Origin of the sequence: Streptomyces sp. NPDC052020 (assembly GCF_040680575.1) — a bacterium.
In the GTDB taxonomy this organism is placed as follows: Bacteria; Actinomycetota; Actinomycetes; order Streptomycetales; family Streptomycetaceae; genus Streptomyces.
Map to the genome: position 1 here is coordinate 94539 of NZ_JBFAWY010000009.1, position 172888 is coordinate 267426.

Annotated in this window: 148 protein-coding genes, 7 tRNA genes, 2 pseudogenes and 1 riboswitch (1 of these 158 running past the window's edge); of the genes and pseudogenes, 114 read left to right on the plus strand and 43 right to left on the minus strand. The window is 73.2% G+C overall.

What is annotated here, in order from left to right; all coding sequences use genetic code 11:
- Nucleotides 1–555 carry the start of a protein kinase gene (locus AB0L74_RS11875; RefSeq protein ID WP_365649134.1) on the minus strand. Its footprint begins 954 nt before the window's first position, so the window shows 555 of its 1509 coding nt (coding positions 1–555); its start codon is at nt 553–555; its stop codon lies beyond the left edge, outside the window.
- Between the two features lie 643 nt (nt 556–1198).
- Between AB0L74_RS11875 and AB0L74_RS11880 the strand changes: the two genes are divergently transcribed.
- The 3 genes from AB0L74_RS11880 to AB0L74_RS11890 all read left to right on the plus strand — a co-directional run bounded on the left by AB0L74_RS11880 (nt 1199) and on the right by AB0L74_RS11890 (nt 3079).
- Nucleotides 1199–1408, plus strand: a complete 210-nt coding sequence (locus tag AB0L74_RS11880; protein WP_365649137.1) for a hypothetical protein — start codon at nt 1199–1201, stop codon at nt 1406–1408.
- Between the two features lie 365 nt (nt 1409–1773).
- Nucleotides 1774–2718, plus strand: coding sequence for a phosphotransferase (locus tag AB0L74_RS11885; protein WP_365649140.1), 945 nt, complete (start codon nt 1774–1776; stop codon nt 2716–2718).
- Between the two features lie 79 nt (nt 2719–2797).
- A complete protein-coding gene (locus AB0L74_RS11890; RefSeq protein ID WP_365649144.1) occupies nt 2798–3079 on the plus strand; it encodes a zf-TFIIB domain-containing protein in 282 nt (93 codons plus the stop codon).
- A 55-nt stretch (nt 3080–3134) separates the two neighbouring features.
- Here AB0L74_RS11890 and AB0L74_RS11895 read toward each other — a convergent pair.
- The 5 genes from AB0L74_RS11895 to AB0L74_RS11915 form a co-directional block, all read right to left on the minus strand.
- Nucleotides 3135–3206: transfer RNA gene (locus AB0L74_RS11895), tRNA-Val, on the minus strand.
- 43 nt (nt 3207–3249) lie between these two features.
- Nucleotides 3250–3321: transfer RNA gene (locus AB0L74_RS11900), tRNA-Val, on the minus strand.
- 19 nt (nt 3322–3340) lie between these two features.
- Nucleotides 3341–3412, minus strand: a tRNA-Val gene (locus AB0L74_RS11905).
- A gap of 1 nt (nt 3413) precedes the next feature.
- A tRNA-Cys gene (locus tag AB0L74_RS11910) sits at nt 3414–3487 on the minus strand.
- A 37-nt stretch (nt 3488–3524) separates the two neighbouring features.
- Nucleotides 3525–3597: transfer RNA gene (locus AB0L74_RS11915), tRNA-Gly, on the minus strand.
- A gap of 178 nt (nt 3598–3775) precedes the next feature.
- On the opposite strand from AB0L74_RS11915, the gene AB0L74_RS11920 reads away from it, so the two are divergent.
- Genes AB0L74_RS11920 through AB0L74_RS11930 form a run of 3 tightly spaced genes read left to right on the plus strand, consistent with a single transcriptional unit; the run spans nt 3776 to nt 6514 of the window.
- Nucleotides 3776–4819, plus strand: coding sequence for a chorismate-binding protein (locus AB0L74_RS11920; protein ID WP_365649147.1), 1044 nt, complete (start codon nt 3776–3778; stop codon nt 4817–4819).
- Nucleotides 4816–5637 (plus strand): aminodeoxychorismate lyase, encoded by an 822-nt coding sequence (locus AB0L74_RS11925; RefSeq protein WP_365649150.1) that lies wholly within the window; start codon nt 4816–4818, stop codon nt 5635–5637. Before AB0L74_RS11920 ends, AB0L74_RS11925 begins: the two co-directional genes overlap by 4 nt.
- A gap of 52 nt (nt 5638–5689) precedes the next feature.
- The gene (locus AB0L74_RS11930) at nt 5690–6514 is read left to right on the plus strand and encodes a GNAT family N-acetyltransferase (RefSeq protein ID WP_365649153.1); all 825 of its coding nucleotides are present in this window, start codon (nt 5690–5692) and stop codon (nt 6512–6514) included.
- A gap of 300 nt (nt 6515–6814) precedes the next feature.
- Here AB0L74_RS11930 and AB0L74_RS11935 read toward each other — a convergent pair whose 3' ends face one another.
- On the minus strand, nt 6815–7339 hold the full coding sequence (locus AB0L74_RS11935) for a DsbA family protein (RefSeq protein ID WP_365649156.1): 525 nt from the start codon (nt 7337–7339) through the stop codon (nt 6815–6817).
- Between the two features lie 214 nt (nt 7340–7553).
- On the opposite strand from AB0L74_RS11935, the gene AB0L74_RS11940 reads away from it, so the two are divergent.
- Together AB0L74_RS11940 and AB0L74_RS11945 are read left to right on the plus strand one after the other, a co-directional pair.
- Entirely contained in the window at nt 7554–7991 is a 438-nt protein-coding gene (locus AB0L74_RS11940; RefSeq protein WP_365649160.1) for a hypothetical protein, read from the plus strand.
- Nucleotides 7992–8184: 193 nt separating this feature from the next.
- On the plus strand, nt 8185–8337 hold the full coding sequence (locus AB0L74_RS11945) for a hypothetical protein (protein WP_365649163.1): 153 nt from the start codon (nt 8185–8187) through the stop codon (nt 8335–8337).
- A 96-nt stretch (nt 8338–8433) separates the two neighbouring features.
- On the opposite strand, the gene AB0L74_RS11950 is transcribed toward AB0L74_RS11945, so the two are convergent.
- Together AB0L74_RS11950 and AB0L74_RS11955 are read right to left on the minus strand one after the other, a co-directional pair.
- Nucleotides 8434–8994: a CGNR zinc finger domain-containing protein gene (locus AB0L74_RS11950; protein ID WP_365649166.1), complete on the minus strand. Its 561-nt coding sequence runs from the start codon at nt 8992–8994 to the stop codon at nt 8434–8436.
- Nucleotides 8995–9436: 442 nt separating this feature from the next.
- On the minus strand, nt 9437–9850 hold the full coding sequence (locus AB0L74_RS11955) for an SsgA family sporulation/cell division regulator (protein ID WP_004002642.1): 414 nt from the start codon (nt 9848–9850) through the stop codon (nt 9437–9439).
- A 191-nt stretch (nt 9851–10041) separates the two neighbouring features.
- Between AB0L74_RS11955 and AB0L74_RS11960 the strand changes: the two genes are divergently transcribed.
- The 9 genes from AB0L74_RS11960 to AB0L74_RS12000 all read left to right on the plus strand — a co-directional run bounded on the left by AB0L74_RS11960 (nt 10042) and on the right by AB0L74_RS12000 (nt 19079).
- On the plus strand, nt 10042–10503 hold the full coding sequence (locus tag AB0L74_RS11960; RefSeq protein WP_365649168.1) for a TIGR02611 family protein: 462 nt from the start codon (nt 10042–10044) through the stop codon (nt 10501–10503).
- Between the two features lie 697 nt (nt 10504–11200).
- A tRNA-Val gene (locus AB0L74_RS11965) sits at nt 11201–11272 on the plus strand.
- 384 nt (nt 11273–11656) lie between these two features.
- Nucleotides 11657–12946, plus strand: a complete 1290-nt coding sequence (locus AB0L74_RS11970) for an extracellular solute-binding protein (protein WP_365649171.1) — start codon at nt 11657–11659, stop codon at nt 12944–12946.
- Entirely contained in the window at nt 12946–13947 is a 1002-nt protein-coding gene (locus tag AB0L74_RS11975; protein ID WP_365649173.1) for a sugar ABC transporter permease, read from the plus strand. Before AB0L74_RS11970 ends, AB0L74_RS11975 begins: the two co-directional genes overlap by 1 nt.
- Complete coding sequence (locus tag AB0L74_RS11980) at nt 13944–14876, plus strand: carbohydrate ABC transporter permease (protein WP_365649175.1); 933 nt, start codon at nt 13944–13946, stop codon at nt 14874–14876. The genes AB0L74_RS11975 and AB0L74_RS11980 overlap by 4 nt, the downstream gene beginning before the upstream one ends.
- Before the next feature lie 24 nt (nt 14877–14900).
- Nucleotides 14901–15500 carry a hypothetical protein gene (locus tag AB0L74_RS11985; RefSeq protein WP_365649533.1) on the plus strand — a complete coding sequence of 200 codons (600 nt, stop codon included), beginning with the start codon at nt 14901–14903 and terminating at the stop codon, nt 15498–15500.
- Nucleotides 15501–15741: 241 nt separating this feature from the next.
- On the plus strand, nt 15742–18480 hold the full coding sequence (locus AB0L74_RS11990; RefSeq protein ID WP_365649177.1) for a Tat pathway signal sequence domain protein: 2739 nt from the start codon (nt 15742–15744) through the stop codon (nt 18478–18480).
- A 41-nt stretch (nt 18481–18521) separates the two neighbouring features.
- Entirely contained in the window at nt 18522–18968 is a 447-nt protein-coding gene (locus AB0L74_RS11995; protein ID WP_365649179.1) for an SRPBCC family protein, read from the plus strand.
- A 39-nt stretch (nt 18969–19007) separates the two neighbouring features.
- A tRNA-Val gene (locus AB0L74_RS12000) sits at nt 19008–19079 on the plus strand.
- A 142-nt stretch (nt 19080–19221) separates the two neighbouring features.
- On the opposite strand, the gene AB0L74_RS12005 is transcribed toward AB0L74_RS12000, so the two are convergent.
- On the minus strand, nt 19222–19947 hold the full coding sequence (locus AB0L74_RS12005) for a 3'-5' exonuclease (protein WP_365649180.1): 726 nt from the start codon (nt 19945–19947) through the stop codon (nt 19222–19224).
- Nucleotides 19948–20124: 177 nt separating this feature from the next.
- Between AB0L74_RS12005 and AB0L74_RS12010 the strand changes: the two genes are divergently transcribed.
- The 4 genes from AB0L74_RS12010 to AB0L74_RS12025 all read left to right on the plus strand — a co-directional run bounded on the left by AB0L74_RS12010 (nt 20125) and on the right by AB0L74_RS12025 (nt 24624).
- On the plus strand, nt 20125–20682 hold the full coding sequence (locus AB0L74_RS12010; RefSeq protein WP_365649181.1) for a DUF4365 domain-containing protein: 558 nt from the start codon (nt 20125–20127) through the stop codon (nt 20680–20682).
- Nucleotides 20679–21932: a hypothetical protein gene (locus tag AB0L74_RS12015; RefSeq protein WP_365649183.1), complete on the plus strand. Its 1254-nt coding sequence runs from the start codon at nt 20679–20681 to the stop codon at nt 21930–21932. Before AB0L74_RS12010 ends, AB0L74_RS12015 begins: the two co-directional genes overlap by 4 nt.
- Nucleotides 21933–22024: 92 nt before the next feature.
- Nucleotides 22025–24004, plus strand: coding sequence for a threonine--tRNA ligase (gene thrS, locus AB0L74_RS12020; RefSeq protein ID WP_365649185.1), 1980 nt, complete (start codon nt 22025–22027; stop codon nt 24002–24004).
- A gap of 62 nt (nt 24005–24066) precedes the next feature.
- Nucleotides 24067–24624, plus strand: a complete 558-nt coding sequence (locus AB0L74_RS12025) for an HIT domain-containing protein (RefSeq protein WP_365649186.1) — start codon at nt 24067–24069, stop codon at nt 24622–24624.
- Between the two features lie 48 nt (nt 24625–24672).
- Here the strand turns inward: AB0L74_RS12025 and AB0L74_RS12030 are convergent, their stop codons facing one another.
- Nucleotides 24673–26334, minus strand: coding sequence for a hypothetical protein (locus AB0L74_RS12030; protein WP_365649188.1), 1662 nt, complete (start codon nt 26332–26334; stop codon nt 24673–24675).
- A 353-nt stretch (nt 26335–26687) separates the two neighbouring features.
- Nucleotides 26688–28886: an elongation factor G-like protein EF-G2 gene (locus tag AB0L74_RS12035; protein WP_365649190.1), complete on the minus strand. Its 2199-nt coding sequence runs from the start codon at nt 28884–28886 to the stop codon at nt 26688–26690.
- A 205-nt stretch (nt 28887–29091) separates the two neighbouring features.
- Here AB0L74_RS12035 and pgsA point away from each other — a divergent pair, with 205 nt between their 5' ends.
- From pgsA to relA, 15 genes are all read left to right on the plus strand, one after another.
- Nucleotides 29092–29826 (plus strand): phosphatidylinositol phosphate synthase, encoded by a 735-nt coding sequence (pgsA, locus tag AB0L74_RS12040; protein ID WP_365649536.1) that lies wholly within the window; start codon nt 29092–29094, stop codon nt 29824–29826.
- Nucleotides 29823–30743: a phosphatidylinositol mannoside acyltransferase gene (locus tag AB0L74_RS12045; RefSeq protein ID WP_365649193.1), complete on the plus strand. Its 921-nt coding sequence runs from the start codon at nt 29823–29825 to the stop codon at nt 30741–30743. Before pgsA ends, AB0L74_RS12045 begins: the two co-directional genes overlap by 4 nt.
- A complete protein-coding gene (locus AB0L74_RS12050) occupies nt 30740–31903 on the plus strand; it encodes a glycosyltransferase family 4 protein (RefSeq protein ID WP_365649196.1) in 1164 nt (387 codons plus the stop codon). Before AB0L74_RS12045 ends, AB0L74_RS12050 begins: the two co-directional genes overlap by 4 nt.
- 205 nt (nt 31904–32108) lie before the next feature.
- The gene (locus tag AB0L74_RS12055) at nt 32109–32651 is read left to right on the plus strand and encodes a hypothetical protein (RefSeq protein ID WP_365649199.1); all 543 of its coding nucleotides are present in this window, start codon (nt 32109–32111) and stop codon (nt 32649–32651) included.
- Between the two features lie 122 nt (nt 32652–32773).
- Nucleotides 32774–33688: a pyridoxal 5'-phosphate synthase lyase subunit PdxS gene (pdxS, locus tag AB0L74_RS12060; RefSeq protein WP_365649202.1), complete on the plus strand. Its 915-nt coding sequence runs from the start codon at nt 32774–32776 to the stop codon at nt 33686–33688.
- Between the two features lie 5 nt (nt 33689–33693).
- On the plus strand, nt 33694–34302 hold the full coding sequence (pdxT, locus tag AB0L74_RS12065) for a pyridoxal 5'-phosphate synthase glutaminase subunit PdxT (RefSeq protein WP_365649205.1): 609 nt from the start codon (nt 33694–33696) through the stop codon (nt 34300–34302).
- A gap of 76 nt (nt 34303–34378) precedes the next feature.
- Nucleotides 34379–35131 carry a YebC/PmpR family DNA-binding transcriptional regulator gene (locus AB0L74_RS12070; protein ID WP_044380142.1) on the plus strand — a complete coding sequence of 251 codons (753 nt, stop codon included), beginning with the start codon at nt 34379–34381 and terminating at the stop codon, nt 35129–35131.
- A 113-nt stretch (nt 35132–35244) separates the two neighbouring features.
- A complete protein-coding gene (gene ruvC / locus AB0L74_RS12075) occupies nt 35245–35859 on the plus strand; it encodes a crossover junction endodeoxyribonuclease RuvC (protein ID WP_365649209.1) in 615 nt (204 codons plus the stop codon).
- Nucleotides 35856–36461 (plus strand): Holliday junction branch migration protein RuvA, encoded by a 606-nt coding sequence (ruvA, locus tag AB0L74_RS12080; protein ID WP_365649212.1) that lies wholly within the window; start codon nt 35856–35858, stop codon nt 36459–36461. The genes ruvC and ruvA overlap by 4 nt, the downstream gene beginning before the upstream one ends.
- 27 nt (nt 36462–36488) lie before the next feature.
- Complete coding sequence (gene ruvB, locus AB0L74_RS12085; protein ID WP_365649215.1) at nt 36489–37583, plus strand: Holliday junction branch migration DNA helicase RuvB; 1095 nt, start codon at nt 36489–36491, stop codon at nt 37581–37583.
- A gap of 206 nt (nt 37584–37789) precedes the next feature.
- Nucleotides 37790–38284, plus strand: coding sequence for a preprotein translocase subunit YajC (gene yajC / locus AB0L74_RS12090; protein WP_365649218.1), 495 nt, complete (start codon nt 37790–37792; stop codon nt 38282–38284).
- Nucleotides 38285–38415: 131 nt separating this feature from the next.
- Nucleotides 38416–40200 carry a protein translocase subunit SecD gene (gene secD, locus AB0L74_RS12095; protein ID WP_365649221.1) on the plus strand — a complete coding sequence of 595 codons (1785 nt, stop codon included), beginning with the start codon at nt 38416–38418 and terminating at the stop codon, nt 40198–40200.
- A 3-nt stretch (nt 40201–40203) separates the two neighbouring features.
- Nucleotides 40204–41358, plus strand: coding sequence for a protein translocase subunit SecF (gene secF / locus AB0L74_RS12100; protein ID WP_365649224.1), 1155 nt, complete (start codon nt 40204–40206; stop codon nt 41356–41358).
- Nucleotides 41355–41894, plus strand: coding sequence for an adenine phosphoribosyltransferase (locus AB0L74_RS12105; RefSeq protein WP_365649227.1), 540 nt, complete (start codon nt 41355–41357; stop codon nt 41892–41894). Before secF ends, AB0L74_RS12105 begins: the two co-directional genes overlap by 4 nt.
- A 171-nt stretch (nt 41895–42065) precedes the next feature.
- The gene (gene relA, locus AB0L74_RS12110; RefSeq protein ID WP_365649229.1) at nt 42066–44603 is read left to right on the plus strand and encodes a GTP pyrophosphokinase; all 2538 of its coding nucleotides are present in this window, start codon (nt 42066–42068) and stop codon (nt 44601–44603) included.
- A gap of 88 nt (nt 44604–44691) precedes the next feature.
- Here relA and AB0L74_RS12115 read toward each other — a convergent pair whose 3' ends face one another.
- Together AB0L74_RS12115 and AB0L74_RS12120 are read right to left on the minus strand one after the other, a co-directional pair.
- Nucleotides 44692–45921 carry a DUF349 domain-containing protein gene (locus tag AB0L74_RS12115; RefSeq protein WP_365649232.1) on the minus strand — a complete coding sequence of 410 codons (1230 nt, stop codon included), beginning with the start codon at nt 45919–45921 and terminating at the stop codon, nt 44692–44694.
- Between the two features lie 135 nt (nt 45922–46056).
- Nucleotides 46057–46875: a peptidylprolyl isomerase gene (locus tag AB0L74_RS12120; protein WP_365649235.1), complete on the minus strand. Its 819-nt coding sequence runs from the start codon at nt 46873–46875 to the stop codon at nt 46057–46059.
- 180 nt (nt 46876–47055) lie between these two features.
- Between AB0L74_RS12120 and AB0L74_RS12125 the strand changes: the two genes are divergently transcribed.
- The 5 genes from AB0L74_RS12125 (at nt 47056) to rpsD (ending at nt 52259) form a co-directional block, all read left to right on the plus strand.
- Nucleotides 47056–47763 (plus strand): MBL fold metallo-hydrolase, encoded by a 708-nt coding sequence (locus tag AB0L74_RS12125; protein WP_365649238.1) that lies wholly within the window; start codon nt 47056–47058, stop codon nt 47761–47763.
- 13 nt (nt 47764–47776) lie between these two features.
- A complete protein-coding gene (gene hisS / locus AB0L74_RS12130) occupies nt 47777–49039 on the plus strand; it encodes a histidine--tRNA ligase (RefSeq protein ID WP_365649241.1) in 1263 nt (420 codons plus the stop codon).
- 208 nt (nt 49040–49247) lie between these two features.
- Nucleotides 49248–49910, plus strand: coding sequence for a vitamin K epoxide reductase family protein (locus tag AB0L74_RS12135; RefSeq protein WP_365649244.1), 663 nt, complete (start codon nt 49248–49250; stop codon nt 49908–49910).
- 43 nt (nt 49911–49953) lie between these two features.
- On the plus strand, nt 49954–51312 hold the full coding sequence (locus AB0L74_RS12140; RefSeq protein ID WP_365649247.1) for a replication-associated recombination protein A: 1359 nt from the start codon (nt 49954–49956) through the stop codon (nt 51310–51312).
- A gap of 332 nt (nt 51313–51644) precedes the next feature.
- Nucleotides 51645–52259, plus strand: coding sequence for a 30S ribosomal protein S4 (gene rpsD, locus AB0L74_RS12145; protein ID WP_029383113.1), 615 nt, complete (start codon nt 51645–51647; stop codon nt 52257–52259).
- Nucleotides 52260–52294: 35 nt separating this feature from the next.
- Here the strand turns inward: rpsD and AB0L74_RS12150 are convergent, their stop codons facing one another.
- On the minus strand, nt 52295–54463 hold the full coding sequence (locus AB0L74_RS12150; RefSeq protein WP_365649251.1) for a regulator: 2169 nt from the start codon (nt 54461–54463) through the stop codon (nt 52295–52297).
- Nucleotides 54464–54623: 160 nt separating this feature from the next.
- On the opposite strand from AB0L74_RS12150, the gene AB0L74_RS12155 reads away from it, so the two are divergent.
- From AB0L74_RS12155 to nusB, 13 genes are all read left to right on the plus strand, one after another.
- Complete coding sequence (locus AB0L74_RS12155; RefSeq protein WP_365649255.1) at nt 54624–55079, plus strand: DUF948 domain-containing protein; 456 nt, start codon at nt 54624–54626, stop codon at nt 55077–55079.
- Nucleotides 55080–55086: 7 nt separating this feature from the next.
- Nucleotides 55087–55479, plus strand: coding sequence for a hypothetical protein (locus tag AB0L74_RS12160; RefSeq protein ID WP_365649258.1), 393 nt, complete (start codon nt 55087–55089; stop codon nt 55477–55479).
- Nucleotides 55479–58151: an alanine--tRNA ligase gene (gene alaS / locus AB0L74_RS12165; protein ID WP_365649261.1), complete on the plus strand. Its 2673-nt coding sequence runs from the start codon at nt 55479–55481 to the stop codon at nt 58149–58151. The genes AB0L74_RS12160 and alaS overlap by 1 nt, the downstream gene beginning before the upstream one ends.
- A 9-nt stretch (nt 58152–58160) precedes the next feature.
- Entirely contained in the window at nt 58161–58625 is a 465-nt protein-coding gene (gene ruvX / locus AB0L74_RS12170) for a Holliday junction resolvase RuvX (RefSeq protein ID WP_365649264.1), read from the plus strand.
- Nucleotides 58626–58748: 123 nt separating this feature from the next.
- Nucleotides 58749–60512, plus strand: a complete 1764-nt coding sequence (gene mltG / locus AB0L74_RS12175) for an endolytic transglycosylase MltG (protein WP_365649267.1) — start codon at nt 58749–58751, stop codon at nt 60510–60512.
- On the plus strand, nt 60493–61332 hold the full coding sequence (locus AB0L74_RS12180) for a shikimate dehydrogenase (RefSeq protein WP_365649270.1): 840 nt from the start codon (nt 60493–60495) through the stop codon (nt 61330–61332). The genes mltG and AB0L74_RS12180 overlap by 20 nt, the downstream gene beginning before the upstream one ends.
- Before the next feature lie 202 nt (nt 61333–61534).
- Entirely contained in the window at nt 61535–62719 is a 1185-nt protein-coding gene (gene aroC, locus AB0L74_RS12185) for a chorismate synthase (RefSeq protein ID WP_365649273.1), read from the plus strand.
- Nucleotides 62716–63231, plus strand: a complete 516-nt coding sequence (locus tag AB0L74_RS12190; RefSeq protein ID WP_365649276.1) for a shikimate kinase — start codon at nt 62716–62718, stop codon at nt 63229–63231. Before aroC ends, AB0L74_RS12190 begins: the two co-directional genes overlap by 4 nt.
- On the plus strand, nt 63228–64319 hold the full coding sequence (aroB, locus tag AB0L74_RS12195; protein ID WP_365649279.1) for a 3-dehydroquinate synthase: 1092 nt from the start codon (nt 63228–63230) through the stop codon (nt 64317–64319). The genes AB0L74_RS12190 and aroB overlap by 4 nt, the downstream gene beginning before the upstream one ends.
- A 186-nt stretch (nt 64320–64505) precedes the next feature.
- Nucleotides 64506–65348, plus strand: coding sequence for a Pro-rich N-terminal domain-containing protein (locus AB0L74_RS12200; protein ID WP_365649282.1), 843 nt, complete (start codon nt 64506–64508; stop codon nt 65346–65348).
- A 203-nt stretch (nt 65349–65551) separates the two neighbouring features.
- Nucleotides 65552–66658 carry an aminopeptidase P family protein gene (locus AB0L74_RS12205; RefSeq protein ID WP_365649285.1) on the plus strand — a complete coding sequence of 369 codons (1107 nt, stop codon included), beginning with the start codon at nt 65552–65554 and terminating at the stop codon, nt 66656–66658.
- Between the two features lie 60 nt (nt 66659–66718).
- Nucleotides 66719–67285 (plus strand): elongation factor P, encoded by a 567-nt coding sequence (gene efp, locus AB0L74_RS12210; RefSeq protein ID WP_365649288.1) that lies wholly within the window; start codon nt 66719–66721, stop codon nt 67283–67285.
- A 2-nt stretch (nt 67286–67287) separates the two neighbouring features.
- The gene (gene nusB / locus AB0L74_RS12215) at nt 67288–67722 is read left to right on the plus strand and encodes a transcription antitermination factor NusB (RefSeq protein WP_365649291.1); all 435 of its coding nucleotides are present in this window, start codon (nt 67288–67290) and stop codon (nt 67720–67722) included.
- 238 nt (nt 67723–67960) lie between these two features.
- Here the strand turns inward: nusB and bldD are convergent, their stop codons facing one another.
- Nucleotides 67961–68464, minus strand: a complete 504-nt coding sequence (gene bldD / locus AB0L74_RS12220; RefSeq protein ID WP_004990661.1) for a transcriptional regulator BldD — start codon at nt 68462–68464, stop codon at nt 67961–67963.
- Between the two features lie 267 nt (nt 68465–68731).
- Here bldD and pyrR point away from each other — a divergent pair, with 267 nt between their 5' ends.
- From pyrR to AB0L74_RS12290, 14 genes are all read left to right on the plus strand, one after another.
- Nucleotides 68732–69304, plus strand: a complete 573-nt coding sequence (gene pyrR / locus AB0L74_RS12225; protein ID WP_365649294.1) for a bifunctional pyr operon transcriptional regulator/uracil phosphoribosyltransferase PyrR — start codon at nt 68732–68734, stop codon at nt 69302–69304.
- A 113-nt stretch (nt 69305–69417) separates the two neighbouring features.
- Nucleotides 69418–70416, plus strand: a complete 999-nt coding sequence (locus AB0L74_RS12230; protein ID WP_365649297.1) for an aspartate carbamoyltransferase catalytic subunit — start codon at nt 69418–69420, stop codon at nt 70414–70416.
- A 4-nt stretch (nt 70417–70420) separates the two neighbouring features.
- Entirely contained in the window at nt 70421–71707 is a 1287-nt protein-coding gene (locus tag AB0L74_RS12235; protein WP_365649300.1) for a dihydroorotase, read from the plus strand.
- On the plus strand, nt 71704–72270 hold the full coding sequence (locus tag AB0L74_RS12240) for a hypothetical protein (RefSeq protein ID WP_365649303.1): 567 nt from the start codon (nt 71704–71706) through the stop codon (nt 72268–72270). The genes AB0L74_RS12235 and AB0L74_RS12240 overlap by 4 nt, the downstream gene beginning before the upstream one ends.
- A complete protein-coding gene (carA, locus tag AB0L74_RS12245) occupies nt 72267–73409 on the plus strand; it encodes a glutamine-hydrolyzing carbamoyl-phosphate synthase small subunit (RefSeq protein ID WP_365649305.1) in 1143 nt (380 codons plus the stop codon). The genes AB0L74_RS12240 and carA overlap by 4 nt, the downstream gene beginning before the upstream one ends.
- Nucleotides 73402–76710: a carbamoyl-phosphate synthase large subunit gene (gene carB, locus AB0L74_RS12250; protein ID WP_365649308.1), complete on the plus strand. Its 3309-nt coding sequence runs from the start codon at nt 73402–73404 to the stop codon at nt 76708–76710. The genes carA and carB overlap by 8 nt, the downstream gene beginning before the upstream one ends.
- Nucleotides 76711–76769: 59 nt before the next feature.
- On the plus strand, nt 76770–77876 hold the full coding sequence (locus AB0L74_RS12255; protein ID WP_365649311.1) for a quinone-dependent dihydroorotate dehydrogenase: 1107 nt from the start codon (nt 76770–76772) through the stop codon (nt 77874–77876).
- Nucleotides 77873–78721, plus strand: a complete 849-nt coding sequence (gene pyrF / locus AB0L74_RS12260) for an orotidine-5'-phosphate decarboxylase (RefSeq protein ID WP_365649314.1) — start codon at nt 77873–77875, stop codon at nt 78719–78721. The genes AB0L74_RS12255 and pyrF overlap by 4 nt, the downstream gene beginning before the upstream one ends.
- Nucleotides 78722–79042: 321 nt before the next feature.
- Entirely contained in the window at nt 79043–79366 is a 324-nt protein-coding gene (locus AB0L74_RS12265; RefSeq protein ID WP_029383821.1) for an integration host factor, read from the plus strand.
- 37 nt (nt 79367–79403) lie between these two features.
- Nucleotides 79404–79961, plus strand: a complete 558-nt coding sequence (gene gmk / locus AB0L74_RS12270) for a guanylate kinase (RefSeq protein ID WP_365649317.1) — start codon at nt 79404–79406, stop codon at nt 79959–79961.
- A gap of 51 nt (nt 79962–80012) precedes the next feature.
- Nucleotides 80013–80285 (plus strand): DNA-directed RNA polymerase subunit omega, encoded by a 273-nt coding sequence (gene rpoZ / locus AB0L74_RS12275; protein ID WP_004933985.1) that lies wholly within the window; start codon nt 80013–80015, stop codon nt 80283–80285.
- 111 nt (nt 80286–80396) lie between these two features.
- On the plus strand, nt 80397–81599 hold the full coding sequence (gene coaBC, locus AB0L74_RS12280; protein ID WP_365649320.1) for a bifunctional phosphopantothenoylcysteine decarboxylase/phosphopantothenate--cysteine ligase CoaBC: 1203 nt from the start codon (nt 80397–80399) through the stop codon (nt 81597–81599).
- Nucleotides 81600–81836: 237 nt separating this feature from the next.
- Nucleotides 81837–83045 carry a methionine adenosyltransferase gene (gene metK, locus AB0L74_RS12285; protein WP_365649322.1) on the plus strand — a complete coding sequence of 403 codons (1209 nt, stop codon included), beginning with the start codon at nt 81837–81839 and terminating at the stop codon, nt 83043–83045.
- Nucleotides 83046–83204: 159 nt separating this feature from the next.
- Complete coding sequence (locus AB0L74_RS12290; protein WP_365649325.1) at nt 83205–85355, plus strand: primosomal protein N'; 2151 nt, start codon at nt 83205–83207, stop codon at nt 85353–85355.
- 64 nt (nt 85356–85419) lie between these two features.
- Here the strand turns inward: AB0L74_RS12290 and AB0L74_RS12295 are convergent, their stop codons facing one another.
- On the minus strand, nt 85420–85983 hold the full coding sequence (locus AB0L74_RS12295) for a hypothetical protein (protein ID WP_365649328.1): 564 nt from the start codon (nt 85981–85983) through the stop codon (nt 85420–85422).
- Nucleotides 85984–86384: 401 nt separating this feature from the next.
- On the opposite strand from AB0L74_RS12295, the gene fmt reads away from it, so the two are divergent.
- From fmt to AB0L74_RS12345, 10 genes are all read left to right on the plus strand, one after another.
- Nucleotides 86385–87317, plus strand: coding sequence for a methionyl-tRNA formyltransferase (gene fmt, locus AB0L74_RS12300; RefSeq protein WP_365649331.1), 933 nt, complete (start codon nt 86385–86387; stop codon nt 87315–87317).
- A 79-nt stretch (nt 87318–87396) separates the two neighbouring features.
- Complete coding sequence (locus tag AB0L74_RS12305; protein WP_365649334.1) at nt 87397–88815, plus strand: transcription antitermination factor NusB; 1419 nt, start codon at nt 87397–87399, stop codon at nt 88813–88815.
- A 216-nt stretch (nt 88816–89031) separates the two neighbouring features.
- Nucleotides 89032–89718: a ribulose-phosphate 3-epimerase gene (gene rpe, locus AB0L74_RS12310; RefSeq protein WP_365649337.1), complete on the plus strand. Its 687-nt coding sequence runs from the start codon at nt 89032–89034 to the stop codon at nt 89716–89718.
- A gap of 78 nt (nt 89719–89796) precedes the next feature.
- Nucleotides 89797–90840 carry a sugar-binding domain-containing protein gene (locus AB0L74_RS12315; protein WP_365649340.1) on the plus strand — a complete coding sequence of 348 codons (1044 nt, stop codon included), beginning with the start codon at nt 89797–89799 and terminating at the stop codon, nt 90838–90840.
- Between the two features lie 220 nt (nt 90841–91060).
- Entirely contained in the window at nt 91061–91375 is a 315-nt protein-coding gene (locus tag AB0L74_RS12320; protein ID WP_365649539.1) for a barstar family protein, read from the plus strand.
- A 158-nt stretch (nt 91376–91533) separates the two neighbouring features.
- On the plus strand, nt 91534–92976 hold the full coding sequence (locus AB0L74_RS12325) for a GuaB1 family IMP dehydrogenase-related protein (protein ID WP_365649342.1): 1443 nt from the start codon (nt 91534–91536) through the stop codon (nt 92974–92976).
- 644 nt (nt 92977–93620) lie between these two features.
- Nucleotides 93621–95090 (plus strand): amino acid permease, encoded by a 1470-nt coding sequence (locus AB0L74_RS12330; protein WP_365649345.1) that lies wholly within the window; start codon nt 93621–93623, stop codon nt 95088–95090.
- A 10-nt stretch (nt 95091–95100) separates the two neighbouring features.
- On the plus strand, nt 95101–95553 hold the full coding sequence (locus tag AB0L74_RS12335; RefSeq protein ID WP_365649348.1) for an Lrp/AsnC family transcriptional regulator: 453 nt from the start codon (nt 95101–95103) through the stop codon (nt 95551–95553).
- Between the two features lie 448 nt (nt 95554–96001).
- The gene (locus AB0L74_RS12340; RefSeq protein WP_365649351.1) at nt 96002–96790 is read left to right on the plus strand and encodes a carbon-nitrogen hydrolase family protein; all 789 of its coding nucleotides are present in this window, start codon (nt 96002–96004) and stop codon (nt 96788–96790) included.
- A gap of 83 nt (nt 96791–96873) precedes the next feature.
- Nucleotides 96874–98571 carry an NAD(P)/FAD-dependent oxidoreductase gene (locus AB0L74_RS12345; protein ID WP_365649354.1) on the plus strand — a complete coding sequence of 566 codons (1698 nt, stop codon included), beginning with the start codon at nt 96874–96876 and terminating at the stop codon, nt 98569–98571.
- Nucleotides 98572–98612: 41 nt separating this feature from the next.
- On the opposite strand, the pseudogene AB0L74_RS12350 reads toward AB0L74_RS12345, so the two are convergent.
- The 3 genes and pseudogenes from AB0L74_RS12350 to AB0L74_RS12360 form a co-directional block, all read right to left on the minus strand.
- Nucleotides 98613–99537: pseudogene (locus tag AB0L74_RS12350) on the minus strand (TIGR03619 family F420-dependent LLM class oxidoreductase).
- A gap of 91 nt (nt 99538–99628) precedes the next feature.
- Nucleotides 99629–100324, minus strand: coding sequence for a DUF5995 family protein (locus tag AB0L74_RS12355; RefSeq protein WP_365649357.1), 696 nt, complete (start codon nt 100322–100324; stop codon nt 99629–99631).
- A 244-nt stretch (nt 100325–100568) separates the two neighbouring features.
- Nucleotides 100569–101990, minus strand: a complete 1422-nt coding sequence (locus AB0L74_RS12360; protein ID WP_365649360.1) for a solute carrier family 23 protein — start codon at nt 101988–101990, stop codon at nt 100569–100571.
- A 160-nt stretch (nt 101991–102150) separates the two neighbouring features.
- Here AB0L74_RS12360 and AB0L74_RS12365 point away from each other — a divergent pair, with 160 nt between their 5' ends.
- Complete coding sequence (locus AB0L74_RS12365) at nt 102151–102612, plus strand: thioesterase family protein (RefSeq protein ID WP_365649363.1); 462 nt, start codon at nt 102151–102153, stop codon at nt 102610–102612.
- Here AB0L74_RS12365 and AB0L74_RS12370 read toward each other — a convergent pair.
- A complete protein-coding gene (locus AB0L74_RS12370; protein ID WP_365649366.1) occupies nt 102572–103783 on the minus strand; it encodes an MFS transporter in 1212 nt (403 codons plus the stop codon). The genes AB0L74_RS12365 and AB0L74_RS12370 overlap by 41 nt on opposite strands.
- Nucleotides 103784–103906: 123 nt before the next feature.
- Here AB0L74_RS12370 and AB0L74_RS12375 point away from each other — a divergent pair, with 123 nt between their 5' ends.
- Nucleotides 103907–105121 carry an ROK family transcriptional regulator gene (locus AB0L74_RS12375; protein ID WP_365649369.1) on the plus strand — a complete coding sequence of 405 codons (1215 nt, stop codon included), beginning with the start codon at nt 103907–103909 and terminating at the stop codon, nt 105119–105121.
- A gap of 142 nt (nt 105122–105263) precedes the next feature.
- Here the strand turns inward: AB0L74_RS12375 and AB0L74_RS12380 are convergent, their stop codons facing one another.
- Nucleotides 105264–107633: a chitinase C-terminal domain-containing protein gene (locus AB0L74_RS12380; RefSeq protein ID WP_365649372.1), complete on the minus strand. Its 2370-nt coding sequence runs from the start codon at nt 107631–107633 to the stop codon at nt 105264–105266.
- Nucleotides 107634–107846: 213 nt separating this feature from the next.
- Nucleotides 107847–107977: riboswitch (FMN riboswitch) on the plus strand.
- Nucleotides 107978–108124: 147 nt separating this feature from the next.
- On the opposite strand from AB0L74_RS12380, the gene AB0L74_RS12385 reads away from it, so the two are divergent.
- From AB0L74_RS12385 to AB0L74_RS12425, 9 genes are all read left to right on the plus strand, one after another.
- A complete protein-coding gene (locus tag AB0L74_RS12385; RefSeq protein WP_365649375.1) occupies nt 108125–108727 on the plus strand; it encodes a riboflavin synthase in 603 nt (200 codons plus the stop codon).
- Nucleotides 108724–109368 (plus strand): nicotinamide mononucleotide transporter family protein, encoded by a 645-nt coding sequence (locus tag AB0L74_RS12390; RefSeq protein WP_365649378.1) that lies wholly within the window; start codon nt 108724–108726, stop codon nt 109366–109368. The genes AB0L74_RS12385 and AB0L74_RS12390 overlap by 4 nt, the downstream gene beginning before the upstream one ends.
- A complete protein-coding gene (locus AB0L74_RS12395; RefSeq protein ID WP_365649381.1) occupies nt 109365–110654 on the plus strand; it encodes a bifunctional 3,4-dihydroxy-2-butanone-4-phosphate synthase/GTP cyclohydrolase II in 1290 nt (429 codons plus the stop codon). The genes AB0L74_RS12390 and AB0L74_RS12395 overlap by 4 nt, the downstream gene beginning before the upstream one ends.
- A gap of 26 nt (nt 110655–110680) precedes the next feature.
- On the plus strand, nt 110681–111166 hold the full coding sequence (ribH, locus tag AB0L74_RS12400) for a 6,7-dimethyl-8-ribityllumazine synthase (RefSeq protein ID WP_365649384.1): 486 nt from the start codon (nt 110681–110683) through the stop codon (nt 111164–111166).
- Nucleotides 111167–111201: 35 nt separating this feature from the next.
- Nucleotides 111202–111474, plus strand: coding sequence for a phosphoribosyl-ATP diphosphatase (locus AB0L74_RS12405; protein WP_365649386.1), 273 nt, complete (start codon nt 111202–111204; stop codon nt 111472–111474).
- A 49-nt stretch (nt 111475–111523) separates the two neighbouring features.
- Complete coding sequence (gene hisG / locus AB0L74_RS12410) at nt 111524–112381, plus strand: ATP phosphoribosyltransferase (protein ID WP_365649389.1); 858 nt, start codon at nt 111524–111526, stop codon at nt 112379–112381.
- Nucleotides 112382–112403: 22 nt separating this feature from the next.
- Nucleotides 112404–112871, plus strand: a complete 468-nt coding sequence (locus AB0L74_RS12415; protein WP_365649392.1) for a PH domain-containing protein — start codon at nt 112404–112406, stop codon at nt 112869–112871.
- Nucleotides 112872–113150: 279 nt separating this feature from the next.
- Nucleotides 113151–114488 carry a hemolysin family protein gene (locus tag AB0L74_RS12420; RefSeq protein ID WP_365649395.1) on the plus strand — a complete coding sequence of 446 codons (1338 nt, stop codon included), beginning with the start codon at nt 113151–113153 and terminating at the stop codon, nt 114486–114488.
- Nucleotides 114485–115567: a hemolysin family protein gene (locus AB0L74_RS12425; protein WP_365649398.1), complete on the plus strand. Its 1083-nt coding sequence runs from the start codon at nt 114485–114487 to the stop codon at nt 115565–115567. Before AB0L74_RS12420 ends, AB0L74_RS12425 begins: the two co-directional genes overlap by 4 nt.
- Nucleotides 115568–115594: 27 nt before the next feature.
- Here AB0L74_RS12425 and AB0L74_RS12430 read toward each other — a convergent pair whose 3' ends face one another.
- Both AB0L74_RS12430 and AB0L74_RS12435 read right to left on the minus strand, forming a co-directional pair.
- Nucleotides 115595–117463 carry an AAA family ATPase gene (locus AB0L74_RS12430; RefSeq protein WP_365649401.1) on the minus strand — a complete coding sequence of 623 codons (1869 nt, stop codon included), beginning with the start codon at nt 117461–117463 and terminating at the stop codon, nt 115595–115597.
- 432 nt (nt 117464–117895) lie between these two features.
- Nucleotides 117896–118564 carry a hypothetical protein gene (locus tag AB0L74_RS12435; protein WP_365649404.1) on the minus strand — a complete coding sequence of 223 codons (669 nt, stop codon included), beginning with the start codon at nt 118562–118564 and terminating at the stop codon, nt 117896–117898.
- Between the two features lie 179 nt (nt 118565–118743).
- On the opposite strand from AB0L74_RS12435, the gene AB0L74_RS12440 reads away from it, so the two are divergent.
- From AB0L74_RS12440 to AB0L74_RS12450, 3 genes are all read left to right on the plus strand, one after another.
- Nucleotides 118744–120108: a peptidase C39 family protein gene (locus AB0L74_RS12440; RefSeq protein WP_365649406.1), complete on the plus strand. Its 1365-nt coding sequence runs from the start codon at nt 118744–118746 to the stop codon at nt 120106–120108.
- A gap of 186 nt (nt 120109–120294) precedes the next feature.
- Complete coding sequence (locus AB0L74_RS12445; protein ID WP_365649409.1) at nt 120295–120435, plus strand: SCO1431 family membrane protein; 141 nt, start codon at nt 120295–120297, stop codon at nt 120433–120435.
- Nucleotides 120436–120787: 352 nt separating this feature from the next.
- The gene (locus AB0L74_RS12450) at nt 120788–121960 is read left to right on the plus strand and encodes an acyl-CoA dehydrogenase family protein (protein ID WP_365649412.1); all 1173 of its coding nucleotides are present in this window, start codon (nt 120788–120790) and stop codon (nt 121958–121960) included.
- Nucleotides 121961–122389: 429 nt separating this feature from the next.
- Here the strand turns inward: AB0L74_RS12450 and AB0L74_RS12455 are convergent, their stop codons facing one another.
- Nucleotides 122390–122827 carry a hypothetical protein gene (locus tag AB0L74_RS12455; protein ID WP_365649415.1) on the minus strand — a complete coding sequence of 146 codons (438 nt, stop codon included), beginning with the start codon at nt 122825–122827 and terminating at the stop codon, nt 122390–122392.
- A 269-nt stretch (nt 122828–123096) separates the two neighbouring features.
- Between AB0L74_RS12455 and AB0L74_RS12460 the strand changes: the two genes are divergently transcribed.
- The 4 genes from AB0L74_RS12460 (at nt 123097) to fxsA (ending at nt 127370) form a co-directional block, all read left to right on the plus strand.
- Nucleotides 123097–123537 carry an Lrp/AsnC family transcriptional regulator gene (locus tag AB0L74_RS12460; protein ID WP_029382997.1) on the plus strand — a complete coding sequence of 147 codons (441 nt, stop codon included), beginning with the start codon at nt 123097–123099 and terminating at the stop codon, nt 123535–123537.
- Nucleotides 123538–123649: 112 nt separating this feature from the next.
- Nucleotides 123650–125254, plus strand: coding sequence for an amidohydrolase (locus AB0L74_RS12465; RefSeq protein WP_365649418.1), 1605 nt, complete (start codon nt 123650–123652; stop codon nt 125252–125254).
- A gap of 549 nt (nt 125255–125803) precedes the next feature.
- Nucleotides 125804–126604 carry a polyprenol monophosphomannose synthase gene (locus AB0L74_RS12470; protein WP_365649421.1) on the plus strand — a complete coding sequence of 267 codons (801 nt, stop codon included), beginning with the start codon at nt 125804–125806 and terminating at the stop codon, nt 126602–126604.
- A 193-nt stretch (nt 126605–126797) separates the two neighbouring features.
- A complete protein-coding gene (gene fxsA, locus AB0L74_RS12475; protein WP_365649423.1) occupies nt 126798–127370 on the plus strand; it encodes an FxsA family membrane protein in 573 nt (190 codons plus the stop codon).
- A 223-nt stretch (nt 127371–127593) separates the two neighbouring features.
- On the opposite strand, the gene AB0L74_RS12480 is transcribed toward fxsA, so the two are convergent.
- The 4 genes from AB0L74_RS12480 to AB0L74_RS12495 form a co-directional block, all read right to left on the minus strand.
- Nucleotides 127594–127968, minus strand: a complete 375-nt coding sequence (locus AB0L74_RS12480; protein WP_003977404.1) for an RNA polymerase-binding protein RbpA — start codon at nt 127966–127968, stop codon at nt 127594–127596.
- A 278-nt stretch (nt 127969–128246) separates the two neighbouring features.
- Nucleotides 128247–129593 carry an MFS transporter gene (locus AB0L74_RS12485; RefSeq protein ID WP_365649426.1) on the minus strand — a complete coding sequence of 449 codons (1347 nt, stop codon included), beginning with the start codon at nt 129591–129593 and terminating at the stop codon, nt 128247–128249.
- A 55-nt stretch (nt 129594–129648) separates the two neighbouring features.
- The gene (locus AB0L74_RS12490) at nt 129649–130425 is read right to left on the minus strand and encodes a glycerophosphodiester phosphodiesterase (protein ID WP_365649429.1); all 777 of its coding nucleotides are present in this window, start codon (nt 130423–130425) and stop codon (nt 129649–129651) included.
- Nucleotides 130422–131075: a hypothetical protein gene (locus AB0L74_RS12495; protein WP_365649431.1), complete on the minus strand. Its 654-nt coding sequence runs from the start codon at nt 131073–131075 to the stop codon at nt 130422–130424. Before AB0L74_RS12495 ends, AB0L74_RS12490 begins: the two co-directional genes overlap by 4 nt.
- 101 nt (nt 131076–131176) lie before the next feature.
- Here AB0L74_RS12495 and AB0L74_RS12500 point away from each other — a divergent pair, with 101 nt between their 5' ends.
- Nucleotides 131177–132676 carry a PLP-dependent aminotransferase family protein gene (locus AB0L74_RS12500; RefSeq protein WP_365649434.1) on the plus strand — a complete coding sequence of 500 codons (1500 nt, stop codon included), beginning with the start codon at nt 131177–131179 and terminating at the stop codon, nt 132674–132676.
- 90 nt (nt 132677–132766) lie between these two features.
- Here the strand turns inward: AB0L74_RS12500 and AB0L74_RS12505 are convergent, their stop codons facing one another.
- Both AB0L74_RS12505 and AB0L74_RS12510 read right to left on the minus strand, forming a co-directional pair.
- Complete coding sequence (locus AB0L74_RS12505) at nt 132767–134749, minus strand: hypothetical protein (RefSeq protein WP_365649437.1); 1983 nt, start codon at nt 134747–134749, stop codon at nt 132767–132769.
- Between the two features lie 64 nt (nt 134750–134813).
- On the minus strand, nt 134814–135008 hold the full coding sequence (locus AB0L74_RS12510) for a hypothetical protein (protein ID WP_029382988.1): 195 nt from the start codon (nt 135006–135008) through the stop codon (nt 134814–134816).
- A gap of 309 nt (nt 135009–135317) precedes the next feature.
- Here AB0L74_RS12510 and AB0L74_RS12515 point away from each other — a divergent pair, with 309 nt between their 5' ends.
- From AB0L74_RS12515 to AB0L74_RS12530, 4 genes and pseudogenes are all read left to right on the plus strand, one after another.
- The gene (locus tag AB0L74_RS12515) at nt 135318–135710 is read left to right on the plus strand and encodes an ankyrin repeat domain-containing protein (RefSeq protein WP_365649440.1); all 393 of its coding nucleotides are present in this window, start codon (nt 135318–135320) and stop codon (nt 135708–135710) included.
- Between the two features lie 370 nt (nt 135711–136080).
- A complete protein-coding gene (locus AB0L74_RS12520; RefSeq protein ID WP_365649443.1) occupies nt 136081–137499 on the plus strand; it encodes a HEAT repeat domain-containing protein in 1419 nt (472 codons plus the stop codon).
- 358 nt (nt 137500–137857) lie between these two features.
- Nucleotides 137858–138985: a glycosyltransferase family 1 protein gene (locus AB0L74_RS12525; protein ID WP_365649446.1), complete on the plus strand. Its 1128-nt coding sequence runs from the start codon at nt 137858–137860 to the stop codon at nt 138983–138985.
- A pseudogene (locus AB0L74_RS12530) lies at nt 138982–139270 on the plus strand (glycosyltransferase family 1 protein); the annotation flags it as partial. The gene AB0L74_RS12525 and the pseudogene AB0L74_RS12530, both read left to right, overlap by 4 nt.
- A gap of 119 nt (nt 139271–139389) precedes the next feature.
- On the opposite strand, the gene AB0L74_RS12535 reads toward AB0L74_RS12530, so the two are convergent.
- From AB0L74_RS12535 to AB0L74_RS12555, 5 genes are all read right to left on the minus strand, one after another.
- On the minus strand, nt 139390–140259 hold the full coding sequence (locus AB0L74_RS12535; RefSeq protein ID WP_365649449.1) for a biotin-dependent carboxyltransferase family protein: 870 nt from the start codon (nt 140257–140259) through the stop codon (nt 139390–139392).
- Nucleotides 140256–140873 (minus strand): allophanate hydrolase subunit 1, encoded by a 618-nt coding sequence (locus AB0L74_RS12540; RefSeq protein WP_365649451.1) that lies wholly within the window; start codon nt 140871–140873, stop codon nt 140256–140258. Before AB0L74_RS12540 ends, AB0L74_RS12535 begins: the two co-directional genes overlap by 4 nt.
- Nucleotides 140870–141628 carry a 5-oxoprolinase subunit PxpA gene (locus tag AB0L74_RS12545; RefSeq protein ID WP_365649454.1) on the minus strand — a complete coding sequence of 253 codons (759 nt, stop codon included), beginning with the start codon at nt 141626–141628 and terminating at the stop codon, nt 140870–140872. The genes AB0L74_RS12540 and AB0L74_RS12545 overlap by 4 nt, the downstream gene beginning before the upstream one ends.
- 85 nt (nt 141629–141713) lie before the next feature.
- Nucleotides 141714–142559, minus strand: a complete 846-nt coding sequence (locus tag AB0L74_RS12550; protein ID WP_365649457.1) for a putative hydro-lyase — start codon at nt 142557–142559, stop codon at nt 141714–141716.
- Nucleotides 142556–143878 (minus strand): MFS transporter, encoded by a 1323-nt coding sequence (locus tag AB0L74_RS12555; protein ID WP_365649459.1) that lies wholly within the window; start codon nt 143876–143878, stop codon nt 142556–142558. Before AB0L74_RS12555 ends, AB0L74_RS12550 begins: the two co-directional genes overlap by 4 nt.
- A 176-nt stretch (nt 143879–144054) precedes the next feature.
- Here AB0L74_RS12555 and AB0L74_RS12560 point away from each other — a divergent pair, with 176 nt between their 5' ends.
- The 5 genes from AB0L74_RS12560 to AB0L74_RS12580 all read left to right on the plus strand — a co-directional run bounded on the left by AB0L74_RS12560 (nt 144055) and on the right by AB0L74_RS12580 (nt 152315).
- Nucleotides 144055–144753, plus strand: a complete 699-nt coding sequence (locus AB0L74_RS12560) for a GntR family transcriptional regulator (RefSeq protein ID WP_365649462.1) — start codon at nt 144055–144057, stop codon at nt 144751–144753.
- A gap of 267 nt (nt 144754–145020) precedes the next feature.
- Nucleotides 145021–146556 (plus strand): hypothetical protein, encoded by a 1536-nt coding sequence (locus tag AB0L74_RS12565; protein WP_365649465.1) that lies wholly within the window; start codon nt 145021–145023, stop codon nt 146554–146556.
- Entirely contained in the window at nt 146553–146738 is a 186-nt protein-coding gene (locus tag AB0L74_RS12570) for a hypothetical protein (protein ID WP_365649468.1), read from the plus strand. The genes AB0L74_RS12565 and AB0L74_RS12570 overlap by 4 nt, the downstream gene beginning before the upstream one ends.
- Nucleotides 146735–147619: a hypothetical protein gene (locus tag AB0L74_RS12575; RefSeq protein WP_365649470.1), complete on the plus strand. Its 885-nt coding sequence runs from the start codon at nt 146735–146737 to the stop codon at nt 147617–147619. The genes AB0L74_RS12570 and AB0L74_RS12575 overlap by 4 nt, the downstream gene beginning before the upstream one ends.
- 46 nt (nt 147620–147665) lie before the next feature.
- Complete coding sequence (locus AB0L74_RS12580) at nt 147666–152315, plus strand: hypothetical protein (RefSeq protein WP_365649473.1); 4650 nt, start codon at nt 147666–147668, stop codon at nt 152313–152315.
- Between the two features lie 118 nt (nt 152316–152433).
- Here AB0L74_RS12580 and AB0L74_RS12585 read toward each other — a convergent pair whose 3' ends face one another.
- Nucleotides 152434–153132, minus strand: a complete 699-nt coding sequence (locus AB0L74_RS12585) for a hypothetical protein (RefSeq protein ID WP_365649476.1) — start codon at nt 153130–153132, stop codon at nt 152434–152436.
- 438 nt (nt 153133–153570) lie between these two features.
- On the opposite strand from AB0L74_RS12585, the gene AB0L74_RS12590 reads away from it, so the two are divergent.
- From AB0L74_RS12590 to AB0L74_RS12605, 4 genes are all read left to right on the plus strand, one after another.
- Nucleotides 153571–156621 (plus strand): nitrate- and nitrite sensing domain-containing protein, encoded by a 3051-nt coding sequence (locus AB0L74_RS12590; protein WP_365649479.1) that lies wholly within the window; start codon nt 153571–153573, stop codon nt 156619–156621.
- On the plus strand, nt 156618–157052 hold the full coding sequence (locus tag AB0L74_RS12595) for a roadblock/LC7 domain-containing protein (RefSeq protein WP_365649482.1): 435 nt from the start codon (nt 156618–156620) through the stop codon (nt 157050–157052). The genes AB0L74_RS12590 and AB0L74_RS12595 overlap by 4 nt, the downstream gene beginning before the upstream one ends.
- A gap of 9 nt (nt 157053–157061) precedes the next feature.
- Entirely contained in the window at nt 157062–157457 is a 396-nt protein-coding gene (locus AB0L74_RS12600; protein ID WP_365649485.1) for a DUF742 domain-containing protein, read from the plus strand.
- Between the two features lie 235 nt (nt 157458–157692).
- Nucleotides 157693–158298, plus strand: coding sequence for an ATP/GTP-binding protein (locus AB0L74_RS12605; RefSeq protein ID WP_365649487.1), 606 nt, complete (start codon nt 157693–157695; stop codon nt 158296–158298).
- Between the two features lie 108 nt (nt 158299–158406).
- On the opposite strand, the gene glpK is transcribed toward AB0L74_RS12605, so the two are convergent.
- The 3 genes from glpK to AB0L74_RS12620 form a co-directional block, all read right to left on the minus strand.
- Complete coding sequence (gene glpK / locus AB0L74_RS12610; RefSeq protein WP_365649490.1) at nt 158407–159927, minus strand: glycerol kinase GlpK; 1521 nt, start codon at nt 159925–159927, stop codon at nt 158407–158409.
- Nucleotides 159928–159981: 54 nt separating this feature from the next.
- A complete protein-coding gene (locus AB0L74_RS12615; protein ID WP_365649493.1) occupies nt 159982–160731 on the minus strand; it encodes an MIP/aquaporin family protein in 750 nt (249 codons plus the stop codon).
- 559 nt (nt 160732–161290) lie between these two features.
- Nucleotides 161291–163036: an EAL domain-containing protein gene (locus tag AB0L74_RS12620; protein WP_365649496.1), complete on the minus strand. Its 1746-nt coding sequence runs from the start codon at nt 163034–163036 to the stop codon at nt 161291–161293.
- Nucleotides 163037–163204: 168 nt separating this feature from the next.
- Here AB0L74_RS12620 and AB0L74_RS12625 point away from each other — a divergent pair, with 168 nt between their 5' ends.
- Nucleotides 163205–164032 carry a M15 family metallopeptidase gene (locus AB0L74_RS12625; protein ID WP_365649498.1) on the plus strand — a complete coding sequence of 276 codons (828 nt, stop codon included), beginning with the start codon at nt 163205–163207 and terminating at the stop codon, nt 164030–164032.
- Nucleotides 164033–164078: 46 nt separating this feature from the next.
- The gene (locus tag AB0L74_RS12630; RefSeq protein WP_365649501.1) at nt 164079–164615 is read left to right on the plus strand and encodes an NUDIX domain-containing protein; all 537 of its coding nucleotides are present in this window, start codon (nt 164079–164081) and stop codon (nt 164613–164615) included.
- Here AB0L74_RS12630 and AB0L74_RS12635 read toward each other — a convergent pair.
- Nucleotides 164606–166984 carry a TIM-barrel domain-containing protein gene (locus tag AB0L74_RS12635; RefSeq protein WP_365649504.1) on the minus strand — a complete coding sequence of 793 codons (2379 nt, stop codon included), beginning with the start codon at nt 166982–166984 and terminating at the stop codon, nt 164606–164608. The two genes, AB0L74_RS12630 and AB0L74_RS12635, sit on opposite strands and share 10 nt — an antisense overlap.
- A 212-nt stretch (nt 166985–167196) precedes the next feature.
- Here AB0L74_RS12635 and AB0L74_RS12640 point away from each other — a divergent pair, with 212 nt between their 5' ends.
- On the plus strand, nt 167197–169173 hold the full coding sequence (locus AB0L74_RS12640) for an acetoacetate--CoA ligase (protein WP_365649507.1): 1977 nt from the start codon (nt 167197–167199) through the stop codon (nt 169171–169173).
- A gap of 113 nt (nt 169174–169286) precedes the next feature.
- On the plus strand, nt 169287–170177 hold the full coding sequence (locus tag AB0L74_RS12645; protein ID WP_365649510.1) for a hypothetical protein: 891 nt from the start codon (nt 169287–169289) through the stop codon (nt 170175–170177).
- 90 nt (nt 170178–170267) lie between these two features.
- Here AB0L74_RS12645 and ptsP read toward each other — a convergent pair whose 3' ends face one another.
- The gene (gene ptsP / locus AB0L74_RS12650; protein ID WP_365649513.1) at nt 170268–171938 is read right to left on the minus strand and encodes a phosphoenolpyruvate--protein phosphotransferase; all 1671 of its coding nucleotides are present in this window, start codon (nt 171936–171938) and stop codon (nt 170268–170270) included.
- An 83-nt stretch (nt 171939–172021) separates the two neighbouring features.
- A complete protein-coding gene (locus AB0L74_RS12655) occupies nt 172022–172471 on the minus strand; it encodes a PTS glucose transporter subunit IIA (RefSeq protein ID WP_365649516.1) in 450 nt (149 codons plus the stop codon).
- Between the last annotated feature and the right edge of the window lie 417 nt (nt 172472–172888).

Consider the following 172888-nt stretch of genomic DNA (forward strand, 5'->3'; position numbering starts at 1 on the left):
CGGGGCGAGGAACCCGGGGGAGCCGACCGCCGTGCCGACGTGCGTGAGCGTCGAGGCCCCCGTCGCCCAGGCGATGCCGAAGTCGATGATCCGGGGGCCTTTCGGGGACAGCAGGATGTTCGACGGCTTCAGGTCCCGGTGCACGACCCCGGCCTCGTGCACCGCGACCAGCCCCTCGGACAGGGCGGCGCCGACGGCGGCGACGTCCGCCGCGCCGAGCGGGCCCTCGTCGACGACCTTGTCGTGCAGCGAGGGCCCGGGTACGTACTGCGTGGCGAACCACGGCCGGTCCGCCTCCAGGTCGGCCGCCACCAGGCGTGCGGTGCAGCCACCCCGGATCCGCCGCGCCGCCGAGACCTCACGTGCGAACCGCGAGCGGAACTCCTGGTCCTCGGCCAGGTCCGGCCGGATGACCTTCAGCGCGACCCGCTGCCCCTTCTTGTCGGAGCCCAGGTAGACCACGCCCATCCCACCCGCGCCGAGCCGTCTGTGAAGCCTGAACGAGCCGACGACGCGCGGGTCCTCGCGCCTCAGGCGCATCATCGCCATGTTCATCCCCGCTGCCCGGTCCCTGTGACGAGCCACAGCTTACGTTTCCACGCCCGCCCGCGCGCAGAGGCCGCGCCCTCCCGCGCCGACTGATTGACGGTGGCGGGCGCGACAATTGAGAGAGGGTCAGGGAGCGGGCGCCGGCGGCACCCGCGGTCCGGGCGCGTGCCCAACCGGCCGCCGCCGCAGGCGGATTGGCCCCGGGAAGGGTGGCCGGGGCGAGACGGCCGGGGCCGCCGGCGGCGCGCGGCGAGCGGGCGGGGCCGCGGCGGGCGGGGCCGGGCGGCGGGCGGGAGCGGTGACGAGCGGAGGTCCGCTGGGAGTGACCGAAGTCACCCGGTGGAGTGTCGTGCGTGGCCTTCGAACGGCGGGACGGCGTGGCGCGGCCAGGAGCGGCGCGGAGAAACCGGGGCACAGCGGGCGCCCCTTCCGGGAAGACCCGGAAGTATTCTCCCGCGTCTCCACCCAGGGGAGTACGCCGCAGGTCATGGCTCATCCTCCGGGAGGCCCGGCAATCGGTACGAGGGCATGACGTCCGGTGCGTGCCGGACACCTAGATTTGAGGTCAAGCGGCGGGCGCAGTACTCGTCCCCCGAGGTCCGACGTCCGCCGCTGCCAAGGACAACCGAGCACGGTCAGGAGAGGGACCATGGCCCATACGGCACCGCGGACGCTGATCCGCGAGGAGGGGCGCAGGGCGTACGCCGCCGTGTTCCGTCCCCGCCGCCAGGGCCGTCGCCACCCGCTGGTGGCGACCGTGATGGCCCTTCCCCTGGCGGCCCTGCTCCTTCTCGTCTTCGACGGGTGGGAGACAGTGGCCGCACAGGCGTCGTCCGTGGGTGCGATGCTGGGGCGCTGAGCGGCGACCCCAGGCCCGGAAGAGCGGTCCGGGCGGGGACATCCCATCCATGAAACCCCGTGGGGACGGGGGTGCGGCGGACGGCACAGATGCCGGCGCAGCTGGGGAGCTGCGCCGGCATTGCTCTTTCCGGGGGCCGGGGCCGGGGCGGGATCGGTGGGGTGCGCGGTCGTGCCTGCGGGGCCCACGGTGCCCACGTCCTTACGGTCTTGCGTCGGGGGTTCGGGGCGTACAAGACCCGTGCGGCGTCCGGTCGGCGCCGGGCCGCGTCCCCCGAGGGCTTCCCCGGGCGCCGGACAGCGTGGGCCCCCTCCCGCCGTCATCCTCGGCGCCGGCCGCCGGCGAAACCCCCGTACCCTCACCCCGTGACCACGTCGTCCCCGCTCCTGCCCGCCCTCGCCGCACGGGCGACCGCCGCCGCCCATGACCGCGGCCCGGGCTGCCCCTGCGGGGCGACCGTGGCGCTCGCCGACCGCCCCGACGCCACCGTCGTCCGGCACGCCGGTGCCGTCGCCAAGGCGCACGCCCCGGGCACCGACCCGGTCGCCCTGGCGGCACGGCTCGGCGTCGCCGCCCGTCTGCCCGGCATCCTCCTGCCCCCGCTCCGGCCGGAGCCGGCCGCCCTGCACGGCCGGCTCGTGACCTTCTGGCCGTACGGCACGCCCGTCGATCCGGCCGACCCCGACGCCGCCCCCTGGGAGGCCGCGGCCGCCCTCCTCGCCCGCCTCCACCGCAGCCCCCTGTCCGGTCGTCCGCTGCCCCCGATGCGCGGCCCGGTCAAGGCGGCGCACGCCGTCGCCCGCCTCCGGGCCGCCGCCGCGCACCCCGGCACCGGCCCGGTGCTGCGTGCCTGGTCCGGGCTGCCGGCCTGGGCACGCGGCGAGGCTCCGCCGCCGGAGACCGCCGTCGTCTGCCACGGCGACCTCCACCTGGGGCAGCTCGTGCGCCACCCCGCCCCGGACGGGCCCTGGCTGCTCATCGACGTCGACGATCTCGGGCTGGGGGTCCCGGCGTGGGATCTGGCGCGCCCGGCGGCCTGGTACGCCTGCGGAGTGCTCCCGCCCGAGCAGTGGGCCCGCTTCCTGGCCGCCTACCGGTCCGCGGCCGGTCCCGCCGTCCCGCCGGACGGCGACCCCTGGCCCGCCCTGGACGTCCCGGCCCGGGCGCTGACCGTGCAGACCGCCGCCCGGGCCGTCACCAAGGCGGTGGCCGAGGAGCGGCCCCTGGACGAGGTGGAACGGGCACTCGTCGACGCCTGCGCGCGGATGGCCGCCCTCCCCCCGGACTTGAGCGCGAGCGGCGCGACGTAGGGTGCAACCGACCGCGGCCGGACGGAGTCTGTCCGGACGACACGTGAAGCGGGACCGACCAGCGAGGAGTTGAGCCACCATGCAGTGTCCGAAGTGCCATGGACCGATGCACACCTACAACCGCAACGGTGTCCAGATAGAGCAGTGCAGCAGTTGCCGGGGCATCTTCCTGGACTACGGCGAGCTGGAGGCGCTGACCCGCCTGGAATCCCAGTGGGCCCAGCCCGCCCCGCCTCCGCCCGCCCCGCACGCCTACCCGGCCCCTCCGGTCCCGCCGGCGGCTCCCGCCTGGGGCGCCCCGCACGGCGGCCACGGTCATCACCGCCACCGGAGCTTCGGGCACATGCTCTTCTCTTCCTGAGAGCGCGGGACGAAGAAGCCCCCGGCCGTGCGAGACGGCCGGGGGCTTCGGTGTGTGGACGATACTGGGATTGAACCAGTGACCTCTTCCGTGTCAGGGAAGCGCTCTCCCGCTGAGCTAATCGTCCTCGGGGCTCATCATCACATGAGGTGATCATGAGGTGTGCTGCGTGCGCGATACTGGGATTGAACCAGTGACCTCTTCCGTGTCAGGGAAGCGCTCTCCCGCTGAGCTAATCGCGCGGGGGATCCGAAGATCCAGTGGACGATACTGGGATTGAACCAGTGACCTCTTCCGTGTCAGGGAAGCGCTCTCCCGCTGAGCTAATCGTCCTTGGAGGTGGAGACGGGATTTGAACCCGTGTAGACGGCTTTGCAGGCCGTTGCCTCGCCTCTCGGCCACTCCACCAGGAGTGTAGGGGACCGGGAGGACCCCTCTTCCTTCGAGCGGACGACGAGGCTCGAACTCGCGACCTCAACCTTGGCAAGGTTGCGCTCTACCAACTGAGCTACGTCCGCTTGTCGTTTCGGTCCGCTTCCGCGTCCCGGCGACGTGTTGAACTTTAGCGGATTCCCCGGCCAGGGCAAAAACGCGTTTGCGCAGCGTGCTGCGGTGCCGCTGCTCGCGGGCGTGGCCGGGGCGCCGAGATGGACATGTTCGCGCCATTCTCAGGCCGCCGGTCATAGACTCGGCCACGTGCTCGAGCTGCCTCCCCTCGCCCGTTTCGGCGACCGTGTCGCCACCGGCCTCCTGGACGTCACGAGTGATCCCGCGGCCCTCGACTCCGGCGGTTTCTGGGCCGTGTGCGCGGACTTCGAGGGGCGTCTGACCTGCGCCCGCTTCGGCGACGTACGGCGGGAGCCGGTGCCCGTCCCCGTGCCGGGCCGGTGGCGGGGGCCGGCCGTCGACGACTGGACGTCCTCCCTCGACCGCTCCGCGTACACGGCCGCCGTCCGGCGCATCCGCGCGCACATAGCGGCCGGCGAGGTCTACCAGGCGAACCTCTGCCGGGTGCTGTCCGCGCCCGTCGGGCCCGACGCCGACGTGGACGCCCTGACGGCCGTGCTGGCGCGCGGCAACCCGGCGCCGTACGCGGGAACGATTCGCCTCCCGGAGCACGGCGTCGAGACGGCCACCGCCTCCCCCGAGCTCTTCCTGCGCCGTGACGGGCGGGTCGTGGAGTCGGGCCCCATCAAGGGCACCGGCCGCACCGAGGCGGACCTGCTGGAGAAGGACTACGCCGAGAACGTGATGATCGTGGACCTCGTCCGCAACGACATCGGGCGGGTCTGCGCCACCGGCAGTGTGACCGTGCCCGACCTGTGTGTCGTCGAGAAACACCCCGGGCTCGTCCATCTCGTCTCGACGGTGCGCGGTGAGCTGCGGGCCGGCGCCGGCTGGCCGGAACTGCTCGGCGCCGCCTTCCCGCCCGGCTCCGTGACCGGGGCCCCCAAGGAGAGCGCCCTGAGGATCATCGAGGCGCTGGAGACGGCACCCCGGGGCCCGTACTGCGGTGGCATCGGCTGGGTCGACGCGGACCGGGGCGTCGGCGAGCTCGCCGTCGGCATCCGCACCTTCTGGATCGACCGGGACGAGGGGCTGCTGCGCTTCGGCACCGGCGCCGGCATCACCTGGGGGTCCGACCCCGAAGGGGAGTGGCGGGAGACCGAGCTGAAGGCGTCCCGGCTGCTCACGGTAGCGTCGGGGGCGTACGAGGTGAGTGAAGGGACCCTGAAGTGAAGATCTGGCTCGACGGCGGGCTACAGGACCTCGAGTCCGCCCGCGTCTCCGTCTTCGACCACGGCCTGACCGTGGGCGACGGCATCTTCGAGACGGTGAAGGCCGTGGGCGGCCGTCCGTTCGCGCTCACCCGGCACCTGGACCGGCTGACCCGGTCGGCGCGGGGCCTCGGACTGCCCGATCCGGATCTCGACGAGGTCCGGCGCGCCTGCGCCGCCGTCCTGGAGGCCAACCCGATGCCGCTCGGCCGGCTGCGCATCACCTACACCGGCGGCCACGGCCCGCTCGGCTCCGACCGCGGCGACCAGGGCCCGACCCTCGTGGTCGCGCTCGGCGAGACCGCCCGCCGCCCCGACTCCACGGCCGTGATCACTGTCCCGTGGACCCGCAACGAGCGCAGCGCGCTGGCCGGCCTGAAGACGACGTCGTACGCGGAGAACGTCGTCGCCCTCGCCCGCGCCCACGCGCGCGGCGCGTCGGAGGCCCTGTTCGGCAACACGGTGGGGCGGCTGTGCGAGGGGACGGGGTCGAACGTCTTCGTCGTCCTCGACGGCGAGATCCACACCCCGCCGCTCGCCTCCGGCTGCCTCGCCGGCGTCACCCGGGCCCTGGCCGTCGAGTGGACCGGCGCCCGGGAGACCGACCTCCCGCTGGAGGTGCTGGAGCAGGCCGACGAGGTCTTCCTCACCTCCACGCTGCGCGACGTCCAGGCCGTGCACCGGGTCGACGACCGCGAACTGCCCGGCACCCCCGGACCGGTGACCGCCAAGGCCATGCGCGTCTTCGAGGAGCGGTCCGCGGACGACCTCGACCCGTGACGGCCGCGGACATCGGGCTGTTCCCGGCGCCGAGCCGGGTAGAACACCCCCGATGACCACGACCCTGCGGCCGGTGGAGCCGCTTCAGCGCGCGGCCGACGGGACGCGTTCACGCCGCTATCAGGTGTGCGTGAACAGCCGTCCCGTCGGCGCGATACACCTGGGCACCTCTCCCGCCCTGGGCGATTCGGTGGCCCGGATCCTGGACCTGCGCATCGACGAACCCGACCGCGGACGCGGCCGGGCCACGGTGGCCGCGCTCGCCGCGGAGGAGGTGGCACGGGGCTGGGGCTGCCGTCAGATCGAGGCGGCCGTGCCCGCGACCGCCGAGGCGGCGCGGCGGCTGGCGCGAGCGCTCGGATACGTCCCGCGCGGCCGCACCGTGACCAAGCGGCTCGGCGGTACGCCGCCGGACCTGCCGGCGGGCAGCCGCGCGCGGCCCATGACGCCGGCCGAGTTCGACGCGTGGCAGGCGCACGAGACCGAACGCTACGCGCGGACCTGGATGGAGCGGGGCATCCCCGAGGCCGCCGCCCGCGCCAAGGCACGGCGTGATCACGAGACGCTCCTGCCGGGGGGGCTCGGCACCGGCGGCATGCTGTTCAGCGTGCTGGAGCACGACGGGGCACGGGTCGGCACCCTGTGGCTGGCGCTGCGCGAGGACCGGGCCTTCGTCTTCGACGTCGAGACCGACGCGGCCCACCGCGGCCGGGGACACGGCCGGTCGCTGATGCTCCTGGCGGAGGCGCAGTCCCTCGCCGCGGGCCGGGGTCTCCTCGGACTCAACGTCTTCGCGGGGAACACGCCGGCCGAACGCCTGTATGAGTCACTCGGTTACGAGACCACGCAGTACAGCTACTGCAAGACGCTGCTGTAGCGGCCGGGCGCGCTCCGCCGTGCGGGGGCGGTATGGGTGGGTCCTTGTGGGGCGGCATGTGGTTCCGGCCGAGGGCCGGTGCGCCGTTGGGTGGGAGAGCGGTTCCGGGCACGGACGGGGGCGTGCCTTCGCGCGTGCCCGCTGAGGAGCGGTTCGGCCGGTGGCGCCCGTCGGCGGGGTGCATCGCGAGGCGCGGAGCGAGTGCCCGGGGCGGGCGGGCCGGCGGTGCCGGGGGCCACCCGCTCCGGGCGGGCCCCCGGCCGACGCCTGGCGCGGGCGGCGGCGCCAGGGGGCCCGGGCTCAGGACTCCCGCGCGGCCAGCAGCCGGTCCGCGATCTCCTCGATCCGCTCGCGCAGACCCTCCTGGCTCTTGCCGCCGTCGAGGCGCTCGCCGCCGATCACATACGTCGGGGTGCCGGTCACGCCGATCGCCTTGCCCTCGGCCTGGTCGGCGTCGACGATCAGGATGTGCCGGCCGTCGATCAGCGCGGTGTCGAACTCCTCGGCGTCGAGGCCGAGTTCCCGCGCCGCCTCGACCAGGAAGGGCTCGCCCTCACGGTCCAGCTCCTCGACCCGGGCCAGCACGGCCTCCGCGTACGCCCAGCCCTTGCCCTGCGCCGCCGCCTCCTCGGCGGCCTGCGCGGCGGCGAAGGCGTGCTTGTGCTTCTCCAGCGGGAAGTGCCGCAGCCGCAGCTCCAGGCGGTCGCCGTAGCGGGCGCGCAGGGCGCGGAGGTCGTCCAGCGCGGTGCGGCAGTCCGGGCACTGGAGCTCGCACCAGACGTCGAGGACGGGCGCGGCGGGACGGTCGGGGGAGGTGTCGCTCATGGCCCCAGTCTTCCAGCCTCCGCACCGGCGCCCCAATCGGACCTCACCTGTCGCGATCGTGCCCGCCGCGGGCGGCGGCCACCACCGGCACCTGCGGAGGAGGCGACCCGGAGATGTCCCTGATGTCCGGTCGAAGCATGGCCCGGCGGGGTGCGGACGGTGCAGGATGGAAGGACCGAGCGAGTGCCCGACCGAGCCCTGCCTGGAGGATCGGATGATTGCCGAGACCGTCTGCTCCGCCGTGTCCGCGGCCGGCCTGGGCATCGCGGCGATCACCGCGTACCGCAGGCGCTTTCTGGCGGCCGCCCGCGTCGCCGTCTATTCCCTGGTGCCCGTCGGCCTGGTGATGACCGGCATCGTCGACTGGCTCGCCGACACGGCCTTCAGCCCCATGGCCTGGGCCGGCTTCGGTGTGCTCGGCGCCGCCTGGCTGCTGTTCGCCGTCACGCGGACGGTGGAGCGCCGCCGCGGCGGCACCCGCAAGGAGCGCAAGGAGGCCCGTGCCGCCGCCCGGCGGGAAGCGGCGGCGCCCACGGCCTCGGCGCCCTCCCTGGAAGCGGGGTCCCGGCCGGCGGCCCGGCCCGCGTCCGCCTCCCGGCCCGAGGACGACTTCAGCGACATCGAGGCCATCCTGAAGAAGCACGGCATATGAGCGAAACCGGCCCGGACCGTGTGACCGGGGCGGCGCGCCCGTGAGCCGGCGGGGACGAATCGACACAGTGGGGCATCAGCACGTCCGGAAGTGATCACAACCTGACCGGAGATCACGGAAACCAGCGGACTCCCGTTCTTTCCCCGCGTGTTGATCGCGCGGGATGTGGGGACTGCGCCATCATCGCGGCGAGATGCTGGACACCCCCCAGAGGGACGCCGCGCCACCGAAGGACGAGCCGCGCGGCTGCCTCTTCGCCCTATCCCAGCCACCGCTGATGATCTTCCTTGCGGTGATCGGCTGTCTGCTGCTCACGGCCGCGTTGCACGATCTGCTGCTGCTGTGAGCCGTACCCGCGCTCCCCGGCGTCACCCGCCGGGGGACCGCGCGGCCCCAGGGCGTACGCGGGCGGATCCGGCCCCCTTCCTCGCGGCCGGTGGCGTCAGCCCGCCGCCTCCTTCCGCCGTGCCCGGTAAGCGGCCACGTGGAGGCGGTTTCCGCAGGTGCGGCTGTCGCAGTAGCGCCGGGAGCGGTTGCGGGAGAGGTCGACGAAGGCGCGCCGGCAGTCGGGGGCCTCGCAGCGCCGCAGCCGCTCGCGTTCCCCGGCGACCACGAAGAACGCCAGCGCCATGCCGCAGTCGGCGGCCAGGTGGTCGGCGACGGAGGCACCGGGAGCGAAGTAGTGCACATGCCAGTCGTAGCCGTCGTGGTCGGTGAGCCGGGGCGTGGTCCCGGCGGCGGCGACCAGTTCGTTGATCAGTCCGGCGGCGGCCCGCGTCTCGGGGGCCGCGAAGACCGCTGCGAACCGGCCCCGGACCTTGCGCACGGCCGAGAGATCGAATTCGGAGAGCGCGCCGACATCGCTGATCTGGTGCTTTCGCACGAATTCGTCGAGAGCGGCGACGTCCGGCAGCCCGTCCGGCGTCGATTCGTCCTCCGGCGCGGTGTTCACCAGATCGACCACGGTGTCGAGGGCGCACCGGGTGTCGTGGGTGATCAGCACGTTTCGCTCCCTGGCCTGGGGGTCGGGCGGGCGCCCGCCGATGCTGGCCGATGGTAGTGGCTCCCGTCGCTCCCGCACCGGTGCCGTCGGGGCCCGTACCCGCCGTTGCCGGTACAACGGCGACCGGCGGAGGGCGGTTCCCGGCGGCCCGCGGCGGCTTCCCCGCGCCTTCGGCGTCCCGGGGTGATCCCGCGTCCGTGTCCGTCCGTGTCGTCTCCGCCCCCGCCCGGTGCCGCCCCGGTGGGGGCGCCGGCCGCGGAGGCCACGACCCGCCGACCGCCGTGCGTGCGCGCTCGCGCACCCTCCGTGTGCGCGCACGCGGCGGCGCCGCCCCGCGGTGGTCCGCGGCGACGGCGCCGTGTGTGCCGGTATGCGGTTGTCCCGGCCGCCCGAGCCGTCACCCCGAGTCGACGGCGTCGGGCGGGTTCGCGGGGGCCTCGCCCTAGCTTTCGGCCAGGATGTGCGAGAGCTCCTGATCGAGATCGAAATGCCGGTGTTCCGTGCCGGGGGGCACGGCGGCGTCGGTCCGCTTCAGGAAGGACTCCAGGGCCCGTGCCGGGGCCTCGAGCAGTGCCTCCCCCTCCGGGGAGCTCAGGGCGATGCACACGACGCCCTGGCCGTGGCTGCGCGACGGCCAGACGCGGACGTCGCCGGTACCGGTGGGGCGATGAAGCCCCTCGGCGAGGAGGTCGCGGGCGAACACCCACTCGACGGTTTCCTCGGCTCCGGTGTGGAAGGTGGCGTGCACGGCGTAGGGGTCGGCCGTGTCGTACCGCAGGCCTGCGGGGACAGGCAGGGAGGACTCGCTCGACACAACGAGGCGCAGGTGCAGCTCGCAGCTGACCGTGGTGTTCATAAGCGCCAGGGCCTTTCGCTCAGTGTGCGCTCGGGGATTCGCACGTCGGCGAAATCGACATGCCACCTACGGTGCCGTTGTAAACCCCTCTGAGTGTTTTGCGTGTCTTTAGGTAACTCATCCGGCCGAGAGGGTGTCGTCGAGGTGCGGCCATTTCGGTGACTCGTTAGCCTCGGGTAGGGTCTCCCCGTATGAATACGGGGAGTGACCAGCCGGGCGAGGTTGCCGTGGCACCGGAAGAGACCAGCGAGACCCAGTCGAGTGGGGCGCAGGACGAGCAGGGGCTTGGCTCGCGTGCGCCGCAATTCATCAAGGCGCGCCGAATGCTGCATCTGAGCTGGCAGGTCGGCGTCTTCATCGTGGGCCTCGCGGTCGTGGTGGCCGGCGTGATCATGCTGCCGTTGCCGGGGCCGGGCTGGGTCGTGATCTTCGGCGGCATGGCCATCTGGGCGACCGAGTTCGTCTGGGCGCAGCTCGTGCTCCGCTGGACCAAGCGCAAGGTGACCGAGGCGGCACAGCGGGCACTCGACCCGAAGGTGCGCCGCCGGAACCTGGTCCTCACGGTGATCGGCCTGGCGATCATCGCCGTTCTGGTCGGCGTTTACGTCTGGAAGTTCGGCTTCGAGATGCCCTGGAAGATCAAGGATCAGTGATCCGGGCGCGGAGCCGACGCCTCTGGCCGGGGCGGGCGGCGGAACGCTGACGGGCCGGGTCAGGCGGTGCCGGAGGAGTGCCTCGGCTGCGGTGCGGGCTGGATCGAGGGTGCCCGGGCATGTGAGCGGGGCCGGACCGGGGGTTGTCCGGGCCGCGGGCCGGGCCAGGCGGTGCCGGGGGGAGTGCCTTGGCCGCGGACCGGGCCGGACGGAAGGCCCGCCTCGGCTGCGGACCGGGCGGGACCGGAGGGCGGGCCTCCTCGGCCGCGGTGCGAGCCCCCGGAACCCGCTGTCACCGCCCCGCCACGGCTTTCCCCTCGCGGGGCGTCGCCCGCGGCGCGAAGGGGGCCTCCCGTCACCGTCCGCGCCGCGACATCTCGGACTGCGGGGCCGCCGCCGTCCGCGCCGGGCTCCATGGACCGCGAGGCCGGCGCGTGGTGCGCCAGGAGCGGGGTCCACGGGCGGCCGGGCCTGATCCGGGTGCGCCCCGGGCGGGAGCGGGCCGGGCGTGCCCGCCGGCGCCCGTGAGGCGGGCAGCGGGCCGGGCGCCCCGCCTTCCGGCGTGCCTGCGCCCGGGACCGGTCGCCGCGCCTCCGTGATCCCCTCCGGCCGCTCCCGTCCGGCCATGGTCCGGGGCCGATCCGTGCCCCGTGGTCACGGGCACGCCCTGACATGCGGTAATGTTCTTTCTGCACCGGGGCGATTAGCTCAGTGGGAGAGCGCTTCGTTCACACCGAAGAGGTCACTGGTTCGAACCCAGTATCGCCCACCGGATCCAGGACGGCCCGGCTCACCGATCGTGAGCCGGGCCGTCTTGTCGTGTGCGCGCGTCCGGTCGACCGTCGCGTCCGGGACGCCGGTGAGTCGCGCGGGACGTTCCGCTTCGGCCGTCTTCACCCAACCGTGACCTTCCGCTTCCCGCGCCGCGACGGGTCCGGAACTGTTCGGTCCGTCGATCACGCCACGCCGACCTGGGCGTTTCCCGCCGCGTGAGCCGCCGTGCGCCCCGGTGCAGGCGAGCCGGCCCGGCCGCTGCGCCCATCAATTCCTGTCCGAATCATTGACGCGCCCGGAGGCCCTCCGTACCTTGTGCCAGCAAGCGCTTACTTGAAACGATTCATGAGGCGGAAGCAACGTTCGCGGGGAGGCTCGTATGCAGCAAGGTGGGAATGTGGAGAGGCGGACGATCCTCAAAGCGACGGGAGCCTCGCTGGCCGTCGCGGGGCTGGGGGCGACGGCCACCGCGTGCGGCGGCGGCAGCGGCTCGGGCGACGGAACGGTGACGATCCGTTACTCGTGGTGGGGTGCCGACGACCGCGCCGAACGCATCAACAAGACCATCGCGCTGTTCGAGAAGAAGTACCCCAAAATCAAGGTGAAGACCGACTTCCAGCCGTACCTCGACTTCTGGAAGAAGTTCAACACGCAGGCTTCGGGCGGAAATCCGCCGGACGTTTTCCAGAATGCCATCGGATTCCTGCGCAAGTACGACGCGAAGAATGTGCTGCTTGACCTGAGCGATCAGGTGAAGGCCGGCAACCTCTCCATGGACGGATTCCGCGCGGGCCTGGAGAAGTTCGGGGAGATCGACGGCAAACTCCTCGGGGTGCCCGTGGGTTCCAACTCGATGGCCCTCGTCATCGACAAGCCCGTCTACACCCGCGCCGGGGTCAAGGCCGAACAGGGCTGGACGTGGGACGACTTCGACGAGGCGATGAAGAGGATCCGCGACAGGACGGGCCGGGCCGGCGACAGCGGCATGTACGGCGTCATGTACCTCTACGACCTGTACCTGCGTCAGAACGGCAAGGCTTTCTTCACCGAGGACGGACTCGGCTTCACCGAGGCGGACCTGACCGAGTGGTGGACCAAGGCGGAGAAGGGCGTGAAGTCCGGGGTGTACGCCGACCCCAAGAAGGTCGCCCAGATCAAGCCCAAGTCGGCGCTCTCCGCGGAGCTCGCGGGCAGCGAGTTCACCTGGGACAACTTCACCGTCCGTTACACCTCCGAGGGCAAGAGCGAGTACGGTCTCGCGCCGATCCCCACCACGGACGGCAAGAAGACCGGGCAGTACCTCGGGTCGCTGATGCTCAGCGCCTCCAAGCGCACCCGGCACCCCAAGGAAGTCGCCCAGTTCATCCACTTCATGGTCCACGACCCCGAGGTCGCCAAGATCATGGGATACGACCGAGGTGTGCCCGCCACGCAGGCCCAGTACGACGCCTACCAGCCGACCGACCCGGTCAACAAGACGATCGCCGCCTACGAGGAGTCGCTCGTGAAGGCCGGGGTCCTGGAGCCCATCACCCCGCACCCGGGCGGCGCCGACATCTGCGAGAGCGCGTTCCTGCGCATCGCCGAGGAGATGGCCCTGGGCAAGCGGTCCGTGGACGAGGCCGTCAAGCAGTTCTTCACCGAGTCGAAGACGGCTCTCGCCGGCTGATGGGAAGCGCCGTGACACACGCCCCCGCGAGGGAGAGCCTGGCCGAGGACCCCGTGCCGCGGCGCGGACCGGTGAACTCTTCGCGCCCCGCCGCCTCCGCGCGGCGGGGCCGCCGGGAGAACCTGGCCGGCTACCTCTTCATGTCCCCCTGGATCGCCGGTTTCCTGCTGCTGACGGCAGGGCCGATGGCCGCCTCGCTCTACTTCGCCTTCACCGACTACAACCTGTTCGACGCGCCCCGGTGGATCGGCCTGGACAACTTCTCCGAGATGTTCGCCGACCCGCGCTGGCGCCACTCGGTCCAGGTCACGCTCTGGTACGTCGTCATCGGCACCCCGATCAAGCTGCTCGCCGCCCTCGGGGTGGCGTTGCTGCTGGCGCAGAAGCGGCGGGGGCAGGCCTTCTACCGGGCCGCCTTCTACGCGCCGTCGCTGATCGGCGCCAGCGTGTCCGTCGCCATCGTCTGGAAGGCGATCTTCTCGGACGACGCGATCGTCGACCGGACGCAGAAGCTCTTCGGCGTCGACGTCGGCGGCTGGACCGGCGACCCGGACCTGATCATCTACAGCCTGGTGGCGCTCACCGTCTGGCAGTTCGGCGCCCCCATGGTCATCTTCCTGGCCGGCCTGAAGCAGGTGCCGCGCGAGCTGTACGAGGCGGCCGACGTCGACGGAGCCGGCAAGCTGCGGCAGTTCTGGAACATCACCCTGCCGATGATCTCCCCGGTGCTCTTCTTCAACGTCCTGCTGGAGACCATCCACTCCTTCCAGATCTTCAGCTCCGCCTACATCGTCGGCGGCGGCGCCGGAGGCAACGCCTGCGGGCCCGCGGACGGAACCATGGTCTACACCTGTTACCTGTACGTCCAGGGCTTCGAGAACAGCCGGATGGGCCTGGCCTCCGCCATGGCGTGGATGCTGCTCGTCGCGGTCGCCCTGGTCACCGCGGTGCTGTTCTGGTCCCAGAAGCGCTGGGTGCACTACGAGGAGGGCGGCCGATGAGCTCCCCCGATCTTCCGACCTCGCTCGACCGGGGGGCACCCCCCTCGGCCGCCGGCGGCACGCGGGGCCGCTCCCCGAGGGCGGCGGCCCTGCGGCGCAAGCTGCCCGGCTCGCTCGCCTGGCACCTCGGATCGCTGGCGATCCTCGCGGTGATCCTCTATCCGGTGATCTGGGTCATCGGGGGCTCCTTCAAGAGGAGCGAGGACATCGTCGGCAGCCTGGACCTCTTCCCGAGCGATCCGATCACCGGCAACTACACGCGCCTGACCGAGGGCATCGCCGACGTCCCCATCTCCACGTTCTTCACCAACTCGCTGCTGCTCGCGGTGGGCTCGGTGGCCGGCATCCTGGTGTCCTGCTCGCTGACCGCCTACGCCTTCGCGAAGATCAGGTTCGCGGGACGGAACCTGCTGTTCACACTGATGATCGGCACGTTGCTGCTGCCGTACCACGTGCTGCTCATCCCGCAGTACGTGCTGTTCCGCAACATGGACATGATCAACACGTACACGCCGCTGCTGCTGGGCAAGTACCTGGCCACCGAGGCGTTCTTCGTGTTCCTCATGGTGCAGTTCATGCGCAACCTGCCGAAGGAGCTGGACGAGGCGGCCCGCCTCGACGGCTGCGGGCACTTCCGCATCTACTGGTCGATCGTGCTCCCGCTGTCCCGCCCGGCGCTGATCACCAGCGCGATCTTCACCTTCATCAACGCCTGGAACGACTTCATGGGCCCGCTGATCTACCTCAACGAGCCCGACAAGTACACCGTCTCGCTGGGCCTGAAGATGTTCGTGGACCAGGAGGCGGTGGCCGACTACGGCGGCATGATCGCGATGTCCCTCGTGGCGCTGCTGCCCGTCCTCGCCTTCTTCCTGGCGTTCCAGCGCTATCTCATCGACGGTATGGCGACCTCCGGTCTGAAGGGCTGAGGTGGTTTCCTCATGAGTCTCGACATGGCCGGGGCGCGCGCGAAGGCCCGTGCCGAGCGGGGGGAGTCCCCGCTGGCCGAACGGTTCGCCCTGTTCGCCGAGTGCCTGCTCACCGGCGTGTGGATCGCGGTGGCCGCGCTGCCGCTGGTCACCTACCCCGCCGCGTTCGCGGCCGGTGCGCGGCACCTCGGGCGCCGGCTCGCCCACGAACGCGGCGGCGTGCGGGAGTTCGCGGCCGACTTCCGGTCGGCGCTGCGCGGCGGATGGCTCGTCGGCGTCGCCGGCTGGGCCGCCCTCGCCGCGGTGTGGGTGGACGTACAGGCCGTGCGGGCCGGCCTGCCGGGCGGCCCGGTCGTGGGCGCCGTCGGGGTGTCCGCCCTGATCGGAGCCGCCGTGGCCGGGTTGCGGGCGGCGGCCCTGTGGCGGCCCGGAGCCTCCTGGCGGTCGCTGCTGGCGGGGGCCGCGCGCCGTACCGTCCTCGACCCCGCCGGGTCCTTCCTGATCGTCGGCGGACTGGCCGTGGTGGTCTGCTCCGCGTGGTTCAGCGCGCCGCTCGCCCTGCCCGTGCTCGGAGCCGTCGCGGCGGCGTCCGTCGCCGTGGAGGAGCGGTACCGGCGCCGCTGAGCGAGGTGTCCCGGCCCGGGACCGGGCCCCTGACCGGCGCCTTTACCGGCACCGGGGCCCGGCCGCCCCGACCGGCGCACCTCTCCCGTCGACCGGCCTCCCCCGGTCGGCGGTGCTCCCGCCCCCGGGCCGGCGCCCCCGGCGCCGTGCCTGCGTATGTCATGCACCTGTCCAGAGCGTCCGTCCACCCCTGTCCAGACACGTACGACGTCCCTCGCGCACGGAACGGAAAGGAAAGGCCATGTCCCCCATCCCCCGCAGATCCCTCCTCAAGGCCGCCGCGGTCGCCGGAGCCGCCGCCCAGTTCAGCTGGGCCCTGGGGGCCCGGGAGGCGCAGGCCGCGCCCCGAGCCGAGGAGACCGACGCCGACCCCGTCGTCCTGGACTGGCTGGAGGACGGCGGCCTGGGCGCCGCCCCCGGCTCCACCGTCGGTGTCCCCTGGCCCAAGGGCGCCCACCGGGAGGACCAGACGTTCGCGGTCACGGACGCCGACGGCAAGCCCGTACCCGTGCAGTCCTGGCCGCTCGCCTACTGGCCGGACGGCTCCCTGAAGTGGACCGCCCACGCGGTCGCCGCCGGGGACGGCGCGCTCACCCTGACGGCCGGGACCCCCGCCGCCCCCGAGAAGAAGGTCACCGTCGTCCGGCGCGGCGGCACCATCGACATATCGACCGGCGTCATCACCGCGAAGATCGGCACCTCCGGCGCCACGCTCGTCAAGTCCGTCACCCGCGGCTCCACGGAGATCGCGAAGAACGGCCGCCTCGTCCTGCTGCGCCAGCCCGAGATCGAGGACGGCGACCAGGGCACGGTGAAGACCGAGCGCTTCGACGGCGCCGTCTCGGAGGTCGTCGTCGAGCAGGAGGGCCCCGTCCGCGCCGTGGTCCGCATCGACGGCAAGCACCGCCGGGGCGACCGCGGCTGGCTGCCGTTCTCCCTGCGCCTGTACTTCTACGCGGGCGCCGACTCCTTCCGCATGGTGCACACCATCACCTTCGACGGCAACCAGGAGCCGGGCAAGGCCAGCGGCGACTTCGTCCGCGGCCTCGGCGTCCGCTTCACCGTGCCGATGCGCGACGAGAGCTACGACCGGCACATCCGCATCGGCGGCGAGGGCACCGGTCTGCTCCGCGAGGCCGTCAAGGGCATCACGGGGCTGCGCCGCGACCCGGGCGCGGCCGTCCAGGCGGCCCAGTACGAGGGGAAGAAGCTGCCCGACCCGTCCACCTGGGACCAGCGGGTCACCACCCGCCTCCAGTACATCCCCGAATGGGGCGACTACACCCTCTCCCAGCTCTCCGCCGACGGCTTCACCGTGCGCAAGCGCACCAAGAAGGGACACGGCTGGATCGGCGCCGGCGGCGGCCGGCGCGCCTCCGGATTCGGCTACGTCGGCGGGGTGAGCGGCGGGCTGTCCTTCGGGCTGCGCGACTTCTGGGAGAAGTTCCCCGCCCAGCTCGACATCCGCGGCGCCCACACTGACGAGGCCGAGGTCACCCTCTGGCTCTGGTCGCCCGAGGCGCAGCCAATGGACCTGCGCTTCTACCACGACGGCCTGGGCCAGGACACCTTCGCCGAACAGCTCGAGGGCCTCAACATCACCTACGAGGACTACGAGCCCGGGTTCGGCACCCCCTACGGCATCGCCCGCACCTCCGAGCTGCTGTTCTGGGCCAACGCCGCCACCCCCGGCGCCGAGGAGCTGGCCCGGCAGGTCGAGGCCGTCCGCGTGCTCCCGCAGCTCGCCGCCCCGCCGAAGCAGCTCATCAAGGCCCAGGTCTTCGGCCCCGGCCTGTTCGCCGAGCCCGACCGCTCCACCCCGGCCAAGGCGAAGATCGAGGACCACCTCGACTTCCTCTTCGCCTACTACAAGGACCAGGTGGAGATGCGCCGCTGGTACGGCTTCTGGGACTACGGCGACATCATGCACACCTACGACACCGTCCGGCACCAGTGGCGGTACGACGTCGGCGGCTACGCCTGGGACAACTCCGAGCTGTCCCCGGACCTGTGGCTCTGGTACGCGTACCTCAGAAGCGGCCGCGCCGACATCTTCCGCTTCGCCGAGGCCATGACCCGGCACACCGGCGAGGTCGACGTCTACCACCTCGGCAAGTGGGCCGGCCTCGGCACCCGCCACGGTGTGCAGCACTACGCCGACAGCGCCAAGCAGCAGCGCATCGCCAACACCACCTACCGGCGCTACTACTACTTCCTCACCGCCGACGAACGCGTCGGCGACCTCATGCACGCCAACGTCGACTCCGACGAGACCTTCCTCGTGCTGGACCCGCAGCGCAAGGTCCGCCCCGACCCCGACTACCAGCCCGACCCGCACGCCCTGTCCATCGGCTTCGGCACCGACTGGAGCGGCCTGGTGTCGGCGTGGCTCACGGAGTGGGAGCGCAAGGGCCCGAAGTGGGAGAAGGCCCGCGCGCGCGTGCTGTCCACCATGGAGACCATCGCGGCCCAGCCCAACGGGTTCGTGCAGGGCAGCGGCCTGTACGACCTGGACACCGGCCGGTTCGCCGTCGCGGACAAGCCGGCGGTCTCCGTCTCCCACCTGTCGGCGGTCTTCGGCCTGAACGAGCTGTGCGCCGAACTCATCGACCTGGTCGACATGCCTGATTTCAAGGAGGCGTACCTCGACTACTGCCGCTACTTCAACGCCACCAAGGCCGAACAGGCGGCCCGCTACGGCAGCAACTTCGGCTCCCTGATCCTCTTCCAGGGCCACTCGCGCCTCGACGCCTACGCGGCCGTCCAGACCGGCGACGAGAAGCTGGCCAGGCGCGCCTGGGAGAAGTTCTACAACTCCGACGGCTACAAGGAGTCGGCGCCCTGGCGGACGGAGAAGCTGAGCGGCCCGGTCACCCTGGTGCCGGGCAGCGAGGCGCCCTGGGTCTCCACCAACGACACCGCCCTGTACGGCCTCGCCGCCATCGAGAACCTGGCGCTGCTCGGGGACAGAATGCCGTAGCGGCACGGCACGGAAACGGGCCGGGCGGGAACCCGGACCCCATGGACTGGAACCACTACCGCTTCCGCAGTCTGTGGGCCCTGCCCGCGCCCGCCCCGGCCGTCTACCGGGCCCTGGAACGGGTCGACGACTACCCCCGCTGGTGGCGCCAGGTGCGCGAGGCCGCCCGGCTCGGCGACACCGGCGGGATCGTCCGGATCCGCTCCCTGCTGCCGTACCACCTGACCACGACCCTGCGCGAGCGGCGGCGCGACCCGGCGGCCGGAATCCTGGAGGTCGCGCTGTCCGGCGACATCGAGGGCTGGGCACGCTGGACGGTCGGCGCCCGCGGCTCCGGCACGCTCGTCCGCTACGAGCAGGTGGTCGACGTGCGCAAGCCGCTGCTGCGGCGGCTGGCGGTCCCCGGCCGCCCCGCCTTCCGCGCCAACCACACGCTGATGATGCGGGCCGGGCGGCGCGGACTGGCCGCGTATCTGGCAGCGGTTTGAAGGAAACGCGCCGGGACCTGTATTGTTCAGTGCGTTCCCGGGCGATTAGCTCAGCGGGAGAGCGCTTCGTTCACACCGAAGAGGTCACTGGTTCGATCCCAGTATCGCCCACGATCGCGAGAGCGACGTGCATCCGCGGAAGGCGCGGACCACGTCGCTCTCTCTTCGTTTCCGCGCGGCTTCGCGGAGTGCAGCGGGGGGTCCGCCACCCACACCCCCGTAACCGGCGCCGCCGCCGGCCGGGAAGAACGGGTCACGCCGCCGCCGACAGGTCCGGCCGCAGCGGCCAGGCCGGGTCCACCGGCTCCTCCGCGCCGCCCAGCGCGAACCACGCCTGCAAGCCCCGTGCCTGCGCCGCGTGCCACACCGCCTGGAGCGTGTGCAGCTCGGCGGGGGACAGGCGCTCCAGCCGGGAGGCGAAGCGGCGCCCCACCGCCCGTACGACCTCCAGGGCGGCCTGCGCGTCCGCCGCCGCGTCGTGCGCGCCCTCCAGCGGCACGCCGTAGTGCGCGCACAGGTCGGTGAGGGTGCGGCGGCCCTTGCGGTAGCGGTCCAGATGCCTGTCGAGCACCCGCGGATCCAGCACGTACAGCGGCGTCCGCTCGAACCAGCGGCTCAGCGGCGAGGCGCGGTGACGGCGCAACTCCCGGTCCAGCAGCGTCAGATCGAACGGCGCGTTCATCACCACCAGCGGACGGCCGACGCCCGCCTGCTCGGCCAGCGCCTGCGCTATCTCGTACATCACCGGCGCCGGCCAGCGCCCGTTGTGCCGCAGGTGCTCCTCCGTCAGCCCGTGCACCCGTGTCGCCGCCTCCGGCACCGGCACCCCCGGGTTCACCAGCCACCGCGTCACCCGCGGGCGGACCCCCGGGGCGTCCTGGACGACGAGGGCGGCCGACACGATCCGGTCGCTCTCCACGTCCACGCCCGTGGTCTCGGTGTCGAACGCGGCCAGGGGTCCTTCATACCAGCACGCCATACCAACCAACCCCTCGATCCCCTCTGGCAGTTGACGCCCCGTCCGCTGCCCGTACCGGTGATACCCGGGCTGTTTGCGCCGTACGCCGGAAGGAGACAACAGGAGTACGGGTCCTCGCAGTTCAGGAAACTTGGCGCGTTCTCGCGCCTACGCACCGGTCGCGGAAGGCTGTTGGTCATGGCCATAGCGCAGCCCGAACGGAGCGGGCTGCTGCCCGAGCGCACGGCACTCGCCCGCGGCTCGCTCGCCACCACCGCCTGCATGGAGACGCTCCAGGTCGGCTATCTGCACGCCGTCGCGGCGGCGGCCGGCTGCTCGCTGTCCCAGCCCTTTCCCGACAACTGGCACGTCAGCCACAGCGCACCCGGGCACCAGGTCGACGACGAGGTCACCATCAAGGTGCAGCTCAAGGCGACGTACCAGGTGGCGCCGAACCCGCCGGGCCGCTCCTTCTCCTTCACGCTCGACAACCCGCACCTGGCCAAGCTCGCCCGCACCCCGGTGTCGGTGCACAAGATCCTCGTCGTGATGCTCGTGCCGCGCTCCCGGGACGACTGGCTGCGCGCCGGTCACGACCGGCTCGACCTGAGGCACTGCTGCTACTGGACCAACCTCGCCGGACACCCGGTCACGGGCCGGCGGCGCACCACCGTGCGGATACCGACCTCACACATCTTCGACGACCGGGCGCTGTGCGCGATCATGACGCGGGTCGGGACGGGAGGCACTCCGTGACGCACCGCCCGCTTCGGGAGCCCGCGCGGCCCGTCCGGCCGCACCCCGCCGACACCGCCCCGGACGGCCCCTCGCCCGAGCCCGGTCACGTCGACCCGGCGGTCCTCGCCGCCCTGCTGCGCCGGCACGGCTGGCAGCGGCGCGGCGGCGCCGCCGGACGCTACGGCCGCTGGACCCCGCCCGGCCCCGCAGGCCGGGGCACCAGCCTGCTGCTGCCCGCCAGCCGCGCCTTCCCCGACAGTGACGACCTGCTCGGCGAGGCACTGGACGCCCTGTCCCGCAGCGGCACACCCGGCGGGCGTGAGATCCTCCTCGCCCTCGCCCGGCCCGGCGACGAGATCCGCTGGTGGCGCCAGACGCCCGCCGGACCAGGCGACGCGGCGCCGTGGATCGCGGAGGAACAGCTGCGCGCCGCCGCGCAGCGGACGCTGCTCGCCGCGGCACTCGCCACACGCGCCCGGGCCGGCTACCACGGCGCCCGGCACCGGCGCGCCGCCACGGCGCTGCTGGAGGACGTCCTCGTGGGACCCGCCTCCGGCGGCCGCGGCCTGACGGCGTTCGTCCCCGTCACCCCCGGCCGCCCCCTCGTCATACGCCTCCACCAGGCCCTGCGCGCCGCCCGAGCGGCCATCGACCACGCGCGGGCCACCGGCGGCATGTGCGCCTTCGACGGCGCCGTCGAGGCGGGCGTGAGCCACGAGCTGACCGAGGCCCTCGCCGCCCTGGTCCAAGGCACCCGGGGCGCCCGCGTCACCGTCGCCTGGGCCCCGGCCGCCGGGGTCCCCGAGGGCTGCCCGCCCGGCGCCGAGCCCGTCGGGTTCTCGCCCGGCGACCTGCCCGTGCTGCGCGAGGCCGGGGCGCGCTATCTGCGGGCCGAACCGTCCGTGCCGGTGCGGATCACCGGCGCGGTGGTACGGATGAGCAGGTCCGGGCCGGCCGGCGCGGGCACCGTACGGCTGCGGGTGCTCGCCGGCGCCGACGTCCCGCACGTGCGGGCCACCCTCGACGAGGAGGCGTACCGGATCGCCGTCCACGCCCACCTCGTGGGACTGCCGGTGCGGCTGCACGGGCGGCTGGAGAGCCGGGGCGGTTTCCGCCGGCTCACGGCGGCCGGCGGCGTGGCGCCGGTGCGGGTCGACGACGCCGAGCGGGACCGGATGATGAAGGCGCTCCGGGCGGACCAGGAGAGCCTGGCCTTCTTCGGGGGCGCCTGCGCGGAGGAGGCGTACGAGGAGGAGCGCGGGGACTGATTTCGCCCAGGGGGGTCCGGGGTCGGTACGATCGCATGCGTGCGTGCGCTCCGGTATGGCGCCGCGAACCCACCTTCAGTCAGGAGAGACCGGTGTCAGACGTCCGTGTGATCATCCAACGCGATTCCGAGCGGGAAGAACGCGTGGTGACGACGGGCACTACGGCCGCCGAGCTCTTCGCCGGCGAGCGCTCGATCGTCGCCGCGCGCGTGGGCGGCGAGCTGAAGGACCTCGCCTACGCGCTCGCCGACGGCGACGAGGTCGAGGGCGTCGAGATCTCCTCCGAGGACGGCCTGAACATCCTGCGCCACTCCACCGCGCACGTGATGGCGCAGGCCGTGCAGGAGCTGTTCCCCGAGGCCAAGCTGGGCATCGGCCCGCCCATCAAGGACGGCTTCTACTACGACTTCGACGTCAAGGAGCCCTTCACCCCCGAGGACCTCAAGCGCATCGAGAAGAAGATGCAGGAGATCCAGAAGCGGGGCCAGCGCTTCTCCCGCCGCGTCACCACCGACGAGGCCGCCCGCGAGGAGCTGGCGGACGAGCCGTACAAGCTGGAGCTGATCGGCCTCAAGGGCAACGCCGCGCAGGCCGCCGACGGCGCCGACGCCGAGGTGGGCGCCGGCGAGCTGACCATCTACGACAACCTCGACGCCAAGACCGGCGAGCTGTGCTGGAAGGACCTGTGCCGCGGTCCGCACCTGCCGACCACCCGCGTCATCCCCGCCTTCAAGCTGATGCGCTCGGCCGCCGCCTACTGGCGCGGCAGCGAGAAGAACCCGCAGCTCCAGCGCATCTACGGCACCGCCTGGCCGTCCAAGGACGAGCTGAAGGCGTACCTGGACTTCCTCGCCGAGGCCGAGAAGCGCGACCACCGCAAGCTCGGCGCCGAGCTGGACCTGTTCTCCTTCCCCGACGAGCTGGGCCCCGGCCTCGCGGTCTTCCACCCCAAGGGCGGTGTGATCCGCAAGGTCATGGAGGACTACTCGCGCCGCCGGCATGAGGTCTCCGGCTACGAGTTCGTGAACACCCCGCACATCTCGAAGGAGCACCTCTTCGAGATCTCCGGGCACCTGCCGCACTACGCGGAGGGCATGTTCCCGCCCATCCAGTTCGACGAGCAGAACTACCGCCTCAAGGCGATGAACTGCCCGATGCACAACCTGATCTTCAAGTCGCGCGGGCGTTCCTACCGTGAACTGCCCCTGCGCCTCTTCGAGTTCGGGACCGTGTACCGGTATGAGAAGTCGGGCGTCGTGCACGGCCTGACCCGCTCGCGCGGCTTCACCCAGGACGACTCGCACATCTACTGCACCAAGGAGCAGATGCCCGAGGAGCTCGACACGCTCCTGACCTTCGTGCTCGACCTGCTGCGCGACTACGGCCTGACCGACTTCGAGCTGGAGCTGTCCACCCGCGACGACTCCGACAAGTTCATCGGCTCCGACGAGGACTGGGCGGAGGCCACCGAGGCGCTGCGCCAGGCCGCCGAGAAGCAGAACCTGCCGCTGGTCCCGGACCCGGGCGGCGCCGCCTACTACGGCCCGAAGATCTCCGTGCAGGCCAAGGACGCCATCGGCCGGTCCTGGCAGATGTCGACCATCCAGGTCGACTTCAACCAGCCCAAGCGGTTCAACCTGGAGTACACGGCGGCGGACGGCTCCCGCCGGCAGCCCGTCATGATCCACCGGGCGCTGTTCGGCTCCATCGAGCGGTTCTTCGGCGTGCTGCTGGAGCACTACGCGGGTGCCTTCCCGGCGTGGCTGGCGCCGGTGCAGGCGCTGGGCATCCCGATCGGGGACGCGCACGTGCCCTACCTTCAGGAGTTCGCCGAGAAGGCGCGGACGGCCGGTCTGCGGGTGGAGGTCGACGCGTCGTCCGACCGGATGCAGAAGAAGATCAGGAACGCCCAGAAGCAGAAGGTGCCCTTCATGGTCATCGCGGGCGACGAGGACATGGCGAGCGGCGCCGTCTCCTTCCGCTACCGCGACGGCTCCCAGGAGAACGGCATCCCCGTCGACGAGGCCATCGCGAAGATCGTGAAGGTCGTCGAGGAGCGGGCGCAGGTCTGATCGCGCGCACGGACCCCCGGGCAACCCCGGGGGTCTTTGCCGTGCCCCCGTGGCGACGCCATATGCTGCATTGCATGACGAGTGAGCCGGAGCAGCAGTTGGGAGTGGGGGCGCAGGACGCATTCCAGCGTCTGTGGACGCCTCACCGGATGGCCTACATCCAGGGCGAGAACAAGCCGAGCGGCCCCGGCGCCGACGACGGCTGCCCCTTCTGCTCGATCCCGGCCAAGTCCGACGAGGACGGCCTGATCGTCAAGCGGGGTGAGCAGGTATACACGGTGCTGAACCTCTACCCCTACAACGGCGGCCACCTGATGACCGTGCCCTACCGGCATGTCGCCGACTACACCGACCTGACCGACGCGGAAACGGCCGAGCTGGCCGCGCTGACCAAGCAGGCGATGACCGCCCTGCGCGCCGCTTCCGGCGCCCACGGCTTCAACATCGGCATGAACCAGGGTGCGGTGGCCGGCGCCGGTATCGCCGCCCACCTGCACCAGCACGTCGTGCCCCGCTGGGGCGGCGACACCAACTTCATGCCCGTGATCGGCCACACGAAGGTGCTGCCGCAGCTGCTGGGGGACACCCGCAAGATGCTGGCGGAGGCCTGGCCTTCCTGAACGGGCGGACGGTGCCCTCGCCGGTGATCCCCGGCGAGGGCACCGGGCTCACGCGTCGTACACGTCGGCCTTGCGCGGCGCCGGGTCCTGCACCGCCGTGCTGAGGAACGCCGACCGCGCCCCGAACTTCTCCGTGTCCACGCCGTTCTCCCGCAGTACCTTGATCGCCGCCGCGTGCACCACCCGCAGCACCGGGGTCGCGGCGCGCAGCGCGTCGTCGGCCATGAAGCGGTGCCGCCAGGGCTGGTCCGCCCAGGCGTGCCGCAGGCCGAACGGCTCGGGCAGCGCTATGGTGCCGCCGAGCCAGTTCAGCAGCGGGGGATACCAGGTGAGCGGGGCGCGGACGGCGAGTCGCACGACCTCGTTGGCGGTGATCAGGGGAAGCTGGACGGTGCGGGTCTCCCAGGGCTTGAACGACTTGGTGACCTCCTTCGTCGGCGCCTCCGGCTTGCCGGTGAACAGCGAGTTCACCGGACCCAGGGCATGGCCGGTGACCTCGATGCGCAAGGTGGCGTGCAGCACGGTCACCGTGATCATCATGGTGATGACCAGCTGTCCGTCCCACAGCGTCCACTGCACGCCCAGGTAGTGGCGGTCACCGGCGCCGAACTGCTGCCTGTTGCAGATCTCCTGCACGGCGTGCGGCTTGACCTGGTACGCCTCGACGTCCGTGCCCTCCGGGCGGGTGACCGCCGAGGCGTTCTCCCCGACCGGCGTCACGATCCAGTGCCGTATGGACGGGGCGGGGAAACCGCCGGTGTTCAGCGGCCCGCGCTCCAGCATGCGCAGCTGGTCGTGGATGGAGCGGATGACGTCCCAGCTGCGGAAGGGGTGGATCTCCCGGGTCGGATCGGCCGGGACGAGCTCCTCGGCGAGCTGCCAGCTGCCCCAGCGCGTACCCATGCCGAGTATGCCCTTGGGGCCGGCGTAGAAGACCGAGTTGGACCGCTGCTCGGCGCTCAGCTTGGCCAGTGACTGGCGCAGCTGCTCGGCCGCGGTCTCGCCGGGGTTGCTGGGCACCGCCTCGGGGACCTTCGCGCCGACGCTGCTGCCGGACAGCAGGCCGTCCCAGCGCTCCCGCAGGTCCCGCGCCGTGCGCTCGCAGATCCACTTGGCCCAGAACCAGCCGGCGACGGGCATGACGACCGACGCGCGCGCGTACCAGCCCCAGAAGCCCGTGAAGGGCATGCGGAGCAGGAAGAGCAGGGCGAGGGCGCCGACCGCGACGAGCAGGGCGGTGCCCAGAGCACCGGCCTGCTTGTTCTCCGACTTGGAGACGGTGGTGCGGATCTGGAACACCAGCAGCCACACCAGCAGCCCGGGCAGGAACAGCAGGCCGCACACCGCCATCACGGCGGTCAGCCGGTTGTCGCGCTCCCTGCGGATGCGGTTGGCCGCCAGGCAGTGCTCGACGACCACCCGTGGCTCGACGCCGAAGGACTGGATGAGCGGCTTGCGGCCGCTGCCCAGCATGCGGTCGGCCACCGCGCGGGAGAAGGCCTCGCCGAGATTGGGCCGGAAGATCGTGGCCCACTTGCGGCCCGGCTTGACGGTCGACTGGTGCCACTCGTTGTTGGCCTTGAGTATCTCCTCGACCGGGCCGTCCCGGTAGGCGGCCGACGCGAGGGCGAAGGTGGCCGTCTGCCCCTCGTCGCCCGCACGCGGCACCTGAGGCCCGAAGAACTCCGCGTAACCGCTCTCAACGGTCATTCCCGCCCCCGATCGCCGCCATCTGTCGCTCTGCGGCCTTCCCGACTTCCTTGCTTCGCACACCTGTTGATCAGGTCATCAGGGTATCGGCAGGTCCCGGCACGCACCGGCGTACGGCCCAAGGCGCCCCTTTTCGCGCGGGGAGCCTCCGACGCGCGGGGGGATGCGCGGTGGCGCCGGGGCGTCCATTCGTCCCCGGCCGCGGGCGGCCTCCGCCGGGCCCGGCCGGGGCCCCAGCGGTCCTGGCGGGGACCCAAGAGGCCCCGGACGGGGAATCAGAGGCCCTGGCGGGATCCCAGAGGCCCTGGCGGGGGCGGGGACCGCGGAGGCCCCCGGCCCGGACCCGGCGCCCGTTACGCGGCGTCGCGTTCCTGCGCCCGCACCCGTTCCGCGACCTGCGGCGGCATCGGCTCGTGCCGGGCGTAGCGCCGGCTGAAGCGGGCGGTGCCGTGGGAGAGGGAGCGCAGATCGACGGCGTACCGGCCGATCTCGATCTCGGGGACCTCGGCCCGGACGAGGGTGCGCCCGCCCGCCACCTGTTCGGTGCCCAGCACCCGGCCGCGCCGCCCGGACAGGTCGCTCATCACGGCGCCCACGTACGCGTCGCCGACCAGCACGCCCACCTCGGCCACGGGCTCCAGCAGATGGATCTTCGCGTCCGCCGCCGCCTCGCGCAGCGCCAGCGCCCCGGCCGTCTGGAAGGCGGCGTCGGAGGAGTCCACCGAGTGCGCCTTGCCGTCCAGCAGGGTCACCCGGACGTCGACGAGCGGATACCCCGCGGCGACGCCCTTGGCGGCCTGCGCCCGCACGCCCTTCTCGACGGACGGGATGAACTGGCGCGGCACCGCCCCGCCGACCACCTTGTCGACGAACTCGATGCCCGAGCCGCCCGGCAGCGGTTCCACCTCGATCTCGCAGATCGCGAACTGCCCGTGCCCGCCGGACTGCTTGACGTGCCGGCCGCGCCCGGCGGACTTGCCGGCGAAGGTCTCCCGCAGGGACACCCTGTGCGGCACGACGTCGACCTGGACGCCGTACCGGCTGCGCAGCCGCTCCAGGGCGACGTCCGCGTGCGCCTCGCCCAGGCACCACAGCACGACTTGGTGGGTGTCCTGGTTCTGCTCCAGCCGCATCGTCGGGTCCTCGGCCACCAGCCGGGCCAGCCCCTGCGAGAGCTTGTCCTCGTCCGGCTTGCTGTGCGCCTGGATGGCCAGCGGCAGCAGCGGGTCGGGCATCTCCCACGGCGCCATCAGCAGCGGGTCGTCCTTGGCGGAGAGCGTGTCCCCGGTCTCCGCCCGGCTCAGCTTCGCCACACAGGCCAGGTCGCCCGCGACGACGTGCGGGACCGGGTGCTGCTGCTTGCCGAACGGCATGGACAGCGCGCCGATCCGCTCGTCGACGTCGTGGTCCTCGTGGCCGCGGTCGGCCAGCCCGTGCCCGGAGACGTGCACGGTCTGGTCGGCGCGCAGCGTGCCGGAGAAGACGCGGATCAGCGACAGACGGCCGACGTAGGGGTCGGAGGACGTCTTCACCACCTCGGCGACCAGCGCTTCGTCGGGGTCGCACGGCCTCAGCTCCCGCACCCCGCCGCCCGGTGTCGTCACTCGCGGCGCCTCCCGCTCCAGCGGGGTCGGGAAGCCGCCGGTGATCAGCTCCAGCAGTTCCACCGTGCCGAGCCCCTGGCGGGCCCCCTCGGCGGCGGGAGCCGCGGCCAGGACGGGGAAGAAGGCGCCGCGTGCCACGGCCCGCTCCAGGTCCTGGATCAGCGTCTTCAGGTCGACCTGCTCACCGCCCAGGTACCGGTCCATGAGGGTCTCGTCCTCGCTCTCGGCGATGATCCCCTCGATCAGCCGGTTGCGGGCCTCCTCGATGAGCGGCAGCTGGTCCTCGCCCGGTCCGGACTCCTCGCGCTCCCCGGTGGAGTAGTCGAACAGCTTCTGGGTCAGCAGCCCGATCAGGCCCGTCACGGGTGCGTGCCCGTCCGGTCCCTGCGGGCCGTGCAGCGGCAGGTACAGCGGCAGGACCGCGTCGGGGTCCTCCGCGCCGAACGCCTCCGCGCAGATCCGGGTCATCTCCTCGAAGTCCGCCCGCGCGGCCTCCAGGTGCGTGACGACGATCGCCCGGGGCATGCCGACCGCCGCGCACTCGTCCCACACCATGCGGGTCGATCCGTCCACGCCGTCCGCGGCCGACACGACGAACAGGGCCGCGTCCGCCGCGCGCAGGCCGGCCCTGAGCTCCCCGACGAAGTCGGCGTACCCGGGGGTGTCCAGAAGGTTGATCTTGATGCCGTCCCAGACGACGGGCACCAGGGAGAGCTGCACCGAGCGATGCTGCCGGTGCTCGATCTCGTCGTAGTCGGAGACGGTGCCGCCGTCCTCCACGCGGCCCGCCCGGTTCACCGCTCCCGCCGTGAGGGCGAGAGCCTCCACCAGAGTCGTCTTGCCCGAACCGGAGTGGCCGACCAGCACCACATTCCGTACGGACGCGGGGTGGTCGGCCGCCACTGCCCTGCCGGCGGCTCCGGGGTGGGTGTGCGCCTTGTCGCCCATAACCTTGCCTCCCGTGCACGGTGAGGTCACTGCGGGCGCGGACACGCGGGGCCGCGTGCGGGGCGGCTCCGGCGACGCCCGCGGTTCTTCGAGCTTTCCACTCCCGTCACGCCCCGTCCATACGAACGACCCCGGCCCCTGGCCCGCCGGTGCGCTACCGGGGCCGCGGGTGCCCGGCGGCCGCCCACCCGCGCGCGTGGCTACGATGGGCCAGCCGGTGGCCAGCAGGGGCCACGCGGCCACACCGACCGTCGGGAAGGCCATGCTGAACAAGTACGCGCGTGCATTCTTCACGCGTGTCCTCACACCGTTCGCCGCGTTTCTCATCCGCCGGGGCGTGAGCCCGGACACGGTCACGCTCATCGGCACCGCCGGTGTGGTCGCGGGCGCGCTGGTCTTCTACCCCAGGGGCGAGTTCTTCTGGGGCACGGTCGTGATCACGCTGTTCGTCTTCTCCGACCTCGTCGACGGGAACATGGCCCGCCAGCTCGGCCGCGCCAGCCGCTGGGGCGCCTTCCTGGACTCCACGCTGGACCGGGTCGCCGACGGCGCGATCTTCGGCGGCTTCGCGCTGTGGTACGCGGGCGGCGGCGACGACAACGTCCTGTGCGCGGTGTCGATCTTCTGCCTGGCCAGCGGCCAGGTGGTGTCGTACACCAAGGCGCGCGGGGAGTCGATCGGCCTGCCGGTCGCCGTCAACGGGCTCGTGGAGCGCGCCGAGCGTCTGGTGATCTCGCTGGTCGCGGCGGGGCTCGCGGGCCTGCACGCGTTCGGCGTGCCCGGCATCCAGTACCTGCTGCCCGTCGCCCTGTGGATCGTCGCCGCCGGCAGCCTCGTCACGCTGATCCAGCGGGTCGTCACGGTCCGCCGCGAGTCCGCCGAGGCGGAGGCCGCGGCGGCGGCCCAGCAGCACGACCAGGGCAGCGGGGCGGCGAAGTGACGCCTCGGGAGCGGCTGACGGACGCGCTGTACGGCCTCGGCTGGAGCACGGTGAAGAAGCTCCCCGAGCCGGTCGCCGTGCGCCTGGGCCGCACCATCGCCGACATCGCCTGGAAGCGGCGCGGCACGGGGGTGCGGCGGCTGGAGAGCAACTACGCGCGCGTGGTGCCCGGCGCGAGCCCCGAGCGGCTCGCCGAGCTCTCCCGCGCGGGCATGCGCTCGTACCTGCGCTACTGGATGGAGTCCTTCCGGCTGCCTGCCTGGAGCACCGAGCGCGTCAGGGGCGCTTTCGCCGGCAAGGACCTGCACCACCTCACCGACGCCCTGGCCGAGGGGCGGGGCGTCGTCCTCGCCCTGCCGCACCTGGCCAACTGGGACCTCGCCGGGGCCTGGGTCACCGCCGAGCTGGGCATCCCCTTCACCACCGTCGCCGAGCGGCTGAGGCCCGAGTCGCTCTACGACCGGTTCGTCGCCTACCGCGAGGGCCTCGGCATGGAGGTCCTGCCGCACACCGGCGGCACCGCCTTCGGCGCGCTGGCCCGGCGGCTGCGCGGCGGCGGCCTGGTCTGCCTGGTGGCCGACCGCGACCTGTCCGCCTCCGGTGTGGAGGTGACGTTCTTCGGCGAGACGGCCCGGATGCCCGCGGGGCCCGCGCTGCTCGCCCAGCAGACCGGTGCGGCGCTGCTCCCGGTCACCCTCTGGTACGACGACTCGCCCGTCATGCGGGGACGGGTCCACCCGCCGGTCGAGGTGCCGCGGACGGGTACGCGGCGCGAGAAGGCGGCCGTCATGACACAGGCGCTCGCCGACGCCTTCGCCACGGGGATCGCCGACCACCCGGAGGACTGGCACATGCTCCAGCGCCTGTGGCTCGCGGACCTCGACCCCGCCAAGGCGCCGGAAGAGGGCGCGTCGTGAGGATCGGCATCGTCTGCCCGTACTCCTGGGACGTGCCCGGGGGCGTCCAGTTCCACATCCGCGACCTGGCGGAGTACTTCATCCGGCTCGGCCACGAGGTCTCCGTCCTCGCGCCCGCCGACGACGACACCCCGCTGCCGCCGTACGTGGTCTCCGCCGGGCGGGCGGTGCCGGTGCCGTACAACGGCTCGGTGGCCCGGCTCAACTTCGGTTTCCTGTCGGCGGCCCGCGTGCGGCGCTGGCTGCACGACGGCGCCTTCGACGTCATCCACATCCACGAGCCGACCTCGCCGTCGCTCGGCCTGCTGACCTGCTGGGCCGCGCAGGGCCCGATCGTGGCGACCTTCCACACCTCCAACCCGCGCTCCCGGGCGATGATCGCCGCCTACGCGATCCTCCAGGCGGCGCTGGAGAAGATCAGCGCCCGTATCGCCGTGAGCGAGTACGCCCGCCGCACCCTCGTCGAGCATCTCGGCGGAGACGCGGTGGTGATCCCCAACGGCGTCGACGTCGACTTCTTCGCCGAGGCCGAGCCCAGGCCCGAGTGGCAGGGTGACACGATCGGCTTCATAGGCCGCATCGACGAGCCCCGCAAGGGCCTGCCCGTGCTGATGCGGGCCCTGCCGAAGATCCTCGCCGCCCGCCCGGAGACCCGGCTGCTCGTCGCCGGACGCGGGGACGAGGACGAGGCGGTCGCGAGCCTGCCGAAGGGGCTGCGCTCGCGCGTGGAGTTCCTCGGCATGATCAGCGACGAGGACAAGGCCCGCTTCCTGCGCAGCATCGACCTGTACGTGGCCCCCAACACCGGCGGCGAGAGTTTCGGGATCATCCTGGTGGAGGCCATGTCCGCGGGCGCTCCCGTCCTCGCCTCCGACCTGGACGCCTTCGCCCAGGTGCTCGACCGGGGAGCGGCGGGGGAGCTGTTCCCCAACGAGGACGCCGACGCGCTGGCCGAGGCGGCCCTGCGGCTGCTGGCGGATCCGGCGCGGCGGGCCGAGCTGCGCGCGCGGGGCAGCGCCCACGTCCGGCGGTTCGACTGGTCGACCGTCGGCGCGGACATCCTGTCCGTGTACGAGACGGTGACGGCCGGCGCGGCGGCGGTGGCGACGGACGACCGGGCGACGGGGCTGCGGGCGCGGTTCGGACTGGCGCGGGACTGAGCGGGCCGGGTGCGAGGCCGGTGCCCGGCGAAGCGGGCTCCGGCACATCTGGCCTCAGGGCACCGGGCGCACCGGCCGGCGTCGGCCGCGTGGGGCCGGGCGCACCCGGCGGCGCCGGCCCCGGCGCCCCGGGCGTCCCGGCGGCGGCCGCCCGCTCCGGCGTACCCGGCCCACCCCGCGGAGCGCCCCGGTAGCCTTGCCGCCCGTGACCGCAACCCTGATCTGGATCCTCGTCGTCCTCGTCGCGATCGGCCTGTACCTGAGCTGGACGGCGGGCCGGCTGGACCGGCTGCACGCCCGGATCGACGCCGCCCGCGCCGCCCTCGACGCGCAGTTGCTGCGCCGGGCCTCCGTGGCTCAGGAACTGGCCACCGCCGGGGTGCTCGATCCCGCCGCCTCGATCGTGCTCTACGAGGCCGCGCACGCGGCACGGCAGGCCGAGGAGGAGCAGCGGGAGGTCGCCGAGAGCGAGCTCAGCCAGGCCCTGCGGGCCGTGTTCGCCGACTCCCCGCAGGTGGAGGGGTTGCGTGCGGCGCCCGGGGGAGAGGAGGCGGCCCGCGAGCTGGCCGAGGCGGTACGGCGCGTCCCGATGGCGCGGCGCTTCCACAACGACGCGGTGGGGGCCGCCCGCAGGCTGCGCGAGCACCGCAAGGTGCGCTGGTTCCGGCTGGCCGGGCACGCCCCCTTCCCGCTGGCCTTCGAGATGGACGACGAACCGCCGGCGGCCCTGGTGGAGCGGGTGGCCTGAACGGCTGCGGACGCCCGCGGCACAAAAGGATCCACCGGCTCGACATTGGCCCTTGCTGTGGCCTGGTCCCCTCGCGTTTCCTCTGACGTGCAGAAACCCTTTTCACGTCAGCGAGGTCACCTGTGTCCACCACGACCCCCAACTCCGCCCAGACCCCCGAGACCGGCACCGCACGCGTGAAGCGCGGCATGGCCGAGCAGCTCAAGGGCGGCGTGATCATGGACGTCGTCACGCCGGAGCAGGCGAAGATCGCCGAGGACGCGGGCGCCGTCGCCGTCATGGCCCTGGAGCGGGTCCCGGCCGACATCCGCAAGGACGGCGGCGTGGCCCGGATGTCGGACCCGGACATGATCGAGGGCATCATCGACGCCGTCTCGATCCCGGTCATGGCCAAGTCCCGCATCGGCCACTTCGTCGAGGCCCAGGTGCTTCAGTCCCTCGGTGTCGACTACATCGACGAGTCCGAGGTCCTCACCCCGGCCGACGAGGTCAACCACTCCGACAAGTGGGCCTTCACCACCCCCTTCGTCTGCGGCGCCACCAACCTCGGTGAGGCCCTGCGCCGCATCGCCGAGGGCGCGGCCATGATCCGTTCCAAGGGCGAGGCCGGCACCGGCAACGTCGTCGAGGCCGTCCGCCACCTGCGCCAGATCAAGAACGAGATCGCCCGGCTGCGCGGCTACGACAACCACGAGCTGTACGCCGCCGCCAAGGAGCTGCGCGCCCCGTACGAGCTGGTCAAGGAGGTCGCCGAGCTGGGCAAGCTCCCCGTGGTGCTCTTCTCCGCCGGCGGTGTGGCCACCCCGGCCGACGCGGCGCTGATGCGCCAGCTCGGCGCCGAGGGCGTCTTCGTCGGCTCCGGCATCTTCAAGTCCGGCGACCCGGCCAAGCGCGCCGCCGCCATCGTGAAGGCGACCACCTTCTACGACGACCCGAAGATCATCGCGGACGCCTCCCGCAACCTCGGCGAGGCCATGGTCGGCATCAACTGCGACACGCTGCCCGAGACCGAGCGCTACGCCAACCGCGGCTGGTAACACCCATGAGCGAAGCACCTGTGATCGGCGTCCTGGCCCTCCAGGGCGACGTACGGGAGCACCTGATCGCCCTGGCCGCGGCCGACGCCGTGGCCAGGCCGGTGCGGCGCCCCGAGGAACTCGCCGGAGTCGACGGGCTCGTCCTCCCCGGCGGCGAGTCCACCACCATCTCCAAGCTGGCCGTCCTCTTCGGAGTGATGGAGCCCCTGCGCGCGCGCGTGCGCGACGGCATGCCCGTCTACGGCACCTGCGCCGGCCTGATCCTGCTCGCCGACAAGATCCTCGACCCGCGCGCGGGCCAGGAGACCATCGGCGGCATCGACATGATCGTGCGGCGCAACGCCTTCGGGCGGCAGAACGAGTCCTTCGAGGCCGCCCTCGACGTCAAGGGTGTCGAGGGCGATCCTGTAGAGGGCGTTTTCATCCGCGCTCCGTGGGTGGAGTCCGTCGGCGCCGGGACCGAGGTGCTGGCCGAGCACGACGGGCACATCGTGGCCGTACGCCAGGGCAACGCGCTCGCCACGTCGTTCCACCCGGAGCTGACCGGCGACCACCGCGTGCACCGCTTGTTCACCGACATGGTGCGCGCCGACCGCGCGGCGGAGTCCTTGTAGGATCTCCGGGGATGCCTCCCAGGCTCGAAGCTGGGGGAGTTCGTACAGAGACGGGTAACGCGAAGGAGACAGGCAGATGTCCGGCCACTCTAAATGGGCCACGACGAAGCACAAGAAGGCCGTCATCGATGCCAAGCGCGGCAAGCTCTTCGCGAAGCTGATCAAGAACATCGAGGTCGCGGCCCGGATGGGCGGTGCCGACCCCGACGGCAACCCGACGCTGTACGACGCCATCCAGAAGGCGAAGAAGAGCTCGGTCCCGAACAAGAACATCGACTCCGCGGTCAAGCGCGGCGCGGGCCTGGAGGCCGGCGGCGCCGACTACGAGACGATCATGTACGAGGGCTACGGCCCGAACGGCGTCGCGGTGCTCATCGAGTGCCTCACCGACAACCGCAACCGCGCCGCCTCCGAGGTCCGCGTCGCCATGACCCGCAACGGCGGCTCCATGGCCGACCCGGGTTCGGTGTCGTACCTGTTCAACCGCAAGGGCGTCGTGATCGTCCCCAAGGGCGAGCTGACCGAGGACGACGTCCTGACCGCCGTCCTGGACGCGGGCGCCGAGGAGGTCAACGACCTCGGCGAGACCTTCGAGGTCATCAGCGAGCCGACCGATCTGGTCGCGGTCCGCACCGCTCTGCAGAACGCCGGCATCGACTACGAGTCCGCCGACGCCAACTTCGTCCCGACTATGCAGGTCGAACTGGACGAGGAGGGCGCCAAGAAGATCTTCAAGCTGATCGACGCGCTGGAGGACAGCGACGACGTGCAGAACGTCTTCGCCAACTTCGACGTCAGCGACGAGATCATGGAGAAGGTCGACGCCTGAGCCGACGACCGCCGCGACGGGCCGACGGGACACTCCCGTCGGCCCGTCGCCGTGCGGGCGTTGTCGGTGGCACCCGATAGCCTGCACAAACAGGTGATCGAAGGGAGGGGCGCGTGCGCGTACTGGGGGTGGACCCGGGGCTGACCCGCTGCGGAGTCGGCGTGGTCCAGGGCGTCGCCGGGCGGCCGCTCACCATGCTCGGCGCGGGCGTCGTACGCACCCCCGCGGACGCGGACCTCGGACACCGTCTCGTCGCCATCGAGCAGGGCATCGAACGGTGGCTCGACGAGCACCGCCCGGAGTACGTGGCGGTGGAGCGGGTCTTCAGCCAGCACAACGTCCGCACGGTCATGGGCACCGCCCAGGCCAGCGCCGTCGCCCTGCTGTGCGCCTCCCGCCGCGGGATCCCCGTCGCCCTGCACACCCCCAGCGAGGTCAAGGCGGCCGTCACCGGCAGCGGACGCGCCGACAAGGCCCAGGTGGGCGCCATGGTCACGCGCCTGCTGCGGCTCGCCGCGCCCCCCAAGCCCGCCGACGCCGCCGATGCCCTCGCCCTCGCCATCTGCCACATCTGGCGGGCCCCCGCCCAGAACCGGCTCCAGCAGGCCGTCGCCCGGCACCAGGCCACGGCCCCCCGCACCTCCCCCGCCCCCCAGGCATCCCGAGCCCCCGGAACACCGGGGGCGGCCTCAGCAGTCCCGCACGCATCGAAAGGCCGTACGGCATGATCGCCTTCGTCAGCGGCACGGTCGCCGCCCTCGCCCCCGACGCCGCGGTGATCGAGGTCGGCGGCGTCGGCATGGCCCTCCAGTGCACGCCGAACACGCTCTCCACCCTCCGCGTCGGCCGGCCCGCCAAGCTCGCCACCTCACTCGTCGTACGCGAGGACTCCCTGACCCTGTACGGCTTCGCCGACGACGACGAGCGCCAGGTCTTCGAGCTGCTCCAGACCGCCAGCGGCGTCGGCCCCCGGCTCGCCCAGGCCATGCTGGCCGTGCACACCCCGGACGCCCTGCGCCGCGCCGTCTCCACCGCCGACGAGAAGGCGCTCACCGCCGTCCCCGGCATCGGCAAGAAGGGCGCCCAGAAGCTGCTCCTGGAGCTCAAGGACCGCCTGGGCGAGCCCGTCGGCGCCCCCGCCGCCGGCGCCCCGGTCACCTCCGGCTGGCGCGACCAGCTGCACGCCGCCCTCATCGGCCTCGGATACGCCACCCGCGAGGCCGACGAAGCCGTGGCCGCCGTGGCACCGCGGGCCGAGGCCGCCGGGGGCACCCCCCAGGTGGGACAGTTGCTGAAGGCGGCCCTGCAAACGCTCAACCGTGCCCGATAGCCGTACCGAGACCCCGAGGCATACGCAATGAACTGGGACGACACGACCGACCCCGCCGCGGCCGAGTGGCCCGTCGGCCCCGCCGCGGACCGGCTGGTGGGTTCGGTCGCCGACGGTGAGGACCAGGCCGTCGAGGCGGCCCTGCGCCCCAAGGACCTGGACGAGTTCATCGGCCAGGAGAAGGTCCGCGAGCAGCTCGACCTCGTCCTGCGCGCCGCCCGCGCGCGCGGCGCCACCGCCGACCACGTGCTGCTCTCCGGCGCCCCCGGCCTCGGCAAGACGACGCTGTCGATGATCATCGCGGCCGAGATGGGCGCCCCGATCCGCATCACCTCCGGGCCCGCCATCCAGCACGCCGGCGACCTCGCCGCGATCCTGTCCTCCCTCCAGGAGGGCGAGGTTCTCTTCCTCGACGAGATCCACCGCATGTCCCGGCCCGCCGAGGAGATGCTGTACATGGCGATGGAGGACTTCCGCGTCGACGTCATCGTCGGCAAGGGGCCGGGCGCCACGGCCATCCCGCTCGAACTGCCGCCCTTCACCCTGGTCGGCGCCACCACCCGCGCGGGCCTGCTGCCGCCCCCGCTGCGCGACCGCTTCGGCTTCACCGCGCACATGGAGTTCTACGAACCGGCCGAGCTGGAGCGGGTCGTCCACCGCTCCGCGAGCCTCCTCGACGTCGAGATCGAGCCGGACGGCGCCGCCGAGATCGCCGGCCGCTCCCGCGGCACCCCCCGCATCGCCAACCGCCTGCTGCGCCGCGTCCGCGACTACGCCCAGGTCAAGGCCGACGGCGTGATCACCAAGGAGATCGCGGAGGCGGCCCTGGCGGTGTACGAGGTCGACCCGCGCGGCCTGGACCGCCTCGACCGGGCCGTACTGCGGGCCCTGCTCAAGCTGTTCGGCGGCGGCCCCGTCGGCCTGTCGACCCTCGCCGTCGCGGTGGGGGAGGAGCGGGAGACGGTCGAGGAAGTGGCCGAACCCTTCCTCGTACGGGAGGGCCTGCTCGCCCGCACCCCGCGCGGACGGATCGCCACTCCCGCCGCGTGGGCGCACCTCGGCCTCACCCCGCCGCGCCCGCGGACCGGGGGAAACGGACAACCGGACCTGTTCGGGACCTGACGGCGCCGGAAGGGGGCCGTGAGCGTGCCGTGACCGGGCCGCGACGGCGTGCACAGTGGCCGCAGCAGGAACTCCGGTGCCATGCTGAGCGTTGTTCCCTGCGCGCGGACTCGCTTAGACTCCGCCGATGCCGCCTCTGTCGGCAGCACGCACCCCCAACCATCAGGCCGCCCACCATCGCGGTCGTGTGAAGGAAGTACCGACCCGTGAGTCTCGTGACCCTCCTCCCGTTCATCGTGCTCATCGGGGCCATGTTCCTGATGACCCGGTCGGCCAAGAAGAAGCAGCAGCAGGCCCTCGAGATGCGGAACCAGATGCAGCCCGGTTCCGGCGTCCGCACCATCGGGGGCATGTACGCCACGGTCAAGGAGGTCAACGAGGACACCGTCCTCCTCGACGCCGGCCCCGGCGTCGAGCTGATCTTCGCCAAGAACTCGATCGGCGCCGTCCTCTCGGACGACGAGTACAACCGCATCGTCCACGGCATCGAGCACGACCTGAAGGACGAGGTCGGCTTCGTCCCGGACGACGCCTCCTCCCTCACCGAGTCCGACGACTCCGCCGCCGGCGCCCCCGACGACAAGCCCGTCGACCTCGGCAAGAAGGACCAGGCCGGCGAGCCCGCCGGCGACGCCGTGACCGCCCGGGCGAAGACGGACGACGAGCCGAAGAAGACCGACGGCGACACCGAGGGGAAGTAGCCGTGCCCCGGGGCGCGCGGAGCTGACCGCGCGCCATCGGGCATGCGCGGCTTCCACCGGTTCCCGACACCATGCCATGGCCGCCCGCGCGCCGATCCGGCGCGCGGCGGCCCGAGAGGGAGTACGAGAAGGTGCCAGCACCTAGAAAGGGCCGGAGCGCGAGCGCCCAGAGCAAGCCGGGGCGCTCGCTGGCCCTGATCTTGATCGCCATCGTGGCGCTCACCGGCGGTATGTTCGCCTCCGGGCACACCACTCCGCGTCTCGGCATCGACCTGGCCGGCGGTACGAGCATCACGCTCCGGGCGGTTCCCGAGGCCGGCCAGGAGTCCGCGATCAACAAGACCAACATGGACACCGCGGTCTCCATCATGGAGCGCCGTGTCAACGGTCTTGGCGTCTCGGAGTCCGAGGTCCAGACCCAGGGCGACGACAACATCATCGTCAACATCCCCAAGGGCACGAACTCCGAGCAGGCCCGGGAGCAGGTCGGCACCACCGCCAAGCTCTACTTCCGTCCGGTCCTCGCCACCGAGATCTCCGGCGCGGACCCGGCGGCGAGCCCCTCGGCGAGCGCCTCCCCGAGCGCCGCGGCCTCGGACAAGGCCACCGACGGCGAGAAGGCGAGCGCGTCGCCGTCCGCCTCCGTCAGCCCCTCGGCGAGCGCCACCACCCAGGGCCGCGCGGTCACCGACGCCCTGAAGGCCGAGCCGACCCCGTCCGGCAGCGGCTCGGCGAGCGCCTCCTCGTCCCCCGGCGGCAGCGCCTCCCCGTCCCCGAGCGGCAGCGCCGCCGGTGACGCCGACAGCAGGCTCCAGGCCGCGTACGCCGCCCTCGACTGCGCCGACCCGGCGGCCCGCGCCAAGGCCGGCGACGGGTCCAAGCCGAGCGACCCCATCGTGGCCTGCGGCAACTCGCAGGGCCAGTGGCAGAAGTACCTCCTCGGCCCCGCCGAGGTCGACGGCACGGACGTCGACGAGGCCCAGGCCGTCTTCAACACCCAGACCGCCGCGGGCTGGACCGTGACCATGGACTTCACGGACGGCGGTGCCAAGAAGTTCGCGAGCATCACCGGCAAGCTGGCGCAGAACCAGTCCCCGCAGAACCAGTTCGCCATCGTCCTGGACAACGACGTCGTCTCCAGCCCGTACGTCAACGAGGCGCTGACCGGCGGCAACGCCGAGATCTCCGGCAGCTTCACCCAGGAGGAAGCCCAGAGCCTGGCCAACATGCTCTCCTACGGCGCCCTGCCGCTGACCTTCAAGGAGGACAGCGTCACCACCGTCACCGCCGCCCTCGGCGGGGACCAACTGCGCGCCGGTCTGATCGCGGGCGCCATCGGCCTCGCCCTCGTCGTGCTCTACCTGCTGGTCTACTACCGCGGCCTGTCGTTCATCGCGATCGCCTCGCTGCTGGTCTCCGCGGCCCTCACCTACGTGATCATGTCGCTGCTGGGCCCGGCCATCGGCTTCGCGCTGAACCTGCCGGCCGTCTGCGGCGCCATCGTCGCCATCGGCATCACCGCGGACTCGTTCATCGTGTACTTCGAACGCGTCCGCGACGAGATCCGCGAGGGCCGCTCGCTGCGCCCCGCCGTCGAGCGGGCCTGGCCGCGCGCCCGGCGCACCATCCTGGTCTCCGACTTCGTGTCGTTCCTCGCCGCCGCGGTGCTCTTCATCGTCACCGTCGGCAAGGTCCAGGGCTTCGCGTTCACGCTCGGCCTGACCACCCTCCTCGACGTCGTGGTGGTGTTCCTCTTCACCAAGCCGCTGCTGACGCTGATGGCCCGCCGGAAGTTCTTCGCGAGCGGCCACAAGTGGTCCGGTCTCGATCCCAAGAGCCTGGGCGCCAAGCCGCCGCTGCGCCGCACCCGCCGTCCCGTCCGCCCCGCCGGCCCCGTCGACCCGAAGGAGGCGTGAGAGATGTCGAAGCTCGGCAACCTCGGCGCCCGACTGCACCGTGGCGAGGTCGGCTACGACTTCGTCAAGAACCGCAAGATCTGGTACGGCATCTCGATCCTGATCACCATCACGGCCATCGTCGGCCTGGCGGTGCGCGGCCTGAACATGGGCATCGAGTTCCAGGGCGGTGCCGTCTTCACCACGCCGAAGAACACCTCCGTCTCCGTGGCGCAGGCCGAGGAGCACGCCGAGGCGGCGTCCGGCCACGACGCCATCGTCCAGAAGCTGGGCGACGGCAGCATGCGCATCCAGGTCGCGGGCATCGACACCGGCAAGTCGGACCAGATCAAGGAAGACCTCGCCGAGGACCTGAAGGTCGACGCGGAGCAGATCAACGCCGACCTGGTCGGCCCCAGCTGGGGTGACCAGATCGCCAACAAGGCATGGCAGGGCCTGGGGATCTTCCTGGTCCTCGTGGTGATCTACCTGGCGATCGCGTTCGAGTGGCGCATGGCGCTCGCCGCGTTCGTCGCGCTGATCCACGACATCACCATCACCGTCGGGATCTACGCCCTCGTCGGCTTCGAGGTCACTCCCGGCACGGTGATCGGTCTGCTCACCATCCTCGGTTACTCGCTCTACGACACGGTCGTCGTCTTCGACAGCCTCAAGGAGCAGACGAAGGACATCGGCAAGCAGACCCGCTGGACCTACAGCGACGTCGCCAACCGCTCGATCAACAGCACCCTGGTCCGCTCCGTCAACACCACGGTGGTCGCGCTGCTGCCGGTCGCGGGCCTGCTGTTCATCGGCGGCGGTGTGCTCGGCGCCGGCATGCTCAACGACATCTCGCTGTCGCTGTTCGTCGGCCTGGCGGCCGGAGCCTACTCGTCGATCTTCATCGCCACGCCGCTCGTCGCCGACCTCAAGGAGAGCGAGCCGCAGATGAAGGCCCTGAAGAAGCGCGTCCTGGCCAAGCGGGCTCAGGCCGTGGCCAAGGGCGAGCCCACGGAGGCCGAGGCCGCCGGAGGGGCCTTCGCCGACGAAACCGGAGACATCGAGGACGCGGAGGACACCGGGGAGCCGCAGAGCGCGGCCGCGGCCGTCGTCGGTCCCCGCAACCAGCCCGCGTCCCGTATCCGGGGCCGCGGCCGTCCCTCAGGGAAGCGCCGATGACCGACATCAAGGAACTGCTCCTCAGCCGCATCCGCGACGTGGCCGACTACCCGGAGCCGGGCGTGATGTTCAAGGACATCACCCCGCTCCTGGCCGACCCGGGGGCGTTCACCGCGCTCACCGACGAGCTGGCCCGGATCGCGGAACGGCACGCCGCCACGAAGATCGTCGGTCTGGAGGCGCGCGGGTTCATCCTCGGCGCCCCGGTCGCGGTCCGGGCGGGCCTCGGCTTCATCCCCGTACGCAAGGCGGGCAAGCTCCCCGGAGCCACGCTGCGGCAGGCCTACGACCTGGAGTACGGCTCCGCCGAGATCGAGGTGCACGCCGAGGACCTGAGCGCCGGCGACCGTGTGCTCGTCGTCGACGACGTCCTCGCCACCGGCGGCACGGCCGAGGCGGCCCTCCAGCTGATCCGCAGGGCGGGCGCCGAGGTGGCGGGCGTCGCCGTCCTCATGGAGCTGGGCTTCCTCGGCGGGCGGGCCCGCCTGGAGCCGGCGCTGGCCGGCGCCCCGCTCGAGGCACTGCTCACCGTCTGAAAACTGTCGCGGCACGCGGAGGCGGGCGTCGGAGGAATCCGGCGCCCGCCTCGTGCGTTCCTCGCGTAGACGGTCCTCACACCGGACGACAGGGGATCCGGGGACGCGGGATCGCTACCATGGGTTCTCCGGAGCCTGACCGGGGACCCGGACCGCGCACGAGGAGTCCTCTTGCCAGACGAGGCCCAGCACCTGACCGCCGCCAAGCCCGAGCCCGCCTCGGCGCCCGCGGCGAAACCCGCGCCCAGCGAGCCGCAGGCGAAGAACGACACCCGCGGGCCGATCCAGCGCGCCCAGTCCGCGCCCGTCGACAAGCCGGCCGGGCAGCCCCGCCCCAAGCCGGCCCCGCCCGAGCGCCCGCACAACGCGCCCGTCGTGCGCACCCCCGCCGGCCCGCCCGCCCGCTCCGGCTCCTCCAACCGCGTCCGCGCCCGCCTCGCCCGCCTCGGCGTCCAGCGCGCCAACCCGTACAACCCGGTGCTGGAGCCGCTGCTGCGGATAGTCCGCAGCAACGACCCGAAGATCGAGACGTCGACGCTCCGCCAGATCGAGCGCGCCTACCAGGTCGCCGAGCGCTGGCACCGCGGTCAGAAGCGCAAGAGCGGCGACCCGTACATCACGCACCCGCTGGCCGTCACCACCATCCTCGCCGAGCTCGGCATGGACCCGGCCACGCTCATGGCGGGCCTGCTGCACGACACCGTCGAGGACACCGAGTACGGCCTCGAGGACCTGCGCCGCGACTTCGGCGACGTCGTGGCCCTGCTCGTCGACGGCGTCACCAAGCTGGACAAGGTCAAGTTCGGCGAGGCCGCCCAGGCCGAGACCGTGCGCAAGATGGTCGTCGCCATGGCCAAGGACCCGCGCGTCCTGGTCATCAAGCTCGCCGACCGTCTGCACAACATGCGCACCATGCGCTACCTCAAGCGCGAGAAGCAGGAGAAGAAGGCGCGCGAGACCCTGGAGATCTACGCGCCGCTCGCCCACCGCCTGGGCATGAACACCATCAAGTGGGAGCTGGAGGACCTCGCCTTCGCGATCCTCTACCCCAAGATGTACGACGAGATCGTCCGCCTCGTCGCCGAGCGTGCCCCCAAGCGCGACGAGTACCTCGCCATCGTCACCGACGAGGTGCAGCAGGACCTGCGCGCGGCCCGCATCAAGGCGACCGTCACCGGCCGCCCCAAGCACTACTACAGCGTCTACCAGAAGATGATCGTCCGCGGCCGTGACTTCGCGGAGATCTACGACCTGGTGGGCATCCGCGTCCTCGTGGACACCGTCCGCGACTGCTACGCGGCCCTCGGCACGGTGCACGCGCGATGGAACCCGGTCCCCGGCCGGTTCAAGGACTACATCGCGATGCCCAAGTTCAACATGTACCAGTCGCTGCACACGACGGTCATCGGCCCCGGCGGCAAACCGGTCGAATTGCAGATCCGCACGTTCGACATGCACCGCCGCGCCGAGTACGGCATCGCCGCGCACTGGAAGTACAAGCAGGAAGCCGTCGCCGGCGCCTCCAAGATCCGTACCGACGCCCCGAAGACGTCCGCCAAGGACAAGGACGCCATCAACGACATGGCGTGGCTTCGGCAGCTGCTGGACTGGCAGAAGGAGACGGAGGACCCGAGCGAGTTCCTGGAGTCGCTGCGTTTCGACCTCTCCCGCAACGAGGTCTTCGTCTTCACCCCCAAGGGCGACGTCATCGCGCTCCCGGCCGGGGCGACCCCGGTCGACTTCGCCTACGCCGTCCACACCGAGGTCGGCCACCGCACCATAGGAGCGCGGGTCAACGGCCGTCTGGTCCCGCTCGAATCGACCCTCGACAACGGCGACCTGGTGGAGGTCTTCACCTCCAAGGCGCCCGGCGCGGGCCCCTCCCGCGACTGGCTCGGCTTCGTGAAGTCGCCGCGCGCCCGCAACAAGATCAGGGCATGGTTCTCCAAGGAGCGCCGCGACGAGGCGATCGAGCAGGGCAAGGACGCGATCGTGCGCGCGATGCGCAAGCAGAACCTGCCGATCCAGCGCATCCTGACCGGCGACTCCCTGGTGACGCTCGCGCACGAGATGCGCTACGCGGACATCTCCGCGCTGTACGCCGCGATCGGCGAGGGCCATGTCTCCGCGCAGAACATCGTGCAGAAACTGGTCCAGGCGCTCGGCGGCGAGGAGGCGGCCACCGAGGAGATCGACGAGGCGGTCCCGCCGTCGCGCGGCCGCGGCCGCAAACGCCGCACCAGCGCCGACCCCGGTGTCGTCGTCAAGGGCGTCGAGGACGTGTGGGTCAAGCTCGCCCGCTGCTGTACGCCCGTCCCCGGCGACCCGATCATCGGTTTCGTCACCCGCGGCAGCGGAGTATCGGTTCACCGCAGCGACTGCGTGAACGTGGAGTCGCTCTCCCGTGAACCGGAGCGCATCCTCGACGTCGAGTGGGCGCCCACCCAGTCCTCGGTCTTCCTGGTCGCCATCCAGGTCGAGGCGCTGGACCGCTCCCGGCTGCTGTCGGACGTCACCCGGGTCCTGTCCGACCAGCACGTCAACATCCTCTCCGCGGCCGTCCAGACCTCCCGCGACCGCGTCGCCACCTCCCGCTTCACCTTCGAGATGGGCGACCCCAAGCATCTCGGGCACGTCCTGAAGGCGGTGCGCGGTGTGGAGGGCGTCTATGACGTGTACCGGGTGACGTCGGCGCGCAGGCCGTCGTAGACAGAGGCCGGGGCCGCACGGCGAAGGCCCCGTACGCGTCGTACGGGGCCTTCGCCGCGCGCGGGGGCGGCGGCGGTGGGAAGGGGGGTCAGCCGCCGAACTCTTGCAGACCCTTCAGCGCCTGGTCCAGCAGCGCCTGCCGGCCCTCCAGCTCCTGCTGGAGCTTGTCGGCCCTGGCGTTGTTGCCCTGGGCGCGCGCCTGCTCGATCTGGCGCTGGAGCTTGTCCACGGCGGCCTGGAGCTGACCGGTCAGGCCCTCGGCACGCGCGCGTGCCTCCGGGTTGGTCCGGCGCCATTCGGCCTCCTCGGCCTCCTGGATCGCCCGCTCCACCGCGTGCATCCGGCCCTCGACCTTCGGCCGGGCGTCGCGCGGCACATGGCCGATCGCCTCCCAGCGCTCGTTGATCGAACGGAACGCGGCCCGCGCCGCCTTCAGGTCCGTGACCGGCAGGAGCTTCTCGGCCTCCTCGGCCAGCTCCTCCTTGAGCTTCAGGTTCTCCGCCTGCTCGGCGTCACGCTCGGCGAACACCGAGCTGCGGGCGGCGAAGAAGACGTCCTGGGCGCCGCGGAAGCGGTTCCACAGATCCTCCTCGTGCTCGCGCTGGGCCCGCCCCGCGGCCTTCCACTCGGCCATCAGCTCGCGGTAGCGCGCGGCCGTGGGGCCCCAGTCCGTCGAGTCCGACAGCGCCTCCGCCTCGGCGACCAGCCGCTCCTTGATCCGGCGGGCCTCCTCGCGCTGCGCGTCCAGTTGCGCGAAGTGCTGCTTGCGCCGCTTGGAGAACGCCGACCGGGCGTGCGAGAAGCGGTGCCACAGCTCGTCGTCGGACTTGCGGTCCAGCCTCGGCAGACCCTTCCAGGTGTCCACCAGGGCCCGCAGCCGCTCACCGGCCGCCCGCCACTGGTCGGACTGCGCGAGCTCCTCGGCCTCGGCGACCAGCGCCTCCTTGGCGTGACGTGCCTCGTCGGCCTGCCGGGCCCGCTGCGCCTTGCGCTCCTCGCGGCGCGCCTCCACCAGCTCAACGAGCTTGTCCAGCCGCCCCCGCAGCGCGTCCAGGTCGCCGACGGCGTGATGCGCGTCCACCTGCTCGCGCAGGTGTTCGATGGCGGCCAGGGCGTCCTTCGCCGACAGGTCGGTGGTCCTCACCCGCTTCTCGAGGAGGCCGATCTCGACAACCAGGCCCTCGTACTTGCGCTCGAAGTAGGCCAGCGCCTCATCGGGGGAGCCGGCCTGCCAGGAACCGACGACCTTCTCGCCATCGGCCGTACGCACGTACACGGTCCCCGTCTCGTCGACGCGGCCCCACGGGTCGCTGCTCACAGCGCCTCCTCCACATGATGCCTGCGACAGGGTGATCCACCCCCGGGCATCGTCCACAGTTTCGTCACGGCCAACATAGGCGACCGGCGGGCGGCCTGTCCGCATCCCGCGCGACCGAAATTTCGCAGATGGGGGTCAGGATCGGGTGACGGCCGCCTTGTTGATCACGACCGTCGCGTTGGGGGCTCCGTCGCCCGCCCCGGTGCTCTCCCCCGCACCGGCGATCTTCTTCAGCACCTTCATGCCCGCCTCGGAAACCGTACCGAACGGGGTGTAGCTGGGCGGCAGCTGACTGTCCTGGTACACGAGGAAGAACTGGCTTCCTCCGGAGTTCTTCTGCCCCGTGTTCGCCATCGCCACCGTGCCGGCCGGGTAGACGTTGTCCTTCAGGCTCTCGTCCTTCAGGTTCTCGTCCGGGATCGTGTACCCGGGGCCGCCCGTGCCCTGCCCGGTCGGGTCGCCGCACTGCAGCACGTAGATGCCGTTCGTGGTGAGCCGGTGGCACGTGGTGTGGTCGAAGTAGCCCTTGCCGGCGAGGAAGTGGAACGAGTTGACCGTGTGCGGCGCCGCCGACGCCTTCAGGTCGATGTCTATCGTCCCGCAGGTCGTGTCGAGCCTCATGGTGTAGTCGGCCGACTTGTCGATGGTCATCGCCGGCTCCTTCTTCCAGGTCGCCGTCTTGGCCTTGCCGCCGGCCGGCTTCTCGCACGGGTCCGGGGCCTTGCTGGTCGCGCTCGGGGTGACCTCGGCGTTCGCGTTGGTCTTGTCGTCGCCGTCGTCCTTGAGGACGCCGGTCGTGTACAGCCCGACGCTGCCCACCAGGACCACGCCGAGCACCGAGGCGATCACCGCGTTGCGCATGCGGGCCTTACGCCTGGCGGCGGTGCGCCGCTGCTGCTGCCGCAAGAACTTCTCCCGGGCGAGCTGACGCCGCCGCTGTTCCTGGCTGACCACCGGTTCTCTCCTCATGCGTCTACGTGTGCCGACCGCTACGCGTGCCCGCCCGTGACCGGGCGTCTGCGTGTAGCCCCGTACCGTATATGGGTTCGCTGAGGAATCGGCACCGCCGGTAGGCTCTGGCCTGGGCGCTGCCCGCTCGCAAGCCCACCCGTACCCACACAACGAAGGACGATCGTGCTCATTGCCGGGTTCCCCGCCGGGGCCTGGGGGACGAACTGCTACCTCGTCGCCCCCGCCGCCGGTGAGGAGTGCGTGATCATCGACCCCGGCCACCAGGCCGCCCAGGGCGTCGAGGAGACACTGAAGAAGCATCGCCTCAAGCCCGTCGCCGTCGTCCTCACCCACGGCCACATCGACCACGTGGCCTCGGTCGTCCCGGTGTGCGGCGCGCACGACGTGCCGGCCTGGATCCACCCCTCCGACCGCTACATGATGAGCGACCCCGAGAAGGCGCTAGGCCGGTCCATCGGGATGCCGCTGATGGGCGAGCTGACCGTGGGGGAGCCCGACGACGTCAAGGAGCTGACCGACGGAGCGACGCTGGAGCTGGCGGGATTCCGGTTCTCCGTCGCGCACGCGCCGGGCCATACCAAGGGGTCGGTGACCTTCGGCCTGCCCGAGGCGGCGGACATCCCGCCGATCCTGTTCTCGGGCGACCTGCTGTTCGCCGGCTCCATCGGACGCACCGACCTGCCCGGCGGCGACATGGCCGAGATGCTCGACTCGCTGGCCCGCGTGTGCCTGCCGCTCGACGACTCGACCGTGGTGCTGTCCGGCCACGGCCCCCAGACGACCATCGGCCAGGAGCGCGCCGCCAACCCTTATCTGCGGCAGGTGGCCGCCGGCCAGGGAACCGCCCAGGCTCCCCGACGAGGAATGTGACGAGAGACCTCCCGTGAGCACCTTCAAGGCCCCCAAGGGCACGTACGACCTGATCCCGCCGGACTCCGCCAAGTACCTCGCCGTGCGTGAGGCCATCGCCGCCCCGCTGCGCAACTCCGGCTACGGCTACATCGAGACGCCCGGCTTCGAGAACGTCGAACTGTTCGCGCGCGGTGTCGGTGCCTCCACCGACATCGTCACCAAGGAGATGTACGCCTTCGAGACCAAGGGCGGCGACCGGCTCGCCCTGCGCCCCGAGGGCACGGCCTCCGTGCTGCGCGCGGCCCTGGAGGCCGGCCTGCACAAGGCGGGCAACCTCCCGGTCAAGCTCTGGTACTCGGGCTCGTACTACCGCTACGAGCGCCCCCAGAAGGGCCGCTACCGCCACTTCTCCCAGGTCGGTGCCGAGGCGATCGGCGCCGAGGACCCGGCGCTGGACGCCGAGCTGATCATCCTCGCCGACCAGGCCTACCGCTCGCTGGGCCTGAGGAACTTCCGGATCCTGCTCAACAGCCTGGGCGACCAGGAGTGCCGCCCGGTGTACCGGGAGGCGCTGCAGACCTTCCTGCGGGGCCTGGACCTGGACGAGGACACCCTGCGCCGCGCCGAGATCAACCCGCTGCGCGTCCTGGACGACAAGCGCCCGGACGTCCAGAAGCAGCTCACCGACGCCCCGCTGCTGCGCGACTACCTCTGCGACGCCTGCAAGGCGTACCACGAGGAGGTCCGCGCGCTGATCACGGCGGCGGGCGTCGCCTTCGAGGACGACCCCAAGCTGGTGCGCGGCCTGGACTACTACACGCGGACCACCTTCGAGTTCGTCCACGACGGCCTGGGCTCGCAGTCCGCGGTGGGCGGCGGCGGCCGCTACGACGGCCTGTCCGAGATGATCGGCGGTCCCGCGCTGCCGTCCGTCGGCTGGGCCCTCGGCGTCGACCGCACCGTCCTCGCCCTGGAGGCGGAGGGCGTCGAGCTCGACCTGCCCGCCACCACCAGCGTCTTCGCGGTCCCGCTCGGCGAGGAGGCCCGCCGGGTGCTGTTCGCGAAGGTCACCGAACTGCGCAAGAACGGCATCGCCGCCGACTTCTCCTACGGCGGCAAGGGCCTCAAGGGCGCCATGAAGAACGCCAACCGCAGCGGCGCCCGCTACGCGATCGTCGCCGGGGAACGGGACCTCGCCGACGGTGTCGTCCAGCTCAAGGACATGGAGTCCGGCGAGCAGACGGCGGTCGGCGTGAACGAGATCGTCGCGGAGCTGGAGTCGCGGCTCGGCTGAGTGACGCCGCAGGAGGCGCCGGGCGCCGTCGTCGGCACCCGGCGCCTCCGCCCATGTGTACGCCCTTGGAACAGGTGTCGGCCGAAATCGCCCGCCGGGGCCGCCCGGCCGCCCTCCTTATGCGCAGCGAACGGTGGACACGCGCGCGCGTGCGGCACAATGGCCGTGCCCGAAGCAGGTCCGACCCTCTAGTGACGGAATCGGCGTGATGAGCAAGACGACAGTCAAGGACGTCTCCACCGAGCCCGAGCCCGCGCCGGAGCGCACCGCCGGCACGCGGCGCGCCGAGGGCGGCAGTCGCGCCTTCGCCCTGCTGCTGGTGGTCACGGGCGCCGCCGGGCTGCTGGCCGCGTGGGTCATCACGCTCGACAAGTTCAAGCTGCTCGAAGCCAAGGTCGCGGGCAAGACCTTCACCCCCGGGTGCAGCCTCAACCCGGTCGTCTCCTGCGGCAGCGTCATGGAGAGCGAGCAGGCCGCCGCCTTCGGGTTCCCCAACCCGATGCTCGGCCTGGTCGCCTACGGCATCGTCGTCTGCGTCGGCATGAGCCTGCTCGCCCGCGCCCGCTTCCCGCGCTGGTACTGGCTCACCTTCAACGCGGGCACGCTCTTCGGCGTCGGGTTCTGCGCCTGGCTGATGTTCCAGTCGCTGTACCGGATCAACGCCCTGTGCCTGTGGTGCTGCCTGGCCTGGGTCGCCACGATCGTCATGTTCTGGTACGTGACGTCGTTCAACGTCCGCAAGGGCTTCCTGCCGGCGCCCGCCTGGCTCAGGGGCTTCTTCGGCGAGTTCACCTGGGTCCTGCCCGTGCTGCACATCGGCATCATCGGCATGCTGGTTCTCACCCGCTGGTGGGACTTCTGGACCAGCTGACGTCCCCCGCGGGACTGTCAGTGCGGTGATTTAGGGTTTCACCGTGGAGCCCGACCTGTTCACCGCCGCAGCAGAAGAACGCCAGGAGAAGGAGCCGTCGAGCAGCCCGCTGGCGGTCCGGATGCGCCCGCGCACCCTCGACGAGGTGGTGGGCCAGCAGCACCTGCTCAAGCCCGGCTCGCCCCTGCGCCGGCTGGTCGGCGAGGGCGCCTCGGGCAGCCCCGCCGGCCCCTCCTCGGTGATCCTGTGGGGCCCGCCGGGTACCGGCAAGACGACCCTGGCGTACGTCGTCTCCAAGGCCACCAACAAGCGCTTCGTCGAACTGTCGGCGATCACCGCGGGCGTCAAGGAGGTCCGCGCGGTCATCGACGGCGCCCGCCGCGCCTCGGGCGGATACGGCAAGGAGACCGTCCTCTTCCTCGACGAGATCCACCGCTTCAGCAAGGCGCAGCAGGACTCCCTGCTCCCGGCCGTGGAGAACCGCTGGGTCACGCTGATCGCCGCGACCACCGAGAACCCGTACTTCTCGGTGATCTCCCCCCTGCTGTCCCGCTCCCTCCTGCTCACCCTCGAACCCCTCACCGACGACGACGTCCGGGGCCTGCTGCGGCGGGCGCTGGCCGACGAGCGCGGGCTCGGCGGCGCCGTCGCCCTCCCCGGCGACACCGAGGACCACCTGCTGCGCATCGCCGGCGGCGACGCCCGCCGCGCCCTGACCGCCCTGGAGGCCGCCGCCGGGGCCGCGCTCGACAAGGGCGAGACCGAGATCGGCCTGACCACGCTGGAGGAGACGGTCGACCGGGCCGCGGTGAAGTACGACCGCGACGGCGACCAGCACTACGACGTCGCCAGCGCGCTGATCAAGTCCATCCGCGGCTCCGACGTCGACGCCGCCCTGCACTACCTGGCCCGGATGATCGAGGCGGGCGAGGACCCACGCTTCATCGCCCGCCGTCTGATGATCTCGGCCAGCGAGGACATCGGCCTCGCCGACCCGAACGCCCTGCCGATCGCGGTCGCCGCCGCCCAGGCCGTCGCCATGATCGGCTTCCCCGAGGCCGCCCTCACCCTCAGCCACGCCACCATCGCGCTGGCCCTCGCGCCCAAGTCCAACGCCGCGACGACCGCCATCGGCGCCGCCCTGGAGGACGTCCGCAAGGGGCTGGCCGGGCCGGTCCCGCCCCACCTGCGGGACAGCCACTACAAGGGCGCGGGCAAGCTCGGTCACGGGCAGGGGTACGTCTACCCGCACGACCTGCCCGAGGGGATCGCCGCCCAGCAGTACGCCCCGGACGCCCTGAAGGACCGCGAGTACTACACACCGACCCGGCACGGCGCGGAGGCGCGGTACGCGGACGCCGTCGAGTGGACCCGGAAACACCTCGGTCGCAGGCTCTCCTGACCACCCTGTAGACTGCTGCGAAGTGCTGAGTCCCGTGTCCGGCCCTCTCCCGAGGTTCCGGCACCACCAGAGCGGGACATCCAGCCGGAGGACCGGTCCGCCGGGACTCCAGGAGCGTCGCGCACCGGCGAACGGTGTCGCGGGCAGCCCACCACCACCCGGAGCCCCGGGAAGGGTCGGTGGGCCACTCGCGTGCTGCACGTATGTGCCCAGACCAGGGGAGCGGCTGCCTCGCAGGCCCCAGCGGCCCGTGAGGTTTCCCCGGCTGCGGATGCGACCTCCCCTAACCCTGGTGAAGCCGTATTCGCACAAGAACATGAGGTGTTTGGTTCATGGCGAACCAGTCCCGCCCCAAGGTCAAGAAGTCGCGTGCCCTCGGCATCGCGCTGACCCCGAAGGCCGTCAAGTACTTCGAGGCCCGCCCCTACCCGCCGGGTGAGCACGGCCGCGGCCGCAAGCAGAACTCGGACTACAAGGTCCGTCTGCTGGAGAAGCAGCGCCTGCGCGCTCAGTACGACATCTCCGAGCGCCAGCTGGTCCGCGCCTACGAGCGCGCGTCCAAGGTCCAGGGCAAGACCGGTGAGGCCCTGATCGTGGAGCTGGAGAAGCGCCTCGACGCGCTGGTCCTGCGTTCGGGCATCGCCCGCACGATCTACCAGGCCCGCCAGATGGTCGTCCACGGCCACATCCAGGTCAACGGCAAGAAGGTCGACAAGCCGTCCTTCGTCGTCCGTCCCGACGACGTGGTGCAGGTCCGTGACCGCTCCAAGGAGAAGACGCTCTTCACGATCGCCCGTGAGGGTGGCTTCGCCCCCGACGGCGAGACCCCGCGCTACCTCCAGGTGAACCTCAAGGCCCTGGCCTTCCGCCTGGACCGCGAGCCGAACCGCAAGGAGATCCCGGTGATCTGCGACGAGCAGCTCGTCGTCGAGTACTACGCCCGCTGACCCCAGCCGGACGCGGTACCACACCCAGCGGTACCTCAGCCCGCCGCCTCCCCGCCCTTCCGGGTGGGCGAGGCGGCGGGCTTCGCCGTGCGCGCGGCCGCCTGCGCCTGCCGCACCGGCCCGCGCGGCGCCGGCAGCCCGTCCGGGGACCCCGGCCGCAGCAGCGCGCGGGCGACCGCCTCCTCCCGGCTCAGCCGGGCCCCCTCGCGCACGCACTCCTCGTACCCCTCGTCGCCCAGCTGCTCCCGGGCCGTCGCCTCGCACAGCTCGTGCGGTGCGTTGTAGTGCGCCGAGCCGAACAGCCGCAGACCCACCGACGGCCACATCCGCTCCGCGGCACCCTGCAACACGGCCGCCTCCCCCGCGTGGCCCTCCGTCACCGTGACCAGGGCCAGCAGCTCCACCGACAGCACCGAGGCCAGCAGATCGCGGAAGCCGTGCGAGCTGCGCAGGCAGTCGGCCAGCAGCTCCCTGGCCCGTACCAGATCGCCGTCGTTCCAGGCCGCGTACGCCAGCACGTACTGCGCGTAGGAGCGGGCCCACCGCTCGCCGTGGGCCTCGCACACCCGGTGCACGTCCTCGCACAAGCGCGCCGCGTCCGCCAGGTCGCCCTGGAACGCCCGCGTCATCGCCAGCTCCACCTGGCTCATCAGCACATTGCTGTTGAGCTCGCCGATCTCGTGGTAGCGCTCCAGTGCCGACCGCAGCAGCGTTTCCGCGCGCGCCATGTCGTCCGTGATCAGCGCCAGGCAGCCGGTGCGATGCTCCGCGTACGCCAGCGCCGTCGCGTTCGCCGCCCGCTCCGCCCGCGTACGGCACTCCCGGAGCGCCGCCAGCGCGGCCGCCGTGTCGCCTTGCAGGACCGCCACATAGCCGAGCACCCACAGGGCCTTGAGCCGGGACAGCCCGGGGGAGGGACGCCCGGCGCCGAGCCGGACCGCCTGGTCCAGCCAGTGCCGCCCCTCCGACAACCGCCCGCAGCCGACCCAGCAGAACCACAGGGAGCCCGCCAGGTACTGGCCCAGATGGGTCTCCTCCGGCTCCGCCAGGCTGCACTCCAGGGCGCCGCGCAGATTGGGCAGCTCCGCCTCGACGCGTGCGGCGACCTCCCGCTGGCGCGGCGAGAACCACTCCAGCTCGCACCAGGTCGCCAGGCCCAGGTACCAGTCCCGGTGCCGCCGCCGCACCCGCGCCGCGTCCCCCGTCCCCTCCAGCCAGTCGGCGCCGTACGCCCGCACCGTGTCCAGCATCCGGTAGCGCGGCCCCGCCGGTGTCTCCTCGCGGGTCACCACGGACTGCCCGAGCAGGGACGACAGGACGTCGAGCACATCCTCGGCGGGCAGGCCGCCGCCGCCGCACACGTACTCGGCGGCCTCCAGGTCGAAGCCGCCCGCGAACACCGACAGGCGCGCCCACAGCAGCCGCTCCCGCGGGGTGCACAGCTCATGGCTCCAGCCGATCGCCGTACGCAGCGTCCGGTGCCGCTCGGGCGCGGACCGCCCGCCGCCGGTCAGCAGACGGAACCGGTCGTCCAGCCGGCGCAGCAGCTGCCCCGGCGACAGCGCCCCCAGCCGCCCCGCGGCCAGCTCGATCGCCAGCGGGATCCCGTCCAGGCGGCGGCACAGCTCCCGCACCTCCCGCTCGTCCCCGGGCGCCGCCCCCTGCTGCGCCGCGCGGACCCGCAGCAGCTCGGCCGCCTCGTCCGCGACCAGGGGCGCCAGCGGGAACAGCCGCTCCCCGGCCACCGACAGCGGTCTGCGTCCCACCGCCAGCACCCGCAGACCGGGCGCCCGGCCCAGCAGGTCGGCCACCAGCGCGGCACACGGGTCCACCAGATGCTCGACGCCGTCCAGGACCAGCAGCAGGTCGCGGTCGGCGAGATGCTCCAGCAGCGTCGCGCGGGGCGGCCGTGTGGTCTGGTCGGTGAGCCCCAGGGCCTCCACGACCGCGTAGTCCACGAACTCGGCGTCGCGCACCGGCGCCAGGTCCACCCGCCACACCCCGTCCGGGAGCGCCGACCTCGCGGCGGCCCGCACCGCCAGGCGCGACTTGCCGACCCCGCCGACCCCGGTCACCGTGACCAGCCGCCCGGCACCGAGCGCGCGGACCAGCCCGGCGAGCTCCGCCGCGCGTCCCACGAACGCGTCGAGCTCCAACGGCAGATTCCCGTTCGGTGGCACGCCCTCGAGCCGAAGATTGCGCATGGGACACGGAGCGTACTGAACCGTAATCACTCCGTACAATCGCTTCCCGGAACCTCCCGGACGCGGCCGCCCATCCGGTTCGGAGCCCCACCCCCGGCGCGATAGGCTCGTGACACGACTTTTCGATGTTCTCGATGTTCAGGCACGTTTCAGGGAGCGGGTGCACACAGTGTCCGGTGGAGAGGTGGCCGGGATCCTGGTGGCCGTCTTCTGGGCGATCCTGGTGTCGTTCCTCGCCGTCGCGCTGGCGAGGCTGGCCCAGACGCTCAAGGCGACCACCAAGCTCGTCGCGGACGTGACCGACCAGGCCGTCCCGCTGCTGGCCGACGCCTCCGCGGCGGTGCGCTCCGCGCAGACCCAGATCGACCGGGTCGACGCCATCGCCTCGGACGTCCAGGAGGTCACCTCGAACGCCTCCGCGCTGTCGACCACCGTCGCCTCCACCTTCGGCGGCCCCCTGGTCAAGGTCGCGGCCTTCGGCTACGGCGTGCGCCGGGCCATCGCCGGCCGCAAGGAGGACGCGCCCGCCAAGCCGTCGAGGCGCACGGTGATCGTGGGCCGCACCGTCCCGGCCTCGCGACGGGCGAAGCGGGACCCACGCGGAAAGAGGGACTGACCCAGCGATGTTCCGCCGTACGTTCTGGTTCACCACCGGCGTCGCCGCCGGAGTGTGGGCCACCACCAAGGTCAACCGGAAGCTGAAGCAGCTCACCCCCGAAAGCCTCGCCGCGACCGCGGCGAACAAGGCGATCGAGGCGGGCGGCCGGCTGAAGGACCGCGCGGTGGGCTTCGCCCTCGACGTCCGCGACAACATGGCCCGGCGCGAGGCGGAACTGGGCGACGCGCTGGGGCTGAACGCCCCCGTCGAGCGGGAACTGCCCCCGCCGCGGCGCCTGGCCGCCATCGAGAACCACGACGGTGCGGGGTACGCCGAGGGACCGGCGCACCCGATGAACCCGCACCGCCCCGCCAACCCGAACCAGACCAACCCGTACAACCGGAATGAGGACCACTGATGGAGTCGGCTGAGATCCGCCGTCGCTGGCTGAGCTTCTTCGAGGAGCGCGGGCACACCGTCGTCCCTTCGGCGTCGCTCATCGCGGACGACCCGACTCTGCTCCTGGTCAACGCCGGCATGGTGCCCTTCAAGCCCTACTTCCTGGGTGAGGTCAAGCCGCAGTTCGCCCGCGCCACCAGCGTGCAGAAGTGCGTGCGCACGCCGGACATCGAAGAGGTCGGCAAGACCACCCGGCACGGCACGTTCTTCCAGATGTGCGGCAACTTCTCCTTCGGCGACTACTTCAAGGAAGGCGCCATCAAGCTCGCCTGGGAGCTGCTCACCAGCCCCCAGGACAAGGGCGGTTACGGCCTCGACCCCGAGCGCCTGTGGATCACCGTCTACCAGGACGACGACGAGGCCGAGCAGATCTGGCGCGACGTCGTCGGCGTCCCCGCCGAGCGCATCCAGCGTCTGGGCAAGAAGGACAACTTCTGGTCCATGGGCGTCCCCGGCCCCTGCGGCCCCTGCTCCGAGATCAACTACGACCGCGGCCCGGAGTTCGGCGTCGAGGGCGGCCCCGCCGTCAACGACGAGCGGTACGTGGAGATCTGGAACCTGGTCTTCATGCAGTACGAGCGCGGCGAGGGCACCGGCAAGGAGGACTTCCCGATCCTCGGTGACCTGCCCGCCAAGAACATCGACACCGGGCTCGGCCTGGAGCGTCTCGCCATGATTCTGCAGGGCGTGCAGAACATGTACGAGATCGACACCTCCATGGCCGTCATCAAGAAGGCCACCGAGCTGACCGGCGTGGCCTACGGCGACGCCCACGACTCGGACGTCTCCCTGCGCGTGGTCACCGACCACATCCGCACCGCCGTGATGCTCATCGGCGACGGCGTGACCCCGGGCAACGAGGGCCGCGGCTACGTCCTGCGCCGCATCATGCGCCGCGCCATCCGCAACATGCGCCTGCTCGGCGCCACCGGCCCGGTCGTCAAGGACCTGATCGACGTCGTGATCGGCATGATGGGGCAGCAGTACCCCGAGCTGATCACCGACCGGGAGCGCATCGAGAAGGTCGCCCTCGCCGAGGAGAGCGCCTTCCTCAAGACGCTGAAGGCCGGCACCAACATCCTCGACACCGCCGTGTCCGAGACCAAGGCCGCCGGCGGCACGGTCCTCTCCGGCGACAAGGCGTTCCTGCTCCACGACACCTGGGGCTTCCCGATCGACCTCACCCTGGAGATGGCCGCCGAGCAGGGGCTGTCCGTGGACGAGGACGGCTTCCGCCGCCTGATGAAGGAGCAGCGGGAGCGCGCCAAGGCCGACGCCCAGGCCAAGAAGACCGGCCACGCCGACCTCGGTGCCTACCGCGAGATCGCCGACCGCGCCGGTGCCACCGACTTCATCGGCTACACCCACACCGAGGGCGAGTCCACGATCGTCGGCATCCTCGTCGACGGCGTCTCGTCCCCCGCCGCCACCGAGGGCGACGAGGTCGAGATCGTCCTCGACCGCACCCCGTTCTACGCCGAGGGCGGCGGCCAGATCGGCGACACCGGCCGGATCAAGGTCGACTCCGGCGCCGTCATCGAGGTCCGCGACTGCCAGAAGCCGGTCCCGGGCGTCTACGTCCACAAGGGCGTCGTCCAGGTCGGCGAGGTCACCGTCGGCGCCAAGGGCCACGCCTCGATCGACGCCCGCCGCCGCACGGCCATCGCCCGCGCCCACTCGGCCACCCACCTCACCCACCAGGCCCTGCGCGACGCCCTCGGCCCGACGGCCGCCCAGGCCGGTTCGGAGAACCAGCCCGGCCGCTTCCGCTTCGACTTCGGCTCCCCGTCCGCCGTTCCCACGGTCGTACTGAACGACGTGGAGCAGAAGATCAACGAGGTGCTCGCCCGCGACCTCGACGTGCGCGCCGACATCATGAGCATCGACGAGGCCAAGAAGCAGGGCGCCATCGCCGAGTTCGGCGAGAAGTACGGCGAGCGGGTCCGCGTCGTGACCATCGGCGACTTCTCCAAGGAGCTGTGCGGCGGCACCCACGTGCACAACACCGCCCAGCTGGGTCTGGTGAAGCTGCTCGGCGAGTCCTCCATCGGCTCCGGTGTGCGCCGTATCGAGGCCCTCGTCGGCGTGGACGCCTACAGCTTCCTCGCCCGTGAGCACACGGTCGTCAACCAGCTCACCGAGCTGCTCAAGGGCCGCCCGGAGGAGCTTCCGGAGAAGGTCTCCGCCATGCTCGGCAAGCTGAAGGACGCCGAGAAGGAGATCGAGAAGTTCCGCGCCGAGAAGGTCCTCCAGGCCGCCGCCGGTCTCGCCGAGTCCGCCAAGGACGTCCGCGGTGTCGCGCTGGTCACCGGCCAGGTCCCGGACGGCACCACCGCCGACGACCTGCGCAAGCTGGTCCTGGACGTGCGCGGGCGCGTCCAGGGCGGCCGGGCCGCGGTCGTGGCCCTGTTCACCACCGTCAATGGCAAGCCGCTGACGGTCATCGCCACCAACGAGGCCGCCCGTGAGCGCGGCCTGAAGGCCGGCGACCTGGTCCGCACGGCCGCCAAGACCCTCGGCGGCGGCGGTGGCGGCAAGCCGGACGTCGCCCAGGGCGGCGGCCAGAACGCCGCCGCCATCGGCGAGGCCGTCGACGCCGTCGAGCGGCTCGTCGCCGAGACGGCGAAGTAGGGCCGGGAGATGCGCCGCGGCCGACGCCTCGCCATCGACGTCGGGGACGCCCGTATCGGGGTCGCCTCGTGCGACCCCGACGGGATCCTCGCCACCCCGGTGGAGACCGTCCCCGGACGGGACATCCCGGCGGCCCACCGCCGGTTGAAGCAACTCGTCGAGGAGTACGAGCCGATCGAGGTCGTCGTCGGCCTCCCTCGCTCCCTCAAGGGGGGCGAGGGCCCGGCCGCGGTCAAGGTCCGCGGCTTCGCCCAGGAGCTGGCCCGGGGCATCGCGCCGGTCGGCGTCCGGCTCGTCGACGAGCGGATGACGACGGTGACGGCCAGTCAGGGGCTGCGCGCCTCGGGCGTGAAGTCGAAGAAGGGGCGCTCCGTGATCGACCAGGCCGCCGCTGTGATCATCCTCCAGCAGGCGCTGGAATCCGAACGGGTGTCAGGCGAAGCACCCGGTGAGGGCGTCGGAGCGGCCACCTGATCGCGATACGGTAACGTTCCGCGCGATGCGACGGCGTTCGAACAGCCGCCGCACAACAAGAGGCGGAACGGAGCCGGGCCCCACCAGCCGCGCGCTCCGACCCCTCGCGGCTCTAGGGGATCGATGACTGAGTATGGCCGGGGCCAAGGCTCCGAACCGTGGCATCCGGAGGACCCGTTGTACGGGGACGGCGGATGGGGAGGACAGCAGGCCCGGCAGGGTCGGCAGTCCCCCTACGGCGGTCAGCCACAGCACTATCCGGAGCAGCCGTCCCAGCCTCAGTACGGTGACTGGGGCGACGGCGGGCAGTCCGCGTACGGCCAGGACCAGCAGTACCAGCAGTACGGTCAGCAGCACGGACAGCCCCACGAGCAGCCGTACGGCCAGTCCTACGACCAGCAGCAGTACCCGGCCGACGGGCAGCACGAGCAGCAGCATGGGCAGCAGTACCCGGGCGACGGGCAGCAGCATCAGCGGTACGGGGCCGAGGGGCAGCAGCAGGACGGCGGACAGTGGGCCACCGGCGGACACCCGCAGGCGCCCTACGCCGTCGACCCGTCGGATCCGTACGCCCCGCAGGCCGCCGCCGGCTACGGCCCCGAGCAGCCCGACCTCTACGGCACGCCGGACGCCTATCCGCCGCCGGAGCCGCCCGGCCGCCGCGGCGAGCCCAAGCCGCCGCAGACCGACTGGGACCCGGGTCCCGACCAGGGAGAGAACTCCTTCTTCGCCGGTGGGGGCGAGGACGGCACGGCCGACGGGGGCCGCGGTCGCGGTGACCGGCGCGGACGGGGCGACAAGGGCCGCAAGGGGCGCAACGGCGTCGCCTGCCTGGTGGTCCTGCTGGTGCTCGGCGGCGCCGTCGGCGGTGTCGGATATTTCGGATACCAGTTCTACCAGAACCGTTTCGGCGAGGCGCCGGACTACGCCGGGGACGGCACGGGCGACACGGTGACCGTCCAGGTGCCCAAGGGCGCGGGCGGCTTCGAGATCGGCCGGCTGCTGAAGAACGCCGGGGTCGTCAAGAGCGTCGACGCGTTCGTCGCCGCCCAGCAGCAGAACCCCGGGGGCAAGAACATCCAGGCGGGCGCGTATCTGCTGAAGAAGCAGATGTCCGCGCAGAGCGCCGTCGCGATGATGCTCGACCCCAAGAGCCAGAACAACGTGATGGTCACGCCGGGGCAGCGCAACATCCAGGTCTACAAGGCCATCGACGCCAAGCTCGGTCTGTCCTCCGGCACCACCCGGAAGGTCGCCGAGCGGAAGTACGAGAGCCTCGGGCTGCCGAGCTGGGCCAACGACGACAGCGACATCAAGGATCCGCTGGAGGGCTTCCTCTACCCGGGCACCTATCCCGCCGCCAAGGGCATGAAGCCCGAGACGGTCCTGAAGGAGATGGTCACCCAGGCCACCGCGAAGTACAACGCGTACGATCTCGACGCGAAGGCCGAGGCGCTGAACCTGGACAACCCGCTGGAGCTCGTCACGGTCGCCAGTCTCGTGCAGGCCGAGGGCAAGACCGACGACGACTTCCGCAAGATGGCCGAGGTCGTCTACAACCGCCTCAAGCCGACGAACACCGAGACCAACCAGCTGCTCCAGTTCGACTCGACGTTCAACTACCTGAAGAACGAGAGCAACATCCACATCGGCGAGTCCGAGATCAACAGCAACAAGGACCCGTACAACACGTACACCAACAAGGGCCTGCCGCCCGGTCCCATCGGCAACCCCGGTGAGGACGCGCTGAAGGCGGCGCTGAACCCGACGTCCGACGGCTGGATCTACTTCGTGGCGACCGACGGGCTGAGCAAGACGGAGTTCGCCAAGACCTACGCCGAATTCGAGAAGCTCAGGGACAAGTTCAATGCAAACGCGGGCAACTGACGGCCGCCGGGCCGCCGTGCTGGGCTCGCCCATCGCCCACTCCCTCTCCCCGGTGCTGCACCGCACCGCCTACGAGGAGCTGGGGCTGACCGGCTGGACGTACGACCGCTTCGAGGTCGACGAGGCCGCCCTGCCCGCCTTCCTCGACGGGCTCGGCCCCGAGTGGGCGGGGCTGTCGCTGACCATGCCGCTGAAGCGGGCCGTCATCCCGCTGCTCGACGGGATCAGTGAGACGGCCGCCTCGGTGGAGGCGGTCAACACCGTCGTGTTCACCGAGGACGGCCGCCGCGTCGGCGACAACACCGACATCCCCGGCATGGTCGCGGCGCTGCGCGAGCGCGGCATCGAGCAGGTCGACTCGGCGGCGGTCCTCGGCGCCGGCGCCACCGCCTCCTCGGCGCTGGCCGCGCTGGCCCGGATCTGCGCCGGCGAGGTCGTCGCCTACGTCCGCAGCGAGGGCCGCGCCGCGCAGATGCGGCAGTGGGGCGAACGGCTGGGCGTCGAGGTCCGTACCGCCGACTGGGCGGACGCGGCCGAGGCGCTGCGCGCGCCGCTGGTCGTGGCCACCACCCCGGCCGGCACCACCGACGCCCTCGCCGCCGAGGTGCCGGAGCTGCCCGCCACCCTGTTCGACGTGCTCTACGACCCGTGGCCGACCACGCTCGCCGCCCGCTGGTCGGCCTGCGGCGGCGCGGTCGTGGGCGGACTCGATCTGCTCGTGCACCAGGCGGTGCTCCAGGTGGAGCAGATGACGGGGCACTCCCCGGCCCCCCTCGACGCCATGCGCAAGGCGGGGGAGCACGCCCTGGCGGCCCGCTAGCCCCCTCCCGGGCGGCCCCCGCCGCGTGGTCCGGCGCCGCCCGGTCACCGTCCGTCTGATGGACCGGCGGGCCGGACCGGGACGCGGACGTGGGAGGATCGGAGGTGGCGGACCGGGACCCGCGCGCCTGGTCGCGCCGTCGCCGTACGCGAGGACACGCGTACGCAGGGCAGTACCAGGGCGCGAGCACTGAGGAGCACCGTTGAGCAGGTTGCGCTGGCTGACCGCGGGGGAGTCCCACGGTCCCGCACTCGTCGCGACGCTGGAGGGCCTTCCCGCCGGCGTACCGATCACCACCGACATGGTGGCGGACCATCTGGCGAGGCGGCGGCTGGGCTATGGGCGCGGTGCCCGGATGAAGTTCGAGCGGGACGAGGTCACCTTCCTCGGCGGCGTCCGGCACGGCCTGACCCTCGGCTCCCCGGTCGCGATCATGGTGGGGAACACCGAGTGGCCGAAGTGGGAGCAGGTCATGGCGGCCGACCCGGTGGACCCGGAGGTCCTCGCCGGACTGGCCCGCAACGCGCCGCTGACCCGGCCCCGGCCCGGCCACGCCGACCTGGCCGGCATGCAGAAGTACGGCTTCGACGAGGCCCGGCCGGTCCTGGAGCGCGCCTCCGCGCGGGAGACCGCCGCCCGCGTGGCCCTCGGCGCGGTGGCCCGGTCGTACCTCAAGGAGACGGCCGGCATCGAGATCGTCAGCCATGTCGTCGAACTCGCCGCCGCCAAGGCTCCCTACGGCGTGTACCCGACACCCGCGGACGTGGAGAAGCTGGACGCCGACCCGGTGCGCTGCCTGGACGCGGACGCGTCGAAGGCGATGGTCGCGGAGATCGACCAGGCGCACAAGGACGGTGACACCCTCGGCGGTGTCGTGGAGGTGCTCGCCTACGGCGTGCCGGTCGGCCTCGGCTCCCATGTGCACTGGGACCGGCGGCTGGACGCCCGGCTGGCCGCGGCGCTCATGGGCATCCAGGCGATCAAGGGCGTGGAGGTCGGCGACGGCTTCGGCCTGGCCCGGGTGCCGGGATCCCAGGCGCACGACGAGATCCTCACCACGCCCGAGGGCATCAAGCGGGCCTCCGGCCGGTCCGGCGGCACCGAGGGCGGCCTGACCACCGGCGAGCTGCTCCGCGTCCGCGCGGCCATGAAGCCGATCGCGACCGTGCCGCGCGCCCTGAAGACCGTGGACGTGGTCACGGGCGAGCCCGCCCAGGCCCACCACCAGCGCTCGGACGTCTGCGCGGTGCCGGCGGCCGGCATCGTCGCCGAGGCCATGGTCGCGCTCGTCCTCGCGGACGCGGTGGCGGAGAAGTTCGGCGGCGACAGCGTGACCGAGACCCGCCGCAACGTGCGCGGCTACCTCGAGAACCTGGCGATCCGGTGAGCGGCCCTCTCCTGGTCCTCGTCGGCCCCATGGGGGTCGGCAAGTCCACCGTGGGACAGCTGCTCGCCGAGCGGCTGAAGGCGGCCTACCGGGACACCGACGAGGACATCGTGGCCGAGCAGGGGCGGTCGATCGCGGACATCTTCGTCGACGAGGGCGAGCCCGCCTTCCGCGCCATCGAGAAGCGGGCCGTGCACCGGGCGCTGGCCGAACACGACGGGGTCCTCGCCCTCGGCGGCGGCGCCGTCCTGGACCCGGACACGCGCGCGCTGCTCGCCGGGCACCGCGTCGTCTACCTCTCCATGGACGTCGAGGAAGCCGTCAAGCGGACCGGCCTGAACACCGCCCGCCCGCTGCTGGCCGTCAACCCGCGCAAGCAGTGGCGGGAGCTGATGGACGCCCGCCGCCACCTGTACGAGGAAGTCGCCACGGCCGTGGTGGCCACCGACGGCCGCACCCCCGACGAGGTCACCGAAGCCGCCCTGGACGCACTGGAGTTGAAGGAAGCATGAGCGAGGCAGTCACCCGGATCCAGGTCGCCGGCACCGCGGGCACCGAGCCCTACGAGGTACTGGTGGGCCGCCGGCTCCTGGGCGAGCTGGGCGGGCTGATCGGGAACAAGGCCAAGCGGATCGCCGTCATCCACCCCGAGGCCCTCGCCGAGACCGGGGACGCGCTCCGCGCCGACCTGGCCGGGCAGGGCTATGAGGCGATCGCCATCCAGGTGCCCAACGCGGAGGAGGCCAAGACCGCCGAGGTCGCCGCCTACTGCTGGAAGGCGCTCGGCCAGTCGGGCTTCACCCGCACCGACGTCATCGTCGGCGTGGGCGGCGGCGCCACCACGGACGTGGCCGGGTTCGTGGCCGCGACCTGGCTGCGCGGCGTGCGCTGGATCGCCATCCCCACCACCGTCCTGGCCATGGTGGACGCGGCCGTCGGCGGCAAGACCGGGATCAACACCGCCGAGGGCAAGAACCTGGTGGGCGCCTTCCACCCGCCCGCCGGCGTCCTGTGCGACCTCGCCGCCCTGGACTCGCTCCCCGTCAACGACTACGTCTCCGGGCTCGCCGAGGTCATCAAGGCCGGCTTCATCGCCGACCCGGTGATCCTCGACCTCATCGAGGCCGACCCCGAGGCCGCCCGCACCCCGGCCGGACCGCACACCGCCGAACTGATCGAACGCTCGATCCGGGTCAAGGCGGACGTGGTCTCCTCCGACCTGAAGGAATCGGGCCGCAGGGAGATCCTCAACTACGGCCACACCCTCGGCCACGCCATCGAGAAGAACGAGCGCTACAAGTGGCGCCACGGCGCCGCGGTCTCCGTCGGCATGCACTTCGCCGCCGAACTGGGCCGCCTCGCGGGCCGGCTCGACGACGCCACCGCCGACCGGCACCGCACCGTCCTCGAAGCGGTCGGGCTTCCCCTCCACTACCGCTACGACCAGTGGCCCAAGCTGCTGGAGAACATGAAGGTCGACAAGAAGTCCCGCGGCGACCTGCTGCGCTTCATCGTCCTGGACGGCCTGGCCAAGCCGACCGTCCTGGAAGGGCCCGACCCGGCCGTCCTCCTCGCCGCCTACGGCGAAGTGGGCCAGTAGTTCCGGCGGGCGCACCCTCCGCCCGGTCCACCTTCCACAGCGGGCACGCCGAACCGTCCCCGGCCGTTCACCAAACGGCGGCCGGGGACGGTACCGTTCCGGACGGAGGTACCCGGCAACTCCCCGGCGGAGACGGGTCCCCCCGCTGTCAGCGCCCATCGCCTGTACGAGACGGAGTGGCACCGGATGCAGCACGCAGTGGGTTCTCCGCTGCCGCCGCCCCATCAGCCGGGGCACGGACCGGCCCCCGGGTGGTCCCCGGCCGCGCACCACCCGGCACCCCACCCGGCAGGGCCCCACGGCCCCGCCCCCGCGCCCCCGCCTCCCGCGGCACCGGGCTACCCCGCCCGGCCACCGCACCCGGCCCCGGCTGCCGGGCAGGCCCCCGCCGCGGACCCCGGCGGCCACATCCCGCCGCCGCAGGGCGGCGTCACCGCGCCAGGGGCACCGCCGCCGGCGCCGGACGCGGCCACCACGACCCTCGCGGTGCTGCTCATCGGCCCCGCGGGCGCCGGCAAGACCAGCGTCGCCAAGTACTGGGCGGACCACCGCAGGGTTCCGACGGCCCACATCAGCCTGGACGACGTACGCGAGTGGGTCCGCTCGGGCTTCGCCGACCCGCAGTCCGGGTGGAACGACAACTCCGAGGCGCAGTACCGCCTTGCCCGCCGCACCTGCGGCTTCGCCGCGCGCAACTTCCTGGCCAACGGCATCTCCTGCATCCTCGACGACGCCGTCTTCCCGGACCGCCCCGTGGTGGGCCTCGGCGGCTGGAAGCGCCATGTGGGCCCCGGCCTGCTGCCCGTCGTCCTGCTCCCCGGCCTGGACATCGTCCTGGAGCGCAACGCCGAGCGCAGCGGCAACCGCCGCCTCAGCGACGAGGAGGTGGCCCGCATCCACGGCCGGATGGCCGGATGGTACGGATCCGGCCTGCCGATCATCGACAACTCCCAGCTCGGCATCCCCGAGACGGCCCGGCTGCTGGACGAGGTGCTCGCGCGCTCGATGGCGAGCCCGCCGCAGTGGTAGCCGGCCCGCCGCGAGGCTGACCGCGGCCGGCCCCGCACCCGTCCGGGGCGGCGCGCGGCCCCGCCCCGCTGCCCGCCGAGGGCCGTCTGCCGCCGGTGCGCCCGCCCGCCGGCCGCACCGGTCCCCTCCCGCCGCACCGGTCCCGACGCCCAGTCGGACCCGCCCGACCGGCGGCGACCGCGCACCCCTCGTACGCTCGGCTCATGTCAGAGGTGTACGCGGCCCGCCGAACCCGCCTCCGCGAACGCTGCACCGCGGGCGGCAGCGCGGCGGCGCTGGTCTCCCGCCCCGCCAACGTGCGCTATCTCGCGGGTGCCGCCCCGCACGGCGCCGTCCTGCTGCTGGGCGCCACCGACGACCTGCTGCTGTGCGCGGGTCCTCTGGACGACCGCCCCACGGACGGCCGGCCCGACGAGGCGCTGCCCCTGCGGATCCTGCCCGGCCCGGCGGGCGACGCGGCCGTCGCCGCCACCGGCCTGGCCGCCGAGCAGGGCGCCGACTCCCTCGCGGTGGAGGAACACCACCTCACGGTCACCCGCCACCGGGCCCTGCGCGCCGTCGCGCCCGGCCTGCGCCTGACCGACCTCGGCTGCGCGGTCGAACAGCTCAGGGTCGTCAAGGACGAGGAGGAGATCTCCTGCCTGCGCATCGGCGCCGAGATCGCCGACCAGGCGCTCGGCGAGCTCCTCGAATCCATCCTCGTCGGCCGCACCGAGCGCCACCTCGCCCTCGAACTGGAACGCCGCCTGGTCGACCACGGAGCGGACGGCCCCGCCTTCCCGACCTCGGTCGGTACCGGCCCCCACTCCGGCCGCCCCGGCCACCGTCCCACCGACCGCCGGGTGGAGGAGGGCGACTTCCTCTCCGTCTGCCTCGGCGCCACCTACCGCGGCTACCGCTGCGAGATCGGCCGTACGTTCGTCATCGGAAGCTCGCCCGCCGACTGGCAGATCGAGCTGTACGACCTGGTCTTCGCAGCCCAGCGCGCCGGCCGGGAGGCCCTCGCCCCCGGCGCCGGGTGCCGTGACGTGGACCGTGCCGCACGCCAGGTGCTGGACTGCGCCGGGTACGCCGAGCACCTCCCGCCGCTCACCGGCCACGGCGTCGGACTGGAAATCGACGAGGACCCTCGGTTGACCCCGTCGGCCATGGGTAAACTGGACGCTTGCGTGCCGGTCACCGTCGAACCGGGGGTCCACCTCCCGGGACGGGGCGGTGTCCGGATCGATGACACGCTCGTCGTGCGCCCCGAGGCGGACGGCGGACCCGAGCTACTCACCATCACGACCAAGGAGCTGCTCGCGCTCTAGCCCCCGCGCTGAGTGCCTGCCCCGGGGTCGTCCCACGTCAGTCCAGGAGATTCCGCAACCGTGGCTTCCACGAACGACCTCAAGAACGGCATGGTGCTCAAGCTCGAAGGCGGCCAGCTCTGGTCCGTCGTCGAGTTCCAGCACGTCAAGCCCGGCAAGGGCCCGGCCTTCGTGCGCACCAAGCTCAAGAACGTGCTGTCCGGCAAGGTCGTCGACAAGACCTTCAACGCCGGTGTCAAGGTCGAGACGGCCACTGTCGACAAGCGCGACATGCAGTTCTCGTACATGGACGGCGACTACTTCGTCTTCATGGACATGGAGACCTACGACCAGCTCCACATCGACCGCAAGGCCGTCGGCGACGCCGCCAACTTCCTCGTCGAGGGCTTCACCGCCACCGTCGCCCAGCACGAGGGCGAGGTGCTCTTCGTCGAGCTCCCGGCCGCCGTCGAGCTGACCATCGCCGAGACCGAGCCGGGCGTCCAGGGCGACCGCTCCACCGGCGGCACCAAGCCGGCCACGCTGGAGACCGGCCACCAGATCCAGGTCCCGCTCTTCATCACCACCGGTGAGAAGATCAAGGTCGACACCCGTACGAGCGACTACCTCGGCCGGGTGAACAGCTAACCGTGGCTGCCCGCAACACGGCCCGCAAACGCGCCTTCCAGATCCTCTTCGAGGGCGACCAGCGCGGCGCCGACGTCCTGACGGTCCTCGCGGACTGGATCCGGCACTCCCGGGCCGACACCCGGCAGCCGCCGGTGAGCGAGTACACGATGCAGCTCGTCGAGGGGTACGCGGAGCACGCGACGCGTATCGACGAGCTGATCGCCCAGTACTCGGTCGGCTGGACGCTCGACCGCATGCCGGTCGTCGACCGCAACATCCTGCGCCTCGGGGCCTACGAGCTGATCTGGGTCGACGAGACCCCGGACGCCGTGGTCCTCGACGAGATGGTGCAGCTGGCCAAGGAGTTCTCCACGGACGAGTCGCCCTCGTTCGTCAACGGCCTGCTGGGCCGTCTGAAGGACCTGAAGCCCTCGCTGCGCCGCGAGCAGAGCTGACAGCGCCACCGGCCCGGCGGAGCTGACAGACGACGGCGCCGGGGCCTCGCAGCACGCACCCGCGCTGCGAGGCCCCGGCGTTTGCCGTCGTGCACCCTCGGGTGCCCAGGGCGCCCCCCGGACCGCGCCCCCCGGGACGGCTCGCGCGGAGCCCGGGTGAAAAAGCCGCCGGGGCGGCCGCGATCCCGAAGGGTCCCGGCCGCCCCGGCGACACGTTTCTGCTGGTCCGGAGGGGGGTTCAGCTCTCCTCGTGGGACGCCACCGCACGGCGGGCGTCCGCGTCCAGCACCCCCCAGCTGATCAGCTGCTCGGTGAGGACCGAGGGCGACTGGTCGTAGATGACGGCCAGGGTGCGCAGGTCGTCCTGGCGGATCGAGAGCACCTTGCCGTTGTAGTCACCGCGCTGCGACTGGATCGTGGCCGCGTAGCGCTGGAGGGGACCCGCCTTCTCGGCCGGCACGGTGGCCAGCCGCTCCAGGTCCAGAACCAGCTTCGGCGGCGGCTCGGCGGCGCCGCCCGGGGTGGTGCCCGGAAGCAGCTCCTGCACGGGAACGCCGTAGAAATCCGCCAGCTCGGCGAGGCGCTGCACGGTCACGGCGCGGTCGCCGCGCTCGTACGAACCGACCACGACCGCCTTCCAGCGCCCCTGGGACTTCTCCTCGACACCGTGGAGGGAAAGGCCCTGCTGGGTGCGGATGGCGCGGAGCTTGGCCCCGAGCTGTTTGGCGTATTCGCTGGACATATGGCTCCCCGGACACTGTGTCGACGCGGCCGGATCGATGTCCACGCCGCGCGGCTGGTAACTCACTGTGAGGTTACGCAGCGTTACTCTGTCGCGTCAAGCCGAATGGTCCACACCGCGCCCGCCGCGGTAGGGGCCACAGTGCCCCCCGAGAGGGACCGGTCGGGGGGTGATCAGGGCAGTCTCCGGAACCTGCTACCGTGGATGGCGCAATTCCGACGTCCTTTAAGGTCCGTCCCGTGAGGCGGAGAAGGAGGTCCGTTTCGTATGGACACACAAGCGTCCGATGCGCGGCCGGTTCTCGAAGGCCCCGACATCGCGCGGGTACTGACCCGCATCGCCCATGAGATCGTCGAGCGCGCCAAGGGCGCCGACGACGTGGTGCTGCTCGGCATCCCCACCCGGGGTGTCTTCCTCGCCCGCCGGCTCGCCGCCAAGCTCGAACAGATCACCGAGCGCAAGGTCCCGGTCGGCTCCCTCGACATCACGATGTACCGCGACGACCTGCGCATGCACCCGCCGCGTGCGCTGGCCCGCACCGAGATCCCCGGTGACGGCATCGACGGCCGCCTGGTCGTCCTCGTCGACGACGTGCTCTTCTCCGGCCGCACCATCCGCGCCGCCCTGGACGCCCTAAACGACATCGGGCGCCCGCGCGCGGTGCAGCTCGCGGTCCTCGTCGACCGCGGCCACCGCGAACTGCCGATTCGGGCCGACTACGTCGGCAAGAACCTCCCCACGTCGCTGCGTGAGACGGTCAAGGTCCAGCTCGCCGAGGAGGACGGTCGCGACACCGTGCTGCTCGGTGCGAAGCGGACCGCCTCGGGCACCCAGCACTAGCAACCGGCGACCCGGCCCCGCCCGCCGTCGCGTCTGCCGGTGCGCCCACGCGTGCCCCCGGATGCCCGAAACCTCCTGTTCTCCCGAATGACCTGCCTTACGGAGCCTGACAGATGCAGCGCCATCTCATCTCGGCCGCCGACCTCACCCGCGACGACGCCGTCCTGATCCTCGACACCGCCGAGGAGATGGCCCGGGTCGCGGACCGGCCGATCAAGAAGCTGCCGACCCTGCGCGGCCGCACCGTGGTGAACCTCTTCTTCGAGGACTCCACACGCACCCGGATCTCGTTCGAAGCGGCCGAGAAGCGCCTGTCCGCGGACGTGATCAACTTCTCCGCCAAGGGATCGAGCGTCTCCAAGGGCGAGTCCCTGAAGGACACCGCCCAGACGCTGGAGGCGATGGGCGTCGACGCCGTCGTCATCCGGCACAGCGCCTCCGGCGCCCCCTACCGCCTGGCCACCTCCGGCTGGATCGACGCGGCCGTCATCAACGCCGGCGACGGCACCCACCAGCACCCCACCCAGGCCCTGCTGGACGCCTTCACCATGCGCCGCCGCCTGGTCGGGCGGGACGCCGGGCTCGGCCAGGACCTGGCCGGCAAGCGCATCACGATCGTCGGCGACGTCCTGCACAGCCGGGTCGCCCGCTCCAACGTCGACCTGCTGCACACCCTCGGCGCCGAGGTCACCCTCGTCGCCCCGCCGACCCTGCTGCCGGTGGGCGTGGAGACCTGGCCCTGCGCGGTCTCGTACGACCTCGACTCCACGCTGCCCAAGTCCGACGCGGTGATGATGCTGCGCGTGCAGCGCGAGCGCATGAACGCCGCGTTCTTCCCGACCGAGCGCGAGTACTCGCGCCGCTACGGCCTCGACGGCGACCGCATGGCCAAGATGCCGGAGCACGCCATCGTCATGCACCCCGGCCCCATGGTCCGCGGCATGGAGATCACCGCCGCGGTCGCCGACTCCGACCGCTGCACCGTGGTCGAGCAGGTCGCCAACGGCGTCTCCATCCGCATGGCCGTCCTGTACCTGCTGCTCGGCGGCAACGAGCCCGCCGTCGCCCAGCCGTCGCCCGGCTCTGAATCCCGCACCACGGAGGAGAAGTAACACCATGAGCAAGATCCTGATCCGCGGTGCGAAGGTCCTCGGCGGCGAACCGCAGGACGTGCTGATCGACGGCGCGGTGATCGAGGCGGTCGGCTCCGGTCTGCCCGCCGAGGGCGCCGAGGTCGTCGAGGCCGGCGGCAAGGTGCTGCTGCCCGGCCTGGTCGACCTGCACACCCACCTGCGCGAGCCGGGCCGCGAGGACTCCGAGACGGTCCTGACCGGCACGCGCGCGGCGGCGAGCGGCGGCTACACCTCCGTGTTCGCCATGGCCAACACCTTCCCCGTCGCCGACACCGCCGGCGTCGTCGAGCAGGTCTGGCGCCTGGGACAGCAGTACGGCTACTGCGACGTGCAGCCCATCGGCGCCGTCACCGTCGGCCTGGAGGGCGCCAAGCTCGCCGAACTGGGCGCCATGTACGAGTCCGCGGCCGGCGTCACCGTCTTCTCCGACGACGGCAAGTGCGTCCACGACGCGCAGATCATGCGCCGCGCCCTGGAGTACGTGAAGGCGTTCGGCGGCGTCATCGCCCAGCACGCCCAGGAGCCCCGGCTGACCGAGGGCGCAGAGATGAACGAGGGCGTCGTCTCCGCCGAGCTGGGGCTCGGGGGCTGGCCGGCCGTCGCCGAGGAGTCGATCATCGCCCGGGACGTGCTGCTCGCCGAGCACGTCGGCTCCCGCGTCCACATCTGCCACCTGTCGACGGCCGGCTCGGTGGAGATCGTCCGCTGGGCCAAGTCCCGCGGCATCCAGGTCACCGCCGAGGTCACCCCGCACCACCTCCTGCTCACCGACGAGCTGGTGCGCACGTACAACCCGGTCTACAAGGTGAACCCGCCGCTGCGCACCGAGCGTGACGTGATGGCGCTGCGCGAGGCGCTCGCCGACGGCACGATCGACATCGTCGCCACCGACCACGCCCCCCACCCGCACGAGGACAAGGACTGCGAGTGGGCCGCCGCCGCCATGGGCATGGTCGGCCTGGAGACCGCGCTGTCGGTGGTCCAGGAGACCATGGTCGACACGGGCCTGCTGGACTGGGCCGGCGTCGCCGACCGCATGTCCTTCAAGCCCGCGCGGATCGGACAGGCCGCCGGACACGGCCGTCCCGTCTCGGCTGGTGAGCCCGCCAACCTCACCCTCGTCGACGCGGCATACCGTGGCCGGGTGGACCCCGCGGGCTTCGCCTCGCGCAGCCGCAACACCCCCTACGAGGGGCGTGAGCTGCCGGGCCGTGTGACGCACACGTGGCTGCGGGGCAAGGCCACGCTCGTCGACGGGAAGCTCACGTGACACCTGTACTCCTGCTGGCCGCCGAGAAGGAATCGGCGGAAGTGACCGACTGGGCCGCCCGCGCCGGCTGGGTCGTCGGCCTCCTCCTGTTCGTCGCGCTCGTCTACTGGCTGATGCGCGAGGGCTGGAAGTGGCGCGGCACCCTCCAGGGCGACCTGCCGGAGCTGCCCACCGCGCCGCCCCGGCCCGGTGCGGCGAAACTGAGGCTGAGCGGCCGCTACCACGGCTCCACCACCGCCGGGCAGTGGCTGGACCGCATCGTGGCGCACGGCCTGGGCACCCGCAGCCGGGCCGAGCTCACGCTGACGGACGCGGGAATCGACGTCGTGCGCCCCGGCGCCGCCGACTTCTTCATCCCGGTCGCGCAGCTGCGCGAGGCCCGGCTCGACAAGGGCATCGCCGGCAAGGTCCTCACCGAGGGCGGACTGCTGGTGGTGACCTGGATCCACGGCGGCAAACCGATCGACTCCGGTTTCCGCTCCGACCACGCGGCCGAGCACGCCGAGTGGGTCGACACCCTGAACCAGATGATCAACAAGACGGAAACGGAAGGCGCACGATGACGACCTCCACCAGGGGAGCCGCCAAAACTCCCGCCGCACTCGTCCTGGAGGACGGCCGGATCTTCCGCGGCCGTGCCTACGGGGCCGTGGGGGTGACCTTCGGCGAGGCCGTGTTCTCGACGGGCATGACCGGCTACCAGGAGACCCTCACCGACCCGTCGTACCACCGCCAGGTCGTCGTGATGACCGCCCCGCACATCGGCAACACCGGTGTCAACGACGAGGACATGGAGTCCAAGAAGATCTGGGTCTCCGGCTACGTCGTCCGCGACCCCGCGCGCGTGCCCTCCAGCTGGCGTTCGCGGCGCACGCTGGACGAGGAGCTGGACGCCCAGGGCGTCGTCGGCATCTGCGGTATCGACACCCGCGCCCTCACCCGCCACCTGCGCGAGCGCGGCGCCATGCGCGTCGGCATCTTCTCCGGCGACGCGGTCTCGGACGAGGCCGCCATGCTCGCCGAGGTCCGCAAGGCCCCCGAGATGACGGGCGCCGACCTCTCCGCCGAGGTCGCCACCGCCGAGCCGTACGTCGTCCCCGCGATCGGCGAGAAGAAGTTCACCGTCGCCGCCGTCGACCTCGGCATCAAGGGCATGACCCCGCACCGCATGGCCGAGCGCGGCATCGAGGTGCACGTGCTGCCCGCCACGGCGAGCGTCGAGGACGTGTACGCCGTGGGCCCGGACGGCGTGTTCTTCTCCAACGGCCCGGGCGACCCGGCCACCGCCGACCACCCGGTCTCCGTGATGCGGGCCGTGCTGGAGCGGGGCACCCCGCTGTTCGGCATCTGCTTCGGCAACCAGATCCTCGGCCGCGCGCTCGGCTTCGGCACCTACAAGCTGAAGTACGGCCACCGCGGCATCAACCAGCCGGTGCAGGACCGTACGACCGGCAAGGTCGAGGTCACCGCGCACAACCACGGCTTCGCCGTCGACGCGCCCACCGACAAGGTCTCCGACACCCCCTTCGGCCGCGCCGAGGTCTCCCACGTCTGCCTCAACGACAACGTGGTGGAGGGCCTCCAGCTTCTCGACAAGCCGGCCTTCAGCGTCCAGTACCACCCCGAAGCGGCAGCCGGCCCGCACGACGCCGCCTACCTGTTCGACCGCTTCGTTTCCCTGATGGAGGGCCAGCGTGCCTAAGCGCACCGATATCCAGTCCGTCCTGGTCATCGGCTCCGGCCCGATCGTCATCGGCCAGGCCGCCGAGTTCGACTACTCCGGCACCCAGGCGTGCCGCGTGCTCAAGGCCGAGGGCCTGCGCGTCATCCTGGTGAACTCCAACCCGGCGACGATCATGACCGACCCGGAGATCGCCGACGCCACCTACGTCGAGCCGATCACCCCCGAGTTCGTCGAGAAGATCATCGCCAAGGAGCGCCCCGACGCCCTGCTGCCCACCCTGGGCGGCCAGACGGCCCTGAACACCGCGATCTCGCTGCACGAGAACGGCGTCCTGGAGAAGTACGGCGTCGAGCTGATCGGCGCCAACGTGGAGGCCATCCACAAGGGCGAGGACCGCGACCTGTTCAAGGAGGTCGTGGAGGAGGTCCGCAAGAAGATCGGGCACGGCGAGTCCGCCCGCTCGGTCATCTGCCACTCCATGGAGGACGTCCTCGCCGGCGTCGAGACGCTCGGCGGCTACCCGGTCGTCGTCCGCCCCTCCTTCACCATGGGCGGCGCCGGCTCCGGCTTCGCCCACGACGAGGAGGAGCTGCGCCGCATCGCCGGCCAGGGCCTCACCCTCTCGCCGACCACCGAGGTGCTCCTGGAGGAGTCCATCCTCGGCTGGAAGGAGTACGAGCTGGAGCTGATGCGCGACAAGAACGACAACGTCGTGGTCGTCTGCTCCATCGAGAACTTCGACCCGATGGGCGTCCACACCGGCGACTCGATCACCGTCGCGCCGGCGATGACGCTCACCGACCGCGAGTACCAGGTGCTGCGCGACGTCGGCATCGCGATCATCCGCGAGGTCGGCGTCGACACCGGCGGCTGCAACATCCAGTTCGCGGTCAACCCGGCCGACGGCCGTGTCATCGTCATCGAGATGAACCCGCGCGTGTCGCGCTCCTCCGCCCTCGCCTCCAAGGCGACCGGCTTCCCCATCGCGAAGATCGCCGCCAAGCTCGCCGTCGGTTACACCCTCGACGAGATCCCCAACGACATCACGCAGGAGACCCCGGCCTCCTTCGAGCCGACCCTGGACTACGTGGTCGTCAAGGCCCCGCGCTTCGCCTTCGAGAAGTTCCCGTCCGCCGACTCCACCCTCACCACCACCATGAAGTCGGTCGGCGAGGCCATGGCCATCGGCCGCAACTTCACCGAGGCGTTCCAGAAGGCGCTGCGCTCGCTGGAGAAGAAGGGCAGCCAGTTCACCTTCGTCGGCGACCCCGGCGACAAGCGGGAACTGCTGGAGGCGTCCGTCCGCCCGACCGACGGCCGCATCAACACCGTCATGCAGGCCATCCGCGCGGGCGCCACCCCCGAGGAGGTCTTCGCGTACACGAAGATCGACCCCTGGTTCGTCGACCAGCTCTTCCTCATCAAGGAGATCGCCGACGAGCTGGCCGAGGCGCCCGAGCTGACCGCCGACCTGCTCGCCGAGGCCAAGCGGCACGGCTTCTCCGACCAGCAGATCGGCGAGATCCGCGGCCTGCGCGAGGACGTCGTCCGCGAGGTCCGCCACGCGCTCGGCATCCGCCCGGTCTACAAGACGGTCGACACCTGCGCCGCCGAGTTCGCCGCGAAGACCCCGTACTTCTACTCGTCCTACGACGAGGAGACCGAGGTCGCCCCGCGCGAGAAGCCGGCCGTCATCATCCTGGGCTCCGGCCCCAACAGGATCGGCCAGGGCATCGAGTTCGACTACTCCTGCGTCCACGCCTCCTTCGCGCTGAGCGACGCCGGGTACGAGACCGTGATGGTCAACTGCAACCCGGAGACCGTCTCCACCGACTACGACACCTCCGACCGGCTGTACTTCGAGCCGCTCACGCTGGAGGACGTCCTGGAGATCGTCCACGCCGAGCGGCAGGCCGGCCCGGTCGCGGGCGTCGTCGTCCAGCTCGGCGGCCAGACCCCGCTCGGTCTCTCGCAGGCCCTCAAGGACAACGGCGTGCCGATCGTCGGCACCTCGCCCGAGGCGATCCACGCCGCCGAGGACCGCGGCGCCTTCGGCCGCGTGCTGAAGGAGGCCGGCCTGCCCGCCCCCAAGCACGGCACCGCCACCACCTTCGCCGAGGCCAAGGCCATCGCCGACGAGATCGGCTACCCGGTCCTGGTGCGCCCCTCGTACGTCCTGGGCGGGCGCGGCATGGAGATCGTGTACGACGAGGCCCGCCTGGAGTCGTACATCGCCGAGTCCACCGAGATCAGCCCCTCCCGGCCGGTCCTGGTCGACCGCTTCCTCGACGACGCCATCGAGATCGACGTCGACGCGCTGTACGACGGCGAGGAGCTGTACCTCGGCGGCGTCATGGAGCACATCGAGGAGGCCGGCATCCACTCCGGCGACTCGGCGTGCGCCCTGCCCCCGATCACGCTGGGCGGCTTCGACATCAAGCGGCTGCGCGCCTCCACCGAGGCCATCGCCGCGGGCGTCGGCGTGCGCGGCCTGATCAACATCCAGTTCGCGCTGGCCGGGGACATCCTCTACGTGCTGGAGGCCAACCCGCGCGCCTCGCGCACCGTTCCCTTCACCTCGAAGGCGACCGCGGTGCCGCTGGCCAAGGCCGCCGCCCGCATCTCGCTCGGCGCCACCATCGCCGAGCTGCGCGCCGAGGGGCTGCTGCCCAAGCACGGCGACGGCGGCGAGCTCCCGCTCGACGCGCCGATCTCCGTCAAGGAGGCCGTCATGCCGTGGTCCCGGTTCCGGGACATCCACGGCCGCGGCGTGGACACGGTCCTCGGCCCGGAGATGCGCTCCACCGGCGAGGTCATGGGCATCGACTCGGTCTTCGGCACGGCCTACGCCAAGTCTCAGGCCGGCGCCTACGGCCCGCTGCCCACCAAGGGCCGGGCGTTCATCTCGGTCGCCAACCGCGACAAGCGCTCGATGATCTTCCCGGCGCGCGAGCTGGTCGCCCACGGCTTCGAGCTGCTCGCCACGTCCGGCACGGCCGAGGTGCTCAAGCGCAACGGCATCAACGCCACCGTCGTGCGCAAGCAGTCCGAGGGCGAGGGCCCGAACGGCGAGAAGACCATCGTCCAGCTCATCCACGACGGCCAGGTCGACCTCATCGTCAACACCCCGTACGGCACCGGCGGCCGCCTGGACGGCTACGACATCCGTACGGCGGCCGTGGCGCGGTCCGTGCCGTGCCTGACCACCGTCCAGGCGCTCGCCGCGGCGGTCCAGGGCATCGACGCCCTCAACCACGGTGACGTGGGCGTCCGCTCGCTCCAGGAACACGCGGAGTTCCTGACCGCGGCCCGCGACTAGCAGCCCCGAGGGGGACACCGGAAACGGTGTCCCCCTCTTCATGAGGACACACACCAGACATGTACAAGCTCTTCTTCCGCCTGTTCTTCCAGCGGATGGACCCGGAGCGGGCCCACCACCTGGCCTTCCGCTGGATCCGTCTCACCGCCCGCATCCCCGTGCTGCGCACCTTCGCCGCCGCCGCCCTCGCGCCCCGCCACAAGGAGCTGCGCACGGAGGCGCTCGGGCTGCGCCTGCACAGCCCCTTCGGGCTCGCCGCCGGCTTCGACAAGAACGCGGTCGGCATCGACGGCATGGCGATGCTCGGCTTCGACCACGTCGAGATCGGCACGGTGACCGGGGAGCCGCAGCCCGGCAACCCCAAGAAGCGGCTGTTCCGCCTGGTCGAGGACCGGGCGCTGATCAACCGCATGGGCTTCAACAACGACGGCTCGCTGGCCGTCGCCGCCCGCCTCGCCTCCCGCAGGCCCGTCTTCAAGACGGTCGTCGGCGTCAACATCGGCAAGACCAAGGCGGTGCCCGAGGCGGAGGCCGTCGCCGACTACGTGAAGTCGGCCGAGCGGCTCGCCCCGTACGCCGACTACCTGGTGGTCAACGTCTCCTCGCCGAACACGCCGGGACTGCGGAACCTCCAGGCCGTCGACCACCTGCGCCCGCTGCTCGGCGCCGTGCGCGAGGCCGCCGACCGGGCCGTCCCCGCCCGCCGGGTCCCCCTCCTGGTGAAGATCGCGCCCGACCTCGCCGACGAGGACGTCGACGCCGTCGCCGACCTGGCCGTGGAGCTGGGCCTGGACGGCATCATCGCCACCAACACCACCATCGCGCGCGAGGGACTCGGCCTGAAGTCCGGCCCGGCCGTGGTCCAGGAGACCGGCGGCCTGTCGGGAGCGCCGCTCAAGGCCCGCTCCCTGGAGGTGCTGCGGCGCCTGTACGCGCGCGTGGGCGACCGGATCACCCTCGTGGGCGTCGGCGGCGTCGAGACCGCCGAGGACGCCTGGCAGCGCATCCTGGCCGGTGCCACGCTGGTCCAGGGCTACAGCGCCTTCATCTACGAGGGGCCCTTCTACGCTCGCGACCTCCACAAGGGCCTGGCCGCGCGGCTGCGCCAGAGCCCGTACGCCACCCTCGCCGACGCGGTCGGCGCCGATGTGAGGAATCCCGCATGACCGGCACGACGGAGCCCTTCGGCGCGCGGCTGCGCCGCGCCATGGACGAGCGCGGCCCGCTGTGCGTCGGCATCGACCCGCACGCCTCCCTGCTGGCCGAGTGGGGCCTGAACGACGACGTGGCGGGCCTGGAGCGGTTCAGCCGCACGGTCGTCGAGGCGGTGGCCGGCCGCGTCGCCGTCCTCAAGCCGCAGAGCGCCTTCTTCGAGCGCTTCGGCTCGCGCGGCGTGGCCGTCCTGGAGACGTCGGTGCGCGAGGCCCGCGAGGCCGGCGCGCTGGTCGTCATGGACGCCAAGCGCGGCGACATCGGCTCGACCATGGCCGCCTACGCCGAGTCCTTCCTGCACCCCGGCGCCCCGCTGTTCTCGGACGCGCTGACCGTCTCGCCCTACCTCGGCTACGGCTCCCTGAAGCCGGCCGTCGAGCTGGCGCGGAAGAACGGCGCGGGCCTGTTCGTGCTGGCGCTGACCTCCAACCCGGAGGGCGGCGAGGTCCAGCACGCGCTGCGGGCCGACGGGCGCAGCGTCGGGGCGGCCATGCTGGCCCACCTGGCGGCCGAGAACGCGGGGGAGGAGCCGCTCGGTTCCTTCGGCGCGGTGGTCGGCGCCACGCTCGGCGACCTCTCGTCGTACGACCTGGCCGTCAACGGCCCGCTGCTCGCGCCCGGGATCGGGGCCCAGGGGGCTACCCCGGCGGACCTGCCCCGGGTCTTCGGAGCCGCCGTCCGTAACGTGGTGCCGAACGTCAGCCGGGGTGTCCTTCGTCACGGTCCCGACGTCACGGCGCTGCGCGCGGCGGCGGACCGCTTCGCGGAGGAGATCCGGGCCGCCGTCGCCGCCGCCTGACCCTTGCGCCGGTCCCCGCGTGCCTGGCGGCGGCCCTCGGACGAGTGGACTCGGGACGGACTTGAGTCTGGATCCCTTCTCAAATCCGAGGGAATATGTCCTAAATGTCCGTCCTGACGGAGGCTGACCAGGACTTTTCCGCTGTTCTCGCTGACTCTGGCGGACTTGCCCGCTAGTCTCCGACGAGTGGGGCCACCTCCCACGCCCTCGAGGCAGTGGGGGAGAACGGGCAGGCGTGTTGCTCGTGGCTCCCCAGGTGTGGGGCGATTAGGTTCCTCACCGGTCCGTATCCGACAGTTCGACATCCGAGGTGACGTAGGCGTGGCTCTTCCGCCCCTTACCCCTGAACAGCGCGCAGCCGCGCTCGAAAAGGCCGCCGCGGCTCGCCGGGAGCGGGCCGAGGTCAAGAATCGACTCAAGCACTCCGGCGCCTCCCTGCACGAGGTCATCAAGCAGGGCCAGGAGAACGAGGTCATCGGCAAGATGAAGGTCTCCGCCCTCCTGGAGTCCCTGCCGGGCGTGGGCAAGGTCCGCGCCAAGCAGATCATGGAGCGACTCGGCATTTCCGAGAGCCGGCGCGTGCGTGGTCTCGGCTCCAACCAGATCGCCTCTCTCGAGCGCGAGTTCGGCAGCACCGGCAACTGAGTGAGGACCACTCCGGGATAGCTGGAATAATCGCTGCATGAGTGAACGTCCGCGGCTGACCGTGCTCTCCGGCCCCTCCGGGGTCGGCAAGAGCACGGTCGTCGCCCATATGCGCAAGGAACACCCCGAGGTCTGGCTGTCGGTGTCGGCGACGACCCGCAAGCCCCGCCCGGGTGAGCAGCACGGGGTCCACTACTTCTTCGTCACCGACGAGGAGATGGACAAGCTGATCGCCAACGGTGAGCTGCTGGAGTGGGCGGAATTCGCCGGCAACCGCTACGGCACGCCGCGCGCGGCCGTCCAGGAGCACCTGGAGGCCGGTGTTCCGGTCCTCCTGGAGATCGACCTGCAAGGCGCCCGCCAGGTGCGCGCGTCCATGGCCGAGGCTCAGCTCGTGTTCCTGGCCCCTCCCTCCTGGGAGGAGCTGGTGCGCAGGCTCACCGGCCGGGGCACGGAGGCGCCCGAGGTGATCGAGCGCCGTCTGCGGGCGGCCAAGGTGGAGCTGGCCGCCGAGCCGGAGTTCGACGTGACCCTGGTCAACACCTCCGTCGAGGACGTGGCGAGCGAGCTGCTAGCCTTGATGGACGTTGTGTGATCGTGACGGATCACGCTGACTGATTCTTTCCCATCCATCGGAAGGTAGAGCGTGTCCTCTTCCATCTCCGCGCCCGAGGGCATCATCAACCCGCCGATCGACGAGCTCCTCGAGGCCACCGACTCGAAGTACAGCCTCGTGATCTACGCGGCCAAGCGTGCCCGCCAGATCAACGCGTACTACTCGCAGCTCGGCGAGGGTCTCCTCGAGTACGTCGGTCCCCTCGTCGACACCCACGTCCACGAGAAGCCGCTCTCGATCGCCCTGCGCGAGATCAACGCGGGACTGCTGACCTCCGAGGCCGTCGAGGGCCCCGGTCAGTAGTATTCTCAGCCTGTAGCTGACTTTTCCACAGGCCCGGCAGCGCCACTGCCGGGCCTGTGGTGTGTCATGGGGATGTACGAGTCCGAGGTTCGGGGAGAGCGGGGAAAGACGGTGGACAAACCCAAGGTGGTCCTGGGGGTCAGCGGCGGCATCGCCGCGTACAAGGCCTGTGAGCTGCTGCGGCGGCTGACGGAGTCGGGACACGACGTCCGCGTCGTCCCCACCGCCTCGGCGCTGCACTTCGTCGGCGCCGCCACCTGGTCGGCCCTGTCCGGCCATCCCGTCTCGACCGAGGTGTGGGACGACGTCCACGAAGTGCCGCATGTGCGGATCGGGCAGCACGCCGATCTGGTCGTCGTCGCCCCGGCGACCGCCGACATGCTCGCCAAGGCGGCCCACGGCCTGGCGGACGACCTTCTCACCAACACCCTGCTCACCGCCCGCTGCCCGGTCGTCTTCGCGCCCGCCATGCACACCGAGATGTGGGAGCACCCGGCCACCCAGGAGAACGTGGCGACGCTGCGCCGCCGCGGCGCGGTGGTCGTCGAGCCGGCCGTCGGCCGCCTCACCGGCGTCGACACCGGCAAGGGGCGCTTCCCGGACCCGGTGGAGGTCTTCGAGCTGTGCCGCCGGGTGCTGGCCCGGGGGGCGACCGGGCCCGATCTCGCCGGCCGTCACGTCGTCGTCAGCGCGGGCGGCACCCGCGAGCCCCTCGACCCGGTCCGCTTCCTCGGCAACCGCTCCTCGGGCAAGCAGGGCTACGCCCTGGCGCGTACGGCCGCCGCGCGCGGCGCCCGTGTGACGCTGATCGCGGCGAACACCGCCCTGCCGGACCCGGCGGGCGTCGACGTGGTCCGGGCGGGCACGGCCGTGGAGCTGCGCGAGGCGGTGCTGCGCGCCGCGGCCGACGCCGACGCGGTGGTCATGGCCGCGGCGGTCGCGGACTTCCGCCCGGCCGTGTACGCGGCCGGGAAGATCAAGAAGAAGGACGGCCAGGACCCCGAGCCCGTCGCCCTGGTACGGAATCCGGACATCCTCGCGGAGATCGCCGCCGGCCGGCCCCGCCCCGGCCAGGTGGTCGTCGGTTTCGCCGCGGAGACGGACGACGTGCTGGCCAACGGCCGGGCGAAGCTGAAGCGGAAGGGGTGCGACCTCCTCGTGGTCAATGAGGTGGGGGAGCGCAAGACCTTCGGCGCCGAGGAGAACGAGGCGGTGGTGCTCGGCGCCGACGGAAGCGAGACCCCCGTCCGGCGCGGACCGAAGGAAGCGCTGGCCGACACCGTGTGGGACCTCGTGGCGGACCGGTTCCGCTGAGGGTCCGGGCCGTCTCGCGGCGCCCGGTCGCCGCGCATTCGGGCGTGGCGCCTCTGGCCAAGGGCGCTCGGCTTGGGCAGAATGCCAGTGCCGCAGGTCACAGAGCTCCCGAGAGGTGAGACAGGTGGGCCTGCGGCAGAGTGCGACCGATAAACTGTTCCAGGACGTCGTCGGGTGCAGCTCCCCGCGTCGTCCAACCATGATCAGCCAGCAGCCGCTGCAACCCCAGGGAGCGTTGTGTCCCGTCGCCTGTTCACCTCGGAGTCCGTGACCGAAGGTCACCCGGACAAGATCGCTGACCAGATCAGTGACACCATTCTCGACGCGCTTCTGCGCGAGGACCCGACCTCCCGGGTCGCCGTCGAAACCCTGATCACCACCGGCCTGGTGCACGTGGCCGGGGAGGTCACGACCAAGGCATACGCGGACATCCCGACGCTGGTCCGCGGCAAGATCCTGGAGATCGGCTACGACTCCTCCAAGAAGGGCTTCGACGGCGCCTCCTGCGGCGTCTCGGTCTCGATCGGCGCGCAGTCGCCGGACATCGCGCAGGGCGTCGACGCGGCCTACGAGGCCCGGGTCGAGGGCGACGACGACGAGCTGGACAAGCAGGGCGCCGGTGACCAGGGCCTGATGTTCGGCTACGCCACGGACGAGACCCCGACGCTGATGCCGCTGCCGGTCTTCCTCGCGCACCGCCTGTCCAAGCGCCTGTCCGACGTGCGCAAGAACGGCACGATCCCCTACCTGCGCCCCGACGGCAAGACGCAGGTCACCATCGAGTACGACGGTGACAAGGCCGTCCGCCTCGACACGGTCGTCGTCTCCTCCCAGCACGCGAGCGACATCGACCTGGAGTCGCTCCTCGCGCCCGACATCCGCGAGTTCGTCGTGGAGCCGGAGCTGAAGGCGCTGCTGGAGGACGGCATCAAGCTCGACACGGAGGACTACCGCCTCCTGGTCAACCCCACCGGCCGCTTCGAGATCGGCGGCCCGATGGGCGACGCCGGCCTGACCGGCCGCAAGATCATCATCGACACCTACGGCGGCATGGCCCGCCACGGCGGCGGCGCCTTCTCCGGCAAGGACCCGTCCAAGGTCGACCGCTCCGCCGCCTACGCCATGCGCTGGGTCGCCAAGAACGTCGTGGCGGCCGGGCTGGCCTCCCGCTGCGAGGTCCAGGTGGCGTACGCCATCGGCAAGGCCGAGCCGGTCGGTCTCTTCGTGGAGACCTTCGGCACCGCCCAGGTCGAGCCGGAGAAGATCGAGAAGGCGATCGACGAGGTCTTCGACCTCCGTCCGGCCGCCATCATCCGCGACCTGGACCTGCTCCGCCCGATCTACGCCCAGACCGCGGCGTACGGGCACTTCGGCCGCGAGCTGCCCGACTTCACCTGGGAGCGCACGGACCGCGTGGACGCGCTGCGCACGGCCGCGGGGCTGTAGGTCGCGAGCGGTACGACACACAGCGTCGGATGAGGCCCGGCGACCCTCTCGGGGGGCGCCGGGCCTCGGCGTGTCCGGCGCGGCGACACCGAACCCGAGCCTGCCCGGGGGCCGTGGGCCCGCCTCCCGTTGTCGGCGGGCTTTGGTAAGAATGCAAGCGTGAGCAGCGAGAACGGTCAGGCGGACGGTGGCGCCGAGGGTGCGCCGCCCGAGCAGCTCGCGCTCATCCGGGAGAGCGTGCGCCGGGCGAAGGCACCGCGGGCCAAGCCGCGCACCTGGCGGGGGGCGGCGCTCGCCAAGGAGCTGCCCGTCGCCCGGGTGCTGGTCGACAAGGGCGTGCTCCATCTCGACCGGTACTTCGACTACGCGGTCCCCGAGGAACTGGACGCCGAGGCGCAGCCCGGTGTGCGGGTGCGGGTGCGGTTCGGCGCCGGGCGGCACCGGGTCCGGGAAGGACGCCGCGAGGGCGGCGGGCTGATCGACGGTTTCCTCATCGAGCGGCGTGCCGAGTCCGACTACTCCGGTCCGCTGGCCGCGCTCGCCCAGGTCGTGTCGCCGGAGCGGGTGCTCAGCGAGGATCTGCTGGGGCTCGCGAGGGCCGTCGCCGACCGGTACGCGGGCAGTCTCGCCGATGTGTTGCAGCTCGCCGTGCCGCCGCGCAGCGCCCGGGCCGAGCGGCGGCCCTCGCCGGCGCCGCTTCCGCCGCCCGAGCCGCCCGAGCCGGGGTCCTGGACCCGGTACGAGCGGGGAGCCGCGTTCCTGGAGTCCCTGGCGGCCGGCGGCGCCCCGCGCGCCGTGTGGAACGCGCTGCCCGGGCCCCGGTGGAGCGAGGAGCTGGCGCGGGCGGTGGCGGCCACGCTCGCCTCCGGGCGCGGCGCGCTGGTCGTGCTGCCGGACGGGCGGGCGGTGGCGCGGGTGGACGCCGCGCTGACGGCGCTGCTGGGGGAGGGGCGGCACGCGGTGCTGACGGCCGACGCCGGGCCCGAGAAGCGGTACGCGCAGTGGCTGGCCGTGCGGCGGGGGTCCGTACGGGCCGTCGTGGGGACCCGCGCGGCCATGTTCGCCCCGGTGCGGGACCTGGGGCTGGTCGCCCTGTGGGACGACGGAGACGACAGCCACAGCGAACCGCACGCCCCGCAGCCCCACGCCCGCGAGGTGCTGCTGCTGCGGGCGGCCCACGACCGGTGCGGTTTCCTGCTGGGCGGCATCGCCTGCACCGTCGAGGCCGCCCAGCTCGTGGAGACCGGCTGGGCCCGGCCGCTGGTCGCCGCCCGGGAGCAGGTCCGCGCCGCCGCCCCGCTCGTACGGACGGTGGGGGACGGGGACCTGGCCCGTGACGAGGCCGCCCGGGCCGCCCGGCTGCCGACCCTGGCCTGGCAGGCCGCCAGGGAGGGCCTGCGGCACGGACCGGTGCTGGTCCAGGTGCCCCGGCGGGGTTATGTGCCGCGGATGGCGTGTGCGGCCTGCCGGGCGCCGGCCCGGTGCCGGCACTGCTCGGGGCCGCTGGAGGCGCAGGAGTCGGGCAGCGCGTTGCGCTGCGGGTGGTGCGGGCGCGAGGAGGGCGGCTGGCACTGCCCGGAGTGCGGGTCCTTCCGGCTGCGGGCGCAGGTGGTCGGGGCGCGGCGGACCGCCGAGGAACTGGGGCGGGCCTTCCCGGCCGTACCGGTGCGGACCTCGGGGCGCGAGCACGTCCTCGACACGGTGCCGGGGACGCCCGCGCTGGTGGTGAGCACGCCGGGCGCCGAGCCCGTCGCCGAGGGCGGGTACGCGGCGGCGCTGCTGCTGGACGGCTGGGCCATGCTCGCACGGCCCGATCTGCGGGCGGGGGAGGACGCGCTGCGCCGGTGGATGGCGAGTGCGGCGCTGGTCCGGCCCCAGTCGGAGGGCGGTACGGTCGTCGTGGTCGCCGAGCCGACCCTGCGGCCGGTGCAGGCGCTGGTGCGCTGGGACCCGGTCGGTCACGCCGTGCGGGAGCTGGCCGAGCGGGCCGAACTGGGCTTTCCGCCGGTGTCGCGGATGGCGGCCGTGTCGGGGACCGGCGAGGCCGTGGCCGGCTTCCTGCGTACGGTGGACCTGCCGGGCACGGCCGAGGTGCTGGGGCCGGTGCCACTGCCCCTCCCGGCCGCGGGGCGCCCGCGGCGGCCCGGAGCGCCCCCTCCGGGCGAGCACTGGGAGCGAGCGCTGATCCGCGTGCCGCCGGGCAGTGGCGCGGCGCTGGCCGGCGCGCTCAAGGCCGCCCAGGCGGCACGGATGGCGCGGGGGAACGGCGAGGCGGTGCGGGTGCGGATCGATCCGCCCGACATCGGGTGAGCGGTCCCGTCCGTACGCGCCCGCCCTCCCGGTGCGTACCGGGAGGGCGGCCGACCGGTGCGCGTCAGCCGTTGCGCGGGCCCGGGAAGGCCGTCGGCCTGGCCTCGTCGCGCAGGCCGGGGCTGCCGGCGGTCGGCTGGGTCGGCATGGAGCGCGCGGCGGGAACCGTCGGGACCGTGGGAACGCCGACGCCCACGTTGACCGCGCGGGTGCCCGACGGGTCGGACGGGCGCTCGGCCTCGGCGGTGGCGGTGGCGGTGGCGGTGACGGTCTGGGCCGGGGCGCGGCGCGAGCCGTAGCGGCGGTGCACGGCCTGCTTGGTCACTCCCAGGGCGGAGCCCACCGCGTCCCACGAGAAGCCGAGCGAGCGGTCGAAGTCCACGGCCGCCGTGACCAGCGTCTCGACACTGTCCCGCAGCTCCTGCGCGAGACGGACCGTGGGGGCGGGGGCACGCCCGTAGACGACGAAGCCCGTGGCGGGGCCGGAGCGGCGCGGGCGGTAGACGTTGCCGAGCTGGGCGGTGAGCGTGCGCAGCGCGTCCACCTGTCGGCGGACCCGCTCGATGTCGCGCACCAGAAGGTGCAGGCTGGCCCGAGCCTGGGCGTCGTGGGATGCGTGGTCGGCCATGAACAAGCCTCTCGAACCGGCGGTGAAAGAAATTCGGGCCGAGGCGGCCCGCTGTGGTCAACTCTTTCTTGACCAACGCGGATGCGCGCCGAGGGTCACGGTCCAGGGCGCGGGAGCGTGTGCGTACGCCCTCCGGGGGGATACGCGCCTCGGCCTCCGGCCTCGCTCTCCTCCCGGCCGCGCACCGACCGCGCACCGCCCCTGTCCTGCCCGGCGGGACGTGGCCTTGCCACGGGGCTCTCCCATGGGACCTGCCCTGCGGCCCTCCCACGGGACCCTCCCCCGGGGCCCCGCCGGGGCCGTCCGCCGCGGGCGGCCGTCCGGTCGTGGGCGCCGGGGCGTGCCCCATAGACTTGTGCGCTGCTCGTACACCACCCCGCCCGAGAGGCCCGTGCCCACCCATGAAGCTGGTCTTCGCCGGTACCCCCGAGGTCGCCGTTCCCGCCCTGGACGCCCTGCTCGCCTCCGGGCGGCACGAAGTGGCGGCCGTCGTCACGCGGCCCGACGCGCCGGCCGGGCGCGGGCGCAGGCTGGTCGCGTCCCCCGTGGCGGAGCGGGCCGAGGAGGCCGGGATCGAGGTGCTGAAGCCCGCCAAGCCGCGGGACCCGGAGTTCCTGGAGCGGCTGCGCGCCATCGCACCCGACTGCTGCCCCGTCGTCGCCTACGGCGCCCTGCTGCCGAAGGCCGCCCTCGACATCCCCGCCCGCGGCTGGGTCAACCTGCACTTCTCGCTGCTGCCCGCCTGGCGCGGAGCCGCGCCCGTGCAGCACGCCATCATGGCGGGGGACGAGATCACCGGCGCGTCCACGTTCCTCATCGAGGAAGGGCTCGACTCCGGACCCGTCTACGGCACCATCACCGAGACCGTCCGGCCCACCGACACCAGCGGCGACCTGCTCACCCGCCTCGCCTTCGCCGGCGCCGGGCTGCTGGCGGCGACCATGGACGGCATCGAGGACGGCACCCTGAAGGCCGTGCCGCAGCCGGCCGAGGGCGTCAGCCTCGCCCCCAAGGTCACCGTCGAGGACGCCCGCGTCGACTGGAACGCGCCCGCCCTGCGGGTCGACCGGGTCGTACGCGGCTGCACCCCCGCGCCGGGTGCCTGGACCACCTTCCGCGGCGAGCGGCTCAAGCTCATCCAGCTCGCCCTCGCCCCGGACCGCACGGAACTCGCCCCCGGCCGGCTGGCCGTCGGCAAGAACGACGTCTACGCCGGCACCGGCTCCCACGCCGTGGAACTGCTGTGGGTGCAGGCCCAGGGCAAGAAGCCGATGAAGGCGGCGGACTGGGCGCGCGGGGCGCGGATCGCCGAGGGGGAGACCCTCGGGCGGTGACCGGGGCCCGTCACCGGCCGCCGTCCGGCGACGTAGGCTGAAAAGCACCACGTCACCCCGTCACCGGAGCACCTTTTTCGTGAGCGACACCTCCCGTCGGCCCCGCAAGCCGGGCAAGCCCTACCGCCGGCCCCAGAAGGACCCCGTCCGCATCCTCGCCTTCGAGGCGCTGCGGGCGGTGGACGAGCGGGACGCCTACGCCAACCTCGTCCTGCCGCCGCTGCTGCGCAAGGCGCGCGACAAGGGCGACTTCGACGCCCGGGACGCCGCCCTGGCGACCGAGCTGGTGTACGGCACGCTGCGGCGGCAGGGGACGTACGACGCCGTCATCGCCGCCTGTGTCGACCGGCCGCTGCGGGAGGTGGACCCGCCGGTCCTCGACGTGCTCAGCCTCGGCGCGCACCAGCTCCTCGGGACGCGGATCCCGACCCACGCCGCCGTGTCGGCCACCGTGGAGCTCGCCCGCGTCGTCCTCGGCGACGGGCGGGCCAAGTTCGTCAACGCCGTGCTCCGCAAGATCGCCCAGGACGACCTCGACGGCTGGCTGGCGCGCATCGCGCCGCCCTACGACGAGGACCCCGAGGACCATCTCGCCGTCGTGCACTCGCACCCGCGCTGGATCGTCTCCGCGCTGTGGGACTCCCTCGGCGGCGGGCGGGCCGGCATCGAGCAGCTGCTGGCCGCCGACAACGAGCGGCCCGAGGTGACGCTGGTCGCCCGGCCGGGGCGGGCCACCGCCGAGGAACTGCTGGGCGAGGAGGCCGCCGTGCCGGGGCGCTGGTCGCCGCATGCGGTACGGCTGACCGAGGGCGGCGAGCCCGGCGCCGTGCCGGCCGTGCGGGAGGGCCGGGCGGGCGTGCAGGACGAGGGCAGCCAGCTCGTCGCGCTGGCGCTGGCGGGCGCGCCCGTGGAGGGTTCCGACCGGTTCTGGCTGGACGGGTGCGCGGGGCCCGGCGGCAAGGCCGCGCTGCTGGGCGCGCTCGCCGCCGAGCGGGGCGCCGTGCTGCTGGCCTCCGAGAAGCAGCCGCACCGGGCGGGGCTGGTGGCCCGGGCCCTGGACGGCAACCCGGGCCCGTACCAGGTGATCGCCGCCGACGGGACCAGGCCGGCGTGGCGGCCCGGCACCTTCGACCGGGTGCTGGTGGACGTGCCGTGCACCGGGCTGGGCGCCCTGCGCCGCAGGCCCGAGGCGCGGTGGCGGCGCCGCCCCGAGGACCTGGAGTCCTTCGCGCCGCTCCAGCGGGGGCTGCTGCGGACGGCCCTGGAGTCGGTGCGGGTCGGCGGGGTGGTCGGGTACGCGACCTGCTCGCCGCATCTGGCCGAGACCCGGGCCGTCGTCGCCGACGTGCTCAAGCAGCACCCCGGGGCCGAACTCCTCGACGCGCGTCCGCTGCTGCCCGGCGTGCCGGAGCTGGGCGAGGGGCCCGACGTCCAGCTGTGGCCGCATCTGCACGGGACCGACGCGATGTACCTGGCGCTGGTGCGGCGGACCGGCTGACGCCCGCCCGCACGGCCCCGCGGGCGGCGGGGCCCGGCGAGCCGCGTGCCGGGCGCTCGTCACCCCGCCCGCGCCGGGCGGCGGAGGCGGCGGCCCCGCCGCGGCCGGCCCCGGGCGGGCCGCCGGGCGGCCGCCTTCCGCGGGCGCGGTGCGGGCCGGGCCGGCCGTATCCGGACCGGCGCGACCCTTCGCGGCCGGGCATGGCAGGCTTGGGGCATGGCCGTGCAGATCAACCCCAGCATCCTGTCCGCCGACTTCGCCCGCCTCGCGGACGAGGCCAAGGCGGTGGAGGGAGCCGACTGGCTCCACGTCGACGTGATGGACAACCACTTCGTCCCCAATCTCACGCTCGGCGTGCCGGTCGTGGAGTCCCTGGCCCGGGCGACGGACACCCCGCTGGACTGCCACCTGATGATCGAGGCGCCGGACCGGTGGGCGCCGCAGTACGTGGAGGCGGGCGCCGGTTCCGTCACCTTCCACGTCGAGGCCGCCGCGGCTCCGGTGCGGCTGGCCCGGGAGATCCGGGCCAAGGGCGCCCGCGCCTCCATGGCGCTCAAGCCCGCCACGCCGATCGAGCCGTACGAGGACCTGCTGCCCGAGCTCGACATGCTGCTGATCATGACGGTCGAGCCGGGCTTCGGCGGGCAGGCGTTCCTCGACATCATGCTGCCCAAGATCCGGCGCACCCGGCAGCTCATCGACAAGCACGGCCTGGAGCTGTGGCTCCAGGTCGACGGGGGCGTCTCGGCCGCCACCATCGAACGGTGCGCCGACGCGGGTGCCGACGTCTTCGTCGCCGGCTCCGCCGTCTACGGGGCGTCCGACCCGGCCGAAGCGGTACGCGCACTGCGCACGCGGGCCGAGTCGGCCACCGCCGACGCGTCCTGGGCGTGCGACCACTGAGAGACCAGAACGTGAACGGCTGCCAGCAGGGCTGATCAACCGCGCCGGATCTGCGAGGATGAACGGCGAATCCAGAGTGTGAACAGCAGTGAGGAGATCGCCGTGTCGGGTATGTCGGCGGGCCGGTCAGCCATGCGGATGGGACCCGCTGAGCTGGTGCAGGCGGCGGCCATGGCCCGCCGCTTCTACCTCGAGGGCAAATCCAAGATCCAGATCGCCGAGGAGTTCGGCGTCAGCCGCTTCAAGGTGGCCCGGGTCCTGGAGACCGCCCTCGAACGGGACCTCGTACGCATCGAGATCCGCGTGCCGGCCGAGCTGGACGCGGAGCGCTCGGACGCGCTCCGCGCCCGCTACGGGCTCCGGCACGCCGTCGTGGTGGAATCCCCGGCCGACGCCGAGGAGACGCCCGACCCCGAGAACCTCGGCGAAGTCGCCGCCGACCTGCTCGGCGAACTCGTCAACGAGGGCGACGTGCTGGGGCTGGCCTGGGGCCGGTCCACCATCCACATGGCGGCGGCGCTCGACCGGCTGCCGCCGTGCACGGTGGTGCAGCTGACGGGCGTGTACGACGCCGGGACCGCCGAGCGCGGCTCGGTGGAGGCGGTGCGCCGGGCCGCCCAGGTGTCGGGCGGCGACGCCCACCCCATCTACGCGCCGATGCTGCTGCCGGACGCGGCCACCGCCCAGGCGCTGCGCCACCAGACCGGGATCGCCCGGGCCTTCGAGTACTTCGACAAGGTCACGGTCGCCTGCGTCTCGATCGGCTCCTGGGAGCCCGGGATCTCGACGGTGCACGACATGCTCAGCGACGAGGAGCGCGCGCACTACGCCTCGCTCGGCGTCGCCGCCGAGATGTCCGCGCACCTCTTCGACACCGAGGGGCGCCGGGTCGGGCGGGACCTGGGGGAGCGGTGCATCACGGTCAAGGCCGACCAGCTCCGCCGTATCCCGGAGGTGGTCGCCATCGCGGGCGGGCAGCGCAAGGCGGCGGCCATCGACGCGGTGCTGCGCTCCGGGCTGGTCACCAGCCTGGTGACGGACACCTCGGCCGCGGACTACCTGATGACGGCCGGGCCGACGCCGCGGCCGGCGCTGAACCGGGCCGACCCGGACGGACCGTGACCCAGGCCGTGGCCTTCGGAGGCTGCGAGGGGCGCGACGTGGAGGGGCGGCCGCCTCGGCGCGAGCGCGGCTGCCACCGCGGGTACACGGCGGCCACGCCGGGCTCGCCCGACCGGGGGTCCGGCGGACCGTGACCGGCCGGGCCGGCGAGACGTACCGCGCCGACGACCACTACGACCCCTTCACGAATACGACTCGACTCCTTCAGGGCGGTACCGAGATGACACAAGACCCGGCGGGCCGGACCGTGGTCACGATCGACCTCGACGGGGTCACGGACAAGGCGGGGCTCATGGACCGCTGCGCCCGGGCCCTGGACCTGCCCGAGTGGTTCGGCCGCAACTGGGACGCCCTCGCCGACGTCCTCTCCGACCACTCGCTGTGGCCCGAGCACGCCGTGGAGCGGGGCCTGCTGGTCGTCGTACGGGGCTGGGGGGAGTACGCGCGGGCGCGGCCGGAGGAGTGGGAGGTCGCCGAGGAGGTCTTCGCGGAGGCGACGGACCGCGCCGCGGGGCTCTTCGTGTCCCTGGGATGACGGCGGATCTTGGAGCTTCCTCCAAGGGGGTCGGCGGCCAGCCTGGATGTTTCGCCGGGGCCTGGCTGGGGGCCCCTCATGGGAGAATGAAGTACGTGCTCTTTCCCCCTGGCTGACCTGTCCGGGGGCCACCTCTGAACCACCGGGATGTGCAGCACGTGCGTTTTCTCAACGACATCCAGCCCTCGTACGACCTGACGTACGACGACGTCTTCATGGTGCCGAGCCGGTCCGCGGTCGGCTCGCGGCAGGGTGTTGACCTCAGTTCTCCGGACGGCACGGGCACCACCATCCCGCTCGTCGTCGCCAACATGACGGCCATCGCGGGGCGCCGCATGGCCGAGACCGTGGCCCGGCGCGGCGGCCTGGTCGTCATTCCGCAGGACATCCCGATCGACGTCGTCACCGACGTCGTCTCCTGGGTCAAGAGCCGCCACCTCGTCCTGGACACCCCGATCGTGCTGGCCCCGCACCAGACGGTCGCCGACGCCCTCGCGCTGCTGCCCAAGCGGGCGCACAACGCCGGTGTCGTCGTCGACGAGAACCACAAGCCGGTCGGCGTCGTCACCGACACCGACCTGTCCGGCGTCGACCGCTTCACCCAGCTCGAAGTGGTCATGTCCCGCGACCTGCTGCTGATCGACGCGGACATGGACCCGCGCGAGGCGTTCAACACCCTCGACGCCGCCAACCGCCGCTACGCCCCCGCCGTCGACGCGGACGGCAGGCTCGCCGGCATCCTGACCCGCAAGGGCGCCCTGCGGGCCACCCTCTACACGCCGGCCACCGACGCCCGGGGCCGGCTGCGCATCGCCGCGGCCGTCGGCATCAACGGCGACGTCGCGGGCAAGGCCCAGCAACTGCTGGAGGCGGGCGTGGACACGCTCGTCATCGACACCGCGCACGGCCACCAGGAGTCGATGATCAGCGCCCTGAAGCTGGTGCGCGACCTCGACCCGCAGGTCCCCATCGCCGCGGGCAACGTCGTCGCCGCCGCGGGCGTGCGGGATCTGATCGAGGCGGGCGCGGACATCGTCAAGGTCGGCGTCGGCCCCGGCGCCATGTGCACCACCCGGATGATGACCGGCGTCGGCCGCCCGCAGTTCTCCGCCGTCCTGGAGTGCGCCGCCGAGGCGAAGAAGTACGGCAAGCACGTGTGGGCCGACGGCGGCGTCCGCCACCCGCGCGACGTGGCCATGGCCCTCGCGGCCGGCGCGTCCAACGTGATGATCGGCTCCTGGTTCGCGGGCACCTACGAGTCGCCGGGCGACCTCCACGAGGACGCCGGCGGCCGCCTGTACAAGGAGTCGTTCGGCATGGCCTCCGCGCGCGCCGTGCGCAACCGCACCTCGGAGGAGTCGGCGTACGACCGCGCCCGCAAGGGGCTGTTCGAGGAGGGCATCTCCACCTCCCGGATGTTCCTCGACCCGGCCCGCCCCGGCGTCGAGGACCTGATCGACTCGATCATCGCGGGCGTCCGCTCCTCCTGCACCTACGCCGGTGCCGCCTCCCTGGAGGAGTTCGCGGAGAAGGCCATCGTCGGCATCCAGAGCGCCGCCGGCTACGCCGAGGGCAAGCCGCTGCACGCCAGCTGGAACTGACCGCGCGCACGCCGTCGCACGGCCCCCGGCGAAAGCCGGGGGCCGTCGGCGTGTCCGGGCCCGGCCGCCGCAGCGGACGTCCCCGGGGGCGGCGGCCGGGCGGCCCCCGGGGAGGCCGCGGCCCGCGAGGCCGGCTCCTACGGCCGTCAGGTCACCGTCCGCGCGGCCCGCGAGGCCGGTGCCTCCTGGGCGCGGACCGGGGCCGTGCCGGGCACCGGCGAACAGCCGCCCGGAAGGCGCGCACGCGCTGGACCGGCGCCCAGGAAGCGGCCCCCGGGGCAGCCCGGCGAGACCGGCTTCGACGCGGCGGACGCGGGCCAAGGCGCGGGCGGTCGCGGCCGCTCGCGGGCGGTCGGGGAAGAGCCGGACGGGCGCTGACCAGCGGTCGGGCGCAACGGTCGACAGCCCCCGCGCAACGAAGACACGCCCGGGCCCGGCGAACGCAACGATCGTGCGGAGACGCGCAAGGTTGCTGCATTACAGGGGCAACGCCGCCCTCGTAGTGTTCTGCGCTGTACGTGGCGAGACGGGGACCCCGCTCGGCGGGTCCCGGCCGTCTCCGGGACGCCGCCGGTCCCCGCCGCCTCAGCACCCATCCGCCGCATGAGACCGGCAGCGACCGGCAGCGACAAAGGAGTCAGCGCGTGCTCGACCAAGGCGCACCCCCGCCCCCTCCCTCTCCGGCCGGCCCCTCCTCCCCGGGGGTCGTAGGGCGCCTGATGCGTCGCAAGCCCGTGGAACGCCTGGTCGCGGAGGGCGGCCAGGGAGAGGGCGGCGCCCTGCGCCGCTCCCTCGGGCTGTGGCAGCTGACCATGATCAGCATCGGTGCCACCCTCGGCACCGGCATCTTCGTCGTCCTCGGCGAAGCCGTCCCCAAGGCCGGTCCCGCGGTCACCCTCTCCTTCGTCATCGCCGGCTTCACGGCACTCTTCTCCGCCTTGTCCTACGCCGAACTGGCGGGCACCATCCCCGTCGCCGGGTCCTCGTACTCGTACGCGTACGCAACGATGGGCGAGCTGGTCGCCTGGGTCTGCGGCTGGTGCCTGGTGCTGGAGTACGGCGTGTCGGTCGCCGCGGTCGCGGTCGGCTGGGGCGAGTACCTCAACGAGATGCTCGACGGGACGATCGGCGTCACCATCCCGGCGGCGCTGTCCGCGCCGCCCGGCGACGGCGGCGTCTTCAACCTGCCGGCGCTGATCGTCGTCCTGCTCGCCATGGCGTTCCTGCTGGGCGGGGCCCGCGAGTCCGCCCGCGCCAACACCGTCATGGTCGTCGTCAAGATCGCCGCGCTGGTGCTGTTCTGCGCCGTCGGCCTCACGGGCTTCCGCTCCGGCAACTACGAGAACTTCATGCCGCTCGGCATGGCCGGCGTCAGCGCGGCCGGGGCGACGCTCTTCTTCTCGTACATCGGCTTCGACGCCGCCTCCACCGCCGGTGAGGAGGCCAGAAACGCCCAGCGCGACCTGCCCCGCGCCATCATGCTGTCGCTGGTCATCGTGACGGCGCTGTACGTCCTCGTCGCCGCCGTCGCCCTCGGCGCCAAGCCCTGGCAGCGGTTCGACGGCACCGAGGCCGCGCTCGCCCAGATCATGAACGAGGTGACCGGGCAGACCTTCTGGGGCACCCTGCTCGCCTTCTGCGCCGTCGTCGCCATCGCCAGCGTCGTCCTGACCGTGCTGTACGGCCAGACCCGTGTGCTGTTCGCCATGTCCCGCGACGGGCTCGTGCCCAAGGTGTTCTCCAGGGTCCACCCGAAGACCGGCGCGCCCCGCGCCAACACCCTGATCGTCTCCCTCTTCTGCGGTGTCCTGGCCGCCGCCATCCCGCTCGGCCAGCTCGCCGACGCCACCAGCATCGGCACCCTGTTCGCGTTCGCCCTGGTCAACGTGGCCGTCGTGGTGCTGCGCCGGACCCGCCCGGAGATGCCCCGCACCTTCCGCGTGCCGCTCTCACCGGTGCTGCCGGCGCTCGGCTTCGCCTTCTGCGTATGGATGATGGGCAGCCTGTCCACCGTCACCTGGGTGGTCTTCGGTGTCTGGATGGCCGTCGGGCTCGTGTTCTACTTCGTATACGGCTACCGCCGTTCCCGACTCGCACCATCAGAAGTGAAGTGAACCACCCGCAGTGCTGAACGATCTCGACGAACGCATCGTGCACGCCCTCGCCGAGGACGCCCGCCGCTCCTACGCGGACATCGGGCAACTGGTCGGCCTGTCCGCGCCCGCCGTCAAACGGCGGGTGGACCGGCTGCGCGCCACCGGCGCCATCACCGGATTCACCGTCCGGGTCGACCCCTCCGCCCTCGGCTGGGAGACCGAGGGGTTCGTCGAGATCCACTGCCGCCGCAACACCTCGCCGGAGACCATCCAGCGGGGCCTGGAGCGCTACCAGGAGGTCGTGGCCGCGTCCACCGTCACCGGGGACGCGGACGCGATCGCCCAGGTCTTCGCCTCCGACATGCGGCACTTCGAACGGGTCCTGGAACGGATCGCCGGGGAGCCGTTCGTGGAGCGGACCAAGTCCGTGCTGGTGCTCTCGCCGCTGCTGCGCCGCTACTCGTCGGGGTCGCCCGCCTGACCCGCCCGGGCGGTCCGCCCGGGTCCGCCCGCCCCGCCGCGGCGTCCCGCCCGGCCGCTGCGGCATCGCTGTCCCACCCGGCGGCGTCGACGGCCGGCGCCCGCCTCCGGGGGCGCCCCGGCACCACCGGCCGCGCGCCCCTGACGCCGGGGGCCGGCCCGGGCGCCGCACCGCGCACCCTGCCGGACGGCCGCTGCGGCCCCCGGTACGCCACCTTCCCCGCGCCCTGACCCCGCCGGGATGCGGTGCCCCCGCGGGCCGGCGCCGGGGCCGCGCCCCGCGGGAAAGCCGGGCCCCGGCCGGGGATGCGCAACGAATCACCGCCCACCCGGCGGCGGACGCAACGAACCGCTCGGTGGCGCGCAACGGCCCCTCCTTGTCCGGCCGACCCGCCGACCGTACCGTCTATCTGGCCCCCGACCCCCGCCCCACCTGGTGAGGAACACGCATGCGCACCGCCCTGCTCCAGAGCTCCGGCCGTCCCGGCTCCACCGTCGAGAACCTGAAGGTCCTCGACGAGGCCGCGGGCCGTGCCGCAGCCTCGGGCGCCGGGCTGCTCGCCGCCGCGGAGATGTTCCTGACCGGGTACGCGATCGGTGACGACATCGCCCGGCTCGCCGAGCCCGCCGACGGCGACGCCGCCGACGCGGTCGCGGAGATCGCCGGCCGCCACGGTCTCGCCATCGCCTACGGCTACCCCGAGCGGGCCGGCGAGAGCGTCTACAACTCCGTCCAGCTGATCTCCGCCGACGGCACCCGCCTGGCCAACTACCGCAAGACCCACCTCTTCGGCTGCTTCGAGCGCGACCACTTCACCCCGGGCGACCAGCCGGTCGTCCAGGCCGAGCTCGGCGGGCTGACGGTCGGCCTGATGATCTGCTACGACGTGGAGTTCCCGGAGAACGTCCGCGCCCACGCCCTGGCCGGCACCGACCTGCTGCTGGTGCCGACCGCGCAGATGCACCCGTTCCAGTTCGTCGCCGAGTCGCTGGTGCCGGTACGGGCCTTCGAGAACCAGATGTACGTGGCGTACGTCAACCGGGTCGGCCGGGAAGGCGAGTTCGAGTTCGTCGGGCTGTCCGTACTCGCCGGACCGGACGGGGTCGCCCGCACCCGGGCCGGCCGCGCCGAGGAACTGGTCGTCGCCGACGCCGACCCGGCCTTCCTCGCCGCCTCCCGCGAGGCCAACCCCTATCTCCGGGACCGCCGTCCGGGCCTGTACGGCTCCCTCACCTGAGCCGCGCCCCCCCCGCCTTCCCCTCCCTCAAGCGTTCCTCCCCCGCACCCCCCTCAGCTTTCCGCGCAAGGAGTCCGTACCCCATGACGTCCACGGTGCCCAACGCCGTCGAGCACACCGATGAGCAGCAGCCGCCGATCACCATGTTCGGCCCGGACTTCCCCTACGCCTACGACGACTTCCTCGCCCACCCGGCGGGCCTCGGCCAGATCCCCGCCACCGAGCACGGCACCGAGGTCGCCGTCATCGGCGGCGGCCTGTCCGGCATCGTCGCCGCCTACGAGCTGATGAAGATGGGCCTCAAGCCCGTCGTCTACGAGGCCGACCGGATCGGCGGCCGGCTGCGCACCGTCGGCTTCGAGGGCTGCGACCCGTCGCTGACCGCCGAGATGGGCGCGATGCGCTTCCCGCCGTCCTCCACGGCCCTCCAGCACTACATCGACCTCGTGGGGCTGGAGACCCGCCCGTTCCCGAACCCCCTGGCCGAGGCGACCCCGTCGACCGTGGTCGACCTCAAGGGCGAGTCCCACTACGCCGAGACCCTCGACGACCTGCCGCAGGTCTACCGGGACGTGGCCGACGCCTGGAACAGGTGCCTGGAGGAGGGCGCGGACTTCTCCGACATGAACCGCGCCCTGCGCGAGCGGGACGTGCCGCGCATCCGCGAGATCTGGTCCCGGCTCGTCGAGAAGCTCGACAACCAGACCTTCTACGGCTTCCTCTGCGAGTCGGAGGCGTTCAAGTCCTTCCGGCACCGGGAGATCTTCGGCCAGGTCGGCTTCGGCACCGGCGGCTGGGACACCGACTTCCCCAACTCCATCCTGGAGATCCTGCGGGTCGTCTACACCGAGGCCGACGACCACCACCGCGGCATCGTCGGCGGCTCCCAGCAGCTGCCGCTGCGGCTGTGGGAGCGCGAGCCGGAGAAGATCGTCCACTGGCCGTACGGCACCTCGCTGAAATCGCTGCACGCCGACGGGGAGCCCCGCCCGGCCGTGACCCGCCTCAACCGCACCGCCGGCAACCACATCACGGTGACCGACGCGCGCGGCGACATCCGCACCTACCGGGCGGCTATCTTCACCGCCCAGTCCTGGATGCTGCTGTCGAAGATCGCCTGCGACGACTCGCTCTTCCCGATCGACCACTGGACCGCGATCGAGCGCACCCACTACATGGAGAGCTCCAAGCTCTTCGTGCCGGTCGACCGGCCCTTCTGGCTGGACAAGGACGAGGAGACCGGCCGGGACGTGATGTCGATGACGCTCACCGACCGGATGACGCGCGGTACGTACCTGCTGGACAACGGCCCGGGCGAGCCGGCCGTCATCTGCCTGTCCTACACCTGGTGCGACGACAGCCTGAAGTGGCTGCCGCTGTCCGCGAACGAGCGGATGGAGGTCATGCTGAAGTCGCTCGGCGAGATCTACCCGAAGGTCGACATCAGGAAGCACATCATCGGCAACCCGGTGACCGTCTCCTGGGAGAACGAGCCCTACTTCATGGGCGCGTTCAAGGCCAACCTGCCCGGCCACTACCGCTACCAGCGCCGCCTGTTCACCCACTTCATGCAGGACCGGCTGCCCGAGGACAAGCGGGGCATCTTCCTCGCCGGCGACGACATCTCCTGGACGGCCGGCTGGGCCGAGGGCGCCGTCCAGACCGCGCTGAACGCGGTCTGGGGCGTCATGCACCACTTCGGCGGCGAGACGGACCCGGCCAACCCGGGCCCCGGCGACGTGTACGACGAGATCGCGCCGGTCGAGCTCCCGGAGGACTGAGCCCCGGCGGCGCCACGGGACCGTCACCCGTGGCGCCGCGCTCAGATCCCGGCCGCCCGCGCCTTCTCGTACACCTCGGCGGCGACGTCCTTCAGCTCCTGGGCGTCCCGCAGGGGGCCCTGGAGGTCGAGGAGGATCTCCTCCAGCCCGATCTCGGCGTGGGCGGCGAGATCCTCGACGATCTGGTCGACGCTGCCCTGGAACGGCCGGCGCCCGTCGCCGTCGTACGCTTTGGCCTGGACCCGCGCGTTGATCCGCAGCACCGACCGGATCGGCTCCGTGCGGCCGCGCTCGTCCGCCAGCTCCCGCAGCTCGCGCCACTGCGCGGCGAGGGCCTCGGCTCCCACGCCCACCGGCAGCCAGCCGTCCGCGTGGTCGACGAGCCGGCGCCGGGCCCTCGCACCGCTCGCGGCCAGCAGGACCGGGATGGGCCGGGCGGGTTTCGGGCCGGCCACGGCGGAGGCGATCTTCGTCAGGCGCCCGTCGTACACCACCGGGTCCGGGCCCCAGACCGCCCGGCACACCTCGATCAGCTCGTCCAGCACCCGGCCGCGCTCCTCGAACGGCCGCACCGACGCCGCCGCGTACTCGTCGAGGGACCAGCCGGTGCCGAAACCGGCGACCACCCGGCCGCCGCTCGCCGCGTCGAGCGAGGCCAGCGCCTTGGCCAGGTGGAACGGCACGTGCAGCGGGGCGACCAGCACACTGGTGCCCAGCAGGGCCCGCTCGGCGGCCGCGGCCGCCAGTGTCAACGTCACGAGCGGGTCCGCCACGTTCCGGTACGTGTCAGGGCAGGCCCTCGATGCCGTACAGGCCCTGGGTGGCGGGCTCGGGGAACAGGGCCCGCTCGAAGACCCACAGGCTCTCGTAGCCGGTGCGCTCCACGGCGCGGGCCACGTCGGGGACGTCCTTGCCGAGGTCGTACTGGCGCATCTGGGGAAGACCGAGACCGAGCCGGGTCGCCATACCGTGTGCTCCTTCGCCGCCGGGTGCCCGGAACGCCAACGTGCCGCGCCGGTACGGGAGTTCCCGGGCGGGGTGACGGAGAGGGCCGGGATCAGCCGGGCAGCGGCGTGAGCAGCATGCGTCCGGCGAAGCCCACCGCCGCGTCGAGCCGCTCGGTGAACTCGCCGGCGATGTCCGGCAGTCCGCGCAGCGCCCACAGGGCCCGGGCCGCCGCCCAGGCCGCCTCACGGGCCCGCTCCAGGCTCCACGAGCCGAGCAGATGCGTCAGCGGGTCGGCGATCTGGAGAAGGTCCGGGCCCGGCATCAGATCCTCGCGGACCCGCTCCTCCAGCGACACGAGGAGATCTCCCACCCGGTCGAACTCGTCCTCCAGGTCGACGGGTTCGCAGCCGAGCGTACGGCAGGCGTCCACCACGGCGAGCGCCAGATCGTGCCCGACGTGCGCGTTGACGCCCGCGAGCGCGAACTGCACGGGACGTACGCCGGGATGGCGGCGGAACTGGAACAGGGGACGCCAGCATGCCGGTGGGCGCCGCCCGGCCGCGGCCGTCCCGACGGCGGCCAGGTACCGCTCGGCGAACCGCACGTCCAGCGCGATCGCGGCCCGGGCGTCCGGGAACCGCCCCGCGTCGATGTGCCGGTCGACCGCCTCGGTGACGGTGAGATAGACGCGGTTGAAGACCGCGACGCCGTCCCCGGCGGGCAGGGCCGCGCCGAGGGAGCGCATCCGGGACAGGACGGCGTCCACCGTGCCGGCGGCGGTGATGACTTGCTCGCAGTGCGCCATGGGGGCAGCGTGGCAGCTCCGGTCCGGCCGGAGTGCCGGCGGGCCGGGCGCTTCCCCGGAACGGGGGAACGCGACCGCCGCGCGGGGGCCTGACGTGTCCGGTCTCGTGCCCGGCGACCGGCCCCGGGCGGCTTCACCCCACGGGCGGGGGCCGATCCGCTCCCCGCCGGTGCCGGGCGCGGCGTGCGGCCCCCGTCCCGGCCCGGTGCGACGGGAGCCGGGACACGCGCGCGGCGTCCCGCGTCTACGACGTGGCGCGCTGAGAGCCGCCCTCGCCCTGGCTCCCGGTCCCGGCCTCCGCGTCGTAGGAGGACGTCCCCTCGTCCAGCAGGGGCTGCTGCGTCTTGAGGTGCGCGGGGGCGAAGACGCGCAGGGCGTGGTAGCCGGTGATGACGACCAGGGTGCCCAGCGCGATGCCGCTGAGGGAGAAGTTGTCGGTGAACTTCAGGCTGACGTTGCCGACGCCGATGATGATGCCCGCGGCGGCCGGCACCAGGTTCAGCGGGTTGCGCAGGTCCACCTTGGCGTTGATCCAGATCTGCGCGCCGAGCAGGCCGATCATGCCGTACAGGATGACGGTGATGCCGCCGAGGACGGCGCCCGGGATCGCGGCCACCACCGCGCCGAACTTCGGGCAGAGGCCGAACAGCAGCGCGAAGCCGGCGGCGGCCCAGTACGCGGCGGTCGAGTAGACGCGGGTCGCGGCCATCACGCCGATGTTCTCGGAGTAGGTGGTGGTGGGCGGGCCGCCGACCGCGGTGGAGAGCATCGAGCCGACGCCGTCGGCGGAGATCGCCGTGCCCAGCTTGTCGTCGAGCGGATCGCCGGTCATCTCGCCGACGGCCTTGACATGCCCGGCGTTCTCGGCGACCAGCGCGATCACCACCGGCAGGGCGACCAGGATCGCCGACCACTGGAAAGCCGGCCCGTGGAAGGAGGGCAGGCCGATCCAGTCGGCCTGGCCGACGGCCGAGAAGTCCAGCCGCCAGTGGTCGGTGACCTTGCCGCTGCCGTCCACGGAGTGGATCCGGCCGAAGACGCGGTCGAAGACCCAGGAGATGCCGTACCCGAAGACCAGACCGAGGAAGATCGCGATGCGGGACCAGAAACCGCGCAGGCAGACCACGGCCAGACCGGTGAACAGCATCACCAGCAGCGCCGTCCACTGGTCCTGCGGCCAGTAGGTGGAGGCGGTGACCGGCGCGAGGTTGAAACCGATCAGCATGACGACCGCGCCGGTGACGATCGGCGGCATCGCGGCATGGATGATCCGCGCCCCGAAACGCTGCACCGCCAGCCCCACCAGGAACAGCGCCACGCCCACGACGAGGACCGCGCCGGTGACCGTGGCGCTGGTGCCGCCCTGCGCGCGGATCACCGCCGCGACTCCGACGAAGGAGAGCGAACAGCCCAGGTAGCTCGGCACCCGGCCGCGGGTGGCGAGCAGGAAGACGACGGTCGCGACGCCCGACATCATGATCGCCAGGTTGGGGTCCAGGCCCATCAGGACCGGGGCGACGAAGGACGCCCCGAACATGGCGACCACGTGCTGGGCACCCAGCCCGGCCGTGCGCGGCCAGGAGAGCCGTTCGTCGGGGCGGACCACCGCTCCGGGCGCGGGGGTGCGTCCGTCGCCGTGAAGTTTCCAGCGGACGCCGAGATCCATGGGGTGTCGCTTTCGTCGTTTGTGCAGATCCGGTCCCATTGTCAGGGCTCGCCGGGCATGCTTCGCACATCTGAGCGGCTGCTTAGGATATGGACGCCGCCCTTGGCCTGTGCCATCGGATGTACGCGGCCCCTTTTCGTACGCACCAGGAGCCCCGCCCGTGACCGCCGAAGCCCTCGCCGCGCCCGCCCTGTCCTACGGCCGGCTCGTCCCCGTCACCGTCCACTTCGACGACCTGGACGCCCTCGGCCTGCTGCACAACGCCCGCTACCCGGTGCTGGCCGAGCGGGCGTGGGCGGAGCTGTGGCAGGAGCTTCTCGGCCTGCGCTTCGAGGGCGACTGGGCGGCGGCCGGGGACGCCTGCAACGCGGTCAGGGAGCTGCGCATCACCTATGACGCGCCGGTCACCCGGCCCGGTGAGTACGCCGTCCACCTGTGGCTGGAGCGGCTCGGCGGCACCGGCCTGACCTACGGCTTCCGCTTCTGCTCGGCGGACGGTGCCGCCACCTACGCCCGCGGCACCCGGGTGCTCGTCCGGCTGGACGCCCAGACGCTGCGCCCGGCGCCGTGGAGCGACGCCTTTAGGGCCGCGGGCCGGGAACTGCTGCGTCCGGCCGGATGACCCTCGGGCGGTCGCGGTCGCCCGCCCGCAGCACCCCCGCGAACGCCCCCAGGCCGCAGGACAACACCGTCACCAGCGCGAACGACACCACCAGACTGGTCGCCTGGGCCAGCGTGCCGATCGCGCTCGGCGCGACCAGCCCCGAGGTGTAGGTGATGGTCGCCACGCCCGCGATGGCCTGGCTGGGGTTGGGTCCGCTGCGGCCCGCCGCGGCGAAGCACAGCGGTACGACGACCGCGATACCGAGGCCCATCAGGGCGAACCCGCCCATCGCCACCGCCGGATGGGCCGCGAGGACGATGAGCAGCCCGCCGAGGGCGGCCAGCACGCCGCCGGTCCGGACCGTGCGCACGGCCCCGAAGCGGTCCACCACCCGGTCGCCGGCGATCCGGGCCATGGCCATGGTCAGGGTGAAGCCCGTGGTGCACGCGGCGGCGAGACCGGCCGACGCCTCCAGCTGGTCCTTCAGATAGACCGCCGACCAGTCCAGGCTCGCGCCCTCGGCGAAGACCGCGCAGAACCCGACCGCGCCGATCAGCAGCGCCGAGCGCGGCGGCAGCGCGAACCGCGGCGGCGGGTCCTCGTCCTCGGCGGGCTTCAGGTCCAGCACCCAGGTGCAGGCGGTCACGCCGAGCACGGTCAGCACGGCCGCGGCCAGGAGGTGGTGCAGCCGGGCGTCCGCGCCCAGATGGGCGGCGAGGGTACCGGCCGCCGAGCCGACCAGGGCGCCCGCGCTCCACATGCCGTGCAGCCCGGACATGACCGACTTGCGGAGCCGGTTCTCCACCTCCACGCCGAGCGCGTTCATCGCCACGTCGGCCATGCCCGCCGTGGCGCCGTAGACGAACAGGGCCAGGCAGAGGGTGAGGAGACCGGGGGCGAACGAGGGCGGCACCAGCGACAGGCTCCACAACGCCATCAGGCCGCGCAGGGCGCTGCGGGCACCGAAGCGGTGGGTGACGCGGCCGGCGAGCGGCATCGCGAGGGACGCGCCGAGCGCCGGGAAGGCGAGAGCGAGCCCCAGCTGACCGGCGCTGACCCCGGCGTGGTCCTGGATCCAGGGGACGCGGGTGGCGAAGGAACCGGTGACGGCGCCGTGCGCGGCGAACACGGCGGCCACGGCGTACCGGGCCCGCCTGACGTCACGTTGCGCGTATATCACTGCACTCATTCTCGGGCCCTCCCAGTGTGACCGCTCCCGCTGCGCGGCGTAAACTATCAGGAACCCTGCCTGATAGATAGGGGATCGCCGGTCGCCGCCTCCGCGGCCCGGCCCATCTGGAAGGATCCCGGCATGCCCGCATCCCCGAGCACCGCCCGGGCCATCAACGACCGGCTCGCTCTGCGCCTCCTCCAGCGGGAGGGCCCGCTGACGGCGGGGCAGCTCAAAGAGCTCACCGGCCTGTCCCGGCCCACCGTCGCCGACCTCGTGGAGCGCCTCACCGCCTCCGGCCTCGTCGAGGTGGTGGGGGAGTCCGGCGAACAGCGCCGGGGACCGAACGCGAAGCTGTACGGCATCGTCGCCGGCCGGGCGTACCTGGCCGCGCTCGACGTGCGCACCGAGGGCGTCTCCGTGCTCGTGTCCGACCTGCTCGGCCGGGTGCTCGCCGAGGCGTCCGCGCCGATCGGCGGGGGCATGGGGACTGGACCCGCGGTCGAGCAGGCGGTCGGCCTGGTCGAGCGCGTGGCCAAGGAGGCGGGGGCCGACCGCCCGCACACCGTCGGCATCGGCGCGCCGGGGCTCATCGACCCCGCCAGCGGGGAACTGCGCGACTCCTCCGGACTGCCCGCCTGGCACCGACGGCTGGTGGCCGCCCTGCAAGAGCGGTTCCCCGAGGCGCGGGTCAGGGTCGAGAACGAGACCAACCTCGCCGCCCTGGCCGAACAGCGCGAGGGGGCCGCCCGCGACCGGGACACGTTCGTGCTGCTCTGGCTGGGCCTGGGCATCGGCGCCGCGGTCGTCCTCGACGGCACCCTGCGCCGGGGCGCCTCCGGCGGCGCGGGCGAGATCGGCTTCCTGCCGGTACCGGGCACGGGGGGACTGCCGTCGGCCACCGACTGCGACGGCGGCTTCCACTCCCTGGCCGGGGCGTCCGCCGTCGTCGCGCTGGCGGCGGCGCACGGGATCGAGGCCCCGGCCGCCGCGCACGAGCCCCAGGCCGCGGCGCTGGTACGGCGGGCCGCGCGCGCGGCGGACCGCGAACCGGCCGCCGCGCGCTTCCTCGACGCCCTCGCCGAGCGGGTCTCCCTGGGCGCCGCCGCCGTCGTCTCCGTGCTCGACCCCGGGTGCGTGGTGCTGGCCGGCGAGGTCGGCCGGGCGGGCGGCGACGCGCTCGCCACCCGGGTCCGGGACCGTCTGGCGCGTATGTCGCCGCTGCCCACCGACGTGCGGCCGGGCGCCCTGGGCGGCGGCGCCGTGCTGCGCGGGGCGCTGCTCACGGCGCGGGACCGGGCGCAGGACGAGCTGTTCGCGCCCCCCGGCACGACGGGAGAAACCGCCGGCACGTGACCCCGCGCCGGGGGGAGGGCCGGGCGCGGGGTCAGGTGCCGGCGGCGTACGCGCGAGCGGCCCGCCGGGGCCGTGCGCGCTGGAGGGCCCGGCGGCGGGCAAGGGCCTTCGTCACCGCCGCCGGGCCGGTCAGGTCAGGGGATCAGCAGGCGCCGAGGTCCTGCCACACCCCCCATGGGCCGGTGGTTCCGGGCTCCTCGCCCTTCGTCCACCACTTGGACTTCCAGGAGTGCCCCCGGTGGGACACGGTGCTGCCGCCGCCGTACGCCGTCCCCGCGTTCCACGCCGGAGCCGTGCAGGCGCCGGTGCCGCCGGTCGGGGACGGGGTGGGCGACGGGCTCGGGGAGGCGGTGCCCGACGGCGTCGGCGTCGGGGTGGGCGTGGGGGTGCCGGGGTCCACCACGGTCGTCCCGCGCGTCAGGTCGCCCTTGAGGCCGTAGGTCTGCCCGCCGAAGGTCACCGTCCAGTTCGACGGCGTCGACACCGGCAGGTAGTACACGAAGTCCACCTCGGCCGAGGCCCCCGGCGGCAGCGACTGCCAGGCCGGCAGCTTCAGCGAAGCCCGGTGGTAGTCACCCTTCAGGCCCCCGACGTTGTTCCCCGTGTGGTCGCTGCGGATCACCGAAGTGCCCCAGCCGGACTGGTCCTTGGCGTTGCCGGGGGCGGAGGTGCCGTAGTCGAACCGGAACTCCGTGCCGCCGGGCAGCGTGGTCCGCGTGTTGTTGGTGATCTTCAGCTTGGGGCTGATCGGGTAGTTGGAGTCGCCGAGCGGGAACTGCCCGAACTCCACGTCGATGTCGAGCGCCCGGGCGGGCAGCTCGACCGTCGCGCGCGTGGCCCCGTAGGGGGACGCCGACTTGAACTTCTCGTACATCGTCGTGGTGAGCGTGTCGCCCGGCTCGTACTGCCCCTTGGCCGCGTTCCAGCCGTAGTCGCCCGCCAGCTCCCAGACCATGGTGCCGCCGATGCCGCGGTCCACGACGTAGTCTGCCTTGGCGGCGACGGACTGCTCGTCCTCGGTGGACAGGAACACCTTCTTCTCGGCGTTCCACAGCCACGGCGCCACCAGCGTCGGGTCGTACTTGCGGGCGTAGGTTCCGGTGAGCTTGGTGCCGGCGGGGAAGCCGTACGTCGTCACGTAGTCCCCGACGACGCCCTTCTCCAGGTTCTTGGCGTGCCACATCGGGTTGGAGCCGGCCGGGGACTCCTTGCCCTCGGCGTCCTTGTCGTGCCACAGGTTGTCGATGCCGACGGCGCCGTCCCCGCACTTGGTCAGGCCGGCACCGGCCGGGCAACTGGCCGCGGGCGCCCTCCCCCACAGCCCGTCCGTGCCGCCCTGCACGTTCTTGAAGCCGCGCGTGTAGTACGGCAGCCCGATGTTGATGCGCCCGGCGGGCATCGAACCGCGGAAGTAGTGGTACGCCCAGTCGGTGTTCAGGTAGCCGATGCCGCCGTACTGGGAGGTGGTGTACACGCCCGCGGCGGCGAGCTCGGCGTCTTTGCCGTCGTCGAACAGGGACGCGTTGGGGCCGACGTACTCGTTCCAGGCGCCGTGCAGGTCGTAGGACATGATGTTGACGTAGTCCAGGTACTTCTGGACCTGGAAGGTCTCCATGCCGCGCAGCAGATATCCGGACGACGGCGCGGCGACGGTCAGCAGGTAGTGCCTGCCGTCCGCGGCCCCGGCCCGGTCGAGCTTCTCGCGCAGCGTCTTCATCAGCGCGGCGTAGCCCTTGACCAGCCCGGCGCGCCGCCCGTTGGCGAAGGACCAGTCGAGCGGGTTGCCCGCGTCCTTCATCGTCGTCGGGTACTCGTAGTCGATGTCGACGCCGTTGAAGCCGTACTTACGGATGAAGGAGACCGCCGAGTCCGCGAAGGTGTCGATGCCGGCCTGGTTGACCGAGCCGTCGGCGTTGGTGGCCATCGAGTAGAAGCCGCCGGAGTCGACGCGCTTGCCGCTGTCGTCGAAGTAGCCGCCGGTCTCCGCCCAGCCGCCGACCGAGACCAGCGTCTTGACGTCCGGGTGCTGCTTCTTGAACTTGTTCAGCAGGTTGAAGTGGCCCTTGTAGGGATAGGCCGGGTCCATCTCGGCGCCCGCGACACCGGGCCAGGTCATGCCGGTGGCCGGGTTCTTCTCGCCGTCCGCGCCGACCGAGATCTTGTGGTCCCCGCCGACGTGCGCGAAGGCGTAGTTGATGTGGGTGATCTTGTCCCAGGGGATGTCGGAGGCGAGGTAGGCGGGGGTGCCGTCCTTGCCGGTGCGCCAGCCGGTGAAGTAGCCGATCACCCGGCGCTGGTGGTCGGCGCCCATCTTCTCCCGGCCCGCCGAGTCGTAGACCGAGCAGTAGGGGACGTCCGCGCCCGGGGTCCGGTAGAGGCCGTCGGGGCGGCAGGACTCCTGGTCGGCGGCGTGCGAGACGGTCGCCGGGAGGCCGGCGAGCACCAGCCCGGCGACCGCGGCGGCGGTCGCGAACAGGGCGGGTCTCGCTCTGCGGCGTGAGGGGGAAGGCACAGTCGGTTCCTCTCCACGGAAGTTGCGCAGACCCTAGGAAGGACTAGACCAGTCAGTCAATAGGTATGGACCAATGCAAGGGGGTTCGGCTGCGCGCCAGTTGGTGCCCGGGGAGAGGACCGGAGGAGGCCCGCCGGATCCCTGTGAGCCACCGCACACCCGTCACCCGCATGGACGTCGATCAGGCGTGGCACACTGGGCCTGTACCAGAAGCAGCGCACTCCGGGGTCGGTGAAAGTCCGAACCGGCGGTTACAGTCCGCGACCCGGTCGCCTCCAGCGACCGGTTGACCAGGTGAAATTCCTGGACCGACGGTTAAAGTCCGGATGGGAGGCAGTGCGCGGCGAGCGGGCATACGTGCGCGCCGCCCTCTGGGCTCGTCCGCCGTGGACGAGCCCCGTCCGGCGTCGCCCCCGATGCCCTCGCTCGTACATTCTGTCGTTCCCGACAGCCCCGGAGTCCGTGCCCGAAGAGGCAGGAGGACCCGGGAAGTGTTCACCGGAATCGTCGAAGAGCTGGGCGAGGTCACCGCCGTCGAGACCCTCGACGACGCCTGTCGCTTCCGGCTGCGCGGCCCCGTCGTCACCCAGGGCGCGAAACACGGCGACTCCATCGCCGTCAACGGCGTCTGCCTCACCGTGGTCGACCACGAGGGCGACGAGTTCACCGCCGACGTGATGGCCGAGACCCTCAAGCGTTCCAGCCTGGGCGCCCTCACCGTCGGCTCCCGCGTCAACCTCGAGCGCCCCACCGCCGTGGGCGCGCGCCTGGGCGGCCACATCGTGCAGGGCCACGTCGACGGCACCGGCACGATCCTGGAGCGCACCCCCTCCGAGCACTGGGAGACCGTGAAGATCTCCCTGCCCGCGGACCTCGCCCGGTACGTCGTCGAGAAGGGCTCCATCACCGTCGACGGCATCAGCCTCACCGTCGTCGAGGCCGGCCCCGACTACTTCACCGTCAGCCTCATCCCCACCACGCTCGCCCTGACCACGCTCGGCCGCAAGCAGCCCGGCGACCCGGTGAACCTGGAGGCCGACGTCCTCGCCAAGTACGTCGAGCGGCTGCTGGCCGGCCGGGAGGAGACCAAGTGAACTGGCTCAACTCGGAGGCGTTCGCCCTCTTCGGCCAGCACATCAAGTGGTCGGACATGATCGGCAACGTGATCGGCCTGCTCGGCCTCGCCCTCGGCTGGCGGCGCTCGATATGGACCTGGCCGGTCCAGTTCCTCTCCGGCCTCATCCTCTTCGCGGCCTTCGCCACCGCCCACCTGTCCGGCAGCGCGGGCAAGCAGATCGTCGTCATGGTCGTCGCCGCCTTCGGCTGGTGGCAGTGGAACCGCGGCCGGCGCCGGACGCAGGACGGCTCGGTCGCCGTCCGCTTCGCCACCTGGCGCGAGCGCGGCGCCCTCCTGGCCGCCGCCGCCCTCGGCACCCTCGCCGTCGGCGGGCTCTTCACCGCCTTCCCCGCGCTGTCCTGGGACCCCTGGCCGGACGCCTACATCTTCGTCGGCACCGTCGTCGCCATGTACGCCCAGGCCCGCGGCATGGTCGAGTTCTGGCTCGCCTGGCTGCTGGTCGACCTGGTCGGCGTACCGCTGAACTTCGCCAACGGCTTCGCCTTCTCCGGCTTCGTCTACGTCCTGTACGGCGCGCTCGTCCTGTGGGGCCTGCGCGACTGGTGGCTGCGCTCCCGTAAGGCCGCGCAGCCCGTCCTGGAAGGAGCGCCCGCATGAGCGCGGCACCCGTCCTGTACGGCACCGACGGCATCGAGGACTTCGTACTCGACCCCGTCGAGCAGGCCATCGCCGACATCGCCGCCGGACGCCCCGTCGTGGTCGTCGACGACGCGGACCGCGAGAACGAGGGCGACCTCGTCATCGCCGCCGAGAAGGCGACCGAGGAGATCGTCGCCTTCATGATGACCGAGTGCCGCGGCCTGATCTGCGCCCCCATGGAGGGCGAGGAACTGGACCGGCTCCGCCTGCCCCAGATGGTCCAGGACAACACCGAGTCGATGAAGACCGCGTTCACCGTCTCGGTGGACGCCTCCGCCGCGCACGGTGTGACCACCGGCATCTCGGCCGCCGACCGCGCCACCACGCTCCGGCTGCTGGCCGGCGGCACCGCCCAGCCGTCCGACCTGGTCCGCCCCGGCCACGTCTTCCCGCTGCGCGCCCGCCCCGGCGGCGTCCTCGTCCGCGACGGCCACACCGAGGCCGCCGTCGACCTCGCCCGTCTCGCGGGCCTGCGCCCGGCCGGCGCCATCGTGGAGATCGCCGGCGAGGACGGCCGCATGCTGCGCCTGCCCGAGCTGATCCCGTTCGCCCGCAAGCACGGACTGACGATCATCTCCATCGAGGACCTGATCGCCTACCGCCGCGGCGCCGAGCCCACCGTCCGCCGCGAGGCCGAGGTCAACCTGCCCACCGCCCACGGCACCTTCACCGCGCACGGCTACCGCTCCACCGTCGACGGCGTGGAGCACGTCGCCCTCGTCCACGGCGAGATCGGCGACGGCACGGACGTCCTCGTCCGCGTCCACTCCGAATGCCTCACCGGCGACGTCTTCGGCTCCCAGCGCTGCGACTGCGGCCCCCAGCTCGACGCCTCCCTGGCCCGCATCCGGTCCGAGGGCAGGGGAGTGGTGGTCTACCTGCGCGGCCACGAGGGCCGCGGCATCGGCCTGATGTCCAAGCTGCGCGCCTACGAACTCCAGGAGCGCGGCCGGGACACCCTCGACGCCAACCTGGAGCTCGGCCTGCCCGCCGACGCCCGCGACTACGGCGCCGGCGCCCAGATCCTCGCCGACCTCGGCGTGCGCAGCGTGCGCCTGCTGACCAACAACCCCGACAAGAGCGACGCGCTCGTCCGGCACGGCATCGAGGTCCTGCGCCGCGAGCCGATGCCCGTCCAGGCGGGCGAGCACAACCTCCGCTACCTGCGCACCAAGCGGGACCGGATGGGCCACGACCTGCCCTGGCTGGACACGACCCCCGTGTCCACCTGCGGAAACCAGTAAGACGAACACCGAGGAGAGGCGAGAACGTGAGCGGCAAGGGCGCACCGGAACTGTCCGTACGCAACGTGGGCGACCTGCGGGTCGCGGTCGTCGCGGCCCAGTGGCACGAGAAGGTGATGGACGGCCTGGTGGACGGCGCCCTGCGCGCCCTGCACGAGCTGGGCATCGACGAGCCGACCCTGCTGCGGGTCCCCGGCAGCTGGGAGCTCCCCGTCGTGGCGAAGGGCCTCGCCGGGCGCGGCTACGACGCGATCGTCGCCCTCGGGGTCGTCATCCGCGGCGGCACCCCTCACTTCGACTACGTGTGCCAGGGCGTCACCCAGGGCCTCACCCAGGTCTCCGTCGACACCGGCGTCCCCGTCGGCTTCGGCGTGCTGACCTGTGACACCGAGGAGCAGGCCCTGGACCGGGCGGGCATCGAGGGCTCCAGCGAGGACAAGGGCCACGAGGCCGTCACCGCCGCGGTGGCGACGGCGGCCACGCTCCGTTCCGTGTCCGAGCCCTGGCGCTAGGCCGGCCACCGCAACCGCGTAGAGTGGGCGCCACCATGTCCAAGAAGACGTTCGAGGAGCTCTTCGCCGAGCTCCAGCAGAAGGCCGCCCACGGCGACCCCGCCACCTCCCGCACCGCCGAGCTGGTGGACAAGGGCGTCCATGCCATCGGCAAGAAGGTCGTCGAAGAGGCCGCCGAGGTCTGGATGGCCGCCGAGTACGAGGGCAAGGAGGCGGCCGCCGAGGAGATCTCGCAGCTGCTGTACCACGTCCAGGTGATGATGGTCGCCCGCGGCATCTCCCTGGACGACGTCTACGCCCACCTGTAAGCCACCCCGCACAGTCCCCGCACGACACCACGCAAAGGAAGCCCGCCTCATGCTGCGCATCGCCGTCCCCAACAAGGGTTCACTGTCCGGCCCTGCGGCGGAGATGCTGCATGAGGCCGGCTACCAGCAGCGCCGCGAGTCCAAGGAACTGCGGATCGTCGATCCGGGGAACGAGGTCGAGTTCTTCTACCTCCGCCCCCGCGACATCGCGATCTACGTCTCCTCCGGCCGCCTCGACATCGGCATCACCGGCCGCGACCTGCTGATCGACTCGGGCGCCGACGCGGAGGAGATCCTCCCCCTCGGCTTCGCCCGCTCCACCTTCCGCTACGCCACCAGGCCGGGCACCGCGAGCGGCGTCGGGGACCTGGCCGGCATGACGGTCGCCACCTCCTACGAGGGCATCGTCGCGGGGCACCTCGCCGACAACGGCATCGACGCCTCCGTCGTCCACCTCGACGGCGCCGTCGAGACCGCCATCGAGCTGGGCGTCGCCGAGGTCATCGCCGACGTCGTCGAGACCGGCACCTCGCTGCGCAACGCCGGCCTGGAGGTCATCGGCGAGCCCATCATGACGTCCGAGGCCGTGGTGATCCGCGGCACCCGCGCGGAGGCCGACGACACCGTCGAGGCCAAGGTGCAGCAGTTCCTGCGCCGCCTCCAGGGCGTCCTGGTGGCCCGGACGTACGTGATGATGGACTACGACTGCCGCGTGGAGCAGCTGGAGAAGGCCGTCGCCCTCACCCCGGGCCTGGAGTCCCCGACCGTCTCCCCGCTGCACAACGAGGGCTGGGTCGCCGTCCGCGCCATGGTCCCGTCCAAGGAGGCCCAGCGGATCATGGACGATCTGTACGAGATCGGCGCCCGGGCCATCCTCACCACCGCCATCCACGCCTGCCGCCTCTGACCACGCGATCGGGAGCGCCACCATGTCGGATGCCACCGCGGACCTTCCCGCCCTGCCCGTCACCTTCCGGCCGGGCCGTACCCGGGCCGTCCTGCTGGCCGCGGCCGTCCTCATCTTCGTGACCATCACCGTGGTCGCGCTGCTGCTGAAGCAGCTCACGCCCGCGGAGCGCCTCAGCTTCATCGTCACGGCGGCCCTGCTCGACAGCGTGCTGCTCCTGCTGGCCCGGCCCAAGGTCGTCGCCGAGGAGTCCGGCGTCACCGTCGTCAACCTCACCCGGACGCGCCGCCTGGAGTGGGCGGAGATCCTCCGGGTGAACCTCCGCGCGGGTGACCCCTGGGTCTTCCTGGACCTGAGCGACGGCACCAGCCTGCCCGCGCTCGGCATCCAGCCGGGCATCGCCAAGCAGCGCGCCATCGCCGACGCGCGGGCCCTGCGGGAGCTGGCCGAGGCCCGCTCCACCGTGCGGCCCGGGACGCGGCACGGCTGATCCGGGGCGCGTCCCGGAGACCGCCTCCGGGACACCCCGGGGACGGATGGGGGCGTCCGGCCTGCCACAACCAGCCCGGTCTTGATTAACCTGGTTGCGGAGCCGCGATCGCCGCGGCTCCGCCCCTGTCGCACCGCCCGGTGCACAGGGGTTCCTGCTACCCGAGGAGTGACCCCCTCCGGCGATGGACGGATCGTCCTGCAGTACCTGCGCCGCCCCCTGCCGACATAGCGCGCACCGGACCCACGAGGTCCGCGCCGACGCGGAGGCGGCGGCCTCATGACCACCCCCCTGCTGCTCCTGGCAGCCGCGTTCCTGCTGATTCTCGCCAACGGATTCTTCGTGGCGGCCGAGTTCGGCCTGGTGACCGTCGAGCGCCCCGAGGCCGAGAAGGCCGCCGCCGAGGGCGACCGGCGGGCCGGCCGGGTCGTGGAGTCCCTCAGGGAACTGTCGTTCCAGCTCTCCGGGACCCAGCTCGGCATCACCCTCACCTCCCTCGTCGTCGGCATGCTCGCCGAACCGGCGCTGGCCGATCTGCTGCGCGGCCCGCTCACCGCGGCCGGCCTCCCGGGCGGCGCCGTGCCCGGCGTGTCGGTGATCATCGGCATGCTGCTGGCCTCGGCCGTGCAGATGGTGATCGGCGAACTGGTGCCCAAGAACTGGGCCGTGTCCCGGCCCTTGCAGGTCGCGCGTTTCGTCGCCGGCCCGCAACACGGCTTCGCCCGCCTGTTCCGCCCGGTGATCGCCGGGCTCAACGCCGTCGCCAACCGTCTCGTCCGCGCGCTCGGCGTCGAGCCGGCCGAGGAACTGGCCTCCGCCCGCACCCCGGGCGAGCTGGTCTCCCTGGCCCGGCACTCCGCCCGCGCCGGCGCCCTGGAACAGGACACCGCCGACCTCTTCGTGCGCACCCTGTCCCTGGGCGACCTGACCGCGCAGCACGTCATGACCCCGCGCGTGAAGGTCAGCGCCCTCCAGGCGTCGGCGACCGCCCAGGACGTGGTCAACCTGACCCGCGCCACCGGGCTGTCGCGCTTCCCCGTCTACCGGGACAAGATCGACGAAATCGCCGGCATGGTCCACCTCAAGGACGCCCTCGCGGTCCCGGCGCACGAACGGCTGCGCACCCCCGTGGGCCGCATCGCCCGCCCGGCGCTGCTGGTGCCCGAGACCCTGCCGGTGCGGCCCCTGCTGGCCCGGCTGCGCAGCGAGCAGCCCATCGCCGTCGTCGTCGACGAGTACGGCGGCACGGCCGGAGTCGTCACCCTGGAGGACATCGTCGAGGAGATCGTCGGCGAGGTCCGCGACGAGCACGACGACGTACTCGGCGAGGCACCGGAACTGGCCCCCGCCCCGCCGGAGGACGGCCGCCCGGCCTGGGACGCGGACGGCGGCTGCCGCGTCGACGCCCTCGCCCGTATCGGGCTCGACGCGCCCGAGGGCCCCTACGAGACCGTCGCCGGACTCGTCGCCGACCTCCTCGGCCGCATCCCGGCCGTCGGCGACCTGGCCGAACTGCCCGGCTGGCGGCTGTCGGTCCGCCAGGTCGGCCACTACCGGGCCGAACGGGTCCGGCTGGTGCGCACGGCCTCCGCGCCGCTGCGGGAGGCCGCCCGGTGAGCGTCCTGCAACTACTCTTCGCCGCGCTGCTGGTGCTCGCCAACGGGTTCTTCGTCGGGGCCGAGTTCGCGCTCGTCTCCGTCCGCCGCAGCCAGATCGAGCCGCTCGGCACCGCCCGTGCCCGGCAGGTCCTGTACGGACTGGAGCGGCTGCCGCAGATGATGGCCGCCGCCCAGTTCGGCATCACCGTCTGCTCGCTGACCCTCGGCGCGGTCGCCGAGCCGACCGTCGCCCACCTGCTGGAGCCGGCCTTCGCCTGGATCCACCTGCCGCACGGGATGATCCACCCGCTCGGCTACGTCATCGCGCTCGCGGTGGTGGTCTTCTGCCACCTGGTCATCGGCGAGATGGTCCCGAAGAACCTGGCGATGGCCGCCCCGGAGAAGGCCGCGCTGTGGCTCAGCCCCGGTCTGGTCGCGTTCGCCCGGCTGTGCCGGCCGGTCACGGTCGCCCTCGGCGCCTGCGCCGGGGGCATCCTGCGGCTGTTCCGCGTCGAGCCCAAGGACGAGGTCGAGGCGGTCTTCACCAGCGAGCAGCTCAACCGGCTGGTGGAGGACGCCGGCCAGGCCGGACTCCTCGACCCGGAGGAGGCCGAACGCCTGGAGGACGCACTCGAGCTGGGCTCCCGCCCGGTGACGGACGTCCTGCTGCGGCGCGAGTCGCTGGTGACCGTCCCCCCGTCGGTCACCCCCGGCGAGATCGTCGAGCTCACCGCCCGCACCGGGTACTCCCGCTTCCCCGTCACCGCCGGCCACGGCGCCTTCATGGGCTACCTGCACGTCAAGGACGTGCTGGACCTGGAGGACTCCGAGCGGGCCGTGCCGCAGCGCCTGTGGCGGCCCATGACGACCCTGCGGTCCGAGCTGCCGCTCGACGACGCGCTCACCGTCATGCGCCGGGCCGCGACACATCTGGCGCAGGTGGCCGACGCGTCCGGCAAGGTGCTCGGCCTGGTGGCGCTGGAGGACGTCCTGGAGCTGCTCGTGGGCGAGGTACGGGACCCGGCCCACCGCGAGGCGGGCGAGATGACGGTGACCGAGCCCCGCACCGGCAGCCCGGAAGGGGCGCTGACCCACTGAACCCGGGCAACCCGGCCGCGGGATCCGTCACACCGCCGGCGGATCCTGCGGCCCCCGCCCCGACAGCACCTCGCCGTACGCCTGCATCAGGTCCGGCAGCCGCAGCGTCGCCAGGTCGTCCCGCGTCAGCGCGCCCGGACAGACCGACAGCCGCAGGTCCCGGTACGCGCAGCTCTTCTCGTACAGCGTGCGCAGGAACCGCCCGTTTCCCAGCTCGTCGATCCACCCCTGCTCGACGACATGCCCGGCGATCGAGCGCAGCTCGTCGAGCGCCTCGTCGTCCCACCGGTCGCCGTTCTCGGCGGCGAGCACCTTGCCGATCTCCGTCAGCTCCCCCGGCCGGTACGACGGGAAGTCGACGCGGGTGGTGAACCGGGAGGACAGCCCCGGATTGGCGGTCAGCAGGCGGTCCATGCCCTCCGGGTAGCCGGCCAGGATCACCACCAGGTGGTCGCGGTTGTCCTCCGCCCGCTTCAGCAGCACCTGCAACGCCTCGTCGCCATAGGCGTCACCCTTGCCGTAACCGGAGTTCGACAGGGAGTACGCCTCGTCGACGAAGAGGACGCCGCCGAGCGCGGAGTCGATCAGCTCGTTGGCCTTCACCGCCGTCTGCCCCAGGTATTCGCCCACCAGATCGGCGCGCTGCGCCTCCACGAGATGGTCACCGCCGAGCAGGCCGAGGGCGTAGAACACCCGCCCGAGGATGCGGGCGACCGTGGTCTTGCCGGTGCCGGAGGGCCCGGAGAAGACGAAGTGCCGCTTGGGCGGCTGGACCGGCAGGCCCTGCCCGGCCCGCAGCCGGGCCATGTTCAGCTGCGCCGACAGCGCCTTGACCTGCCGTTTCACCGGCTCCAGGCCCACCATGCGCTCCAGCTCGGCGAGCGCTTCCTCCAGTAACGCCGGATCGGTGGGCCCGGCGGGCAGGGACGGCTCCGGGGCGCTCCTGGCGCGGACCGACGGGCCGGGCACCGACGACAGGGGAGCGGCCGGCGGCTGCGGAGCGGAGAGTTTCAGGTCGCGTTCCTCGGTGCCGAAGAGCGGGTCCAGCCCGTCGGGGCCGTCCGCGCCGTCCTGCCCGCTGCCGGTCAGGGTGATCGCCGCGAGATCGGTGTCGTCGGCCGTCTCGTCGTATCCGTCGCCCTCCGCGATGGCGGCGAGCCGGGCCGAGGTGTCCATGAAGGCCGGATCGACACTGTGCACCGCCCGGTACAGCGGGAGGGCGGCGGCGCTGCGGCCCGTGCCCTCGTGGGCGCGCGCCAGCCAGTAGCGCAGCTCCTTGCGCTGCGGCTGCTCGCTGCGGCACCGCATCAGGGCCGCCGACAGCAGCGGCTCGGCCTGCCCGTACATCTCCAGACGGACCCGGGCCATGCCGCCGAACAGGCCGGCCTCGATGCCGAGCAGGGGGTCGTCGAGCAGCGGGTCGGTGTGCCGGACGAGCTGCTCCCAGTCCTTGACGAGATAGGCGCGGCAGGCGTGCAGGAAGCGGACCTGGCGGTCGGTGTCCACCGGCGGCAGCCCGGCCAGCGCCCGGTCCAGCTCCGGGACGTGGCGGCCGTCCAGCCAGTGGGAGGCGTGCGCGAGCAGCAGGTCGCGCGGGCTCTCCAGCACCGGCTGCACCCACCAGCCCAGCCAGTACCAGGAGTTGAGGGCGCGGCGGTGCCGGGCGCGCTGCTCGCCGAACCGGTCGCGGTGGCGGAACATGCGCAGCAGCGCGGTCGTGGTGTCCACGCGCAGCGCGTGCAGGCCCAGCCAGGCGTCGGCCATCCCGGGGTCCATCCGGACGGCGGCCCGGAACTCCTCCTCCGCCTGCGGATAGGCACCCATGGTGTAGGCGTCCACGCCTCGCAGCCAGGCGAGGTCGGCCGGGGCCTTGGGGCCCTGCGTGCCGAAGTCCATCACGTCCCCCACAAACCGTGCCCCCGTCGCTATGCCGCCGGGCCCGTCGCCCGCCGGCGGCCCAGGTCGAACCGCTCTGCCGCGGACCGGAGTTGCAAGGTGCGCGAAGCGGCCGTCCGCAGGTCGCACCGAGGGCATCGTACCCGCGGCCGTGTCGCCTCCGAAGGGCGCCGCGGATCGCCTCTCGGCGCGGCGGAGCACAGGGGGCGCACGCCCTGTGATGACGGAGGGTGAGCGCACGATGCCGCGCGGCGCCCGCGCACGGGGCGAGGACAGGACGAAGCCCCCGGTCACGGGGGAACAACCGGGGGCTTCGCGTCTCTGGGCGGCGTTCGAATGGCCGCACATTGAGAACGTAAGTCCTGTACGGCTCCTCGGTCAAGCGCGGTCGGACCCACTCCGGCAAGTTGGCCGAGACCGATCTTCACGAGTTCACCACACTCCGAGCGGTCCGTCACCCTCGGTGAAGAACTGGTCTGTCCCAGCGGTTCTCCCCGGTCCCAGAAGCACCTCATAACCCTCACGCCACTGCCGCACCAGGAGATCGGCGAACGGCCGCGAGGGGTCGTCGGCGAAATGACGGCGCTCCGCGCGGACCCACCCCTCCCAGAACTCCCGCTGCTCCTCCCCGTCCCGGGCCCGCCCCCGCTCCCATGCCTCCTCGCGCGGCAGGTCCATCCACAGCAGCAGGGCCAGATGCGGGCGCACTGCCCGGCGGCCCGCGCCGACGCCCTCGACCAGCACCACCGGGGCGGGCGGCAGCTCGCGCGGCGGGCCGAAGCGGCGGGCCCGCCAGTCGTAGGGGGAGTAGCGCGCCGTCTCCCCCCGGCCGAGGGGGCCGACCACCTGGTCCAGCAGCCGTCCGGCCCAGCCGAAGAGCTCCTCGTGGGTGGCGATGTCGTCCAGGCGGAGCACCGGCGCGCCGCCGAGCGCCCGCGCCAGCCGCCCGGCGAAGGTCGACTTCCCGGAACCGGCGTGCCCGTCGACGCCGATCAGGCGGACCGGGCCGCAGGAGGCGGGAAGACGGCGGATCCGGGAGGCGAGGTCGTGAATGGCTGGTCCTCGGCGGTACGGGAGAGGCGGACATCGGTCGCCGTGCACTCTAACGGCCACCGTGCCGCCGGGTCCGCACCGCCCGCGGGCCCGGCCGGTGACCGGTACCGGTCACCGGGGGCGCGGCAGGGCCCGGGTGCTGGCAGGAGCGACCGCCTGCGGCCATAGTTGGCGCACGACCGTGCAACGGACCTGCCCCGACTCGGACACCTGGGGGTCTTCCGCCCATGAGCAGAGCCGAACAGCCGTCCCGCAGAACCGTCCTGGCCGCCGCGGTGGCCGCCGCCGCGGCCGGCGGCACCGTACCGGCCGCCGCCGCGGACACCGTGACCGCCGCCGCCGGACTCGACCGGGCCCCGGCCCGCCCCGTCGACTACCGGGGCTGGAGTACGTACCGCGACTGGCGGGCCGGAACCGCCCAAGGCACCCGCGCCGTCGCGGGCGCCCGCCCCGGCATCGTGCTCGGCGCCCCGGCCGGCATCGCCGACTACACCGACCCGCACACCGGCCGGACCGCCGCCTGGGAGTACGCCACCTGGACCTCACCCGTCCACCGGTTCGCCGTGCCCTCGACGGAGGCCGTCGTCTCCTGGAACGCCCGTACGCCGGACGGCACCTGGATCCAGGCCGAGCTGGGGGGCGCGTACTCCGACGGCACCGAGACGCCCTGGTACGTGATGGGCCGCTGGGCGGCCGGCGACCAGGACATCCGGCGCACCTCGGTCGACGGCCAGGGCGACGGCAGGAGCAGCGTCTGGACGGACACGCTCGCTCTCGACGACCCCGCCACCGGACTGCGCCTGGCCCACTGCCGGCTGCGGCTGACCCTGTACCGCCGCCCCGGCACGCGGGCGAGCCCCACGGTGTGGCGCGCCGGCGTCATGGGCTCCGACGTCCCCGACCGCTTCACCGTCCCCGCCTCCACCCCCGGCCTCGCCCGGGAGCTGGCCGTCCCGCGCTACTCGCAGGAGATCCACAAGGGCCAGTATCCCGAGTACGACAACGGCGGCGAGGCGTGGTGCAGCCCCACCTCCTCGCAGATGATCATCGAGTACTGGGGCGGCCGGCTCACCGAGGAGCAGCTGGCGTGGGTCGACCCCTCGTACGCCGACCCGCAGGTGTGCCACGCGGCCCGCCACACCTACGACTACCAGTACGCCGGCTGCGGGAACTGGCCGTTCAACGCGGCCTACGCGGCCACCTTCGACGGCCTCCAGGGCGTGGTCACCCGCCTCGGCTCCCTCACCGACCTGGAGATCCTCATCGCCGCGGGCATCCCGGCCATCACCTCGCAGTCCTTCCTCAAAGAGGAGCTGACCGGCGCCGGGTACGGCACGGCCGGGCACCTGATGACGGTGATCGGCTTCACCCCCGACGGGGACGTGATCGCCAACGACCCCGCCTCCCCGTCCAACGAGCAGGTGCGGCGCGTCTACCAGCGGCGGGAATGGGAGAACATCTGGCTGCGGACCAAGCGGTACAACGCCGCCGGCAGGGTCGTCTCCGGCACCGGCGGCGTCTGCTACCTGTTCTTCCCGGCGCGTCCGAGCCCGCGCCAGCGCAGGGCGCTCGCGGCGGTGGGCGTGCGCTGATCCGGCGGGGGAGAGGCCCCCGGTGCGGGCGCGCCGGGGGCCTCTCCCTGTGACCGACATCTCGGCCGCAACGGCTGCTTTCGGTGGCAAGGTGGACAGGTCGGCGGGGGGCCGGCGGCGGGGGCTCTCCGGCGGGGAAACGCCGGCGAGGGATGTCCACAGCACGCACGAGACCAGCGAGAAGCCATGACCGCACACACCGCCACCGCCGCCCGCGTCCGTACCGGCGGCCCCTCAGACGACGGCCCCAAGACCTTCGAGCACCTCATGGGCTGGGTCCTCGTCGTCGTGACCGCGATGCTGGTGACCCAGCTCGGCCTGCTCTGACGCCCCGCCCCTTCGGCGCGCCTCCCCGCGGCCCGCCGCCGCTTCGCCTCCCGGCGCGGCACCCGCCCCGCGCACGCCCGGACCCGTGGTGCGCGGAGGGCCGCCGCGATGACGAGCCCCGGGCCGGGGCCGGGACCCCGCTCGGGAGGGGTTCGAGCCTTTCTTGAGGTAAGCGGTCGTTAACTGGTGACGCGGTGCCTCGGATCGGGCATACTCACAGCGCACAGCCGCTGGTCAGCAGCTTCCGCGACCCGGAACGAGCGTCGGCCAGGCCCTCAGTACGACCCGGCGGAGCCGCCTCCACCCAAGGCGCGCGTCCGCCGTTGTGCCCGACAGGGAGGAGAGCGTCGCCATGCCCGATCGCGCCCCGCAGCCGGTGGACCGACAACTGCCCACGGACGAGGCACGGGACCTGATCTCGCTCGTCCGCGACATCGCACAGCGCGAGATCGTGCCGAAGGCGGCCGAGGAGGAGGACGCCGGGCGCTTCCCCCGCGACCTCTTCGCCCTTCTCTCGGACTCCGGCCTGCTCGGCCTGCCCTACGACGCCGGGTACGGCGGCGGCGACCAGCCCTACGAGGTCTACCTCCAGGTCCTCGAAGAGCTCGCCGCGGCCCGCCTCACCGTCGGTCTCGGCGTCAGCGTGCACACCCTGGCCTGCTACGCGCTCGCCGCCCACGGCGGCAAGGAGCAGCGGGCCGAGCACCTGCCCGCGATGCTCGGCGGCGGCCTCATCGGCGCCTACTGCCTGTCCGAGCCGTCCTCCGGCTCCGACGCCGCGTCGCTGCGCACCAGGGCGGTGCGGGACGGCGACGACTGGGTGATCACCGGCACCAAGGCGTGGATCACCCACGGCGGCATCGCCGACTTCTACACCGTCATGGCGCGGACCGGGCAGGAGGGCCCGCGCGGGATCACCGCCTTCCTGGTCCCCGCGGACGCCGCGGGGCTGAGCGCCGCGGCGCCGGAGAAGAAGATGGGCCTGAAGGGCTCGCCCACCGCGCAGATCCACCTGGACGGGGTGCGGGTGTCCGACGCGCGGCGCATCGGCGAGGAGGGACAGGGCTTCGCGATCGCCCTGTCCGCGCTCGACTCCGGGCGGCTCGGCATCGCGGCCTGCGCGATCGGGCTGGCCCAGGCGGCGCTGGACGAGGCCGTGGCGTACGCGACCGAGCGGCGGCAGTTCGGCAGGCCGATCGCCGACTTCCAGGGACTGCGCTTCATGCTCGCCGACATGGCGACCCGGATCGAGGCCGGGCGCGCGCTGTACCTGGCGGCTGCGCGGCTGCGCGACGCCGGCCGGCCGTTCGCCAAGCAGGCGGCCATGGCGAAGCTGCACTGCACCGACGCGGCGATGCGGGTCACCACCGACGCCGTCCAGATCCTCGGCGGCTACGGCTATACGGCGGACTTCCCGGCCGAGCGGTACATGCGCGAGGCCAAGGTCCTGCAAATCGTCGAGGGGACGAACCAGATCCAGCGGATGGTCATCGCCCGTCACCTCGCGGGGCCCGAGACACACTGAGGTCGCCGGGCCCGCGCGGGGGCGCCGCGAGCCGGACCCACTCCGGGTCGTGGCGTCCGGGCAGGGTGCGGCCGCGGTCGGCCCAGGTCCGCATCAGCTCACGGTAGATCGGCGGGTCCGGAATCGGCGGTACCGATTCCGCGGGGGCCGGGACGAAGAGGCGGCGCTGACGCCCGGTCACCGAGTACGTGGGGGTCATATCCGGGCAACGCGGAGAAGCCTGGACAGGTCACCGGCCCGTGCGATCGAGCGTACGTTCGCGGGAGGGTGTCCGCCGCAAACGCCCCCCACCCGCGCGGGAAGGTGACGTACCGTCAACGGAGACCGGGCGCGGGCACGGACGGCGAACGGCCCGAGCCGCGGCGTGGTGCGCCATGGCGTGGGCCGTCGCACGGAAAGGCGGGCGGCGTCGCCCGGACAACCGGACGCTCAGGCGGCCTGTCGCCGCATCACCGGCACGCGCATCGGGCGGGAGCCCGGGCCGCCGACGTGGGAGAAGGGCTGCGTCCGCCAGTCGAGTCCCTGGGGGAGCGTCAGCAGCAGGGAGGTGTCCTGCTCCTGCGGCTGGAAGGACTCGTCCGCGGGGCGGGCCTCGTCGGCCCGGCGGCCGGTGCCGGCGCAGACCGTGAGTCCGAACGGGTTCCACGGCGAGGCGCACAGGGCGTGCTCCGGCAGTACTTCCTCGTCCGCCAGCAGGGCGATGGGCTGGGCGCACTCCGGGCAGATCACCCGGTACATCTCGAACGTGTCGTACGCGTCGAGCTCCTCGTCGTCGAAGGCGTCGGGATCGACGCCCTCCGGCTCGGGCTCGACGGCCGGCTGGTGTCGCGTGGGTGCGGTACGACCGGGACGCTTAAGACTCTGCATGGGATTCTCCCCCTCGGGCTGGGCCGTGACGGCGCTGCGGCCTCGACCACACCAAGCACTTCCCGTCCCCTCTCCGGAGTAATCACGAGAACATCACGGAGCCCGTTCGAGCGATGTGGCGTTGGTCACATGCCGCTCGCAGGTGCCTCCGCGGGGGCCGGTTTGTCCCCCGGCCGCCGCGCGACCGTCTCCCCGCCTCCTGACAAACCGGGCATGACCTGCGACGCTCGGGTATCCGAGGGGTTCGGGAGCCCTGTAGGTTCTGCGCCATGGAGGAGCTGGACCGACAGATCGTGCAGCTGCTCGTCAAGGACGGGCGGATGAGTTACACAGACCTGGGCAAGGCCACGGGCCTGTCCACGTCCGCCGTGCACCAGAGGGTGCGCCGCCTGGAGCAGCGCGGCGTCATCCGCGGCTACGCCGCGGTCGTCGACCCCGAGGCCGTCGGGCTGCCGCTGACCGCGTTCATCTCGGTGAAACCGTTCGATCCCAGCGCCCCCGACGACATCGCGGACCGCCTGGCCGGCGTCCCCGAGATCGAGGCGTGCCACAGCGTGGCCGGCGACGAGAACTACATCCTCAAGGTCCGCGTGGCCACCCCGCACGAGCTGGAGGAACTGCTGGCCCGCGTGCGCTCGCTGGCGGGGGTGTCCACCCGGACCACGGTGGTGCTGTCGACCCCGTACGAGGCGCGCCCGCCGCGGATCTGACGCCGGGCGGGGCCGTACCGACGCGTTCCCGGCGCGTGCCCGGCGGACACGGGCGGGGTCTTGCCCCCACCTGCGTGCGGGGCGGGACGGGCGAGGCGCGAGACTGGTGTCCATGAGTGAGTCCAGCGTCCCGCCCCAGACCGTCCTGCTGCGCCGCGGGGAGGTGCACAGTCCGGCCGACCCCTTCGCGACGGCGATGGTCGTCGAGCGCGGACAGGTCGCCTGGGTCGGTTCCGAGGGCGCCGCGGACGCCTTCGCGGACGGCGTCGACGAGGTCGTCGACCTGGACGGCGCCCTGGTCACCCCGGCCTTCACCGACGCGCATGTGCACACCACGTCCACGGGCCTCGCCCTCACCGGCCTCGACCTGTCCGGCGCCGCCTCCCTCCGGGAGGCCCTCGCCCTCGTCCGCGACTTCGCCGCCGCCCGCCCCGGTGACCGCGTCCTGCTCGGCCACGGCTGGGACGCCTCCCGCTGGCCCGAGGGCCGTCCCCCGGCCCGCGCCGAGCTCGACGCGGCCACCGGCGGCCGTCCCCTCTATCTCAGCCGCATCGACGTGCACTCGGCGGTCGCCACGACGGCCCTGCTCGACCTGGTCCCGGGCGCCGGCGGGCGCACGGACGCCCCGCTCACCGGCGACGCCCACCACGCCGTACGCGCCGCCGCGTTCGCCGCGATCACCCCCGCCCAGCGCACCGAGGCGCAGCGCGCGGCCCTCGCGCACGCCGCCTCGCTCGGCATCGGCACCGTGCACGAGTGCGGCGGCCCGGAGATCTCCTCCGAGGACGACCTGGCCGGCCTCCTGCGCCTCGCGGCCGGGGAGGCGGGCCCGCGCGTGGTCGGCTACTGGGCGGAACAGGACGTGGACAAGGCGCGGGAGCTGGGCGCGATCGGCGCGGCCGGCGACCTCTTCGTCGACGGAGCCCTCGGCTCCCACACCGCCTGCCTGCACCACCCGTACGCCGACGCCGCGCACGCCGGAACCGCCTATCTGGACGCCGACGCTGTCGCCGCCCACGTGGTGGCCTGCACCGAGGCGGGCCTCCAGGCGGGGTTCCACGCCATCGGCGACGCCGCCGTGACCACCGTCGTCGAGGGCGTGCGCGCCGCCGCGGAGAAGCTGGGCCTCACCCGGATCCGCGCCGCCCGCCACCGCGTCGAGCACGCCGAGATGCTCACCCCCGAAACCATCGCGGCCTTCGCCGAACTGGGCCTGACCGCCTCCGTCCAGCCCGCTTTCGACGCGCTGTGGGGCGGCGAGGACGGTATGTACGCCCGCCGCCTGGGCGCCGGCCGGGCCCGCACGCTCAACCCCTTCGCCGCCCTGCTGCGCGCCGGAGTCCCGCTCGCCTTCGGCTCCGACAGCCCCGTCACGCCCCTCGACCCGTGGGGTACCGTCCGGGCCGCCGCCTTCCACCGCACGCCGGCGCACCGCGTCTCCGTGCGCGCCGCGTTCACGGCGCACACGCGGGGCGGCTGGCGGGCGATCGGCCGTGACGACGCGGGCGTCCTGGTGCCGGGCGCTCCCGCGGACTACGCGGTGTGGCGCACCGGTGAGCTGGTCGTACAGGCCCCCGACGACCGCGTCGCGCGCTGGTCCACCGACCCCCGTTCCGGCACCCCCGGCCTGCCCGATCTGTCCCCGGGGCGGGACCTGCCCGTATGCCTGCGCACCGTGGTGGGCGGACGGACGGTCTTCGTACGGCCGGGCGAGTGATCCCCACGGCCGACGGGGCGACGATCTTCCGCCACCGCTGTGTCGCGCGACCTGCGCGGCCACCGCGCTGACCTGCGCGTTACGGGACAATGCGCAGGTCAGCGCGGGTGTTGACAGGTTGCGGCGGGGGGCCGGTAGGTTCGGCCGAGTCCACCACCGGACGCCCGACCGGGGAACCCTCCGCGCAAGCGTCGCGGCGCCGCTGGGTCAGGGACGGTGTGCCGCACCGGGGCACCGCCACTGGGAGCCAGGCTCAGCGCCCGTGCCGCGACCAGGGAACGTTCCGGCGGTCGGGAGGTGTGACCCGGGTGGGGCCCGGGCGCTCAGTAGACAACGGCTTTGGGTCGATCCGCAGCCAGCGGGTCCCAGGTCGGCCCGAAGGGCGCCGGGCCCCCATCCGCCGCCGAAGACGCCCGCCGGACGCATACCGAAAAGGGCAGTCCTACCCAGCTCTTGCTGAAACGACACCACCATACGAACGTGCTGTCGCGTCATCGCAGGCCGTGCCCACTATGGTGGTCCTCTGCGTATGAAGATGAAGGGGCAGCAGTGAACGACGGCGACGGGACCCGCGCGGCAGAGGGCCAGGACAGACGGTTCGGCCCGCTCGGCACCGCCTTGGTGATCATTCCGACCTACAACGAGGCGGAGAACATCAAGGCGATCGTCGGCCGGGTGCGCGAGGCCGTTCCCGAGGCGCATGTGCTCGTGGCCGACGACAACAGCCCCGACGGCACCGGAAAGCTGGCCGACGAACTCGCCGCCGAGGACGACCGCGTCCACGTCCTGCACCGGCAGGGCAAGGAGGGGCTCGGCGCCGCCTACCTCGCGGGCTTCCGCTGGGGGCTGGAGCAGGGCTACGGCGTACTCGTCGAGATGGACGCCGACGGCTCCCACCGGCCCGAGGAACTGCCCCGCCTGCTGACCGCCCTCAAGGGCGCCGACCTGGTGCTCGGCTCGCGCTGGGTGCCCGGCGGCCGGGTGGTGAACTGGCCCAAGTCGCGTGAGTTCATCTCGCGTGGCGGCAGCCTCTACTCACGTCTGGCGCTCGACCTGCCGCTGCGCGACATCACCGGCGGCTACCGCGCCTTCCGCCGCGAGACCCTGGAGGGCCTCGGCCTGGACGACGTCGCCTCCCAGGGCTACTGCTTCCAGGTCGACCTGGCCCGCCGCGCCGTCAAGGCCGGCTATCACGTCGTCGAGGTGCCCATCACCTTCGTCGAGCGGGAGCACGGCGACTCGAAGATGAGCCGCGACATCCTCGTGGAGGCCCTGTGGCGGGTCACCGCGTGGGGCGTGGGGGAGAGGGTCGACAAGGTCGTCAAGCGCGGCCGGCCGGGGCAGCCGTAGGGACGCCGGACCGTACCCGGGCGCCGCGGACGGCGTCCTCTCCCCGGGCCCGTCCGCCAGGGCCCGCCGTCGGGGGCTGTCCTTCCGCGGGTGCCGGCAGGGGGCCGTCGTCCGCTGCCGTCGTCCGGGGCCGGGACCCGGGACCCGGGTGCCCCTTATCCCGTGCTGAGCCGGGTCCGGGCACACTGGAGGCATGACGACTGGCGCTCAGACTCCCAGGTACCCCGCCCGGCCCCGGCGCTCCCGGCTGCGCACGTTCCTGCCGCTGGGCCTCGCGGCCTGGCTCGTGCTGGAGGTCTGGCTGCTGTCGGTGGTCGCGGGCGCGTCGAGCGGGTTCGTGGTCCTCCTGCTGCTGGTCGCGGGCTTCGTCCTCGGCTCCGTGGTCATCAAGCGGGCCGGGCGCCGGGCGTTCCGGAACCTCACCGAGACACTCCAGCAGCAGCCCGGCGCGACGCCCCCGGCCGCCCGCCCCAACAGCGAGGGCAACGGCCTGATGATGCTCGGCGGCCTGCTGCTGATGATCCCCGGGCTGGTCTCGGACGCGGCGGGACTGCTCCTGCTGCTGCCGCCGGTCCAGAAGGCCGTGAGCCGCACCGCGGAGCGCACCGTCGAACGCAAGCTCCGCGAGGCCGGCTCCGGCACCCTGGGCGACGCCTTCCGCCAGGCCCGCACGCACCGCCCGGACGGCAAGGTCGTGCCGGGCGAGGTCGTCCGGGACGAACCGGGCACCGCGCCGCGCGAGCAGTACCCGCCGCTGAACCGCTGACGCGGCCACCGGACCCGCGCCGCCCAGGAGGGCCGCGAACCGGGGGCGGTACGGGCGGTCACCACCGCCCGGATCCGGCCCCGGGCGCGGACGCCGGGGCCCGGGCGGGCCGGAGGCGGCGTGTGCGCGGGCATGGCAAAACCGCGGGCGCCGTACGTGCGGTTCCCACGTACGGCGCCCGCGGTCTCGCGCGCGCTGAAGACCTCGCCCGGCCCCGCGGGGCCTACGCGGACTTGCGGCTGTCCCGCGGATGAACGGCGATGTTCATCGCGCCGGAGCGCAGAACGGCCAGCCGCTCCTCGAGGACCTCTTCGAGTTCCTCACGGGTCCGCCGCTCCATCAGCATGTCCCAGTGCGTACGCGCGGGCTTGGCCTTCTTCTCCTCCGGACCGTCGCCGTCCACCAGGAGTGCCTGCGCCCCGCAGACCTTGCACTCCCACTCCGGCGGGATCTCCGCCTCCACCGAGAAGGGCATCTCGAATCGATGCCCCTTCTCGCATGCGTACTCCACGGCCTGGCGCGGGGCCAGGTCGATGCCGCGGTCCGTCTCGTAGCTGGTCACCACGAGGCGCGTGCCGCGAAGAGCTCGCTCACTCATGAATCGTGCCTCCCGGGCTTGTCGCCCACAGGACAGGTGTCGCTGTCGTCGTCATCCGGTCAACGTCCGGTCGGCGGTAAAGATTCCCGTCCCGAGTCCCGTTCCGGGCCCTGCGTCGCCGTCGTAGCCGCAGCCTTGTCAACCAGTGCAGTACCCACCGACGTCCGGTTTGTCACCTCTGCTAGGAGATGTCACCCTGCGTTTCGACACCTTTGACGCGCAGTAACGGTCCGCCTGGCAGGCCAAACGCGTACACTACAGCCCTTTCGCCTCCAGTGCTAAATCCTTTCGGGTGCCGGATTGCCCGCGTCACGGATCGCCCGCCGGACCGGGACGCGGGCGAGCAGCAGGAAACCGATGACGAAGAACGCCACCAGCGAGATGATCGCGTCCCGGTAGCTCCCGGTCAGCTGGTAGGTGAGCCCGAACAGCAGCGGGCCCAGCCAGCTCATGCCCCGGTCGCTCATCTCGTACGCCGCGAAGTACTCCGCCTCCTTGCCGGGCGGGACGAGGTGCGAGAACAGGGAGCGGGACAGCGCCTGGCTGCCGCCGAGGACCAGTCCGATCCCGGCGGCCAGGACGAAGAACCACCCCGGCGCGCCCGCCGGCAGGAAGTATCCGGCCACCAGCGTGAGCGTCCAGGCGACCAGGGAGCCGAGGATCGTGCGCTTCGCGCCGTACCTCCGGGCCAGCCGGCCCAGCGCCAGCGCCCCCGCCACCGCCAGCACCTGCACCAGCAGCACGGCGACGATGAGGGTGGACTGCCCGAGCCCCAGCTCCTCGGAGCCGTAGACGGACGCCTGGGAGATCACCGTCTGGATGCCGTCGTTGTAGATCAGGTACGCCAGCAGGAAGGCGAGGGTCAGCGGGTGGCGGCGCATGTCGCGCAGGGTCGCCGCGAGCTGCCGCCGGCCGGGGAGCGCCGCCCGGGGCGCGGCGCCGGGGCGGTCGCGCAGCCGCCGCAGCGGCACGAGCGCGAACGCGCCCCACCACAGGCCCGCCGACGCCAGGCAGACGCGGACCGCCGCGCTCTCGCTCAGGCCGAAGGAGTCGTGGGCGGTGTAGAGGACCAGGTTGGCCACCAGGACCACGGCTCCGGCCGCGTACCCGAAGGCCCAGCCGCGGGAGGAGACGGCGTCGCGCTCCTCGGGAGCGGCGATCTGCGGCAGATAGGAATTGCAGAGCATCATCGCCACGGACTGCGCGGCGTTGGCGATCACGAGCAGCGCCCCGCCGAGCAGATAGCGGTCGCCGTCGAGGAAGAACATGCCCGTCGTCGCCGCGGCCCCGGTGTAGGCGGCGGCGCCCAGCAGGGGCTTCTTCCGGCCGGTGCGGTCGGCCGCCGCCCCCGCCAGGGGCATCACCAGCACGGCCACGACCACCGACAGGGAGACGGAGTAGGCGAAGAACGCCCCGGCGCGCACCGGGACGCCCAGCGGGTGCACGAAACCCTCCGGGTCCGCGGCCGACTCGGCGACCGAGGTCAGATAAGGGCCCAGGAAGACGGTGAGCACGCTCGTCGAGTAGACGGAGCACGCCCAGTCGTAGAAGTACCAGCCGCGCTGCTCGCGCCGCCGCCCCGCCGCCTCGCCGGCCGGCTCCGTCCGCACGGTGTCGGTGCCCACCCGTGCCCTCGCTTCCCCGTGAACGCGCGCCGCCCCCAGGGACCCGGCCGGGGTCTCAGACCCAGACGCCGCGGTCCTCCATGACCTTGCGCAGTGTGCCGATGTGATCGGTCATGATGCCATCCACGCCGAGATCCAGAAGGCGGTGCATGCGGTCGGCGTCATTCACCGTCCACACGTGCACCTGGAGTCCGCGCGCGTGGGCGGTGCGCAGGAAGGGGCGGTCCACGATCCGGATCCCCGACTGGTATTCGGGCACCTGGGCGGCCACCGCCGAGCGGCGCGGCGCGGCCGGCACGCCCCAGGAGCGCAGCCGCAGGTTCAGCACGCCGCGGGTGCCGTAGGAGGTGGCCAGCCGGGGCCCGGCCAGCCGCTGGGCGCGGACCACGCGGGCCTCGGAGAACGAGCCGAGGCAGATCCGGTCCCAGGCGTTCGCGCGCTCGACCAGCTCCAGGAAGGGAAGCAGCGCCGGCTCCGCCTTGACGTCGACGTTCCAGCGCGCCTCGGGGAAGGTCTCCAGCAGTTCCTCGAACAGGGGCACGGGCTCCTCGCCCGCCACGCGCGCGTGCCGCACCCGCGCCCAGGGCAGGTCGGCGATCCGGCCCGCGCCGTCCGTCACCCGGTCCAGCGTCGCGTCGTGGAAGGCGACGAGCCTGCCGTCCGAGGTGGCGTGCACGTCGGTCTCGAGGTACCGGTAGCCCGCCTCCACCGCGCGCCCGAACTGGCGCACCGTGTTCTCCAGACCGTCCGCCGCCCCGCCCCGGTGGGCGAACGCGATCGGGCCGGGATGGTCGAGATAGGGGTGGCGCGCCGGGCGTATCGGGGTGGTCACCGACGCAGTATCGCCCCGCGGGGCCGGCCGGTGGCAACCACCGTGCTGCCGCCCGGTGACGAGGGGACGGCGAACGCCCGGAGGAACACCTGGGCGAGCGGGCCGATCGACACCGCGTAGAGCAGGGTGCCGACCCCCACCGTGCCGCCGAGGACGAACCCCGTCGCCACGACCGTGATCTCGATGGCCGTCCGCACCAGGCGCACCGACAGGCCGGTGCGCAGGTGCAGCCCCGTCATGAGACCGTCGCGCGGGCCCGGACCGAACCGGGCCGCGATGTACAGCCCGGTCGCCGCGCCGTTCAGGACGATCCCCGCCACCGTGAACGCGATCCGCGGCGGCAGGCCGTGGGCGTCGGGCACCACGGCCAGCGTCGCGTCCATCGCGGCGCCGATCACCAGGACGTTGGAGACCGTGCCGAGGCCCGGCCGCTGGCGCAGCGGGATCCACAGCAGCAGCACCGCCGCGCCGACCACGGTCAGCACCAGACCCATCGACAGACCGGTCCGCTCCGCCAGCCCCTGGTGAAGCACGTTCCACGGCTCCAGCCCGAGCCCCGACCGCACCAGCAGCGCGGAACTCGCGCCGTACAGCGCGAGACCTCCGTAGAGCTGGACCAGTCGTCGTGTGAGATGCCCTCGCCTGGACAAGACGTGCCCCCCGTGTGGTGGTAGTGGCCTGATGCATGACACCCTGTGGCTTGGCGTCACACGTCATCCATGGCCAATTCGCGGAAGGTGGACTGATTTCCATGGCGCAGTGGACTTCAGCCGTCGGGGCGGCGCAGCTCGCGCGGCTGCTCGGCTCCCAGCAGGACCGGCCGGCCGGCCCCGGCACCCGCCGCCCGCCCGCCTACCGCGCGCTCGCCGACGGCATCCGGCTGCTGGTCCTCGAAGGGCGGGTGCCGGTGGCCGCCCGCCTGCCCGCCGAACGGGAGCTGGCCCTCGCCCTGTCCGTCAGCCGCACCACGGTCGCCGCCGCCTATGAGGCGCTGCGCGCCGAGGGCTTCCTGGAGTCCCGGCGCGGCGCCGGGAGCTGGACCGCCGTACCGGCCGGCAACCCGCTGCCCGCGCGCGGCCTGGAGCCGCTGCCGCCCGAGGCCCTCGGCTCGATGATCGACCTCGGCTGCGCCGCGCTTCCCGCCCCCGAGCCGTGGCTCACCCGCGCCGTGCGGGGCGCCCTGGAGGAACTGCCGCCCTACGCGCACACCCATGGCGACTATCCCGCCGGGCTGCCCGCGCTGCGCGCGATGATCGCCGAGCGCTACACCGCGCGCGGGATCCCGACCATGCCCGAGCAGATCATGGTCACCACCGGCGCCATGGGCGCGATCGACGCCATCTGCCATCTGTTCGGCGGCCGGGGCGAGCGCATCGCCGTGGAGTCGCCGTCGTACGCCAACATCCTCCAGCTGATGCGGGAGGCGGGGGCGCGGCTGGTGCCGGTGGCGATGGCCGAGGGGCTCACCGGCTGGGACCTGGACCGCTGGCGCCAGGTGCTGCGCGAGGCCGCGCCCCGGATCGCCTACGTCGTCGCCGACTTCCACAACCCGACCGGCGCGCTCGCCGACGAGGACCAGCGGCGGCGGCTGGTGGACGCGGCCCGCTCGGCGGGGACCGTCCTGGTGGCCGACGAGACGATGAGCGAGCTGTGGCTGGACGAGGAGGTCCGGATGCCGCGGCCCGTGTGCGCGTTCGATCCGGCCGGTTCGACCGTGATCACGGTGGGGTCGGCGAGCAAGGCGTTCTGGGCGGGCATGCGCATCGGCTGGGTCCGCGCGGCCCCGGACGTGATCCGCAGCCTGGTCGCCGCCCGCGCCTACGCCGACCTGGGCACGCCGGTGCTGGAGCAGCTGGCGGTGAACTGGCTGTTCAGCACCGGCGGCTGGGAAGAGGCGGTCTCGGTGCGCCGCCGGCAGGCGCGGGAGAACCGGGACGCGCTGGTGGCGGCGGTACGCGGGGAGCTGCCCGGCTGGGAGTTCGAGGTGCCGCAGGGCGGTCTCACCCTGTGGGTGCGGACCGGTGGCCTGTCGGGTTCGCGGCTGGCCGAGGCGGGGGAGCGGGTGGGCGTGCGGGTGCCGTCCGGGCCGAGGTTCGGGGTGGACGGCGCCTTCGAGGGGTACGTCCGGCTGCCGTTCACCGTCGGCGGCGCGGTCGCGGAGGAGGCGGCGACCCGCCTGGCCGCGGCGGCGCGGGTGGTGGAGAGCGGGGGGACCGCGGGGGTGGAGGCACCGCGCACCTTCGTGGCCTGAGGGCCGGGCCCCCGCGCGGTGCCGCCGTCACGGCCGCGCGGGGGGCGTCGCCGTGACCGAAGCCGCCGGGTGCCCGGGGGCGCCCGTGTCTCAGGGCCTGGTGAGTGTCGGAACGGGTTCGGCGGCGCTCTCCGGGTCCGGGAGGGCCGGGGCGGCCTGGGCGGGGGCGTCCGGGGCGGTGAGGGCGGGGGCCGTCCTCACCGGTGCCGTGTGGGGGCCGGCGAGGGCCGGGACGGGTTCGGCGCGCGCGGTCTCCGTCTCCCTGAGGGCCGGGAGGGCTTCGGCGGGGGCGGGGCCGGGGCCGGGATCAGGCTTGGTGAGTGCGGGGACGGGTGGGGCGAGGGCGGTGTCCGGGTCGGTGTGGGTCCGGACCGGCTCGGCGGGAGTGGTGTCCGGCTTGGTGAGGGCCGGGACGGGTCGGGCGGGGGTGGCGTCCGGGTCGGTGAGGGCCGGATCCGCCGGGGCGGAGGCGGTGTCCGGGTCGGTGAGGACCGGCGAGGCCGGCGTGGTCCGCTCCGGTTCCGCCGGCTCCGCCGGGTCCGGGACCTTCTCCCCGTCCGCCGGTTCGGTGCGCGGCGGCAGCAGGGCCAGGACGGCCTGGCGGTGGGCGTCGCAGGTGGCGTCGTCGTGGGGGTCGGGCGTCGCCGGTACCTGGACGCGGTGCACCGGGCCCGTGCCGAGGCGGGCGTAGCCGCGGCCGGGCGGGACCTGTTCGACGGGTGTGGTCCGCGGGGGAGCGCCGAGGACGGCCCGCAGCTGATCCGCCGAGGCGGGGCCCAGGACCACACGCGCGCGCGTGTGCTGGCGTACGGCGTCGCTCAGGAGGTCCAGGCAGTCCAGCTGGTCGGCGACGACCACGGTCACGTTCGCCGCGCGGCCGTGCCGCAGGGGTACCTGGAGGAGGCTCTGCGGATCCCGGCGGTCGCCGGTGGCGGCCAGGTGGGTGAAGGCGCTCGGGCGGTCCAGCAGGATCCACAGCGGCCGTCTGGTGTCGTCCGGCGGCGGATGGCCCGCCTGCCGGGCCCGGTTGACGGCGACCAGCCGGCGCTCCGTCTCGTGGGCGGCCCACTCCAGGCTGGTCAGCGCCCCCGTGAGACCGCACTCGACGGCCAGCACACCGTCCCGGCCGAGCAGGCAGGCGTATTCACCCGTACCGCCGCCGTCGACGATCAGGAGGTCGCCGTGCTGGAGGGCCTGCAAGGCGACCGAGCGCAGCAGGGTCGACGTGCCGCTGCCCGGCTGGCCGAGGACCAGCAGGTGCGGCTCGGTGGAGCGGATGCCCGTGCGCCAGACGACCGGCGGCACATCGCGCTGTTCCTCGCCGTCGGTCACGGGGAGCGTGCGCTGCACGGCGGTGGGGTCGGTGAAGCCGAGGACGGTCTCCCCGGGTGCCGTGACGAAGCGCTGGGCGGTGATGCCGGTGGGCAGCGGCGCCAGGACGGTGACCGTGAGGTGGTTGGCCTCCTCGTCCCACGCGAAGTGGTACTCACGGCCCCGTCCCGCCTTCGCCGCGAGCAGGTGCTCGATGCGGGCCCGGGACTCCGCCTCCCCGTCCGTGAAGTGCGCCGGGTAGCGGATCACCAGGTGCGCGAAGCGGCCCCCGTCGTCGAACTCGTACGCCGGGAAGGCCTTCTCCCAGGTGCCGCCGTGGGCGTACAGCGGATCGGGGTCCTCGGCGAGCGCGAAGTACGGCACCAGCGCCTCGTACAGGGACTTCAGGCGCAGGCTCTGGGACGCGTCCGGCCCTGCGGGCGGCGGCGGGGTGCGGTCCCGGCCCTGCCAGGCCGCCGCCGCCATCACAACGACGACGGCGAGCAGCGGCCCGTACGGCACGAGCGCCATGACCAGGAAGGCCGAGGCCACCAGGAACAGCAGCGCGCCGCGCCGGTCCTTGGGGGTGCCGGTCCACCTGCGCCCGGCGGCCGCGGCCAGCCGGCGCAGACCGCGGGCGATCGTGATCAGCGGCTGGAGGACGTCGGTGGCGCTGTCGGCCGCCGTCCGGGCCAGCTCCCGGCTCCGGGCGAGCTGTGCGCCGCCGTTGCTCAGAATGCGGGGGAGAGGGCGCCGGGCCACTCCTGCCTCCTGGGGGTGCGTACGGGCGGGATGCGTACGGGGGTGGGGGTCGGGGCGGGGGCGGTCAGAACTTGATACCGCCGAGGAGGCCGGCCAGGCTCTCGCCGCCCGCCTTGATGCTCGGGGCGATGGCCGTGCTCGCGAGGTAGAAGCCGAACAGCATCGAGATGATCGCGTGGGACGGCTTGAGCCCGTCCTTGCGGAAGAAGATGAACACGACGATGCCGAGCAGGACCACGCCTGAGATGGAGAGGATCATGTGAGTTCTCCTGGTTCGCGGGGACAGTCACCATGAGTACTTCCAGGCTCACAGGATGTATCTATACGATTAAAGGTGCAAATGGGCGAAATTCGTCTTATTTGCCCTGTTTGGCGGAGTGGTTGCCGTGTCGGCCGAGCAGCGCGCTTGCGTCCGGCCGGTTCTGCGGTGATCTTTACCTCCGCCGTGTCGGGTGGTGTGCGACGCGAGCCAGTACGCTGGCGATTCACTCGTACGGCTGCGCCGCTCGCCGCCGTACGCACCCAGTCCCCAACGTTCGTACGTTTGCAGTGAGAGGCGGTCCGGCCGATGAGTGAAGCCCCCGACCCCGAGGTCGTGGAGCTGGCGACCAAGATCTTCGATCTGGCCCGGCAGGGACGGACCGAGGAACTCGTGGCCTACGTGGACGCCGGCGTCCCGGCCAACCTCACCAACGACCGCGGCGACTCCCTCGTCATGCTCGCCGCCTACCACGGCCACGCCGAGGCGGTGCGCGCCCTGCTGGCCCGCGGGGCCGAGGCCGACCGGATCAACGACCGGGGGCAGACCCCGCTCGCCGGCGCGGTCTTCAAGGGGGAGACCGCCGTGGTCAAGGCCCTCCTGGAGGGCGGCGCGGACCCCTCGGCGGGCACCCCTTCGGCCATCGACACGGCCCGGATGTTCAACCGGGCGGAGGTGCTGGAGCTGTTCGGCGCGCAGTGACGCGCGCGGGGGCGCCGACGGCGACGCGCGCAGGGGCGCCGGCAGTGGCGCGCGCAGTGCTCCGGGACTGATCCCGGCCTTCGACCAGCGAAGACATCGACAACGGGGGAGGCGGTAAAGGGCCGCCGAAATTTCGGTCGCGGCAGATGTGACCGCCGGGTCATCATGGCGACGTGATTCACGGACGTGCTGGCTGGGCAGGTGTTGCCGCACCGCGCGGGCCGTGATGCGGTCCGCATGGGCCACCGACGAGAGGCAGAGGAAGATGGTCTACAGCAAGCAGGAAACGGCGGGCGCCCCGACGTGTCGTCACGCGGCCAGGTAAGGCACGTCCCCGGTTGCGTCGACGCTTGATGTGAGGCTGTTTCCCATGTTCGATCCGGTCATAGCGCCCAGCGGTACGCTGCTCGGCCTGCTCCAGCGGGGCCGCGGCGACGGCACACTGCACGCGCTCACCGCCCCGCGCGCCGAGGCCCTGGCGGCACTGAACCACTGCGTGCTCCACGACCCCCGCCACGACTGGCAGGTGGAGAACCGCTCCCTGTACTACGCACGCCTCCACCTCGACCTGGACGGCGGGCTGGACGCCATCGAGGCGCACCTCTTCGGCCCGGAGGACGTCCTCGACCCCGACGAGTCGCGCACCGGTCTGGCCCTCGCCGTCCTCGGCCACCTCGCCTCCTACGGCCGGCGCGAGGCCCTCGCCCTGCTGCGCCGGTACGCCGCCCAGGGCACCAACTGGGCCTGGGCCCTGGACGAACTCGCCCTGCGCGACGACGACGCCGGGCTGCGCGCCCTCGCCGGACCCGTCCTGGCCCGTTTCCCCGCCGACGCCGAGGGCCAGGCAGAACTGGCCGCCGCCGTCCGCGACGCCTTCGAACCCCGGCCCTGGCGGCTGTGGGCCGAGGACCCGCGGCCGTCGGTCGCCACGCGTGTGCGTGCCGCCCGGGAAACCGGCTGCTTCGACCGCTGGCAGCGGCAGATGCGGCCCTCCGGACCGCGCCCCGGGTGGAGCGTGCGGGCCGTCTTCGAATGGGCGCACAACGGTCTGGAGCGCGGCGCCGCGCTCCACGTGCCCGCCGCCCGCTGCCTCATGGCCGTCGCCGGTCCCGAGGACCGGCGGGAGATCGTCGAGGCCGCGCGCCACGGCGGCGACGGCGCCCGCTGCACCGCGCTGCGCTATCTCGCCGACAGCGGCGATCCCGGCGTCCTCGACCTGATCGAGGAGGCCGTGACCACCGGCTCGACGGTCGTCGTGGAGGCCGCCGTCGACGCCTTCGAACGCATGCGCAGTGCCGTCGCCGTCGACCGGGCCCGTGGCTGGGCCCGTCGCCCGGACGCCCTGGGGGCCGCCGCCGGGCGCCTCCTCGCCTGCCGGGGCGCGGCGCGGGACCGGGACCTGGTCCTCGCCGCCCTGCGCGAGGCCGTACGGGGCGAGGGGCCCGACGCGCCGACGCTGTGGACCCTCGTCGACGGTGCCGGACGACTCGGCATCGCCTGCGCCGCCCCCGTGCTCCGGCACATCTACCGTGAGACCGCCTCGTCCCACCTGCGCGGCCGGGCCGCCCGCGCCCTCGCCGCCACCGATCCCTCGTTCCCGGCCGGGTTCGCCATCGAGTGCCTGTGGGACTGCGAGGAGACCACCCGCGAACTCGCCGCCCGGCACGCCGAGACCGGTGACCTGCGCGTCGTGGAGCGGCTGCGCCGGCTCGCCGCCGACCCGGCGGAGGAGGCCGAGGTGCAGACGGCCGTGCGGAGCCGGATCGGGCCGGACGCGGCGGCGCTGTGATCGCGGTGCGGACGGGAGGCGGGGCGGCCACGGTCGCGCCGTGACCACCCCGTGCGGACGGCCCGCGGGACGTCCTGCCGGGGCGTGGCTCCCCGCGCGGGGCCGAAGACGGGCGGGCGGGAAGACGCGGGTGCCGTTGCTCCTGCGCGGCCGGGCGCCGCCGGGCTCCACGACCCCCGCGCGGCCCGGCGGCCGAGCCGTCGGACGCCCGCCGCGGTGAACGCCGGGTGAGCCCCGGGCCAGGCCGGTGTGGACGGGGCGGGGCCCGCCCGGGCGCGTGGGCAACGCTCATGGGACGTTCCTCGCCAGGAAAGATCGACGTTGACGCGGGCACGTCCAGCACGGCGACAACACCCCCATGCGTGTCGTCATCGTGACCGAATCCTTTCCCCCCGATGTGAACGGCGTGGCCCACTGCGCGCTCCAGACCGCCCGGCACCTCGTCGACCGCGGTCACGCTCCCCTCGTCGTCGCCCCCGCCCCGGCCGCCGGCAGCGAACCCGGCGTCCAGGCGCCGTGCCCCGTCGTCCGCGTCCCCTCCCTCCCGCTCCCCGGTTACCCGCAGGTCCGGGTCGCCCTGCCCAGCCGACGGGTCGCCGCGGCCCTCGCCGGGCACCGCGCCGACCTCGTCCACCTGGCGGGACCCTTCGTGCTCGGGGTGCGCGGCATGGCGGCCGCCGCCCGGCTCCGCATCCCCGCCGTGGCCGTCTACCAGACCGACCTGGCCGGGTACGCGCGGACGTACCTGGGCGCCGGGGAGGCGGCGGCCTGGCGGCGGCTGCGGTCCGTGCACGGTGCCGCCGACCTCACCCTGGCCCCCTCCAGCGCCGCCGCGCGGGACCTGCGGGCACACGGCGTCCCCCGGGTCGAACTGTGGCCACGCGGAGTCGACACCGTCCGCTTCCGGCCCGGCCGGTGCGACGCCGCTCTGCGCCGCGAACTCGCCCCGAACGGCGAGCTGATCGTCGGCTACGTCGGGCGGCTCGCCGCCGAGAAGCGGGTCGAACTGCTCGCCGGGGTCCAGGGGCTGGAGGGGGTCCGGGTCGTGGTCGTCGGTGACGGACCCCGCCGGCCCGCGCTGGAACGGGATCTGCCGGACGCCGTCTTCCTCGGCCGCCGCACCGGCGACGACCTGGCCCGGATCTTCGCCTCGCTCGACGTGTTCGTGCACACCGGTCCCTTCGAGACGTTCTGCCAGACCGTGCAGGAGGCCATGGCCAGCGGTGTCCCCGTCATCGCCCCCGCCGCCGGAGGCCCGCTGGACCTGGTCGCCCACGGCCGCACCGGGCTGCTGGTCCCGCCCGGCGACGCCGCCGCCGTACGGGACGCCGTGTGGACCCTGGCCGCCGACCCGGGGCAGCGGGCGGCGTACGGAGCGGCCGGGCGCGCCGCCGTCGAGGGCCGGACCTGGGCGGCCGTCGGCGACCGGCTGATCGGGCACTACGCGGACGTCCTCGCCCTGCGGGCCCCGGCGGTGGCGGCATGAACCGGCCGGCCGTACGCGGGCTGCGGATCGTACGGCTCGCCAACTTCGTCACGCCCGCCTCCGGGGGCCTGCGCACCGCGCTGCGCGAGCTCGGCCGGGGCTACCGGGCGGCGGGACACGAACCCGTCCCGATCGTCCCCGGCGAGCACGCCGGCGACCGCGAGACCGGGCAGGGCAGGGTGATCACCCTGCCCGCGCCGCCGCTGCCCGGAACCGGCGGCCACCGCGTCCTGAACCGGCAGGCGGCGCCTGGCCCGGCTCCTGGAAGAGCTCGCGCCGGACCGGTGTCGGCGGCGCTCGGGGCGTCGCGGGCCCGGGAGGCCCGTGGCTCGCGGCGTCGCCGGCTCAGGAGGTCCGTGGCTCGGGAGGCCCGTGGCCCGGGAGCGTCGCCCCCGCCGGGTGGCTCAGCGGTGGCGCACGGCCACGAAGCGCACCGGGGTGCCCGGTCTCGCCTGGGCCGCGGCCGGGAGGTCGGCGGTGCGCACGACCCCGATCACCGGATAGCCGCCGGTGGTCGGGTGGTCGGCCAGGAACACCACCGGTCTGCCGTCGGGCGGCACCTGGACGGCTCCCAGCACCATGCCCTCGCTGGACAGTTCGCCGGTACGGGCCCGGGTGAGCGCGGGGCCGTCCACGCGCAGGCCGATGCGGTTGCTCGCGGGCGAGACCCGGTAGGCGCGGGAGGTGAACGTCCGTACCGCCGCCGGCGTGCACCAGTCGTCGCGCGGGCCGAGCGTCACCCGCAGCACCAGCTCGGCGGGGGGCGCGGGCTGCGGAGCGACGTCCACGCGCGCGCGGAGGACGCCGGGGCGTCCCAGAGGCAGCACGGCACCGTTCCGCAGCGGCGGCGGGCCGAGTCCGGAGAGCAGGTCGGTGGAGCGGCTCCCGAGCACCGGCTCGACGGCGACGCCACCGGAGACGGCCACGTAGGCGCGGACGCCGGACACGGCGGCCCCCACCTCGAGCAGAGCGCCGGCCGGCACGTGCACGGGCGCGCCCCAGGGGGCGGGGCGTCCGTCCACCGTCACCGGGCACGGGGCACCGCCGACCGCCACCGTGACCGCCGAACGGGGGCGCAGCGCACAGCCGTCGAGGGTGGTCTCCAGGACGGCGGCCCGCGGCGCGTTGCCGACCAGCCGGTTGACGAGCGCCGCCGCGGGCGCGTCGAGCGCCCCGGACCGGGGGACCCCGAGGTGGGCGTGTCCGGGCCGGCCGGTGTCCTGCACGGTGGTCAGGGCACCGGCCCGTACGACGGCCAGCGCGCGGTCGGTCATGACCGCCCCCGGTCGACGAAGCGGACGCGCGTCCCCGGCGACAGCAGCGCCGCCGGCACCCGCGTGTGGTCCCACAGCACGGCGTCCGTCGTACCGATCAGCTGCCACCCGCCGGGCGACGAGCGTGGGTACACGCCCGTGTACGGGCCGGCCAGCGCCACGGAGCCCGCCGGGACGGCCGTGCGCGGGGTGTCCCGGCGCGGAACGTGGTAGCGCGCCGGCAGCCCCGTCAGATAGCCGAAGCCCGGCGCGAAGCCGCAGAAGGCGACGCGGAACTCGGTGCCCGCGTGGATGCGCGCCACCTCCGGTTCGGCCACGCCCCAGCGCGCCGCGACCTCGCCCAGGTCCGGCCCGTCGTAGCGGACCGGGAGCTCGACGACGTCCCCCACGCGCGGGGGAGCGGGCGGCACCTCGGCGGCGGACAGCTCGGACATCACACGGGACCGCTCCGCGAGACCGTCGAGGAGGACCGTGCGGGCCGCCGGGACGATCTCCCGGGCCCTCAGCGATCCCTCCGCCCGCCGCCGCAGCAGCTCCGCGTGCAGGGCCTGGGCCTCCTCGCCGGAGGCCACTTCCACGAGGAGGGCGTCCTCGCCGACCCGCAGCACGTTCATGCGAAGGACTCCACCCGGACGCCGGACGCCTCCAGCCGGTCGCGGACCCGGCGGGCCAGCTCCACCGCGCCGGGCGTGTCGCCGTGTACGCACAGCGACCGCGCCCGTACCCCGATCCGCGCTCCGGAGCGCGCGGTGACCGTGCCCGAGCGGGCCAGCTCCACCGACCGCGCCACGACGGCCTCCGGGTCGGTCACCACCGCCCCGTCCTGACCCCGCGGTACGAGCGTGCCCTCGTCGGTGTACGCGCGGTCCGCGAACGCCTCCGTGACGGCCGGCAGGCCGGCCTGCGCGGCCAGGTCCAGCAGCCGGGAGCCGGGCAGGCCGAGAACGGGCAGCCCGCCGTCCGCGATCAGCACGCCCTCGACGACCGCGGCGGCCTGCTCCGCGTCGTGGACGACGCGGTTGTACAGGGCGCCGTGCGGCTTGACGTACGCCACGCGCGAGCCCGCGGCGCGCGCGAAGACCCCCAGGGCGCCGATCTGGTACGCCACCTCGGCGGCCAGCTCGGCGGGCGGCACGTCCATCGCGCGCCGTCCGAACCCGGCCAGGTCCCGGTAGGAGACCTGCGCCCCGATCACCACCCCGCGCTCGGCGGCCAGTTCGCACACCCGGCGCATGGTGGCCGGGTCCCCGGCGTGGAAGCCGCAGGCCACATTGGCGCTGGTGACGACCGACAGCAGCCGTTCGTCGTCGGTGAGCCGCCAGCGGCCGAAGCCCTCGCCGAGGTCGGCGTTGAGGTCGATCGAGGTCATGTCTCCAGTGTCTCCGGTTCGCAAGGTCTTCCGGCCCGCCGGGGCCCCCGCCCGCCCATCCGGTGCGGGCCGCGCGGGTGCCCCGTCAGGCCACGCGGTACTGCTCGTCGAGCGCGTCGGTGAGGAACATCCGCCCCGGCGCGTGCGTGATCGCGAACGGCGGGCGGGAGGCCGCCACCGCCGCCTGCGGGGTCACCCCGCACGCCCAGAACACCGGGATGTCGTCCGGCGCGCACTCCACGGGGTCGCCGAAGTCCGGCCGGCCCAGGTCGCCGATGCCGAGCACCGACGGGTCGCCGCAGTGCACCGGACCGCCGTGCACGGCCGGGAACAGCCGGGTCTCGCGGACCGCCGCCGCCAGATGCCGCCGCGGCACCGGGCGCATCGACACCACCAGCGGTCCGCGCAGCCGTCCCGCCGGACGGCACGGGCGGGTGGTGACGTACATCGGCACGTTGCGGCCCTGCTCGACATGACGGATCGGCACACCCGCCCGCGCCAGCGCCCACTCGAAGGTGAAGCTGCACCCGATCAGGAACGACACCAGGTCCTTCCGCCAGTAGGCGCGCGCGTCCGTCGGCTCGTCCACCAGCTCCCCGTCCCGCCACACCCGGTAGCGCGGCAGGTCGGTGCGCAGGTCCGCGCCCTCGGCAAGGACGGTCGTCCACGACCCGGCGTCGGTCACGTCGAGCACCGGGCAGGGCTTGGGGTTGCGCGTGCAGAACAGCAGCACGTCGTAGGCCCAGTCGGCGGGCACGGCGATCAGGTTGGCCTGCGTACGTCCCGCCGCCACCCCGGCCGTGGGGCCCGCCAGGCCCGCACGGATGCGGGCGCGGGCCGTTTCCGGGCTCCACGCGTGCGCGTGCTCGTCGACGAGGACCACGGGCCGGTCCTCGGCCGCGCCTGCCGCGCGGTCGTGTGCCGGGTTCACGCCAGCTCCCTTCCCCGGGTCTCGGGCAGCCCCAGCAGGGCCAGAGCCGCCAGGCCGTAGCCGATCGCGCCGAACAGCAGCGCGCCGCCCACGCCCCAGCCGTCGGCCAGGAAACCGACCGTGGTGGGGAACACCGCGCCCACGGCCCGCCCCGTGTTGTACGTGAAGCCCTGGCCGGTGCCGCGCACGGCCGTCGGATAGAGCTCGGCCAGATACGACCCGAAGCCGCTGAAGATCGCCGACATGCAGAACCCGAGCGGGAGACCGAGCACGAGCAGCAGGGTGTCCGCGCCGCTCGGGATGTTCGCGTACGCCACCACGCACACCGCGGACAGCAGGGCGAACAGCCAGATGTTGCGCCGCCGCCCCAGCCGGTCGGTGAGGTAGCCGCCGGTCAGATAGCCCACGAAGGCGCCCGAGATCAGGAACGTCAGGTAGCCGCCGGTGCCGACGACGGAAAGACCGCGTTCGGTCTTCAGGTACGTCGGCACCCACGTGGCCAGCGTGTAGTAGCCGCCCTGGACGCCCGTGGACAGCAGACCGGCGAAGAGCGTGGTGCGCAGCAGACCGGGCGCCCCGGCCCGGGCCGGGGCGAAGATCGCCGCGAAGGAGCCCTTCCGCGCGCTGCGCTCGCGTGCCGCGCTCGCCTCCGGGGCGTCGCGCACGCTGCGCCGCACCCACACCACCAGCAGCGCGGGCAGCGCACCCGTCCAGAACATGATCCGCCAGGCCAGATCGTCGCCGGCCAGCGAGAACACCGCCGTGTACACGAGCACGGCCAGGCCCCAGCCCACGGCCCAGGCGCTCTGGATCGCGCCGAGCGTACGGCCCCGGTGCCGGGCGCTCGCGTACTCGGCGACCAGGATCGCGCCCACCGCCCACTCGCCGCCGAAGCCGAGGCCCTGTAGGGCGCGGAACACCAGCAGCGTCTCGTACGTGGGCGCGAAGCCGCAGGCCACCGTGAACACCGCGTACGTGATCACGGTCAGCAGCAGCGCCTTGACCCGGCCGATCCGGTCCGCGAGCACGCCCGCGAGGGCGCCGCCGACCGCGGAGACCACCAGCGTCACGGTGGTGAGCAGTCCGGTCTGGCCGCTGTCCAGGCCGAAGTACGCGGCCAGGGCGACCATGCTCAGCGGGAGCGTGAAGTAGTCGTAGGAGTCGAGGGCGTAGCCGCCGAACGCGCCGCCGAAGGCGCGGCGGCCCCGTGGCCCCAGGGCACGCAGCCAGCCGAACGCGCCGTCCTCGGCGCCGCGTCCGTCCGTACCGGGGTCCGGGCCGGTGGGTGTCATGGCCTGCGGTGGAGGGGTCCTGCTCATGGGCACCTCGCAGAAGGAGGACGGAGGGTGCTTGAGGACGAGCCGTTCCGTGGGCGGGGGAGGCGTTTTCCGGGAGCGGGGGAAGCGCCGCCGTGCAGAGCACCGTAGAGGATTGTTCAACGATCCCTCAATACCCCTGTTGTTTCGTTCTTCTGTTCCGCGATTGAATTCCGGGCATGGCAGAGCCGCTCACCCAACTGGCCGACGATCGCGCGCTCCTCGGGCGCACCAGTACCGCGGAACGGGTCGCCGACATCCTCAGGACCCGGATCGCCGAGGGTTTCTTCCCGCCCGGGACCCGGCTGTCGGAGGACAGCATCGGCGGCGCGCTCGGCGTCTCCCGCAACACCCTCCGCGAGGCGTTCCGGCTGCTCACCCACGAACGCCTGCTCGTCCACGAGCTGAACCGCGGCGTCTTCGTCCGGGTCCTGACCGTCGAGGACGTCGAGGACATCTACCGCACCCGCACCCTCGTCGAGTGCGCCGTCGTCCGGGGACTGGGCGAGCCGCCGTTCGGCCTGGACGGGCTCGCCGGGGCCGTGGAGGAGGGGCGGCACGCGGCCCGTGAAGGTGACTGGAAAGCGGTCGGGACGGCCAACATCCACTTCCACCGGGAGCTGGTGGCCCTGGCCGGCAGCGAGCGCACCGACGAACTGATGCGCAGCGTCTTCGCCGAACTGCGTCTCGCCTTCCACGTCGTGGACGATCCCCGGCGGCTGCACGAGTCCTACATGGCCCGCAACCGGCAGATCCTGGGAGCCCTGGAGGCGGGGGACCGCCAGGCCGCCGAGCGGCTGCTCGCCGTCTACCTGGCCGACTCGCTGGAGCGGGTCGTGGAGGTCTACCGGCGACGGGTCGGGGACGAGGGGCGGTAGCGGCCGGCGGGTCTCGCTCCGGGACGGTGACGGGACGGTGACCGGGCCCGCGACGGCCGGACGCGCGCCCCGGCTTCGCTCCTCGGTGCCGGTCGTCGGCGCCGGTCACGGCGGGGCGGCGCCGGTCCACGGCGCCGCCGCCCACCGCCGCGGGCGCGGCCCGCAGGCGGCCGGCAGGCCGGTGCGCTTCGGCTGGACCGTGGTCATGCCGGGGTGCGTCTGCGGTCGTTTGGGAGGTTGTCAGACCAAGGACCTAGTCTGTGCACCGTGACTTCGCCTGCAACGACGGACAGCGTTCCGCCCCAGCTCAGCGCGGGGCCGCGGCCCGCTGTGGGTCCGGCCGCCGACGAGGGACTGGCGCGGCGGCTGCGCGCGCTCGCCTGCACCGCGCCGCTGCACGATCTCGACGCGCGCAAGGCCAATCTCGCGGGCGAGTACTCGGTCTACGGCATGGCGGAGGTCGCGCTCGCCGCCATCGACCTCGTCACGCTGAACATGGACTTCGACACGGGCGCCGACCACGAGCAGATCGTCGCCCGGCTGGTCCCGCGCATCGCCGCCCAGGCCCCGCGGCGGCCCGCCGCCGAGCACGAGCGGGTGGCCCGCTGGGTGCTGGAGAACCTGATCAACGTCGGCAGCGTCGACCGCGGCTTCCGCGCGGTGTACGGCACGTTCGACCCGGACGGCACCTATGTCCGGCGCGACTACGACTTCAAGCTGATCGAGGAGGTCCCCGGCCCCGGCGGCACCGTCTACCTGCGGACGACGGACGAGGCGGTCAACGTCCTCGTCGGCGCCCTCGACACCGACGTCACCAGCGCCCAGATCGCCGCCGAGGTCAAGCTGGAGGTGCTGATCAGCCGGGGCCGGCTCGCCGACGCCCAGCTCGCCGCCGAGCAGGCCCGGTACCGCACCGTGCAGTACTCCGAGACCCTGCGCAAGGCACTGGAGGCGACCCGGCGCAACGTCCGCGCGGTGGACTGGCTCAACGCCGTGCCCGACATGATCGCCGAGGCGCTCGACCACGTCGCCGACCGCTACCGCCACGAGAACGCGATCCTCACCAACATCCGCCGGGCCCGTGACGAGTCCGAGGACCCCGAGAACAAGCGCCGTGCCGCCGAACTCGTCGACATCGTCAAGGACTGCATCCGCCGCCACACCCAGTTGCAGTCCCGGCTGCTGGAGGCCGGCCCGCTCTTCCGCGCCGAGCAGGACCGCCAGGCCTTCGCCACGCCCATGGCCGCCTCGGGCATCGACCTCTACGGCCACCTCGTCGCGCCCGTGCTGCCGCTGCCCGTGGAGCGGGCCCTGCGCGTCACCGACGCCTTCTTCGCCCACGGCACGGGGCTGCGCACCCCGGCCTCCGTCCGGGTCGGCGACCTCGTCGACCTCCTGCTGACCCCGCCCGTGGAACGGGAGCACCTCGGTGCCGAGATGCCCGAGCCCGACCTGATCGCCACCCCGGACGACAGCCGCTTCAGCGAGGAGCAGCTGGCGGCGGCGATGGAGCTGCTCGACCTGCCGCACGACGCGCCGCGCCGGCTGTCGGGACTGCTGGCCGACGCCCGCAGACGAAACCCCCACGACCCCGACCTGCCCTACCTCATCGCCCTTCTGGCGATCCACGCGGCCAGCCCGCCCGTCGGCACCGCCTACCGGCAGGGCGAGGAGAAGCTGCTGTTCGCCGTGGACGACGGCGCCGAGCTGGACGATCCCGAGTTCGGCGGCGCCGACCTCATCGTCGGCACCGCCCTGCTGGACGCGGCCGGCATGGCCGCGGACCGGACGGAAGCCGCGTGAGCCGCGCCGAGCGCCCGGCGGCCCGGCACGACGCGTGCGAGCAGGGCGCGTACGGCCAGGACACGGACCAGCGGCAGCGGTTCGGACGGCACCCGTGCGAGCGCCGCACGCACCGGCCCGGCCGCACCCCCCAGCACCACCCCACGCACCAGCACCACCCCAGCAAGGAGCACCGCCCGTGACCGAGCACGTCGACCGGAGCGAGCCGGAGACCGGTGCCGCGCCACCCGCGTCCGCGGCGGTCACGCCCGCCGACGCCGCCGACGCCGCCCGGCTCGTCGCCTTCGGCCTCCAGCCCAAGCTGCTCCCCGCGCGCGACCAGGAGTACGCCGACCTGCTGCGCCGCTACCGCGAGGATCCGCCGTTCGCCCGCCTCGCCGACGCCGTGGCCGCCGGGCTCGGGCTGGTCGTGCTGGAGGTCTCCCCGCGCGCGGGCATGGCGGTGACCGCCGCCGAGGACTCGGTGTTCGCCGTCCGCATGGGCGACTACGCGCGTCGCGCCGCCGCCGACTCCGGGGACCGCTTCCTGCACGGACTGGCCCATCTCGCCGTCGCCGCCCTGGCGTTCCCCCGCCCCGAGGACCTCGCCGACGACGGTTACATCGGGCGCGTCACCGTCAACGGCGTCGACGCCTTCGTGCGGCAGGCGTGCCGCCGGCTGGAGGAGCGGGCCGCCGAACAGGGCGAGAACACCGACCCGGCCACCGACGCGCCCGGGCTGGAGGCCGCCTGGCGGATCTGGGCCAGGCGCAGCGCGACCGGCGCCACCAAGGACGCCCGCCGGCTCCCCGGCTCGACGACCGGCATCGTCGGCAAGGCCGTCGCCTTCCTCACCGACTCCGGATTCCTCCAGCGCACCGGCGACGACCACGGCGGCACCTACCGCACCACGGCCCGCTACCAGCTCCAGGTGCGCGACATGGCGGGCAGCGCCGCCCTGGCCGAACTGCTCGACCTCGGCGTCGTCCCGGTCACCGACGGCACGCCGACGCTGCTGCCCGCCGAGGACACCGACGACCTGGACCTGGTGGCCGACGCCGGGCTGCCGTTCCACTCCTCCTGACCCTGCCCCGTCCCCACGACTTCACGAAGACTGACGAGAGTCCGCCATGTACGAGCTGTCCCGGGTCCGCCTCTACTCCATCGGGCCCGCCGGTGCACGCTACGCCGACACCGTGCTTGACCTGCGGGGCGTCGGCGAGCCCGTGCCCGATCCCGCGCCCACGCAGGCGGAGTTCTTCGAGGAGGAGCCGGTCGGCCCCCCGCGCCGGCCCGCGCCCGCGGGCGTGCTCTTCCTGGAGAACGGCGGCGGCAAGTCCGTACTGCTGAAGCTGATCTTCTCCGTGATGCTGCCGGGCCACCGCAACACCCTGGGCGGCGCCAGCTCCGGAGTGCTGCGCAAGTTCCTGCTCGCCGACGACTGCGGGCACGTGGCACTGGAGTGGCAGCACGTGCAGACCGGCGAGTGCGTCGTCGTCGGCAAGGTCAGCGAGTGGCGCGGGCGCCAGGTCTCCAACGACCCGCGGAAGTTCGCCGAGGCGTGGTACTCCTTCCGGCCCGGTCCCGGTCTCACCCTGGACAACCTGCCCGTGGCCGAGTCCACCGCCGTACGCCCGCCCGTCGAGGGCGTCTCCGGGGCCCGGGGGCGGCGCCGCACCATGAAGGGGTTCCGGGACGCCCTCATGGAGGCCGGCCGGGCCTACCCGCACCTGGAGGTGCACTGGGAGGAGACCCACGAGCGCTGGACCGAGCACCTCGGCGACCTCGGCCTGGACCCCGAACTCTTCCGCTACCAGCGGGAGATGAACGCCGACGAGGGCGAGGCCGCCGGCCTGTTCGCGGTGAAGAAGGACTCCGACTTCACCGACCTGCTGCTCCGCGCCGTCACCGACACCCGTGACACCGACGGGCTCGCCGACCTGGTCAGCGGCTTCGGCAACAAGCTGGGCCGGCGCGCCGAGCTGATCGCCGAACGCGACTTCACCGCCGGGTCGGTGGACCTGCTCGGCCGGATCGTCGAGGCCGCCGGCGCCCGCGCCCGCGCGCGGGACGTCCACACCGCCGCCGAGCGCCGCACCCGCGCCCTGGCCCGCCGGCTCTCCGCGCGCGGCGTGCGGGAGCGGGCCCGCGCCGCCGACCTCGCCCAGCGGGTCACCGCCGCCGCGTACGCCGTCACCCACGCCGAGTCCGCCCGCGAGCGCAGCGCGCTCATCGCCGCAGAACTCGCCTACCGCCACGCCTCCCTGGCGCTCACCGCCGCCGAGAAGGCGGCCGCCGCGCAAAAGCGCGAACTGGCCGACGCGCGCACCCTGCACGCCGCCTGGCAGGCCGCCGAAGCGGTCCTGCGGCACCGCGCCGCCGCCGACCGCGTCGCCCGCGTGTCCGCCGCCATCCAGGAGGCCGAGCGCGACGCCGCCCCCGCGCTCGCCGCACGCGCCAAGGCCGCGGTCGACCTCGTACGAGCCCTGCACGCGGCGGCCGGGAAGGCCGAGACGCACGCCAACGAGGAGGAGGAGCGCTCCGCCGCCCTCCAGGAGGCCGGCGACGCCGCCTACCGCGACTCCACCGCCGCCGCCACCGAGGCGCAGCGGGCCCGCAGCGAGGCCGGGCACCTGCGGCAGCGGCTGGCCGAGGTCGAGCAGGAGACCGCCGAGGCGGTGCGCGCGGGCTGGCTGGACGACAGCGCGCCCGACGCCGACCCGGCCCGGGCCGCCCTCGCCGCCAGCGACGCCGAGAAGAGCGCCGTCGAGGCATGGGACACGGCCCGCGAGGCGGCCCGCCGGGCCACCGAGCACGCGCGGGAGGCGGCCGCCGCGGAGTCCCGCGCCGAGCTGACGGCCGCCCGCGCGGCCGACGCGGCCACGGCGGCCTCGCGCGCCCTGGAGGCCGAGCGCCGCACCGCCGGGGCGCTGGCGGCCGAGGAGCGGCTCGCCGGACTCCTCGGCCTGGCCTCCGCCACCCGCCCGGGCATCCCGCAGCCCCGGCAGGACCAGGACGGGGACGGCGCGGCGCCCCTCGCGCCGGGGCCCGCCGACGCCGCCCTCACCGCCGAGGAACTCGACCGTTTCGCCGAGGAGCTGCGCGAGCTGCTCGACGACGCCGTCTCCTCCGCCGAACGGCAGCTGTTCGACCTGCGCACCGCCGCCGCCGACGACGCCCGCATCCTCGGCGCGCTCGGCGACGGCGGCCTGCTGCCGCCCGGCCCGGACGTGCTGGCCACCGTCGAGTTCCTCGGCGAGCACGGCATCCCCGCCCTGCCCGGCTGGCGCTACCTCGCCCAGTCCGTCGACCCCGCCGACCACGCGCGCGTGCTGGCCGCCCGCCCGGAGCTGGTCGACGGCGTCATCATCACCGACCCCGACTCGCACGCCCGCGCCCGCGAGGCCCTCGGCGACGCCGCGCTGCTGCCCCGCTCGGCCGTCGCCGTCGGTACGGCCGCCGCGCTCCTCGCGCCCACCCCGCCCCCCGGCAGCGACACCGGCGAGGTGTTCCTCGTCCCGCCGAACCCCGCCATGCACGACGAGCACGCCGCCGACGAGGAGCGGCAGGCGCTGCGCGCGCGGGCGGCCCGCCGTGACGAGGAGATCCGCACGCTCGCCGCGCGGCTCGGCAAGGACCGGGAACTGGCGGCCCGGCTCGCCTCCTGGCGCACCGGATGCCCCGCCGGGCGCCTCGCCGAGCTGGCGCGGGCCGCCGAGGAGGCACGGGCCTTCGCCGAGGAGACCGAGGCCGAGCTGGCCGAGGCGCGGACCGCGCGGGCCGAGGCGGAGGAGGCCGCCACCGAGGCCGTACGGGTGCGCGACGAGCGGCAGGAGGCCGCGCAGAAGGCCCGCCGGGCCGCCGACGCCCTCGCCGGGCTCGCGCACCGGCTGCGCGAGCGGGCCGGCTGGCAGGCCCGGCTGCGGGAACTCGCCGACGAGGCGGCCGAGGCGGAAGCCCGCGCCCAGGCGTGCCTGGAACGGGCCCGCGCCGCCGACGAGGACCGCCGCGCCGCCCAGCGCGCCGCCGACGACGCCCGCCGCACCGCGCGTGCGCTGCGCGCCGAGCGCTCCGAGATCGCGGGCGCCCCCGACGACGTACCCGAGGACGGCACCGACGCGCCGCAGGCGTCCCTGCCCGCGCTCCGCGAGGCCTACCGGGCCGCGTCGCAGGTGTACGAGAAGGTCGGCGTCGGCGCCGATCTGCGCGCCGAGCAGGCCCGCGCCGAGAGCGACGAGAGCGCGGCACGCGCGGAGCTGGACCGGCTCAGCAACAAGGTCCGCACCCGCGCCGAGCAGCTGCTGGAGTCCCCCGACGGCTCCGACGGGCCCAGCCGGCAGGCCGCCACCGCCCGCGCCGAGGAGCTGGTGCAGCTGCTGGAGACCCGCATGTCCACCGCGAGCGAGCAGCTCGGGCGGCTGCGCGGCGAGGCCGAGCGGCACGCGCCCGAGGAGGGCGAGGCGCACACCGAGCTGCCCGAAGAGCTGATCCCGCGTGACGCCGAGCACGCCCAGGCCCTGCTGCGCACCGCGACGGCCGAACTGGCCTCCCGCACCGAGGCGCTGGCCCAGGCCCGCGAGGCGCACGCCGAGCTGCTGGAGGCCCACCGCGCCGCCGAGGACGCGGCGGGCGGCTTCGACGAGATCGCCGCCATGCTCCGCGACCTGCTGCGCGAGCAGGCCGCCGAGGAGGAGCGGGAGGAGCCCGAGCCGTACCCGGGCACCCTGGAGGAGGCCCGGCAGTCCGCCGCCGAGGCCCGCCGGTCGCTGCGCGGCTGCGCCGCCGACCTGTCCGCCGCCGAGGCCGCCGTCCGCGACGCCAGTGACGTCCTGGTCCGGCACGCCAACTCCACGCGGTACGAGCAGGTCCGCACCCCCGCCCGGCAGCAGATCCGCGAACTGCCCGCCGCCGCGCTGCCCGAGCACGCCCAGAAGTGGGCCGACGCCTTCGCGCCCCGGCTGCGGGTGCTCACCGACGAACTGGCCCAGCTGGAGCGGAACCGCGACTCGATCGTGGACCGCCTGCGCGGGCTGGTCGAGTCGTCCCTGGCCACCCTGCGGTCCGCGCAGCGGCTCTCCCGGCTCCCGGAGGGCCTCGGGGAGTGGTCCGGACAGGAGTTCCTGCGCATCCGCTTCGAGGAACCCGACCAGGCCACTTTGACCGAGCGGCTCGGCGAGGTCATCGACGAGGCGACCCGCGCGGCCGTGAAGAAGAACTCCGACCTGCGCCGCGACGGCATGTCCCTGCTGCTGCGCGGTGTGGCGGCGGCCCTGCAGCCCAAGGGCGTCGCCGTGGAGATCCTCAAGCCGGACGCCGTGCTGCGCGCCGAGCGCGTCCCCGTCGGGCAGATGGGCGACGTGTTCTCCGGCGGCCAGCTGCTCACCGCCGCCATCGCCCTGTACTGCACGATGGCCGCCCTGCGCTCCAACGACCGGGGCCGCGACAAGCACCGGCACGCCGGCACGCTGTTCCTCGACAACCCCATCGGCCGGGCCAACGCCACCTACCTGCTGGAGCTCCAGCGGGCCGTGTCCGACGCGCTCGGTGTGCAGCTGCTGTACACCACCGGCCTGTTTGACACGACCGCGCTCGCCGAGTTCCCGCTCGTCATCCGGCTGCGCAACGACGCCGACCTCAGGGCGGGCCTGAAGTACATCAGCGTGGAGGAACACCTCCGGCCGGGGCTGCCGCAGCAGGCCCCCGCCGGGGAGGGGGACGCCGTACACAGCGAGATCACGGCGACGCGGATGTTCAAACGCCCGGCGCCGAGCGCGTCGTAGCGTCCGGCCGGGGGGAAGCCGCGGGCGCGGCAGCCGGCGAGGCGGCCGGTGCCCGCCACGCGCGCGCGACGGCCGCCCGCCACCGCCGGCGGCCCCGGCGTCCCGGCGCCGCCGATGCTCAGGGGTGTGACAACTGCCCGGCGCCGCCCCGCCGCCGTATCCGCTCCTGGGCCCGCTTGCCGGCCCGAGCCTGGCGCCGGGCCCGGCGCCGCTCGCGTCGCAGGGCCCGCGCAGTGCTGCTCGGCGTCGACACCACTCCGTGACGCTGGTTCCAGACCTGACGCGTCACCCAGACGTCGAGCACGCCCCACGTGGCCGCCACCGTGCTGGCGACACCGCTGATCACCATGGGGAACGCCAGCCAGGAACCGGCCAGTGTGGACAGCACCGCCACCATCGCCTGGATCAGCGTCACGGCGACGATGAGCACCGCCCGCACGGCCGCCGTGCGCACCGGATCCGGCAGCCGGCGCCGCCGGGCCGGCTCCTCCACCCACAAGGACCGGTGGGCAGACTGCTGCCTCTCGGCCCCGCCGGCGCCGTCCCGCGCATCGGTCTCCCACGCCGCCCCGTGCCGACCGGCGGCCGCGCGCGTCCCCGCCTCGCGCGTGGCCGCGCCGTTCGTGCCGCCGCCGCTGTACGGGCGCGCCGCATGCCCGGCCGCCGGTATCTCGCGCCTCGGCGTCCCGGGGTCCGCCGCTGCCGTCCCGCGCCCGGTCGCGGGGTCGGTGCGCTTCCCTGCCCCGGGGTCCGGCCGTGCCGTCAGATGCGCCGTCCCGCCGTCCCCGGGCGTCTCGCGCCGCTCCGCCGTCCCCATCAACGTGTCACTCCCCACCGCCGGCAGCCGTCTGCCCCGCTCCGGAAGACCCGGCTTCCCAGTGGCTGCCCGGCTTGCGCACTTTTACGCCGCCTGGACGCGGGATGCGGCTTCCCTGACCGGTTCCGCCCCCACACTCCTAGGACGAACGAGGCCCGCTCAAGATTCCCGGGATGCGCGAAATTCCCGCACCTTCTCCCCAAGTGAAGAGAACGGGCCAACCACCCCGCCCCGACGGGCGCTTCAGCCCCGCGACCGCCGCCGCGACCCGAATGAGATATCCGGTGATAGCCGGACAATCGACCTGTCTGTCGCGTCGGTGTGGAAGTTCGCAGTCCGGAAGGGTCTTCGAGTTCTCTCCGCGGCGGTAGTAGGCTCGCGCCGTTTGTTGACGCACATGTGTACCCCCGGCCGGTGGGGGTCGAGCTGGGGGAGGCCATGCGCTTTCGCGGGACGTCGATCCGCCGGAAGATCGTGGCGCTGCTGCTCGTGCCGCTGCTGTCCCTGACCGCCATCTGGGCCTTCGCCACCGTGCTCACGGGACGCGAGGCCGGCCGGCTGTTCAGCGTGTCCTCCGTCGTGGAGGAGGTCGGCTACCCCGTCGAGGACACCGTCCGCGCCGTGCAGCAGGAGCGCCGCCAGACCCTCGTCTACCTCGCCGACCCGCGCGCCTCCGAGGCCCTCACCGCCCTGCACCGCAGCCGCGCCGCCACCGACCGGGTGGCCGCCGAGGTCCGCGAGAACGCCCGGAACCCCGATGTGCGCGACGCGCTGAGCCAGGGCGAGGACGACCGGCTGACCGCCGTCCTGGACGCCCTCGGCGGCCTTGAGTCCCTGCGCCGCGGCGTCGAGGACGGCACCGTCGACCGCGCCCAGGCCCTCGACCTCTACAACCGCCTGGTCGACTCCTGCCAGTTCCTGCTCGGGGGCCTCCACGTCGTCGACAACGTCACCCTGGACAAGCAGTACCGCGCGCTCGTCAGCCTCTCCCGCGCCCGTGAACTGCTCTCCCGCGAGGACGCCCTGCTCGGCTCCGCACTGGTCGCGGGCCGCCTGACCCGCGCGGAGGTCCGGGACGTCTCCGACCTCGTGGCCCAGCGCACCCAGTTGTACGACCTCAACCTGCCGCTGCTGCCCGCCGCCGACCGGGCCCGCTACGAGCGCTTCTGGAAGAACGCCTCCTCCGCGCCCCTGCGTGTGGCGGAGGAGGCGGCCCTCTCCTCCGCCGCCCCCTCCGACACCGGCATACCCAGCGGCGTCACCGCCCGGAGCTGGGACACCGCGGCCGGGAAGGTGCTCGACGAACTCGGCACCCTCGACGACCGGGCCGCCGACCGCTACCAGGACCGGGTCCGCCCCGTCGCGATGGCCGTCATCGCCAAGGCGGTCATCGCCGGCGTGCTCGGACTGCTGGCCCTGCTGGTCTCCCTCTTCCTGTCCGTACGCGTCGGCCGCGGCCTCATCCGTGATCTGAGGCAACTGCGCCTGGAGGCGCACGAGGCGTCCGGCGTGCGCCTGCCCAGCGTCATGCGCCGCCTGTCCGCCGGCGAACAGGTCGACGTGGAGACCGAGGTGCCGCGCCTGGAGTACGCCAAGAACGAGATCGGCGAGGTCGGCCAGGCCCTCAACACCCTCCAGCGCGCCGCCGTCGAGGCCGCCGTCAAACAGGCCGAACTGCGCGCCGGTGTCTCCGAGGTCTTCGTCAACCTCGCCCGCCGCAGCCAGGTCCTGCTCCACAAGCAGCTCACCCTGCTCGACACCATGGAACGCCGGACCGAGGACACCGACGAACTCGCCGACCTCTTCCGTCTCGACCACCTGACCACCCGTATGCGGCGGCACGCCGAGGGCCTGGTCATCCTCTCCGGTGCCGCCCCCTCCCGGCAGTGGCGCAAACCGATCCAGCTCATGGACGTGGTGCGGGCCGCCGTCGCCGAGGTCGAGGACTACGAACGCATCGAGGTCCGCCGGCTGCCCCGGATCGCCGTCATCGGCCCGGCCGTGGCGGACCTCACCCATCTCGTGGCCGAACTCCTCGAGAACGCCACGGTGTTCTCGCCCCCGCACACCGCCGTGCAGGTCGTGGGCGAGCGGGTCGCCAACGGCTTCACCCTGGAGATCCACGACCGCGGCCTCGGCATGGCGGCCGACGCCCTCCTCGACGCCAATCTCCGGCTCGCCGAGACACCGGAGTTCGAACTGTCCGACACCGACCGGCTCGGCCTGTTCGTGGTCAGCCGGCTCGCCCAGCGGCAGAACGTCCGGGTCTCCCTCCAGCCGTCGCCGTACGGCGGCACCACCGCCGTCGTCTTCATCCCCGAAGCGCTGCTCACGGACGACGCCCCGGACACCAACGGCGTCGGGTTCCGCCTCGACCGGCCCCAGCACGCCAAGCGGCGGGATCCGGAGGAGCAGCGCCGCGCCGCCCTCTCCCAGCCGCCCGGACCACTGCCCGGCCTGCCCGCCTCCGTCCTGGACGGTCCCGTCGAGCTGGAGGCACCGGTCGACCTGGACGCCCTCGCGGACTTCCCCGAGGTGCCCGGCGACGAGGACGGTGCACGCGGCGGGCTGCTCGGGCCGCGCCCCTCCCTGCTGCCCGCGCGGGACGAACCGGGCCGTCACCCCGGCGAGCCGCACCGCGGCGACACCGGCGTACGAGGCGTCGAGGACGGGGTGCCGGGGGAGCGGGACCGCGCTTCCTCGCCGGTTCCCCTGCCCCGCCGTCGCACGCCCAAGCTGGTGAGCTCGCACGGCCGTCGGGTGGGCGACCGCGGCCGGCGGGAGAAGTCCGGCGAGGCGCCGCTGACGGCCGCGGGCAGGCCGGCACCGGAAGACGACCGGAAGAAGGCGGAGAAGGAACGGACGGAACTGCCGGAGCTGTCGGAGCGGCCGGAGCGGCCGGAAGGGGGCGCGCCGCCCGCGCTGCCGACCCGGCGCCGCGGGGGAGCGGCCGCCGCCGGCCGGAACGCGGACCACCCTGGTCCGGACCGGGCGCCGTCCCCGCCGTCCCCGCCGTCCCTGCCGTCTCGTCGCCGGCACCGGTCCGACGGCGAGCGCGGCGCGGAGCCGGACGGCAATCCGCCCCGCGAGGCCCGGAACCCCGACGAGAGCGCCGCCGTCAGGCCCTTCCCCGCCCGGGACGCCGACGAGGCCGCCGGCACCGGGCCCGGCCCGGCCCGGCGCCCGGCCCGGGACGCCGACGCGGCGCCGAGCGGACCGGACCCGACGGCGGGACCGGCCACCGGCTCCGGCACCGGCCCGCTGCCCCGCCGTGTCCGGCAGGCCAGCCTGGCCCCGCAGCTCCGGCGGGACTCCGAGCGGCCCGGCGACGACCGGGCGGACCCGGCCGAACGGGACGCCGAGGAAGTACGCAGCCGTATGGCCGCGCTCCAGCGCGGCTGGCGACGCGGCCGCGAGGAGAACGCCGCGGGCGACGACGCCCACAGCGGCACAGCACCACGACGAACGACAAAGGGGGACGGTCGATGACCGCACCGAAGGTGACCGGCCACACCACGACCGCCAAGGGGGAGCTGAACTGGCTCCTCGACGACCTGGTGGACCGTGTCGCGAGCATCCGCAAGGCCGTCGTGCTGTCCGGCGACGGCCTGCCGACGGGGGTGTCCAAGGATCTGACCAGGGAGGACAGCGAGCATCTGGCCGCCGTGGCGTCCGGTTTCCACAGTCTCGCCAAGGGCGTGGGGCGCCACTTCGAGGCGGGCAGCGTCCGGCAGACGGTCGTCGAACTGGACGACGCCTTCCTGTTCGTCACGGCGGCCGGGGACGGCAGTTGCCTCGCCGTCCTGTCCGACGCCGACTCCGACGTGGGCCAGGTCGCCTACGAGATGACCCTTCTCGTCAAGCGGGTCGGCGTACACCTGGGCACCGCACCGCGCACCGATCTGCCCTCGGGCGGGTAGTGGGATGACATGAGCGCAGACGGTCAGGGAAGAAACCACTGGTTCGACGACGAGGCCGGACCGGTCGTCCGCCCCTACGCCATGACCCGGGGCCGCACCACCAGCGCGGCCCAGCATCGCCTGGACCTCATCGCGGTGGTCGTCGCCGAACCCGAAGCCGGAGACCCGGAGGCGGACGTGACGCTGGCCCCGGAACACGTGGACATCGTCGAACTGTGCCGTGACGCGCCCCAGTCGGTCGCCGAGCTCGCCGCCGAACTCGACCTGCCCGTCGGCGTCGTACGCGTCCTCATCGGGGACCTCGTGGACGCGGAGTTCGTCCGGGTGTCGCGGCCCGTGCCCCCCGCCGAACTGCCGGACGAGAGCGTCCTCCGCGATGTGATCAACGGCCTCCGGGCACTGTGAGCGACACGGCCCCAGGGGCCCCGGCACCGAACCCCCGGCGGCTGCGGACGACGTGCGGCGGCCCCCGGCCGTCCCTCGTGGCCGCCGGTGGCTCCCGGCGATCCCCGGTGGCCGCCGGCGGTTCCCCCGGGCGCGACCGGTGGCCCCCCGGGGCTCCCGGCGGCCAACTCACCGGCGGCGCGGGCTCGTCGCTCCGCCGCCGGTCCAGTCCAGCACCCAGCAGGAGAAGAGATCGATGATCTTCGGGCGTTCCCAGCGCGGCAAACCCCCGGTCGAGCCCGTCACGCTCAAGATCCTGGTGGCCGGCGGCTTCGGCGTGGGCAAGACCACCCTCGTCGGCGCGGTCAGCGAGATCCGGCCGCTGCGCACCGAGGAACTGCTCACCGAGGCCGGGCGGCCCCTGGACGACCTCCGCGGCGTGGAGGACAAGCACACCACCACCGTCGCCATGGACTTCGGCCGCATCACCCTGCGCGAGGACCTGGTGCTCTACCTGTTCGGCACACCCGGGCAGGAGCGGTTCTGGTTCATGTGGGACGAACTCGCCGAAGGCGCGCTCGGCGCCGTCGTCCTCGCCGACACCCGGCGCCTGGAGGGCTCCTTCGCCGCCGTCGACTACTTCGAGCGCCGCTCCATACCCTTCCTCGTCGGCGTCAACTGCTTCGACGGAGCCCCTCGTTACCCCGCCGGAGAAGTCCGCCGCGCCCTCGACCTCGACCCCTCCGTGCCGCTGCTGATGTGCGACGCGCGCGAGCGGGAGTCGGCCAAGGAGGTCCTCGTCGGTGTCGTCCAGCACGCCATGGCGACCGCCGCGGCCCGCCGCCGGTCCGTCACCGCCTGACACACGGGCACGGCTCGTACCCCGCCGGCCGAGGTACGGACCGCGGCGGGAAAGGACGCTCACGCGCGCGTGCCCGCGCTCGCGTACGCCGGGGCCCCGCGCGCGTGGCTACGCGTCCCCCTCCTCCACCCACCCGAGGCTCCTCTCCACCGCCCTGCGCCAGTCGCGGTACTCGCGCTCCCGTACGGACGACTCCATCGCGGGGGTCCACTCGGCGTCCTTCCGCCAGTGCGACCGCAGCTCGTCGAGGCCGTCCCACACGCCCGTGGCCAGCCCGGCCGCGTAGGCCGCGCCCAGGCACGTGGTCTCGGAGACCGCGGGCCGGATGACGGGCACGCCGAGCACGTCCGCCTGGTGCTGCATGAGCAGGCTGTTCTTCGTCATCCCGCCGTCGACCTTCAGGGACGTGATGCGCACCCCCGAGTCCTGGTACATGGCGTCCACCACCTCACGCGTCTGCCAGCTGGTGGCCTCCAGCACCGCCCGCGCGAGGTGCGCCTTCGTCACGTACCGGGTGAGCCCGGTGACGACACCGCGCGCGTCCGAACGCCAGTACGGCGCGAACAGCCCGGAGAACGCGGGGACGATGTACGCCCCGCCGTTGTCCGCCACGCTCGCCGCAAGCGGCTCGATCTCGTCGGCGGTACGGATGATGCCGAGCTGGTCGCGGAACCACTGCACGAGCGCGCCGGTGATGGCGATCGCCCCCTCCAGGCAGTAGACGGGCGCCTGGTCACCGATCTTGTAGCCCACCGTCGTCAGCAGCCCGCTCTTCGACGGCACCGGCCGGTCGCCCGTGTTGAGCAGCAGGAAACCGCCCGTGCCGTACGTGTTCTTCGCCGCGCCCACGTCGTAGCAGGCCTGGCCGAACACGGCGGCCTGCTGGTCGCCCAGCGCCGAGGCGACGGGCACGCCCGCGAGCCGCCCGACGGCCGTGCCGTACACCTCGGCGGAGGAACGGATCTCGGGGAGGACGGACTCGGGCACGTCCATGGCGGACAGGACGGTGGTGTCCCACTGGAGCGTGTGGAGGTTCATCAGCATGGTCCGGGAGGCGTTGGTGACGTCGGTGACGTGCCGCCCGCCGTCCGTGCCGCCGGTGAGGTTCCAGATCAGCCAGGAGTCGATGGTGCCGAAGGCGATCTCCCCGCGCTCGGCGCGCGCCCTCAGCCCCGGCACGTTGTCGAGCAGCCAGGCGGCCTTGGGGCCGGAGAAGTAGCTGGCGAGCGGCAGCCCGGTCCGTTCGCGGAAACGGTCCTGCCCGTCCGCGCCGCCCAGCCGTCCGCACAGGGACGCGGTCCGGGTGTCCTGCCACACGATCGCGTTGTGCACCGGCTTGCCCGTGGTCCGGTCCCACAGGACCGTGGTCTCCCGCTGATTGGTGATGCCCAGCGCGCCGAGCTGCTCGGCGCGCAGTCCCGCCTTGGCGAGGGCCCCGGCGACCACGGCCCGCACCTTGGCCCAGATCTCGGTGGCGTCGTGCTCCACCCAGCCGGGCTTGGGGAAGATCTGGCGGTGCTCGCGCTGGTCGACGGAGACGACGGCGCCGTTCCGGTCGAAGACGATGCAGCGGCTGGAGGTGGTGCCCTGGTCGATCGCGGCGACGTACCTCGCGTCGTGGTCCGGCATGGCTACCCCTTGGGCTGGATTCGGAAAGCCGCTGTGGCGGCCGGGGGCGAAGGCTCAGAAGGCCGCGTTGTAGACGAGGCCCGCGAGCGCCCCGCCGATCAGCGGACCGACGACCGGGACCCAGGCGTAGCCCCAGTCGGAGGTCCCCTTGTGGGGGATCGGCAGGAACGTGTGCACGATGCGCGGACCGAGGTCGCGCGCCGGGTTGATGGCGTAGCCGGTCGGCCCGCCGAGGGAGAGGCCGATGCCGACCACGAGGAGCGAGACGATCAGCACCTGTGTGCCGGACTCGCCGAGCCCCTCGGTCAGGCCGAACGCGAGGACCGGCAGCACCAGCGCGACGGTGGCGATGACCTCCGTGACCAGGTTGGCGACCGGGTTGCGGATCTCCGGGATCGTGGCGAAGACGCCGAGCGTGGGAACGGGCTCCTCCGCCGTCCCCTCCGCCGTCCCCGTCGTCCGCACATTGGCCTGGAACTGGGCGAAGTACGCCAGGTAGCACAGAGCGGCCCCCGCCATCGCGCCGACCAGCTGCCCCAGCAGATAGACCCAGACCGTGCCCCACTCCCCGGTGTCGACGGCGATGCCCAGGGTCACGGCGGGATTGAGATGCCCCCCGGACAGGGGAGCGGCGGTGTACGCGCCCGCCAGGACGCCGAATCCCCAGCCGAACGCGATCACCACCCAGCCCGAGGCCCGCGCTTTGGAGTAACGGAGGGTGACGGCGGCGCAGACGCCCGCGCCGAAGAGGATGAGGATCGCCGTGCCGATGGTCTCGCCGACGAAAATGTCTCCGTTGCTCATGGCGGCTCCTAGGCCTGGCCCGGGACGACCGGCCCCGGCCCTCACGTGTTGCTCGGTACGTGTGCCACGGCGGCTTCCGCCGGGGCAGGGAGGGCCCGGGCCCCGCCCGGCGTCCGTGGCGAGCGTGCCGTCGCAGCCGAACCGCCCTTCGCGGAACCGCCCTTGACACAGCGGAACCCGCGCGGCGCAGTACCGGAATACGCCGAGATGTACGGCGATGTCGGCTGACACCGGAAGTGTTCACCGGCGCCCAGAGGCCGTCAAGGCGGCCGACGGCAACGGTTGCGGACCAGCCGTCCGCCCGTGCGGCCGCCGCCGGGAGTGCCCCGCGTCCGCCGCGCCCGCTGCGCACACCACCGGCGACCACCCGTTCCGGCCGCCCGGCGACCACCCGCCCGACCCGATCGACGCGACCATCGTGCACCGGGCCCTCACCGCGTGCACGTCGGCGCTTCCGGCTCAGCGGACCCCTCACCCGGCCGTGGCATGACCGCGGGACCGCGCACGCTCCGGGCACCGCTGGGGGCGTGCCTGAGGGACAGGGGCGCGGCCCGCCCGTTCACTCCTGGCCGGTCTCCGCCACCGCGCACCCGGCCGTCTCCGCCGGCCCGCGCCCCGCCGACGCCGTCCCCGTTCCCGCGCCCGCCCCCACCACCGGTTCCGAGCCGCGCCGGACCTCGTGCCCCGGCATCCCGGCCCGCCCCACCACCCAACTGGCCCCCCGCAGCGCTTTCGCGGCCTTCTTCAGCGGCGCCAGACACGCGGCCGCCTCCCGGTGGTCCACCACGCTGCCCGGCTCGCACAGAACCGTCGCCAGGGACAGCGTCACCGGCCTTCCCCCGGCCGTCCACGGTGCGTCCAGCACCGAGGCCGCCAGCGGAGCCAGCCCGTCGGGGTCACTGAGCACCAGGAAGTCGTCCCCGCCGATGTGTCCCACACACATCGACCCGTCCGCCACCGCCCCACCCGCCCCCCGGGGTCCGTCGGAGAGCCCGCCCGCCGCCCGTTGCAGCGCCCGCCCGACCCCGCGGATCAGCTCGTCGCCCGCCGCGAAACCGGCGCCGTCGTTGACCTGCTTGAAGTGATCCACGTCGAGCCAGCTCAGCGCGAACGCCCGTCCGCCCGCGATCCGCCGGTCCACCTCGCCGGTGATCGCGTCCGAGCCGGGCAGCCGCGTCAGCGGATTGAGCCCGGCCGCCTCCTCCACGCGGCTCTCGGCCAGCGCCCGTACGAGGTCGGCGAGCCGTACGACGCCCACGCACCGCCCGCACCCGTCGACGACGGCCACATCGTCCGACGTGCGGTCCCGCCCGCCGTCCGCCACCACGTCCAGCACCTCCCAGGCGGTCGCGTCGGCCCCCACCGTCCGGGGCGGATCGCCGAGCCTGGCCGCCGGCCGGTCGGCGTACAGCGCGTGCCCGTAGCGGCTCGACATCGACAGCAGGAACCGGGACCGGTGCACCGACCGCACCGGAACCCCCGCCCGGTCCACCAGCAGCACCCCGGACACATCCGGCGCCCCGGTCAGCAGCGCCCGCACCTGCCCCGCGGACGCGGTCGCGGGCAGCAGCGCGGCCGGCCGCACGAACTCCCGCACCGACGGCCCTGGCCGGGGCACCGGCACGGCGCCGGGGGAGCGCGCCGGAACGTACACGTCCGTAGCGGGCAGCCGCGCGGGCGGCGCCAGCAGCTCGCCCTGGGCCAGCTGCGCCCCCGCCGCCCGCGCGGCCGCGCACTGCGCCTCGGTCTCCACGCCCTCCACGACCAGCAGCGCCCCCAGCTCGTCGCACAGGGTGCGCATCGCCCGCACCGCCGCCGACCGGGCGAGCAGCGACGCGTCGAGCTTCACCAGCTCCGGCGCCAGGTCGGTGAGCAGCCGCAGCGGTACGTCCCCGTCCCCGACCCCGTCCGCGCAGACGCGGAAACCCTGGCCGCGCAGTGCCGACACCGCCTCCAGCAGGGCACGCCGCGGCACATGGGTGTACGGCGGGCAGACGTCGACCGTCACCTCCCACGGCATGCGCCCCGTCCCCCGGACGGCGTCGTACAGGGCGGGCAGCCCGCCGAGGTCGGCGAGCGTCCCGGCGAACACGTTGACGTGCAGGGGCAGCAGCGTCTCCCGGAGCGCCGCCGCCCGGACCGCCGCCCCGGCGAGCCTCTCGTCGAGCCCGGGGTCCCGGCGGGCCTCGGCCAGGACGTCTCCCGTCTCCGGGCGGGCGAGTATCTCCAGTGCCGCGACTCCGCCGGTCGTCAGGTTGACCACCGGTTGGAAGGCGAAGCGGAGAGTGTCCGTCCAGGAGTGCACGGGAGCATGATGACGGTGCCGGTCCCCGCCCAGGCGCAGTTCATGAGACGTTCACGCGGAAGCGCGGCCCGGTCGCCTCAGGTGGACCGCCGAGAACGCGGGTGCGAGGCCCGCACCCGGGCCGCAGCGCTTCCCGGGCCCGCCTCCCGCCTGATAGATGAGAGGAGCATGACACGGTCTTCGTCCGCGGTACGCGGCCCGCTCCTCGCACTCGCGGCCCTGTTCGCCCTGCTCGCCGCCCCCGCCACGGCCACCGCCACCGCCTCCGTCCGGACCGCCCCGGAACCCGGCGCGCCGGCGGACTTCGTCAGTCTGAGCAGCGTCGACCCCACGATCCTCCAGGAGATCCGCTACGTCACCCGGCACAACTTCGTCGGCGAACGCGTCGACGGCTACCGGCAGCCCGTCTGCCTCCTCACCCGCCCCGCCGCCGAAGCCCTCCACCGGGCCCAGCTCCGGCTCCGCCCCAAGGGCTACACCCTGAAGGTCTACGACTGCTACCGGCCGCAGCGCGCCGTCGACCACTTCGTCCGCTGGGCGCAGGACCTCGACGACCAGGCGATGAAGGGCGAGTTCTACCCGGACGTCGACAAGACCCGCCTCTTCGCGGACGGCTACATCGCCGAGAAGTCCGGCCACAGCCGTGGCTCGACGGTGGACCTGACCCTCGTCCGGCTCCCGGCGAAACCGACCCCGCCCTACCGCCCCGGGCAGCCACTCGTGCCGTGCCACGCCCCACGCGACCAGCGCTTCCCCGACAACTCCGTCGACATGGGCACCGGCTTCGACTGCTTCGACACCCTCTCGCACACCCTCGACCCGCGCGTCCGGGGCGAACAGCGCGCCAACCGGCTGCTGCTCAAGACCACCCTGGAGGACACCGGCTTCGTCAACCTGGCCGAGGAGTGGTGGCACTACACCTACAAGCCCGAGCCGTACCCGGACACCTACTTCGACTTCCCCGTCTCCACCAGGTCCGTCGCCACCGCCCGCTGAGCCGCCCCCGCGCATCGCCCCCGCACGGTCGGATACAGTCCGCCGCGTGCCCGCGACCCACCACCCCCGCCCCGACTCCGCGCCCGGAACCCACTGTTCGAGCTGCGGAGCGCCCTACGGACCGGGCGTCACCGGCTGGCCCCGCACCTGCCCGGCCTGCTCCACCGCCGCCTACCGCAACCCCCTGCCGGTCGCGGTCGCCCTCCAGCCGGTGTACGACACCCGGGGCGCCGCCCTGGTCGTCATCACCCGGACCGTGGCCCCCGCGCGCGGGGGCGTCGCCCTGCCCGGCGGCTACGTCGACGACCGTGAGGACTGGCGGCGGGCGGTCGTCCGCGAACTGGCGGAGGAGACGGGCATCGACGCGGCGAGCCGCGACGTACGGCTCGCCGACGCGATGAGCTCCCCCGACGGCCACCTGCTGCTCTTCGGCCTCCTCCCGCGGCGCCCGGCCGACAGCCTCCCGCCCTTCTCCGGCACGGACGAGACGGACGGGCGGCACCTGCTGCGCGAGCCGGAGGAACTCGCCTTCCCGCTGCACACCCTGGCCGTCCGGGCCTGGTTCGAGGGCCGCTACACCTGACTCCGCCCCGCCGCGAGCCCGCGCACCCGCACCGGGCGCCCGGGCTCGGCCGGGCCCTCCTCGCCCTCCCGCTCGACGACCAGATCCGAGCCCTCCCAGCGGACGGCATAGCGCTCGATCTCCGGCTCCTCCCAGCCGTCGCCCGGGTCCGCCACCACCAGCCCGCCCCCGCTCCGCCCCCCGGCGGGCGCCCACACCTCCAGCTCCAGCCCGCCGTCGTCCCCCCGTACGGGAAGCACGGCACCCGCGCGGGCGAACACCGGGATCCGGCCCAGGGGCGCGTCCACCACCACCCGCGCCGGCCCGTCGTACGCCCGCTCCGTCGCCGCGTCGTACCAGCGCCCCCGCGGCAGCCGCACCGCACGCCGGCCGGCCCCCTCGTCGAGCACCGGCGCCACCAGCAGACAGTCACCCAGCAAAAAGGCGTCCTCGCAGTCCCGCAGCGCCCGGTCCTCGGGCGCCGACCACCACACCGGCCGCACATAGGGCGCGCCGGTGCGCCGCGCCAGATGCGCCAGCGTCACGAAGTACGGCAGCAGCCGCCGCCGCCCGGCCAGCGCCGCGCGCGCGTGCTCCAGCACCTCGGGACCGAACTCCCACGGCTCCCTGCGCCCCGCCCGCCAGCTCGCGTGCGTCCGGAACAGCGGCAGATACGCGCCCAGCTGGAACCACCGCAGATACAGCTCGGGCGACGGACTCCCGTCGAAACCGCCCACGTCCGGCCCCGAGTACGGCACCCCGCACAGCCCGAGCCCCAGCACCAGCGCGAGCGACGCCCGCAATCCGGACCAGTCCGTGGCCACGTCCCCCGACCAGGTGCCGCCGTAGCGCTGCATGCCCGCCCACCCGGAGCGCGAGAAGACGAACGGGCGCTCCTCGGGCGCCAGCTTGCGCAGCCCCTCGTACCCCGCCCTGGCCATGCACAGCGCGTACACGTTGTGCGCCTCGCGATGGTCACCGCCCCGGCCCTCCAGGTGGTGCCGGGCCGACCGCGGCAGCGTCGGCTCGCCGAACGCCGTGAACGACGTCGGCTCGTTCATGTCGTGCCAGAAACCCGAGAACCCCTGCCCGAGCCGCTCCTCGTACAGACCGCCCCACCACTCGCGCACGCGCGCGTGCGTGAAGTCCGGGAACACCGCCTCACCCGGCCACACCACCCCCCGCACCACCTGCCCCGCGGCGTCCCGCACGAAGACGTCCCCGGCCCTCCCGCCGTCGTACACCGCGTTGCCGGGCGCCGCCTTCACCGCCGGATCCACGATCGACACCAGCCGGATCCCGTCCCGCCGCAGCTCCTCGGCGAGCACGGGCAGCTTGGGAAACCGCTCCTGGTCGACGGTGAACACCTGGTGCCCGTCGTAGTGGTCGATGTCCAGATGCACCGCGTCGAGCGGAAGATCACGCTCCTGGTACCCCGCGACGATCCGCCGGACCTCCTCCTCGGTGCCGAACCCCCACCGCGCGTGATGATGACCGAGCGCCCACGCGGGCGGCACCGCGGGCGCCCCGGTGAGCGAGGCCCACGTCAGCAGCACCCGCGCGGGGGTGCCCACCATCACCCAGCAGCGCAGCGGTCCGCCGTCCATCCGCAGCACGCACGTCCCGGCCCGGTCGTGCCCGGACCCGGCGCCCTCCGCGCCCTCCCGCAACGTCACCGTGCCGTCCCACGTGTTGTCGTGGAAGACCAGATGCGTGCCGGCGTCGGCCACCACCACCTGCACCGGCATCGTGAGATACAGCGGATCGTCACCGGGCCGGAAGGCCGCCTGGGGATCGGTGTTCCACAGCCGGTACGTCCCGTCCCGCAGCCGCGGCCCCGACGCGCGCCCCCCGAGCCCGAAGAACCGCGCGTCCGCGGCCACCTCCGACCGCTGCACCCAGCGCGCCGCACCGCCGCCCGCCGGCTCCCACCAGCGCGGCGGCAGCTCACGGCGCAGGGTCACCCCGCCGGGCGTACGCACCTCGATCGCGCCGTGCCGCGACACCCCCACCGTCACCCGCTCCGCGACCACCCGCCAGCCCCCGGCGGTGTCCGGCTCCAGCACCACCCGCGGGTCCGGCTCCGGACAGCGGCCCGCCAGCGCGTACGACGGCTCCGGGCCGGCGCCGTCCCACCCCCAGAAGACCGCCCCGTTCACCGCCACGAAGATCCGCAGCTCGGAACGGCCGAACCGGACGACGCCGCCGCCCGGCCCGGACTCCACCCCCGTGACGCATCCCGGCACCCGGGCCCGCTCGGCCTCCGGCCGCGGCAGCGCGGCGGCATCGGCACGCCTGCGGCGCCACGCGGCCCGCACGGTACGCAGCCCCTGCGCCGCCCCCACCGAACCAACCGCCTTCACCGAACGCACCAGGTCACGACCGTCCATGCTGCTCAGCCTGCCATTGACCGCCCCGCCCAGGCGTGTCGTTCAACTCCCGTTCACCCGTGCCGGGAGCACATCTTCACGTCAGGGACTATGTGTGGCGAACCCTGGTGCAGACCTCGATCGCGTGGCATCGTCCTGTCAGCCGCGTCACGCGCACACCCCAGCCCGTGCGCGGAGGACGCACACGACGCGCACAGTCCGGGAGCCGCCCCATGACGACCGTGAACCCCCAGCCGCTCTGGCAGCCCGATCCCCAGCGCACCGCCCGCGCACGGATCACCCGGTTCCAGGCATGGGCCGCCGAGCACCACGGCGCCCCCGCCGAGGGCGGATATCCGGCCCTGCACCGCTGGTCCGTCGACCGGCTCGACACCTTCTGGAAAGCCGTCACCGAGTGGTTCGACGTCCGGTTCGCCACGCCCTACGCGCGCGTGCTCGGCGACCGCGCCATGCCCGGCGCCCAGTGGTTCCCCGGCGCCACCCTCAACTACGCCGAGCACGCCCTGCGCGCCTCCGCCACCCGCGCGGACGAACCGGCCCTGCTGTACGTCGACGAGACCCACGTACCACGCCCCGTCACCTGGGCCGAGTTGCGCCGCCAGGTGGGCTCCCTCGCCGCGGAACTCCGCGCCCTCGGCGTACGCCCCGGCGACCGCGTCAGCGGCTACCTCCCCAACATCCCCCACGCCGTGGTCGCCCTCCTCGCCACGGCCGCCGTGGGCGGGGTGTGGACCTCCTGCGCCCCCGACTTCGGCGCCCGCAGCGTCCTGGACCGCTTCCAGCAGGTCGAACCCGTCGTGCTGATCACCGTCGACGGCTACCGCTACGGCGGCAAGGAACACGACCGCCGCGCCACCGTCGCCGAGCTCCGCCGGGCGCTGCCCACCCTGCGCGCCGTGATCCACGTCCCGCTGCTCGGCACCGAGACCCCCGACGGCGCCCTCGACTGGACGGCCCTGACCTCCGCCGACACCGAACCCCACTTCGAACAGGTCCCCTTCGACCACCCCCTCTGGGTGCTCTACTCCTCCGGCACCACCGGCCTGCCCAAGGCCATCGTCCAGTCCCAGGGCGGCATCCTGACCGAGCACCTCAAGCAGCTCGGCCTGCACTGCGACCTCGGCCCGCAGGACCGCTTCTTCTGGTACACGTCGACCGGCTGGATGATGTGGAACTTCCTCGTCTCCGGCCTGCTCACCGGCACCACGATCGTCCTGTACGACGGAAGCCCCGGCCACCCGGACACCGGCGCCCAGTGGCGGGTCGCCGAACGCACCCGCACCACCCTCTTCGGCACCTCGGCCGCCTACGTCATGGCGTGCCGCAAGGCCGGCCTCCACCCCAGCCGCGACCATGACCTCTCCACCGTCCAGTGCGTCGCCACCACCGGCTCGCCGCTCCCGCCCGACGGCTTCCGCTGGCTGCACGACGAGTTCGCCGAGAGCGGGGCCGACCTGTGGATCGCCTCCGTCAGCGGCGGCACGGACGTCTGCTCCTGTTTCGCCGGAGCCGTGCCCACCCTTCCCGTGTACACCGGCGAACTCCAGGCGCCCTGCCTCGGCACCGACCTCCAGTCCTGGGACCCCGACGGCAACCCGCTGACCGGCGAGGTCGGCGAGCTCGTCGTCACCAACCCCATGCCGTCCATGCCGATCCGCTTCTGGAACGACCCCGACGGCAGCCGCTACCACGACAGCTACTTCGCCACCTACCCCGGCGTCTGGCGCCACGGAGACTGGATCACCGTCACCTCCCGCGGCTCCGTCGTCATCCACGGCCGCTCCGACTCCACCCTCAACCGCCAGGGCGTCCGCATGGGCTCGGCCGACATCTACGAGGCCGTCGAACGCCTCCCCGAGATCAAGGAATCCCTCGTCATCGGCGTCGAACAGCCCGACGGCGGCTACTGGATGCCCCTCTTCGTCCACCTGGCCCCCGGAGCCCTCCTCGACGAGGCCCTCCTGGACCGCGTCAAGCGCACCATCCGCGAGCAGCTCTCCCCCCGCCACGTACCCGATGAGATCATCGAGGTCCCCGGCATCCCCCACACCCTCACCGGCAAGCGCATCGAGGTCCCCGTCAAACGCCTCCTGCAAGGCACCCCGCTGGAGAAGGCGGTCAACCCCGGCTCCATCGACAACCTCGACCTCCTGCACCACTTCGAGGACCTCGCCCGCAAACGCGCCTGACCCCCGCCGAGCCGGCCGGCCACCTCCCGCCGGCCGGCCCGCACCCGTCACTGTCAGTGCGCTCGGTTACTGTGAGTGAGCATTGATCGACTGCGCACGCACAGGGGGAAGACATGGCGCACACCGACCAGACGATGCGACGCGTCCTGCGCCGGGAGATCGCCGGCACCATCGGCCTGCTCACCGACGAGCACGACTTCCGCGCCATGCGGCGCTACCGCACCTTCGCCTTCGACGACCACACGGCCTACCTCGAGCAGGTGGAAGACCTCCTGAGGACCCGGGCCTCCCAGGGCACCCACACCACCGTCACCCTCTTCGACCCCGAGGAGTACGCCGCCTTCTGCGCGGCCACGGGCATCGATCCCGACACCCCTGCCAGCCGCACCCGCTTCACCGCCGAACTCGCGGCCGCCGGCCCCGCCGTCCCCTACGAGGGCCAGCCCCTCACCGACCTGCTCCCCGAACTGATCGACGAAGCCGTCCGCCAGGCCACCCGCGAGTACGCCGCCCACCTGCTCGCCCGCCTGGGCACCTGTGCCACCTGCGGCGAGGACATCGGCCACGCGGCCTTCGCCCGGGCCTCCCGTCTCCTCCTGCGCATCCTCGACACGGCGCCGCCCGGCGCCCACCACCTGGTGTGCAGCGTCTCCGGCGCACCGGAAACGCTCCTCTCCGTCCTGCACGCGGCCGAGGACGCCGACGGCGACACGGAGCTGGACGAGACCGAGGCGCTCGAATTCACCACCGTCCTGGCCCTGGGCCTGGCCACCCACAGCCCCGGCGGGCTCGTCATGCGCACCACCGCCGCCGGCACCCCCGACCGCGTCTACGGCTGGCGCCTGCGCGGATACGGACTCCAGCCCCTCACCGCGGGCGAGGTCTTCGACGCCTACTGCACCGACGTCGAGTCCGGCGACCTCATCTCCCCGGAATCCAACGTCGACTACTGCGCGCCGCCCGACCTCGGAGACGACCACCCGGGCCCGGACCACCGGCACTGAACGCCGCGGGGGCGCCCCACCCACGGGTGGAGCGCCCCCGAGAAGACAGCCACGCAGCCGAGACGGGCGGCCGCGCAGCCGGTCACTCGCCTACTCGCCGGACAGCACCGCCTGGGCCGCGCCTCGCGCCTCCTCGGCACTGTCCGCCGCCCGGGCCGCCGCGGCGGCCCGCTCGCACTGCGCCAGCGTGTACTTCGCCAGCGTCGCCCGCACGTAGGGAAGGGACGCGGCACCCATCGACAGGGAGGTGACGCCCAGACCGGTCAGCACACAGGCGAGCAGCGGATCGGACGCGGCCTCACCGCAGACACCACAGCTCTTGCCCTCGGCCTTCGCCGCCTGAGCGGACAGCGCCACCAGGTCGAGCAGGGCGGGCTGCCACGGGTCCTGCAACCGGGAGACCGCACCGACCTGACGGTCCGCGGCGAAGGTGTACTGCGCGAGGTCGTTCGTCCCCAGCGACAGGAACTCGACCTCCCGCAGGATCGAGCGCGCCCGCAGCGCCGCGGACGGGATCTCCACCATCGCGCCGAACTTCGCCCGCAGCCCCGCCGCGCGGCACGCGTCGGCGAAGGCCCGGGCGTCGGCACGGTCCGCCACCATCGGGGCCATGACCTCCAGGTGGACCGGCAGCCCCTCGGCCGCCTTCGCCAGCGCCGTCAGCTGGGTGCGCAGCACCTCGGGGTGGTCGAGCAGCGTCCGCAGCCCGCGCACGCCAAGCGCCGGGTTCGGCTCGTCGGCGGGCGTCAGGAAGTCCAGCGGCTTGTCCGCCCCCGCGTCCAGCACCCGCACGACGACCCGGCCCTCGGGGAAGGCCTCCAGCACCTGCCGGTAGGCCGAGACCTGCTTCTCCTCCGACGGAGCGTTCTCGCTGTCGTCGAGGAAGAGGAACTCGGTACGGAACAGACCGACACCCTCCGCACCGGCCTCGACCGCGGCGGCCACGTCGGCCGGGCCCCCGATGTTGGCCAGCAGCGGCATCTTGTGCCCGTCCGAGGTGGCCCCCGGCCCGGTCGAGGCGGCCAGGGCGGCCTTGCGCTCGGCCGCCTCCGCCTCCATCCGGGTCTTCCGCTCCTCGCTCGGGTCCACGAAGATCTCGCCGGTGCTGCCGTCGACGGCGATCACCGTGCCTTCGGCGAGCTCACAGGCGCCCGGCAGCGCGACGACGGCCGGCACCCCCAGCGCCCGCGCGAGGATCGCGCTGTGGCTGGTCGGCCCGCCCTCCTCGGTGACGAAGCCGAGCACCAGCGCAGGGTCGAGCAGCGCCGTGTCGGCCGGCGCCAGATCCCGCGCGATGAGGACGTACGGCCGGTCGCTGTCCGGGACACCGGGCATCGGCACGCCGAGCAGCCGGGCGACGATGCGGTTGCGCACGTCGTCCAGGTCGGCCACCCGGCCGGCCAGGTACTCGCCCGCACCGGCCAGCAGGGCACGGTAGGCGGCGAAGGCGTCGTACACCGCGCGCTCGGCGGTGCTGCCGACCGCGATGCGCCGTTCCACGTCCGCCATCAGCTCGGGGTCCTGGGCCATCATGGCCTGGGCCTCGAGTACCGCCTGGGCTTCACCGCCGGCGAGATTGCCGCGCGCCATCAGGTCGGCCGCCACAGCCTCCACGGCCTGGCGGGCGCGCCCCTGCTCGCGCTCCGCGTCCTCCGTGGGGATCTGCTTGGCGGGCGGTTCGAGCACCGCCGTTCCCATGTGCCGAACCTCGCCGATGGCCACTCCGTGGCTCACGCCGACGCCTCGCAGCGTTGTCTCCATCTCACCCGTCTCCGATAGTGCGAGTGCGGCGGGCTCGCCGCCGCGGTGGTTGTCCTGCTCGCCGCCGTCCGGCGGCACCGACTTCACTTCCAGGCGAAGAGGCTGTCGCCGGCCTTCACGTCGCCGGCCTCACGGAGATCGGAGAGCGCCTCGGCCGTGGCCTCCAGGGCCACCACCGGGCACACCGGGGACTTGCCGGCGGCCTCGACCGCGGCGGGGTTCCACCGCACGATGCTCTGACCGCGCCGGACGGTGTCGCCCTTGTTCACGAGCAGCTCGAACCCTTCGCCGTTCAGCTGCACCGTGTCGATGCCGAGGTGGGTGAGCACACCGTGTCCCTGCTCGTCCACCACGACGAACGCGTGCGGATGGAGGGAAACGATGACCCCGTCCACGGGGGCGACGGCCTCGGAGGGCTCACGCTCGGGGTCGATCGCCGTGCCAGGGCCGACCATGGCTCCGGAGAAGACCGGATCGGGCACTGCCGCCAGTCCGATGGCGCGTCCGGTGAGCGGGGACGTCACGGTGGTCATGGGAAGCCTCCCAGGGGTGGAGAGAGAGTTATATGGCCGTCACCGCGTGTACCGGACGGCGCGCTGAGCAGCAGCGTATGTCATAGGTAGTACCGGTTCGCACGGGAACCACCGATTAGAGGTCTAGACCACACCTCACAGCGATTTGCACCCGCTCGGCGGCCCCGTGTAGAGTCGAACACCTGCTGGGGGCTGAGCGGCACCAACCGAGTGCCCTGGCTCCGGCGGCACCAACTCATCCGTGGATCCTATCTCGGGATCATCCTTCCGCTTGTCTGCGGGACGGTGGTCAGAGGGCCGGGAAAACACTGGTAGAGTTGGGAACACCGAAGGGAAGCGCCCGGAGGAAAGCCCGAGAGGGTGAGTACGAAGGAAGCGTCCGTTCCTTGAGAACTCAACAGCGTGCCAAAAGTCAAC

Coding starts and splice junctions, on each gene's coding strand:
- AB0L74_RS11880 (WP_365649137.1), top strand. CDS start 1,199: ATGGCCCATACGGCACCGCGGACGCTGATCCGCGAGGAGGGGCGCAGG.
- AB0L74_RS11890 (WP_365649144.1), top strand. CDS start 2,798: ATGCAGTGTCCGAAGTGCCATGGACCGATGCACACCTACAACCGCAAC.
- AB0L74_RS11930 (WP_365649153.1), top strand. CDS start 5,690: ATGACCACGACCCTGCGGCCGGTGGAGCCGCTTCAGCGCGCGGCCGAC.
- AB0L74_RS11935 (WP_365649156.1), bottom strand. CDS start 7,339: ATGAGCGACACCTCCCCCGACCGTCCCGCCGCGCCCGTCCTCGACGTC.
- AB0L74_RS11940 (WP_365649160.1), top strand. CDS start 7,554: ATGATTGCCGAGACCGTCTGCTCCGCCGTGTCCGCGGCCGGCCTGGGC.
- AB0L74_RS11945 (WP_365649163.1), top strand. CDS start 8,185: ATGCTGGACACCCCCCAGAGGGACGCCGCGCCACCGAAGGACGAGCCG.
- AB0L74_RS11955 (WP_004002642.1), bottom strand. CDS start 9,850: ATGAACACCACGGTCAGCTGCGAGCTGCACCTGCGCCTCGTTGTGTCG.
- AB0L74_RS11960 (WP_365649168.1), top strand. CDS start 10,042: ATGAATACGGGGAGTGACCAGCCGGGCGAGGTTGCCGTGGCACCGGAA.
- AB0L74_RS11970 (WP_365649171.1), top strand. CDS start 11,657: ATGCAGCAAGGTGGGAATGTGGAGAGGCGGACGATCCTCAAAGCGACG.
- AB0L74_RS11975 (WP_365649173.1), top strand. CDS start 12,946: ATGGGAAGCGCCGTGACACACGCCCCCGCGAGGGAGAGCCTGGCCGAG.
- AB0L74_RS11980 (WP_365649175.1), top strand. CDS start 13,944: ATGAGCTCCCCCGATCTTCCGACCTCGCTCGACCGGGGGGCACCCCCC.
- AB0L74_RS11985 (WP_365649533.1), top strand. CDS start 14,901: ATGGCCGGGGCGCGCGCGAAGGCCCGTGCCGAGCGGGGGGAGTCCCCG.
- AB0L74_RS11990 (WP_365649177.1), top strand. CDS start 15,742: ATGTCCCCCATCCCCCGCAGATCCCTCCTCAAGGCCGCCGCGGTCGCC.
- AB0L74_RS11995 (WP_365649179.1), top strand. CDS start 18,522: ATGGACTGGAACCACTACCGCTTCCGCAGTCTGTGGGCCCTGCCCGCG.
- AB0L74_RS12005 (WP_365649180.1), bottom strand. CDS start 19,947: ATGGCGTGCTGGTATGAAGGACCCCTGGCCGCGTTCGACACCGAGACC.
- AB0L74_RS12010 (WP_365649181.1), top strand. CDS start 20,125: ATGGCCATAGCGCAGCCCGAACGGAGCGGGCTGCTGCCCGAGCGCACG.
- AB0L74_RS12025 (WP_365649186.1), top strand. CDS start 24,067: ATGCTGCATTGCATGACGAGTGAGCCGGAGCAGCAGTTGGGAGTGGGG.
- AB0L74_RS12030 (WP_365649188.1), bottom strand. CDS start 26,334: ATGACCGTTGAGAGCGGTTACGCGGAGTTCTTCGGGCCTCAGGTGCCG.
- AB0L74_RS12035 (WP_365649190.1), bottom strand. CDS start 28,886: ATGGGCGACAAGGCGCACACCCACCCCGGAGCCGCCGGCAGGGCAGTG.
- pgsA (WP_365649536.1), top strand. CDS start 29,092: ATGGGCCAGCCGGTGGCCAGCAGGGGCCACGCGGCCACACCGACCGTC.
- pdxT (WP_365649205.1), top strand. CDS start 33,694: ATGAGCGAAGCACCTGTGATCGGCGTCCTGGCCCTCCAGGGCGACGTA.
- AB0L74_RS12070 (WP_044380142.1), top strand. CDS start 34,379: ATGTCCGGCCACTCTAAATGGGCCACGACGAAGCACAAGAAGGCCGTC.
- ruvA (WP_365649212.1), top strand. CDS start 35,856: ATGATCGCCTTCGTCAGCGGCACGGTCGCCGCCCTCGCCCCCGACGCC.
- ruvB (WP_365649215.1), top strand. CDS start 36,489: ATGAACTGGGACGACACGACCGACCCCGCCGCGGCCGAGTGGCCCGTC.
- secF (WP_365649224.1), top strand. CDS start 40,204: ATGTCGAAGCTCGGCAACCTCGGCGCCCGACTGCACCGTGGCGAGGTC.
- AB0L74_RS12105 (WP_365649227.1), top strand. CDS start 41,355: ATGACCGACATCAAGGAACTGCTCCTCAGCCGCATCCGCGACGTGGCC.
- AB0L74_RS12135 (WP_365649244.1), top strand. CDS start 49,248: ATGAGCAAGACGACAGTCAAGGACGTCTCCACCGAGCCCGAGCCCGCG.
- rpsD (WP_029383113.1), top strand. CDS start 51,645: ATGGCGAACCAGTCCCGCCCCAAGGTCAAGAAGTCGCGTGCCCTCGGC.
- AB0L74_RS12150 (WP_365649251.1), bottom strand. CDS start 54,463: ATGCGCAATCTTCGGCTCGAGGGCGTGCCACCGAACGGGAATCTGCCG.
- AB0L74_RS12160 (WP_365649258.1), top strand. CDS start 55,087: ATGTTCCGCCGTACGTTCTGGTTCACCACCGGCGTCGCCGCCGGAGTG.
- alaS (WP_365649261.1), top strand. CDS start 55,479: ATGGAGTCGGCTGAGATCCGCCGTCGCTGGCTGAGCTTCTTCGAGGAG.
- ruvX (WP_365649264.1), top strand. CDS start 58,161: ATGCGCCGCGGCCGACGCCTCGCCATCGACGTCGGGGACGCCCGTATC.
- mltG (WP_365649267.1), top strand. CDS start 58,749: ATGACTGAGTATGGCCGGGGCCAAGGCTCCGAACCGTGGCATCCGGAG.
- AB0L74_RS12180 (WP_365649270.1), top strand. CDS start 60,493: ATGCAAACGCGGGCAACTGACGGCCGCCGGGCCGCCGTGCTGGGCTCG.
- aroB (WP_365649279.1), top strand. CDS start 63,228: ATGAGCGAGGCAGTCACCCGGATCCAGGTCGCCGGCACCGCGGGCACC.
- AB0L74_RS12200 (WP_365649282.1), top strand. CDS start 64,506: ATGCAGCACGCAGTGGGTTCTCCGCTGCCGCCGCCCCATCAGCCGGGG.
- AB0L74_RS12205 (WP_365649285.1), top strand. CDS start 65,552: ATGTCAGAGGTGTACGCGGCCCGCCGAACCCGCCTCCGCGAACGCTGC.
- bldD (WP_004990661.1), bottom strand. CDS start 68,464: ATGTCCAGCGAATACGCCAAACAGCTCGGGGCCAAGCTCCGCGCCATC.
- pyrR (WP_365649294.1), top strand. CDS start 68,732: ATGGACACACAAGCGTCCGATGCGCGGCCGGTTCTCGAAGGCCCCGAC.
- AB0L74_RS12230 (WP_365649297.1), top strand. CDS start 69,418: ATGCAGCGCCATCTCATCTCGGCCGCCGACCTCACCCGCGACGACGCC.
- AB0L74_RS12235 (WP_365649300.1), top strand. CDS start 70,421: ATGAGCAAGATCCTGATCCGCGGTGCGAAGGTCCTCGGCGGCGAACCG.
- carA (WP_365649305.1), top strand. CDS start 72,267: ATGACGACCTCCACCAGGGGAGCCGCCAAAACTCCCGCCGCACTCGTC.
- AB0L74_RS12255 (WP_365649311.1), top strand. CDS start 76,770: ATGTACAAGCTCTTCTTCCGCCTGTTCTTCCAGCGGATGGACCCGGAG.
- pyrF (WP_365649314.1), top strand. CDS start 77,873: ATGACCGGCACGACGGAGCCCTTCGGCGCGCGGCTGCGCCGCGCCATG.
- gmk (WP_365649317.1), top strand. CDS start 79,404: ATGAGTGAACGTCCGCGGCTGACCGTGCTCTCCGGCCCCTCCGGGGTC.
- AB0L74_RS12295 (WP_365649328.1), bottom strand. CDS start 85,983: ATGGCCGACCACGCATCCCACGACGCCCAGGCTCGGGCCAGCCTGCAC.
- fmt (WP_365649331.1), top strand. CDS start 86,385: ATGAAGCTGGTCTTCGCCGGTACCCCCGAGGTCGCCGTTCCCGCCCTG.
- rpe (WP_365649337.1), top strand. CDS start 89,032: ATGGCCGTGCAGATCAACCCCAGCATCCTGTCCGCCGACTTCGCCCGC.
- AB0L74_RS12320 (WP_365649539.1), top strand. CDS start 91,061: ATGACACAAGACCCGGCGGGCCGGACCGTGGTCACGATCGACCTCGAC.
- AB0L74_RS12340 (WP_365649351.1), top strand. CDS start 96,002: ATGCGCACCGCCCTGCTCCAGAGCTCCGGCCGTCCCGGCTCCACCGTC.
- AB0L74_RS12345 (WP_365649354.1), top strand. CDS start 96,874: ATGACGTCCACGGTGCCCAACGCCGTCGAGCACACCGATGAGCAGCAG.
- AB0L74_RS12355 (WP_365649357.1), bottom strand. CDS start 100,324: ATGGCGCACTGCGAGCAAGTCATCACCGCCGCCGGCACGGTGGACGCC.
- AB0L74_RS12360 (WP_365649360.1), bottom strand. CDS start 101,990: ATGGATCTCGGCGTCCGCTGGAAACTTCACGGCGACGGACGCACCCCC.
- AB0L74_RS12370 (WP_365649366.1), bottom strand. CDS start 103,783: ATGAGTGCAGTGATATACGCGCAACGTGACGTCAGGCGGGCCCGGTAC.
- AB0L74_RS12375 (WP_365649369.1), top strand. CDS start 103,907: ATGCCCGCATCCCCGAGCACCGCCCGGGCCATCAACGACCGGCTCGCT.
- AB0L74_RS12395 (WP_365649381.1), top strand. CDS start 109,365: ATGAGCGCGGCACCCGTCCTGTACGGCACCGACGGCATCGAGGACTTC.
- AB0L74_RS12405 (WP_365649386.1), top strand. CDS start 111,202: ATGTCCAAGAAGACGTTCGAGGAGCTCTTCGCCGAGCTCCAGCAGAAG.
- hisG (WP_365649389.1), top strand. CDS start 111,524: ATGCTGCGCATCGCCGTCCCCAACAAGGGTTCACTGTCCGGCCCTGCG.
- AB0L74_RS12415 (WP_365649392.1), top strand. CDS start 112,404: ATGTCGGATGCCACCGCGGACCTTCCCGCCCTGCCCGTCACCTTCCGG.
- AB0L74_RS12420 (WP_365649395.1), top strand. CDS start 113,151: ATGACCACCCCCCTGCTGCTCCTGGCAGCCGCGTTCCTGCTGATTCTC.
- AB0L74_RS12430 (WP_365649401.1), bottom strand. CDS start 117,463: ATGGACTTCGGCACGCAGGGCCCCAAGGCCCCGGCCGACCTCGCCTGG.
- AB0L74_RS12440 (WP_365649406.1), top strand. CDS start 118,744: ATGAGCAGAGCCGAACAGCCGTCCCGCAGAACCGTCCTGGCCGCCGCG.
- AB0L74_RS12445 (WP_365649409.1), top strand. CDS start 120,295: ATGACCGCACACACCGCCACCGCCGCCCGCGTCCGTACCGGCGGCCCC.
- AB0L74_RS12450 (WP_365649412.1), top strand. CDS start 120,788: ATGCCCGATCGCGCCCCGCAGCCGGTGGACCGACAACTGCCCACGGAC.
- AB0L74_RS12455 (WP_365649415.1), bottom strand. CDS start 122,827: ATGCAGAGTCTTAAGCGTCCCGGTCGTACCGCACCCACGCGACACCAG.
- AB0L74_RS12460 (WP_029382997.1), top strand. CDS start 123,097: ATGGAGGAGCTGGACCGACAGATCGTGCAGCTGCTCGTCAAGGACGGG.
- AB0L74_RS12465 (WP_365649418.1), top strand. CDS start 123,650: ATGAGTGAGTCCAGCGTCCCGCCCCAGACCGTCCTGCTGCGCCGCGGG.
- fxsA (WP_365649423.1), top strand. CDS start 126,798: ATGACGACTGGCGCTCAGACTCCCAGGTACCCCGCCCGGCCCCGGCGC.
- AB0L74_RS12480 (WP_003977404.1), bottom strand. CDS start 127,968: ATGAGTGAGCGAGCTCTTCGCGGCACGCGCCTCGTGGTGACCAGCTAC.
- AB0L74_RS12500 (WP_365649434.1), top strand. CDS start 131,177: ATGGCGCAGTGGACTTCAGCCGTCGGGGCGGCGCAGCTCGCGCGGCTG.
- AB0L74_RS12510 (WP_029382988.1), bottom strand. CDS start 135,008: ATGATCCTCTCCATCTCAGGCGTGGTCCTGCTCGGCATCGTCGTGTTC.
- AB0L74_RS12515 (WP_365649440.1), top strand. CDS start 135,318: ATGAGTGAAGCCCCCGACCCCGAGGTCGTGGAGCTGGCGACCAAGATC.
- AB0L74_RS12520 (WP_365649443.1), top strand. CDS start 136,081: ATGTTCGATCCGGTCATAGCGCCCAGCGGTACGCTGCTCGGCCTGCTC.
- AB0L74_RS12525 (WP_365649446.1), top strand. CDS start 137,858: ATGCGTGTCGTCATCGTGACCGAATCCTTTCCCCCCGATGTGAACGGC.
- AB0L74_RS12535 (WP_365649449.1), bottom strand. CDS start 140,259: ATGACCGACCGCGCGCTGGCCGTCGTACGGGCCGGTGCCCTGACCACC.
- AB0L74_RS12540 (WP_365649451.1), bottom strand. CDS start 140,873: ATGAACGTGCTGCGGGTCGGCGAGGACGCCCTCCTCGTGGAAGTGGCC.
- AB0L74_RS12545 (WP_365649454.1), bottom strand. CDS start 141,628: ATGACCTCGATCGACCTCAACGCCGACCTCGGCGAGGGCTTCGGCCGC.
- AB0L74_RS12555 (WP_365649459.1), bottom strand. CDS start 143,878: ATGAGCAGGACCCCTCCACCGCAGGCCATGACACCCACCGGCCCGGAC.
- AB0L74_RS12560 (WP_365649462.1), top strand. CDS start 144,055: ATGGCAGAGCCGCTCACCCAACTGGCCGACGATCGCGCGCTCCTCGGG.
- AB0L74_RS12580 (WP_365649473.1), top strand. CDS start 147,666: ATGTACGAGCTGTCCCGGGTCCGCCTCTACTCCATCGGGCCCGCCGGT.
- AB0L74_RS12585 (WP_365649476.1), bottom strand. CDS start 153,132: ATGGGGACGGCGGAGCGGCGCGAGACGCCCGGGGACGGCGGGACGGCG.
- AB0L74_RS12590 (WP_365649479.1), top strand. CDS start 153,571: ATGCGCTTTCGCGGGACGTCGATCCGCCGGAAGATCGTGGCGCTGCTG.
- AB0L74_RS12595 (WP_365649482.1), top strand. CDS start 156,618: ATGACCGCACCGAAGGTGACCGGCCACACCACGACCGCCAAGGGGGAG.
- AB0L74_RS12600 (WP_365649485.1), top strand. CDS start 157,062: ATGAGCGCAGACGGTCAGGGAAGAAACCACTGGTTCGACGACGAGGCC.
- AB0L74_RS12605 (WP_365649487.1), top strand. CDS start 157,693: ATGATCTTCGGGCGTTCCCAGCGCGGCAAACCCCCGGTCGAGCCCGTC.
- glpK (WP_365649490.1), bottom strand. CDS start 159,927: ATGCCGGACCACGACGCGAGGTACGTCGCCGCGATCGACCAGGGCACC.
- AB0L74_RS12615 (WP_365649493.1), bottom strand. CDS start 160,731: ATGAGCAACGGAGACATTTTCGTCGGCGAGACCATCGGCACGGCGATC.
- AB0L74_RS12625 (WP_365649498.1), top strand. CDS start 163,205: ATGACACGGTCTTCGTCCGCGGTACGCGGCCCGCTCCTCGCACTCGCG.
- AB0L74_RS12635 (WP_365649504.1), bottom strand. CDS start 166,984: ATGGACGGTCGTGACCTGGTGCGTTCGGTGAAGGCGGTTGGTTCGGTG.
- AB0L74_RS12640 (WP_365649507.1), top strand. CDS start 167,197: ATGACGACCGTGAACCCCCAGCCGCTCTGGCAGCCCGATCCCCAGCGC.
- AB0L74_RS12645 (WP_365649510.1), top strand. CDS start 169,287: ATGGCGCACACCGACCAGACGATGCGACGCGTCCTGCGCCGGGAGATC.
- ptsP (WP_365649513.1), bottom strand. CDS start 171,938: ATGGAGACAACGCTGCGAGGCGTCGGCGTGAGCCACGGAGTGGCCATC.
- AB0L74_RS12655 (WP_365649516.1), bottom strand. CDS start 172,471: ATGACCACCGTGACGTCCCCGCTCACCGGACGCGCCATCGGACTGGCG.